General features: G+C 63.2%; 172 protein-coding genes and 2 tRNA genes (1 of these 174 cut by a window edge). 67 read left to right on the top strand and 107 right to left on the bottom strand.

Translation table 11 applies throughout. The features are described 5' to 3' along the window. Positions 1 to 342: 342 nt before the first annotated feature. The 7 genes from IEV82_RS09845 to bcoG form a co-directional block, all read right to left on the bottom strand. On the bottom strand, positions 343 to 1,128 hold the full coding sequence (locus IEV82_RS09845) for a carnitinyl-CoA dehydratase (RefSeq protein ID WP_188481835.1): 786 nt from the start codon (positions 1,126 to 1,128) through the stop codon (positions 343 to 345). Further along, on the bottom strand, positions 1,125 to 3,131 hold the full coding sequence (locus IEV82_RS09840; RefSeq protein ID WP_188481834.1) for an acetate--CoA ligase family protein: 2,007 nt from the start codon (positions 3,129 to 3,131) through the stop codon (positions 1,125 to 1,127). The genes IEV82_RS09845 and IEV82_RS09840 overlap by 4 nt, the downstream gene beginning before the upstream one ends. Positions 3,132 to 3,224: 93 nt before the next feature. Next, positions 3,225 to 4,385, bottom strand: coding sequence for an acyl-CoA dehydrogenase family protein (locus IEV82_RS09835; RefSeq protein ID WP_188481833.1), 1,161 nt, complete (start codon positions 4,383 to 4,385; stop codon positions 3,225 to 3,227). Continuing rightward, positions 4,382 to 5,797 (bottom strand): carnitine 3-dehydrogenase, encoded by a 1,416-nt coding sequence (locus IEV82_RS09830; protein ID WP_188481832.1) that lies wholly within the window; start codon positions 5,795 to 5,797, stop codon positions 4,382 to 4,384. The genes IEV82_RS09835 and IEV82_RS09830 overlap by 4 nt, the downstream gene beginning before the upstream one ends. Beyond that, the gene (locus IEV82_RS09825; RefSeq protein ID WP_188481831.1) at positions 5,794 to 6,555 is read right to left on the bottom strand and encodes an SDR family oxidoreductase; all 762 of its coding nucleotides are present in this window, start codon (positions 6,553 to 6,555) and stop codon (positions 5,794 to 5,796) included. Before IEV82_RS09825 ends, IEV82_RS09830 begins: the two co-directional genes overlap by 4 nt. Beyond that, complete coding sequence (locus IEV82_RS09820) at positions 6,552 to 7,175, bottom strand: SGNH/GDSL hydrolase family protein (RefSeq protein ID WP_188481830.1); 624 nt, start codon at positions 7,173 to 7,175, stop codon at positions 6,552 to 6,554. The genes IEV82_RS09825 and IEV82_RS09820 overlap by 4 nt, the downstream gene beginning before the upstream one ends. Positions 7,176 to 7,178: 3 nt before the next feature. Beyond that, positions 7,179 to 8,093 carry a 3-dehydrocarnitine:acetyl-CoA trimethylamine transferase BcoG gene (gene bcoG / locus IEV82_RS09815; protein ID WP_188481829.1) on the bottom strand — a complete coding sequence of 305 codons (915 nt, stop codon included), beginning with the start codon at positions 8,091 to 8,093 and terminating at the stop codon, positions 7,179 to 7,181. A gap of 171 nt (positions 8,094 to 8,264) precedes the next feature. Between bcoG and IEV82_RS09810 the strand changes: the two genes are divergently transcribed. Continuing rightward, a complete protein-coding gene (locus tag IEV82_RS09810; protein ID WP_188481828.1) occupies positions 8,265 to 8,477 on the top strand; it encodes a hypothetical protein in 213 nt (70 codons plus the stop codon). A gap of 36 nt (positions 8,478 to 8,513) precedes the next feature. Here IEV82_RS09810 and IEV82_RS09805 read toward each other — a convergent pair whose 3' ends face one another. The 8 genes from IEV82_RS09805 to IEV82_RS09770 all read right to left on the bottom strand — a co-directional run bounded on the left by IEV82_RS09805 (position 8,514) and on the right by IEV82_RS09770 (position 17,806). Further along, the gene (locus tag IEV82_RS09805) at positions 8,514 to 9,269 is read right to left on the bottom strand and encodes an RlmE family RNA methyltransferase (protein ID WP_188481827.1); all 756 of its coding nucleotides are present in this window, start codon (positions 9,267 to 9,269) and stop codon (positions 8,514 to 8,516) included. Between the two features lie 287 nt (positions 9,270 to 9,556). Further along, a complete protein-coding gene (locus IEV82_RS09800; RefSeq protein ID WP_188481826.1) occupies positions 9,557 to 10,345 on the bottom strand; it encodes an FAD binding domain-containing protein in 789 nt (262 codons plus the stop codon). A 14-nt stretch (positions 10,346 to 10,359) separates the two neighbouring features. After that, entirely contained in the window at positions 10,360 to 12,735 is a 2,376-nt protein-coding gene (locus tag IEV82_RS09795; RefSeq protein ID WP_188481825.1) for a xanthine dehydrogenase family protein molybdopterin-binding subunit, read from the bottom strand. A 103-nt stretch (positions 12,736 to 12,838) separates the two neighbouring features. After that, on the bottom strand, positions 12,839 to 13,324 hold the full coding sequence (locus IEV82_RS09790; RefSeq protein ID WP_188481824.1) for a (2Fe-2S)-binding protein: 486 nt from the start codon (positions 13,322 to 13,324) through the stop codon (positions 12,839 to 12,841). Positions 13,325 to 13,378: 54 nt separating this feature from the next. After that, the gene (locus IEV82_RS09785) at positions 13,379 to 13,912 is read right to left on the bottom strand and encodes an SRPBCC family protein (RefSeq protein WP_188481823.1); all 534 of its coding nucleotides are present in this window, start codon (positions 13,910 to 13,912) and stop codon (positions 13,379 to 13,381) included. Positions 13,913 to 14,256: 344 nt separating this feature from the next. Then, positions 14,257 to 15,708: a ribosome biogenesis GTPase Der gene (gene der, locus IEV82_RS09780; RefSeq protein ID WP_188481822.1), complete on the bottom strand. Its 1,452-nt coding sequence runs from the start codon at positions 15,706 to 15,708 to the stop codon at positions 14,257 to 14,259. 67 nt (positions 15,709 to 15,775) lie between these two features. After that, positions 15,776 to 17,095 (bottom strand): outer membrane protein assembly factor BamB family protein, encoded by a 1,320-nt coding sequence (locus IEV82_RS09775; RefSeq protein WP_308420414.1) that lies wholly within the window; start codon positions 17,093 to 17,095, stop codon positions 15,776 to 15,778. 54 nt (positions 17,096 to 17,149) lie between these two features. Then, positions 17,150 to 17,806 (bottom strand): tetratricopeptide repeat protein, encoded by a 657-nt coding sequence (locus IEV82_RS09770; RefSeq protein WP_188481820.1) that lies wholly within the window; start codon positions 17,804 to 17,806, stop codon positions 17,150 to 17,152. A gap of 375 nt (positions 17,807 to 18,181) precedes the next feature. Here IEV82_RS09770 and IEV82_RS09765 point away from each other — a divergent pair, with 375 nt between their 5' ends. The 3 genes from IEV82_RS09765 (at position 18,182) to IEV82_RS09755 (ending at position 23,562) form a co-directional block, all read left to right on the top strand. Then, positions 18,182 to 19,486, top strand: a complete 1,305-nt coding sequence (locus IEV82_RS09765) for an efflux RND transporter periplasmic adaptor subunit (RefSeq protein WP_188481819.1) — start codon at positions 18,182 to 18,184, stop codon at positions 19,484 to 19,486. Further along, a complete protein-coding gene (locus tag IEV82_RS09760) occupies positions 19,483 to 23,241 on the top strand; it encodes an efflux RND transporter permease subunit (RefSeq protein ID WP_188481818.1) in 3,759 nt (1,252 codons plus the stop codon). Before IEV82_RS09765 ends, IEV82_RS09760 begins: the two co-directional genes overlap by 4 nt. Before the next feature lie 141 nt (positions 23,242 to 23,382). Further along, positions 23,383 to 23,562 carry a VPEID-CTERM sorting domain-containing protein gene (locus IEV82_RS09755; protein WP_188481817.1) on the top strand — a complete coding sequence of 60 codons (180 nt, stop codon included), beginning with the start codon at positions 23,383 to 23,385 and terminating at the stop codon, positions 23,560 to 23,562. A gap of 75 nt (positions 23,563 to 23,637) precedes the next feature. Here the strand turns inward: IEV82_RS09755 and xrtE are convergent, their stop codons facing one another. The 3 genes from xrtE to IEV82_RS09740 all read right to left on the bottom strand — a co-directional run bounded on the left by xrtE (position 23,638) and on the right by IEV82_RS09740 (position 28,751). After that, positions 23,638 to 25,215, bottom strand: coding sequence for an exosortase E/protease, VPEID-CTERM system (xrtE, locus tag IEV82_RS09750; RefSeq protein ID WP_188481816.1), 1,578 nt, complete (start codon positions 25,213 to 25,215; stop codon positions 23,638 to 23,640). Between the two features lie 99 nt (positions 25,216 to 25,314). Next, positions 25,315 to 27,129 (bottom strand): ABCB family ABC transporter ATP-binding protein/permease, encoded by a 1,815-nt coding sequence (locus IEV82_RS09745; RefSeq protein ID WP_188481815.1) that lies wholly within the window; start codon positions 27,127 to 27,129, stop codon positions 25,315 to 25,317. Between the two features lie 62 nt (positions 27,130 to 27,191). Next, the gene (locus IEV82_RS09740; RefSeq protein WP_188481814.1) at positions 27,192 to 28,751 is read right to left on the bottom strand and encodes a helicase HerA-like domain-containing protein; all 1,560 of its coding nucleotides are present in this window, start codon (positions 28,749 to 28,751) and stop codon (positions 27,192 to 27,194) included. A 460-nt stretch (positions 28,752 to 29,211) separates the two neighbouring features. On the opposite strand from IEV82_RS09740, the gene IEV82_RS09735 reads away from it, so the two are divergent. Continuing rightward, a complete protein-coding gene (locus IEV82_RS09735; RefSeq protein WP_188481813.1) occupies positions 29,212 to 29,850 on the top strand; it encodes an invasion associated locus B family protein in 639 nt (212 codons plus the stop codon). Between the two features lie 37 nt (positions 29,851 to 29,887). On the opposite strand, the gene lpxB is transcribed toward IEV82_RS09735, so the two are convergent. The 13 genes from lpxB to pyrH all read right to left on the bottom strand — a co-directional run bounded on the left by lpxB (position 29,888) and on the right by pyrH (position 42,047). Continuing rightward, entirely contained in the window at positions 29,888 to 31,051 is a 1,164-nt protein-coding gene (gene lpxB / locus IEV82_RS09730; protein WP_188481812.1) for a lipid-A-disaccharide synthase, read from the bottom strand. Next, positions 31,051 to 31,953, bottom strand: coding sequence for an LpxI family protein (locus tag IEV82_RS09725; RefSeq protein ID WP_188481811.1), 903 nt, complete (start codon positions 31,951 to 31,953; stop codon positions 31,051 to 31,053). Before IEV82_RS09725 ends, lpxB begins: the two co-directional genes overlap by 1 nt. A gap of 3 nt (positions 31,954 to 31,956) precedes the next feature. Then, the gene (gene lpxA / locus IEV82_RS09720) at positions 31,957 to 32,775 is read right to left on the bottom strand and encodes an acyl-ACP--UDP-N-acetylglucosamine O-acyltransferase (protein WP_188481810.1); all 819 of its coding nucleotides are present in this window, start codon (positions 32,773 to 32,775) and stop codon (positions 31,957 to 31,959) included. Further along, the gene (fabZ, locus tag IEV82_RS09715; protein WP_188481809.1) at positions 32,739 to 33,200 is read right to left on the bottom strand and encodes a 3-hydroxyacyl-ACP dehydratase FabZ; all 462 of its coding nucleotides are present in this window, start codon (positions 33,198 to 33,200) and stop codon (positions 32,739 to 32,741) included. Before fabZ ends, lpxA begins: the two co-directional genes overlap by 37 nt. A gap of 63 nt (positions 33,201 to 33,263) precedes the next feature. Beyond that, the gene (locus tag IEV82_RS09710) at positions 33,264 to 33,848 is read right to left on the bottom strand and encodes an OmpH/Skp family outer membrane protein (RefSeq protein ID WP_188481808.1); all 585 of its coding nucleotides are present in this window, start codon (positions 33,846 to 33,848) and stop codon (positions 33,264 to 33,266) included. Next, positions 33,848 to 36,190 (bottom strand): outer membrane protein assembly factor BamA, encoded by a 2,343-nt coding sequence (gene bamA, locus IEV82_RS09705; RefSeq protein WP_188481807.1) that lies wholly within the window; start codon positions 36,188 to 36,190, stop codon positions 33,848 to 33,850. Before bamA ends, IEV82_RS09710 begins: the two co-directional genes overlap by 1 nt. Before the next feature lie 84 nt (positions 36,191 to 36,274). Further along, positions 36,275 to 36,433, bottom strand: a complete 159-nt coding sequence (locus IEV82_RS09700) for a hypothetical protein (protein ID WP_188481806.1) — start codon at positions 36,431 to 36,433, stop codon at positions 36,275 to 36,277. A 108-nt stretch (positions 36,434 to 36,541) separates the two neighbouring features. Next, positions 36,542 to 37,885, bottom strand: coding sequence for an RIP metalloprotease RseP (gene rseP / locus IEV82_RS09695; RefSeq protein WP_188481805.1), 1,344 nt, complete (start codon positions 37,883 to 37,885; stop codon positions 36,542 to 36,544). Positions 37,886 to 37,888: 3 nt separating this feature from the next. After that, on the bottom strand, positions 37,889 to 39,061 hold the full coding sequence (gene dxr / locus IEV82_RS09690) for a 1-deoxy-D-xylulose-5-phosphate reductoisomerase (protein WP_188481804.1): 1,173 nt from the start codon (positions 39,059 to 39,061) through the stop codon (positions 37,889 to 37,891). Continuing rightward, complete coding sequence (locus IEV82_RS09685) at positions 39,058 to 39,846, bottom strand: phosphatidate cytidylyltransferase (RefSeq protein WP_188481803.1); 789 nt, start codon at positions 39,844 to 39,846, stop codon at positions 39,058 to 39,060. Before IEV82_RS09685 ends, dxr begins: the two co-directional genes overlap by 4 nt. Beyond that, positions 39,843 to 40,574 carry a polyprenyl diphosphate synthase gene (gene uppS / locus IEV82_RS09680; RefSeq protein ID WP_188481802.1) on the bottom strand — a complete coding sequence of 244 codons (732 nt, stop codon included), beginning with the start codon at positions 40,572 to 40,574 and terminating at the stop codon, positions 39,843 to 39,845. Before uppS ends, IEV82_RS09685 begins: the two co-directional genes overlap by 4 nt. Before the next feature lie 26 nt (positions 40,575 to 40,600). Then, positions 40,601 to 41,164, bottom strand: a complete 564-nt coding sequence (gene frr, locus IEV82_RS09675; protein ID WP_188481801.1) for a ribosome recycling factor — start codon at positions 41,162 to 41,164, stop codon at positions 40,601 to 40,603. Between the two features lie 115 nt (positions 41,165 to 41,279). Further along, a complete protein-coding gene (pyrH, locus tag IEV82_RS09670) occupies positions 41,280 to 42,047 on the bottom strand; it encodes a UMP kinase (protein WP_188481800.1) in 768 nt (255 codons plus the stop codon). A 119-nt stretch (positions 42,048 to 42,166) separates the two neighbouring features. On the opposite strand from pyrH, the gene miaA reads away from it, so the two are divergent. The 5 genes from miaA to IEV82_RS09645 all read left to right on the top strand — a co-directional run bounded on the left by miaA (position 42,167) and on the right by IEV82_RS09645 (position 49,507). Continuing rightward, positions 42,167 to 43,063 (top strand): tRNA (adenosine(37)-N6)-dimethylallyltransferase MiaA, encoded by an 897-nt coding sequence (gene miaA, locus IEV82_RS09665; RefSeq protein ID WP_188481799.1) that lies wholly within the window; start codon positions 42,167 to 42,169, stop codon positions 43,061 to 43,063. A gap of 215 nt (positions 43,064 to 43,278) precedes the next feature. Further along, complete coding sequence (locus tag IEV82_RS09660) at positions 43,279 to 44,946, top strand: ABC transporter substrate-binding protein (protein ID WP_188481798.1); 1,668 nt, start codon at positions 43,279 to 43,281, stop codon at positions 44,944 to 44,946. A gap of 111 nt (positions 44,947 to 45,057) precedes the next feature. Continuing rightward, a complete protein-coding gene (locus IEV82_RS09655) occupies positions 45,058 to 46,113 on the top strand; it encodes an ABC transporter permease (RefSeq protein ID WP_188481797.1) in 1,056 nt (351 codons plus the stop codon). 17 nt (positions 46,114 to 46,130) lie between these two features. Further along, positions 46,131 to 47,324 (top strand): ABC transporter permease, encoded by a 1,194-nt coding sequence (locus IEV82_RS09650; protein WP_188481796.1) that lies wholly within the window; start codon positions 46,131 to 46,133, stop codon positions 47,322 to 47,324. Between the two features lie 98 nt (positions 47,325 to 47,422). After that, the gene (locus tag IEV82_RS09645; RefSeq protein ID WP_188481795.1) at positions 47,423 to 49,507 is read left to right on the top strand and encodes a dipeptide ABC transporter ATP-binding protein; all 2,085 of its coding nucleotides are present in this window, start codon (positions 47,423 to 47,425) and stop codon (positions 49,505 to 49,507) included. A 32-nt stretch (positions 49,508 to 49,539) separates the two neighbouring features. Here IEV82_RS09645 and IEV82_RS09640 read toward each other — a convergent pair whose 3' ends face one another. Together IEV82_RS09640 and IEV82_RS09635 are read right to left on the bottom strand one after the other, a co-directional pair. Next, on the bottom strand, positions 49,540 to 49,728 hold the full coding sequence (locus IEV82_RS09640) for a hypothetical protein (RefSeq protein ID WP_188481794.1): 189 nt from the start codon (positions 49,726 to 49,728) through the stop codon (positions 49,540 to 49,542). Between the two features lie 205 nt (positions 49,729 to 49,933). Then, the gene (locus tag IEV82_RS09635; RefSeq protein ID WP_505715999.1) at positions 49,934 to 50,551 is read right to left on the bottom strand and encodes a lytic transglycosylase domain-containing protein; all 618 of its coding nucleotides are present in this window, start codon (positions 50,549 to 50,551) and stop codon (positions 49,934 to 49,936) included. A gap of 178 nt (positions 50,552 to 50,729) precedes the next feature. Here IEV82_RS09635 and ssb point away from each other — a divergent pair, with 178 nt between their 5' ends. Further along, positions 50,730 to 51,257, top strand: a complete 528-nt coding sequence (gene ssb / locus IEV82_RS09630) for a single-stranded DNA-binding protein (RefSeq protein WP_188481793.1) — start codon at positions 50,730 to 50,732, stop codon at positions 51,255 to 51,257. Between the two features lie 30 nt (positions 51,258 to 51,287). On the opposite strand, the gene aroB is transcribed toward ssb, so the two are convergent. After that, positions 51,288 to 52,400, bottom strand: a complete 1,113-nt coding sequence (gene aroB / locus IEV82_RS09625; RefSeq protein WP_188481792.1) for a 3-dehydroquinate synthase — start codon at positions 52,398 to 52,400, stop codon at positions 51,288 to 51,290. Further along, complete coding sequence (locus IEV82_RS09620; RefSeq protein ID WP_188481791.1) at positions 52,397 to 52,945, bottom strand: shikimate kinase; 549 nt, start codon at positions 52,943 to 52,945, stop codon at positions 52,397 to 52,399. Before IEV82_RS09620 ends, aroB begins: the two co-directional genes overlap by 4 nt. A gap of 144 nt (positions 52,946 to 53,089) precedes the next feature. Between IEV82_RS09620 and IEV82_RS09615 the strand changes: the two genes are divergently transcribed. The 4 genes from IEV82_RS09615 to IEV82_RS09600 all read left to right on the top strand — a co-directional run bounded on the left by IEV82_RS09615 (position 53,090) and on the right by IEV82_RS09600 (position 57,081). Then, entirely contained in the window at positions 53,090 to 53,227 is a 138-nt protein-coding gene (locus tag IEV82_RS09615; protein WP_188481865.1) for a hypothetical protein, read from the top strand. Beyond that, on the top strand, positions 53,217 to 54,773 hold the full coding sequence (locus IEV82_RS09610) for a hypothetical protein (protein ID WP_188481790.1): 1,557 nt from the start codon (positions 53,217 to 53,219) through the stop codon (positions 54,771 to 54,773). Before IEV82_RS09615 ends, IEV82_RS09610 begins: the two co-directional genes overlap by 11 nt. After that, positions 54,770 to 55,696, top strand: a complete 927-nt coding sequence (locus tag IEV82_RS09605; RefSeq protein WP_188481789.1) for a site-specific tyrosine recombinase XerD — start codon at positions 54,770 to 54,772, stop codon at positions 55,694 to 55,696. The genes IEV82_RS09610 and IEV82_RS09605 overlap by 4 nt, the downstream gene beginning before the upstream one ends. A gap of 68 nt (positions 55,697 to 55,764) precedes the next feature. Beyond that, positions 55,765 to 57,081 carry an HlyC/CorC family transporter gene (locus IEV82_RS09600; protein ID WP_188481788.1) on the top strand — a complete coding sequence of 439 codons (1,317 nt, stop codon included), beginning with the start codon at positions 55,765 to 55,767 and terminating at the stop codon, positions 57,079 to 57,081. A 101-nt stretch (positions 57,082 to 57,182) separates the two neighbouring features. Here the strand turns inward: IEV82_RS09600 and IEV82_RS09595 are convergent, their stop codons facing one another. Further along, positions 57,183 to 59,597 (bottom strand): GcvT family protein, encoded by a 2,415-nt coding sequence (locus IEV82_RS09595; RefSeq protein ID WP_188481787.1) that lies wholly within the window; start codon positions 59,595 to 59,597, stop codon positions 57,183 to 57,185. Between the two features lie 147 nt (positions 59,598 to 59,744). On the opposite strand from IEV82_RS09595, the gene IEV82_RS09590 reads away from it, so the two are divergent. Both IEV82_RS09590 and IEV82_RS09585 read left to right on the top strand, forming a co-directional pair. After that, positions 59,745 to 62,165 (top strand): GcvT family protein, encoded by a 2,421-nt coding sequence (locus IEV82_RS09590; protein ID WP_188481786.1) that lies wholly within the window; start codon positions 59,745 to 59,747, stop codon positions 62,163 to 62,165. A gap of 9 nt (positions 62,166 to 62,174) precedes the next feature. Then, on the top strand, positions 62,175 to 62,780 hold the full coding sequence (locus IEV82_RS09585; protein ID WP_188481785.1) for a nucleotidyltransferase family protein: 606 nt from the start codon (positions 62,175 to 62,177) through the stop codon (positions 62,778 to 62,780). A 207-nt stretch (positions 62,781 to 62,987) separates the two neighbouring features. Here the strand turns inward: IEV82_RS09585 and IEV82_RS09580 are convergent, their stop codons facing one another. The 4 genes from IEV82_RS09580 to IEV82_RS09565 are packed head-to-tail and all read right to left on the bottom strand — an operon-like array spanning position 62,988 to position 67,614. Beyond that, complete coding sequence (locus IEV82_RS09580) at positions 62,988 to 63,542, bottom strand: pyridoxamine 5'-phosphate oxidase family protein (protein ID WP_188481784.1); 555 nt, start codon at positions 63,540 to 63,542, stop codon at positions 62,988 to 62,990. After that, positions 63,535 to 64,575, bottom strand: coding sequence for a lipocalin-like domain-containing protein (locus tag IEV82_RS09575; protein WP_188481783.1), 1,041 nt, complete (start codon positions 64,573 to 64,575; stop codon positions 63,535 to 63,537). The genes IEV82_RS09580 and IEV82_RS09575 overlap by 8 nt, the downstream gene beginning before the upstream one ends. Next, on the bottom strand, positions 64,565 to 66,961 hold the full coding sequence (locus IEV82_RS09570) for an FtsX-like permease family protein (protein WP_373285199.1): 2,397 nt from the start codon (positions 66,959 to 66,961) through the stop codon (positions 64,565 to 64,567). The genes IEV82_RS09575 and IEV82_RS09570 overlap by 11 nt, the downstream gene beginning before the upstream one ends. Beyond that, positions 66,958 to 67,614, bottom strand: a complete 657-nt coding sequence (locus IEV82_RS09565; protein ID WP_188481782.1) for an ABC transporter ATP-binding protein — start codon at positions 67,612 to 67,614, stop codon at positions 66,958 to 66,960. The genes IEV82_RS09570 and IEV82_RS09565 overlap by 4 nt, the downstream gene beginning before the upstream one ends. A gap of 105 nt (positions 67,615 to 67,719) precedes the next feature. Between IEV82_RS09565 and IEV82_RS09560 the strand changes: the two genes are divergently transcribed. The 4 genes from IEV82_RS09560 to IEV82_RS09545 all read left to right on the top strand — a co-directional run bounded on the left by IEV82_RS09560 (position 67,720) and on the right by IEV82_RS09545 (position 71,150). Continuing rightward, on the top strand, positions 67,720 to 68,418 hold the full coding sequence (locus tag IEV82_RS09560; RefSeq protein WP_188481781.1) for a hypothetical protein: 699 nt from the start codon (positions 67,720 to 67,722) through the stop codon (positions 68,416 to 68,418). Continuing rightward, positions 68,415 to 69,521 (top strand): AAA family ATPase, encoded by a 1,107-nt coding sequence (locus tag IEV82_RS09555; protein WP_188481780.1) that lies wholly within the window; start codon positions 68,415 to 68,417, stop codon positions 69,519 to 69,521. Before IEV82_RS09560 ends, IEV82_RS09555 begins: the two co-directional genes overlap by 4 nt. Positions 69,522 to 69,523: 2 nt before the next feature. After that, on the top strand, positions 69,524 to 70,744 hold the full coding sequence (locus IEV82_RS09550) for a vWA domain-containing protein (RefSeq protein WP_188481779.1): 1,221 nt from the start codon (positions 69,524 to 69,526) through the stop codon (positions 70,742 to 70,744). A gap of 85 nt (positions 70,745 to 70,829) precedes the next feature. Next, positions 70,830 to 71,150: a c-type cytochrome gene (locus IEV82_RS09545; RefSeq protein WP_188481778.1), complete on the top strand. Its 321-nt coding sequence runs from the start codon at positions 70,830 to 70,832 to the stop codon at positions 71,148 to 71,150. A gap of 52 nt (positions 71,151 to 71,202) precedes the next feature. Here the strand turns inward: IEV82_RS09545 and IEV82_RS09540 are convergent. Then, positions 71,203 to 71,288, bottom strand: a tRNA-Leu gene (locus tag IEV82_RS09540). Between the two features lie 198 nt (positions 71,289 to 71,486). Here IEV82_RS09540 and IEV82_RS09535 point away from each other — a divergent pair. Both IEV82_RS09535 and IEV82_RS09530 read left to right on the top strand, forming a co-directional pair. Continuing rightward, positions 71,487 to 72,101, top strand: a complete 615-nt coding sequence (locus tag IEV82_RS09535; RefSeq protein ID WP_188481777.1) for an exopolysaccharide biosynthesis protein — start codon at positions 71,487 to 71,489, stop codon at positions 72,099 to 72,101. 1 nt (position 72,102) lies between these two features. Next, the gene (locus IEV82_RS09530) at positions 72,103 to 72,570 is read left to right on the top strand and encodes a disulfide bond formation protein B (RefSeq protein ID WP_188481776.1); all 468 of its coding nucleotides are present in this window, start codon (positions 72,103 to 72,105) and stop codon (positions 72,568 to 72,570) included. On the opposite strand, the gene IEV82_RS09525 is transcribed toward IEV82_RS09530, so the two are convergent. Further along, positions 72,567 to 72,995 (bottom strand): Lrp/AsnC family transcriptional regulator, encoded by a 429-nt coding sequence (locus tag IEV82_RS09525; protein ID WP_188481775.1) that lies wholly within the window; start codon positions 72,993 to 72,995, stop codon positions 72,567 to 72,569. The two genes, IEV82_RS09530 and IEV82_RS09525, sit on opposite strands and share 4 nt — an antisense overlap. A 117-nt stretch (positions 72,996 to 73,112) precedes the next feature. Between IEV82_RS09525 and rocF the strand changes: the two genes are divergently transcribed. After that, positions 73,113 to 74,036: an arginase gene (rocF, locus tag IEV82_RS09520; RefSeq protein WP_188481774.1), complete on the top strand. Its 924-nt coding sequence runs from the start codon at positions 73,113 to 73,115 to the stop codon at positions 74,034 to 74,036. Between the two features lie 12 nt (positions 74,037 to 74,048). Further along, positions 74,049 to 75,092: an ornithine cyclodeaminase gene (ocd, locus tag IEV82_RS09515; protein ID WP_188481773.1), complete on the top strand. Its 1,044-nt coding sequence runs from the start codon at positions 74,049 to 74,051 to the stop codon at positions 75,090 to 75,092. A 36-nt stretch (positions 75,093 to 75,128) separates the two neighbouring features. Here ocd and IEV82_RS09510 read toward each other — a convergent pair whose 3' ends face one another. From IEV82_RS09510 to purC, 5 genes are all read right to left on the bottom strand, one after another. Beyond that, positions 75,129 to 76,463 (bottom strand): sigma-54-dependent transcriptional regulator, encoded by a 1,335-nt coding sequence (locus IEV82_RS09510; RefSeq protein ID WP_188481772.1) that lies wholly within the window; start codon positions 76,461 to 76,463, stop codon positions 75,129 to 75,131. 4 nt (positions 76,464 to 76,467) lie between these two features. Beyond that, a complete protein-coding gene (locus IEV82_RS09505; RefSeq protein WP_229747738.1) occupies positions 76,468 to 78,210 on the bottom strand; it encodes a sensor histidine kinase in 1,743 nt (580 codons plus the stop codon). An 88-nt stretch (positions 78,211 to 78,298) separates the two neighbouring features. After that, positions 78,299 to 78,967: a phosphoribosylformylglycinamidine synthase subunit PurQ gene (gene purQ / locus IEV82_RS09500; RefSeq protein ID WP_188481770.1), complete on the bottom strand. Its 669-nt coding sequence runs from the start codon at positions 78,965 to 78,967 to the stop codon at positions 78,299 to 78,301. Further along, on the bottom strand, positions 78,967 to 79,197 hold the full coding sequence (gene purS / locus IEV82_RS09495) for a phosphoribosylformylglycinamidine synthase subunit PurS (protein WP_188481769.1): 231 nt from the start codon (positions 79,195 to 79,197) through the stop codon (positions 78,967 to 78,969). Before purS ends, purQ begins: the two co-directional genes overlap by 1 nt. 88 nt (positions 79,198 to 79,285) lie before the next feature. Beyond that, positions 79,286 to 80,047: a phosphoribosylaminoimidazolesuccinocarboxamide synthase gene (gene purC, locus IEV82_RS09490; RefSeq protein WP_188481768.1), complete on the bottom strand. Its 762-nt coding sequence runs from the start codon at positions 80,045 to 80,047 to the stop codon at positions 79,286 to 79,288. A gap of 197 nt (positions 80,048 to 80,244) precedes the next feature. Here purC and IEV82_RS09485 point away from each other — a divergent pair, with 197 nt between their 5' ends. The 4 genes from IEV82_RS09485 (at position 80,245) to IEV82_RS09470 (ending at position 83,551) form a co-directional block, all read left to right on the top strand. Further along, positions 80,245 to 80,559: a DUF1476 domain-containing protein gene (locus tag IEV82_RS09485; RefSeq protein WP_188481767.1), complete on the top strand. Its 315-nt coding sequence runs from the start codon at positions 80,245 to 80,247 to the stop codon at positions 80,557 to 80,559. Positions 80,560 to 80,636: 77 nt separating this feature from the next. Further along, positions 80,637 to 81,296, top strand: coding sequence for a histidine phosphatase family protein (locus IEV82_RS09480; protein ID WP_188481766.1), 660 nt, complete (start codon positions 80,637 to 80,639; stop codon positions 81,294 to 81,296). Between the two features lie 72 nt (positions 81,297 to 81,368). Next, on the top strand, positions 81,369 to 82,421 hold the full coding sequence (locus tag IEV82_RS09475) for a saccharopine dehydrogenase (RefSeq protein WP_188481765.1): 1,053 nt from the start codon (positions 81,369 to 81,371) through the stop codon (positions 82,419 to 82,421). Continuing rightward, a complete protein-coding gene (locus tag IEV82_RS09470; RefSeq protein WP_188481764.1) occupies positions 82,418 to 83,551 on the top strand; it encodes a saccharopine dehydrogenase family protein in 1,134 nt (377 codons plus the stop codon). The genes IEV82_RS09475 and IEV82_RS09470 overlap by 4 nt, the downstream gene beginning before the upstream one ends. 101 nt (positions 83,552 to 83,652) lie before the next feature. On the opposite strand, the gene purB is transcribed toward IEV82_RS09470, so the two are convergent. Beyond that, complete coding sequence (gene purB, locus IEV82_RS09465) at positions 83,653 to 84,960, bottom strand: adenylosuccinate lyase (protein ID WP_188481763.1); 1,308 nt, start codon at positions 84,958 to 84,960, stop codon at positions 83,653 to 83,655. A 128-nt stretch (positions 84,961 to 85,088) separates the two neighbouring features. On the opposite strand from purB, the gene IEV82_RS09460 reads away from it, so the two are divergent. The 4 genes from IEV82_RS09460 (at position 85,089) to IEV82_RS09445 (ending at position 87,500) form a co-directional block, all read left to right on the top strand. Beyond that, the gene (locus tag IEV82_RS09460; protein WP_188481762.1) at positions 85,089 to 85,526 is read left to right on the top strand and encodes a DUF6314 family protein; all 438 of its coding nucleotides are present in this window, start codon (positions 85,089 to 85,091) and stop codon (positions 85,524 to 85,526) included. Between the two features lie 60 nt (positions 85,527 to 85,586). After that, positions 85,587 to 85,748 (top strand): carbohydrate-binding module family 14 protein, encoded by a 162-nt coding sequence (locus IEV82_RS09455; protein ID WP_188481761.1) that lies wholly within the window; start codon positions 85,587 to 85,589, stop codon positions 85,746 to 85,748. A 96-nt stretch (positions 85,749 to 85,844) separates the two neighbouring features. Beyond that, positions 85,845 to 86,381: a tetratricopeptide repeat protein gene (locus IEV82_RS09450; RefSeq protein ID WP_188481760.1), complete on the top strand. Its 537-nt coding sequence runs from the start codon at positions 85,845 to 85,847 to the stop codon at positions 86,379 to 86,381. 54 nt (positions 86,382 to 86,435) lie between these two features. Further along, positions 86,436 to 87,500 (top strand): flagellar motor switch protein FliG, encoded by a 1,065-nt coding sequence (locus IEV82_RS09445; RefSeq protein ID WP_188481759.1) that lies wholly within the window; start codon positions 86,436 to 86,438, stop codon positions 87,498 to 87,500. On the opposite strand, the gene IEV82_RS09440 is transcribed toward IEV82_RS09445, so the two are convergent. From IEV82_RS09440 to IEV82_RS09405, 8 genes are all read right to left on the bottom strand, one after another. Further along, positions 87,497 to 88,600 carry an ABC transporter ATP-binding protein gene (locus IEV82_RS09440; protein ID WP_229747737.1) on the bottom strand — a complete coding sequence of 368 codons (1,104 nt, stop codon included), beginning with the start codon at positions 88,598 to 88,600 and terminating at the stop codon, positions 87,497 to 87,499. The two genes, IEV82_RS09445 and IEV82_RS09440, sit on opposite strands and share 4 nt — an antisense overlap. Positions 88,601 to 88,680: 80 nt before the next feature. Further along, positions 88,681 to 89,946, bottom strand: a complete 1,266-nt coding sequence (locus IEV82_RS09435; protein ID WP_188481758.1) for a glutamate-5-semialdehyde dehydrogenase — start codon at positions 89,944 to 89,946, stop codon at positions 88,681 to 88,683. Between the two features lie 54 nt (positions 89,947 to 90,000). Next, positions 90,001 to 91,107 (bottom strand): glutamate 5-kinase, encoded by a 1,107-nt coding sequence (gene proB / locus IEV82_RS09430; RefSeq protein WP_188481757.1) that lies wholly within the window; start codon positions 91,105 to 91,107, stop codon positions 90,001 to 90,003. Then, on the bottom strand, positions 91,095 to 92,129 hold the full coding sequence (gene obgE, locus IEV82_RS09425) for a GTPase ObgE (protein WP_188481756.1): 1,035 nt from the start codon (positions 92,127 to 92,129) through the stop codon (positions 91,095 to 91,097). The genes proB and obgE overlap by 13 nt, the downstream gene beginning before the upstream one ends. Before the next feature lie 53 nt (positions 92,130 to 92,182). Continuing rightward, complete coding sequence (locus IEV82_RS09420; RefSeq protein ID WP_188481755.1) at positions 92,183 to 92,728, bottom strand: GNAT family N-acetyltransferase; 546 nt, start codon at positions 92,726 to 92,728, stop codon at positions 92,183 to 92,185. A 102-nt stretch (positions 92,729 to 92,830) separates the two neighbouring features. Further along, positions 92,831 to 93,100 (bottom strand): 50S ribosomal protein L27, encoded by a 270-nt coding sequence (rpmA, locus tag IEV82_RS09415; protein ID WP_188481754.1) that lies wholly within the window; start codon positions 93,098 to 93,100, stop codon positions 92,831 to 92,833. 12 nt (positions 93,101 to 93,112) lie between these two features. Beyond that, on the bottom strand, positions 93,113 to 93,748 hold the full coding sequence (locus IEV82_RS09410) for a 50S ribosomal protein L21 (RefSeq protein ID WP_188481753.1): 636 nt from the start codon (positions 93,746 to 93,748) through the stop codon (positions 93,113 to 93,115). 190 nt (positions 93,749 to 93,938) lie between these two features. Next, positions 93,939 to 94,760: a DUF2059 domain-containing protein gene (locus IEV82_RS09405; protein WP_229747736.1), complete on the bottom strand. Its 822-nt coding sequence runs from the start codon at positions 94,758 to 94,760 to the stop codon at positions 93,939 to 93,941. Between the two features lie 147 nt (positions 94,761 to 94,907). Here IEV82_RS09405 and IEV82_RS09400 point away from each other — a divergent pair. Together IEV82_RS09400 and IEV82_RS09395 are read left to right on the top strand one after the other, a co-directional pair. Continuing rightward, positions 94,908 to 94,997 (top strand) — tRNA-Ser (locus IEV82_RS09400). Positions 94,998 to 95,348: 351 nt separating this feature from the next. Continuing rightward, positions 95,349 to 96,782: a YbaY family lipoprotein gene (locus IEV82_RS09395; protein WP_188481752.1), complete on the top strand. Its 1,434-nt coding sequence runs from the start codon at positions 95,349 to 95,351 to the stop codon at positions 96,780 to 96,782. 37 nt (positions 96,783 to 96,819) lie between these two features. On the opposite strand, the gene IEV82_RS09390 is transcribed toward IEV82_RS09395, so the two are convergent. The 3 genes from IEV82_RS09390 to IEV82_RS09380 are packed head-to-tail and all read right to left on the bottom strand — an operon-like array spanning position 96,820 to position 98,893. Next, complete coding sequence (locus IEV82_RS09390) at positions 96,820 to 97,608, bottom strand: iron chelate uptake ABC transporter family permease subunit (RefSeq protein WP_188481751.1); 789 nt, start codon at positions 97,606 to 97,608, stop codon at positions 96,820 to 96,822. Then, the gene (locus tag IEV82_RS09385) at positions 97,608 to 98,378 is read right to left on the bottom strand and encodes an ATP-binding cassette domain-containing protein (protein ID WP_188481750.1); all 771 of its coding nucleotides are present in this window, start codon (positions 98,376 to 98,378) and stop codon (positions 97,608 to 97,610) included. Before IEV82_RS09385 ends, IEV82_RS09390 begins: the two co-directional genes overlap by 1 nt. Then, positions 98,375 to 98,893: a helix-turn-helix domain-containing protein gene (locus tag IEV82_RS09380; protein WP_188481749.1), complete on the bottom strand. Its 519-nt coding sequence runs from the start codon at positions 98,891 to 98,893 to the stop codon at positions 98,375 to 98,377. Before IEV82_RS09380 ends, IEV82_RS09385 begins: the two co-directional genes overlap by 4 nt. A gap of 56 nt (positions 98,894 to 98,949) precedes the next feature. Between IEV82_RS09380 and IEV82_RS09375 the strand changes: the two genes are divergently transcribed. Together IEV82_RS09375 and IEV82_RS09370 are read left to right on the top strand one after the other, a co-directional pair. After that, complete coding sequence (locus tag IEV82_RS09375) at positions 98,950 to 100,005, top strand: zinc ABC transporter substrate-binding protein (protein ID WP_188481748.1); 1,056 nt, start codon at positions 98,950 to 98,952, stop codon at positions 100,003 to 100,005. A gap of 81 nt (positions 100,006 to 100,086) precedes the next feature. Beyond that, on the top strand, positions 100,087 to 100,401 hold the full coding sequence (locus IEV82_RS09370; RefSeq protein WP_188481747.1) for a DUF6525 family protein: 315 nt from the start codon (positions 100,087 to 100,089) through the stop codon (positions 100,399 to 100,401). Between the two features lie 176 nt (positions 100,402 to 100,577). On the opposite strand, the gene IEV82_RS23965 is transcribed toward IEV82_RS09370, so the two are convergent. The 8 genes from IEV82_RS23965 to IEV82_RS09330 form a co-directional block, all read right to left on the bottom strand. Then, entirely contained in the window at positions 100,578 to 103,151 is a 2,574-nt protein-coding gene (locus IEV82_RS23965) for a Hint domain-containing protein (protein ID WP_188481746.1), read from the bottom strand. 290 nt (positions 103,152 to 103,441) lie between these two features. Further along, the gene (locus IEV82_RS09360) at positions 103,442 to 105,184 is read right to left on the bottom strand and encodes a SulP family inorganic anion transporter (protein ID WP_188481745.1); all 1,743 of its coding nucleotides are present in this window, start codon (positions 105,182 to 105,184) and stop codon (positions 103,442 to 103,444) included. 126 nt (positions 105,185 to 105,310) lie between these two features. Continuing rightward, positions 105,311 to 106,195 carry an MBL fold metallo-hydrolase gene (locus IEV82_RS09355; RefSeq protein WP_188481744.1) on the bottom strand — a complete coding sequence of 295 codons (885 nt, stop codon included), beginning with the start codon at positions 106,193 to 106,195 and terminating at the stop codon, positions 105,311 to 105,313. A gap of 39 nt (positions 106,196 to 106,234) precedes the next feature. Then, complete coding sequence (locus IEV82_RS09350) at positions 106,235 to 106,447, bottom strand: YgaP family membrane protein (protein ID WP_188481743.1); 213 nt, start codon at positions 106,445 to 106,447, stop codon at positions 106,235 to 106,237. 111 nt (positions 106,448 to 106,558) lie between these two features. Beyond that, complete coding sequence (locus IEV82_RS09345; protein ID WP_188481742.1) at positions 106,559 to 107,224, bottom strand: Crp/Fnr family transcriptional regulator; 666 nt, start codon at positions 107,222 to 107,224, stop codon at positions 106,559 to 106,561. An 83-nt stretch (positions 107,225 to 107,307) separates the two neighbouring features. Beyond that, on the bottom strand, positions 107,308 to 109,188 hold the full coding sequence (locus IEV82_RS09340) for a DUF4214 domain-containing protein (protein ID WP_188481741.1): 1,881 nt from the start codon (positions 109,186 to 109,188) through the stop codon (positions 107,308 to 107,310). Positions 109,189 to 109,349: 161 nt separating this feature from the next. Continuing rightward, on the bottom strand, positions 109,350 to 110,354 hold the full coding sequence (locus tag IEV82_RS09335; RefSeq protein WP_188481740.1) for a GT-B fold glycosyltransferase domain-containing protein: 1,005 nt from the start codon (positions 110,352 to 110,354) through the stop codon (positions 109,350 to 109,352). A 76-nt stretch (positions 110,355 to 110,430) separates the two neighbouring features. Beyond that, positions 110,431 to 111,129: an SIMPL domain-containing protein gene (locus IEV82_RS09330; RefSeq protein WP_229747735.1), complete on the bottom strand. Its 699-nt coding sequence runs from the start codon at positions 111,127 to 111,129 to the stop codon at positions 110,431 to 110,433. 167 nt (positions 111,130 to 111,296) lie between these two features. On the opposite strand from IEV82_RS09330, the gene IEV82_RS09325 reads away from it, so the two are divergent. Together IEV82_RS09325 and IEV82_RS09320 are read left to right on the top strand one after the other, a co-directional pair. Next, entirely contained in the window at positions 111,297 to 113,873 is a 2,577-nt protein-coding gene (locus IEV82_RS09325) for a hypothetical protein (RefSeq protein WP_188481739.1), read from the top strand. 134 nt (positions 113,874 to 114,007) lie between these two features. Then, the gene (locus IEV82_RS09320; protein ID WP_188481738.1) at positions 114,008 to 115,888 is read left to right on the top strand and encodes a monovalent cation:proton antiporter-2 (CPA2) family protein; all 1,881 of its coding nucleotides are present in this window, start codon (positions 114,008 to 114,010) and stop codon (positions 115,886 to 115,888) included. Between the two features lie 63 nt (positions 115,889 to 115,951). On the opposite strand, the gene IEV82_RS09315 is transcribed toward IEV82_RS09320, so the two are convergent. The 5 genes from IEV82_RS09315 to IEV82_RS09295 form a co-directional block, all read right to left on the bottom strand. Then, positions 115,952 to 116,470, bottom strand: a complete 519-nt coding sequence (locus IEV82_RS09315) for a CarD family transcriptional regulator (protein ID WP_188481737.1) — start codon at positions 116,468 to 116,470, stop codon at positions 115,952 to 115,954. A gap of 274 nt (positions 116,471 to 116,744) precedes the next feature. Continuing rightward, positions 116,745 to 117,083: a ferredoxin FdxA gene (fdxA, locus tag IEV82_RS09310; RefSeq protein WP_188481736.1), complete on the bottom strand. Its 339-nt coding sequence runs from the start codon at positions 117,081 to 117,083 to the stop codon at positions 116,745 to 116,747. A gap of 49 nt (positions 117,084 to 117,132) precedes the next feature. Next, positions 117,133 to 117,513 (bottom strand): RNA-binding S4 domain-containing protein, encoded by a 381-nt coding sequence (locus tag IEV82_RS09305; protein WP_188481735.1) that lies wholly within the window; start codon positions 117,511 to 117,513, stop codon positions 117,133 to 117,135. Between the two features lies 1 nt (position 117,514). Continuing rightward, entirely contained in the window at positions 117,515 to 120,484 is a 2,970-nt protein-coding gene (locus tag IEV82_RS09300) for a helicase-related protein (RefSeq protein ID WP_188481734.1), read from the bottom strand. Between the two features lie 38 nt (positions 120,485 to 120,522). Continuing rightward, positions 120,523 to 121,077: a tetratricopeptide repeat protein gene (locus tag IEV82_RS09295; RefSeq protein WP_229747734.1), complete on the bottom strand. Its 555-nt coding sequence runs from the start codon at positions 121,075 to 121,077 to the stop codon at positions 120,523 to 120,525. A gap of 90 nt (positions 121,078 to 121,167) precedes the next feature. Here IEV82_RS09295 and IEV82_RS09290 point away from each other — a divergent pair, with 90 nt between their 5' ends. Together IEV82_RS09290 and IEV82_RS09285 are read left to right on the top strand one after the other, a co-directional pair. After that, positions 121,168 to 121,458: an SCP2 sterol-binding domain-containing protein gene (locus IEV82_RS09290; RefSeq protein ID WP_188481733.1), complete on the top strand. Its 291-nt coding sequence runs from the start codon at positions 121,168 to 121,170 to the stop codon at positions 121,456 to 121,458. After that, positions 121,458 to 122,396: an alpha/beta fold hydrolase gene (locus IEV82_RS09285; RefSeq protein WP_188481732.1), complete on the top strand. Its 939-nt coding sequence runs from the start codon at positions 121,458 to 121,460 to the stop codon at positions 122,394 to 122,396. Before IEV82_RS09290 ends, IEV82_RS09285 begins: the two co-directional genes overlap by 1 nt. Here the strand turns inward: IEV82_RS09285 and IEV82_RS09280 are convergent. Next, positions 122,393 to 123,163 (bottom strand): HpcH/HpaI aldolase family protein, encoded by a 771-nt coding sequence (locus IEV82_RS09280; RefSeq protein ID WP_188481731.1) that lies wholly within the window; start codon positions 123,161 to 123,163, stop codon positions 122,393 to 122,395. The two genes, IEV82_RS09285 and IEV82_RS09280, sit on opposite strands and share 4 nt — an antisense overlap. A 98-nt stretch (positions 123,164 to 123,261) precedes the next feature. On the opposite strand from IEV82_RS09280, the gene IEV82_RS09275 reads away from it, so the two are divergent. The 3 genes from IEV82_RS09275 to IEV82_RS09265 all read left to right on the top strand — a co-directional run bounded on the left by IEV82_RS09275 (position 123,262) and on the right by IEV82_RS09265 (position 127,774). Continuing rightward, positions 123,262 to 124,269 (top strand): ligase-associated DNA damage response exonuclease, encoded by a 1,008-nt coding sequence (locus IEV82_RS09275; protein WP_188481730.1) that lies wholly within the window; start codon positions 123,262 to 123,264, stop codon positions 124,267 to 124,269. Then, the gene (locus IEV82_RS09270) at positions 124,266 to 125,858 is read left to right on the top strand and encodes an ATP-dependent DNA ligase (RefSeq protein ID WP_188481729.1); all 1,593 of its coding nucleotides are present in this window, start codon (positions 124,266 to 124,268) and stop codon (positions 125,856 to 125,858) included. The genes IEV82_RS09275 and IEV82_RS09270 overlap by 4 nt, the downstream gene beginning before the upstream one ends. Before the next feature lie 95 nt (positions 125,859 to 125,953). Then, entirely contained in the window at positions 125,954 to 127,774 is a 1,821-nt protein-coding gene (locus tag IEV82_RS09265; RefSeq protein ID WP_188481728.1) for a M3 family oligoendopeptidase, read from the top strand. Between the two features lie 215 nt (positions 127,775 to 127,989). Here the strand turns inward: IEV82_RS09265 and IEV82_RS09260 are convergent, their stop codons facing one another. After that, entirely contained in the window at positions 127,990 to 128,259 is a 270-nt protein-coding gene (locus IEV82_RS09260; RefSeq protein WP_188481727.1) for a DksA/TraR family C4-type zinc finger protein, read from the bottom strand. A 122-nt stretch (positions 128,260 to 128,381) separates the two neighbouring features. Here IEV82_RS09260 and IEV82_RS09255 point away from each other — a divergent pair, with 122 nt between their 5' ends. Beyond that, positions 128,382 to 129,002 carry a class I SAM-dependent DNA methyltransferase gene (locus IEV82_RS09255; protein ID WP_188481726.1) on the top strand — a complete coding sequence of 207 codons (621 nt, stop codon included), beginning with the start codon at positions 128,382 to 128,384 and terminating at the stop codon, positions 129,000 to 129,002. Positions 129,003 to 129,053: 51 nt separating this feature from the next. Next, the gene (locus IEV82_RS09250; protein ID WP_188481725.1) at positions 129,054 to 129,572 is read left to right on the top strand and encodes a glutathione peroxidase; all 519 of its coding nucleotides are present in this window, start codon (positions 129,054 to 129,056) and stop codon (positions 129,570 to 129,572) included. Here IEV82_RS09250 and IEV82_RS09245 read toward each other — a convergent pair whose 3' ends face one another. From IEV82_RS09245 to IEV82_RS09230, 4 genes are all read right to left on the bottom strand, one after another. Further along, positions 129,573 to 129,809 carry an HP1242/YdcH family protein gene (locus tag IEV82_RS09245; protein ID WP_188481724.1) on the bottom strand — a complete coding sequence of 79 codons (237 nt, stop codon included), beginning with the start codon at positions 129,807 to 129,809 and terminating at the stop codon, positions 129,573 to 129,575. A gap of 80 nt (positions 129,810 to 129,889) precedes the next feature. Then, positions 129,890 to 130,630, bottom strand: coding sequence for a thermonuclease family protein (locus IEV82_RS09240; RefSeq protein WP_188481723.1), 741 nt, complete (start codon positions 130,628 to 130,630; stop codon positions 129,890 to 129,892). Between the two features lie 58 nt (positions 130,631 to 130,688). After that, positions 130,689 to 132,194 carry a choline-sulfatase gene (gene betC, locus IEV82_RS09235; RefSeq protein WP_188481722.1) on the bottom strand — a complete coding sequence of 502 codons (1,506 nt, stop codon included), beginning with the start codon at positions 132,192 to 132,194 and terminating at the stop codon, positions 130,689 to 130,691. 74 nt (positions 132,195 to 132,268) lie between these two features. Further along, positions 132,269 to 133,216, bottom strand: a complete 948-nt coding sequence (locus IEV82_RS09230; RefSeq protein ID WP_188481721.1) for an MBL fold metallo-hydrolase — start codon at positions 133,214 to 133,216, stop codon at positions 132,269 to 132,271. Between the two features lie 126 nt (positions 133,217 to 133,342). Between IEV82_RS09230 and IEV82_RS09225 the strand changes: the two genes are divergently transcribed. The 3 genes from IEV82_RS09225 to kynU are packed head-to-tail and all read left to right on the top strand — an operon-like array spanning position 133,343 to position 136,141. Next, on the top strand, positions 133,343 to 134,098 hold the full coding sequence (locus tag IEV82_RS09225; protein ID WP_188481720.1) for an SDR family NAD(P)-dependent oxidoreductase: 756 nt from the start codon (positions 133,343 to 133,345) through the stop codon (positions 134,096 to 134,098). Next, positions 134,095 to 134,928, top strand: coding sequence for a tryptophan 2,3-dioxygenase (gene kynA / locus IEV82_RS09220; RefSeq protein WP_188481719.1), 834 nt, complete (start codon positions 134,095 to 134,097; stop codon positions 134,926 to 134,928). The genes IEV82_RS09225 and kynA overlap by 4 nt, the downstream gene beginning before the upstream one ends. A 19-nt stretch (positions 134,929 to 134,947) precedes the next feature. Continuing rightward, entirely contained in the window at positions 134,948 to 136,141 is a 1,194-nt protein-coding gene (gene kynU, locus IEV82_RS09215; RefSeq protein ID WP_188481718.1) for a kynureninase, read from the top strand. Positions 136,142 to 136,168: 27 nt separating this feature from the next. Here kynU and IEV82_RS09210 read toward each other — a convergent pair whose 3' ends face one another. The 13 genes from IEV82_RS09210 to iscR form a co-directional block, all read right to left on the bottom strand. Beyond that, on the bottom strand, positions 136,169 to 136,951 hold the full coding sequence (locus IEV82_RS09210) for a gamma-glutamyl-gamma-aminobutyrate hydrolase family protein (RefSeq protein WP_188481717.1): 783 nt from the start codon (positions 136,949 to 136,951) through the stop codon (positions 136,169 to 136,171). 12 nt (positions 136,952 to 136,963) lie between these two features. Next, complete coding sequence (locus IEV82_RS09205; RefSeq protein ID WP_188481716.1) at positions 136,964 to 137,392, bottom strand: GlcG/HbpS family heme-binding protein; 429 nt, start codon at positions 137,390 to 137,392, stop codon at positions 136,964 to 136,966. A gap of 13 nt (positions 137,393 to 137,405) precedes the next feature. Then, positions 137,406 to 138,626, bottom strand: a complete 1,221-nt coding sequence (locus IEV82_RS09200; protein WP_188481715.1) for a cysteine desulfurase — start codon at positions 138,624 to 138,626, stop codon at positions 137,406 to 137,408. Then, complete coding sequence (locus IEV82_RS09195; RefSeq protein WP_188481714.1) at positions 138,619 to 139,209, bottom strand: YIP1 family protein; 591 nt, start codon at positions 139,207 to 139,209, stop codon at positions 138,619 to 138,621. The genes IEV82_RS09200 and IEV82_RS09195 overlap by 8 nt, the downstream gene beginning before the upstream one ends. Continuing rightward, entirely contained in the window at positions 139,206 to 139,694 is a 489-nt protein-coding gene (locus IEV82_RS09190; RefSeq protein ID WP_188481713.1) for a YIP1 family protein, read from the bottom strand. The genes IEV82_RS09195 and IEV82_RS09190 overlap by 4 nt, the downstream gene beginning before the upstream one ends. Before the next feature lie 6 nt (positions 139,695 to 139,700). After that, positions 139,701 to 140,978: a SufB/SufD family protein gene (locus IEV82_RS09185; protein ID WP_188481712.1), complete on the bottom strand. Its 1,278-nt coding sequence runs from the start codon at positions 140,976 to 140,978 to the stop codon at positions 139,701 to 139,703. Continuing rightward, a complete protein-coding gene (gene sufC / locus IEV82_RS09180; RefSeq protein ID WP_188481711.1) occupies positions 140,978 to 141,733 on the bottom strand; it encodes a Fe-S cluster assembly ATPase SufC in 756 nt (251 codons plus the stop codon). Before sufC ends, IEV82_RS09185 begins: the two co-directional genes overlap by 1 nt. A 2-nt stretch (positions 141,734 to 141,735) precedes the next feature. Continuing rightward, complete coding sequence (locus IEV82_RS09175; protein ID WP_188481710.1) at positions 141,736 to 142,512, bottom strand: FkbM family methyltransferase; 777 nt, start codon at positions 142,510 to 142,512, stop codon at positions 141,736 to 141,738. A gap of 11 nt (positions 142,513 to 142,523) precedes the next feature. Next, positions 142,524 to 142,844 (bottom strand): heavy metal-binding domain-containing protein, encoded by a 321-nt coding sequence (locus tag IEV82_RS09170; protein WP_188481709.1) that lies wholly within the window; start codon positions 142,842 to 142,844, stop codon positions 142,524 to 142,526. After that, a complete protein-coding gene (locus tag IEV82_RS09165; RefSeq protein WP_188481708.1) occupies positions 142,841 to 143,020 on the bottom strand; it encodes a hypothetical protein in 180 nt (59 codons plus the stop codon). Before IEV82_RS09165 ends, IEV82_RS09170 begins: the two co-directional genes overlap by 4 nt. Positions 143,021 to 143,065: 45 nt before the next feature. Beyond that, complete coding sequence (gene sufB / locus IEV82_RS09160) at positions 143,066 to 144,589, bottom strand: Fe-S cluster assembly protein SufB (RefSeq protein ID WP_188481707.1); 1,524 nt, start codon at positions 144,587 to 144,589, stop codon at positions 143,066 to 143,068. Positions 144,590 to 144,611: 22 nt separating this feature from the next. Beyond that, the gene (locus tag IEV82_RS09155) at positions 144,612 to 145,658 is read right to left on the bottom strand and encodes a cysteine desulfurase family protein (RefSeq protein ID WP_188481706.1); all 1,047 of its coding nucleotides are present in this window, start codon (positions 145,656 to 145,658) and stop codon (positions 144,612 to 144,614) included. Between the two features lie 157 nt (positions 145,659 to 145,815). Further along, positions 145,816 to 146,274: a Fe-S cluster assembly transcriptional regulator IscR gene (gene iscR, locus IEV82_RS09150; protein ID WP_188481705.1), complete on the bottom strand. Its 459-nt coding sequence runs from the start codon at positions 146,272 to 146,274 to the stop codon at positions 145,816 to 145,818. 173 nt (positions 146,275 to 146,447) lie between these two features. Between iscR and IEV82_RS09145 the strand changes: the two genes are divergently transcribed. From IEV82_RS09145 to IEV82_RS09130, 4 genes are read left to right on the top strand one after another with little or no spacing between them, the layout of a single operon-like run. Then, positions 146,448 to 147,101: an alpha/beta hydrolase gene (locus IEV82_RS09145; protein WP_188481704.1), complete on the top strand. Its 654-nt coding sequence runs from the start codon at positions 146,448 to 146,450 to the stop codon at positions 147,099 to 147,101. A gap of 12 nt (positions 147,102 to 147,113) precedes the next feature. Next, positions 147,114 to 147,350 (top strand): hypothetical protein, encoded by a 237-nt coding sequence (locus tag IEV82_RS09140; protein WP_188481703.1) that lies wholly within the window; start codon positions 147,114 to 147,116, stop codon positions 147,348 to 147,350. Between the two features lie 28 nt (positions 147,351 to 147,378). Then, positions 147,379 to 147,957 (top strand): HD domain-containing protein, encoded by a 579-nt coding sequence (locus IEV82_RS09135; RefSeq protein WP_188481702.1) that lies wholly within the window; start codon positions 147,379 to 147,381, stop codon positions 147,955 to 147,957. A 48-nt stretch (positions 147,958 to 148,005) separates the two neighbouring features. Next, entirely contained in the window at positions 148,006 to 148,749 is a 744-nt protein-coding gene (locus IEV82_RS09130) for an SDR family NAD(P)-dependent oxidoreductase (protein ID WP_188481701.1), read from the top strand. A gap of 140 nt (positions 148,750 to 148,889) precedes the next feature. Here IEV82_RS09130 and lpdA read toward each other — a convergent pair whose 3' ends face one another. The 3 genes from lpdA to IEV82_RS09115 form a co-directional block, all read right to left on the bottom strand. Beyond that, a complete protein-coding gene (lpdA, locus tag IEV82_RS09125; protein WP_188481700.1) occupies positions 148,890 to 150,281 on the bottom strand; it encodes a dihydrolipoyl dehydrogenase in 1,392 nt (463 codons plus the stop codon). Between the two features lie 167 nt (positions 150,282 to 150,448). Beyond that, the gene (locus IEV82_RS09120; protein ID WP_188481699.1) at positions 150,449 to 150,907 is read right to left on the bottom strand and encodes a DNA polymerase III subunit chi; all 459 of its coding nucleotides are present in this window, start codon (positions 150,905 to 150,907) and stop codon (positions 150,449 to 150,451) included. Between the two features lie 3 nt (positions 150,908 to 150,910). Next, on the bottom strand, positions 150,911 to 152,386 hold the full coding sequence (locus IEV82_RS09115; protein ID WP_188481698.1) for a leucyl aminopeptidase: 1,476 nt from the start codon (positions 152,384 to 152,386) through the stop codon (positions 150,911 to 150,913). Positions 152,387 to 152,538: 152 nt separating this feature from the next. Here IEV82_RS09115 and lptF point away from each other — a divergent pair, with 152 nt between their 5' ends. The 6 genes from lptF (at position 152,539) to rsmA (ending at position 160,000) form a co-directional block, all read left to right on the top strand. Further along, positions 152,539 to 153,651 carry an LPS export ABC transporter permease LptF gene (gene lptF, locus IEV82_RS09110; protein WP_188481858.1) on the top strand — a complete coding sequence of 371 codons (1,113 nt, stop codon included), beginning with the start codon at positions 152,539 to 152,541 and terminating at the stop codon, positions 153,649 to 153,651. Then, positions 153,648 to 154,742, top strand: coding sequence for an LPS export ABC transporter permease LptG (gene lptG, locus IEV82_RS09105; RefSeq protein WP_188481697.1), 1,095 nt, complete (start codon positions 153,648 to 153,650; stop codon positions 154,740 to 154,742). The genes lptF and lptG overlap by 4 nt, the downstream gene beginning before the upstream one ends. Next, positions 154,742 to 156,898, top strand: a complete 2,157-nt coding sequence (locus IEV82_RS09100) for an LPS-assembly protein LptD (RefSeq protein WP_188481696.1) — start codon at positions 154,742 to 154,744, stop codon at positions 156,896 to 156,898. Before lptG ends, IEV82_RS09100 begins: the two co-directional genes overlap by 1 nt. After that, positions 156,886 to 158,115, top strand: a complete 1,230-nt coding sequence (locus tag IEV82_RS09095) for a peptidylprolyl isomerase (protein ID WP_188481695.1) — start codon at positions 156,886 to 156,888, stop codon at positions 158,113 to 158,115. Before IEV82_RS09100 ends, IEV82_RS09095 begins: the two co-directional genes overlap by 13 nt. Continuing rightward, complete coding sequence (gene pdxA, locus IEV82_RS09090; RefSeq protein WP_188481694.1) at positions 158,112 to 159,080, top strand: 4-hydroxythreonine-4-phosphate dehydrogenase PdxA; 969 nt, start codon at positions 158,112 to 158,114, stop codon at positions 159,078 to 159,080. Before IEV82_RS09095 ends, pdxA begins: the two co-directional genes overlap by 4 nt. An 83-nt stretch (positions 159,081 to 159,163) precedes the next feature. Continuing rightward, positions 159,164 to 160,000, top strand: coding sequence for a 16S rRNA (adenine(1518)-N(6)/adenine(1519)-N(6))-dimethyltransferase RsmA (rsmA, locus tag IEV82_RS09085; RefSeq protein ID WP_188481693.1), 837 nt, complete (start codon positions 159,164 to 159,166; stop codon positions 159,998 to 160,000). Between the two features lie 63 nt (positions 160,001 to 160,063). On the opposite strand, the gene IEV82_RS09080 is transcribed toward rsmA, so the two are convergent. The 6 genes from IEV82_RS09080 to IEV82_RS09055 all read right to left on the bottom strand — a co-directional run bounded on the left by IEV82_RS09080 (position 160,064) and on the right by IEV82_RS09055 (position 165,369). After that, positions 160,064 to 160,642 (bottom strand): DUF4167 domain-containing protein, encoded by a 579-nt coding sequence (locus IEV82_RS09080; RefSeq protein ID WP_188481692.1) that lies wholly within the window; start codon positions 160,640 to 160,642, stop codon positions 160,064 to 160,066. A 206-nt stretch (positions 160,643 to 160,848) separates the two neighbouring features. Next, entirely contained in the window at positions 160,849 to 161,697 is an 849-nt protein-coding gene (gene prmC, locus IEV82_RS09075) for a peptide chain release factor N(5)-glutamine methyltransferase (protein WP_188481691.1), read from the bottom strand. Continuing rightward, positions 161,694 to 162,743, bottom strand: a complete 1,050-nt coding sequence (prfA, locus tag IEV82_RS09070) for a peptide chain release factor 1 (protein ID WP_188481690.1) — start codon at positions 162,741 to 162,743, stop codon at positions 161,694 to 161,696. Before prfA ends, prmC begins: the two co-directional genes overlap by 4 nt. A gap of 37 nt (positions 162,744 to 162,780) precedes the next feature. Further along, a complete protein-coding gene (locus tag IEV82_RS09065) occupies positions 162,781 to 163,179 on the bottom strand; it encodes a DUF1499 domain-containing protein (RefSeq protein WP_188481857.1) in 399 nt (132 codons plus the stop codon). A gap of 63 nt (positions 163,180 to 163,242) precedes the next feature. Then, positions 163,243 to 164,205 (bottom strand): agmatinase, encoded by a 963-nt coding sequence (gene speB / locus IEV82_RS09060; protein ID WP_188481689.1) that lies wholly within the window; start codon positions 164,203 to 164,205, stop codon positions 163,243 to 163,245. 3 nt (positions 164,206 to 164,208) lie between these two features. Further along, complete coding sequence (locus IEV82_RS09055) at positions 164,209 to 165,369, bottom strand: M20 aminoacylase family protein (protein WP_188481688.1); 1,161 nt, start codon at positions 165,367 to 165,369, stop codon at positions 164,209 to 164,211. Positions 165,370 to 165,432: 63 nt separating this feature from the next. Between IEV82_RS09055 and mazG the strand changes: the two genes are divergently transcribed. Continuing rightward, complete coding sequence (mazG, locus tag IEV82_RS09050; RefSeq protein ID WP_188481687.1) at positions 165,433 to 166,254, top strand: nucleoside triphosphate pyrophosphohydrolase; 822 nt, start codon at positions 165,433 to 165,435, stop codon at positions 166,252 to 166,254. A gap of 37 nt (positions 166,255 to 166,291) precedes the next feature. Here mazG and IEV82_RS09045 read toward each other — a convergent pair whose 3' ends face one another. The 3 genes from IEV82_RS09045 to fabD all read right to left on the bottom strand — a co-directional run bounded on the left by IEV82_RS09045 (position 166,292) and on the right by fabD (position 168,558). Next, on the bottom strand, positions 166,292 to 166,525 hold the full coding sequence (locus IEV82_RS09045; protein ID WP_085631956.1) for an acyl carrier protein: 234 nt from the start codon (positions 166,523 to 166,525) through the stop codon (positions 166,292 to 166,294). A 269-nt stretch (positions 166,526 to 166,794) separates the two neighbouring features. Then, the gene (gene fabG / locus IEV82_RS09040) at positions 166,795 to 167,532 is read right to left on the bottom strand and encodes a 3-oxoacyl-ACP reductase FabG (RefSeq protein WP_188481686.1); all 738 of its coding nucleotides are present in this window, start codon (positions 167,530 to 167,532) and stop codon (positions 166,795 to 166,797) included. 90 nt (positions 167,533 to 167,622) lie between these two features. Beyond that, positions 167,623 to 168,558, bottom strand: coding sequence for an ACP S-malonyltransferase (gene fabD / locus IEV82_RS09035; RefSeq protein WP_188481685.1), 936 nt, complete (start codon positions 168,556 to 168,558; stop codon positions 167,623 to 167,625). 148 nt (positions 168,559 to 168,706) lie between these two features. Here fabD and IEV82_RS09030 point away from each other — a divergent pair, with 148 nt between their 5' ends. After that, complete coding sequence (locus IEV82_RS09030; protein WP_188481684.1) at positions 168,707 to 169,924, top strand: cytochrome b/b6 domain-containing protein; 1,218 nt, start codon at positions 168,707 to 168,709, stop codon at positions 169,922 to 169,924. A gap of 77 nt (positions 169,925 to 170,001) precedes the next feature. Here the strand turns inward: IEV82_RS09030 and IEV82_RS09025 are convergent, their stop codons facing one another. Then, positions 170,002 to 170,577: a YceI family protein gene (locus IEV82_RS09025; protein WP_188481683.1), complete on the bottom strand. Its 576-nt coding sequence runs from the start codon at positions 170,575 to 170,577 to the stop codon at positions 170,002 to 170,004. A gap of 101 nt (positions 170,578 to 170,678) precedes the next feature. Beyond that, on the bottom strand, positions 170,679 to 170,882 hold the full coding sequence (locus IEV82_RS09020) for a hypothetical protein (protein WP_188481682.1): 204 nt from the start codon (positions 170,880 to 170,882) through the stop codon (positions 170,679 to 170,681). 258 nt (positions 170,883 to 171,140) lie between these two features. On the opposite strand from IEV82_RS09020, the gene IEV82_RS09015 reads away from it, so the two are divergent. The 5 genes from IEV82_RS09015 to IEV82_RS08995 all read left to right on the top strand — a co-directional run bounded on the left by IEV82_RS09015 (position 171,141) and on the right by IEV82_RS08995 (position 174,292). After that, positions 171,141 to 171,503: a hypothetical protein gene (locus IEV82_RS09015; RefSeq protein WP_188481681.1), complete on the top strand. Its 363-nt coding sequence runs from the start codon at positions 171,141 to 171,143 to the stop codon at positions 171,501 to 171,503. A 175-nt stretch (positions 171,504 to 171,678) separates the two neighbouring features. Then, complete coding sequence (rpsF, locus tag IEV82_RS09010; protein WP_188481680.1) at positions 171,679 to 172,125, top strand: 30S ribosomal protein S6; 447 nt, start codon at positions 171,679 to 171,681, stop codon at positions 172,123 to 172,125. A 25-nt stretch (positions 172,126 to 172,150) separates the two neighbouring features. Continuing rightward, entirely contained in the window at positions 172,151 to 172,378 is a 228-nt protein-coding gene (gene rpsR, locus IEV82_RS09005; RefSeq protein WP_188481679.1) for a 30S ribosomal protein S18, read from the top strand. Positions 172,379 to 172,390: 12 nt separating this feature from the next. Beyond that, a complete protein-coding gene (rplI, locus tag IEV82_RS09000; protein ID WP_188481678.1) occupies positions 172,391 to 173,023 on the top strand; it encodes a 50S ribosomal protein L9 in 633 nt (210 codons plus the stop codon). Between the two features lie 126 nt (positions 173,024 to 173,149). After that, positions 173,150 to 174,292 carry a mandelate racemase/muconate lactonizing enzyme family protein gene (locus IEV82_RS08995; protein WP_188481677.1) on the top strand — a complete coding sequence of 381 codons (1,143 nt, stop codon included), beginning with the start codon at positions 173,150 to 173,152 and terminating at the stop codon, positions 174,290 to 174,292. Positions 174,293 to 174,370: 78 nt separating this feature from the next. Here IEV82_RS08995 and tig read toward each other — a convergent pair whose 3' ends face one another. Together tig and IEV82_RS08985 are read right to left on the bottom strand one after the other, a co-directional pair. After that, positions 174,371 to 175,702 (bottom strand): trigger factor, encoded by a 1,332-nt coding sequence (tig, locus tag IEV82_RS08990; RefSeq protein ID WP_188481856.1) that lies wholly within the window; start codon positions 175,700 to 175,702, stop codon positions 174,371 to 174,373. A 109-nt stretch (positions 175,703 to 175,811) separates the two neighbouring features. After that, a complete protein-coding gene (locus tag IEV82_RS08985; RefSeq protein WP_188481676.1) occupies positions 175,812 to 176,771 on the bottom strand; it encodes a class I SAM-dependent DNA methyltransferase in 960 nt (319 codons plus the stop codon). Between the two features lie 431 nt (positions 176,772 to 177,202). Here IEV82_RS08985 and IEV82_RS08980 point away from each other — a divergent pair, with 431 nt between their 5' ends. Then, positions 177,203 to 177,511, top strand: partial view of a putative pterin-binding protein gene (locus tag IEV82_RS08980; RefSeq protein WP_188481675.1) — the 5' portion only. 171 nt of this gene lie beyond the right edge of the window; 309 of the gene's 480 nt are visible here — the first part of the coding sequence; its start codon is at positions 177,203 to 177,205; its stop codon lies beyond the right edge, outside the window.

The following is a 177,511-nucleotide window of genomic DNA, read 5'->3' as shown; positions in this document are numbered from 1 at the left end:
TAACTAACCGGCGCGCCGCCCTCATTTACCCCTGAATTATCCACCTTCCAGACCAACCGAACCTCAGCCCGTCAACCCTTCCAATGCCCCCGCGTCCGCCTCAGCAGCGCCGGTGAAGGGGGTTCTACGGTTAGTCACCAAACTCCGCAAGCGAAAAAAACATGAAACTCCGAATTTCGTCATATTTCCGTCATGTCATTGTTTTTGAATGTCTTTTTAGGAAGATATTTCCCAAGACGGGTCTGGAACCCCCTCTCAAAGCATGTCCTGAAACGCAGTCACGGCATTATCCACAGGCTTACCCACACCTGCCCCTGCGTCACCTGCAAGACCCGGTGCGAGTCACCGCCCCTTCCAGACCGGATCGCGCTTTTCGGCAAAGGCGCGGGCGCCCTCGATCTGGTCTTCCGACGCATAAAGCACATCCACCGTCGCCAATTGGCGCTTGGTGATGCGGTTCATCATGTCCTGGAACGAGGCGTCTTCAGCCCGGCGCACGATGTCCTTGATCGCTGCATAAACCAACGGCGGGCCCGACGCCAAAAGAGCCGCCATCTTGCGCGCCTCTTCCATCAGGACGGCGGCGGGATAAACGTGGTTGACGAAGCCCCAGCGCGCCGCCTCTTCGACATCGAGCCAGCGTCCGGTCAGCAGCATCTCCATCGCGATGTGGTAGGGGATGCGCTTGGGCAGCTTCACCGAGGCCGCATCCGCAACGGTGCCCGACCGGATTTCGGGCAGCGCGAAACTCGCGTGATCGGCTGACAGGATGATATCCGCGCTCAGTGCCAGTTCCAGACCTCCACCGCAGCAAATGCCATTCACGGCCGCGATCACCGGCTTGTTGAGGTCGCGAAGTTCCTGCAGCCCGCCAAAACCGCCCACGCCGTAATCGCCATCGACTGCATCGCCATCCGCTGCCGCCTTGAGATCCCACCCCGGACAGAAGAACTTGTCCCCTGCCCCGGTGAGGATGGCGACGCGCAGGTCCGGGTCATCGCGGAACTCCCGGAACACCTCACCCATCGCGCGACTGGTTTGCAGATCAATGGCGTTCGCCTTGGGCCGGTTCAGAACCACTTCGAGCACGTGACCATCCCGTGTCAGGTGTAAAGGGCTGTCCATCATTGCTTCTCCCGGATCAGCGCATCCGCCACCACCGCGCGGGTCGGGGTGAGGATGAGCGGGTTGATCTCAATTTCGGCCACGCGACCGGCTTGTGCAACCACGTAGTCCTGCACCATCAGAACGGCTGCGATCAGGGCCGCCCGATTGCCCGCAGGTTTCCCCCGGTACCCGTCCAGCAGCGGCGCGATGCGCAGGCTGTCCAGCGCGGCGGCGATCTCGGATTCAGTGACGGGAACGAGCAGATGGCAGGTGTCCTGCCACAGCTCGGTCAGAACGCCCCCTGCCCCGAGAGTCAGAACGTAGCCATGGGCCGGATCGGCGACGATGCCCAGCAGCACCTCGGCGCAGCCGTCGGTGATCATCTCTTCTATATGGAAGCGGTCGCAGCCCATGGCGGTGGCCGCGTCGATCACCTCCGCTACGCTCTGCAACCCCAGCACGACACCTCCACTGTCGGATTTATGCGCGAGCCCCCGCGCCTTGAGCACCACGGGCAGCAACGGTTGCGCCGCTTGCCCGGCCTCCTCCGGGCTGGTCGCCACGGCATGGAGCGGCACGTCGAGACCGCAGCGCGCCAGAATGGCCTTCGCCTCGGCCTCGTCACGCATCACGGTTTCGATATGCGGCAGCGGCAGCGGGATCGGACGGTCTGCGTCACTCGGAAGGCGCGGGCAGTAAAGCACCGCCAGTGCATCGAGCGCAGCGTCCAACCCGTGCATCGGCAGGATACCGGCCTGCATCAGACGCGCTGCCATATCCTCGGGCAGTGACTCGGACAGCGAGGAGAGGAGCGCGATGGGCTTGTCGGTTTGCTGGCGTGCCATCATCGCGGCCAACTCCACGCAATCCCACGCGTCGGTCTGGCACCGGTCCGGGCGCGGGAAATCGACCACGATCACGGTCAGTGCTGCCGGCCCGGACGCCATGATCGCATAGACCTCCGCCATCCTCGGCGCGTCGTTCCAGATGAAGGTGTGGTAGTCGAGCGGATTGGCGCGGGTGACCAGCGGGCCAAGCACTGTCTCGAGCGCGGTGTCCTGTGCTTCGGTCAAGGGCGCAAAGGTCAGTCCCCGCGCATCGCCACCATCCGCCATCAGGCTTGCCTCTCCGCCAGAACAGGACAGCGACGCGATGGGACCGGGGGCAACAGAGCCGTAAAGATGTGCGTGCTTGAGCGTTTCGATCAACGCGTCCAGCGACCTGACCCGCAGGATACCCAACCGGTCGAACAGCGCGCTGGCCCCGGCATCGGACCCGGCCAAGGATGCTGTGTGCGACAGAGCGGCGGTCTGCGCCGCCTCGGATCGACCGGATTTCAGCGCGATCACCGGTTTGCCGAGGCCGTGGGCTTCTTGCATCAGGGCCTGCAGCGCGGCGATGTCGCCGACCCCTTCGATATGCAGGCCAAGCGCCGTGATCCTCGGGTCGCGAACCAGGTGCCGTGCAATCTCGCTCAGCCCGGTCTGCGCCTGATTGCCCGCCGTGCCAAGAAAGGCGATGGGCAGCCCGCGCCTCTGCATCGACAGGTTCAGCGCGATATTCGAACTTTGGGTCAGGATCGCCACGCCCTTGGGCACCGGTATCAGGCCGTGCACGTCCGGCCAGAGCGCGACCGCGTCCAGCGCGTTGACAAAGCCGTAGCAATTCGGCCCGATTAGGGCCATCTCCCCGGCGGCATCCAGCAGGGCGGCGTTCAACACGTCCCCGTCGCGGGTTTCGGCAAAGCCGCTGGCAAAGCAGACAGCCCCACCTGCCCCTTTGGCCGACAGGTCGCGCAGGCAGTCGATGGTTGCGCTGCGGTTGACGCCAATGAAACAGGCATCGGGTGCAGCGGGTAGATCCGCGATGCTGCGAAACGCAGAGTCTGCGGTCGGATGAATGTGCCAGACCGGACCGGCAAAGCCGATCCGCGCCAGCGACGCAATCACCGACCGGCACCACGCGCCGCCGCCGATCACCGCGACCGAGGACGGTCGGAACAGACGGTTGAGGCTGCCCGTCACGATGCGTCAACGCATCGGGGCGTTTCCGTGGGCGGAAACGGCTGGGGCTCTGCCCCAGACCCCGAGGTATTTTTCAACCAGAGAAGCCGCATGTCACGCGCCCAGGGGCCGCAGCAGATCGCGACTGATGATGTGGCGCTGGATTTCCGATGTGCCGTCCCAGATCCGTTCGACCCGCGCATCACGCCAGAAGCGCTCGATGGGATAGTCGTCCATCAGGCCCATGCCGCCATGGATCTGCAGTGTCGCATCGGTGACGCGGGCGAGCATTTCGCTGGCATAGAGTTTCGCGCTCGCGATCTCGCGGTTTGCGGGCAGGCCCTGATCAAGCCGCCACGCGGCGCTGAGCGTCAGCCAGTCAGCGGCGTCGATCTCGGTGATCATGTCGGCGATCTGGAAGCTGACGCCTTGAAACTTGCCGATCTGCTGGCCGAACTGCTTGCGGGTGGCGGCGTAGCTCAGGGCATGGTCGAACACGCGCCGCGCGCGGCCAACGCTCATTGTGGCGACGGTGATGCGGGTGGCGTAGAGCCAGGTGTTCATCACCGCAAACCCGCCATCGACCTCACCCAGAACCTGCGCATCGCTCAGGCGGCACTCATCGAAGTCGAGGATGCAGTTCTTGTAGCCGCGGTGGCTGACCGACCTGTAGCCGTCGCGCACGGTAAAGCCGGGATGGCCACGATCCACCAGAAAACAGGTGATGCGTTTCTTTGGCCCCTTCGGGGTCTCATCAACGCCGGTCGCCACAAAGACGATGAAGAAATCCGCATGATCGGCTCCCGAGATGAAATGCTTGGTGCCGTTGACCACCCAGTCGCCGCCCTGCCGCCGGGCGGTGCAGGCCATGCCGCGCACGTCCGATCCCGCCTCGGGTTCGGTCATGGCGAGCGCGTCCATGCGGTCACCGCGCACTGCTGGCAGCAGGTAGCGGTCGCGCTGGTCGCCCTCGCACGCCATCAGAATGTTCTGCGGCCGGCCGAAGAAATGCGTGAGCGCCATCGACCCGCGCCCCAACTCGCGCTCGACAAGCGCGAAGTCGAGATGCGACAGGCCAGCGCCGCCCACGTCTTCGGGGAAGTTGCAGGCGTAGAATCCCAGATCGATCACCTTGCGCTTGATCTCCTGTGCCACCTCGGCTGGGACCTCACCCGTGCGTTCGACCTGTGACTCGTGTGGGTAGATCTCGCGTTCAACGAAATCGCGCACGGTGGAGACGATCATCTCCTGTTCATCGCTCAGGCCGAAATTCATGCGGTCACCTCTGCATGGGCCGCCGCGAGACGGTCCAGCGCCGCGGCCACATGCGGCAGGGGCGGACATGACCGGCGGGTTTCGAGCGACACGTGCAGGAGAAACTGGTCACAGGTCGCGAGCAACGCGTCATCGGCCGCGCGGTGCATCTGGTGCCAGAGCTTGAGCTTCTTGCCCGCCCCCAGTGCCACGCGGGTGGTGACGCGGATGTCCTCTCCGGCGTGGGTCTCGGCGAGATACCTGATGCTGGTCTCTGCGGTGAAATAGCTGTGTCCGGCCGCGATGTACTCCCGGTCCGCGCCGATATGGATCATCAACTCTTCCGAGGCATCGCTGAACAGCTGCCCGTAGCGGCCTTCGTTCATGTGCCCGTTGATGTCGGTCCAATCGACGGGCACCACGCGGCGCACAGTCACCAGCGGGATCTCGTCGCCCAGAGACGCACGCAGAGAATTGTCGTGATCTAGGATCAGCTTGCCCGCCGCAGCGCCCTGCTGTTTCAGCGCCCGCAGGATGGCAACGAGGTTGTTGTCGCGCAACCGTTCCAGATCGCGAATGCCCATATGGCCGGATTGCGCATCCGACTGCCCCGCGATCAGGTCCACCAGTTCATCCGTGAACTCTGGAACATCGGTGAGCTTGGTCCACGGCCATTGCAGGCAGGGCCCGAACTGCGCCATGAAGTGCCGCATGCCCGCCTCCCCACCCGCGACGCGGTAGGTCTCGAAAAGACCCATCTGTGCCCATCGCAGGCCGAAGCCGTAGCGGATCGCGTTGTCGATCTCTTCGGTCGTTGCAATGCCGTCCTTGACCAGCCAGAGCGCCTCGCGCCAAACGGCTTCCAGAAAACGGTCAGCGATGTGGGCGTCGATCTCGGCGCGCACATGCAGGGGGTACATGCCGATCGCGGTCAGGATCTCCTTGGCGCGCGTCACTATGGCGGCGTCTGACGCAGCACTCGGCACCAGTTCGATCAGCGGCAGAAGGTAGACCGGGTTGAACGGGTGCGCGACCATGATCTGGCCGGAACGCGCCGCGCCCTGCTGCAATTCCGACGGCTTGAACCCCGAGGTCGAAGAGGCCAGAACCGCGTCGGGCGAACAGGCCGCCTGTATCTCGGCAATGACCCTGTGCTTGATGTCGAGCCGTTCCGGCACGCTTTCCTGTATCCAGTCGGCACCTGCGACAGCCTCGGCCACGGTGCCGACATAGGTGATCGCGCCCCGTGTCGGCATCGGTGCCTCGTAGAGCATCGGGAGCACCCGCGCTGCGTTGGCCATCACCTCGCCGATCTTGCGCTCGGCTTCTGGGTCGGGATCGAAAATCCGAACCTCCCATCTCATGAGCGCAAACCGCGCGGCCCAACCGCCGCCAATCACGCCACCGCCGATGATCGCTGCACTGCCTGTCATGGTACAAGTGTCTCCGTATGTCCGTCGATGGCCAGGATCTGGCCGGAAATTCTCTTTGCCTGCGGAGAGGCGAGCCACGACACCGTGTCCGCCACATCCTCTGCCGTGACCCATGTGCGCAGGGACACGCCCTTGACGTAAAGCGCGCGCACCTCGTCCTCGGTCTTGCCCGAGGCGGCGGCTTCCATCGCGACGACACGGTCCATCCGGTCGCCCTCGACCGCGCCGGGGCAGATCGCGTTGACCCGGACGCCCGACGGTCCAAGCTCCATCGCGAGGGTCTTGGTCAATCCGACGATGCCCCATTTCGCCGTCGCATAAGGCGAGCGCAGCGGATAGCCGAACTGCCCGGCGGTCGAAGACGTCACTACGATCAACCCCTGCCCCGCTGCCCGCATGACCCGCGCCGCCCAACGACACGTCAGAAAGGTGCCGGACAGGTTCACCTCGATGCAGCGGTTCCAATCGGCCAGAGACAGGTCTTCGATCCGTCCCGCAGGACCACCTGTCCCAGCGTTGGCGCAGACCACATCGACAGCAGGCCATGTGACTTCGATCCTGTCGAAGAAGGCCTGCATCTGCGCCTCGACCGTCACATCGGCTGCCTCTGCGATATGGCCGGGATGGATGTCTGCAAACGCGGCAACGGCGTCCGGGTCGGCGTCACAGATCGCGACGCGGTCGCCTTCGGTGATGAACCGCTCCGCCATCGCGCGGCCAAGCCCGGAGGCGCCGCCGGTGATGACCACATGCCTCACAACCGCGCGCCCACGGCATCGGCCATTGCGGCCCCCAAAGCATGATGCGCGCGGGCGTCCCAATGCACCCCGTCCTGCGGCGACGGCGAAGCCACTGACCCGGCATCGAAAAAGCCGCAGCTCTGACGCTCTGCCGCAGCCTTTACATGATCTGCGAGGCCTTGCTGGCGGGCCTGGGCCCCGGCGAACACATCCTTGAGAATGCCCGATTCCAACACCGGTGCGGGTGCGACAAGCAGAATGTCCTTCACCACGTTTTCAGCGCGCGCTACCAGCACGAGGCGTTCCAGAGACCGCGCGATTTCGAACGCGGTGACCGAGAAGCGGTGCTTGAGGTCATTGGTCCCCAGCATCAGGATCATCAGGTCGATCGGCGTGTGGCTGTGCAGGATCGCGGGCAAGACCGTCAGCCCGTTGCGCATGCCGCCTTCGACCGGATCGTCATGCACGGTGGTGCGCCCCGGCAAGCCTTCGGACAGCACGGTGCGATCCGGCCCCAGCGCCTTGGCCATCACGTCGGGCCAGCGGTCCCCCGGCGCATGGCGTGCGAATTTCCCCAATTGTTCCAACGGCAAGGTACCGTGGGTGTTGCTGTCACCGTAACACAGGATCACTGCCATCGCTCAGCCTCTGGGCGCTTGCTTGGTCAGACCCAGCTTGGTCCGAACCTCGGCGGGAGTCATGATCCGTGCGCCCATGCCCTCGATGATCCCGACGGCGCGTTCGACCAGTTGCGCATTGGTGGCGAGCACACCCTTTTTCAGCCAGAGGTTGTCTTCGAGGCCCACCCGCACATGGCCACCCGCCAGCACGGCCGCAGCGACATAGGCCATCTGGTTTCGACCCAGGGAGAACGCGCTGAAAGTCCAATGATCGGGCACGTTATTCACCATTGCCATCAAGGTGTTGAGGTCGTTCGGCGCGCCCCAGGGCACCCCCATGCACAGCTGTACCAAGGCGGGATCTTCAAGGATGCCCTCTTTCACCAACTCCTTGGCAAACCACAGATGCCCGGTGTCGAAGGCCTCGATCTCTGGCTTCACGCCGAGCTCGGTCATCATCCGGCCCATGGCGCGGAGCATGCCGGGGGTGTTCGTCATGACGTAATCGGCTTCGGCGAAATTCATCGTGCCGCAATCGAGCGTGCAAATCTCGGGCAGGCAGTCCGCGATATGGGCAACACGCTCTGTCGCGCCAGCCATATCGGTGCCCTGGGCATTCACCGGCAGCGGATTTTCGGCAGATCCGAAGGTGATATCGCCGCCCATTCCGGCAGTGAGGTTCAGCACCACGTCCACCTCGGCATCGCGGATGCGGTCCGTAACCTCTCGGTAATATTCGACTTTCCGAGAGGGCGCGCCACTTTCCGGGTCTCGGACATGGCAATGAACGATGGCCGCACCCGCCCTGGCGGCGGCGATGGCGCTGTCGGCGATCTGTTTGGGGGATCTGGGGACGTGGGGGCTGCGGTCCTGGGTGCCGCCGGATCCGGTGACGGCGCAGGTGATGAAGACCTCCTGGGTCATGGCAAGCGGCATGTCTGTCCTCCCTCGGCTTTGAGCAGAGACTGCGGGGGAATGCGTCGCGCTGCAATGGGGATTGCGACATGGCGTGCCGGTTTTCGCTCCAATGCTGCCACAAATCGGACCAAAAAACACCGGAATTTCAACGGATAAGCCGCGCACTGCCATATCGCCTGGGGAGGCATCATGCGACATTATCCGGACCTGCAGACCGCAGGTCACACCGATCCGCGTCGGGCCAAGCTGTTCGAACTGCACCGGCAGGAGCAGGTTCAGACCGGCTCCGGACGTGCCTATGCGGGGCCTGAGATGCAGCGGCCGGACATCGCCCTGACGCTGCGGGAGCGCGCGAACCGGTCGTTTCGTACGCCCGAACCGTACAAGTCATCCGTACGATAGACGCCCTTTTGTACGGTTCAGCCGGACACCACGGGCCTAGTCGTCACTGTCCTCGACCAGCGCGCCGCGAAAGCCCGTTGCCACGACGAATTTCTCGGAACTGTCGGAGCGCGACGCCGGCGGCTTGACGTTCACCACCTTGTCGAAGCGCCGCTTGAGCAGCTTCTGCAACTCGCCCTCCGCGCCGCCTGCCAGCACCTTGGCCACGAAGGTGCCACCCTCGTCGAGCACGTCGAAGGCGAACTGCGCGGCGGTCTCGCAAAGATGGATGATGCGCATGTGGTCGGTCTGCTTGTGACCGGAACTGGACGCGGCCATGTCGGACATCACCACGTCAGCCGCCCCGCCCAGCCAGGCCTTGACCTGATCATCCGCGCCTTCGTCGAGGAAATCGAGCTGGTGGATCTCGGCCCCGGCGATCGGCTCGACCACCTGCAGGTCGATGCCCAGAACGGTGCCGATCTTCTTGCCGTGTCGTTCGCCAAGCGCGTTCACCCGTTTGACCGCGACCTGGCACCAGCCACCGGGGGCGCAGCCCAGATCCACCACCCGCGCACCGGGCACGAGAAAGCGGTATCTTTCATCCAGTTCGAGGATCTTGTAGGCGGCGCGGCCCCGGTAGCCCTCGGCCTGCGCGCGCTTGACGTAAGGATCGTTCAACTGCCGCTGCAACCAGCGCGTCGAGGACAGCTTGCGGCCCCGGGCGGATTTCACCTTGACCTTGAGGTCACGCTGTCCGCGCCCGGAGGTGTTCTTGCCGTCTGGGGTCTTGCCGGTCGGGGTCTTGGCCATGGGGGTGCCCTTCGTGATGGTTTGGCGGGCGGTGTAGCATGGGTTTGGGGGAAGGTCATGGGGGGATGAGGATGACGGTGCGTGCAAGCACGCACCCTACGTGTTTTGGTGCGATACGTGATGTCGGACGCCCTCCCCGACCGGAGTGCCGGGCTGAAGCCCGGCCTACTTGGGATGGCGGGCGGTTCCGTTGACGGAAATGCGAACATGCGTTGACGCATGTTCGCACCAGAAAAAAGCCCCGGTCGGGAAACCGGGGCTTGGAATTGGTCCGTGTCGGAGCCGGATCAGATCGCGGCGGCGACGGCCCGTTTGGTCATGACACCCACGAGATGGGCGCGGTAGGTGCCGGAGCCGTGCAGGTCAGAGATCATGCCGTCGCCGGAGACCGACAGGCCCTCCACCGCCTCGGGGGCGAAGTTGGAGGACAGCGCCTCTTCCGCCTCGGTCCAGCGGAACACACCCTCTTCGGAGGCGCCGGTGACCGCGACACGCACGCCGTCTGCGTATTTGGCGACGAACACACCGACCAGCGCAAAGCGCGAGGCGGGTTGTTCGAACTTCATGTAGCAGGATTTCTCGGGCACCGGGAAACGCACCTCGGTGACGATCTCACCCTCGTCGAGCGCGGTGGCGAACATGCCCTGGAAGTAGTCATCCGCCGCGATGGAGCGCGTGTTGGTGATGATGGTGGCACCCGAGCCAAGCGCCGCCGCCGGGTAGCAGGCCGACGGGTCGTTGTTGGCCAGGCTGCCGCCGATGGTGCCGCGATTGCGGACCGCCGGGTCGCCGATCTTGGCCGCAAGTGCCGCCAGACCCGGGTAGGACGTGGCCTCGCGGGCGACGGTGGCGTGGGTGGTCCCACCGCCGATGCAGAGCGCGCCGTCATCATTGGTGCAGACGCCCTTCATCTCCGCGATGCCCGACAGGCTGACCAGCACGGACGGGGCCGAGAGGCGCTGCTTGAGAGTCGGGATCAGGGTCTGACCGCCGCCCAGAGGCAGGGCTTCGTCGGTGGCAAGTGCCGCCACCGCGTCGGCGAGGGATGTGGGGCGTTGAATGTCAAAGCTATACATGTCCGAAGCCCTCCTTACTGGCTGTTCATTGCGGCCCAGACGCGCGAGGGCGTCACGGGCATGTCGATGTGCTTGACGTGGGTGTGTCCGCCGGAATGCAGCGCGTCGATCACCGCGTTCACCACCGTGGGAGGTGAGCCGATGGCCCCGGCCTCGCCGCAGCCTTTGACGCCGAGCGGGTTGTGCGTGCAGGGCGTCTGGCAGGAATGGTCGACCACGTAATGCGCCATGTGCGGGATGTCGTCCGCACGGGGCATGGCGTAATCCATGTAGGACGCGCTGAGCAGCTGGCCGTTTTCGTCGTAGGCGCAGTTTTCCAGAAGCGCCTGGCCAATGCCCTGGGCGATGCCGCCATGAACCTGGCCTTCGACGATCATCGGGTTGACCACGTTGCCGAAATCATCCGCCGAGACGAACTTTTCGATGGTGACCTTGCCGGTTTCCGGGTCAACCTCGACCTCGCAGGCATAGGCGCCCGCGGGGTAGGTGAAGTTCGCCGGATCGTAGAAGGCGGTTTCTTCAAGACCCGGTTCGATGTCCTCGAGCGGGTAGTTGTGCGGCACGTAGGCGGCCAGTGTCACGTCGCCCCAGGCGACCGACTTGTCGGTGCCCGCGACGCTGAACATGCCGTCCTTGAGCTCGATGTCGCTGTCGGAGGCTTCGAGAAGGTGGCCTGCGATCTTCTTGGCCTTGTTGATGATCTTCTCGGTGGCACGCACCATCGCGGATCCGCAGACCGCCAGCGAACGCGAGCCGTAGGTGCCCATGCCGAAGGGGATCTTGGACGTGTCGCCATGCACGATGTCGATCATCGACTCGTCGATGCCGAGCATTTCGGCCACAACCTGCGGGAACACGGTTTCATGTCCCTGCCCGTGGCTGTGTGCGCCGACCATCACGGAGATGGAGCCGGTGGCGTTCACACGGACGGTGGCCGCGTCATAGAGACCGGCACGGGCGCCCAGCTGACCCACGAGGTTCGACGGCGCGATGCCGCAGGCCTCGATGAAGCAGTTGATGCCGAGACCGCGCAGCTTGCCGTTTTTCTCGGATGCGGCGCGACGGGCTGCGAAGCCGGGGATGTCCATCAGCTCTTCCATCTTGGCCATCGTCGCTTCGTAGTCACCGGTGTCGTATTCGACGGCGACGGGCGTGGCGTAGGGGAATTGCGTGATGAAGTTCTGACGGCGCAGCGCGATCGGATCGACGCCCAGCTCGCGGGCGGCCATGTCGATGACGCGTTCCAGCTGGAACGTCGCTTCGGGGCGACCGGCACCGCGATAGGCGTCGACCGGCACGGTGTTGGTGAACACCGCCTTGACGTTCACCTGAACGGCGGGGGTCCGGTAGTTGCCCGCCATCAGCGTGCCGTGCAGCCATGTCGGCACCGAGGACGAGAAGGTCGACAGGTACGCGCCCATGTTGGCCTTGGTGTCGGTGCGGACAGCGGTGAAGTTGTTGTCCTTGTCCAGCGCCAATTCGATCTTGGTCACGTGGTCGCGGCCATGTGCATCGGACATGAAGGCCTCGGAGCGGGTCGAGGTCCATTTGACCGGGCGGTTGCAGGCCTTGGCGGCGAAGGTGCAGAACGCTTCTTCCGCGTAGTGGAAGATCTTGGTGCCGAAACCGCCACCCACATCGGGGGCGACAACGCGCAGCTTGTGCTCGGGGATGCCAAGCACGAAGGCACCCATCAACAGGCGGATGACGTGCGGGTTCTGGCTTGTGGTGTAGAGCGTGTAATCGCCTCCGGCGCGGGAATATTGCCCCACTGCGACGCGCGGCTCCATCGGGTTGGCGACGAGGCGGTTGTTCACCAGTTCCAGAGTCGTCACATGCGCCGCGTTCTTGAACGCCGCATCGGTGGTTTCCGTGTCGGTGCCGAACTGCCAGTCGTAGCAGAGGTTGTCGGACAGATCGTCATGCACCTTGGTGGCACCGGGTTCGAGCGCCTTGTTCATGTCGACGACGGCGGGCAGTTCCTCGATGTCCAGAACGATGGCCTCGGCGGCGGTGCGCGCTTGTTCGAGGCTGTCGGCGACAACGGCGGCAATGGGATCACCGACGTGACGGACCTTGCCTTGAGCGAGGACCGGGTGGGCCGGTTCCTTCATCACTTCGCCATGCTTGTCGGTCACCTGCCAGCCGCAGGGCAGACCGCCCACGCCTTCGAAATCCTTGCCGGTGAAGATGCGGACAACGCCCGGCATCGCTTCGGCGGCGCTGGTGTCGATTCCGTTGATCTTGCCATGCGCCAAATCGGAGCGCAGGAAATGCACATAGGCTTGGCCATGTACGTTGATGTCGTCGGTATAATTGCCGGCGCCGGTCAGAAAGCGGACGTCCTCACGCCGCTTCGGGCTTGCGCCAATGCCATGATCCTTCGGCATAGTGATATTCTCCTCCATGTTGCGAGGCGCTTATCAAGCCCGGCGGGCTTTCTTCGCGAAGACATCCCGTCCGGGATGGATGAGCGCTGCGAGTGATGATGACTTATTCCGCGGCGACCGCAGGCACGTCCTGACCGGACGCTGCCATGATGGCGCGCACGATGTTGTGGTACCCGGTGCAACGGCAGATATTGCCTTCGAGGTAGTCCCGCACTTCCGCCTCTGACGGCTTGGGGTTGTCCTTGAGCAGCGCCGCGGCCGACATCACCATGCCCGGCGTGCAGAAGCCGCACTGAAGGCCGTGGTAATCCTGGAACGCCTGCTGGATCACGTTGAGCGAGCCATCCGCATTCGCCATGCCTTCGATCGTCTTGATCTCGGCCCCGTCAGCTTCGGCTGCGAACATGGTGCAGGATTTGACCGCTTCGCCGTTCACATGCACCACGCAGGCACCGCATTGCGACGTGTCGCAGCCCACATGTGTGCCGGTCAGGCGCAGGTCGTCGCGCAGGAATTCAGTCAAGAGCGTGTTGCCCTTCACGTCGCCGGAAACGGATTTCCCGTTCACCGTCATCGTTACCTTAGTCATCAAATCCTCCCGTCGGAATTCGTTATCATGTGTTGTACAAGAGCCGCGCGCCAATCAGGACACGAGTTTCTTGAACCAGCCTTTTTTCGCTTCGCCGCCTTCGGCTTGCGGTGCGTCCGCGTCCGGCCCATCGGCCTCGGCCGGTTTCGGGCCTTCGACCGCGTCCTGGAAATTGGAGAAGAACTGGTCCGCCATCTTCTTGGCGAAACCGTCGATGATGCGGCTGCCCAGCTGCGCCAGCTTGCCGCCCACCTTGGCGTCCACGTCGTAATGCAGCTCTGTTCCGCCTTCGACCGGAACAAGCTTCACATCCGCGCCGCCCTTGGCGAACCCGGCGGCCCCGCCCTTGCCTTCGCCGGTCAGCGTCAGCGACTGGCCCGGCACCATTTCCGAGAGCACCACCGTGCCCTTGAACGTCGCCTTCACCGGCCCGACCTTCTGAACCACAGTGGCCTCGAAGCCCTCTTCGGCAGAGCCGCTCATCTCGGTGCAGCCGGGCACGCATTGCTTGAGAACTTCGGGATCGAGAATCGCCGCCCAGACCATTTCGGGGCTTGCGGCGATCGTGCGGGAATCGGTCATTTGCATGGTGTCGTCCTTCTTTGTCGGTCAGCCTAGGGGGTCGTACCGCCGAGGCATATAAGACCAATGGCTTAAGACATGGCGGCACCCTAACGGTGGGAAGGTGCGCGTGTCAGCCCATATTTTGAAAAACCCCTGCATGACGCCGAAAAGACAGCGCCTCGGGCCGTTTCGGGGGACATGGTCTTGCAAAACGGGATGGGTCACGGCGCTTTGAAGCGGATTTCCGGGCTGACGCCGTTCACCAGCAGGCTGAGCAGCCGCCACCGGCCGTTCAAAGACGCTTGCCAGCCAACATGAAATTCTCCGGACACCCTGCCGGGCACGCGGATCCGCAACAACCGCGCGGATCAGTCCTTGTTCTTGCCCAGGTGCTTTTTCAGCGCTCCGGCGTTGCGTTCGCGGCGGCCCTTGTAGGGGTTCTTGTCGCCCTGCCCGCGCAGTGTCAGGCGGATCGGCGTGCCCGGCATGTCGAAATCATCGCGCAGCCCGTTCACGAGGTAGCGCTTGTAGCTTTCGGGCATCTTGTCGGGGTGCGAGCACATCACGATGAAGCCGGGCGGCCGGGTCTTGGCCTGGGTCATGTAACGCAGCTTGATCCGCTTTCCCTGCGGCGCGGGAGGCGGGTGCTGGTCGAGCATCACCGCCAGCCAGCGGTTGAGCTGGGCTGTGGTCACGCGGCGGTTCCAGACGGTGTGGGCCTTGACGATGGCGGCTTGCAGGCGGTCGATACCGCGCCCGGTCTTGGCCGACACGGTGACGAGCGGCGCTCCGCGCAGTTGTGGGAGAAGACGTTCGAACTCCTCTTTCAGCATCTTCAGCTTGTCCTGCTTGTCGTCTTCCGTGTCCCATTTGTTAACGGCGATGACAACGGCGCGGCCTTCGCGTTCGGCCAGATCGGCGATGCGCAGATCCTGGCTCTCGAACGGGATCGCGGCGTCCAGCAGGACCACCACGACTTCGGCGAATTTGACCGCGCGCAGACCGTCGGACACGGACAGCTTTTCCAGCTTTTCCTGCACCTTGGCCTTCTTGCGCATGCCGGCGGTGTCGAAGATGCGCATGTGCACCCCGTCCCATTCGGTCTGGACGGAGATGGCGTCACGGGTGATTCCCGCCTCGGGGCCGGTCAGAAGCCGGTCTTCGCCGAGGATCTTGTTGATGAGCGTGGACTTGCCCGCGTTGGGCCGCCCAACAACCGCGATCTGAAGCGGCTTGGACTTGGTGATGGCGCGCGGTGCATCCGGGTCGTCATCGTCGACGTCCACTTCGGTTTCGGGGGCATCGGCGGCGGCGCGTTCGTCAAAGGCATCGGCAAGGGGTTGCAGCATCGCGTAGAGGTCGGGCATGCCTTCGCCATGTTCGGCGGAGATGCGCAGCGGCTCGCCAAGACCGAGAGCGTAGGCTTCCAGTACGCCCGCCTCGGCGGCGTTTCCTTCGGCCTTGTTGGCGCCAAGAATCACATGGGTTGCGCGCTTGCGCAGGATCTCGGCCAGCACTTCGTCGGCAGGGGTCACACCGACACGGGCGTCAATCAGGAAAAGGCAGATATCGGCCATGTCCACGGCGCGTTCAGTCAGCTTGCGCATCCGCCCCTGCAAGCTTTCGTCGGTAGCTTCTTCCAGACCGGCAGTGTCGATCACGGTAAAGCGCAGGTCACCCAGACGTGCCGCGCCTTCGCGCAGGTCGCGCGTCACGCCGGGCTGGTCGTCCACCAGTGCAAGCCGTTTGCCGACCAGCCGGTTGAACAGGGTCGATTTACCGACATTGGGGCGACCGACGATGGCGAGGGAGAAAGACATGGGCGAACAGGGCTCCGGTTCAGATCAAGCCGCCCGCCTAGCCTATTTCCCGCGCCTGCGAAAGGGGTCAGCGAAAGGCGTGCAGCACACCCGCCGTCGACACGACGTAAAGCGTGCCGTTGGCCACCACGGGACGGGTCGTCGCACCGCCGCGAATTTCCGTCTGGCTGACCAGATCACCCGAGGCCGGATCGAAGGCGCGGATGAACCCGTCCGAGGAGGCCACGATCAGACGCCCCCCGGCCATGATCGGCCCGTGATTGACAAAAGCCGAATCCCGGCGGCGTTGCGGGCGGCGGACTGGTTCGTATCCCGGCAGGTCCACGGCCCAGATGCGCGAACCGTCGGTTGCATCCAGACGCACCAGTTCGTTGAGGTCCGACACGACATAAACCGAGTTGCCCGCAGGCCAGACCGGGTCGAGTGCGCCGTGCTGCGCGGTCCAGAGGCGTTCGCCGGAATTGACGTTCAGCGCGACGACACGGCCGGAATGGTTGCCCGCGTAGACGGTGCTGCCGTCGATCACCGGATAGCCGGTGATGTCATCGACCAAGGCAATGGCGAAGCCACGCCGCGCACCGACGATATCGGCGCTCCAGAGGCGCAGGCCGCCCTGACGGAACGCGCCCTGCACGGCGCCGCTGCCGAAGGAGAAGACCACATGGGAATCGTTGACTGCGGGCGGAGCCGCACCGGCGACGTTGCCGATGTCGCCCAGACCGTCCGACTGCCAGCGGACGCGGCCATCCTCGGCCTCGATCGCCCAGGCCGTGCTGTCGCCCGCGACGACATAGACCAGACCGCCGAACACGGTGGGCGCGCCGGTGGCCGTGGCCTCGAGCCGCTGGGTCCAGATTTCCCGCCCGGTTGCGGCATCAAGCGCGGTCAGCGTGCCGAAACCGGAGGTCACATAGAGACGCCCGTTGTCGACCGCCAGCCCGCCTGCCAATGCCTGCGAGGCGTCATCGCGCACCGGCACGATGCTGTAGGACCAGAGTGCGGACCCGCTGGTGGAGGTGGCCGAGACCCGACCCGCGCTGTCGATGGTGAAGATGCGGCCATCCGCGACCACCGGGTCGGTGATGATGCGCGCACGGCGCTTGTCGCCTTCGCCGATGGAGGTGGCCCAGACCGGAGTGAGGTTGCCCGACAGCGCCGCGTTGGTTGTCCGCACCGAGGGGCTGACATGACTTTGCGGCCACGCGGCGTTGTTGACAGCCGCGGGCACCGTCGCTGCAACCGTGGTGTTTGGCGATGCAGCATCCGCGCCTGATCCGTCCTGCAGGATTTCGCGCACGCCCAGACGGTCGCCCGGCAGGATGATTTCGCGATCTGCACAGCCCGCCAAGACGCCGGTTGCGATCACGCTGGCCAAAATGAGTTTCACTTGCACTGCCCTGCCCTCGTCTTTTTGTCGTGTCGGACCTGTTCGGTCCTTCGATCAGGACGCCTCGATCTCGCCCCCCAGCGCCACAATCAACTGAGATGCGCGTCGGCGCAAGCCTGCAGTCAGTTCCGAATCCGCCAGAAGCGCATTCAGACGCGAGAGCGCGGCATCGGTGTCACCCGCCTCGATCTCGATCAGGGCCAGTTGTTCCTCGGCCAGAAGCCGCAGCGGCGCGCCGGGGGTGGCCATCGCCTCGAACGCGACGCGGCGTTCATCGAGACTCAGCGGGCTTTCGGGACGGGTCAGCGCCTTGAAGCTGGCGATCTGGCGGTAGATCTCGGGCAGATCGCCATTGGTCGCGGTGGCGTTCAACCGTTCGGCGGCGGCGGTGCCATTGCCGTCCAGCGCCTCTTCGGCGGCGATCAGCATGTCGAGCACGGCGTCGCTTTCGGCGGTGGGTGCCGCGATCTCGTCAAGCGCTGCAACGCGGTCGGAGGCGGCATCGTTTTCCAGCGCGGCAAGGATCGCATCGCCAAAGGTCTGCGCCTCTGCGGCCTGCGAGGCGCGGGTGTATTCGCGGTAGGCGGTGCCGCCGACCAGCAGCAGGACAGCCAGCACGGCGATCCAGCCATAGCGCCGCATCAGGACGAAAAGCCGGTCGCGGCGGACCTCTTCTGTCACCTCGTCGATAAAGCTGTCTGTATCGCTCACCCTCAAGCCCCCTGTGACGTGCGCCTCTTGGCCCGGCTTGACCCGAATGGACCCGGACGCGCGTGGATTTTGCCCCTCATACCGTGATGTGGCTCAGGTGCCAAGACGGGGTTTTGCGCGACAAAACCGCAACACAGGTCTGTGATTTGGGGCGTTTCGCACGAATCCTCGGCAAGGTTCACGAAAGACGCCACGCAAAAAGCTGAACGGTTCCGTTCAGCTTGAAAAAAGCTAGGCACAGGTTTAATCTGAACCGATCAGTTCACCGTATAAGTATTGTCTTCGGAATAACCGAGGACGAGATCGGGTACGGCGCCAGGGTTCGGGTGGTCTTCACCCGCTTAACGATAGAAGTGCAGGCACAAGGTTCGTCTGATGCGCATAGTCCCCCTAATCACCGCATGTCTTGTTGCGGCCCTCCTTTTTGGCATCGTGATCGAACGCGAACGGCTCTTTGCGCTGTTGTCCGGCATGAGCCCGCGTGTCGAGGCCGCTGAACCGGCCGAGGTGGTTGCCGAAGCACCCGCGCCCGAGCCGACTGCACCGGAAGACCCTGTCGCGGACGGCGTTGTCCGGGTGATGGCCAAGCGGTCGGTCGCGGAAGAGATCGGCACGCAGGTGCGGTTGCGCGGCGAGACAGAAGCGGCGCGGCAGGTGTCGGTCGTGTCTGAAGTGAGCGGCAAGATCATCTCGCCGCCGCTGCGCAAGGGTGCGTTTGTGGAAGAGGGAGAATTGCTGTGCTCGGTCGATCCCGGCACGCGCGAGCAGGCCGTTGCCGAAGCCCGCGCGCGGCTGGTCGAGGCCATGTCACGACGACCCGAGGTCGAGGCGCGCATCCCCGAGGCACAGGCCCGCGTGGCCGAAGCGAAGGCGCGGCTCGAAGAAGCCCGGATCAACGCCACAGCCGCCGATCGTCTGAGCGAGGGCGGATTCGCAAGCCAGACCCGGGTCGCCAATACCGAAGCCGCCGTCCAGAGCGCGATGGCCGCGATCACTACCGCAGAGGCGGGACTGAAGGCGGCTGAAGCCGGGTTGGACGGGTTGCAGGCGGGCATCGAAACCGCACAGGCCGCCGTGGACCGGGCCGAGACAGAAATCGACCGTCTGGAGATTACAGCCCCCTTCGCGGGTGTGCTTGAAACCGACACGGCGGAACTGGGCAGCCTGATGCAGCCGGGCGGGCTTTGTGCGACTGTGATCCAGCTTGATCCGATCAAGGTGGTGGGTTTTGTGCCGGAGACCGAGATCAACCGCGTCGAAGTGGGCGCGATGGCCGGAGCGCGGCTGAACGAGGGCCCGGACGTGCAGGCGCGCGTGTCTTTCCTGTCGCGCTCGGCTGATCCGACAACGCGGACATTCCGGGTCGAACTGACCGTGCCGAATTCTGATTTTGCCATTCGCGACGGTCAGACCGCCGAGATCCTGATCCAGTCGCAGGGTGTACTGGCGCACCTGCTGGCCGCGTCGTCGCTCACGCTGAACGACGAGGGCACCTTGGGCGTGCGGGTCATCGATGGTGACAGTGCCGCGCAATTCCTGCCGGTGACGGTGCTGCGCGACACGCCGAGCGGCGTTTACGTGACCGGCCTGCCCGAGCAGGTGGATGTCATCACCGTGGGTCAGGAATTCGTCACCGATGACGTGATCGTCGCCCCCAGCTTTGAAGAGGTCATCCAATGACCGGGATCGTGGATTGGGCCGCCGAACGCGCCCGCATGGTGCTGGCGTTCATCGCGCTGTCACTGGCCATCGGCACCTACGCCTATGTCGGTCTGCCAAAAGAGGGCGAGCCGGATATCGAAATCCCGGCGTTGTTCGTGTCGACCGTGTTTCCCGGCATCTCGGCCTCCGACAGCGAAACGCTGCTGGTCAAGCCGATGGAGACCGAGCTGGCCGACCTGGACGGTCTGAAGACCATGTCCGGCACCGCCGCCGAAGGCTATGCCGGTGTGGCGCTCGAATTCGAATTCGGATGGGACAAGTCGCAGGTCATGGCCGATGTGCGCGACGCGATGAACAAGGCGCAGTCCAAGTTCCCCGCCGGAGCCGAGCAATATTCGATCACCGAGATCAACTTTTCCGAATTCCCCATCGTCATCGTCAACCTGACCGGCCCGGTGCCGGAACGCACCATGGCGCGGGTTGCCAAGGATTTGCAGGACCGGCTGGAAACGCTGGATTCCGTGCTGGAAGCCGGGATCGCGGGCAATCGCGACGAGATGCTGGAAGTCGTGATCGACCCGCTGAAGCTCGAGAGTTACAACGTCACGGCCAGCGAATTGATCAATGTCGTCCAGAACAACAACCAGCTGATCGCGGCGGGCGAGTTGCGCAGCGAACAGGGCAGTTTCGCGGTCAAGATCCCGTCCAGCTTTGACGATCAGCGCGATGTCTACAACTTGCCGGTCAAGGTGAATGGGGACCGTGTGGTGACGCTCGGCGATCTGGCGACGATCAACCTGACCTTCGAGGACCGCGAGGGCACGGCGCGGTTCAACGGGGAAAAGACGCTTGCGCTTCAGGTCGTCAAGCGCAAGGGCTTCAACCTGATCGACACGGCGGACGCGGTGAAAGCCGAAGTGGCCGCTGCCGAAGCCAACTGGCCGCCCGAGTTGCAGGCGGCCGTCACCGTGGGCACGTCGAACGACCAGTCCCGCATCGTCGACAGCATGGTCAAGCAGCTGGAAGGATCGGTTCTGACCGCCATCGCTCTGGTGATGATCGTCGTGCTGGCGTCGTTGGGCCTGCGCGCCGCGCTGCTGGTGGGCTTTGCCATTCCGACCTCGTTCCTGCTGTGTTTCGTGTTCCTGTCGATCATGGGGGTCAGCATTTCCAACATCGTGATGTTCGGCCTGATCCTGGCCGTGGGCATGCTGGTCGACGGCGCCATCGTGGTGGTCGAATATGCGGACAAGCGCATCAAGGAAGGCACCGGCCCGATGCACGCGTATGTCGAGGCGGCCAAGCGGATGTTCTGGCCGGTGGTCAGCTCCACCGCAACGACGCTTTGCGCCTTCCTGCCGATGCTGTTCTGGCCGGGCGTTCCCGGCGAATTCATGGGCATGCTGCCGGTCACTCTGATCTTCGTGCTGTCGGCCTCACTGGTGGTGGCGCTGGTGTACCTGCCGGTCATGGGCGGCGTCACGGGCCGGTTCTCGAGGATGCTGGACCGGGCCTCTGAAGGGTTGCGCGCACGCACATCATGGCTGCTGCGCGCCGCGCTGGTGCCTGTGGTGCTGGGGCTGTTGCTCATCGGTGCGCTGCTGCTCCTGGACCCCGGCTTTCTGTTCCCGCCAGTTGCGGACGGCATCGCGGGCCATCTGCCGGGGATCGTGCTGTTCCTCGTGGGGGCGATCCTCGCCTCCATCGTGCTGGACGCCGCGTCGATCCGCTGGACCCGCAAGCGTGTCGACGGAAGCCGCCACCGGACGCTGTTCGGGTATTTCATCAAGTTCATCGCGGGCAACCCGATCATGCCCATCGTTGCGGCTGCCGGTGTTCTGGCCTTCGTGTTGAGCGTGTTCACCTATTTCGGCGAGAACAACAACGGCGTCGAATTCTTTGTCGAATCCGAACCCGAGCAGGCGATTGTCTATGTCCGGGCGCGCGGCAACCTGAGCCTGCCGGAAAAGGACGCGCTGGTGATGCGCGCCGAACAGATCGTGCTGGCCCATCCCGGCGTCAAGAACGCGTTTTCCTTTGCGGGTGAAGGCGGTCTGAACACCGATGCCAGCGGCGCGTCGGTGCCGAAAGACACCATCGGTCAGGTGCAGCTTGAAACGATCCCGTGGGAAGACCGTGCCGACCGGCCCGATCTGGACGGCGATCTGGTGATCGAGGAACTGGCGGAGCAGTTGAAAGTCATCCCCGGAGTCGAGATCGAGATCCTGTCGCAGAACCGGGGTCCGGCCAGCGGCAAGCCCGTGCACCTGCGGCTCAAGGCGGATGACTGGGACACGTTGCTGGCCTCCACCGCGACTGCCCGCGACAAGTTCGAGGCCACGCCGGGTCTGACCCTGATCGAAGACACCCTGCCCCTTCCCGGCATCGACTGGCAGATCGACGTGGATGTCGAAAAGGCCGGGCGTTATGGTGCGAACGTCGCCGTCGTCGGCGCAATGGTGCAGCTGGTCACGCGGGGCATCCTGCTTGACACGATGCGGGTCGACAGTTCGGATGAAGAAATCGAGATCCGCGTGCGCCTGCCCGAGGAAGACCGGTTCCTGTCGACGCTCGACACGCTGCGGGTGCGCACGGATGACGGGCTTGTGCCGCTGTCGAACTTCATCACCCGGCAGCCGGTGGCCAAGCTATCCGAGATCACCCGCGTCGATCAGAAGCGCTATTTCGACGTGAAGGCGGATGTGCTGCCCGGATTGTCCAAGGTGGTCATCGACGGCGCGGATGGCAGCACGACGCTTGCAACTTTGCAGGAGCGCGAGGGTGGCGCGATCACGGGGCCGAATGGGAACACTTATGCGCTGCTGGGCACAGAGACAGTCGCGGCCTCAGAGGTCACGGCGGCACTGGAGGATGGCGCGCGCATCGTGCCGGTCAATGCCAACGAGCGCATCGCCGAACTGACGACATGGCTCGAGACCGGCCCCCTGCCCGGAATCGACTGGGAATGGACCGGCGATCAGGAAGAACAGGCCGAAAGCCAGGCCTTTCTCGGCAAGGCCTTTGGTGCCGCGCTCGGGCTGATGTTCATCATCCTGCTGGCGCAGTTCAACAGCTTCTATAACGCGACACTGGTGCTGCTTGCCGTGGTCCTGTCCACCGCGGGCGTGCTGATCGGGATGCTGGTCATGGACCAGACGTTCAGCATCATCATGACCGGAACCGGGATCGTCGCCCTGGCAGGGATCGTGGTGAACAACAACATTGTCCTGATCGACACCTATCAGGAATACAGTCGTTACATGCCGCGGATCGAGGCCATCGTGCGCACCGCCGAGGACCGCATCCGACCAGTGCTGCTGACCACGATCACCACGATGGCGGGTCTTGCGCCGATGATGTTCGGCCTCAGCCTCGATTTCTTCGGGGGCGGCTATTCAATCGACAGCCCGACCGCGCTTTGGTGGAAACAATTGGCCACGGCGGTGGTGTTCGGTCTGGGCATCGCGACGGTCCTGACACTGGTTTTCACGCCGGCGATGCTGGCGGCGCGGGTCTGGTTCGGCACCTATGCGCTCTGGGCCCTGCGATTGGTGGCCCGTCTTGGTGGCGGTCGCGCCAGCCGTGACTGGGCGTTGCAGCGCGCTGCACGTCAGGTCAAATCCCCGACGATCCTGTGGGAAGACGACGATACGCAGCCCGCTTCCGAGTACGAAGAGGGCTTGACCGGGGCCCCCGCGTTGGAGGATCTCAAGCGAGTCCTTCAGCGGTCGCAGGCCAATGATGGCACGCCCCCTGTCCGGGCTGCCGAATAATTGGGCAGCATTGTTGAAGGGCTTTCGGCTATTTTAGCAAAAGTTGATGATTGTTGCGCATTTGTGAACGAAACAACACTCTAGCTTGGAGAATTCGACTTTTTTGTGTAGCAAAGAATCGCTGCTATGTAGGAGGTAATTATGTGGTGGGATAGTTGGCGTATCTTTTTCGGCGGTGGAAGCACAGTTGGCGGTGGAACCACACCTACGGTGTCCTCGTCCGTTCCGGAAATTGACGCAAGCAGTGGCGCACTTGCGCTTGCTGTGGTTGCCGCAGCGATGCTGTTGGCTTGGGAAGTGCGTCGCCGCAATCGCGCGTGATGGACTCTCGAATACAATCGGCATTCGGCGGTTTCGTCGGATGCCTTTTTTATGTCTTGCACCCAAGGCGCCAGATCAGATCAGTGACCACTGACCCGTGACAAGCGCCGCTGTCGCGATCAACCCGTTGGCGACCGCATGGGCCACAATGGCGTCGAACACCCTGCCCCGTCTGAGCAGCACCAGCGCAAAGATCACACCTGCAATGGCTGCGGTCAGCGGTCGGGAATGCAGTGCCGCGAACCCTGCGGTGGTTATCGCGATGGCCGCTACCCTGCGCAGCACGCTGCCATCGTCGATCAGGCTGAAGAGATAGCCTCGGAAGAACAGTTCTTCGACGATCGGCACAAGAAGAGCGGTTCCGATCACCCGCAGCGCCACCCAAACCGTGAGCGCCAACGCTCCAAACTCGGCCAGTGACGCATATGGCGTGGCCGGTTCGGCGGTAACGATCCAGCCGATGCCGATCAGCAGCCCCGCAGCACAGGCCACAAGATCAATGTTGCGCGTCAGTGCCAGCACCGGCTTGCGGAAAATCCACAAGGCCAGCGCCATCGCCGCGACCTGAACGCCGTACCAGACCTCGGGTGTCTGCGAGAACGTGTGGACCACCAGCGCGGACAGCATGAAGGCAAGGAACGGCACGATGAACGCCGCTGACCTGTCCTCGGTCAGCGGTGGATGCTTGATCTTGGGCGCGGTTTTGGCGGTCTTGCTGAGGCCCGGCAGGATGTTGACGATGGTCAGGATCAGCAGCGCCAGCAGCGTGAAGGACAGCCAACCCGCAAAGCTGTGAAAGCCATTCACGGCCAATTCGGGCGACATGTAGGCCCCGATCAGGATCAGCACGGTGATGCGGACGACATTGAGGATGAAGCTCAGGACAAGGGCTGCAGGCCAGACGATCAGCCAGAACCGGCCCATGCGCAGGTCATCCTTCATCATAAGCGCGTAGATCGCCATGAAGGCCGTGGTCAGCGCCAGACCTTCGATGCCGGAACAGGATTCGGCCACCTCCACGTAAAACTCGACGATCCCGATGGTTGCGAGATCAAGGTTGACGAACACGTCATTGCCGAGGATCGCGAGCATCACTGCAACGCTGTAGAAGGTGGCAAGCTGGAGCGTGTCCGACCAGTTCCACACCAGTCCGATGGTCCATGCCAGCGACGGGATCAGCAAAGAGATCGCGATGGTCGGCAGCAGAAGTTGCGCGTGATCGCGGTACAGGTCGCGCCACGCGGACGCGGGCATCAGCCAGAGTGCGCCGCCGACAAGCGCCGCGATGCCCCCAACGGCCAGCGTCAGCAGAAACGGCAGCACGTAAGCGAGCATTTGGCCGTCACTTAGGAACAGGTTTGGCGCGACAATCAGCAACAGCCCGGCGACATGGACAGCCGCCCAGAGGCGCGACCGGTCGCCGCCTGTCGCGGATTTGACGACCAGACTCTCGCGCAAGGACGGCTGGAACAGCAGCAAGACCGCAAAGCCCGCAGCAAGGCACAGGCCCAGCACCATCGCCAGACGTATCCCACGGCAGAAAACAAACAAATCCGTCTGGCGGCATTCAAAGCTGCTGAACACCTGATACAAGGCGACGATGGCAACGGCTTCGACCAGCAAGAGGGCTTGTGAGAGGATCAGTCGGGACATCGTTACACCTTGCTCGTCACCATGATAACGGCGCAAACCATGACTGCTTGAGCGGGCCATTTTGTGACCCTCACATGATCATTCGCGGCCTGTTTCTTGTCAGGCTGCCTCTTCCTCCTGCATTTGCCGGTTCCACAGCGCGGCATAGCGGCCCTGATTGGCCAGCAAACCGTCATGTGATCCTTCCTCGACGACCTCACCATTTTCGAGCACCACGATACGGTCGGCATCCGAGATGGTGGACAGGCGGTGCGCGATGGTGATGACCGTGCGCCCCTCGCCGGCCAGCCTGAGCGCGCCCTGAATGGACGCCTCGGTTTCGGAATCGAGAGCCGATGTCGCCTCGTCAAGGATGAGGATCGGCGGGTTCTTGAGCAGCGTGCGCGCGATGCCGACACGCTGCTTCTCGCCACCCGAGAGCTTGAGCCCGCGTTCGCCCACCATCGTGTCATAGCCCTCGGGCAGCGACAGGATGAAATCGTGGATCTGCGCGGCGCGGGCAGCGGAGATGATGTCCTCCTCGCTGGCATTGGCGCGGCCGTAGGCGATGTTGTAGCGGATGCTGTCATTGAAAAGCACCGTGTCCTGCGGCACCACGCCGATGGCGTCGTGCAGGCTGTCCTGTGTCACGTCGCGCACGTCCTGCCCGTCGATCCGCACCGCGCCATCGACCACGTCATAGAAGCGGAACAACAACCGCCCGATGGTGGATTTGCCCGACCCGGACGACCCGACAAGGGCGACATTCTCGCCAGAGCGAACCTTGAGCGACACGCCTTTGAGGATGGGGCGCTTGGGATCATAGCCGAATTTTACGTTGTCGAATTCGACCGCGCCTTTTGTCACCTTGAGATCGGGCGCACCGGGTTTGTCCGACACTTCCTGCGGCTGTTCAAGCAGGTCGAACATCTCTCCCATATCGACCAGCGACTGACGAATTTCGCGGTAGACCGTGCCAAGGAAATTGAGCGGCATGGTGATCTGGATCATGTAGGCGTTGACCATGACAAACTCGCCCACGGTGATCGTGCCCGCCTGCACGCCAAATGCTGCCATGACCATGACCAGCACCAGCCCCGCCGTGATGATGACGCTTTGCCCGAAGTTCAGCAGCGCCAGCGATGTGGCGGTTTTGATCGCGGCACCCTCGTACGCCTCCATCGACTGGTCATAGCGCCCGGCTTCGCGGGATTCGGCGCCGAAATACTTGACGGTCTCGAAGTTGAGCAGGCTGTCGATCGCCTTTTGGTTGGCGTCGGTGTCCTGTTCGTTCATCTCGCGGCGCAGGCGGACGCGCCATTCGGTGACCTTGAAAGTGAACCAGACATAGATGGCGATGGTGATGAGGACGACCGCCATGTAGCGGACATCGAGCAGCCACACCAGGACAAGACAGATCAGCAGCAACTCGAGGATCAGCGGTCCGACGCTGAACAGCATGAAGCGCAGCAGGAAATCGACGCCCTTGACCCCGCGTTCGATGATGCGGCTCAGCCCGCCGGTCTTGCGCGTGATGTGATAGCGCATCGACAGGCGGTGGATATGGGTGAAGGTTTCCAGCGCCAGCATCCGCAGGGCACGTTGTCCGACGCGGGCAAACACCCCGTCGCGCAATTGCTGGAAGCCCACGTTCATCAGCCGGGCCACACCGTAGGCCAGCGTCAGACCGACGCCGCCCAGAACGAGGTCGGACGCCTGCCCCGACAGCGCATCGACCGCGCGCCCGAACAGCAGCGGCGCGAGCATGTTGACGATCTTGGCCAGCACGAGGCTGACAATCGCGATCACCACGCGGCGCTTCACCCATGGCTTGTCATCGGGCCAGAGATACGGCCCAACCTTGCGGATGGTGCGCAAGCCGGAGCGGCGTTCGTCGGCAGCCAGTTGGGCGTCGGTCGTGATGTCGGCGGGCATGTGGTGTCTTTCGTCCTGTTAGACGCCCTGACTTAACCCGCCAGCGCCCAAAGGACCAGTGCTCAGCGGGCCTTGAAGAGCCCCCCGAGGATGCCGCGCACGATCCGACGCCCCGTTGTGCCCTTGAGCTCTTTGATCACCACATTGGCAATCGCCTCACCAATGCTTTCATCCTTGCGGCTGGTCCGGGTCGTGCGGGTCGGTTGCGAGGTGGAGCGCCCGACGCGGGTGCCGGTATAGCGTCGTCCGGCGGTGTATTCGCGCATCGCCGCGTGCAGCTCCGCCTCTTTCTGTTCCGCCTGTTCGGCGGCAGCGGCGGCCTCGGTGGTGCGCTGCGCCAGGATCTCGAAAGCCGATTGCCGGTCGAGCCGCTGGGTGTACTTGGCGCCCAGATCGCTGGCTCCCATGATTCCGCCGCGTTCGGCGGGGGTGATCGGGCCAAGCTGGGAAGACGGTGGACGGATCAGCGTGCGTTCGACCACGCCGGGGATGCCCTTGCGTTCGAGCATCGAGGTCACGGCCTCGCCTACGCCGACCTCGCGGATCGCCTGTTCGGTATCAAAGGCAGGGTTTTCGCGATAGGTTTCAGCCGCCATGCGCAGCGCCTTGCGGTCACGCGCGGTAAAGGCACGCAGCGCGTGCTGTACGCGGTTGCCCAGCTGACCCAGGATGTCTTCAGGCACGTCATCGGGGTTCTGCGTGATGAAATAGACGCCCACCCCCTTGGACCGGATCAGGCGCGCCACCTGTTCGACCTTGTCCACCAGCGCCTTTGGCGCGTCGTCAAAGAGCAGATGCGCCTCGTCGAAAAAGAACACCAGCTTGGGTTTGTCGGGGTCGCCCACTTCGGGCAGGTCCTCGAAAAGCTCGGACAAGAGCCACAGCAGGAAAGTGGCGTAAAGGCGCGGCGATCCCATCAGTTTGTCCGCGGCAAGGATGTTCACCTGCCCCCGCCCCTCCGCATCGGTGCGCATCAGGTCGCGCAGTTCCAGAGCGGGTTCACCGAAGAAATCGGCCCCGCCCTGATTTTCAAGCACCAAGAGCCTGCGCTGGATCGCGCCCACGGATTGCACCGCGATATTGCCATAGCGCAGGGAAACGCCGTCGCGGTTCTCGCCCAGCCAGACCAGCATGGATTGCAGGTCTTTGAGATCGAGCAGCGGCAGGCCTTCTTCGTCGGCGACGCGGAAGGCGATGTTGAGAATGCCCTCCTGTGCCTCGGACAGTTCCAGCAGGCGCGAGATCAGCAGCGGCCCCATTTCGGCAACGGTGGTGCGGATCGGATGCCCTTGATCGCCGAAGAGGTCCCAGAACGTGACGGGGAAGGCGCGGTAGGCGTAATCGTCAAAGCCGATGGTCCGTGCGCGGTCGGTAAAGGGCTGATGCAGCTTGAAATCGGGGCTGCCGGGTTTGGCAAGACCGGACAGATCGCCTTTGACATCGGCCATGAACACCGGAACGCCATGGGCGGAAAACCCTTCGGCGAGAATTTGCAGCGTCACCGTCTTGCCGGTGCCCGTGGCCCCCGCGACAAGGCCGTGCCGGTTCGCGTAATCGAGCCGCAGCCATTGACGGACGCCGTAACCCTCGCCGCCACCACCTACAAATACACCGTTTTCCATATTTTAGCCCCGACACAAAATTTCAAGAACCGACCATACAAACTTAACATTTTGCCGCCAGTCTGTATTTGTCCCGGGTCGACATGATCCCTCTCGATCCGGGCGATCCTCCCTGTTGGACTGGCCACGCTGCAAAGCGTGGCCTTTTTTTGTGATTTCAGGATTGGATATTGCCTGTTGACGCTTTTGATTTCATTTCGTAGCGTTCGATCAATAATAGTCGGCCGGTCCGACAGGGAGCATGAAAGGGAAGACACTCCACTGTGTCTTCCCTTTTAATTTCAAATAGCTGCGCGCCAGTTTTCAACCGTCACATGAAGCCGTGCCGCGTGCGGGTCACGCAGCGGCAAGCGCAAGAATCCGCCGTCCTGACGATCACGTTTTCGCCTTTTGGCCTGACAGCGCGCAGCACCCGTGATAACGCACGGGCAAACATGACTGACGCTTCAAAGAGGACTTCATGACCAAATCGTTTTTGCTTCTGACCACGATTGCCAGCTTTGCCCTCGGCGCTGCCGCTTGGGCGCAGGAGACCCCCGCACCCGAAGCCACCGAAGCGCCTGCAGCAGACGCGACTGAAGCTCCGGCAGCCGTTGCGGACCCGTTGGGGCTGGACACCGGCGAGCCTGTGACCGAGCCGAACGCCGACAACAACACCTATGTCAAGAACACCCACGGCGACTGGGCCATCCAGTGCCTGCGCGTTCAGGAAGGGCCGGAGCCCTGCCAGATGTACCAGCTTCTGAAGGATCCGAACGGCGGCAACGTGGCCGAGGTCAGCATCTTCGGTCTGCCAAATGGTGGACAGGTCGCGGCGGGAGGCACGTTCATCGTGCCGCTGGAAACGTTGCTGACCGAAAAGCTGAACATCCGCGTCGATTCCGGTCAGGCCAAGCGCTATGACTATTCGTTCTGCACCACCATCGGGTGCTATGCCCGCGTCGGCTTCACCGCCGAGGACATTGCCGCATTCCGCAAGGGCAGCTTGGCGAACATCACCATCGTCCCGGCGCTTGCACCGGACCAGCTTGTGACCGTGGCGATGTCGCTCTCGGGCTTTACGGCAGCCTATGACGAAATCATCGCCGCGCAGCAGTAACGCCAGAGGGTCATTCTTTCGGACGAACGGGGGCGGATCAGCGGATCGCGCCCCCGTTTAAATTCAGACCGTCCAGCACCGCGAGGGCGGCGCGTTCACCGGGGGGCAAGCCGCCCTTTCCAAGCCGCTCCATCGTCAGGTCCATCGCTGCGCGCTGCTGTTCCGGCGCGTCCAGCAGGGCTGAAACGGCCTCCGAGATCAGGAGCGGCTGACAGGCTTCTCCGATGAATTCGGGCACCACACGCGTCTCTGACACCAGGTTCACAAGGGTGACCGTGTCCACCAGCAACATCCGCCCGATGATCTGCCGCGACAGCCAGTTCATGTCATAGGCGATGACCATCGGCGTGTCCGATGCCGCAAGCTCGAGCGACACGGTGCCCGACGCCGCCACCGCCACGTCTGCCGCCGCAAAGGCTGCGTGCTTGGTGGCCATGCCGTCGGTCTCGGGATTGAGGATGATCGGCTTCACCAGCCATCCGCTCACCGCCTCTGCCACACGCGTTGCCACGTTGGGCGCGGCGGGCAGGACAAAGCGCAGATCGGGTCGTTTCGCGTGCAGGTCGGCCACCACATCGGCAAAGATCGGCAAAAGACGCGACACCTCGCTGCGGCGTGATCCCGGCAGGATCAGGGCCAGAGGTGCGTCGCCAATTCCGTGGACTGCACGAAACGCCGCCACCTCTTCGGGTGTGGCGACGGGATCGGTGACCACCGGGTGGCCCACGAAATCACAACGCATGCCCGCGGCTTCCATGTAAGGCGGCTCGAATGGCAGAAGCGCCAGAACCTGGTCGATATGGGCGGCCATCTTTTTTGCCCGCCCCGGTCGCCATGCCCAGACAGTCGGTGCCACGTAATGCACGGTGCGGATATCGCTGCGCGCCTTGACCAGCTTGGCCACACGCAAGCCGAATTCCGGCAGGTCGATCGTGATGAGCACATCCGGTTTGGCCGCGATCACCGCATCGGCCGTCTGGCGAATGCGTGCCTTGAGCGCGCGGTATTGCGAAAGGATTTCGGTGATGCCCATGATCGAGATCTCGTCCATGGGAAACAGGCTCTGCAGGCCTTCGGCGATCATGCGGTCGCCGCCGATGCCCTCGAAGTTGACATCGGGGCGGTGTTTGCGCAGCCCTGCCATCAGCGCAGCACCCAGCTTGTCGCCCGAGGCTTCTCCTGCGACGACGAAGACCCGCATCAGACGCTTTTGTCCCGCACCCAGAGGAAGAGGCCCAAGGCATCGCAGCGCGCCACGGTTTTCGCGCGGTCGAGGATCATCACGCCGCCCGCTTCGATCACGATGCCCGCCAACCCGGCAGCCGCCACCGCGTCGGGAGTGCTGGCCCCGATCACCGGCAGATCCGCGCGGCGGTCCTGTCCGGGTTTGGGGGCCTTGAACAGGATACCGCCTTCCGAGACCGAAGTGCCCCCCGTCAACCAGTCGGTCGCATCGCCAAGCAACCCGCCGAACATGTCGCTGGCGGTGTTGATCGGATTGGTCAGGAAATCGCCGCTGCCCGCCGCACGGTCGCGCGCCAGACGGGTGAGCATCGCATCGGTTCCGGCGGCATCCTCGCGGGCCAGCACGGAGTCGCCGCGCACCACGCAGGCCTGCCCTGCATCGCGCACGCCCATCGCAGCAACCGTGCGTTCAGCCAACCGCGCCTCGGCGGTGTTCTGGGGCGCGTATGTCTTGAGCGTCGGCACACCCTCGGACGAAATCAGATCGGGCACGAGGTCATCTACCGCTGCAACGCTCAGACCGGCCTCCTGAAAGAGGTCCATCACGATGCGCAGCGCGCCGTCGTCACCCGAGGTCAGCGCGGTTTGCAGGCGCGGCACCAGCGGGACTGTTTTCGCATCAAGGCGTGCGGGATCGATCGGTGGGCGGCGGATGGCCCCGCACAGACACACCTGCGTCACGCCGCGCGATGTGAGCGTGCCCAGCAGCGTACCCAGCGTTTCGAGGTGGAAGGTCAGATCGGCGGTCAGCCCATCGGGTTCAAACCCCTTCAGCACGCAGATCAGCGGGCGCTGGTCCTGCGCCTCGGCGACAATGCGCGGCAAACGCCCCTTCCCGCAGATCAGCGCCAGCGTCATCGCTCAGCCCGGTGTCAGGAACGACCGGTCGGTGTCGCCCAGGATGAAATCGACGATGTGGTGCACATAGGCGCTGTCGGTCTCTTCGCCCAGGCGGCGCGCCCGTTCCTGAAAGGCACCTTCGCCCTGCGCCAGCATCTGGAACGCCGCGCGCAGCGCCGTGATGTCGGCACGGCTCACGCCCTTGCGCTTGAGCCCGACGAGGTTGAGCCCGTCCAGACGTCCGCGGTCGGCCTGCACGAGGCCGTAGGGGATCACGTCATTGGTCACCATGGTGACCGCGCCGATGATGGCACCGCGCCCGATCCGCACGAACTGGTGCACGCCCGACAGGCCGCCGACGATCACGTCGTCTTCGAGGATGCAATGCCCGGCCAGAGCAGCGCTGTTGACCACGATCACCCGGTTGCCGATCTGCACGTCATGGGCCACATGGCAGCCTGCCATGAAGAGGTTGTCATCCCCCACGCGTGTCACCCCACCGCCGCCCTTGGTGCCGGTGTTCATGGTCACGTGTTCGCGGATGCGGTTGCGTGCGCCGATGATGAGGCTGGTCTTTTCGCCGTCGAACTTGAGATCCTGCGGGATCTCGCCGATCACCGCGAAGGAAAACACCTCGGAGCCTGCGCCGATGGAGGTCTGACCGGTCACGACCACATGGCTTTTCAGCACCACGTTTTCCGCCAGTGCCACTTCGGGGCCGACATGGCAGAACGGCCCGATCACACAGCCGTCGCCGATCTGCGCGCCCTCTTCGATCACCGCGCTGGGATGGATGCGCGCTGTCACTTGGGCAGGTCCATCATGGCCGAAAATTCGCATTCCGCCGCCATGTCACCGTCAACCGTCGCCACGCCGCCGAATTTCCAGACCTTGCCACCCGGCTTGCCGCGCAGCGTCGTCAGGCGCATCCGAAGCTGGTCGCCGGGGATCACCTTGCGGCGGAACTTGCACTTGTCGATGGCCATGAAATAGATCAACATTTCCTTGTCCGCGAGATCAAGCGCCGTGCCCACCATGACGGCGGCTGTCTGGGCCATCGCCTCGATGATGGTCACACCGGGCATGATCGGCGTGCCGGGGAAATGGCCCTGGAAATGCGGCTCGTTCATCGTCACGTTCTTGATGCCAAGAGCGGATTGCGTGCCGTCGATTTCTTCCACGCGGTCCACGAGCAGGAACGGGTACCGGTGCGGCAGAATGCGCTGGATCAGCTGGATGTCGGCGCGAAGAAGCGTGTCGCTCATGGGGCGTCCTTTTGTGGTCCTGTGGGCCTGTGAGTAGCAATCCAGATGCCGGGGGGCAAGGTTTCAGGGGCGCAGTGGCAGGATCGCGGCCCCGGCGCCGAATTCGGCATTGACCCGCTGAATGGCCTCATCGGTGATGTCGACGGACTCCACGCTGAGCAGGACACTGCGCCGATCCAGCACCGCAACCGCGCCGCTTTCGATCATGAGTTGCAGCAGGATCGGCTGGGCGGCGGTCAGAAGCGCGCGGCGGGCATCGTCGCTGCGCTGACCGACCGCGCGGGCCTTTTCGTCCTGTTCGCGGCGCAGGCGCTGCACCTTTTCGTCGAAGGCCTCGGCGCGGGCGCGAAAGTCGGCCGGGGCCAGGCTGTCGCGCAGTTCGGTGAGTTCGCGTTCCTCGGCGGTCAGTTCCGCCTCGATGCGCCGGTTCTCGGCGGCAATCTCCACGCTATCGGCCTCGATCTCGCGGACGATCCGCTGCCCGAAATCGCTTTGCGCGTACAGCGCATCGGGCGCGACGGTCAGGATCAGGCTTTGCACGACCCCCAGATTCGACAGCCCGCCATCCTGTTGCGCCTGCACCGGAGGTGCGACGCAAAGGAGCGCTCCGAAGAGCGCCCCCAAGCCTGTTCGTCCCTGACGTGCCATCAGAACTGCGTGGAGATCGTCAGATCGAAGGTCTGTTCCTCGTCGAACGTTTCCTTGCTCAGGGCTTCGGAGAAGTTGAAGCGCAGCGGACCCAGCGGCGTTGTCCAGAAGAGCGATATGCCGACCACGTGGCGCGCGGTGAAATCGTCGTAGAACACGTTGGAATTGGTTTCCTCGAGACCCCAAAGGCTGCCGACATCGTAGAAGACCCCGGCGGAGATGCCGTATTCCTCGGGCAAGGGCAGCGGGAATTCCGCCTCGAACCGCGCAACGGCAAAGTAGTTGCCGCCCAGCGGGTCGTTCACATCGCCCGGTCCCACTTCGCGCGGGCCGATACCGCCGCCTTCGAAGCCCCGCATCAGGCTGGAGCCCAGCGAGAAACGGTCGGTGACGCGCGACGCGCCTTCGGAATAGCTGAGGGCGCCAGCCTGAAGCGTTGCCCGCAGCGTGATGTCATCGTTGAACACCCGCGTCTGAGCAACCGCCCGCAGCGTGGATTCGATATAGGTGCTGTCGCCGCCCAGACCGCCGAAATCCTGACCGAATTCCAGCAACACACCCGCGTTCGGGTTGAGCCCCGTGCGGCGTGTGTCAAAGCTGTAGCGGTAGCCCACAAAGCTGTCCCAGACCTGACCCTGCGCAGCTTCGGCACGAATGATCGAGCCGACCGAGTCGTTCAGGTTGGTGATCTCGGAATACCGCGCACCATAGCGCAGGTTCAGACGGCCATTCTCGGACACCGGGAACGAGAAGCCGGTCGAGAAGTTACCGATCGCCGTGTCGAACTCAGCCGCCAGGTTGTCGGTCTCGAGGTAATTGGCGCTGAAGTTGTAGGCGACATCGCGACCCAGGAACGCCGGTTCGGTGAAGCTGAAGCTGTAGTTGGACGAATCCAGACCGGTGGTTACGCCCAGCGACAGTTGTTGGCCCCGACCCAGGAAGTTGCGTTCGCTGAAGGTGATTGCAGCGCCGAAGCCGCCATCGGTCGAATAGGAGCCCCCAAAGCTCAGCGAGCCTGTGGGACGTTCCTCGACATCGACGTCGATCACGACCTGCTGCGGGGTGGATCCTTCGCGCGCCTCGACCTGCGCATCGCCGAAGAAGCCAAGCGCACGGACGCGTTCGGCGCTTTCGCGGATTTCGCGCGGGTTGAACGGATCGCCCTCGACGATGCGGAACTGACGCCGCACGACCCGGTCGAGCGTGGTGGTGTTGCCTTCGATGTCGATGCGCTCGACAAAGACGCGTTCGCCGCGTGTGAGAAGGAATTCCACGTCCAGTGTCAGATCACGGTCATTGCGCGTGACGCGCGGTTCCACTCGGACAAAGTTCAGACCCTCGCGGATCGCCAGACGTTCCAGCCGTGCGATTTCGGTTTCCACCGCAGTCGGCGAATAGGTGCTTCCGGAGCGCAGGCGAATGGCCTGCTGAAACACGTCAGGATCGACCTCGGCCAAATCCGATGAGGCGGTGACCTCGCCGAAATTGAACTGCTGGCCTTCCTCCACGTTGAAGGTAACGAAAAACGCGTCGCGCTCGTCGCTCAGTTCGGCATTCACGCTGGTGGTGCGGAAATCGACATAGCCGCGCGACTGGTAGAAATCGCTCAGGACCTGACGGTCGAATTCGATCCGGTCTTCGATGAAGGTGTCGGACCGGATGAGCGCGCGGAAAATCCCTGCCTGTTTGGTTTCCAGAACCCGGCGCAGGCGGCTGTCGCTGAACACCTGGTTGCCCGAAAAGCCGATGCGCTCGATCTCGGACACGCCGCCTTCGAACACCTCGAACACGAGGTCGATCCGGTTGTCGGACCGGCGGATGACCTTGGGCTGGACGCGGGCGGCGATCCGGCCCTGCTGCGAATAGGCTTCGGTGATGCGGGCGGCGTCGGCCTCGGCCGCAGAGGGGTTGAAGACGCGTCGCGACTGCGTCTGGACAATCGCGGCCAGCGCTTCGTCGTCGATGCGTTGGTTGCCCTCAAAGGTGATGCGGTTCACGGTCGGGAATTCGACAACCCGGACAACCAGTGTGTTGCCGCGCGGTTCGATCTCGACGCTTTCGAAAAGACCAGAGGCGAGAACCCGCTGATAGCCGTCGTTCAACTCGGCCGCCGAGATAGCCTCACCGCGTGCGACGCCCAGAAAGCTGGCGATGGTGCCCGCTTCGATGCGCTGGTTTCCCTCGACGGAAATCGCGTTGAAGCGGAAATCCTGCGCGAGAGCCATGTCCGGCGTGGCCAGAACGCCAATGCCCAAGGCAACCGATGCCGCAAGCAGAAATGGACGGACCGTTGTTTTGCGCGCTGACTGCCGCGCGACCCGCTCGCCTGTTTTATGTGTCATTGTTGGCAACCTACTCCGACATCCCTTTTCGGACGTGAGTACCGAGATTGCCTGGGCTTGTCAAAAGCGCAGAGGCCGCTTTCGTCAATAGGCGACGGGGTGTGTCATCGCTTCGATCATCAGCGTGCCAAGATAGGCGCCGAGGAACAGCGATGCCGCGATCGCGAACACGTAGAGCAACCGATCCCAGTTTATCGAGATCAGAAGGCTGAACGACCGGTAGCCGTCTTGAATCGTTTGCATGGCGCACCTCGGATGGTTGGTTCCAGAAAGGTGAATGCCGGTGAAATGTGTCAGCAATCTGGCGCGAAACAGGACGATTCCGTGAAATCGTCCCGTCCTGAGGCTGGGTTACGGGCAGAACAGGTCGTTCGACAGCGCGAACACCATCAGCGTCAAAAGCATGGTCAGACCAATGCCCATGAGGACACGCAGTGCCTTGTCGCTGGGTGGGCGACCGGTCACGGCCTCGTAGGCGTGGAAGACCAGATGCCCCCCGTCGAGCACGGGAATCGGGAACAGGTTCAACAGACCGACTGCCGTGCTCAGGACCGCGATGAACCAGATGAAGCTGGCGGTGCCCTGCGACGCCATGGACCCCGAAGTTTCTGCGATTCCAATCGGTCCGGACAGGTTGCAGGTGCTGATCGCGCCGGTGATCATGTACCACAGTCCCGAAAGCGAGCCTTCGATGATGCGACCGGTTTGCTGCACGCCCGACATGAAGGCGCTGCCCAGGCCGCTCATTTCGGTGGCGGGTTCAAAGAACATTCCACCCACGATGCCGATCCGATACGCGGTCTTGAACGAACCGTCGTCTTGCGGCTCGTCGGTGCGGCGCGGTGTCATTTCCAGCACACGGGTTTCGCCATCGCGCCAGACTTCCAGCGTCAATGTCTCGCCTTCCGACCCTTCGACCGCGTCGCGCAGCTGATCGAAGGCGTAGATCGGCGCGCCACCAATCGACGTGATGATGTCACCAGCGCGGAAGCCCGCATCATCCGCCGCAGAGCGCGGAATGATCTGTGTCGCCACCGGCGGATAGACGTACGGTCCCTGCACTTCGAGCGTGTCATCGCCACGCTGCACGGTGTAGTCCAGATGTTCCTGCTGCGGCAGATCCTCGAGGAAGGACTGGAAGCTCGAGGATTCGCTGAAGGACGGCAGATCGACACCTTCGATTTGCAGCAGCACATCGCCGACCTGCAGTTCGTTCTGGGCCGGAACTGCACGGAGTTCGCCGACCTTGACAGGATCGGTGACATCGCCGCGCAGCATCAGCACACCGGTGAAGATCAGGATCGACAGCGCAAAGTTGAACGCCGGACCTGCCGCGACCGTGGCCGCGCGGGCCCAAAGCGGTGCGCCATTCATCGTACGTCGTCGTTCGGCCTGGGTCAGGACGGCCATCGCCTCGTCGTCCTTGCCGCCGGAGGCGTTGCTGTCGCCCTTGAATTTGACGTATCCGCCAAGCGGCAGAAGCGCGAATTGCCATTTCGTACCGCGCTTGTCGACGCGCGAGAACAGCACCGGGCCGAACCCGAGCGAGAACACATCGGCATCGATCCCCGACCAGCGGCCCACGATGTAATGCCCGTATTCATGAATCGCCACGATGATCGAAAGCGCGATCACAAAGGCCAGGAGGGTCCAAATCAAACTACCAAACTGCGGCAGCAACGCTGCAATATCCAAGGCTCAACCCTCTAATTCATTCATGATTTCATCTGCCCGTTGCCGAGCGAGATGGTCTAGATTGATGACGTTATCAAGGGTGATGGCGGCATCAATATGACCCGGATGGGCCGAAACTCGGGACAGAACCTCTTCGACGACCACGGCAATCTGTTGAAATCCAATGCGTTTCGCGATGAACCCGTCCAGTGCGCGTTCCTTGGCCGCGTTGAACACGGCCCCCGCCAATCCACCCGCCGCCATGACCTCTCGGGCGAGGCGCAGCGCGGGCCAGCGGGTCTCGTCGGCGGGCCGAAAGGTCAGCTGGCCCAGCTTGACCAGATCGAGCCGTTCCACCGGCAGCGGTTTGCGTTCAGGATAGTGCAGCGCGAAGCCGATGGCGTGCCGCATGTCCGGCGGGCCGACATGGGCCATCAGTGCACCGTCATTGAACCCCACCAGCGCATGGATCATGGATTCGGGATGCACCACCGCCTCGATCCGGGACGGATCAATCTGGAAAAACTCTTTTGTTTCAATCAGCTCCAGCGCCTTGTTGAACATGGACGCGCTGTCGATCGTGATGCGCTGCCCCATGTCCCAATTGGGATGCGTGGCGGCTTGTTCCGGCGTCGCATTGGCCAGCGCCTCCAGCGGCCAGTCGCGGAACGCGCCGCCCGACGCGGTGATGATCACCCGTTCCACCGCGCTCAGGTCTTCACCGATCAACGCCTGGAACACCGCAGAATGTTCGCTGTCCACCGGCAGGATCGTGGCGCCATGCGCCTTGGCCGTCGACAGCATCAAGGGCCCGGCACAGACCATGCTTTCCTTGTTGGCCAGCGCAAGGCTCGCCCCCTGTTCCAAAGCACGCAGCCCCGGTGCCAGACCGGCAGAGCCGACAATGGCCGACATGACCCAATCCGCCGGACGGCTGGCCGCCTCGACCAAGGCGCCAGGTCCAGCGGCGGCTTCGATCCCGGTGCCTTCCAATGCGGCGCGCAGATCGTCCAGACGCGACGGATCTGCGGTGACGGCGATTTCGGCGTCGAAGGCAATCGCGTCACCGGCCAGTTGCGCGATGTTCCTGTCGCCGGTCAACGCGACCACCTTGTAGGCGTCGCGGTCCCGTCCGATCAGGTCCAGCGTGTTTTGTCCGATGGAGCCGGTGGCCCCGAAAATCGTGATCCGCCTCATTGGGCCCCCGGAGGGAAACCGACAAGCTGCCCGGCGATGACGATGAAAAGCGCCGCGCCCAGCATTCCGTCGAACCGGTCCAGCAGCCCGCCATGGCCGGGGATGAGCCGCGAGCTGTCCTTGACCCCTGCCCGGCGCTTGATCGCGCTTTCGGCAATGTCACCGATCTGGCTGGCCATGCTGACCGCGATGCTGATCCCGATGAGGCCGACCCCGGCGCGGGTCGCGCTGATGAAGAACGCTGCCACCAGCGCCGATCCGGCCCAACCGGCCACGGTGCCGGACCATGTTTTCTTGGGGCTGACGCGCGGCCAGAGCTTGGGTCCGCCGATCAGGCGCCCCGCAAAATACCCGGCGATGTCGGTGACAACGACCACCAGCAAGAGCCACACCATCCAGGTCAGTCCGAAATCGTCGCGCAGGGTCATCAGGCCGTAGCCCGCCAGCAGGATGAACGCCGTGAACACCGCGTAGGTCACACCGCCCTTCTCCATCCGGCCAAGGCCCAGCATCGACGGCATGAGCAAGAGCGGCAGCGCAAAGGCGGGAGGAATTTCGACCGCCACCAGAGAGACAAGGGCCGCCACGCCAGCGAGGATCAAGGGCGACTTGCTGCGCGCGCTGTCGAGCATGGTCACCAGTTCCCAGACCATCAGCCCGACAACGATCGCGATCAGACCATGGAACCAGAGGCCACCCAGCCAGACACCCAGCGCACCGATGCCCACCATCGCCACGGCCGAGAACAGCCGCGGGGCAAGGTCGTCCCACTTGCCTGCAGTCATGCCACGACGGCTCCGAACCTGCGCTCGCGGGTTCCGAAGCCACCAACCACCGACCGGAACTCTTCGGCCGTGAAATCCGGCCAGAGCGTGTCGATGAATTCATATTCCGAATAAGCCGATTGCCAGAGCAGGAAGTTGGAAATCCGGGCTTCGCCACTGGTGCGGATCACAAGGTCCGGATCGGGCAAAACGCAGGTATCAAGGTACTTTGGCAGCGTTTCTTCATCCACTGCATCAGGATCAAGCTTGCCGTCAGCGACATCCCGAGCCAGCCGCTTGGTGGCGCGGGCCACTTCGTCGCGACCGCCGTAGTTGATGGCGATGGTCAGGTTGACGGTCTGGCAATTGGCGGTCAGCGCCTCGAGCTCGTCCATCATCGAGACCAGCTTCTTGTCCAGCCGGACGCGGTCACCGATGAAGCGCACGCAGACATCATTGGCCTTGAGCGACTTGCCCTCGCGGGTGATGTAGCGGCGGAACAGGCTCATCAGACCAGCCACTTCGGACTGGGTGCGCTTCCAGTTCTCGGTCGAGAAGGCAAAGACCGTGAGGTAATCGACCCCGAGGTCCGGGCAGGCCTCGACGATCTCGCGCACCCGGCGGGCGCCCGCCTGGTGGCCGAAAAGGCGCGGGCGGCCGCGCTGGGTGGCCCAGCGACCATTGCCGTCCATGATGATCGCCACATGACGTGGTCCGTCATCCTTGCCGTCGGTCGAGCGCAGTGCCATATGACACAGTCCTTTTGTTGCGGTCCTCAGACCTGCATGATCTCTTCCTGCTTTGTCTCCAAAGCAGCGTCGACCTTCTTGATGTAGGCGTCTGTGAGTTCTTGCACTTCGGCTTCCCAGAACTTCTGGTCATCCTCGGACAGACCATCGGCCTTGGCCTTCTTGATCTGGTCCATGCCGTCACGGCGGATGTTGCGGATCGACACACGGGCATGTTCGGCGTAGTTGCCAGCGACCTTGGTCAGATCGCGGCGACGTTCCTCGTTGAGTTCGGGAATCGGCAGCATGATGATCGTGCCATTGAGCTGCGGGTTGATGCCCAGACCGCTTTCGCGGATCGCCTTTTCGACCTTGCCGACCAGACCCTTGTCCCAGACGTTGATGGTGACCATGCGCGGTTCGGGGACGTTGACGGTGCCGACCTGATTGATGGGGGTCATGCTGCCATAGGCGTCCACCATGACCGGCTCCAGCATGGAGGCACTGGCGCGGCCGGTGCGAAGCGATGCGAATTCCGTGCGCAGGCTTGCAATTGCGCCGTCCATGCGGCGCGTCAAAGCGTCGGTGTCGAGAATGAAGTCATCTGCCATATGGCCCTCAAGAACGGTTTTTGTGCTTTGTTTCAGGTTCTAAGGGACACGTGCCCAAAAGTATAGCGCCTTGCAACACTCTGGTTACTTCGCGTGTCACCCTGTGACGGATTGGTCAGGCCGCCTCGCCCGCACCGGATTTTCCGTTGCCGCCATGCACCTTGGTATAGGTGCCTTCGCCTGCAAGAATGCCGCGAAAGCCGCCCGGTTCATCCAGCGGGAAGACGATGATCGGCAGACTGTTGTCGCGGGCAAGCGCGATGGCCGAGGCATCCATCACCCTGAGGTTTTTCTGCAACACCTCGTCATAGGTGACGCTGTCATAGCGCTTGGCATCGGCATGGGCTTTTGGGTCCTTGTCGTAAATCCCGTCGACGCCGTTCTTGCCCATGAAGATCGCCTCGCAGTTCATTTCGTTGGCGCGCAGGGCGGCGGCGGTGTCGGTGGTGAAATAGGGATTGCCGGTGCCGCCCGCAAAGACGCAGACGCGCTTTTTCTCGAGATGGCGCACGGCGCGGCGGCGGATATAGGGCTCGGCCACCTCGTCCATGCGGATGGCGGAAATAACGCGGGTGAAGACGTTCAACTCCTCAAGCGCCGATTGCATGGCAAGCGCGTTCATCACCGTGGCGAGCATGCCCATGTAATCCGCCGTTGTCCGCTCCATCCCCTGCGCGCTGCCCTGCAGGCCGCGAAACACGTTGCCGCCACCGATCACCATGCAGATCTCGACCCCCAGATCGTGCACGGATTTGACCTCCTGGGCGATGCGCTGCACGGTGGGCGGGTGCAAACCGTAGCCCTGATCCCCCATCAGCGCCTCGCCCGAGATCTTGAGCATCACGCGTTTATATTTCGGATGAGGGGTGTGGGTGTCAGCCATGTTGCGCTCCGTTCGACCGAGAGTCTAAAGTCGCCCGCAACCTGTCGGAAAACCGGCCTAGGGGCAAGGCGTTGTCGGTCTGCAAGACGGCGATACTGTACATAAATGAGGCATCCCGCGTGACGCAGAGCGTTTCAGACCGGATTGGCGAGATTGATCCGGTCAAACCGGTGCTGATCGCCGGCCCCACCGCCAGCGGCAAATCCGAACTGGCGCTGCGCATTGCCGAAACGCGGGGCGGTGTCGTGATCAATGCCGATGCGATCCAGGTCTATGCCGATTGGCGAGTGCTGACCGCGCGCCCGTCGGTTGCGGATGAGGCCCGCGCGCCACATGCGCTTTATGGCCATGTCGCCGGGGATGTCCCCTATTCCGTAGGTGACTGGCTGCGCGACCTCGAGCCTTTCCTGCACGCAGGCCAGCGCCCGATCATCGTTGGAGGCACGGGGCTTTACTTTACCGCGCTGACCGAAGGGTTGGCGCAGATCCCCGCAACACCTGACAGCATCCGTCAGACCGCGATGGCACGGATCGACACCGAGGGGCATGACGCACTGGTTCAGGAGCTTGACCCGAAGACCCGCAGCCGGATCGATACCGCCAATCCGATGCGGGTTCAGCGGGCATGGGAGGTTCTGACCAGCACCGGCACCGGGCTTGCCGACTGGCAGGATGCCACCGATCCGCCGCGCCTGCCGCTGGGAGATGTCACGCCGCTGGTCGTGAATGCCCACAAGGACTGGCTGACCCCGAGGATCGAAGCGCGGTTCGACCACATGCTTGAGACTGGCGCGCTGGACGAGGCACGGGCCAACCGCGCGACATGGTCCCCCGTCCTGCCCTCTTCCAAGGCCATCGGGGCTACCGAGCTGATGGCGGTGATCGACGGCACCATGACATTGGCCGACGCGCGGGAGCGGTCCACCATCCTGACACGGCAATTCGCAAAACGGCAGCGCACATGGTTTCGGGCCCGGATGCGCGACTGGCACTCCATTGACGCAAGGACACTTTAAACGGGAAAAGCGGGTGGCCGATGTCGCGACCGAGACAAATGTCGCAATAAGACATGCCAAGTGTCGCAATCAGTCCTCAAAAGGTCTAGTCTGGCAATTGACGGGGCCTCGGCGATGGGGCGCTATGACTGGAAAAGACAGAACGCCGCAACGGCCTTGAAAAGGTCGGCAAAAAACACTGGCGCAAAATACGAACGTGTCACAGGGAGATACAGATGACGCAAACCACCCAGACCGAAACACTGCATCCAGCGGCCAAGCTTTATGCTGAGGAATTCAGCGCAGGTCTCATGGACCGACGCGAATTCCTGACACGGTCCACGGCACTTGGTGTCAGCGCGGCCGCCGCATACGGCCTGATTGGCCTCACGCAGCCGGTTCAGGCGCAGACAGCCAACATCCAGCAAGGCGGAACGCTGCGGATTCAGACATTGGTCAAGGCAATGAAAGACCCGCGCGCCTATGACTGGTCCGAGATCGGCAACCAGTCGCGCGGTTTCCTCGAATATCTCGTGGAATACCAGAATGACGGCTCGTTCCGGGGCATGCTGCTGGAAAGCTGGGAGGTCAGCGACGACGCGAAGACCTACACGCTCAACGTTCGTCCGGGCGTGACCTGGAACAATGGCGACGCTTTCACCGCTGAGGACGTGGCGCGCAACATCACCGGCTGGTGCGATTCGGCGATGGAAGGAAACTCCATGTCCGCGCGTATGGGCGGCCTGATCGACTCAGGCACCGGCCAGGCCCGCGATGGTGCTATCGAGATAGTGGACGATATGACCGTCCGGCTGAACCTGTCGGCCCCGGATATCGCGATCATCGCCAACATGTCCGACTACCCTGCCGCAATCGTGCATGCCAGCTATGATGGCGGCGATGTCTATGCGCACGGGATCGGCACAGGCCCCTTCCGCCCGGTCTCCATCGAAGTCGGCGTGAAGGCGGTCATCGAGCGCGCGCCCGACCACACGTGGTGGGGCACCGAGGTTCTGGGCGGACCTTACCTCGACCGGATCGAATTCATCGACTACGGCACCGACCCGGCCTCGTGGCTGTCGGCCGCAGAATCCGGCGAGGTCGACCTTCTGTATGAATCGGTCGGCGATTTCATCGACATTCTGGATGCGATCGGCTGGTCCAAGACCGAAACCGTGACAGCGGCCACGCTGGTTCACCGCTTCAACCAGCAGACCGAAGTTGAAGGCGTCGTGCCCTATGCCGACCGCAACGTCCGTGTCGCACTTGCGATGATGGTCGACAACGCGGTCTGCCTGGAACTGGGCTATAACGGGCGCGGCGAAGTGGCCGAGAACCACCATGTCTGCCCGATCCACCCGGCCTATGCCGACATCGGCCCGGCACCGTTCGACCCGGCAGCGGGCAAGGCGATGCTCGACGGAACCGATTTCGCGGATTACGAACACGAGCTCATCACGCTGGACGACGACTGGGAACGCAACACAGGTGCGTCGGTGCGGGCGCAGATCGCGGACGCGGGTGTGAACATCAAGCATACGGTCCTGCCCGGCTCGACCTTCTGGAACGACTGGACGAAATTTCCGTTCAGCGCGACCACGTGGAACCACCGTCCGCTGGACGTGCAGGTCTTGTCGCTGGCCTACCGCTCGGGCGAGGCGTGGAACGAAAGCGGCTATGCCAACCCGGAATTCGATGCGTTGATGGCCGACGCCCTGTCGATCGCCGACGCGGACAAGCGGCGCGAGGTGATGGCCAAGGTGCAGCAGACGCTGCGCGACGATGGCGTGATGATCCAGCCGTTCTGGCGCTCGCTCTACAACCACCACAACGGCAACGTGGTGAACGCAGAGAAGCACCCGTCGCACGAGTTCCACCTCTACAAGTTCGGCTTCGCGGCCTGATCCCACGCTCACGGCGCCGCCCTCCTGTGATGCAGGGGGGCGGACCGCCTCCGAGCCCCCACGCTCCGAACGGCCAGGCCGCCCGGACATGATGAGGGAGACCAACCAGACATGGCTTTGTTTCTGTTCCGACGTATCGGAACCATGATTTTGACAGCCCTTTGTTTGACGTTCATCGTTTTCTGGCTCACCAACCTCGCGCCCAACCTCGAAAAACTTGCCAAGAACCAGGGCAATGTTCGCATGACGGACGAACAGGTGGACAGCTTTCTGCAGGATCGTGGTTATTCCCAACCGCTGCCGATCAAATATGCGCAATGGCTTGGTGTCGCCCCCGGATGGGTGATCGAAGGCCGTGACGGCACGGTGCGGTCGCGCTGCAATGGTGTGCTTGAAAACGGTGTTGCCCCCGATTACGCCCGCAGCTTCTGCGGTGTGCTTCAGGGCGACTGGGGCTATTCGACCGTGTTTCAGGACGGGGTCGGATCGATCATCGCAACACGGCTTGGCCTGACGGGCAAGCTCATGTTCTGGGTCATGGTGGTGATGGTGCCCGGCGCACTGATCATTGGTGTGATGGCCGGGATGCGCGAGGGCAGCCGCACCGACCGGACATTGTCGACCGTGTCGATCATCACCACCGCGACGCCGGAATACGTGTCGGGCGTCGTGTTCATCGCCGTCTTCGCCTCCACGGCGTTCGGGCTCAGGTGGTTCAACGGGTCCGCCACCAGCGCGATGGAGGATGCCACGTTCGAGAACTTCACCCTGCCGGTGATGACCATCGCGCTTTACGGGATGGGCTATATCGCGCGCATGACCCGCGCCTCGATGGCCGAGGTGATGACCGCGCAATATATCCGCACCGCTCGGCTCAAGGGTGTGTCGTTCAGCAACATCGTGCTGAAACACGCGCTGCGCAACGCGCTGATCGCACCGTTCACGGTGATCATGCTGCAATTCCCGTGGCTTCTGAACGGCGTCGTGATCGTCGAGACCCTGTTCAACTACAAGGGCTTCGGCTGGACGCTGGTGCAGGCGGCGGGGAACAATGACATCGAACTGCTGCTGGGCGTGTCGGTCGTGTCGGTCTTTGTCGTGCTGATCACTCAGCTCATCTCGGACATCGGTTACGTGTATCTCAACCCGCGCATCAGCGTGTCCTGAGCGGAAGGAATAGCAAAATGGAACCGCTCAGCTGGTTTGAAATCATCACCCGAGTCCTGATCCAGTTCGTGCCCGTCTGGATCGCGATGGTCGTCCTCTTTTCGGTCTCGGTCGTCTACAAGCGCAGGCTGGGCCTCTACGGCAAGCTTTTCGACAGCACCATCGGCATGGTGGGTTTTGCGCTTGTCATGTTCTGGGTCTTCACCGGCATCTTCGGCGCGATGGACCTGATCGTCACCCATGACGCGCTGTCGCAGGTGTCGAGCATGAAGAACAAGCCTCCCGGCACGCCGATCCTGGGCGCGGATGAGGGCCAGTACCCCTATTACCTCTTTGGTGGCGACAATCTTGCCCGCGACGTGTTCAGCCGGATGGTCAAGGGCGCGTGGGTGGTGGTGCAGATCGCGCCTCTAGCGACGCTGTTCGCCTTCATGGTGGGGATCACCCTGGGCCTGCCCGCGGGGTATTACGGCGGGCGGCTCGATACGTTCCTCAGCTTCCTGGCGAACCTGATCCTCGCCTTTCCGGTGATCCTGCTGTTCTACCTGCTGGTCACGCCCGAGATCGTCGACACGGGCATTCCGAACTACATGGCGATGGTGCTGTTCATCTTCCCGATCATCTTTGTCGGCGTGCTGCTCAATTCGCGCTATCGCACGCAGCCCAAGGTGCGCACGCCGATGCTCATCGTCGTGCTGGGGATCATGGGCTGGCTTTACCTGTCGCTGATCTCGCAGCCCGGCACGGCGCTGACGGTGCTGCCCGATGCCATCGACCTCTTCAACCTGCAAGGCGGCATCCTCGTGGTGTTCGTGTCGGTGGTCTTTGTCAATTCGCCCACAGTGTTCCGGATCGTGCGCGGGCTGGCGATGGACATCAAGACCCGCGACTACGTGGCTGCGGCCCAGACCCGCGGCGAGCGCCCGTGGTACATCATGCTGTGGGAAATCCTGCCCAATGCGCGCGGACCGCTGATCGTCGATTTCTGTCTGCGGATCGGGTACACGACGATCTTGCTGGGCACGCTTGGCTTCTTTGGTCTGGGCCTGCCACCGGAAAGCCCGGATTGGGGCACCACGATCAATGACGGGCGGCGGCTGCTGCAGATCTACCTGCACCCGGCGATGGTGCCGGCCTTTGCGCTTCTGAGCATGGTGCTGGGGCTGAACCTGCTGGCCGATGGTCTGCGGGAGGAATCGTTGCGCGATTGACGACATCAAGATTGGGGGCTCTGCCCCCAAACCCCCGAGATATTTGAAAACCAGAGAAGCGGGGGACCTGCCCTGCCACCCCAAGCGGGAGAGACACGATGAAAGACAGCTATGACGGCCCGATCCTCGAGATAGACGCGCTCTCGATCTCGTTCTTCACGCGGCTGCGGGAAATCCCGGCTGTGATGGATTTCTCGGTCAAGGTGATGCCGGGCGAAGCGGTCGGGCTGGTCGGCGAATCCGGCTGCGGCAAGTCTACCGTGGCGCTGGGGGTGATGCAGGATCTGGGCAAGAACGGGCGCATCGTCGGCGGGTCGATCACCTTCAAGGGGCGCGATCTGGGCGCGATGAACCAGGACGAGCTGCGCAAGATCCGCGGCTCCGAGATCGCGATGATCTACCAGGAACCCATGGCGTCGCTGAACCCGGCGATGAAGATCGGACGCCAGTTGATGGAAGTGCCGATGATCCATCGCGGATCGTCGGAAAAAGAAGCGTATGCGCGCGCGTTGCAGGTGGTCACCGATGTAAAGCTGCCTGACCCCAAGCGCATCCTTGACGCCTATCCGCACCAGCTGTCCGGCGGCCAGCAACAGCGCATCGTGATCGCCATGGCGCTGATGGCCGAGCCGTCGCTGCTGATCCTCGATGAGCCGACAACCGCTTTGGATGTGACGGTCGAGGCGGCGGTGGTGGAGCTGGTCAAGGAGTTGGGCAAGAAATACGGCACCTCGATGCTGTTCATCAGCCACAACCTTGGTCTGGTGCTGGAAACCTGCGACCGCATCTGCGTGATGTATTCGGGCGAAGCGGTCGAGCGCGGGTCGATTACGGACGTGTTTGACGAGATGCAGCACCCCTATACGCAGGCGCTGTTCCGGTCGATCCCGTTGCCGGGAGCTGACAAGAACGCGCGGCCTTTGCGCGCCATTCCGGGCAATTTTCCCCTGCCCCATGAACGTCCCAATGGCTGCAATTTCGGGCCGCGCTGCGATTATTTCGAGGCCGGGCGCTGCGATGCGCAGGACATCAAGATGTTCGACGTGCCGGGCAACGAACGCCACGCCACGCGCTGCCTGCGGTTCCAGGAGATCGACTGGCAGGCCCCGATGGAGGCGGGCGACACGACCCAGAAATCCGAACCGGGGCGGGTTATTCTCAAGATGGACAACCTCAAGAAATATTACGAGGTCGCGGCCAACGCGCTCTTGGGCAAACGCGGCGACACCAAGGTCGTCAAGGCCAACGAGACCCTGAGCTTCGAGGCGCGCGAATCCGAGACCTTGGCCATCGTGGGCGAATCCGGCTGCGGCAAGTCCACCTTTGCCAAGGTTCTGATGGGGCTGGAGACCGCGACGGACGGGCAGATCCTTCTCGACAACCGCAACATCGAGTCGACGCCGATCGAGAAACGCGACACGCAGACCATCGCGGATGTGCAGATGGTGTTCCAGAACCCGTTCGACACGCTCAACCCGTCGATGACCGTCGGGCGGCAGATCATCCGCGCGCTCGAAGTGTTCGGGATCGGCAACAGCGATGCCGCGCGGCGCGAACGCATGTTGCAACTGCTCGATCTGGTCAAGCTGCCGCGCGAATTCGGAGACCGTATGCCGCGCCAGTTGTCGGGCGGGCAGAAACAGCGCGTCGGCATCGCGCGGGCCTTTGCCGGAAACGCGCGGATCGTGGTGGCCGACGAGCCGGTCTCGGCGCTGGACGTGTCGGTGCAGGCGGCGGTGACGGACCTGCTGATGGAGATCCAGCGCGAACAGAAGACAACGCTTTTGTTCATCAGCCATGACCTGAGCATCGTGCGCTATTTGTCAGACCGCGTCATGGTCATGTATCTGGGTCACGTGGTGGAACTGGGCACGACCGATCAGGTGTTCTCGCCGCCCTATCACCCCTACACCGAGGCATTGCTGTCTGCCGTGCCGATTGCAGACACCCGTGTGACAAAGAAGCATATCGTGCTGGAGGGAGATATTCCGTCCGCGATGAACCCGCCGCCCGGCTGCCCGTTCCAAACCCGTTGCGGATGGAAATCGAAGGTGCCCGGCAATCTGTGCGAGATCGAAGTGCCCCCGATGCGGCAGTTCGGAGACGGGCATCAGGTGAAATGTCACCTGAGCGATGCGGACTTCGACAGCATGGAACCGGTCATCCAGATCGCGGCGGAATGAACCACCGCGACTGATGATCGCTCCGGCCAGCCTCAGTTGGTCAGGAATTCCTGCGCCGTCAGGACAGCCGCAGCCGTCGCGTCGGTGACGGCCTGGGTGTTGTCCGCAAGCCCGACATAGGTCAGCATCGCCATGCCAACGACGGCAGCGGTCAGCACCACCCAATCCACGGTCACGGCGCCAGACTCGTCGGCAAAGAAGCTGTTGACTACCTTGATCATGCCACTCTCCAATAGCCGAGCCTGGGTCACCTTTCCCGCATCAGGATCGGGGCGGTAGCAGGCTCGGGTACAATTCCACGGTTTCTGAAGCCGTTCTGCATGTCGATTGGGGCAGCAGTTTGACCTCAATGCAGCAGTTTTGGAAACCAGCGGGGAGATATCTTGGCAAGAGGCCACATGCTGCAAGATACCGGAGCAAAACGCTTTACCGTCCCCAGATGACCTTCACGTAATTGCGGGTTTCGCGGAATGGCGGGATGCCCTTGTGCTTGATCACCGCACCCGGGCCGGCATTGTAGGCCGCAAGCGCAAGCGGCCACTGGCCGAACCTGGCGTATTGTTCCTTGAGATAGCGCGCGCCGCCATCAAGGTTCTGGGCCGGGTCGTTGGGATCGATCCGCAGGTCCGCCGCCGTGCCCGGCATCAGCTGTGCCAGACCGATTGCGCCTTTATGGGATCGGGCGGTGGGGTTGAAGTTGCTTTCCTGCTGGACCAGCCGCAGGAACAGATCTTCCGGGATGCCGTGGCGCCGCGCCGCGTCGCGCGCCATGCCCGCATAGACCCCGGAATACCGGCCGCGATATTGCGGAAGAGGTCCGTCTTCGCCCGCGTCGCCCCATTTGGACGGGGTGACCACCTTGGGCGGCTGCAAGCGGACCGAACTTTTGTATTGTTGCGCCGCGCGCGAATCCAACACCTTGGTCTTGCTGGAAAAGAGCGCAACACGGCTCTTGGTCGAGACGACCTCTGCGCTGACCGCGCCTGCACACATCATCGCGACCACACACACAGCCGCAACAAATCCCTGTCTTGATGTTCGCATGAACGCTCATGTCCCAGAGTGAGATTTCGCGGATGTATACCCCGGATTTACCTTTCACACCAGCCTTGGGTGGTCATCATTTCTTAACCACAACCTGATGGTATTTGCCCGGCGCGCTGATGTAGGGTCGTGCAAATGGCGCGATGCGCCGCAGATTCGAATGAAAGATGGGGGAAACATGGCCGGTTCAGTCAACAAGGTCATCATCGTCGGCAACCTTGGCCGCGATCCGGAAGTGCGCACATTCCAGAACGGGGGAAAGGTCTGCAACCTGCGGATCGCCACGTCAGAGAACTGGAAAGACCGCAACACCGGCGAAAAGAAAGAGCGCACAGAGTGGCACAGCGTGGCGATCTTTTCCGAACCGCTGGCGCGCATCGCCGAGCAATATCTGAAAAAGGGCTCCAAGGTGTATATCGAGGGGCAGCTTGAAACGCGCAAATGGCAGGACCAGTCCGGTCAGGACCGTTACACGACCGAAGTTGTGCTGCGCCCCTATCGCGGTGAACTGACCCTGCTCGACAGCCGCGATGGCGGCGGTGGCGGATATGGCGGCGGCAGCAGCGGCGGCAATGATGCCGGTTACGACCGCGATTACGGTGGTGGCTATGGCGGCAACGACCATGGCGATGGCGGTTCCAGCGGTGGTGGCGGTGGCCCGGCCCGCGCACCGGCCCGCGACATCGACGACGAAATCCCGTTCTGACGAAAAAGGCGCCCGGTGAGGCGCCTTTTTTCATCTCTCGGACAGGGCGTCCTGCAACAACGCCAGCACCCTGTCAGGTGGGACATCTGACGACACAAACGCCTCGCCGATGCCGCGCGCAAGGATGAAGCGCAGCTGACCGTCGACCACCTTCTTGTCCTGCCCCATCAGGTCGAGCAGCGTCCTGGCATCCGGCAGCACGCCGTCGATATCGGCCAGATTCACCTTCATCCCCATGCGGCTCAGCATCTCGCGCACGCGGCTCGGGTCTTCCTGCGCGCACAGACCAAGGCGCGAGGACAGCTCGAAGGCCAGCGCGCAGCCGACGGCCACACCTTCGCCATGCAGCAGCCGGTCGGAATAGCCGGTCGCAGCCTCGAGCGCGTGGCAGAACGTGTGCCCCAGGTTCAAAAGCGCGCGGTCGCCCTGTTCGGTCTCGTCGCGCACAACGATCTCGGCCTTCATCTCGACCGAGCGTTTCACCGCATAGGCCAGCGCCTCGGGGTCACGCGCGGAGATGCGGGCGGCGTTCCGGTCCTGCCAGTCGAAGAACGCGGCATCTCCCAGAAGTCCGTATTTCACCACCTCGCCATAACCCGCAAGGAAATCGCGGTCTGGCAAGCTGTGCAGCACCGAGATGTCGGCGAGGACCAGCGCAGGCTGGTGGAACGCCCCGATCAGGTTCTTGCCCTGCGGCGCGTTGATGCCGGTCTTGCCGCCAACCGAACTGTCCACCTGCGCCAGCAGCGAGGTCGGGATTTGCACAAACCGCACACCCCGACGAAGAACGGCAGCGGCAAAACCCACGAGGTCACCGATCACCCCGCCGCCAAGCGCGATCACCACGTCGCGGCGTTCGATCTTCTGCTCCAGCAGCCATTCCACGGTGCGTTCGAATTGCGGCCAGCCCTTGGTGCTTTCACCGGCAGGCAGGGTCAGGCTGACGGACGCGATCCCGTCAGCGGCCAGCGCCGACTCCAGCGCCGCCAGATGCAGACCCGCGACATGGGCATCGGTGACGACCGCCACGCGTGGACGCTTGAGCAGCGGCGCGATCTCGGTCCCTGCACGGGACAGCAGATCCGGGCCGATGCGCACATCATAGGCGCGGCCCTCAAGCGGGACATGAACCGTTTCGATCATTGCAGAACCTCCAGCACATCCGGGCGCGACCGCAGCGCCGTGATCACGCGCGCCGCCATGTCATCGATCGACAGGCCGGGTTCTGACACAACCGTCAGGTCTGCCGTGGCATAGATCGGCACCCGGTCGTCATAAAGCTTCTTCAGCGCGCCGAAAGGATCAGGAACTCGCAGCAAGGGCCGGGAATCCTTGTGTTTCACGCGCGCCCAGAGCAGGTCGAGATCGGCGTTCAGCCATACCGCCACGCCATGCCGCGATATGATCTCGCGGTTCTCGGGGGCCATGTAGGCACCGCCTCCGGTGGACAGCACACCCTGTTCCCGCTCGAGCAGACGCGAGATGACCTGCCGTTCCTTGACGCGGAAAAACGGCTCTCCGTCGCGCTGGAAAATCTCGGGGATGGTCATGTTGGCGGCTTTTTCGATCTCGGCATCCGAATCAATGAACGGGGCGTGCAGCATGGCGGCCAACGCCTTGCCAACGGCGGTTTTCCCCGCACCCATCATGCCGACAAGGACCACCGTTTTCTTCAGTCTTGCCTGCATTGTTTCCGACAGACCCCTTGTATCTCGGCCAAGTGCCGCCAATTTTTCGAATTCCGCCGCTGAATGACGTGATCTTGGGCAAAAGGCCAGTTATAACTTGGAAAAAATCAATCTGGCGGGGCAAGGATCGACATGGGGCGCATCATGAAATGGCTGGTCTATCTGGCGATCATCGGCGCGGTCGCGCTGGTGGCATATGCCTATGTCGGGCCGTTCTTCGGGGCGGATTTCTCGCCGCCGCAAACGGAAGTCAGAAAACCGGTGGCTCTGGATGCAGACTAAGCTATCGCTCCTGATCCTGGCAGGTGTCGCATGGCCTGCCGCCGCGCAGGAACAGCCGTTGTCGGCCATCGACTGGCTGGCCGTGCAGCGCAATGCACCACCGGTCATCGTGGCGCCAGACAGCGTTCCCTCCAGACCCGTGGCCCAGAGCGCGACCGTTCCCGATGTCGAGGTGCAATCGCTGGATGCGCCGGGGGCCGGCGGTGCGGGGCTCTTGCCGGGCTCGGTCACCGGACTTCCGCAAACGCTTTGGCAGGGCAGCACCGAGACGGATTTGATCGCGCTGCTTGACCCCATGCAGACGCGCCGCCCCACGGTCCCCGCGCTGACCGGGTTGCTGCACATCCTGATGCTGGCCGAAGCCGACCCGCCCGCCAGTGCACAGGGCGACATGCTGCTGCAGGCGCGGGTGGACCTGTTGTATCATCACGGGCTGGTCCCGCCTGCCGAAGCGCTGATGGAACGGGTCGGGACACTGACACCCGAGCTTTTCGCGCTGGCCTTCGACCTTGCGCTGCTGACCGGGACGGACGAGTCGCTCTGCGCGGTGCTGAACAACACACCCAGCCTGAGCACCGATCTACCCACCCGCATCTGGTGCGAAACCCGCAGCGGTGATTTCGCCCATGCGATGACCATCTACCAGACCGGCGAGGCGCTGGGTCAGTTGTCCGACCTCGATGCCGAACTGCTGCTGCGGTTCCTTGATCCCGAATATGCCGAGGACAGCGCCCCGATGCAGGCGCCGGTGCGCCCGACCCCGCTGCAGTTCCGCCTGTTCGAGGCGATCGGAGAGGCCTTGCCGACCACGCCCCTGGCGCTGCCCTTTGCGGTGGTCGAACTGTCGGGCGATTCCGGCTGGCGCGCGCAATTGCAGGCTGCCGAACGACTGGCCCGCGTCGGTGCGATCGACGGCAACCAGCTTCTGGGTGTTTACACGGCACAAAGACGTGCCGCATCCGGCGGCATCTGGGACCGGGTCGAAGCGCTGCAACGGTTTGAGACCGCGCTCGGCTCGGGCGATCCCGCTGCGATCTCCACCGCGCTGGAACAAGTCTGGCCGCAGATGCGCGCGGCGGGGCTTCTGGTGCCGTTCTCCAACCTCTTTGGCGCGCAACTTCAGGACCTGCAGCTTTCGGGCCGTGCGCAGGACATCGCCAGCCTGTCGGGCCTGCTGTCCGAGGGCTATGAGGAGACGGCCCGCGCCCTGACCGGGACTGGCGATGCACGGCTGGCCTTTCTTGCGGCATTGGCACAGGGACAGCGCCCCCAAAGCACCCCATCGAACCTGCCGCACGCCGCAGCGCTGTCCGCCGCATGGGCTGAAACTGCGCAGCCCCCCGCAGATATCGCCCCCCTGCCCGCGCAGAACCGCCTGGGCGAGGCGTTGCTGATGGCGGTGCAGAAATTCGACACAGGGGCCGCCGGAAGCGATGCCGACCTGACCGGCGCGCTGCGCTCCCTGCGCGCCTTCGGGCTGGAAGACACCGCACGGCGCGCCGCGTTGCAACTGGCCATCCTCGATATGGAAGGCGCGCGCCGATGAGCGACCGTCACTGGATCGCGGCTTTTCTGGATGCGCAGGCCGCCGAACGCGGGGCGGCGACCAACACGCAACTGGCCTATGCGCGCGATCTTGCGGATTTCACCGACTGGCTGACCGGGCGCGGATCATCGCTGACGCAGGCGCAGAAATCCGATGTGGAGGACTACCTCGTGCATTGCGATGCGCAGGGATTGGCGAAATCCACCCGCGCGCGGCGGCTGTCCGCGATCAAGCAGCTCTACCGTTTCTGCTTCGAGGAAGGGTTCCGCGCCGACAACCCGGCGGTGCAGATCAGCGGACCGGGCCGCGACAAGCGCCTGCCCAAGACGCTTTCGACCCAAGAGGTCGATCTTCTGCTCGATGCCGCTGGTGTGTATGGCCGCAGCCCGTCAGACCGCGAACGCAACACCTGCCTGATGCACCTGCTCTACGCGACCGGCATGCGGGTGAGCGAGTTGGTGTCACTGCCCCTGTCGTCGGCCAAGGGTGATCCGCGCATGCTTCTGATCCGCGGCAAGGGCGGCAAGGAACGCATGGTGCCGCTGTCACCGCCCGCCCGCGCCGCGCTGCGCGACTGGCTGAAAACCCGCGTGTCGATCGAAGACACCGCCCGCGCCGAGGGCAAACCGGCCTCGGCCTTCCTGTTCCCGTCGCGCGGCAAATCCGGGCACCTGACCCGGCACGCGTTCTACGTGCTGATCAAGGATCTGGCCGTGGTCGGTGGCGTATCGCCCGCAAAGGTCACGCCCCACACGCTGCGCCACGCGTTCGCGACACATCTGCTGGCCAACGGCGCTGACCTGCGCGCGATCCAGACCTTTCTGGGTCATGCCGATGTGTCGACCACCGAGATCTACACCCATGTTCTGGAGGAACGGCTCAAGGAGCTGGTGCTGGATCACCACCCGATGGCGCGCGACTGATCCGCGCCTCTTGAACGCGCGCGGCCCTGCCGCCATAACCAAGTCACATTTTCAAAACGTTGGACCCCATGGACCCCGTATCAACCGGCGCTGACGCCGCCTTCTGGATCACCTCTGCCGCCATCCTCGGACTTCTTGTGCTGTCGGCCTTCTTCAGCGGCTCGGAAACCGCGCTGACAGCGGCATCGCGCGGCAAGCTGCGATCGATGGCCGACAAGGGCTCCAAGGGAGCGGACCGCGCGCTCATCATCACCGAGGACAACGAACGCCTGATCGGGTCGGTGCTGCTGGGCAACAACATGGTCAACATCCTGGCCACGTCTCTGGCCACCGCGCTGTTCACCCGGGCCTTTGGCGAATCCGGGGTGGCGCTGGCCACCCTTGTGATGACCGCCCTTGTGCTGGTCTTTGCCGAGGTGCTGCCCAAGACCTATGCCATCACCAATCCCGAAACCGCAGCCAGCCGCGTGTCGCCGGTGATCCAACTGGTCATTACCGTCTTTTCGCCCGTCGTCAGCGCGGTGCGCATGCTGGTGCGCGGGGTGCTGCGCGTCTTCGGTGTCAAGACAGACCCCGACAGCCATATCCTTGCCGTGCGCGAGGAAATCGCCGGCGCACTGCAACTGGGCCATTCCGAAGGTGTTGTCGAGAAAGAGGACCGCGACCGCATCCTCGGCGCTCTGGATCTGAGCGAACGCACCGTCGAAGAGATCATGCTCCACCGCTCGGGCATCGAGATGATCGACGCCGACAACGACCCGCAGACGATTCTGAAGCAATGTCTGGAATCCAACCACACGCGGCTTCCGCTGTTCCGCGGCGAACCGGAGAACATCATCGGCGTCGTGCACGCCAAGGATCTGTTCCGCGCGATGTACCAGTTCATGCAGGAGGGCAACAAACCCGCCGACGCGATGAACAGCTTCAAATTCGCGGATGTGGCGATGAAGCCCTATTTCATCCCCGACAGCACGTCTCTGGACGACCAGATGCGCCAGTTCCTGCGCCGCCGCACCCATTTCGCGCTGGTGGTCGATGAATACGGCGCGCTGCAGGGGTTGATCACGCTCGAGGACATCCTCGAAGAGATCGTGGGTGAGATCACCGACGAGTTCGATCCCGATGGCGATGTCGCCATCACCCCCGGCGAGGATGGCAGCTACTGGATCGACGGGTCCATGACGATCCGCGACCTGAACCGCGCGCTGGACTGGACGCTGCCGGACGACGAGGCCAACACCGTGGCAGGGCTCGTCATTCACGAGGCGCAGATGATCCCGACCATGGGCCAGTGTTTCAGCTTTCACGGGTTCCGGTTCGAAGTGATGGCGCGCGACAACAACCGCATCACCGCTCTCAAGATAAGGCCTCTGGCGGCGGAATAACCACGGGTGGGTCAGACTGCGTCAACGCAGTCTGACGTTACCGTTAACGGTAACGCCGGGGCTCTGCCCCGGACCCCGCGGTATTTTAGAACCGAAGAAGATCAGGCGCGCAGTCTTGTGCCCTCCGGGTCGAAAGGGGGCCGATCCAGAATGGTGGCCCCATGCGGGCGGCCGAGCACCATCACCTCGACCTGATCGCCCGGCTCGGCACCTTTGACGAAGCCAAGGGCAAGCGACAGGCCCACATGGTAGCCATAGGCGCCGGAACTGACCCGACCGATGCCGACACCGTCCTTGAAGATCGGCTCGCCTCCGGTGGCGTCAGCGTTCGACGCATCGGTGTCCTCTGCGTTCAGCGCCAGCAGCACCATCCGTTCGCGGCCGGGCTTGGCCATGTTGGCCAGCGCCGCGTCGCGGTTCAGGTAGGGTTTTTCGGTTCGGCACAGCCGGTCCAGCCCGCATTCCTGCGGCCAGTATTCCGGGCTGTATTCGCGGCCCCACGATCCGTAGCCCTTTTCCATGCGAAGGCTCATCAGCGCGCGGCTGCCCACGGGGATTGCGCCAACCTCTTGTCCCGCCTCCAGAAGCGCGGCGTAGAGCGCGGCTTGATCCGCAGCGCGGCAATGCAGTTCCCAGCCCAGGTCACCTGTGAAGGACACCCGCAGGGCCATCACCTCGACACCCGCGATCTCGATCATGGCGGAACGCATGAAGGGCCAGGCTTCGGTGGCCAGCGACGAGTTGGTCAGCCGTTGCAGCAGGGCGCGGGACTGTGGCCCTGCCACGTTGAACCCGCACCAGTCGTTTGTCAGGGACGCGAAACTCGTGCCTTCGGGCAGCGGCACCGCGTCGTAGACCCGTTTCTGGTAGCGCTCGGCCATCCCGGAGCTGACGATCCAAAAGTCGTCCTCGGCCAGCCGCGTGACTGTCGCATCGCCCGCGATGCCGCCGCGTTTGCCGATCAACGGTGTGAGACAGGACCGCCCGACCTCGCGCGGCATGCGGTTGGCGAAGACCGCGTTCAGCCAGTCCTCTGCCCCCGGCCCCGTGATGCGGTACTTGGCGAAGTTCGAGATGTCGATGATGCCTGCTGACTCGCGCAGCGTACGGGCCTCGTGGCCCACCACGTCCCACCACGGTTGACGGGTGAAGCCTGCGCTGTCCGTCACGTCTTTCGAGAAATAGAGCGGATGTTCCCAGCCGTAGTTCAGGCCAAAGACCGCGCCCATGTCTCTCTGCATTTCGTAAGCAGGGCGCGTCCGTACGGGGCGACCCGCGTCGCGTTCCTCACCGGGGAAGTGGATCTTGAAGCGGTGCGCGTATTGATCGCCGACCCGCGCCTTGGTGAACTTGGCATCGGCCCAGTCGCCAAAGCGCGCCACATCCCAGGCGAACATGTCGTACTGCATCTCGCCTTCGATGATCCACTGCGCCACCATGAGGCCCATGCCGCCCGATTGCGAAAAGCCGGGGATGATGCCGTTGCAGCAGAAATAGCCCTGTTTCTCGGGCACCGGGCCAAGCAGGACGTTGCTATCGGGCGACCAGATCATCGGGCCGTTGATCACCCGCTTGATCCCGGCGGTGCCCACGACAGGCACCCGCTCGATGGCGCGCATCATGTTGGGTTCGATCCGTTCCAGATCGTCGGCGAAAAGCTCGTGTCCAAAGCCCTGCGGCGTGCCGTCCTCGGCCCAGAAGCGCACGTCTTTTTCATAGGCGCCGACAAGCAGGCCCTTGCCCTCCTGACGCAGGTAATATTCGCCGTCCCGGTCAGCGACAGACGGCAGGCGCCGGTCCATCGCGTCGATCTCGGCGATGGTTTCGGTGACAAAATACTGGTGTTCGGTGGGCAGCAGCGGCAGCTTGATGCCCGCAAGCGCTGCCACTTCACGCCCCCAGAGGCCTGCGGCATTGACCACCCACGGCGTGTGAATGTCACCCTTGGGCGTGCGCACGATCCAGGTTCCGTCGGGCTGCTGGTCGGTTGCGGTCACCGGCGTAAAGCGATGGATTTCCACACCTTTCTGGCGCGCGCCTGCGGCATATGCTGCTGTCACACCCGACGGGTCCACGTTCCCGCCATCGGGTTCATACATGATGCAGCGGATGCCGTCGAAATTCACAAGCGGGTGCAGCGCCTCGGCCTGCGCGCGGCTGACCTCGTGAAAATTCATGCCGTAGAGTTTCGCCTTGGCGGCTTGCAGGCGCAGCTGATGCTCGCGGGCTTCGGTCTGGGCAAGGTAGAGCGATCCCGGCTGGAACACGCCACAGCTCTGGCCGGTTTCCGCCTCGAGTTGGTTGTAGAGGCTCATCGTGTAATGCTGGATGCGGCTGATGTTGGTGCTGTCATGCAGCCCGTGGATATTGGCGGCGGCGTGCCAAGTGCTGCCGCTGGTCAGCTCGTCGCGTTCCAGCAGGACGACATCGGTCCAGCCCAATTTTGCCAGATGGTACAAAATCGAACAGCCGATGACGCCGCCCCCGATGACGACTGCCTGAGCGTGGGTTTTCATCCTGTGCGCCTCCGTGCATGTTGGCCCCACCCTTTCGATCCGAGGACGAATGCGGTTGCCACAAGCCGACACCGGATGTCGTTTTCCGGCAGGACGCAAGAGGAAAGCCCGCCACATGGTCGGCGCATAAGGTCAGGGAGAATTGGCATGAAGACGCAGGCACGTGTGGTGGTGATCGGTGGCGGGGTTGTGGGCGTGTCGGTCCTCTATCACCTGACCAAGCTGGGTTGGTCCGACGTCATGCTGGTGGAACGCTCGGAACTCACCAGCGGGTCGACGTGGCACGCGGCGGGCGGGTTTCACACGCTGAACGGCGACACCAACATGGCCGCACTTCAGGGCTACACGATCCGGCTTTACAAGGAGCTGGAGCAGATCACCGGCATGTCCTGCGGGCTGCACCATGTGGGGGGCATCACGCTTGCCGACAACCGCGACCGGTTCGACATGCTGCTCGCCGAGCGGGCCAAGCATCGCTACATGGGGCTGGAGACCGAGATCGTCGGGCCGGAGGAGATCGCGAAAATCGCGCCGATCACCAATCTGGATGGCATCCTTGGCGCGCTTTACGATCCGCTGGACGGCCATCTTGATCCGTCGGGCACCACCCACGCCTATGCCAAGGCGGCACGGATGGGCGGGGCCACGATCGAGACCCACGTGATGGTCAACGAGACAACGCAGCGCCCGGACGGCACGTGGAACGTGGTGACGGACAAGGGCACGATCCATGCCGAACATGTGGTCAATGCGGGCGGTCTCTGGGCGCGCGAAGTGGGCGCGATGGCGGGTGTCTACCTGCCGCTGCACCCGATGGAACACCAGTATATCGTCACGGATGAGACCCCCGAGATCTATGAGCGCGAGACCGAGCATCCGCATGTGATGGACCCCGCCGGAGAGTCGTATCTGCGGCAAGAAGGACGCGGGCTCTGCATCGGGTTCTACGAACAGCCCTGTCGCCCCTGGGCGGTGAATGGCACGCCGTGGAATTTTGGCCATGAGCTTTTGCCGGATGACTTTGACAAGATCGAGGAAAGCATTGAATTCGCTTACAAACGATTCCCGGTGTTGGAGCGCGCGGGCGTCAAGTCGGTCATTCACGGCCCCTTCACCTTTGCCCCCGATGGCAATCCGCTGGTTGGCCCTGTTCCGGGGTTGCGCAACTACTGGTCGGCCTGTGNCTGGTCGGCCTGTGGTGTCATGGCCGGGTTCAGCCAGGGTGGTGGCGTGGGGTTGATGCTGGCGCAGTGGATGATCGAGGGCGAATGCGAACGCGACGTCTCGGCGATGGACGTGGCGCGGTTCGGCGACTGGATCAGCCCCGGCTACACCCTGCCCAAGGTGATCGAGAACTACCAGAAACGCTTTTCCGTCAGCTATCCGAACGAGGAATTGCCCGCCGCGCGGCCAAATCGCACGACAGCGATGTACGACACATTCGATACGATGGGCGCGGTCTGGGGCGCGCAGTTCGGGTTGGAAGTGGTCAATTACTTCGCCCAAGACGATGAGCCGCGCTTTGAGACACCCAGTTTCCGCCGCTCGAACGCCTGGGACGCCACCGCACGCGAGGTGAAAGCCGTCCGCGAAGCGGTTGGAATCAATGAGGTTCAGAACTTCGGCAAGTACGAGGTCACCGGCCCAAATGCCCGCGACTGGCTGGACCGGGTCATGGCGGGGCGCGTGCCGAAACCGGGGCGGTTGTCGCTGACGCCAATGCTGTCACACAAGGGGCAGCTGATCGGAGATTTCACCATCTCGTGTCTCTCGGACACGCATTTCCAACTGACCGCAAGCTATGGCGCGCAGGCCTATCACATGCGCTGCTTCGAGCAGAACGCGGCCGAGGGTGTGACCCTGCGCAACGTGTCGGACGCGCTGACCGGCTTCCAGATCGCCGGACCGAACGCGCGCCGGGTGCTGGAGGCTGTGACGCGCGACGCAACGGATCTCAAGTTCATGGATGTGCGTCCCATGACCATCGGCATGACACCCTGCCTTGTGCAACGGGTCAGCTATACCGGCGGTCTGGGCTACGAGATCTACTGCGAACCGGTGGCGCAGCGGCAGCTGTGGCAAACGCTCTGGAGTGCCGGGCAGGATCACGGGATGCGGCCTTTCGGGATGCGGGCGATGATGTCGCTCAGGCTCGACAAGTTCTTCGGGTCGTGGCTGTCCGAATTCTCGCCAGACTACACGCCGGGGGAAACCGGGATGGACCGCTTTATCGCATGGTCCAAGAACGTCGATTTCATCGGTCGTGCCGCTGCCGAGGCGGAACGCGCCACCCCACCCGACCGGGTGCTTTGCGCCTTCGAGGTCGCGGTGACCGATGCCGATGTGAATGCCTATGAGCCGATCTGGATCGACGGCGACGTGCGCGGTTTCTGCACCTCGGGCGGCTATTCGCACCATGCCGGCAAATCCATCGCGCTTGGCCTGATCCCCCGCGGCCTTGCGACCGAAGGCCAGAAAGCCCAGATCGAAATTCTGGGCGAGATGTGCGATGCGACACTCATCACCACCCCGCTTTACGACGCTGACGGGGCGCAGATGCGCGGCTAGACTGCCGGAATGAGCCGGACAACACTCGTGATTCCCGCCGCCGGGGCCAGCCGCCGCATGGGCGACCGCGACAAGCTTCTGGAGCCTGTTGACGGGATGCCGCTTTTGCGCGGCGTGGCGCTGCGGGCGCTGGGGGTCAGCGCTGACGTGATCGTCACCCTGCCGGATGTGTCCCATCTCCGTGCCGATGCGCTGCACGGTCTGGCGGTGACGCAGATCGCGGTGCCGGATGCGTCGGGCGGCATGTCCGCCTCATTGCGGCGCGCGGCAAAGGCTGTGCCGGACGGAACCGAGGGGCTGATGATCCTGCCCGCCGACATGCCGGACCTGACGGAAGACGATCTGCGCAAGGTCATGCAGGCCTTCGAGGATGCAAGCGGCGCGTTCCTTGTGCAGGCGACGGGTGCGGACGAGACCCCAGGCCATCCGGTGATCTTTCCCGCCGACCTGATTCCGAAGTTCCAGTCCCTGACCGGCGACGAAGGCGCACGCGCCATTCTTCAGGCGAACCGCACGCGGCTGATCCGGGTGGCCCTCCCGAGTGAAAACGCGCTGACCGATCTCGACACGCCGGACGCGTGGACGCTGTGGCGTGCGAACAATCCGGACAGGTAGGGTGTGGACAGGTCTTTGGACAAAAAAATAGGGCGGCTCTCCCCAACCGCCCTATTCTCTTCGATCGCCGCCTCTTTCGGGCGCAATCGGCTGTAAAACTGCCTCGACTTTCGCCGGTAGCGGTGACCGTACTCAAGAATTCCTTCAGCGCAAGACAAAAATGTCAGTTTTGTGAACCGCTCACGGGTCTTTGTGGATTACATGACCCTAGGGAACCCACCACTCCCCGATCCAGCCGTCGCGCGCCCTGAAAACAGCGCGTCTGTGCGGATCAACCAGCTGCATCAGCTCAATCGATTCGATGTGGCAGGTCAGCACGGTGAACCAGTCGCGGCTGGCCAGCTTGGTATAGGCCTCAGCGTCGGGGATCACTGTGCCGGGGGTCGGAGACGCGCCATAGGCCATGCGCGACCCGTCGGGCACGTTTTGCCAGCGGTCCGCCACCTCGTTGCCCTGACGGATTGTCACGCGTGTCGACAAGCGGATCTGCAGCTTGGGCTTCTCGTCCCAGATCATGAGCTGCGCGTGTGGGTTGGCCTTCAGAGACGCGATCTTGTCGGACCCGCCATCGGTATGCACCTCGACCGTGCCATCGCTGCGACTGGCCCCGCGCAGCACGACGGTGCGGGCCTCGGGCAAGCCGTCGGGCGATACGGTGGCAAAGGCCGGGTGCCGCGCCGCGGCCCGCCGGTCGGCCACACCGCGTGTCAGGCGCTGCCAGCCCAGATCGAGGAAGGCGGCAATGTCGCCGTGATCACTCATATCCCGTCATCTCCAGATAGCCGCGCCCCTCATGCGAGCCTTCGACCGTGACCGGGCCTTCCCAATACGGAATCGACAGCGCCATCCATGCATCAGGGTTGAGCGCTTGAACCGTCACGTCGATGCCCTTGTCGGGCAACTGCACCGCCCATCTGGTCGGCACATCGCGGCCCGCGACCTCGTGCCAGTCCAGCGGCTGCGCGGCGAACGCCCCATCGGGATAGGCGGTCGTCGTGCCGTCGGACGCGATCCATGTGGCCGAGGTGAACGCGCCGCCATCGTCTTCGCGCAACAGGAACCCCATCAGCTTGTCCCCGGACTCAAGAGACAGCGAAAACCAGTCCCAGCCCGATTGCGTCTCGGCCAGGGGCTGCGAGGACCATTCGCGATCGAGCCAAGCCGCGCCCGTCACTGGCACATCGCCCTGCGGCAGGGTCAGGCTGCCTGTCACCTCGTAGAACGGTTGCGAATAGTAGTAGCTCGCCTGCCCCTGCGCGGATTTGACGGAAAAGCCGTTCTCGCCGTGAAAGACCAGCGGCCCTGTGGCCTGCAGGTCCAGATCATAGGCAAAGGCATTGCCCCGCGCGGTCAGCGTCAGGTCGTCAAAGGACGGGCCCGCCATCCGCCAATCGTCGATCCAGGCGTCGAACGGATCGACCGTCACACCCGCCTGCCCGATCCCGCCCCGCGCGATGCGTTCGGCCACCAGATGGCGATCCGGCGTTGTGACAGCGGCATGGGCGAACCAGACCTGCGGGTCGGACCAGCCTTCGCGGGTTTCCGGTGCCAGCGCCGACCGGAACAACGTCCATTGCACGCCATAGGCTGTGCCGTCCGGTCCGGTGAGGTTGGCGGTCAGGTACCACCATTCGATGCGATACTCGGGATGCGGGCCGTGGTCCTGCGGGAAGTCGAAGGCCGGGTCCGGGGTCGGCACGGCAAAACCTTCCGCATCGGTGCCAAGCCCGGCAAAGCCTTGGGCAGCGGCCTGCATGGGCAGCCAGAGCAGCAGAGCGATGACCCTAACGATCATTGGCGAACACCTTGAGCAGGTCAGACGGCGGCGTGCGCGCCAGTCGGATCGCGGGCCAGAGCGCGGCCAATGCCGCAGCCAGCAGTGCAAACAGCGTCAGCAGCGCGTAATGGCCAGGGAACAAATACATCGGCAGTTTCCACCCGAACGCCTCCACGTTGACGTAGGACAACAGCACCCATGCCAGCAGCAGGCCCAGCGGGATGGCCAGCACCGTGGTGACCAGCGCCAGCACCACCGCGCGCAGCAGTTCCAACTGACCCAGCTTGCGCCGAGTCAGCCCAAGCGCCCACGCGGGCGCAAGCTGCGGCACCCGGATCGACGCGAGGGTCAGAAGGCTCATCAGGATGGCAAAGGCCGCAACCGCCAGCGTCAGCACGTTGAGCGCGCCGGTGACGGTGAACGTGCGTTCGAACACCTCGATCGAGAACGCCTTGATCCGCGACTGGTCGGTGATCGCCGCCTCGGGCAGGCCGTAGTCTTCGGTCAGCCGGTCCCGCAACGCCGCCGGATCATCGCTGCGCAGGCCAAACGCCAGCGGCACGGTGTCCGGGTAGAGGTCGAGAAACAGCGGCTCCGCGATCAGCGCCTGTCCCAGCGGATTGCCGTAATCGGCAACAATGGCAGCGATGGGCAGGGTGAGGTCCGGCGCAATGGTCACGCGGTCCCCCGTCCACAGATCCGCACGGCGGGCAAGCTGCTCGCTGACCACGGTCGCTTCGCCCCGCGCCACCCGGTCCCAGACATTCGGGGTCTCATCGAGAAACAGCCAGTTCTCGCGATAGGTCGGACCGACCCGCACCCCGAAGAGGTCCGTGGGCACACCCGCGATCTCGGTCTCGACCGACAGAAGCGGCAGGACTTCGCTTGCATATTCGACCATATAGGCTTCAAGATCAGGGCTTTGCGCGGCGTCGTCAATGCGGATGAACAACTCCGGTGCCAGCCGCTGATCGAGGAAATCGACAAAGGTCACGCGAAAGCTCGACACCATCGTGGACACGCCGACATTGGCCGCCGTCGCGAGCAGCAGCGCCATCAGCGCAAGGCTCATTCCCGGCACCTGCTGGCGGGTGTCGGCCCAGAACCATTGCCACATCGCGCTTTGCGCCAGCCCGTCGGCCAGCGTCACCGCACCGCGCAGGATCAGCGGCAGGATCAGCGCCGCCCCGATCAACAGGCACGCCAGAAGCGCAAAGCCAAGGGTCAGCCCGCTGCCCCAGATCGCGATGCCCGCGCCGATCAGGAACAGCAGCCCCGCCACCAGCCCCAGACGCACCGCCGTGTCGCCCGAAGCAACCGCCCAGGCGCGCGGCCGTGCGCTGGACAAAAGCGGCATCCGCGCGATCTTCCACAATGCGCCCGACGCGGCCAGCCCGGTGCCCAGCACCGCGATGGCCAAGCCGGACAGCCACCATTCCGGGCGCAGTTGCAGCGTTCCTGCAACAGTGGCACCGTAAAGCCCCTGTAGCGTCGCAGCCACGTTGGGCAGGAGCACGGCCGCGATGACATAGCCAAGAGCCACGCCGATGCCGCCCGCCACCAGCGCAAACACCACCAGCTCCGCAATCATCAACGCAATCAATATGTTGAGCGGCACTCCCAAAGCACGGAGCGTCCGAACCATGGCGCGCCGCTGCTCGAAGGCGAGACTGATCGTGCCATGCACGATGAAGATGCCCACGGCAAAGCTGAGCAGTCCAAAGGCGGTCAGGTTGAGGTGAAAACTGTCGGTCAGCCGGTTCGCGCCCGCATCCTGCGCGGGCTGAAGAACAAGACCTGGCGCAACCGTGGCAATGTCCGGCAGGCCCATCGGCTGCACCCGTGCGACGATCAGGCGGCTCAACTGGCCTTCGGCCTCGAGCAAGCCTTGCGCGACGCCGATATCGGTCAGCGCAACCCCCGGCGCGACCGATGGATCGGGAATCACCCGTTGCGACACCGCAGACTCCAGCGCCTCTGCCACGTCCGGCGCGGCGAAGAGAACGCCACGGGTCAGGAAATCACCCAGATTGGCGCCCTCCTGCATCCCGACAGGGGCAATTGCACCGGGGGCCGTCAGCGGATCAAGCCCGACGATCCGCACGCGGTCATCCTCGGTCCGCAACCGCCCTTCGAGCACCGGCGACACCTGCCACCCGGCGCGGCGCAGCGCGACATAGGTGGACTGGTCGATCCAGTCGCCGCTGCGGGGCAGAAGCTGGTCGAACTGGCCTTCGCCCAAGGTGGCCGCCGCCGCGTCATAGCTGGCCCGCGCCTCGGCATTGATCGCCTGAACCCCGGACCAAAGGGCCGTGGCCAGTGCAAGCCCTGCAATCATTGCAAAAAACTGCAGCCGGTTGCTGCGCCAATGCGACACGAGGGCTGTCAGCGCCGTGAGGGTCACACCACGTGCCCCTGGCTCAGATGCACATGCCGCCCCATCCGGCGCGCAACACTTTGCGAATGCGTGACCATCAAGAGCGCGGCCCCGGTTTCGCGCACAAGGCGCAGCATCTGGCCCAGCACCTCGGACGCGGTGGCCTCGTCCAGATTGCCGGTCGGTTCATCCGCCAGCACAAGCTTCGGCCGCGCCGTCAGGGTGCGCGCGATGGCAACGCGTTGCTGCTGCCCGCCGGACAGGGCTTCGGGATACTTGGACAGGTGGTCGCCCAGCCCGAGCGCCCTGGACAGGCGGGCCGCGTGATCGGCGTCGAACGCCCCACCCAGTCGGGCCTGAAAGGCGATATTCGCCTCGACCGTCAGCGACGGGATCAGGTTGAACTGCTGAAAGATCACCCCGACCTCGGTGCGCCGCAACGCCGAACGGTCGCGGTCGTTCATGCTGGTGATCTCGCGCCCGGCGACGGTGATCGATCCGTCATCGACCTTGTCCAACCCGCCGATCAGGTGCAGCAGCGTGCTTTTGCCCGATCCCGATTCCCCTGTCAGCGCGAGCGTTTCACCGCGCTCCAGCGACAGGGACACGCCGCGCAGGACAGGCACGTCGCCATCTGCGCCGGGAAAGGATTTCATCACGTTTTGAACGGTCAATACCATGCCTCTCAGCTATCACGCCCGACGGAAAGGAAAAGGCCGCCTTTGCAAAAAGCGCCATCGCACTTTGCCGCGTGGGCGCGCGGTGCTACCTCCGACGGCATGAGCATGTTCATCCTGTCCCCGGAAACGGTCTGGAACCCCAAGGCGCTGGAAACCGGTTCGGTTCCCCGCAAGGTGCTGCACCGCATCGCGTTCCTGCCCAAGGGCGGCGGGGCGGCGATGGTCGCGCGGGTGATTTTCGAGAACGAGCCTTTACGCTGCTTCATCGCGCTGTCGCCCTTCGTGGCGGCCATGTTCATCTGGCGCGATCTGGCCTTGCCGATCTCGCAGGCCCCCGTCGCGATGATCATCGTGATCGGGTTCTTCGAGATGAAGGTGCTGCGCCTCTCGCCCGACAAGCGCAAGGCGCTGATGACCGAGGATGACGCGGCGCGTATTCTGGACACGCTGAGCTACCGGGCGCGACGGGTGCTGACCCGGCTTGCCGCGCATCGGGGGCAAACGAGCGGTGAGATCATGCTGGTGGTCGAACAATCCGAACTGGCGCATATCACGCCGCTGACTCTGGTGTCGGTGCAGACCCGCGAAGGCAAGCCGCGCATTTTGCCCCTCGATGATACGGAGCGCGGATTGATCGCGGACGGGCTGTTCGATGCAGAGTTCAGCGAGCGTGACCTGCATGCCGCCAATCTGCGCGAGGACATATACCTGCGTTCCGTCACCTTCGACGCGCGCGGCGTGTCGGGCCATGCACGGCTGGCGGCATTGCTGGACGCGCCCGCACCGCAAGAGGCCACGGCATGAGCGTGAATGCGCAGACGGTCTCCGCGGGTGATGCGCTGGACGTTCTGCGCACCGCCTGGGCGGCGCAGAGCACCGGCGCGCTGATGACAAGCTGGATGCTGCACGGGCGGCCGGGTGTTGGGAAAACCCAGCTTGTCCAGACGCTTGCGACCCAAATCGGCGCAGAACTCTACGACATCCGCCTGACCACGATCGAACCGCAGGATCTGCGCGGGCTGCCGTATTACGACCACGAGACCCGCAAAACGCTCTGGTATCCGCCCGAGGATCTGCCGGACCAACCGGGAACGCCCGCCGTGCTGTTCCTTGACGAACTCACCGCAGCGTCACCCTATCTGCAACCCACCGTCTACGGCCTGTTGCAGGAACGCCGCGTCGGGCGTCACACCCTGCCCGACAGCGTCTTCATCGTGGCCGCTGGCAACACGGTCGAAGATGGCGCGGTGGCCTACGAGATGGGCACGGCCCTGTCGGACCGGCTGGTGCATCTGCACGTGACCGCCAACGCCAAGGACTGGCTGGAACGCTACGCGGTGGACCAGTCGCTGCACCCGGCGGTGACGGCGTTCCTCCGGTCCCGCCCCGATCTGCTGGACAGCACCGAAGACAGCCTGCGCCGCGGCGAGATGATCGCCTGCACACCCCGGTCCTGGGAACGGGTGAGCCAGATCATGCGCGCGGTGCCGGACCGGCGCATCCGCGACACGATGGTGGCGGGCACGATCGGCGTGGCTCCTGCTGCCGAGTTCGCCCGCGTGGCGGATGAGCTGGATGCGATGGTCACGGTGCAGGACATGATCGCCACACCGCGCGGGCAGCGGGGGAACCTCTATCCCGAGACCCTGAACGGACTGGTGGGTCTGATCTACGGGCTGGTGGCGCAGACCGATGCCGACACGATCGGGGGCGTGATCGAGGTGATGGCGGATATGCGGACGCTGAAATCCGACCGGCTGCAATCGCTGCCCTTGGGTGAATTGACCAGCTTCGGGTTTGAGTTGTTGATCCGCAAGGCGCTGGCGCAAGACCTGCAAGAGGCGTTTCGCACCTCTGCCGCCTATGTCGAATATGCACAGGACCGGGCCAAGGCCGGGGCGCTTTAGCCATGTCCGACCAGCACAGCCACCGCGCCCGCGCGGCGCTGGCGCAGATGGGTGATGCGGACCCGGCGATTGCCGCACTGGCGCTGTGGTGCAGCCACCGCGACCACGAGAACGACACAGAAACCAACGGCGACACAATCCTTTACGGGCCGTCCTTCACGCAACTTTCCCTGCCCGAACAGATCGGTCTTGCCGCGCATCATGTGCTGCACGTGGCCCTGCGCCACTCCGCGCGGCAAGCCGAGATGGCGACGCGGCTGGGGCGCGGGTTCAAGCCGACGCTCTACACGCTGGCCGCCGATGCCATCGTCAACGAGGCGCTGCTGGCGGGTGGCCACGCGCTGCCCCGTCCTGCGGTGCGCGCGAAAGAGCTGATCGACCTGCTGCCCGGTCTGGACACTGTAGCCCCGAACATCCTTGCCGATTGGGATACCGACCGGCTGTATCACGCCCTCGCAGCGCCGCTTGAGGGGGATCCGTCGCAGGGTACTCCGGCCATCGATGAGTACATGCGCAAACGGCGGTTCGCGCCCGACCTGACCAGCAAGGGCGCGTTCGAGACCCAAAGCGATGTCTGGGCCAGCCGCGTCGATCAGGCGCTTGAGCTGGGCCGCTCTGCCGGTGTGGGGATCGGTCCGGCGCTGCTCCGCTTCGGCGATCTGCCCTGCTCGACCGTGCCTTGGGAACGGCATCTGCGGCGCTTGTTGCTCAAGGCAGTGAGCGAGGTGCCGCGCCTGTCCTACAAGCGCCCCGCCATGCGCTGGGTGGCGCAAGAGGCGCAGGCGCGAGCTGGTGGCGCGCCTGTGCCCGCGTTCCAGCCCGGTCTGGCCCGCGATTTGACCCGACCCCGCATCGTGATCGCGGTGGACACATCCAGTTCGGTGACCGACACGCAGCTTGATCTCTTCGCGGCGGAAATCCTCGGCATTCAGCGGCGCAGCGCGGCGGAACTGCATCTGCTTGGCTTTGACACCGCGCTGCACAGCCAGACCCGGCTGGAGAGCGCCGATGCGTTGAACCGGCTGGCGTTGCGGCGCGGAGGTGGGACGGATTTCACGCCCGTGTTCGATGCCTGCCAGCGGCTTGATCCGTCGCTGCTGATCGTGCTGACCGATCTGGACGCGCCTCTGCCTGCCGCACCGCGCCATGCGGTGATCTGGGCCGTGCCAGCGCCGGTGCCCCGTCCACCTGCCTTTGGCACGGTCCTTGTCATGGCGCGATGAGGCGGGGCAGTCGCCAAATCCTTTGCCGGACGGGGAACAAGCGCGTAGCATGCCCCCAGAGCCACGGAAACCGCCGGAGGGGATCATGCGCAATCGCTGTCTTTGCCTTGGGGGTGTCCTCGCCCTTGCGGGTCTGTCTGGAACTGCGCTGGCACAGGAGGGCAACATCACCATGGGCCGGCAGATCGCCGAGGAATATTGCGTGTCCTGCCACGATGTCGATCCCGGCGGCGCGTTCAAGCAGGAACCGCCCAGCTTTGCCGCCATCGCCATCTACCGGTCGCCCGAGCAGATTCGCGAGCGCATCGTCACCCCGATCCATGCCGCCATGCCCCGCTACACCGAGTACATGATCGGCGGGAATATCGACGATATGGTCGCCTATATCGCGTCGCTCGAGGAGTGAGTCCCGGTACACCGGCACTGGCAGGTCGGAATGGATTTTTCAGATGAAAAGCTGGTACCCAAGGTCGGACTCGAACCGACAAGGCCGTTAAGCCGGGGGATTTTGAATCCCCTGCGTCTACCATTCCGCCACTTGGGCACAGGCGCGGAATTAGCGAGTTTACGTTGAAAGGTCCAGTCCCTTTCGTGCGAAATTCGCAGCAACAGCGCACCCGATTACGCATCGGCACACAGGTGTGACAGACACCTGTCTCGAGCCGCTGGTGCAGGGCCGGGCAATTTGCTACCTCCCCTCCAGGACACATCCACGGCGATACATTTTCGAAGAGAATTCCGAATGACAGCTGTACCAGCCGAGGACATGGCGATCTCGGAACGACTCGATGCCCTGGCCGCAGAGGCAGGCACCGGAACAGTCACGCTTGGCTGGGTGCTCGAGCAGTTGAACGAACGCGCGTTCGGGCTATTCCTGCTGGTTCTCGCCCTGCCCTGCTGCATCCCGTTCCTCTACGGCATTCCGCAGGTTGTGGCACTGCCACTGATGTTGATCTCGGTCCAGATCCTTCTCGGCCGCCGCATTCCGTGGCTGCCCAAACGACTGGCCGCGCGCACCGTGTCCTCGACAGACCTGCACAGCCTTGCGCAGCGCGCGGGGCCGTGGCTGCGGCGGATCGAAACCATCAGCCGCCCGCGCCTTGGGCTGCTGACCCGCGCGCCCGTGGATCAGGTGGTGGGCGCAGCGCTTGTGCTCTTCAGCGCGTCGATTCTGGTGCCTCTTCCGGGGACGAACACAGTGCCCGGAATCGGAGTCGTGGCGATTGCGATGGGCCTCTTGCAACGCGACGGGATCCTCGTGATCCTTGGCATGATCCTGGGCACGGCCTGGATCGCCACGCTTTTGATCGCCGGGGCAACGCTGGCAAGCCTCATCAAGACATGGATCGGAGTCTGACATGACGGTGACACGCAGATCGTTGATGCTTCTTGCCGCGTCCGGCTCTCTGGCGCTGATGCTGGGGGCGTTCGGGTTCCAGTATATCGGCGGGCTGCCCCCCTGCGCGATGTGCATCTGGCAACGCTATCCGCATGTGGTGGCGATTGCCCTCGGGTTGATCGCGCTGCGGTTCAGCACTGCCGCGCTGGCATGGCTGGGGGCGCTGGCGGCGCTGACAACGGCCGCCATCGGCGCCTATCATACCGGGGTCGAGCGCGACTGGTGGGAAGGTCCGACCACCTGTTCCTCGGGCCCCATCGGCGGGATGTCCACGGACGACTTGTTCGACCAGATCATGGCAGCGCCGCTCGTGCGCTGCGACGAGGTTCCGTGGGAGATGTTCAGCCTGTCGATGGCCAGTTGGAACATGATCCTGTCGCTGGTCCTGATGGGCCTCTGGATCGCGGCGGCTCGGCGTCCAGCTTAGCCGCCGCTCTTGCGGGTGGACAGCAGCAAGGATGTTTCCGACTGCGTCACCCCGTCCAGCTTGCGGATCAGCGACAGCACGTCATCCAGCGCCTCGAGCGTTTCGGTCCCCAGTTCGGCGATCACGTCCCAGCGCCCGTTGGTCGAATGCAGCGCGCGGACCTGCGGCAGGCTGTTGAGGTGCCGGATCACCCGGTCGGTGCCGCGCCCTTCGATGCCGATCATCATCAGCGCCCGCACCGGGTCATGTGCCACGTCCTCCCTGAGGACGATGGTGAACCCCACCACGTCGCCCGACGCCTGCAACCGGTCCAGCCGCGCCCGCACCGTGGCGCGCGACAGGTTGAGCGTGGTGGCCAGATCCGACACAGATGCGCGCCCGTTGTGACGCAGCATCGACACAAGCCGCTTGTCCGTATTGTCCATTTTGATCCCGTGATCTGCCACTTTGTTCATTCGTAGTCCGGATCGATCACTTTGACCAGTTCCCCAGCGCCCAGTCTGCACCCTATATCCGGGGCAGGAACACGGAGGACAGGATTGATGCCGTCAAGACACATCGTACTCGTTGGGGCACCGCTGGATTGCGGCAAGGCGCGCAAGGGCTGCCTGATGGGGCCCGACGCCTACCGCATCGCCGGGATTTCCCGCGCGTTGACCGATCTCGGACATGAGGTGAGCGATCTGGGCAACCTGTCGCCCGACAGCAACGATATCCCCGAACGCGAGGGGCTCGTGAACCTGTCGGAAACCATCGGCTGGACCACCGCGCTGATGCGCACGGCGCAAGAGGCGATGCAGCAAGGCCTGCCGATCTTCCTTGGCGGCGATCATGCGCTGTCGCTGGGCACCGTGCCCGGAGTGGCCGCCCATGCCGCGCAGGAGGGCCGCCCGCAATTCGTTCTGTGGCTGGATGCCCACAGCGATTTCAACACGTTGGAGACCACGACATCCGGAAACCTGCACGGCACGCCTCTGGCCTATGCCACCGGGCAATCCGGCTTTGACGGCTTTCCCGACCTTCCCGCCATCGTACCACCGGGCCAGACCTGCATCATCGGGCTGCGGTCGGTCGACCTGCCGGAACGCGCTTTGATGGAGCAGACGGATGTGCGCGGCTATGACATGCGGGCCATCGACGAATCCGGTGTGGCCGCGCTGCTGATGCCGTTCCTCGAAGACGTGGCCAAGGCGGGCGGCGCGCTGCATGTGTCGCTGGACGTGGATTTCCTTGATCCCACCCACGCGCCTGCGGTCGGCACCACGGTGCCCGGCGGGGCCACGGTGCGCGAGGCGCATCTGGTGATGGAACTGCTCTGCGACAGCGGATTGATGACCTCGCTCGATCTGGTCGAACTGAACCCCATGCTCGACGAGCGCGGACGCACTGCGCACCTGATGGTCGATCTGGCTGCCTCGGCACTGGGTCGACGCATCTTTGACCGCCCCACCCCGCGACTGATGTAAGGAACACAGAGCATGCAACCGTCAGACAAGGCCCTTGTCCCCTTCGTTTCGGTGGATCACATGATGCAGCTTGTGCATCACGTTGGCCTGCCAGAAATGATCCGCCGCATCGCGGACGCCATCGAAGAAGATTTCGGCCGCTGGGAAAGTTTCGACAAGACGCCCCGCGTGGCCGCACATAGCCCGGTGGGCGTGATCGAACTGATGCCCACGGCAGACGACACGCTCTACGCGTTCAAATATGTCAACGGGCACCCCAAGAACACCTCCGAAGGGTTGCAGACCGTAACGGCGTTCGGCCTGCTGGCCGACATGCACACGGGCTACCCGGTGCTCTTGTCCGAAATGACACTGCTGACCGCGCTGCGCACCGCCGCGATGTCGGCTGTTGCCGCCAGGTACCTTGCCCCCGAGGGCGCCACCACGATGGCGATGATCGGCAATGGTGCGCAGGCCGAGTTCCAGAGCATCGCCATGCAGGCGATCTGCGGCATCACGACGGTCCGGCTCTACGACAAGGACCCGGCGGCAACCGCCAAATGCGCGGCGAACCTCGCGGGTACCGGCCTGACCGTTGTGGCCTGCGACAGCGCCGAGTCGGCGATCGAAGGCGCGCAGATCCTGACGACCTGCACGGCGGACAAGCAATACGCGACGATCCTGACCGACAACATGGTCGGCAGCGGCGTGCACATCAACGCCATCGGCGGCGATTGCCCGGGCAAGACCGAACTGGCGGCGGCGATCCTGCACCGGTCGTCAATTTTCGTGGAATACCCCGAACAGACCCGGATCGAAGGCGAGATCCAGCAGCTTGATCCCGACCATCCGGTGACCGAGTTGTGGCAGGTGATCACCGGGGCCGTGCCGGGCCGTCGTGATGCGCGCGAAATCACGCTGTTCGACAGTGTCGGCTTTGCGATCGAGGATTTCTCGGCACTTCGGGTGGTGCATGATCTGACGCGCGAGACCGGGCTCAACCTGCCGCTTGACCTGCTGGCCGACCCGGACAACCCGCGCGATCTTTACGGGATGCTGATGCGCGCGGCGGGGTAAGGGCGGAAGGCTTTTCGAAAAGCCTCCCCCAGTGCCTTACAGATATTCGGAGCGTTGCAGGCCGTACTTGGCCATCTTCTCGTTCAGCGTGCGGCGCGGCAGGCAGAGTTCGTCCATGACGGACGAGATCGACCCGCGGTGCCGCCGCATCGTGTTGTCGATCAGCATGCGCTCGAACGCCTCGACATATTCCTTGAGCGGCTTGCCCTCGGTGGTCATCACCGGCTGCATCTCGTCATGGTCGGACATCAGCAGCGACGCGATGGTGCCCGTGCCGCGCCGCGATTGCAGCACCGCGCGTTCGGCAAGGTTGATGAGCTGGCGGACATTGCCCGGCCACGGGGCCTGCAAAAGCTGCGCCGCCTCCTGTGCGCTGACCTGCGGGGCTTCGCAGCCGTATTCGTCGGCGAACTGTTCGGCCAGCACCGTGAACAGCGTCAGGATGTCCTCGCCGCGGTTGCGCAGCGGCGGTGCGGTGATCTTGAGCGCAGCCAGACGGTAATAGAGGTCCGGTCGCAGCGCATCTTCGCAGGTGCGCCCTTCGTCCTGCAGGTTGCAGATCGCCACGATGCGGGTTTCGGGCGGCGTGCCCTGATCGTTGATCATGGTGAGCAGACGCGCCTGAGCGGCATCCGACAGCGCCTCGATGTCTTCCAGAACCAGCGTGCCGCCGCGTGCCTCTTCGACGGCCGGCAGGCGGGTGTCCTCGGGCATCATCGGGCCGAAGAGCCGCCGGATCAGCGTATCCTCGTCCATCGCGGCACAAGAGATCAGAACGAATTTCTTGCCCGCCCGGCTGCCCACGGCGTGCAGCGCATGCGCCACCAACGTCTTGCCGGTGCCGGTTTCACCGTCGATCAGCACATGCCCGTCGGCCTGCCCCAGATCGAGAATATCCTCGCGCAGCCGCTCCATCGCGGAACTGGTGCCGATCAGCTTGCGCATCATCTGGCTGCCGTCGCCCAACTCACGCCGCAGCGCCCGGTTGTCGAGCGTCAGGCGGCGCGCATTGGTGGCCTTCTTGGCCAGATCCGACATGCGGTCCGGGTTGAACGGCTTTTCGAGGAAATCGAACGCGCCGATGCGCATCGCCTCAACCGCCATCGGCACATCGCCATGGCCGGTGATCATGATCACCGGAAGTGCCGAATCCGATCCCATCAGCTTGCGCAACAGCTGGATGCCATCCATGCCGGGCATCTTGATGTCGGAAATCACGATCCCCGGATAATCCGCGCCGACTGTGCCAAGCGCCTCTTCGGCACTGGCAAAGGTTTCGGTGTCATAGCCCGACAGCGCCAGCCACTGGCTGATCGATTGGCGCATGTCCTTTTCGTCATCGACAATGGCTATCTTCATGGCTTTTCCCATGGGGTCACTCCGCCGCCTGCGTTTGATCGTTCAATATAGGTAGCTGCATCTCGAACACCGCGCCGCCGCCTTCGGCATTGCGCGCGAGCAGCCGTCCCCCGAGGTCGTTGACGATCCCCGAGGAAATGGCAAGCCCCAGCCCCACGCCGTCGCCGGGCTGCTTGGTGGTATAGAACGGCTCGAACAGAGCATCGAGGTCTTCGATGCCGTGCCCGTTGTCACGGATGGTCAGCGTCGCGGTCTCGCCGCTGGCGAGGATGATCTCGAGCTGCGGGTCCGACACGGTCTTTGTCGCGTCCAGCGCATTGCGCAGCAGGTTGACCATCACCTGTTCGATCCGCATCCGGTCGCCCATCACGAGCACCCGTTCCTCGGGAAGGATCTTGGTGATCTTGACCTTGCGGGATTTCAGCTGCGGCTCCATCATCGACAGGCTCGAGACCAGCGCATCCCCCATGTTTACGGGGGAAAACGCCTGTTGGCCCTTGCGCGCATAGCTCTTGAGCTGCCGGGTGATGCCGCCCATCCGTTCGATCAGGTCGTCAATCCGCGAGAACGCCGCCAACGCCTCTTCGGACCGGTTGCGCCGCATCAAGAGTTTGGCCCCCGCGAGGTAGGTCTTCATCGCCGCCAGCGGCTGGTTCAATTCGTGGCTGACCGCTGCCGACATCTCGCCCAAGGCGGCGAGTTTGGAGCTTTGTGCAAGCGTCTGTTCGGCCACGGCAAGGGTTTCCTGCACCCGCTCGCGTTCGGCGATTTCCCGCTGGAGGCGCTGGTTCAATGCGCGAAGCTCTGCCGACTCGCGCTGGAAGAGGGCCATGCGGAATGCTGTCCGACGACTCAACGTGTAGAATGTCATAGCCAGAAGAATCGCAAATGCCATGATTTCGAGCGCCAGCACCGCGTTCACCCGTTCGCGGACGCTGGCATAGGTGGTGAAGGTGGTCATGCTCCAGCCCCGGAATGGAATGCGCCCGTCGATGCGCATCACCGCCTCGCCCTGGATATAGGCATCGGGCGGCACGGCCGTCCAATCCGCCGTCGCCCGGATGGCGCGTTCGATCGCCCCGTCGGCCGGCTGGCGCGCCAATGCTTCGGACACGCTGCGTCCGCGCCATCGTGGCTCTGTCGCAAGGATGATCTCACCCTCGCTGTTGGTCACGAGAACGGCGTCGGAAATGCCCGCCCAGGAGCGTTCGAACTTGGCCAGATCGACCTCGACCACGATGACACCGATGGCGCTGCCCTGGCTTTCCATGCGGCGCGAATAGCTGAAATTGTAGTTGCCCACTTCCTGCCGCTGCGCGGTAAATACGGTGGCATTCGAACGCAGCGCTTCGACGAAATAGGCGGCATTGCGGTGCTGTTCGCCCAGCCGTTCGCGGCTGGTGGCCGCAACAGTGCGCCCGTCGCGATCCAGCAGCATCAGCGAGGCCGCGCCGATCTCATCGACGAAGGAAATCAACCGCTGCGAGCTTTGCGAGAAATCCCCCGAGTTCAGCGCGCCGATCAGCGCCGGGTCGCGCGCCAGAAGCTGCGGCACGATGGCGTTGCGGCGCAATTCGGATACGAGGTTCCCCGAATAAAGCGCCAACCGCAACTCCGCGCGGTTGCGGGTCGATTCGGTGAACCGGTCGGTGAGAAGTTGGTTGGTGACGAAGACCGTCGCGATGGCGATTGCGGTCAGCAGGGCCAAGGCAACGCGCACCCGCCATGACAGCGAACCTGTCCGGGTGATATCTCGCATCAATGACGTGCCGCTGGCCATTGCTGCAGAATATGCAAATCGCGACCGCCTCTCAAGCGGCACCGCGTCACGGCTGCGTCAATGGGCGCTAAGCCGCCGTCAGGGCGCTGGCGATATTGGCAAACAGCGCCTGCCCGTCGGTTCCGCCGTGCTTTTCGTCCGCGGCCCGCTCGGGATGGGGCATCATGCCCAGCACGCGCCGGTTCCCGGACAGGATACCGGCGATGTCGGCGGTCGATCCGTTGGGGTTGTCGCCATAGCGGAACGCGATCCGGTCTTCGTCGGTCAACTGGCTGACGATGTCTTCAGACGCGATGTAATTGCCGTCATGATGCGCGATCGGCACGGAAATCGTCTGCCCCGCCGCGTAGCCGGCGGTGAAGATGCTGTCGGTCGTGCCCACGACCAGCGGCACGGTGCGGCAGATGAATTTCAGCCCGGCATTGCGCAGCAGCGCGCCGGGCAGCAAGCCGGTCTCGGTCAGGACCTGAAAGCCGTTGCAGACACCCAGGACAAAGCCGCCGCGATTGGCATGGGCCTTGATCTCGGTGCAGATCGGCGAATTGGCGGCAATCGCGCCGCAGCGCAGGTAATCGCCAAAGGAGAACCCGCCGGGAATGCCGACGATGTCTATGCCTGCGGGCAAGGACGTGTCCTTGTGCCAGACCATCTCGACCTCGCATCCCGCATCGCGGAAGGCCACGGCCAGATCCCGGTCGCAATTCGATCCGGGGAAAACAACAACCGCTGCGCGCATCAGCTCATCTCGATCCGGTAGCTTTCGATCACCGTATTGGCGAGCAGCTTTTCGCACATCTCGCGCACGGTGTCCTCGGATGTGCCATCTGCCAGATCCAGCTCGATCACCTTGCCCTGACGCACCTTTTCGACACCGTCAAAGCCCAAGCCGTCGAGAGCGTGGCGCACGGCCTCGCCCTGCGGGTCCAGAACCCCGTCCTTCAGCATCACATGCACCCGTGCCTTCATGATCGTCTCCGCCTTGTCCGGGGGCGCGACCGTCCCCCTTCTTCTTTTTCCAAATATGCATTCGCGCCGCCCGCCACCGGGCGCTGCGTCAGTTGATCAGCTTCGGCTTTTCCATCGGCGTCGCGTTCTGCGGCATCACGCCCAGACGCCGCGCCACCTCGGTATAGGCATCGGTCAAATTGCCCAGATCGCGCCGGAACACATCCTTGTCGAGCTTGCGCCCGGTCTCGATGTCCCAGAGACGGCAGCTGTCGGGGCTGATCTCGTCGGCGATGATCAGGCGCTGGAAATCGCCGTCATAGACGCGGCCGATCTCGATCTTGAAGTCCACCAGCTTGATCCCGACGCCATACATCAGGCCGGACATGAAATCGTTGACCCGCAGCGCAAGGCTCAGGATGTCGTCCATGTCCTGCTGGCTGGCCCAGCCGAAGGCCGCGATATGTTCCTCGGTGACCAGCGGATCACCCAGCTTGTCGTCCTTGTAGCAATATTCGACGATCGGGCGTGGCAGCGGCGTGCCTTCCTCGATGCCCAGACGCTTGGCCATGGTGCCAGCGGCAAAATTGCGCACGATCACCTCGAGCGGGATGATCTCGCACTGGCGAACAAGTTGCTCGCGCATGTTCAGCCGCTTGATGAAATGCGTCGGCACGCCGATGGAGTTGAGCCCCACCATGAAGAACTCGCTCAGCCGGTTGTTGAGCACGCCCTTGCCGTCGATGACACTGCGCTTTTCGGCGTTGAAGGCTGTCGCGTCGTCCTTGAAATACTGAACGATCGTGCCCGGTTCCGGACCTTCATAGAGGATTTTGGCTTTGCCTTCGTAAATCTTCTTGCGACGGGCCATTTGGGATCTTTCTGTCAATGCGCCGGATGGCACGAAAAGGGGCGCGCATCGCCGTCCACAGGGAGAAAAAACGGCAGCGTTCGAGTGCGTCTTAGTGCATGCAGGGTCATGCCGCAAGCAACGCACGCACTTGAACCGATCGGCGCGTCGGGCCATACCTCAATCAACAGGAACCACATATCCGGGAGAGCCCCCTCATGTCGACCTTCGATGACCGCGAAAACGCCTTCGAGAACAAATTTGCGCATGATGCACAGATGCAATTCAGGGCCGAAGCCCGCCGTAACAAGCTGCTGGGCCTCTGGGCGGCCGACCTGATGGGCAAATCCGGCGATGATGCCGCTGAATATGCCAAGGAGGTCGTGAAGGCCGATTTCGAAGAGGCCGGCCACGAGGACGTGGTGCGCAAGGTGTCCGGCGATCTGGGCGGCAAGGCCAGCGATGACGAGATTCGCGCCAAGATGGCCGAGTTGATGATCGTCGCCAAGGCACAGATCATGGAAGAACTCTGATCCGCTGATCCCTTTGTTGCGCGCGTCCGCCCAGGTGGGCGCGTTTTTCTTTTGCACTCCCCCCTGACAGAGGCCGCATGTCGCATATCGTTCTGGTCCGCCACGGCCAAGCCAATACCGCGGCGCGGGAAGAGGGCGCATATGACCGGCTCAGCCCCCTGGGGCACCAGCAATCGGGCTGGCTGGGCGATCATTTCCGCCAGCGTGGCGACGTGTTCGCCCATGTCTGGACCGGCACGCTGCGCCGTCACGTCGAAACCGCCGACGCCATCGCCGCCGAAACGCCCGATCCGATCACCCGCGACGAACGGCTGAACGAGCTGGAGTATTTCACGCTCTCGCACCTGCTGGCCGATCAGCATGGCATCACCCTGCCGGTGGACCGTGAAGGCTTCGTACGCCACCTGCCCAGCCTGTTCGGCCATTGGCGCGACGGAAAGCTGGAAGGCGCGCCGGAACGCTTTGACCAATTCGAGAACCGCGTGCGCGACGCGCTGGCCGAGATCAGCGCCCTGCCGGGGCGGTCGCTTGTGGTGACCTCGGGCGGGTTGATCGGCATGGCGATGCGCCTGACGCTGGGCCTCGAGATGACAGCGTTCTGCAACCTGTGCCTGTCGATCCAGAACACCTCGGTCAGTTCCTGGCTGCCACTCGAGGGGCAATTGGCGCTGACCCAGTTCAACGCCCTGCCGCATCTGGACACGCCGGAAAGGCTGTTCGCCCAGACGCATATCTGAACCGGTCCGAGGGGGCTTTTGTACCCGGGCCGCGCTGGCTAGGGTGCGGCAAGGCGAAACAGGGGGACACCAATGACCCATCTCTGGGTGCGCGCGGAAAGCCGCGAAAACGAGGAACGCGTCGGCATCCTGCCCGAAGGTGTGGCGGCGCTGATTGCGCAGGGCATCGACGTGACGGTCGAGGACAGCCCGACGCGGGTGATCCCGAGTGCGGATTACGACGCGGCAGGTGCCAGGATTGCACCCGAGGGCAGTTGGGGGGAGGCGCCCCGAGATGCGATTATTTTCGGCTTGAAGGAATTACCGGATAATGGCACGCCCCTGCGGCACCGCCACATCATGTTCGGACATGCCTACAAGGGACAGCCCGCCGGTCAAAAGCTGCTGGCCCGGTTCAGGGATGGCGGCGGCACGCTCTACGATCTGGAATATCTTGAGGATGAGAGCGGACGGCGCGTCGCGGCCTTTGGCTATTGGGCGGGATATGCGGGTGCTGCGGTGTCACTGCTGGCCTATGCGGCGCAACAGGCGGGTGCGCCCTGCCCGCCTGTCGGCACATGGTCCTCGTCCGATGCGATGCGGCGCGACGTGAAGGATGCACTGAACGACACCACGCCGGACGCGCTGGTGATCGGCGCGTTGGGTCGGGTCGGCACCGGGGCGACTGACCTGTGCGAGCAGGTCGGCCTGACCGTGACCAAGTGGGATATGGCGGAAACGGCGCATGGCGGACCGTTCCCAGAAGTGTTTGACCATACACTGTTTTTCAACTGCATCCTCGCGCGTCCAGGCACGCCCGTCTTTGTGCCCGCCGATGCCTGCACCCGCCCTCGGAACCTGCGGATCATCGGCGATATCGCCTGTGATCCCGACAGCGATTTTTCCCCGATCAAGGTGTACGATCGCGTGACAAGCTGGGATGCGCCGGTCATTCGCGCCTGTGACGACCCGCCGCTCGACGTGATGGCGATCGACAACCTGCCCTCGCTGATGCCGCACGAATCCTCTCAGGATTTCGCGGGCCAGCTTCTTCCCCATCTCAAGACGCTCGATGCCATCGACAGCGGCGTCTGGGGTCGGGCAAAATCCTATTTCGATGACCATATCCGGAAGGTGACGACATGACGGTACATTGGTGTGGCACGGGACTGTCCTCGGTTCCCGGCCTGCGGCGGCTGATTCGCGACGGGCATGCGGTGACGGTGTGGAACCGCACGCTGGACAAGGCGCAGACGGCGGTGGGCGATCTGACCGACGACATCCGCGTTTTCGACCCGACCGCGCTTGCGGCGGCGGTGCGTCACGGCGACGTGATCGTGTCGATGTTGCCGGGCGACTGGCATGTGGAACTGGCGCAGATGGCCATCGACCACGGCGCGCATTTCGTATCTTCGTCCTATATCGCGCCCGAGATGCGCGCCCTGGACAATGCCGCACGACTGGCCGGTGCGGCGCTGGTCAACGAGGTTGGTCTCGATCCCGGGATCGACCATCTGATGGCGCATCACCTCGTCGCGGATTACCGCAAGAGCGCCGCGTATGACCCTGAAAACGTGATCTCTTTCAAATCCTACTGCGGCGGTGTTCCGAAGGTCGCGAATGCGTTTCGCTACAAGTTCAGCTGGGCGCCCGTGGGTGTTCTCAAGGCGCTGCGGTCCCCGTCGAAATCCATCCGTCACTACACCGAACTCGAGATCCAGCGCCCCTGGGACGCGATCAACCGCTATGACGCGCCCCTGCCCCAGCCCGAGGCGTTCGAGGTCTATCCCAACCGCGACAGCCTGCCCTTCATGGCGCAGTACCATTTCGAACCGACATGGACCGTCAAGGAATTCGTGCGCGGCACGCTTCGGCTCAACGGCTGGGCGGAGGCCTGGGCGGATATCTTTGCCGAAGTGGGCAGTGCGGATGATGCGCGCCTCAACGAGATGGCGGCGGACCTGCTGAAGCAGAACGCCTATGCCGAGGATGAGGCCGACCGCGTGGTGCTGTGCGTCGACCTGCTGGCCGAAAAGGATGGCCGACCCGCTTGGCACAAGACCTACGTCATGGACGCCTGGGGCGACGCGCGCGGCACGGCCATGGCGCGGCTGGTGTCGGTGCCGGTGTCGCTGGCGGTCGAGTCGGTGCTGAACCGCGAGATCGCTCCGGGGGTCAGCGCTGCGCCGCATGATCCGAAACTGGTGACCCGCTGGCTGGACGAGGTGCAGACATTGGCGCAACACCTGATGGTGGTGGATCATTTGAAGGCATGATCCGGCTTGGGGGGCCGGGCTGAAGCCCGGCCTGCGCCTTTGTCCACGTGGTGCAAGAACCGTCGTCCTCTGGCTTGGCCCGGGGACCTTTTGGTCAGGGATCAGGACTCCCCAAAGACCCGCGCGAAGATCGTGTCCACATGCTTGGTGTGGTAGCCCAGATCGAACTTCTCCTCGATCTGTTCGGCGCTGAGGGCCGCTACCACATCCGCATCGTTGAGCAGCTCGGTCTTGAAATCCGTCCGATGTTCCCAGACCTTGAGCGCGTTGCGTTGCACGTAGGAATAGGCGTCTTCGCGACTGACACCCGCCTGCGTCAGCGCCAGAAGCACCCGCTGCGACATCACGAGACCCGGAAACTTGTTCATGTTTTCCAGCATGTTCTCCGGGAAGATCAACATCTTGTCGATCACGCCGGTCAGACGCGCCAAGGCGAAATCAAGCGTGATCGTCGCGTCCGGCCCGATCATCCGTTCGACCGAGGAATGCGAGATGTCGCGTTCGTGCCAGAGCGCCACGTTCTCCATCGCCGGGATCACGGCAGATCGGACCATGCGCGCCAGCCCGGTCAGGTTTTCCGTCAGGACCGGGTTCTTCTTGTGCGGCATCGCGGATGAGCCCTTCTGGCCCATCGAGAAGAACTCCGCCCCTTCCAGCACCTCGGTGCGCTGCATGTGGCGGATCTCGATCGAGATGTTCTCGATGCTGCTGGCGATCACGCCGAGGGTTGCAAAGAACGCGGCATGACGATCACGCGGGATCACCTGCGTGCTGATCGGTTCGGGCACGAGGCCCAGCTTGTCGCAGACATGTTCCTCGACCGCCGGATCGACATTGGCAAAGGTGCCGACAGCGCCGGAAATCGCGCCCGTCGCCACCTCGGCACGCGCATCACGCATCCGGCTCAGGTTGCGGTCCATCTCGGCATAGAAGCGGGCAAAGGTCAGGCCCATCGTCGTCGGTTCGGCATGGATGCCATGCGACCGGCCGATCCGCAGCGTGTCCTTGTGCTCATAGGCGCGGCGCTTCAAAGCGGCCAAGAGCGCTTCGATATCCGCGATCAGGATGTCCGATGCGCGCACGAGCTGGACGTTGAAGGTGGTGTCCAGAACGTCGGAGCTGGTCATGCCCTGATGCACGAACCGCGCCTCATCCGCGCCCACATGTTCGGCCAGATGGGTCAAAAAGGCGATCACGTCATGCTTTGTCACCGCTTCGATTTCGTCGATGCGGGCCACGTCGAACTCGACATCCTTGGCCTTCCACACCGCATCGGCGTTTTCGCGCGGGATCACGCCCAGATCGGCCATCGCGTCGCAGGCATGGGCCTCGATCTCGAACCAGATGCGGAACTTGGTGGCTGGTTCCCAGATCGACACCATCTCGGGGCGGGAGTAACGGGGGATCATGCGGGCGATCCTTTCATCGGTTGACTTGCGGAATTTTGGCGCAGTCCTAGACTGCGGACCGGTGCGCGACAAGAGAGGCCAACCCGAATGAGACGCTTTGCCCGGAGGCACAGGCTTTGGGGCCGCTTATGACGACCGGCACCACACCCCCCCTTGCCGCGTTCGAAGGCACCTGGCAGGTCACCCGCCAGATCACCGACCACCGCGCCGGAACCACAGCCCTGTTCGAAGGCAGCGCTGTCTTTGTACCCGACGAAACAGGCCTTGCCTATCACGAGACCGGGCATCTGCATCTGCCCGGACATGCGCCCTTCGTGGCGGAACGCCGCTACCACTGGCGCGTGCAGGACGGTGCGCTGCATGTCGACTTCGAGGACGGTCGGGTCTTTCACAGCATCGACAGTGCCCGTCATGAGGCCACCCATTGGTGCGATCCGGACACCTATGTCGTCCACTATGACTTTGACGATTGGCCACTCTGGCACAGCAGGTGGGATGTGTCGGGGCCACGAAAAGCCTACGAAATGATCACCTCGTACAGTCGCGAAGCCAAAGACAGCAGATAGATTTTGCCAAATCGGCAATCCCTGCTAGCTTTACCCTACGCAACAACAGGAGAAAGACTGATGACCATCAAGACACTTCTGACCACCTCGGCCCTTCTGATCGCCAGTGCAACGGCCACTTTGGCCCAATGCAACTGGGGCAAGGAACAGGTCACGATGACCTGCTCGAGCGGCACGGTCTATGATGCCGAAACCAATACCTGCAAGGTTGTGACGGGCTGATTTACCCCATCTGACATGCAGTTGAAGACGGCCCTCTGGCCGTCTTTTTCATGTGTGATAAATGCCCGCCTGACAATTTGATCACGGGATTTCGACATGCGCGCTTTGCTTCTTTCCACGGTTCTTGCCACCTGCCCCCTTGCGGCGCTCGCTGTCGGGTTCAACGATGACGACCCACCCACCCCGACCGAGACGACCAAGACCTGCACCGATGGACAGGTCTGGGATGCAGAGACCGAATCCTGCATCGATCCCGACAAAAGCAGCCTCAATGACGCAGACCGCATGAAGGCAATCCGCGAACTGGCCTATGCCGGGCGGATCACCGACGCCGAGCGCGTGCTGAACGCCATGGTCGATCAGGACAGCGACGCGGTGTTGACCTATCGCGGGTTCACCGCGCGCAAGGCGGGCCGTACGGAAGACGCGTACGAGTGGTACGCCCGCGCGCTCGAGGTAAACCCCGACAACCTGCTGGCGCGGTCCTACCTGGGTCAGTGGCATCTCGAAAAAGGCGACTTCCAGCTGGCACGCGCACAGCTCAGCGAAATCCGCCAACGCGGCGGACGGTCCACATGGCCGGAAATATCGCTGCGCATGGCGATTCAATCAGGGTCTGGCTCAAACTACTGACGCTTTCTTAACCTTACCCGCCTAAGCCGATGAGGACAGGATGGAGTAAGGTGAATGACCCAGTTGACCCCCTTGGCGCGCACCGGCCCGAGCGCGCCACCCATGGCCCCGGCGGTCCGGCTGTCGCGCCGGGCGAAGGCCGCGATCATCGTGCAATTCATCCTCAAGGAAGGGGCGAATGTGCCGCTGACCGCGCTGCCCGAGGATTTGCAGATCCAACTTACCCAGCTTCTGGGCGAAATGCGCTATATCGACCGCGACACGATGCATGCGGTGATCACCGAATTCTCGGAAGAGCTTGACTCCATTGGCCTTTCCTTTCCCGGTGACATTGCGGGCGCGCTGTCGGCGCTGGACGGCAAGATCAGCGCCCAAACCGCCGCGCGGCTGCGCAAGGAGGCCGGTGTGCGACAGATCGGTGATCCGTGGAAGCGGCTTGCCGATTTGCCGGTCTCGCGGCTTCGGGACTTCGTGACCTCGGAATCCACCCAGATCGCGGCGGTGATGGTCTCCAAGCTCGAGGTGGCCAAGGCGGCGGACCTGCTCAGCAGCCTGCCCGGTGACGTGGCGCGACGGATCACCTACGCGATGTCGATGACGGATGCGGTCACGCCGGACGCAGTCGAACGCATCGGCCTCAGCCTTGCCGCCCAGATGGATTCGGAACCGCCCAAGGCATTTCGCGCGCAACCCTCCGAACGGGTCGGCGCAATCCTCAATTTTTCGCGCGCCGCGACGCGGGACGAATTGCTCACAGCACTCGATGAAGAAGACAAGGGATTTGCCGAGGAGGTCCGCAAATCCATCTTTACCTTCGCCCACATCCCCAACAGGATGAGCGCGATCGACGCTCCCAAGATCACCCGCGACGTGGATCAGGAAACCTTGGCACGGGTCATCGCCGGTGCCGTGGCCGATGTCGACAAGCGCAGCGTTGACTTCATATTGTCCAATATATCCAAACGGATGGCTGACGCTCTTCGTGAAATGTCTGAAGAGTTCAAGGACATCAAACCCAAGGAGGCCGAGGCCGCCATGAGCGCTGTGGTGCGGGCGATCCGCGCGCTTGCCGACAGCCGGGAAATCACCCTGATCCAATCCGCGGAGATCGAGGATTAGCGGGTGATGACCGACCCGCTGTCCTTGCGGAACACGAAACAGCGGTCTCGCCGCACGGTCAGCCACATGACGGTTCCGGGCTTGGGCAGGAATACGTTGGGGACCGTGGCGCGGATGATGCTCTGGTCATAGTCCATGCGGAACTCGACCAGGCTTTCCGACCCCATGAAGCGGGCGCGTTCGACCACGCCGCGTGCGGGCGCACCCGCAAGCGGCGTCGGGTTGGGGCCGCGCCCCTGCCTGTCGAAATCGATGCCGACATGCTGCGGGCGGAACACGATCTCGACCGCGCCGCCATCCGGCACTCCGGGGGCAAGGAACTGGCCGAAGGGCGTATCGGTCAGCGCACCGCGCACCGTACCGGTCAGCAGGTTGATGTCGGAAAAGAACGCCACCGCCGCCTTGTCCGCAGGCGCATTGTAGATGTTGTAGGGCGCGCCGCGCTGCACGATCTTGCCGTCACGCATCAGCGCGATCTCGTCCGCCATGCGCATCGCCTCTTCGGGCTCATGCGTGACCAGCAGGACCGACGTGCCCTCGTCCTTCAGGATCGCGAGCGTTTCGTCGCGAATGCCATCGCGCAACCGGTTGTCGAGGCCGGAAAACGGCTCGTCCATGAGCATGATCGACGGGCGCGGCGCAATCGCACGGGCCAGCGCCACGCGCTGTTGCTCCCCGCCAGACAGTTGATGCGGGTATTCGTTGATGTAATGCGACAGCCCCACCCGTTCGAGCAGTTCACCCACGCGCGGCAGCTTGTCCTTGCGGGATCCGGTCAGGCCAAAGCCCACGTTGTCGCCCACGGTGAGATGCGGAAACAGGGCAAAATCCTGAAAGATCAACCCGATGGAGCGCCGTTCGGGCGGGACGCGAAACACCGTGTCACAGACCAGATTCCCGTCCACATGGATCGTGCCGCTGGTCTGCATGTCGACGCCCGCGATGATCCGCAGCGTGGTGGATTTGCCGCAGCCTGACGGCCCCAGAAGGCAGGTTACATTGCCGGGCTGTATCACCAAAGACACGTCATCGACCACGCGCTTGCCGTCGTAATCGCGCACGATGTTCCTGATATCCAGCCGAGGATCTGTGCCGGTCACTGCTGCCTCACGAGTTTTCCGAGTAAAAGTATCGGATTAGCTAATGTCAGGTAGCAGCCGATTTGCGCGACGACAACCCCTCAGGTCCGCGTCGTGCCGTCGCCGGTCACGATGTATTTGAAGCTGGTGAGCTGTTCCGCCCCGACCGGCCCGCGCGCGTGCATCTTGCCCGTGGCAATCCCGATCTCGGCGCCCATGCCGAATTCGCCGCCATCGGCGAACTGGGTCGAGGCGTTGCGCATCAGGATGGCGCTGTCGATCCGTTCGAAGAACCTGTCCGCCGACCTGTCGTTCTCGGTCAGGATGCAATCGGTGTGGTTCGAACTGTAGGTGTTGATATGGGCGATGGCGGCATCCAGATCGTCCACCACCTTGGCCGCGATGATGCTGTCGAGGTATTCGCAGCCCCAATCGTCCTCGCTGGCCGCCACGGTGCCGTCGATGGCGCGCAGGGTTTCATCGGCGCGCACTTCGACACCCGCTTTCAGCAGTGCCTTGATGACGCCCTGCCCGATGGTGCCGACCACATCCTTGTGGATCAGCAGGCATTCAGCTGCACCGCAGATGCCGGTGCGCCGGGTCTTGGCGTTCAGCACCACGTTCAGCGCCTTGACCGGGTCCGCGTCGGCATCGACATAGATGTGCACGATGCCTTCGAGATGGGCAAAGACCGGCACGCGGGCCTCGCGCTGGACAAGACCGACAAGACCCTTGCCGCCCCGAGGCACGATCACGTCGATGAAATCGGTCATGGTCAGCATTTCGCTCACCGCTTCGCGGTCTCGGGTGGGCACAAGCTGGATCGCATCTTCGGGCAGGCCCGCCTTGCGCAGACCTTCGACGAGGCAGGCATGGATCGCGCTTGAGGAATGGAAGCTTTCCGATCCGCCGCGCAGGATCACCGCGTTGCCTGCCTTGAGGCAAAGGGCGCCCGCATCCGCGGTCACGTTGGGGCGGGATTCGTAGATCACGCCGATCACACCCAGCGGCGTGCGGACCCGCTTGATGTGCAGGCCCGATGGACGGTCCCATTCGGTGATGACGGCGCCAACCGGGTCGGTCTGCTCGGCGACCGCGCGCAACCCATCGACGATGCCGCGAATGCGGTCCTCGTTGAGCAGCAGCCGGTCCATCATCGCATCCGACAGGCCCTTGTCGCGGCCGTAGTCAAGGTCCTTGGCGTTGGCCTCGATGAGTGTTGCACGGTTCGCCCAGACCGCCTCTGCCGCCTCTATGAGCGCTGTCCGCTTGCTCTCGGATGGGGCGAAGGCCAGGTCCCGTGCCGCTGCCTTGGCGCGTGCGCCGATGTCATGCATGAGTGCGGGGATGTCTGTGAGGTCTTTCATCGGAGGTACCCTTGCAGAGGTCGAAAATGCGTATTTGGAACGTGAAAAGGCCGATCAGATCGCCATATCGTCGCGATGAATTACCACAGCGCGGCCCGGGTAGCCCAGAATTTCCTCGATTTCGGCTGAATTGTGCCCCTTGATCGCCCGGGCCTCGACCGCCGTGTAGCGGGTCAGGCCCATCCCCAGGTCGCGACCCGCCGCATCCTTGATCGTGACCGGATCGCCTCGTCCGAACGCGCCGGTGACCGCCACGATGCCTGGCGGCAACAGCGATGTGCCGCGCTGAAGCGCACGCGCCGCACCGTCGTCGATGGTCAGCGCGCCTTGGGGTTTCATCGCCAGAATCCAGCGTTTGCGCGCCGTGTGCGGGTCAAGCTGCGGGGTGAACCAGGTGGCGCGTGCGCCGTCCTCCAATCCCTTGAGCGGATGCAGGCGCGAGCCTTCGGTGATGGCCATGGCGCAGCCCGACGCGGTGGCGGTCTTGGCGGCCATCAGCTTGGTCTTCATGCCGCCCTTCGACAGGCCCGAGCCGGCATCCCCGGCCATCGCCTCGATTTCAGGGGTGATCACGTCGATCACCGGAAAGAACTCTGCGGTCGGGTCGATATGGGGGTTGGCGCTGTAGAATCCGTCCACGTCGGACAGCAGGATCAACTGGTCGGCGCCGACGGTGGCTGCGACCTGCGCCGCGAGGCGGTCATTGTCGCCGTAGCGGATCTCGTCCGTGGCGACAGTGTCGTTCTCGTTGACGATGGGAATGACGCCGAAGCCGATCAGGGTTTCCATCGTCGCACGGCTGTTGAGGTAGCGGCGGCGGTCGGTGCTGTCTTCGAGCGTCACCAGAACCTGCGCCGTGGTCAGCCCGTGCGGATCGAGCACCTCTTCATAGGCGCGGGCGAGACGGATCTGGCCGACCGCCGCGGCCGCCTGCGATTGTTCGAGCGGCAACACGGTCAGGGGCAGACCCAGCACGCCGCGCCCCAGAGCGATGGAGCCGGAGGACACGAGGATCACATCGGTGCCCCGCGCCTTGATCCGGGCCACGTCTTCGGCCAGTGACAGAAGCCAGTCGCGCCGCAGCGTGCCCTTGGCCTTGTCCACCAGCAGCGCCGAGCCGATCTTGACGACCAGTCGGCGCGCGTCGCTCAGGGTCGCCACGCGTCGAGCTCCTCGGTCGCCTGTTCGCGCGAGCGGGTGGACTTGACGTGTTTGCGCAGCGCGCGCAGCACCTCGGTCAGCCCTTCCTTGGACACGCCCGACATGAGCATGACCTCCTGGCCCGCGACGCGTTCAAGCTCTTCCTTGAGGAAGGCGCGCTCCTCGTCGTCCAGCGCGTCGATCTTGTTCAGCGCGGTGATGCGCGGTTTTTCGGCCAGACCACTCCCGTACGCTTCGATCTCGTTGATGATGGTCTGGTAATCTTCGAGCAGCGTGCCCGACGTGCCATCCACGAGGTGCAGCAGGGCCGCGCAGCGTTCGATATGGCCAAGGAACAGATCACCCAGCCCCCTGCCCTCGTGTGCGCCTTCGATCAGGCCGGGAATGTCGGCCACCACGAATTCCGCGTTGTCGACGCCAACGACGCCAAGGTTGGGATGCAGCGTGGTGAACGGGTAATCCGCCACTTTCGGCCGTGCATTCGAGGTCGCGGCAAGGAAGGTGGATTTGCCCGCGTTGGGCAGGCCCAGGAGCCCGACATCGGCGATCAGTTTCAACCGCAGCCAGATCGTGCGTTCGACGCCCTCCTGCCCGGCATTGGCACGGCGCGGCGCCTGGTTGGTCGAGGTCTTGAATCGCAGGTTGCCCCAGCCGCCATTGCCGCCACGCGCCAGCTGAACGCGCTGGCCCAGTTCGGTCATGTCGGCGATCACGGTTTCTTCGTCCTCGTCGAGGATCTCGGTGCCGACAGGAACCTTGAGCACGATGTCCGCACCGTTTGCGCCGGTCCGCTGCCGGCCTGCCCCCGCGCGGCCGTTGTCGGCAAAGAAATGCTGCTGATAGCGGAAGTCGATGAGCGTGTTCAGCCCGTCGACCGCTTCGGCCCAGACATCGCCGCCATCGCCGCCGTCACCGCCATCGGGGCCGCCGAATTCGATGAACTTTTCGCGCCGGAAACTGATGGATCCATTCCCGCCCGAGCCCGAGCGGATATAGACTTTGCAGAGATCGAGGAACTTCATGTGTCAGCCTTTGATCGAGCCCCTGCGCGGTCTACCGGGTTTGCATCCGCGCGTCAGCCCATACGTTTGAGATAGGTCCAGGTTTTGACCGTTGTGTTGCGGGCGACGGAAAAGGACTCCGCGTCGCCGATATATTCAAATCCACAATGCGTCAGGACACGGGCCGAGGCCGGGTTGTCCTGAAAGACGCTTGCGAACATCGTCTCGTTGCCAAGCGGGTTGGCCGTGACCAGCGCCTCGACCGCTTCGGAGGCAAGACCGGTATTCCAGAACGGCGGCGCGACCCAGTATCCGACCTCGGACTGGTTGCGATCCATCCGCGCCAACGCGATCACGCCCATCACCTCGGACCCGCCGCCTGCGGTTCCGTCGATGACCCAGACATCGTCCTCGCGGCTGGGCGACAGGCTGCGGTCGACAAAGGCCTGCGCCGCACCGGGCGGGAACGGATGCGGGATCGAGGTCGTCATCGTCGCCACGCGTTTGTCGCTGGCGTAATATTCGATCAATCCGACATCCGACAGTTGCAGCGGGCGCAGGCGGAAGCGATCCGCCTGAACGACGGGCTGGTTGAATTCGGTGATGGTCTCTACGTTCATCTGCTCTCTCCTCATCGCAGATATAGGCAGGCCCCCGTCGAAACGGAATGGGGGACCGGCAGCGGTGCCGATCCCCCAGATTTTCAAAACCCTCAGGTCGGCTTACTCGGCGGCCTCCGCCGTTGGCAGAACCGAAATGAAGGTGCGGCCCTTGAGGCCCTTGTGGAAGGTCACGTTGCCGTCAACGGTTGCAAAGATCGTGTGATCCCTGCCAATACCAACGCCTTCGCCCGGCCAGAACTTGGTTCCGCGCTGACGCACGATGATGTTGCCGGGGATCGCGGACTGGCCACCGTAGAGTTTGACGCCAAGGCGGCGTCCGGCAGAGTCACGACCGTTGCGGGATGAACCGCCTGCTTTTTTATGTGCCATGGGTCAGTCTCCTTACTTCGATGCCAGTTCTTTGGCTTGTTCGATCCAGCCTTCACGCTCGATCCGGCCCTTGAAGGACAGCTTTTCGCCGAACTCTTCGACGTCTGCATCCGTCCAGGCTGCGATCTGGGCAAAGCTGGTCACACCCGCTTCGATCAGTTTCTTCTCGAGCGCCGGGCCAACGCCAGACAGCAGCTTGAGGTCATCCGCGCCAGAGGCGGTCGCTGCAGCTTCGGCTTTGGGAGCCGCGGCTTTCTTGGGTGCAGCTGCGGCAACGGCCACGCCTGCAACCGAACCAGAACCGATCGCTGCCTTGATGCCTGTCTTGTCCGCACCCGTGGCAAGGATCTCCGTCACACGCACGAGGGTGAGCTTCTGACGGTGGCCCTTGGTCCGCTTGGAGCTGTGCTTCCGGCGGCGCTTGACGAAATTGATGACCTTTTCGCCCTTGATCTGGTCCACGACCTCGGCCTGAACGGCAGCGCCGTCGACCATCGGTGCGCCGACCACAACCGTGTCGCCACCCAGCATCAGAATTTCATTGAACTGGACTTTTTCGCCTGCATCGGCAGCCAGTTTCTCGACCCGCAATATGTCGCCCGATTGGACCTTGTATTGCTTGCCGCCGGTTTTCATCACCGCGAACATCGTATCTTTTCCTTTGTCACCGCGTTCTGTGGCCCCGCTTTGCGGTGTTTTCGGATCAGTGATCCGCCTCGAACAGCGTGCCCCGTTCGGGACATCGTTATCATAAAAAACAAAAGGCGGGACCGAAGCCCCGACTTTCATGTGGGCGGCTTATGGAATCCCGTGCCGCATTTGTCAACGCGTTTCGCGACTAGAGTTCCTGCACCTGCATTTCCCGCGCCACGGCGATGCCAAGCGCATAGGAAATGTCGTCATACATCCGGTTGAAGCCCGCAAAGAGCGCCCGGTTGAGGGCGCGACCCGCATCGGTGCGGGACAGGTCCGTGTAGTCTTCGATCACCCCGTCTTCGAGCGGGCGGTAGGCCATCAGCAGGAACGCATAGACCCATTCGCGCGTGTCGGCGCGGGTTTCATCCTCGGCAGACCAGACCTCGGCAAGAATGTCCGTCTCGCTCATCCGCAGGGCACCGCCATCCACGAGACCCAGGTAGAACATGTAGTTGGCGTTGAGCGCCCCCACGAGGTTCAACTCGACCAGATCATTGACCTCGACAAAGTCGGATATCGCTTCGAGAGGTTCGGAAGACGTGCCTCTCAGGTCGAGATAGGCGGCGCGCGCCGCGTCCTCGATCTCCTGTTCGCGCATCGCGCCGCGGGCGCTGAGTTCGAGGCTGACGATCTGTTGTCCGGTCTGGGAGGTGAAAAAGGCCATAAGGTCTTCGGTTTCGGCATCGCCAAACTCGGCGGCAAACACCTCTTGCACCGTCGTCAGCATGCGCTCGGGATCGTAGATCCGGTCGACCGTGGCGCTCCAGCCGGCGGTCCCGCCGCCCGGCACCATGTCGCTGGCAAGCGTCTCGCCGTATTCCATGCCTTCTTCGCGCATGATCTGCACGATCTGAGGCACACCGAGCGCGCCCAGAAGATCGTTCGTCGGAGTGGCCCATGCAGGCAGGGACCACGTGCACACCGCCAATCCGGTTGCCGCCACCTTCAGCATATTCGCGAACATTCCGATCCTCCAAGCCTCTCATACCTTACCTATGTCGACGCCGGGTCAATTCCAACCCGCAGGCGCAATCAGCATCGCACACATTTGGCGTGAAATAGAGGTTGCACAGGTCTGACACAAAAGCTAAACGCCCCTCCAGATCCCCGCGGAGAGGTGCCGGAGTGGTCGAACGGGGCGGTCTCGAAAACCGTTGTGGGGGCAACTCCACCCAGGGTTCGAATCCCTGTCTCTCCGCCACTTATTCGTGGCAATCATCAGGCTGATGCGATCAATCGCAGGGCTGTGAGTCATTGTGCCAACGGCCTTTGCAGTCCGTCGGGAACGGTCGTTTCTTGCGTGTATGAGTGTGCCGCTCGCGGCCACTCGATACTCCGGCGCCTGTCTCGCTTGGAACAGTGCCCCGCGAAAGCGCAGTTGCACCAGCTGAGTTTCCAATGGAATATACCGATGCCATTCGTTCTGGATGACCTGTATCGGATCACTCGCGCCGTCGGGCTATGGTAGGCCAAGGTAACCTGGGGCTTGCCGGCTGGACCCGTGGTCGCGGGTCACGCAAACCATTGCAAGTGAGCAAAGGGCTGATCGACCATGACACACTCCATCGGCACTCTTTCATTTCGGCCTCTGACCAAACTCGCCTGCCTTTTCATCGCGGCGGTGTTCGGCGTTTCGACCGCAGCGGCGGACAGCCTGAGCGGAACCGCGTTGATCCGTGAACGCGTCGCGCTGCCTCCGGGCGTGGTGTTCGAGGCGGTGATCGAAGACGTTGCCCGGGCCGGGGCACCGGCAACCGTGCTCGGCCGGACCGTGATCGAAAACGCGGGACAGTCGCCGTTCGACTTCACCATCGACTACACCGCGTCAGACCTCGACCCGCGTGGGATGTATGCCCTGCGCGCCAGCGTCCGACATGACGGGCAGCTTCTGTTCATGACCGACACGATCACCCCTGTCCTGCAAGGAAACGGCCCGGAGAACGTGGAGGTGATCCTGAAAATGGTGGCGCGACCCGCCGCCGGTGCCATGCCTTCGCTGGGGGCCCACGGTCTGCGGCTGCCCGCGACGTTCCGGGGCACGCTGCCCTGTGCCGATTGCGAGGGCATCCGCCATCACCTCGACCTCTGGCCTGCGCAATATTACCACCTGCGGCGCGACTGGCTGGGCGGGACCGACGGCACCTTGCGGCGTGACGAGATCGGGCGCTGGTATGCCGATCCGGAACGCGGCGCCATCGTTCTTCACGGCGCGTCGGACATGCCGCTGTTCTGGCAGGTCACCGGCCCCGACACCCTGCGCCAGATGGACATGGCCGGCGCGCCCATCATGTCCGAACTGGACTACACCCTGACCGGCGACGGATCGCTGGACCCGACCCCGCTTCAAGCGATGTTCCTGCTGGGTCAGATGACCTACAGGGTCGACGCCGCCCTGTTCGAGGAATGCCTGTCGGGCGTCCGCTATCCCGTGGCGCAGGAGGGCGATTATCCTGCGCTGGAGCGCGCTTATCTCGATGCCGCACCCACGCCCGGTGGGCCGCTCAAGGTTCATGTCGAAGGCGGGCTTGACCTGCGCCCGGCGATGGAAGGCCCCGACCGCATGAGCCTTGTCGTCGATCGCTTCATCAAGGTGATCCCGGGCGAGGCCTGCGCGCCTCGTGTGTCGACGGCCTCGCTGACCGACACCTATTGGCGGATCGACACCATGCTGGGCGACGCGGTTGCCCCGATGGAAAACCGGCGCGAGCCGCATGTCGTTTTGCAAAGCGGCCCCGACAGCCGTTTCCGCGCCACGGTCGGGTGCAACCAGATGATCGGGCGCTATACGGCAAACGGTGCCGCGCTTGCCTTCGACGGTGCGGCAAGCACGAGGATGGCCTGCCCACCACCGCTTGACGCGCTTGAGCGGCGATTGCGCGATGTGCTGGACCGCACGGTGGAGATGCGGCTGGAGGGGCAGACGCTGGACCTGATCGACGGCGCAGGCGCCCCGCTCGCACGCCTGTCAGCCGTCTATCTGCGCTGATCTCTGTCCGCAGGGTTCAGCGATCCGGGTTTCCCGCTCACGCCCGAAGGCTGCGCACCACGCTTGTGCTCAGAAACAGAATCGCCGCCACGCAGACAATGGACGGCCCCGCAGGTGTGTCGAACACATAGGCCGCATGCAGCCCGGCAATGGCCGAAAGGCCACCAATCGCCGCTGCCATCAGCGCCATCTGTTCGGGTGTGCGTGACAGGGGCCGCGCGGCCGCGGCGGGAATGATCAGCATCGCAGCAATCAGCAGCACGCCCACCACCTTGATCGCAACGGCCACGGTGATGGCCAGCGCGAGGGTCAGGATCAACTGCTCGCGACGCGGGTCGATGCCGCTGGCATGGGCAAGCTCTTCGCTCAGCGTGGCGGTCAGCAATGCCGACCAGCGCCACGCCATCAGCCCCACGACCAGAACCGCCCCACCCCAGATCACCACGAGATCCGAACGTGACACAGCCAGAATGTCGCCGAAAAGATACGCCATCAGGTCGATGCGGATGCCCGACAGGAAGGACACCGCCACAAGCCCGAAGGCCAGCGCGGAATGCGCCAGCACCCCCAGCAGCGTGTCCATCGCATAGCCGCGCCCCGACAGCACGGTCACCGTCAGCGCCATTGCCAGCGCAACTGCCAAAGCTCCCGCGAAGATCGGCATCTGCAGGGCCAAAGACAGGGCCACGCCAAGGATCGCCGCATGGGCGGTCGCATCGCCGAAATACGCCATCCGCCGCCACACCACGAAGCTGCCCAACGGGGCTGCGGCCAGCGCCACACCCAGCCCCGCCAAAGCCGCGCGGGTCATGAAATCATCGAGCATTATTCGGCTGCCTCGGTCTTTTTGGTGTGGTCGTGATGCGGATGATCATGGTCGCAGGACTCGTCATGCGCGTGATCGTGTTCGTGACGGTAGAGCGCCAACGCACCCCCTGTGCCGGTGCCGAACAGGGCGCGGTATTCCGGGGCTGCCGACACGATCTCCGGGGTGCCCTCGCAACAGACATGCCCATTGAGGCAGATCACCCGGTCCGACGCGCTCATCACGACATGCAATTCATGACTGATCATCAGCACCGCGCAGCCAGTGCTTTGGCGCACCCGTTCGATCTGCAGGTAGAAGGCGGCAGACCCCGGTTGATCCAGCCCCTGTGTCGCCTCGTCCAGCAGCAGCAGATCAGGCTTTTCGATCAGCGCACGCGCCAGCAGGACACGCTGGAACTGACCACCGGACAGGCTCGACATCTGGCGCTGCGACAGGTTCGGCACCCCCGCCTGCTCCAGCGCCTGCCTGCAATCGGCCTTGGACGGGCCACCGGGCAGGCGCAGGAATCGTTCAACGGTGATTGGCAACGTGGGATCGATATGCAGCTTCTGCGGAACGTAACCGATCCTCAGGTCGGGCGCGCGGACAATTTCTCCGGATGCTGGTTGCACTGCGCCGATCAGAGCCCGCAAGAGCGTGGTCTTGCCCGACCCGTTCGGGCCGACAATGGTGACGATCTCGCCCGGTTGGATCGACAGGGACACGTTGCGCAACACCGTGTTGGCACCGTAGCCGACGCTCATGCCGTTGACGGAGATCAGGTTCATGCATCGACCTTTTCCGCGCAGCTTGGGCAGATGCCCTCGGCCTCGACCATGGTGCGTTCGATCTGGAACCCGGCCGCGCGCGCCGCATCCCCCAAGGCACTGCGCGACGGGGCCGATTGCGCCTCGGCCACGGATTGGCACATCCGGCAGATCATGAAGGCGGGCGAATGCACCGCGCCGGGATGGGCACAGGCGATAAAGGCATTCAGCCGTTCGATCTTGTGGGCAAACCCGTTCGCGACAAGAAATTCCAGCGCCCTGTAGGCCACCGGCGGTTGCGATCCGAACCCGGCGGAGCGCAGCTTGTCGAGCATCTCGTAAGCGCCGATGGCCCGGTGTTCCTGCAACAGAATCTCAAGCGCCTGACGACGCACCGGGGTAAAGCGCAGTCCTTCGCTCGCGCAATGCGCCTCGGCTGCGGCAAGCGCGGAAGTGATGCACCCGGCATGGTCGTGCGTTTCAAATCCGACCGGATCGGTTGACGGGGGTTTTGCTGCCTCGTTGCCGCTTGTCATGTTATTACATTTCCTGTATTCGGCCTGTAACGTTATATAATCACATGGAGACCCGCATGTCCAGAAACCTCGTTCCGCTGACCCTGTCGACCGCTCTTCTTGGCAGTGCAGCCTGGGCCGACGTGCCCCGTGTTGCCACCGATATCGCACCGGTGCATTCGCTGGTTGCGCGGGTGATGGACGGCGTCGGCGCACCCAGCCTTGTGGTCGCGCCCGGCGCATCGCCGCACGAATACAGCCTGCGCCCCTCGGAGGCCGAGGCCTTGCAGGAGGCGGACCTCGTGTTCTGGATCGGGCCGGACCTGACGCCATGGATGGAAGGCGCGATCGACACCCTTGCGGGCAATGCCACCGTGACCGCCCTGATGGAGGTCGAAGGCACCATCGAGCTTCCCTTCCGCGAGAACGCGCTGTTCGAAGCGCATGACCACGGAGAGGATCACGCCGACGCGCATGGGCACGAAGACCACGCGGAGGCAAAGGACGCGCATGATCATGCGCATGACGACCATGCCAAAGAGGCCGAGCATGCCGGGCACGAGGACCACGGGCATGAAGAACACGCTGACGACGATCACGGGCACGAAGGGCATGCACATGGCGCGCTTGACCCGCATGCGTGGCTGTCGCCGGACAATGGCGCGGTCTGGCTGAATGCGATTGCCGCGAAACTCTCTGCCGCAGATCCCGAAAATGCAGGTGTGTATTTCGCCAATGCGGCAGCGGCGCGCGAGGATCTCGACACGCTTCGGACCGAGATCGAACGCGTTCTCGAGCCAGTGCGCGGCAGCAATTTCATCGTCTTCCACGACGCCTACCAGTATTTCGAGACGTCCTTCGATTTCCCCGCATCCGGCGCGATCTCGATCTCTGACGCGACAGACCCCAGCCCGGCCCGCATCTCGGAAATCCAGGCGCGGGTGCAGGAACAGGATACCAGCTGTGTGCTCTCCGAGCCGCAGTTCGACCCCAAGATCGTCGCGGCGGTGATGGGCGGTTCGGAAGCGCGAACAGGCGTTCTGGATCCGATGGGATCCAATCTCGAACCGGGACAGGATCTGTATGGCAACGTCCTGCGCAATCTCGCGGCTGCGCTGGCCGACTGCCTGTAGCCAACCATCCAAGTCCTGGTGCCGCGCCGTCCGCCCCCTGCGGGCCTGCATGCGCGGCACCGGCTTTGACACGAGCCGCACATGCCGACAAACCGTGGAACCACGAGCCTGAAGCTCAAGCGGCGCGCGGGCAACCCGATGCGGGACTACGACGGCCTGCCCTGTGAATTGCGCAACTGGCTGGCCACGGCGGTGTTGCCGTGGCGCCCCGCCTCTGCCCGGCGTGTCTTTGACCGCGCCATGGCCCGAACCGCAGACCCGGCGCACGCCCTCGATGAGCTGGACCGTCTGCAGGCGCGTCTGGTGGCCAAGGATGTCGGGCGCATCTGGGGGCCGGATCACCCCCTGCTGTCACAGTCCTACAGCGCGCGTCAGGTGTATTATCCCACGGTTTGATGGTGTGAGCCTTTCTCAAGAATTGGAGGCGACGGTATGGGACAAGTTCGTCACGGGAGCGCCACGACCACGTCCGCCGTCAGCGCCCGGAGAACAGGTCATGGTCAACAGACACCTGGCCTCGATGGCATGCGGCAGGCGATGTTTCGCTTACAGGCGTCTGCCAGACCGCAAGGTCAGAAACCCGCCTGCGCCAGCGCACCCAGATGCTCGGGCAGATCGCAATACCGCGCGACGGGGCGCACATGGTGTCCGTAGGTGTCTTCTGCGCGGGTCGGTTCGAGATCGGGGAAGAGCGTCGAAAGTTCTGTCCGGGCATCGGCGGCCAGCCCCTGCACGGCATGCGGTCCGGGATAGAAACTTTCGCTCGCCGCGCCGTTGGCATAGATGATCTGGTGCGCCGCAAAGGCGAGGTGGAAATAGCTTACGCCCTGACAGCCCTGCATGACCCGCGCCTTGCCGCCGCGCATCCGCGCCAGATGGGTTGCGCGAACCAACGTCTCGTCGCCATTATCGCCGCGAAACAACACGCCGTGCTGCGGGGACACGATCAGCGGCGAATGCCCCGCGATCAGATCGGGCGCAATACGGATCGGCCGCAGCTTGGGCGCGCGAACCAGATCGAACCTGCCGAGTTTGCGCGACGCGACCCAGATCAGTTCCTGCGGACCATTGTCGCGCGTGACGATCTGGTCGCCGGGAGACAGACGTTCGATGGGCACCTCTCCGGTCGTGGTCAGGATCAACGTCCCCTTCGCGAAACAGACCACACCCGTGTTGTCGGTTGTGAAGAACGTGCTGTCCGCCGAGGCTCCGGTAAAGACGATCCCCTGCCCCGACGCGAACTGCGTGTTGTTGGAATAATCTGTGACGTTGCCCTTGGTGTCGGTCGTGTTCGACTGGTTGAGGATGCCGTCGTCAGCCTGGTCGGCCCAGAGTTCGAAAATCGTGTCGTAATACGGCGACAGGTTGATGGCGTCGTTGTTGGTCGCATCACCGTCAAGCAACCCGCCCGTATTGCCGAGATTGAAGTCGCTGATCGTATCGAGACCATCACCTGCGACATAGAGGAACACATCGTCGCCATCGCCGCCCACAAGAAGGTCATCGCCAAGGCCACCAATGATCGTGTCGTTGCCGGAGCCACCATCCAGCGTGTCGTTGCCGGTGCCACCCTCCAGCGTGTCGTTGCCGGTGCCACCGATCAATGAGTCGCTGCCAGCCTCCCCGTAAAGCCTGTCTGCACCGGAGCCACCGATCAGCGTATCGTTGCCACCCATCGCGTAGATGCTGACCCCGGCAGAGTCGTTCGACGCATCGTAGGTGTCGGCGTGTTCGGTTCCCGAAGACTGTTCTATGCTGGTGAACGTGCCGTTTGCCGTGGTGCCCTTGAAATCATAGGTACCGGACCCGTCGCCGCTCCAGACAACCGTGACACCGGACGAACTGGTCGGTGTGGCGAAGACCAGTTGGTCATACCATCCACCGCCATCAATCGTGTTGGTGCCGTGATCGTCGGACACCGTGATGATGTCATTCCCTTCGCCAGCAAGGATCGTGTCGACGCCAGCGCCCCCGTCAAGATAGTCATCCCCCGCGCCACCGGACAGGCTGTCGTTGCCGTTGCCGCCGGTGATGCGGTCGGCGCCATCGCCACCGAACACCGTGTCGTTGTCGTTGTCGCCGAGGATGGTGTCGTTGCCAGAACCACCTAGAAGAACGTCGTCCCCCGAGCCACCTTCAAGTGTGAGGTCAACGTCGCTGGTGCTTGCATCGAATGAGTCACTGTAATCGGTGCCGGAAATGATCTCGAAATTGGTAAAGGTGCCGGTGGTGCCGGTGGTGGAATGCGTGAACGTGCCCACCCCGCCCGGACCAATTGTGGCTTTTGCGCCGGTCGTGGACTGCCAGTTCGCAAAATCCAGCGTGTCTGTGCCTATGCCGCCATCCAGCACATTGGCCCCGGCATTGTCCCAGAGGGTGATGCTGTCGTCACCGGACTCCATGAAGATGGTGTCATTGCCGACACTCAGTTCGACCCGGTCGGCCCCGTCGCCAGCATAGACCAGATCGTTGCCACCCCAGTCGTCGATCGTGTCGTTGCCAGCCCCGGCATAGACCGTGTCATCACCGTTGTCGGGGTTGATGAAGTCATTGCCGTCGCCTGCGAGCAGGAAATCACTGCCGGTCGTGATCGCGTCCCCATCGGCATCGACATACCCCGCCGCAAAGGTCATGGTGTCGCCGCCCGCGGTGCCATCAACCGCGGATTTGAAATCACCCGCAATCCGGCTGGCTGTCAAGTCGCCATCGTTTGCCAGCACCGTGTTCAGGCTGAGCGACTGGATCGGTTTGGCAGTCAGGGCGGCCTGATCGGTATTGAGCGTCGTTTCCGGTGCAAGATAGGTGTTGCCGTTGACGTCCTGAAAGATGACGGCCGAAATGGTGGCGGTGGTGCCGTCGACATAGGTGATGGTCGCATCATAGGTCGCAACCCCATCGAAATTCTGCGCCGTGCCGCCATTGATGCTGAAGGAATCGAAGCCGCCACCATTGTCTGTATCGTAGGTGGCGTTGTCGTCCTCGGTCAGCCGGACCGGTGACAGGGTCTGAACAGTGCTGCTGAGCGGAGTTGCCGACGTGCCATAGCTGCCCAGCAGACCAGCCGCGTTTTCAACGAATTCGTTGCCTTGAGTCGTGTCGATCCGCGGCAGAGTGCCGAGGAAAATGACTTCGAACGTGGTTGGCATGTATCGAGACTCCGCTGCCGTGCCTACTGAGCCAAACGGTTCTTACGCGAACGGTCTTAAGGAATTGCGAATTGTTTTTTCTGCTCCCGCCCTGTCTGGAAGCGGTGCATCACCCGGTCAAATGCGCGAAAGTCGGTCACCATTATCAAAGGTGCAACATCATGATCTTCCGAGATTAACCCAAAGAAACACCGGGCCAAGGCGTTCGGGCTGACCCGTAACGATGGCACTCAACATTGCCTGAACGCCCCTTTGTTCATGCGAAAGACCGCCACATCGGACAGGGACGCTTAGCGGACATCCCCGTCGTCGATATCCGTAGGGGCGGTCATCGCGCGCCACGCGTCGTATTGCGACAGGAACACACGGCCGTTCAGATCGCGCAGGAAATGCGTCTGTTTCAGGCGGTCCATCACCGGCCCCTTGACCTCGGACAGGTGCAGCCCGATGCCCAGATCGGTCAGGCGCTGGTTGATCGCCTCAAGGCTTTCGAGTGCCGAAAAATCCACCTCGTTGACGGCCGAGAACATCAGGATCACCTGCTTGATCGCACAGCCCTCGGACACCCGCGCCTGCACGAGATCCTCCAGAAAGCGCGCGTTCACGAAATAAAGGCTCTCATCGACCCGCAGGCTGAGGACCGTGGGGTCGGTTTCGACATCGTGGCGATGGATGTTGCGGAAATGCTGCGTGCCGGGCACCAGACCGATCTCGGCCACATGCGGCCGCGAGGTCTTGTAAAGATGCAACAGGATCGAGATGCCCACCCCCGAGGCCACACCGACTTCGACACCCAATGTGAGGGTCAGCACGATTGTGGCGGCCACGGCCGTGAAATCGGCCTTCGAATAGGCCCATGTCTTCTTGAGGATCGAGAAGTCCACAAGGCTGAGCACCGCCACCACGATGGTCGCCGCAAGCGTGGCGTTGGGCAAGTAGTAGACCAGTGGCGTCAGCGCAACAGCAGCAATCGCCAGCCCGATGGCGGTAAAGGCTCCGGCAGCGGGCGTTTCGGCCCCGGCGTCGTAATTCACCACCGACCGCGAAAAGCCGCCCGTGACCGGATAGCCGCCGGTGAAGGCCGCGCCGATATTGGCCGCGCCCAGACCGATGAGTTCCTGATCGGGGTCGATCCTCTGGCGTTTCTTGGCGGCGAGCGTTTGCGCCACGGACACGGATTCCACGAACCCGATGATCGAGATCAGGATCGCAGGCACCAGCAATTGCTGCATCAGGTCCGGCGAAAACCCCGGCAGGGTCAGCGGCGGCAGGCTTTGCGGCACCTCACCCACAATCCGGACGCCCTTGTCGTTCAGCCCGAACAGCCAGACCGAGATCGTCGTCACCGCCACGGCTGCCACCGGCCCGGCCTTGGTCAGCACATCCGCCAGTTTCGGCGATGCTCCAAGCCGACGCAGAGCGGGCTTGAGTCCCTTGCGCACCCAGAACAGGAACGCCGTGGCCAGACCGCCGATCAGAACGGTGATGAGGTTGATGTCGCCGATATGCTCGACCAGCGAGGACAGAAGCTGCGGCAAGGTGTGGCCCTGCGCCGAGATGCCCAGAAGGTGCTTCAACTGGCTGAACGCGATCAGAATGCCCGACGCGGTGATGAAGCCGGCGATCACGGGATGGCTCAGGAAATTCGCGAGGAACCCGAGCCTCAGCACGCCGAGAAGCACCAGAAACCCACCCGACAGGAAAGCCAGCGTCAGTGCGGCCGCGGCATAACCCGCCGTTCCCTGTTCGGCCACCTGCCCCACGGCGGACGCGGTCAGCAGCGACACCACCGCCACCGGCCCCACGGCCAGCGCACGGCTGGTGCCGAAGATCGCATAGAGGATGATCGGCGCGATGGAGGCGTAGATCCCCGCCTCGGGCGGCAGCCCCGCGAGAAGGGCATAGGCCAGCGATTGCGGGATCAGCATGATCGTCACGATCACCGCAGCGATCATGTCATTGGAAAACGCGTTCCGGTCATAGCGCCGTCCCCAGTCGAGGATCGGAAAATAGCCGCGAAGGTGGTTGATCATGGGTCTTCTCGAATGGGATGCGGACAGAGCCATATGGCCCTGCCCGACAAAAGGATGATGCGGCGCGTACGGGCCGCAGGAGACTGGTCACGTTGAACGCGCTTGGCGTCGGTAAGCGTACTGCCCTTACAACGCGTTGATCGGTACCTTGAGCATCGGGTTGCCATCCTTGTCCTTCGGCACTGCGCCCGCGCGCATGTTCACCTGCAGCGACGGGATGATCAGCCGGGGCATGTCCAGCGTCGCATCGCGTTCGGTACGGAAAGTGACGAAATCCTCCATGCTCTTGCCACCGCCAACATGGATGTTGTGGGCCTTTTCCTCGCCCACCGTGGTTTCCCACTGGATGTCGCGGCCGTTGGGGCCGTAGTCGTGGCACATGAAGAGCCGCATGTCGTCAGGCAGGGCCAGCACCTTCTGGATACTGTCATAGAGCGTGGCCGCATCCCCGCCGGGGAAATCGGCGCGGGCGGAGCCGCCATCGGGCATGAACAGCGTGTCCCCGACAAAGGCGGCATCACCGATCACATGCACCATGCAGGCCGGCGTGTGGCCGGGGGTATAGATGGCAAAGGCGTCCATGTTGCCGATGGTGTAGGTGTCGCCCTCCTCGAACAGCCTGTCGAACTGGCTGCCATCGCGCTGGAACTCGGTGCCTTCGTTGAACACCTTGCCGAAGGTGTCCTGCACCACCATGATCTTTGATCCGACGCCGATCTTGCCACCCAGCTTTTGCTGGATGTAGGGCGCGGCAGACAGGTGATCTGCGTGCACATGGGTCTCGATGATCCATTCGAGCGCCAGCCCGCGCGCCTCGATCTCGGCGATCAGGGCATCGGCATGGTCATAGGTGATGCGACCTGCCGCGTAGTCGATGTCCATGACGCTGTCGATGATCGCACAGGCGTCGGAAGTCGGGTCCTTCACGATATAGCTGATCGTGTTTGTGGCCGCATCGAAATGGGCCGACACGTCAGGTGTCACGGACATGTTCACGGGATACTGGGTCATCAGTGCCTCCTTTGGAATTTGCGGCAGGTCGGAATGCGTTCAGGTGCGGCAGGTCTTGATGCCGATGATCGAATAGATCGGGCAGATTCGCACCGCTGCCACGACCAGCATCACAACGCCGATCAGTGCCGCGCCGTATTTGAACAGCGCGCCGTCAAACAGCGGCAAGCCGCTGCCAAAGGCAAGATAAAGCAGAACAAGGCCCAGAACGGCGCGCAGAACCCGGTCGAGAGTGCCAACATTGATGGTCATTTCGTGATCCTCCAGAATCAAACATGATCTGGTGGTACGCCTTCGCGTTTGACCCTTCAGTGATATTGTCACCCAACGCACAAGATTTCCGAAAACTGCAAAACCCGTGTGTCAGGCGCTTTCCGCCAGTTTCGCAATCTTGTCACAGTCCAGCAGGGTGATCCGCCCCCGCGACTGCGCGATGAAGCCGCGTTTCTGGAAATCGTGGAGCACCCGCGAGATCACTTCGCGCGCTGTGCCCAGCTCTGCGGCCAGTTGCTGATGCGTTGTGGCCAGTTCATCCCCGCCCAAGGCAAGCGCCAGCAGTCGCCCCGCCAGCCGCACGTCGATCCGGCCAAAGGCCACATCGTCGATCACCCGGAACAGATCCGTGATCCGGCGCGCGTAGGCGGTTAGCACGAAGTCCCGAAAGTCCTGCGACGACGCCATGAGCCGGTCGAACGCCCCGCGCGGAATGGCAACGGCGGTCACGTCGGTCTCGGTCACACCTTCCGCCGAATAGGGTTCATGCGCCAGCATGCAGGCCGTGGTCAACACGCAGCTTTCGCCCGCCTCGACCCGGTAGAGCACGATATCCCGCCCGCTTTCCGATGTCTGCTGCACCCGCACGCGGCCATTCAGCAGGAACAGCAAATTGTCCGGCATGGCCCCCGGCCCGAACACGGCGGTTCCGGCGGGCACCTTCATGACAGCGCTTTCGGCAACAAGCTGAGCCTTCACCGCGTCGGGCAAACTGCTCAGACCGTGGAACCGTTCGATCCAGACCTTATCCGCCATCTGTCGCTCCCCAACCAGTGCGGGCGTGCGCCAGACTCAAATCGGCAGCGCCTGCCCCTTGGGCAAACGCTGCCCGGTGCCCATCATGCAATCGCGTCGAAGGGATTGTCCAGAACCCCGACCAGCGGCATCAGGAATGCGCCGGTTTCAGGGTCGAGCGCCGCTGCGTAGAGGTCGTTCACAGCCGCAACCGCGTTTGCAGCACTTTCGGCCGATCCGTCGAACAGCGACATGACCTGGATCGCGTTGTTGACGTCCGACATGCCGCGATGCACGGCATAGAGCGCGCCGATATCGGTCTTGGTGGCGAGGTAGTCGCGATCCGCAAGCTGCTGGTCGATGAACTCCTGCGTGGCATCGGACGCGGGCGCGGCCTTGGCCCCCTCAAGAACGCCAAGGATGAAGAAATCCCGCCCGATACCCCCAGAATTCAACGCGTTGACCCAAAAGTCGAAGCCACCCTGGTCAGCAACACGACCCAGAACGTTACCATACACTGCCGTGGCGAAGTCTTCGTTGGACAACCCCTCAGCGTAGGTCGCAAGGGTTTCGGGCTGACCAACGAACAGCGACGCCATCTCCTGCAGCGACGTGCCATTGGCAAAGGCCGTGCCCCAGAAATTCAGACCCTGCGCATCGGGAGCGCGGTTGAAATAGGCGATGTATAGCTCGACAAAGCTTTCCAGATCGGCACCCGAAAGGTTTGCCGGACCACCGAATTGACGCAGGTCGAGTACATCACGATCGGCGCCGGTTTCACCATAAAACTCGATCAGTTCGATATTGCGCAGCGTGTCCGTGCCGGACCCGTCTGCACGGCGATCCTGCATCGTGATCCCGTCCGCGCCGATGGTCAGCGTGAACGACGTGTTGCTGCCAAGGAAATAGGCCAGATCGGTGCCCGCACCTCCGTCGATCACGTCGTTGCCGCCGTAGCCCTCAAGCTCGTCATCGCCGCCACCGCCCACAAGGTCGTTGTCAAAGCGGTTGCCGTTGATCCAGTCGTTGAACTGCGATCCGGTGGCGTTCTCGATATCGCCCATGAGCCAGATCATCTCGGTCGGGGCGGAATCGACCAGCGTTCCGGCAAATTGTGCCGATGGCAGCGCGAAACCTGTCAAGGTCTCGACCAGCGTGGTTGGCTGAAAATCGGGCAGGAAAATCGTCCAGCCTTGTGACTGGTCGGACGCGTCCGCGCGGTCGGTCCCGCTGGCATCCCAGATCGTGTAGTAATAATCCTCGCTGGCCAGCCGCAGCGTCGTGTCGCCCGCATTGGTCGCGGTGTTGACGCCGTACATGAACTGCAGGCCCAACACGTCCAGAACCATCGGCGTCGCCGGATCCCAGCGCTCCAGCTCATCCTCGTACTGGTCCGAGTAGGACATGATCGAGAACCAGTCCATGTCCCTGAAAACCGATTGATCCAACTCGTCCAGTGTGGGACGACCGGGGCTGCCTTCGAACGGGTGTTTGAGACCCAGGGCATGCCCGATCTCGTGAATGACCGTCACGAACCCGTCTGATCCCGGTTGAAAGCTCGACGACGCGATGATCTCGGCCGAGAAATTCATGAATACGTCGCCGCCTTCGGTCGCGTATTGTTCAAAATCCGTAAAGGGCTCGGGACCCGGATAATACGCATAGGCCAGAGTGCCGTCTTCCACGACCGCGTTGTCCAGCGTGTAGACGATATCCGCACCGGCCAGCCCTGCAGGGATCGGACTTGCGAAATCCCCGAGATAGTCAAAGGTCACGTCAATGTATTGCTCAATCGACGCAAGGGCTGCGCCGAAGGTCATTAGGGCCGCATCGCGGTCGAGCCAGACATGCTCCGGGTTGAGACCATCGGCGAGCGCCCATGTGATCGTCCTGCTTGATGTCAGGTCCCAGACATAGCCATCAACCAGGACGTCAATAATCGGATCGTTGGTCGGCTCGATGATGATGGAAGAAAGAAACGCCATGTTGGTCTCCACAGCCAATAAACGACAATAAGGCCCATGCCGGTCATCGGGACGGGAACAAGCATCGCCTGAAATGCGAGGCGAATTTGCGCGCAGGTTACGACAAGGTCGGCGTAAGTAAATCTGTTATCTGCGAAATACTTCGTTTCCCCATACCGTCTTCAGACCATCCAGAAACCGTTTTTCTTGATCTTCTGACGGATTGGCTGTTCGCGGCTCGGCAGGTGATCGCGGTCAAACATCTCGCGCACCTTGTGGCCGCGATTCTGATAGATCATCCGCTTGAACGGCTCGTAGTCCTTGAGAAGCCGCTTGACCGGGTTCGGTGCCGTGATCTCTTCGAGAAGATCGACCACGGCATCGCTTTCGCGGGCATAGAGCAGCGGCATGTTGCGGTAATGCACCGTCGTGTCCCCGTCGAGATACCCCTCCGACAGTGCATCGCGCCCGCCCCCCAACGAATGGATGACCAGAGGCAGGGCGATCTGGTCCAGCCAGGGGATCAACTGCTGGCACACAAGCGCGGGCGGCGGGTCTTTCCAGATCGACAGCGCCATGTCGAGGAAGGTCTGCCCAAAGACATGCGGACATGAATAGTAGAAAAACCCCGCGTTGAAATAGAGGTAGCGGCGCCAGTATTCGTCCGGCTGATCAAGGTCGAGCGAGCTTTGGAACTCCAGCCCGAACCGGTCATAGAGCGATTGCCAGATCTCGGTATAGCCGGGACCGTAAAGTTCGATCTGCGGCCACGTGCCCTCGACCCGCATCGACGCGGAGGGTTTCGAAAAATCGAACGGCACCTCTCCCAGATCGCCGGTCACCAGCGTGTCGGTGTCGAAGAACACGAAGGGTTCTCCCTTCGGCAGGGCGAACAGTGCTTCGATCTTGTTGCCGTGAGGGTAGTCGCTGCCGAAATGCCGCGATTCAAACGGCAGGATCGTCGCGCCCTGCGCTGCGAGCATCTCGCGCAGGGGTTCGGGACGGATGGCTGGATCGGTCTTCCATTTGGGGCCGGGCTGCGGTTCCGCGACATGAAGCTTGAACCGCGGATCCTTGGTGCTCCGGCGCAATGACAGCGCGAAAAGCAGCGCCTCATAGGCCAGACGGCCCATTTGCCCGACGATCAGGATGTTGACGGTCTCAGGTTGGGCCGGACGGCGTGCCATGGCGATCCTTTGGCGTACTGCTCTTACTTTTTTACAACACTACAGGGGTGGTCATATGACAGCCATAGGCCAGATTTCACCGCATCTTGATCTGGTATACAAGTGTCACACTTGCCCGCAATTCGGTCTCGCCCTGTGCCATGGGAACACCTGCATCCGCCATCCGCGCCATGCCGAACATCTCGGGCCGTGGCATCTGCGACCCCGCCTCGCTCAGGCTGAGCAGCGCGCCGAGTTCGACACCGGCGGCAGTGGCATAAAGCTGGGCCTTTGCCTGCGCATCGGCGACCGCCTTGATGCGCGCCTCGTCGAGCAAGGGCGCGGGATCGGCGACCGTGAACTGCAACCCGCCCAACTGGTTCGCGCCATCGCTCAGAACCGCGTCGAGGATGGTGCCCAATGCCGCCAGGTCTCGCACCCGGACCGTCACGCGGTTGGATGCCTGGTAGCCGTCGATGGTCGGGCGGGTGTCCGGTGATCCCCGGTTCGACCAGACCGGCATCAGCGTCAGGTCCGAGGTCTGGATATCCCGCGCGGCAACGCCTGACGCGGTCAATTGTTCGAGAATCGCCGCCGTGGTGGCAGAGGTCTGCTCCATCGCGGATTTGGCGGTTTCAGCTTCGGCAGAGGCCCCCATCGTGACCGTCGCCATGTCCGGGACGGCAAAGACGCTGCCTTCGCCGGTGACCGTGATCTGACCGGGCGTTTCAGCCCAGACCGGCGACATTCCGATCAGAAGAACAAGCGCTGCAAGGAAACCGGTGACTTTTGACATGATGACCTCTAATTCTTCCATCAAACACACCACAACCATCCACCCGCGGGGCTCTGCCGACAAGACTGGAAATTTCCCCGCGCGAAAGATTGCCGTCCTGCGTTTTATGCGCACAAGTGCCTCGCAAGTGACTCCCATCCCAAGGAAAGGGCTGCTAAAACACCGTCATGAAGCCAGACTTTGCCCTGACACTTTCTTTCGAAGGCATTTCGTTGCTGCGTCGCGTCCCGGGTGGCTGGACGCCGGTTGGCGATGTGGCCCTAGATGCCGCCGATTTGCGCGGCGCCCTTGCCGATCTCAGATCAGATGCCGACGGCCTGTCGCCCAACGGCGGACAGGTCAAGCTGATCATCCCGAACGAGCAGATCAAGTACCTGTCGATTGCCGATTCCGGCCAGACCGGCGATGCGCTGCAACAGGACATCCGGCTGGCACTTGACGGGGCCACGCCCTACACGGTCGATGAACTGAGCTTTGACTGGTCGCATGCCGACGGCTCCATCCAGATTGCGGCGGTGGCCAATGAAACGCTGGACGAGGCCGAAGCCTTTGCCAAGAGCCACCATTTCGACCCGGTCTGTTTTGTCGCGGTGCCGCCCGAGGGGGAATTCACCGGCGAGGTGTTCTTTGGCCCGGCCGCAAGCTGGACCGGTTCGGCTCCGTTGAAAGACGCGCATCCGATGAGCGTGGTCGCCGCGCCCGAGGATGCAGCACCGCCCCCGATCAGCATCGCGGACATCAAGGCTCCGACACTCGAGGAGTCGATCCTTGGCACTTCCGATGAGACCAAGAGTTTCGTGGATGAAAAGGTCACGGAGTACGTGGCCGATGCGGAGGATGCGCTTGCCCCCGGTGCGGCCGATCTTGATGGGGATGACGCGGAAAAGACGTATAAGGTGGGTCCTGCCGCCGATGATCCTGATGCGCCCGACCTTTCGGAGCAGGGTTATCCCGCAGCCCCCCCGCGCCTACAACCGACCTTGACGGCCCTACCACCCGAGGACGCCGCGCCTCTGGCCTTTGCCTCGATCCGGGCGTCGCGTTCTGCCCCTGCTCCGGCAGAGGTGCCTGCCGCGCCCCGGGTGGAAACACCTGTGCAGGAGCCCCCGGCAGCCACCCGGTTCAAATTGGGCGGCGCACGCAAATCAACCCGTGACAGCGACGTGACCGCCCCCGTCCTGCAGGTCGATCCGGTCGAACAGCCGGAAGCGCCCGAAGAGCGCAAGGGCTTCGGCTTCTTCAGCCGCCGCAAGTCGCGCACGCCTGAACAAAACACTCCGATTCCCCCACAGCCCGTCGCCCCCCAGAGCCCACCGGCGAAACGGCACGATCCCGAACCCGCCCGCGCCGCCGTGGCCCGCATCGCTGCAATGCGCGCCGGTCGCCAGACTGATCCCGCACCAACAAGCGCTGCGACAGTGCAGGACGAACGCGCCCGGATGACCGTCTTCGGCGCACGCACCGAACCGCAGATCGGTGGCAAGCCACGGTTCCTTGGCCTGATGCTGACCAGCGCGCTGCTGATCTTCCTGCTGGCGGTCGCGGCATGGGCCAGCGTGTTTCTGGACGAAGGTCTGTCGCGCATTTTCGACCGCGACCCGGATACGCCCTCCATCGCCCGAATGCCCGACGTGGAACTCCTGCCATTGGACGGCTCTGTCACCGCACCCGAGGAAGACGACGCGGACGTTCAATTTGCTGCACTGGACGTGATGGAAGCGCCCTCGGACACCGTCGACGGGCTTTCGGACCTCCTGCCGCCGCCCACTGCGCTCACCCCGGAAGAGGCGGATGCGCGCTATGCGGCGACAGGCATCTGGCAACGGTCTCCGGAACTGCCCGAAACACCGATGCTGACCAGCCTTGACGATCTCTATGTCGCATCCATCGACAGTCGGATTCAGCAATTCGATGCGGTCGCCCTGCCGGGTGCAGAGGCGCTGCGCAATGACAGGACCTACCTGTCGCAGCCCAACCCGGCGGCACCGGGCACACGGTTCACGCTGGACGACCGCGGGCTGGTGATTGCCGCGCCAGAGGGCACGATCAACCCGGACGGCGTGCGTGTCTTTGCCGGTCTGCCCCCCGTGGTGCCCCCGACCCGCCCGACACCAGACGCGGTCCTGCCCGAGGCCCCCGCAGACGGCACAGCCGAAAGCGCGGTTTCGCCCGAGCTGGAAGGCTTCCGCCCCCGCGTGCGGCCCACAGGCCTGATCGAGGGCAATGAGCGCGCGCAACTCGCAGGGCGCACCCGTGTCGAGCTTGCGGCGTTGCGTCCCTTGGCACGACCCGAAACGCTGAAGGCCGACGAAGAGCAATCCCAACCCGACGCCACGGAATACGCCGTCGCGCAATCCATCGCGCCTGTCACCCGTCCGCGCAATTTTTCGCAGATCGTCGAACAAGCCCGGAGCGCACCGCCGCCCGAAGAACCCGCGGAGGTCCGGCAGGTCGCTGCCGCCGCAGTGGCACCGCGCGTCGTGCAGCCCAGCATCCCCTCGACCGCCAACGTGGCGCGGCAGGCGACTGTCACCAACGCGCTCAACCTGCGCCGGATCAACCTGATCGGGGTCTATGGCAAACCGTCGAACCGCCGCGCCCTCGTACGGCTGGGCAACGGGCGCTACCAGAAGGTCAAGGTGGGCGACACGTTGGACGGCGGGCGCGTGGCGGCCATCGGCGACAGCGAGCTGCGCTATTCCAAGAATGGTCGCAATGTCGTGCTGGACATGCCGGACGGGTGAAGTCCCTTCATGACTGCTGAAGAAATGAGCACTTGATGGGTGATTGCCGCATGATCTGGCAAGCTGATATCCTCACGGTTGTCTTTTCCATGTCCGAACCGACAGGATAGGACAGTTCGAAAGGCAAACCCAAAATGGCTGAATTCCTGTTCCTCGCGTCGGTCTTCCTGCTTGCAGCGGTGATCGCGGTGCCCATCGCGGCGCGCCTCGGGCTGGGATCGGTGCTGGGATACCTGCTGGCCGGTGTCGTAATCGGGCCGGGTCTGGGCCTTGTTGCCAACACAACCGACTTGCAGCATTTCGCGGAATTCGGCGTCGTGATGATGCTCTTCCTGATCGGGCTCGAACTTGAGCCGCGCGCGCTTTGGGACATGCGCCACCGGCTGATCGGCCTTGGAGGCATGCAAGTGATCCTCACCATGTTCGCCGTGATGGCGGGCGCGATCTATCTCGGGTTCGTCTGGCAAACCGCACTTGCCATCGGGATGATCTTTTCGCTCTCGTCCACCGCCATCGTGCTGCAAACCCTGAGCGAGAAGGGACTGATGCAGACCAGCGGCGGGCGGTCGACCTTCTCGGTGCTGCTGACGCAGGACATCGCGGTGATCCCGATGCTGGTGATGCTGCCCTTGCTTGCGGTACCCATAGAACCGACGCTCAACGAGGACGGGTCCATCTATCGCGGTACGCTTGAGCAGGTCGACGACGCGCATGGCCACGGGATGTCCCTGATCGAAGGCCTGCCGGGATGGGGCGTTACGCTTGTGACGCTTGGCGCGGTGGCGCTGATCATCCTTGGAGGTGTCTACGGCGCGCGCCCCCTCTTCCGCTACATCCACGCTGCCCGACTGCGCGAGATGTACACGGCGCTGGCCCTTCTGATCGTGATCGGCATCGCCTTCTTGATGACCGCCGTGGGTCTGTCGCCCGCGTTGGGGACGTTCCTCGCCGGGGTCGTGCTGGCCAACAGCGAATTCCGGCACGAGCTTGAATCCGATATCGAACCCTTCAAGGGACTGTTGCTGGGGCTGTTCTTCATCACCGTGGGCGCGGGCATCGACTTTGGCCTGCTCTTTTCCGAGCCGTTCGGCATTCTTGGCCTCGCGCTTGGGATCATGTTCCTGAAATGGGTGATCCTTTACGGGCTCGGGCGCGCGTTCAAGTTGCGCGGACGGGACCAATGGCTGTTCACGCTGGGCTTGGCCCAAGCCGGGGAATTCGGCTTCGTGCTGATCTCGTTCTCGGTGCAACAGGCCATCCTGCCCGATTACCTCGCGGATCGGCTGCTGCTGATCGTGGCGCTGTCAATGCTCATCACGCCGCTGGCGTTCATTCTCTACGAAATCCTGTCCAGGCGCCTCAAGGACGGGGAAAACGCCATCGAGCACGATGCGATCGACCAACAGGGCACGGTGATCATCGCGGGGATCGGGCGGTTCGGCCAGATCGTCAACCGCCTTGTTCAGTCGGTGGGTGCAAAGACAGTTGTGATCGACAACAACCTCAAGACCATCCAGCTGATGCGGCAATTCGGCTACCAGGGCTTTTTCGGGGATCCGCTGCGCCCTGACCTTCTGCATGCGGCGGGGATCGACACGGCGCGCGTGCTCATGGTGGCGCTTGACGATCCAGTGGCGGCGGAGCAACTGGTCACCTATGCCCGCAGGCTGCGCCCCGACATCCACATCGTCGCCCGGTCCCGCGACCGCACGCACACCTACCGGCTTTATCAGGCGGGCGCGAATGACATCGTGCGCGAGTTGTTCGACAGCTCGTTGCGCGCGGGTCGCTATGTTCTCGAGAATATCGGGCTGACGGAATTCGAAGCGAACGCCGCCGAAACGCTGTTCTACCAGCATGACCGCCACACAGTGCGCGAACTGGCGGAACTCTGGGATCCGAACATCCCGTCGGCCCAGAACGCCGCCTATATCGCGCGCGCCAAAGAGTTGGAAAAAGAGCTGGAGGCGTCCTTGCTCAGTGCGCTGGAAAACGCCAACAACGACGCAGCGTGAAACAGACGACATGAAAAAAGCGGCCCCTTTCGGGACCGCCTTGAAATTCATCCGAAGCCGAAATCAGGCTGCGGCAGGTGTCCGCGATGTCAGGACATCGCCAATCTGCTTGGCTGCGGCCAGTTCGTCCCCACCCGAGGTGGCGGCGACTTCGCGTGTCAGACGCTCCAGTGCTGCTTCATAAAGCTGACGCTCGGAATAGCTCTGTTCGCGCTGATCGTCGGCGCGGTGCAGGTCACGGACCACCTCGGCAATTGCGATCAGGTCGCCCGAGTTGATCTTCTGTTCGTATTCCTGCGCCCGGCGCGACCACATGGCCTTCTTGACCTTGGCCTTGCCTTTCAGCGTCTTCATCGCCTGGCTCACCACGTCGGGTGAACTCAGCGACCGCATACCGATTTCCGTGGCCTTGTGCGTCGGAACGCGCAGGGTCATCTTGTCTTTCTCGAACGAGATCACGAACAGCTCGAGCGTGATGCCGGCGATCTCCTGCTCTTCGATCGACACGATCTGGCCCACGCCATGTGCCGGGTAGACAACATAATCGTTCGGACGGAATTCGGATTTTTTAGATTTGGTCATTCAGAACCTTCCTTGCGTGCGCCCATGCGACACAGACAAAAATACCGATCGGGAGCATGGCTTCCGGTCGTTTCATTCAGTGTATCAGAACAAGCTTATGTCAGCTCATATGCCATACGCCAGCGATGGCGTGTGTCCCACAGGTGTCATTTGTATCAATAGTATAACACAAAATTAGGCCCCGCGGTAGAGGCTCGACTCGCGCGCGATATGCATATGTTTACAAGGGCTTGCCTTGCAAACTTCGCCTATTGGCGTCGTCCATCGCGAATCATCAGCCGCCTTCGCCGGGAGCCTCGGAGAAGTACTTCTCAAGCTTGCCACTCTCACCGTCGCGTTCCTCCGCCTCGGGCAGCGGGTCTTTCTTGGTGATGATGACAGGCCATTTCTCGGCATATTTGCGGTTGAACTCGACCCATTTGTCCATGTCTGGCTCGGTGTCCGGGCGGATCGCATCAGCCGGGCATTCGGGTTCGCAAACGCCGCAATCGATGCACTCGTCGGGATGGATCACAAGCATGTTCTCCCCCTCGTAAAAGCAATCCACCGGGCAAACTTCGACGCAGTCGGTATATTTGCAGGCAATGCAGGCATCGTTCACGATATAGGTCATGCGCGTCTTCCATCGATCATTCGCACGCTAGCTAAGCCACCGGGAAAAATCATTCAAGAAGGTCTGACCGGGTTTGTTGCAGGGCGCGACGATCTTTCTTGGTCGGGCGACCCTTGCCCTCAAAGCGGGGCACCTGCTCCAATGTCTCGCGCGGCTTGGGAGGGGCGAGATCTTCGTAGAGCAACTGCGCCTCGGGGGCGGGCCCGCGCCGCTCTCCCATGGCAAGCACCTTGATCACGCGCACATCGTCGCCCTGGGGAAAGGTGAGCACGTCCGACGCGCTCACCGCATAGGCGGGCTTGGAAACCGGCTGGCCATTGACCCGCACCTTGCCACCGGACACGATCTTGGCGGCCAGGCTGCGCGTCTTGAAAAAACGCGCATGCCAGAGCCACTTGTCGATCCGAAGCTTCTGCGCCGGGTCTGTCAACTCAGTCCTTCGTCTTCAGCCCCATGAGGGCCGCTGCAAAGGGATTGTCCGGGTCGATCGGCTTTTCCTTCTTGGGGGGACGCGCCTCGAAGGTTTTCTTGCCCGCATCGCGCGGCGGCTGGCCCTTGCCCTTGGGCTTGCCCTTGCCACGCGGCCGGTCGCCTTGCGGACGCTCGCCCTGCGGCTTGGCAGCGTCCCGACGGCCCTTGCCACCGTCGCGGCGCGGTTGGCGGTCGGGGCGATTGCCGCGCCATGTGAAGGTATAGAACACTTCGGTTTCCGGGCCGGCCAAGGCCGCGTCCGGGGCAGCACCGGGGTCGATCTCGGTTTCCGAATTGGTCGGCACCGGCGCTTCGGCAGGCACTTCCTCGGGCGCGTCGACAACGGGAGCAACGCCGTCATCGGTCATGGCTTCGGCTGCTTCTGGCACATCGGCAGCTTCGGGCGCATCGGCAGGGGCAGCGGTCGCTCCCGGAGCCGCGTCTTCCCGTGCCGTATCCATCACAGGGGTGTCTGGCGTCGGCGCAGGCTCGTCGGTCACGATGACCGGTTCCACAGACGCCGCATCCTCGGGCATCACTGCATCGACCGCGCGCACCTTCTGGCGCTCGGCCTTTTCGGCCTTGTAGCCCAGACCGGACATCAGGTCGGCAAACTGATCCAGCGTCAGACCCGTGATCGACAGCATGTCGGGATTGGCCTCGAACCCTCCCCGGCTGTCCTGCGCGCGCAGCAGATCGGCCAGACGTTCCAGCATGTCGATGCGGATCGCGCGCTCGCCGGCGGCGCGGTAGCCCGCCACCATGTAATATTCCGCCGGTGTGCCCGGCATGTTGCGCACTGTTACCAGACCCGGTGGCGGCGCTTCGGGGAATTCATCGAGGTTCTTCGACAGGCTCCACAACACCAGACGCAGTCGCGTCGGCGCAGGCTTGAGCAGCAGCGGCATGAACACGGTGAACTGACCAAAGCGGATGCCATGCTTGCGCAGCATTCCGCGCGCGTCCTGATCCAGCGCCTTGACGTCATCGGCCACGTCCGCACGCGGCAGGAGGCCCATCGCTTCGACCATGCGAAAGGCAAAACCGCGCGCAAGGCCGTTCAGGGTCTCGTCTTTCTGCAGGTTGATCAGCGGCTCGAACAGCGCGGCGATCTTGCGGTCGATGAAGTGCTGCAGGCGGCGCTGCACCTTCTGACCCACATCAGCCCCGGCCTCTTCATCGACAAAGGCCACGACGCGCGGCTTGAGCGGATCATCGCCGGCGGTCAGCTTGCCCACCGCCTGGTCGCCCCACATGAGGCCGCCCTGCTCGGTGTAATCCATCTCGGTATCGGGCGCGTTGTAGAAACGGTCGGCGCGCAAGTGGAAATGCGGCGCGAGCGCCTGCATCGACGCGGTCTTCAGCGTCTTCGCCTCCTGCCCGGTTGCATCCTTGTCCTGGCGGAACCGGAACCCTTCGAGCCTGCCGACGAATTCGCCTTCGACGGTGACTTCACCCTTGTCATTCACTTCGGCCAAAAGGGCCTCCTTCTGCTTCAACCGCCGCAGCAGCACGGATGTGCGCCGGTCAACAAATCTCTGGGTCAGGCGCTCGTGGAGCGCATCCGACAGTCGGTCTTCTACAGCGCGCGTCTGCTCGCGCCAATGGCTTTCGTCATGCACCCACGCTTTCCGCTGCGCGACATAGGTCCATGTGCGGATATACGCCAACCGTTTCGACAGCGTGTCAATGTCGCCATCGGTCCGGTCGATCCGGTCGACCTGTCGTCCAAGGAAATCATCCGGGATGGCTCCGCGTTGATGCAAGTGTCCATAGATAACTTCCAAAAGCCCAGCATGTTCCGCGTGACTTATGCCGCGAAAGTCGGGAATGCGGCAGACATCCCACAAAAGCTGGACCGATTTGGGATCGGACGCCCGCGCCTGTACCTCGGCCACGGCGCTGAGCGCCTTGAGCGCCTGCAGATCATCCGCCTCGCGCGCCTTGACCAGCAGCTCGTCATTCGGGCTGGCCTCGAGTGAGGCAATCAGCGTGTCGATCGACCCGAAGCGCAGATCGGCATTGCGCCAATTCAGCTTTCTCAGCGGTGTGAAGCGGTGGTTCGTGATCGCCTCTTCCACCTCTTCCGAGATGGGCGACGCCTCGCCGGTCACACCGAAGGTGCCGTTCGACATGCCGCGCCCGGCGCGCCCGGCGATCTGCGCCAACTCGTTGGGCATGAGCGGCCGCATCCGGCGGCCATCGAACTTGGTCAGGGACGAAAACGCGACATGGTTGATGTCAAGGTTCAGCCCCATGCCGATGGCATCGGTCGCAACAAGGAAATCCACCTCGCCATTCTGGTACAGATCGACCTGCGCATTGCGTGTCCGCGGCGACAGAGCCCCCATCACCACGGCAGCGCCGCCCTTCTGACGGCGCAACAGCTCGGCAATCGCATAAACATTTTCGACCGAAAACCCGACAATGGCGGTGCGCGGCTGCAACCGGCTGATCTTTTTCGAACCGGTATAGGTCAGTTGGCTCATCCGTTCGCGGCGGACAAATTCGACCCCTTGCACAAGGCTCGCGATCGTCCCGCGCATCGTGTCTGACCCCATGAACAGGGTCTCGTGCTGCCCACGCATCCGCAACAGGCGGTCGGTGAACACATGGCCGCGCTCGGGATCGGCACAAAGCTGGATCTCGTCGATGCCGACGAAATCACAGCCCATGCCCTCGGGCATCGCCTCGACCGTGCAGACCCAGTACTGCGCGCGTGGCGGTACGATCCGCTCCTCGCCAGTGACAAGCGCCACAACAGAAGGCCCGCGCGCGGCGACGATCTTGTCATAGACCTCGCGCGCCAAAAGCCGCAGCGGCAATCCGATCATACCGGTACGATAGCCCAGCATCCGGTCGATAGCGTAGTGGGTCTTGCCTGTGTTGGTCGGGCCGAGAATCGCCGCAACCCGCGCATGTCCGGCCATGTTGACGTCCTTTGCCGTCCTGCTCGGGCGTCAGGTGGTCAGATCGTCTCTCCGATCACCTGTCGCTCCAGCCGCTCCAACGCGTCGATCACGTCGGAATCATGCGGCCTGAGCGTGAGTACCCGCGAATAGGCGTCATACGCAAGGTGGGGTTTGTCGACCTGTTCGAATATCGCCCCCATGCCGCGCAACGCGCCGAAATGCAGAGGGTTGAGCGCAAGTGTGCGTTCCAGCGCATCCGCTGCCGGGCCGAATTGATCCGCGCGGTAATAGGCCAGAGCAAGGGTGTGCCAACCTTCGGCAAAGTCCGGCGCGTGATCGGTCAGTGCCCGAAGATGCTCCAGTGCGGCGTCTATGTTGTCGACATCCAGCGCATCCTGACCCCGCTTGAGCAGCAGGTCCATCGCCGCAGATCCGGATTTCGACCATTCCTGCCGTAGCTGCCGTTCCAGCCGGTCTGCGGCGCGCGCATCCTCGGCCTCTGCCAGCTGGTCAAGCAGCTCGGACGCACTGGCCTGTTGAGCCTGAACCGGCCCCTGCATCACGGCGAGTGCCAGAAGAAATGCCGCAACGGCAGATTTGTATTTGCGCATCTTGAACCTCATAACTCATGGTGAATGTAGCGTGGGGTTCCGCAAATGCCACCCCCGGACATCAGGACGCGATCACAAGGAGACGAGCGTATGAGCGAAGTTGTGGCACAGGCAGTCACCGCCATGAACGAAAAACTGGCCGGCGGCGGCATTGATGGCACCGCCCAGTTCAACATCGAAGGCGAAGGCAGCATGGTCGTCGACAGCGACGGCGCCCGCGAGGGCAGCGCCGATGCCGATGTGACCTTCAACGCCGATGCCGAGACATATCGCGAAATCTTTGACGGCGCGCTCAACCCCACTTCGGCATTCATGTCCGGTCGCCTGACGATCGACGGCGACATGGGTCTGGCGATGAAACTGGCCGCCACCCTCGCCTGATGGGCGAACAGGCCCCCTATCGCGACGATCTTGCCCAAGGCCCTGAGATGCGCGCCGAATGGCTGCGCACCTCGGACGGGGTGCGCATTCGCGTTGGTCATGCGGAAGCGGCGGACAGCAAGGGCACGGTGTTCATCCTGCCCGGTCGCACCGAATATATCGAGAAATACGGCCGTACCGCCAAAGACCTCGTGCGCGCCGGATTTGATGTCGTATCGCTGGACTGGCGCGGCCAGGGCATGTCCGACCGGCTTGGTGCCGACCCGATGGTCGGCCATGTCGGCCGTTTTATTGACTTCCAGAAAGACTGGGCCGCGGTCCGCAGCTTTGCGGGCAAGGCCAATCTGCCGAAACCGTGGCACATGATCGCCCATTCCATGGGCGGCTGCATCGGCCTGCGCGCATTGATGAGCGGCACCGACATGGCCTCTGTCATGTTTTCAGGACCGATGTGGGGTATCGACATGGCCGGCTACCTGCGCCCGGTCGCCTGGACGCTGCCAAGACTGGCGATGGCGATCGGTCAGGGCCACAGGATCGCTCCCGGCACGTCGATCAAGAGCTACCCCGCCTCCGAGCCGTTCGAGAACAACCTGCTCACCTCGGACCCCGAGATGTTCGACCACATGCGCCGCCATGTCGAAGCCGAGCCGCAATTCGGCCTGGGCGGGCCGTCCTGTGCATGGCTGCTCTCGGCGCTGCAGGAATGCGCCGCGCTGGCGCGAATGCCCTCGCCCGCGCTTCCGGCGCTGTGTTTTGTCGGATCGAACGAACGCATCGTCGACACACGCGCGATCCGGGACCGCATGACCCATTGGAAAGGCGGCAAGCTCTTGCTGGTGGACGGCGCGGAACACGAAGTGCTGATGGAAAAACCCAACATCCGCCGACAGGTCACCGGCGCGGCCGTGTCGCTGTTTTCCAGCTTCAAGTCCTAGGGTTTTCCGATCTCGTGGACACCGCGCGCCTCTGCCGTTGCGGCGGCCCGCATCCACGAATGCTCGGACGAGATGAAGAAACAGCTCATTCCATAGGCCGACCACTCCTGCGCCTTTTGCGCGTTGGCCACCCAGGACACATAGGCCTTGCCCGCCGCATCTGCCGCCTTGCCCACACGCTCCATCGCGGCAAAAAGATCGTCCGAACCCAAGGTGTCGTGACCGTAGCCCACAGACAGATCCGCCGGCCCCAGGAACAAGGCGTCGATGCCGTCGGTTGCCGCGATCGCTTCGGATGCCACAACGCCCTCGGGTTCCTCGATCTGCGCCATGACCACGGTTTCGTCCTGCGACCGCGCCAGAAGATCGGGCATCGACTGTGTCGCGTATCCGGCCCAGCGGGTCGATCCCGCAAATCCCCGTCCACCGTGACCGTACCGCGCCGCCCGTGCCACATCCGCCGCCTTGTCCGCGCTGTCGACATGCGGCACCACGATCCCGACCGCGCCGCAATCCAGCGCTTGCAGGATCTCGCGCGCCGACGAGTCGCCGACCCGAACCAGCACCGGGAAATCCAAGGCCCGCCCCATCGCGCAGCAGGCGTCGATGGCGCTGCGGTCGAACGGCGCGTGTTCGGCATCCAGACAGACGAAATCCAGTTCGGATTGCGCCAGCACCTCGATCAGCTGGTAGGCCGGGGTTTTCAGGAACGTGCCCGCCAAAGGCACGCGCGACAAAAGGCGCTGACGGAATCCGGCGATCTGCATGAAAAGGCTCCTGATGGTCTGGTCGCGCCCACCCTACGCCGCAAAGGCGACTTGGCAAGCCTCTGGCGATGTCCTGATCCGCTTCTATACTCACCTCCATGACCAAACCCGTTCTCACCTTTACCGAGCGCGGCATCTATTGCCCCGCCGGAGACTTCTTCATCGACCCCTGGCGCGCCGTGGACCGCGCACTGATCACCCACGGCCATGCCGATCACGCCCGCCCCGGGCATCGCCGCTACCTGTGCACCGATGGTTGCGCCCCGGTCATGCGGCACAGGTTGGGCAATATTTCTGTAGAAACAGTTAAGTTCGGCGAAACGCGTAAAATTGGCGATGCATTGGTGTCGTTCCACCCGGCGGGCCATCTGCCCGGCTCTGCGCAAATCCGGGTCGAAGTTGCCGGGGAAATCTGGGTGGCCTCCGGCGATTACAAGGTCGTTTCAGACGGGATTTCCGAACCTTTCGAGCCTGTTACGTGCCACAGCTTCATCACCGAATGCACCTTTGGCCTGCCCGTGTTCAAATGGGACAGCCAGGCTGAGGTCGCGCAGGAGCTGAACACATGGTGGGCGCGCAATGCCGCCCAAGGCAAGGCGTCGATTCTCGGAGCCTATTCGCTCGGCAAGGCGCAGCGTCTGCTGGCGATGGTCGATCCGGAGATCGGACCGATCCTGACCCATGGCGCAGTCGAGAACACCAATGAAGTGCTGCGGCATCAAGGGTACAGGCTGCCCAAAACCATCTATGTGACGCCCGACATCAATCCCAAGAACCATCCCGGAGCGCTGATCATTGCGCCGCCGTCGGCGCTGGGGTCGCAATGGGCGCGCCGGTTCGGACCCGCCTCGACCGCCTTTGCGTCGGGCTGGATGCGCCTGCGAGGGGTCCGCCGCCGCCGCGCCGCTGACAGGGGCTTTGTCATTTCGGACCACGCCGATTGGGACGGGCTGATGTACGCCATCAAGGAAACCAAGGCGGAAAACATTTATGCAACACATGGTTACACAGATATCTTCGCGCGATGGCTGAACACCCAAGGCTATAACGCACAGGTGGTTCCAACCGAATTCGGCGGCGAGGATGACGAGGCTGACGCGGCATGAAGGACTTCGCCAATCTCTTTACCACCGTCGATCAGACAACCAAGACCAGCCTCAAGACCAAGGCGCTGGCCGAGTTCTTTCAGACCGCCAGTGACGACGACAAGCTCTGGACCATCGCACTGTTTTCCGGCCGTCGTCCGAAACGCGCCGTGACGACCACCCAGCTGCGTGAATGGGCCGCCGAGTTGGGCGGTATCCCCTTGTGGTTACTCGAAGAAAGCTATCCCATCGTCGGCGATCTGGCCGAAACCATTGCCCTGATCCTGCCGCCACCCAACCGGCACAGCGACCTGCCACTGACCCATTGGATCACCGAGTTGAAATCGCTCGCCACCCTCGACATTGACCAGCGCAAGACGCGCATTGTGGATGCGTGGGATCAGCTGGACCCGACCGAACGGTTCCTGTTCAACAAGCTGATCACGGGCGGGTTTCGCATCGGCGTCAGCCAGAAACTCATGACCCGTGCCCTGGCGCAGGCCACCGGGCAGATTGAGGCCAGCCTTGCGCATCGCCTCATGGGCGGCTGGACACCCGAGACCACCAGCTATCACGACCTGATCGAAGCTGAAGACGCCGAGGCGGATGACAGCCGCCCCTACCCGTTCTACCTCGCCTACCAGCTGGAAGATGGTCCCGAAGCGCTTGGCGACCCTGCAGACTGGCAGGCCGAATGGAAATGGGACGGGATCCGCGGACAGGTGATCCTGCGGGGTGGCACGCATCATGTCTGGTCGCGCGGCGAGGAGTTGATGACAGACCGCTTCCCCGAATTCGCGCGGCTCACCGATTTCCTGCCCGATGGCCTCGTTCTGGACGGCGAGATCGTCGCGTGGGAGGGCACTCAGCCGCACCCGTTCAACACGTTGCAGGCCCGGATCGGGCGCAAGACGGTGCCGAAAAAGCTGCTTCAGGACGCGCCGGTGATCCTGCTGGCCTATGATTTACTTGAGGAAGACGGTCAGGATCTGCGCGACCAGCCCCTTGAGCAGCGCCGCGCCCGGATGGAGGCGCTTTTGCGCGACTTGCCGGATGACGCGCCGATCCGGGCCGCGCCGCGACTGTCCTTTGATACATGGGCGGCATTGGCCGAGATCCGCGCTACCGCCCGCGATCACCGCGCCGAAGGGCTGATGCTCAAGCGCAAGGACAGCCCCTACCTGTCAGGTCGCAAGAAGGGCGATTGGTGGAAATGGAAGCTCGATCCTCTGACGGTGGACGCGGTGATGATCTATGCCCAGCAAGGGCATGGCCGCCGCGCCAACCTCTTCACCGATTTCACCTTCGCAGTCTGGGATGGCAATGATCTGGTGCCCTTCACCAAGGCCTATTCCGGCCTGACCGACGACGAGTTCCGCAAGATCACCGCCTGGGTCCGAAAGAACACGCAGCAGCGCTTTGGCCCCGTGCGGCAGGTCACGCCGCACCACGTGTTCGAGATCGCCTTCGAAGGCATCCATGCCTCGCCGCGCCACAAATCGGGCATTGCGCTGCGCTTTCCGCGCATGTCGCGCTGGCGGCAGGACAAGCCGCTGCAAGAGGCCAATACGCTTGATGATCTCAAGGACCTGCTCGAAACCTACGGCTAGCCAGCGCCAGTCCCGTCCGGTTCCACGGTATTGCCTCTTGAACCTTTCGGCCGCACGGCACAGGTTCGAAGGCGAATAAGGACAGGAGACACCCGATGCTGCGCACCCCCACACCGACACATGACGCGAATGCCCTTGGCGGCAGCAAGAACCTTGGCAACCTGCCCGAATGGGACCTGACCGATCTCTACCCGTCTAATGACGCGGTCGAGCTGAAGCGCGATCTGGATTGGCTGGAAGAGGCCTGCCGCAGCTTTGCCGCCGATTACGAAGGCAAGCTGGCCGACCTGAGCGCCGAAGAATTCCTGACCGCGATCCACCGCCACGAGAAAATCGAAAACATCGCGGGCCGCATCATGTCCTACGCGGGGCTGCGCTACTACCAGCTGACCACCGATGCCCTGCGCGCCAAGTTCCTGTCGGACCATCAGGAAAAGGTCACGATCTATACCACGCCGCTGGTCTTTTTCACACTGGAACTGAACCGGATCGACGACGGCATCATCGACGCGCTGTTCGACGCCAATGCCGACCTGGCCCGCTACAAACCGGCAATCCGCCGCATCCGCGCGATGAAACCCTACCAATTGTCAGACGAGATGGAGAAATTCCTGCACGACATGGGCGTCGTCGGCGATGCCTGGGAACGGCTGTTCGACGAAACCATCGCGGGTCTGGAATTCGAGGTGGACGGCGAGCCGCTGACCATCGAGGGCACGCTGAACCTGCTCACCGAACAGGACCGCTCCGTACGCGAAGCCGCCGCGCGCGAACTGGCTGCTGTGTTCGCCGACAACATCAAGATCTTCGCCCGCGTCCACAACACGCAGTCCAAGGAAAAAGAGGTGATGGACCGCTGGCGCGGCATGCCGACGCCGCAGACCGGCCGACACCTGAGCAACGATGTCGAACCCGAAGTCGTCGAGGCGCTGCGCAATGCCGTGGTCGCCGCCTATCCCAAGCTCAGCCATCGCTATTATGAGCTCAAGCGCAAATGGCTCGGCCTCGACGTGATGCAGGTCTGGGACCGCAACGCGCCCCTGCCGATGGAAGCGACCCGCACCGTCGGCTGGGACGAGGCCGAAGAAACGGTGATGAACGCCTATACGGAATTCGACCCGCGCATGGGCGAGATCGCAAAACCGTTCTTTTCCAAGGGCTGGATCGACGCCGCCGTGAAGCCGGGCAAGGCGCCGGGGGCCTTTGCGCATCCCACGGTGACGGATGTGCACCCCTACGTGATGCTCAACTACCTTGGCAAACCACGCGACGTGATGACGCTGGCGCACGAACTGGGCCACGGCGTGCACCAGGTGCTGGCCGCCGGACAGGGCGAGATGCTGTCCTCTACGCCGCTGACCCTTGCCGAAACCGCCAGCGTCTTTGGCGAAATGCTCACTTTCCGCCGCATGCTCGACAACGCAAAGAACAATGCCGAAAAGAAAGTGCTGCTGGCGGGCAAGGTCGAAGACATGATCAACACGGTCGTACGCCAGATCGCGTTCTACGACTTCGAATGCAAGCTGCACGACGCGCGGCGCGGTGGAGAGCTCACCCCCGACGACATCAACGCGCTCTGGATGTCGGTGCAGGCCGAATCCCTTGGGCCGGCTTTCGAATTCATGGACGGATACGAGACCTTCTGGGCCTATATCCCGCATTTCGTGCACTCGCCCTTCTACGTCTATGCCTATGCCTTCGGCGACGGGCTGGTGAACGCGCTTTATGCCGTCTACGAGGAAAACCCCGACGGCTTTCAGGACAAGTATTTCGACATGCTCAAGGCGGGTGGATCAAAGCACCACACCGAATTGCTGGCCCCGTTCGGGCTTGACGCCAGCGATCCCAAGTTCTGGGACAAGGGGCTGAGCATGATCTCGGGCTTCATCGACGAACTGGAAGCGATGGAGGGCTGACCCTCCGACGGAGCGCGGGGTTCAGCGTCGTGTGGGCATATTTGTAAAAAGAAGAAGCACGGGATGTGCACCATTCCCTGCTTCTTCTTTTTGATAAATATGCAGGCACCACGCGGCGCATTGACCTTGACGGGTGGTAAAAGCACACCGCATGCAAGCCGCACCAGTGCCGAGCCGAAGGCGAGAAACCCTGCGCGGGCGACAGCCCGCACATCTCATTTCAGCTGTGAATCCTTCGATCCGCGCCGGTTGATTCCGCCGCGCGCCTGGTAGGTGCTGTCGCGGTCGTGCTGGCAGTCGATGCAGAGCTTGACGCCAGGAATGGCGGCGCGGCGCTTTTCGGGGATCGGCTCTTCGCATTCGGCGCAGTGGGTCAGGCTCTGGCCCTGGGGTGTCTTGCGCGCCTTGAGTCGCGCCAACTCGTCGCTGATGGACGCGTCGATCTGCTCCTGCACCGCACCGTCCCGTGCCCAGCCGCCAGCCATATCCCTCTCCTATTGCAAAGCCTTCCTGAAATATGGAGGCGCCCGGCACAGCACACAAGGGCGTTGTCGCAGAGCTGTCACGCAGGCATCCTATGCAGGGCCACCGGATGCTGGAGACCATCATGACCGACTACGATCTCGACCACGTCTACACCATCGACGGCGCTGCGGACGCCAAGGCGCTCTATGACAATTGGGCCGCCACCTATGACAGCAGTTTCGGCGAGGGCCATGGCTATATTGCACCACGCGAGATTGCGGGTCTGTTCGCCGCGCGCGCGGACCGCAGCGATCCGATTCTCGATATCGGCGCGGGCACCGGGCTGGTCACGGAACACCTGCCGGGGTTCATCGTGGACGGGATCGACATTTCCGAAGGCATGCTGGCGCAGGCCGAGGCAAAGGGGCTTTATCGCAACCGCATTCTTGCCGACCTGACGCAGCGCCTGCCCATGGAAGACGCCAGCTACGACGGCTTTGTGTCCTGCGGCACCTTCACCCACGGGCATGTCGGACCCGAGGTCTTTCCCGAGCTGATGCGCGTCGCGCGGCCCGGGGCGCTGTTTGTCTGCGGTGTGATCGCGCCCGTCTATGACGGCGTTGGGTTCGGCTCGCGGTTGGCGCAGATGGTGGCGCATCGGCAGATCACGCCGGTCATGTTCCACGACATCCCGATCTACGAGAACGCCGATCACGCCCATGCGCAGGATCGCGGCCTTGTCATGGAGTTCCGCAAGCTCTGACCCTTTCCTTTGCGGCACCCCCGCCTAGGTTTGGAGGCAAGGAGCAATCAGATGCGTCTTGTGTTATCAGCCCTGTTCATGTGTTGCGCCACGCTGGCGCAGGCGGCCATGTCGAGCTTCACCTTCCCGTCCATCGACGGCGGAGAAATCGACCTTGCGCAATGGCGCGGCCAGCCGGTTCTGGTGGTCAACACCGCCTCACGCTGCGGCTATACCCCGCAATATGACGGGTTACAGACGTTGTACGACACTTACCGCGATCGCGGTCTGGTGGTCCTGGCGATCCCCTCGGATGATTTCCGTCAGGAATTGTCGTCCAACGAGGACGTCAAGGAATTCTGCGAGGTCAATTTCGGTCTCGACTTTCCGATGACGACGATCACACCGATCCGCGGCGATGCCGCGCACCCGTTCTACAAATGGCTCGAGGCCGAAGCCGGATTCACACCCACCTGGAATTTCAACAAGGTTCTGATTGCCCCGGATGGCAGCGTGGCCGCGACATTCGGATCGAATGCGCGGCCAATGTCGAAGCCGGTGATCGAGGCGATCACCGCGCTCCTGCGCTGATCAATTTTGCAGGTAGGCCCAGATTTCATCCTTGAGCGCGGCGCGCTGCTTTCGCAGATCGGTCTCCGCCAGAGAGTCCATGGGTGCCACGTTGGTTTCGGCCCGGTGCACAGTACGGTTGATCTCGTGATAGCTGTCGAAAAGTTTGGCGAAATGCGCGTCTGACTGCTTGAGCGCACTCATCTGAGCCACGTGATCCGGGAATTCCTCGGCAAGCTCGTGCGGTGTATGCGACATGGGTCCACTCCTCATTTATGTCTTCGGACCCAACATGACAGCGCGATGCATGTTTCACATTGACCGGGATCAAACGCGGATCAGTTTCGCGCCTTTCTCCAGCCAGCCGTACGTGCCTCGGTCTCGGTACAGAACCAGCGTTCGCCCTTCTGTAGCGAGATCCGTGTCTTGGCGTAGTAATCCTGCCCCGGCACGTGGTAGATGCGTTCGCCGCTGCTGATGCTAATATTGCCCTTGATCTTGCAGTTGGGATTGACCGCGTTGGGCACGAGCGTGCGGGTCTGCGGCGTGCCGCGATTGACCGTCACTGTCTTGGCCCCGGTCTCCGAAGCAGTCTGTGTGGGTCGCTCCTGCGCGCGCTGTGCCGACCGGAATGCGGCGGGCGACATCACCCCGGTGCCATGCAGGCCGCGCGCGTTCACCGCTGCGGCCTTTTCCGTCAAATCATAGTCCATGCCGTATTGGCGATAGGCAAAGGCCAGGCCGTCGCTGACCAGCCGTTCGCCGACATCCTGACCGTCAACCGCGCATTTGGCGACGGTGCGCCCGTAGCGGTCGGTATCGGTAGCGCTGCAAAGTGCGTGGCGACCCTCGAACATCTCGCGGGCCTTGTCGCGCACCCAGGCGCCGCAGGCCCATGCCGGGCTGTTGGCATCGCCGCACATCTGGTCGGTCTCGGGGGCGTCGATGGCATGCAGGCGCACGGTTGTGTCGCCCACCTTGAACGTGTCGCCATCGACAACGCGAATCGTGCCATCGGGGCCGGCATGGGTGACAGAGGCCAGCGCAAAGGCGGCCGCTAAAAGAGAAATCCTTAACATTCCGTTAATATTGCCCCAGAAATCGGGCAAAACAATGGTAAGCGTTAAGAAAGGTTAACTATTCTCCGCGCGGGAAGCGTTTGCTCTCCTCCAACACGTTCAGATCCATGTGGTTGCGCATGAACCGCTCTGACGCATCGCGCAGCGGTTGGTAATCCCATGGATAGTACCCGCCCTGCCGAAGCGCCTCGTAGACCACCCATCGTTTGGCCTGAGAGGCGCGCACATCCGCATCGAACCGCGCGAGATCCCAGCGCGCCTCGGATTTGGCGCGCAAGCTCTGCACCGTGCCCTGATGGTCGGGGTGGTCCGCAAGATTGGTCAATTCATGCGGGTCCGCCTCCAGATCGAAGAGCTGATCCGGGTCGAGCGTGCAGCGATTGTATTTCCATTGGCCATAGCGCAGCGACACCAGCGGCGCATAAGACGCCTCGGCCGCGTATTCCATCGCCACCGGGCTGGTGCGCGCGCCGCCCTGCCCCAGCGGCACCAGCGATTCGCCCGTGGTCCAGGGCATCACCTCGTCCATGCTCACCCCTGCCAGCGCACAAAGCGTCGGGCAGACGTCGATGGTGGACACAGGATCCGTCACCAGACTCGGCTCCATGCCGGGCGCGGAGATCATCAGCGGCACCCGCGCCGAGCCTTCGTAGAAACACATCTTGAACCACAGCCCGCGCTCGCCCAGCATGTCGCCGTGATCGGACACGAAAAGAATGATCGCCTCCTGCCGCGTGTCTTCGAGCACTTGCAGGATCTCGCCGATCTTGTCGTCGAGATACGAGATATTGGCGAAATAGGCGCGGCGCGATGTGCGGATGTCGTCCACGGTGATGTCGAAGCTGCGCCAGTCATTGGCGTCGAAGATGCGCTTTGCATGCGGGTCGTGGTCTGCGTAATCCATCGCGGGCACCTCCGGCAGCAGATGCTCGCAGTCCTCGTAGAGATCCCAATACTTGCGCCGCGCCACGTAGGGATCATGCGGATGGGTGAAGCTGGCCGTCAGGCACCATGGCCGGTCGTCCTTGCCGCGCGCCAGATCGTAAAGCGCCAGCTTGGTCTGGTACGCCACCTCGTCGTCATATTCGAGCTGGTTGGTGATCTCGGCCACACCCGCACCCGTCACCGACCCCATGTTGTGATACCACCAGTCGATCCGTTCACCGGGCTTGCGGTAGTCAGGCGTCCAGCCGAAATCGGCCGGATAGATGTCGGTGGTCAGCCGCGCCTCGAACCCGTGCAGCTGGTCCGGGCCGACGAAATGCATCTTGCCCGACAGCGCCGTGTAATAGCCCGCCCTCCGCAAGTGATGCGCATAGGTCGGGATCGAGGACGGGAATTCCGCCGCGTTGTCATAGACACCGGTGGCCGAGGGCAATTGGCCCGACATGAACGCCGCCCGTCCGGGCGCGCAAAGCGGACTGGCGGTATAGGCGTTCTTGAACCGGGTGGAACGCGCGGCGAGTTTCTTGAGGTTGGGCGCATGCAGCCAGTCGGCAGGCCCATCGGGAAACAGCGTGCCGTTGAGCTGGTCCACCATCAGAATCAGGATGTTCGGCTGCATGAAACCCCCACTGCCACGCGTTTTGCGGGACACTGGGGGTTATTGATTCACCAGTCAATAACGAGAGTGATGGATCACTCCCATTCCATCTCCTCAAAGACCCGGCCCGCGTTCCTGGTCGCCAGTTCCTCGAACGTATCCAGATGCTGCCAGTTCGACTGGTCCACGTAAAACGCCCCGGCCAGATCACCGCCCTCCTCGATATGCGCCCCGATCTTGGCGCGCAGGTCCTTGATGTAATCGCTTGTATAGCGCGTCACCTGCGCCATGTTGGTCGGATGACCGTGACCGGGGATCACATAGGTGGCACCCAACGCGGTGAACGGGCCGTCAAAAGTCTCGATCCAGGCATCGGTGTCGGTTTCCGGGAAAATCGGCGGCATGCGTTCGTGAAAGGCGATATCACCGGCGATCACGATGTCCCATTCGGGGATCCAGACCTGCACATCGCCCGGATCATGCGCAGGGCCCAGATGCAGGACCTCCAGCGTGACATCCCCCATCTCGACCACGTGCTTGTCGGAAAAGCTGAGGTTCGGCACCACGACCTCTGTGCCCTCGGCACGGTCGCGGTTGTAGCCCTGCATCCCTTGCAGGATGAAATCGCCATCCGCCTCGACCACGGCGATGGCGTCTTCATGGGCCAAGATATCGACGCCCAAATCCGCCCAGTAGGAATTGCCAAGGATGGCATGCCCCTGCCCGTTCTCGTTGATCACCAGCTTCACCGGCTGGTCGGTCACCGCCTTGATCTCGTCATGCAGGGCAGCGGCCAGCCGGGCCGAGGCACCGCCATTGATCACCACGACCCCGTCGCCGGTGACGATAAAGCTGAGGTTGTTGTTGTGGCCCGCGTTTTCATAGGTGGGCGGCGCTGTGGCCCCGATGGCCGAAAAGACATGCGGGATCACTTCGACCGGTTTGTCGTAAAGCTCGGATTGCGGGTACTTGTCGGCAATGTCCTCGCTGGCCATGGCGGTGGTCGCGCTCAGGCTGGCGGCGATGAGATAGGTCAGTCGCATTGGTGTCTCCTCCTGTTGGCATCACATTCACGAATGCGAATAAGAATTGCAATCCCTTTAAGGTGAGCCGTCTTGCCACTGGCAACCACTCGGGTACGGTCACGCCGACACGACCGGGAGGACCACATGACCCTTGAAGGCAAACACGCGCTGATCACCGGCGGCGGCACCGGCATCGGCCTTGCCATCGCGGTAGCACTGCGTAGCGCGGGCGCAGAAGTGACAATCACGGGCCGTCGCGCCGAGGTGCTGGAGGCTGCGGCCAAATCCCATGGCCTGCACCCGCTGGTGATGGACGTGCAGGATGAAGCCTCTGTCATGGACGGCATCGCACAGGCCGTGGAGGCATGCGGCCCGATTCAGATCTGCGTACCCAATGCCGGGATCGCCGAGGGGCGCGCGCTGCACAAGATGGACATGGATTTCTGGCGCAACATGATGGCCACCAACCTTGACGGTACGTTCCTGACGATCCGCGAAAGCCTCAAATCCATGCACCAGACCGACTGGGGCCGGGTCATCGCCATCAGCTCGATCGCCGGGTTGCGGGGTCTCAAGGGCGCGCCCTGCTACAGCGCGTCGAAACATGCGGTGATCGGGCTGATCCGGGGGCTGGCCGCCGATTATCTGGGCAAGCCCTACACGTTCAACGCCATTTGCCCGGCCTATGTGGACACCGATATCGTACCGCAAAACATCGACCGCATCATGGCGCGGACCGGCATGACCGAGGACGAGGCGCGCGCAATCATGGTCGGCGCAAACCCGCATGGCCGGCTGATCACGCCCGAGGAAGTCGCCGAAGCCGCGCTCTGGCTCTGCGCGCCCAACTCAGGCAGCGTGAACGGTCAGGCCATCCAGATCGCCGGGGGCGAGTTTTGACCGATCCCTACAATCCCGCCCGCGACGGCGCGCAGATGTCGTTCGACGGACGCATGTCCTATACCGACTACCTCGGCCTCGACGCCGTGCTTGACGCCCAGCACCCGCTGAGCACCGCGCATGACGAGTTGCTGTTCATCGTACAGCACCAGACCTCGGAATTGTGGATGCAGCTTGCCCTGCACGAATTGCACGCTGCCCGCGACACGCTGCAAGCCAAGGACATCCGCCCTGCGTTCAAGCTCCTGTCCCGCGTGTCGCGCATCTTCGAACAGCTGAATTCCGCGTGGGACGTGCTGCGCACCATGACCCCCAGCGATTACACCACGTTCCGCGACTCACTTGGCCAAAGCTCTGGCTTTCAATCGGCGCAGTACCGCGAGATCGAGTTTCTGCTGGGCAACCGGAATGTGGCGATGATCAGACCGCACGCCCACCGCCCCGATCTTGAAACCCGTCTGCGCGCCGAACTGGACAAGCCGTCGCTCTACGATTGTGCTCTGGCGCGGCTGGCGCAGGCCGTGCCCTTGCCCGAGGCTGCGCTGGCGCGTGACCTGACCAAACCGCACCAACCAGACGAGACCATGCAGGCGGCCTGGGCCAAAGTTTACCGCGACCCGGCACAGTACTGGGATCTCTACGAACTGGCGGAAAAGCTGGTCGATCTCGAAGATTACTTCCGTCGCTGGCGCTTCAATCACGTCACCACGGTGGAACGGGTGATCGGTCTGAAACGCGGCACCGGGGGCACCGGCGGCGTGTCCTATCTCAAGCGCATGCTCGAGGTTGAGCTTTTCCCCGATCTCTGGCACCTGCGGACGAAACTCTAAGACCCCGGAAAGGGACGACATGACCGATTTCACCGCCACCCGCGCCGCGTTTCACCTGCCCGAAGGCATGATCTATCTCGACGGCAACTCTCTGGGGCCATTGCCGAACTCCGCCGCCGCACGCGTGGCGCAGACTATGACAGCCGAATGGGGTGATCACCTGATCACCGGCTGGAACGCCTGCGGCTGGATGGACATGCCCGCACGGCTGGGCGACCGGATCGGACGGCTGATCGGGGCGGAACCGGGTCACGTGGTGGTGGGCGACACGCTGTCGATCAAGGTGTTTCAGGCACTCGCCGCCGCGATCAAGCTGAACCCCGACCGTCGCGTGATCCTGTCGGACACGGGCAACTTCCCGTCCGACCTTTACATGGCCGAAGGTCTGATCTCGCTGCTGGGGTCAGAGTACGAACTGCGCCTTGTCGCCCCTGAAGACGTCGAGGCGGCCATCACCGACGAAATCGCAGTCACCCTGATCACGGAGGTCGATTACCGCACCGGGCGCAAGCACGACATGGCAACGCTGACCGCCAGAGCGCATGCCAATGGCGTGGTCACAATCTGGGATCTGGCGCATTCCGCTGGCGCGCTGCCGGTTGATCTGGCAGGGGCCAAGGCCGATTTCGCGGTCGGCTGCACCTACAAGTATCTCAATGGCGGCCCCGGCGCGCCCGCCTTCATCTACGTCTCACCCCGCCATGCCGACACCGCGCTGCCCGCACTCTCGGGCTGGCTGGGGCATGACAGCCCCTTTGCCTTCGATCTGGGCTACACACCCGGCGCGGGCATCGCCCGGATGCGGGTCGGCACACCGCCCATCGTGCAGATGGCGGCGCTCGACGCAGCGCTGGACGCATGGGACGACGTGGACATGGAAGACGTGCGCACACGCTCCATCGAACTGTCGGACCGCTTCATCGCAGGGGTCGAGGCCACCTGCCCCGACCTGACGCTGGCCAGCCCGCGCGACGCGACACAGCGCGGATCGCAGGTCAGTTTCCGCTTTGCCGACGGCTATGCCGCGATGCAGGCGCTGATTGCGCACAAGGTGATCGGAGATTTCCGCGCGCCGGACATCATGCGCTTCGGGTTCACGCCGCTTTATATCGACGAGAGCGATGTGGACGCGGCGATCGAGATCCTCGGGCGGATTATGCGTGACCGTCTCTGGGACACACCCGAATTCAAACAGCGCAAGGCGGTGACATAACGCGCGGGGGTCTCCGTCAACGGAGACTTACAGCGCGCCCACGCGGTGTCCGCCCACCACTTCGCCCTGCGCCCATGCCCGCACTGCGTCGCCAAACGCCTGAAACAAGGGCCGCGACACCGGATCATTGGTCGCGTCCCATTCCGGGTGCCATTGCACCGACAGCGTGAACCCCGGCGCATCGCGGACATAGCTCGCCTCGGGTGTGCCATCGGGGGCGTGGCCCTCGATCACGATGCGCGCGCCGGGGGTCTTGATCCCCTGCCCGTGCAGCGTGTTGGTCATCACTTCGGAGGCGCCGAACAACCGGTGGAACACGCCGCCCTCCTGCAAGGTCACGGCATGGCGCAGGGCGAATTTTTCCTCCAGCGTGCCATCAGGCGGCATCCGGTGGTTCATCCGCCCCGGCAGGTCGCGAATCTCGGGATGCAGCGTGCCGCCCATCGCCACGTTGACCTCTTGAAAGCCCCGGCAGATGCCCAGAAACGGCTGCCCGCGTTCGACACAGGCCCGCACCAGCGGCAGGGTGATCGAATCGCGGGCGCGGTCGAAGGCGCCATGCGCCTCGGTCTCGGCCTCGCCATATTCCTCGGGATGCACGTTGGGCCGCCCGCCGGTCAGCAGGAAGCCGTCACAGACCTCGAGCAGTTCGTTGACCGACAGGAACCGTGGATCGGCCGGCACCAACAGCGGCATGCAGTCCGACACCTGCGCGATCGCCTCCGAGTTCATCGAGCCGCCCGCATGCGCGGGGTACTGATCGTTGATCAGGTGCTGGTTGCCGATGATGCCGACGACGGGCCGCGCCATAGTGAACTATCCTTATATTTCCGCAGTCAGACCCACGGATTCAATTCCCGCCTTGGCAGCGGCCGCATCATTGTCCGACGTGTCACCGGTCACGCCGACAGCGCCCAGCACAACGCCCTTGGCATCGCGCACCAGCACGCCACCGGGCACCGGCACCAGCTGACCACCCAAAGCGGCCCCTGCCGCCGTGATGAAATAGCCCTGTTCGTCGGCGCGCTTTTTCTGCGCGGTACCGGCCATGCCCAGCATCACCGAGCCATACGCCTTGGCATGGGCGATCTGGAACCGACCGGGGCTGGCACCGTCCTCGCGCTCGAACGCTTGCACGTTGCCGCCCGCGTCCAGCACGATCACCGACAGCGGTTTCATCTCTCCCGCGCGCCCTGTTTCAAGCGTCTTGCGGATGATGGTGCGCGCGCGGCGCAAGGATAGGCTTGCCATGGTGTCCCCCCGTTCAGGCAAAAAGATCATGCGCCAGTTCAAGCGCATCCACCAGTTTGTCCACTTCTTCTTCGGTATTGTACAATCCAAAAGACGCGCGACAGGTTGCGGTCAGGCCCATATGATCCATCAACGGTCCCGTGCAATGCTGCCCCGCGCGCACCGCGACGCCCTTTTTATCAAGGATGGTCGAGATGTCATGCGCATGCGCCGCGCCATCCAGCGTGAAACTGAAGATCGCCGCTTTGTCAGGCGTTGTGCCCTGCACTTGCAGCCAATTCAGGCCGTCCAGACGCGAGCGGGCATAATCGCGCAGCTTTGTTTCATGCGCGGCGATGTTCGCCATCCCCAGCCCCATCATGTAATCCAGCGCCACGCCAAGGCCGATCTGCTGCACGATGCCGGGCGTGCCCGCCTCGAACATCATCGGCGCGTCGTTCCAGAGCACCTCGTCCTTGTGCACTTCGCGGATCATGTCGCCACCGCCAAGGAAGGGCTGCATCTCGGCCATCCGCGCCTTGCGCATGTAGATCGCCCCGGACCCCGACGGACCATAAAGCTTGTGCCCGGTGATGGGATAGAAATCACAGCCGATATCCTCGACATCGACCGGCAAGTGCACCGCAGCCTGTGAGCCGTCGACCAGCGTGGCAATGCCCCGTTCGCGCGCCGCGGCGCAGATGGTTTTCACATCGACAACCGTTCCCAACACGTTGGAAAGATGCGTCACCGCGACCAGCTTGGTCTTCGGTCCCATCGCGTCGATCACGGCTTGCGGATCAAGATAGCCGGTGCTGTCCACATCCACCCATTTGATCACCACGCCCTGGCGCTGGCGCAGGAAATGCCAGGGCACGATATTGGCGTGATGCTCCATCACCGACAGGATGATCTCGTCCCCGGCCTGCAGGTTGGGCATCGCCCAGCCGTAAGCCACGGTGTTGATCCCCATCGTCGTGCCGGTGTTCATGACGATCTCATCCTCGTCGCTCACCCCGAGGAATTTCGCGATCACGCCCCGCGTGCTCTCGTACTTTTCGGTCGCGAGGTTCGACAGGTAATGCAGCCCGCGATGCACGTTGGCATATTCTTCGGAATAGGCCCGCGTGATCGCGTCGATCACCACCTGCGGTTTCTGCGCACTGGCACCGTTGTCGAGATAGACCAACGGCTTGCCATTCACCTCGCGCGACAGGATCGGAAAATCGCGGCGAATTTCGGTGACGTCATACATATCCAGGTATTCCTCCGGTCTGGACGCCGAGAAGGCTGAAGACCAGGCTCAGCCCCAGCATCATGCCCACCACGGCCAGCAACAAGACCAGCCCTGCACGCAGCAGGCTCCCAGTCTCGTGGGCCACATCAATGAAGTTCACGAAGATCCAGATGCCCAGCACCGATGCGGCGCTGATCAGGACCCCCGACAGGAACAGGCTGATCGGGCCGATCAGGGCCACCACCGCCTGCATCAGAAAACGCAACGCCTGCAACCAGATCACGAGGATGGCGATCTGCGCATAGCTCGCCTGCCCACCCAATGGACGGCCGCAGAGTGTCACCGCCACGATCAGCGCCGCGACCGACACCGCCAGCATTGCGCCGAACACGGTCGGGTTGGCCAGCTCCGCGCCGAACAGGTCGTCCGCCGGCATCAGCATCAGTGACAGCGTGAACATCAGCGTGTTCAGCACGATCACCAGCGCAAAGGCCAGCCAGAGCACCTGCGATGACAGGTTCATGGCGATAAGCAGCCGCGCCACGTCGCGCGGCGCGGTCACCGTGTTGAAAGCAAGCCTGAAAAATCCCGCAACCGTCACGCCGCGACCCCGCGATAGAGCGCCAGCATGCTGGCGATCCAGAACCACATGACGACGCAGAACCACACCACGCCCACGATCTGCTGCTCGATCCCCTGACCCAGAAACCCTGCCGTCAGGCCAAGCAGAAGGAACAGCGGCGACGCCGCCAAAAGCGACCAGAACAGGGAAAGTCGCGCGTCGTAGCTGGTGCCAGTACCGCGCAGAGCCTTTCCAACGAGATGCGCGATCCACGCCACGAAGTAGAAGAACAAGGGCGCAAACAGCAACCAACCGGTCAATGCACCCGCGAGCAGACCATTGATGTCCTGCCCCGACAGATGCGCCTCACGGCTCAGACGCGGCCATTGCGCGACGAACATGATCACGCAGGCCCCCATGATGATGGCCAGCGCGCGGTCCTCGCGGTGACCAGCGGCGGCCAGACGGCGCACAACCGCGCCCGGCCGCCGATACGTGGCCGCGATATCCTGCGTGAACGGCATCGCGCGTCAGCCGCGCCGCCGAGACAGCCACGCCTCGACGCGGCTGTTGATTTCGTCCTGAATCGCTTGGTCCTCGATCTCCATGACCGCTTCTGCAAGGAAGGCAATGGTCAGAAGGTCCGTTGCCGGCCCCTCTTCGATCCCACGCGACCGCAGGTAGAACAGGCCTTCCTCGTCGATCGCACCGGATGTGGAGCCGTGCGAACAGACCACGTCATCGGCGTAGATCTCAAGTTCCGGCTTGGCGAGGAACTGACTGTCCTCGTCCAACAGAAGCGACTGGCTGATCTGGTACCCATCGGTTTTCTGCGCGCCTTGCTTGACAAGGATCTTGCCCTGGAACACGCCCGTCGCCCCGTTACGCAGGACCTTCTTGAACACCTGACGGCTTTCGCAGTTCAGCGCGTCATGGGTGATGAACACCGTGTCATCGTGGTGAAAATCGCCATCGCCGACGCAGGCACCCGCGACATGCGCCACCGCATTGTCGCCGGTCAGTTCGATCACGCATTCGTTGCGCGTCAGAACGCCATTGGCCGTGAGGGTGAACGACTTGAACACCGATTCCTCGCCCAGCCGGGTGAAGATCGCGGTCGCCGCGCGGCGTTCATGGTCGCGCCCCTGCGCACGGATGTGGTGAAAGACGCCGCCATCCGCAATCTCGACTTCCATGCACTTGTTGAACCGCGCCGCAGCCGGCCCGTTTTCCAGCAAGGTCAGTTCCGCACCGTTCTCGATCTTCACAACATGGTGGAGGATCGCATCGGAAGTCTCTGATTCGTGACGATAAATCACGCTGATCGGCTTCGGCGCCTTGCCGGTGACCTGAATCAGCAGACCGTCCGTCGCAAAGGCCGTGTTCAGCGTCGCCAAAGGCCGCTGCACCGGGGTCTGCCCACGGGTTTCAAGCACACCGTAATGGTCTTTCGCCCAGTGAATGTCCGGAGCATCGGCCAACCGGTCGATCGACACGTGCTCCATCGCCAGATCGTCGGACTCGGCCGCACTGAACACGCCGTCCACGAAGACGATCTTGAGCCGGTCAACATCGTCGAAAATCAGCGTTTCATCTGTTTCGAGCAAAGACGCCTTGGGCGCGTCCGGCTGCACCAGCGTGTCCGGACGGGTGTATTTCCAGTATTCGTCCCGCCCGCTTGGCAGACCCATCGCACGCACACGCGCCAGCGCATCCTCGCGCGCTGCCTGCGCCCAGCCACCTTTGGGCAGGTCGAGCGCCGCCAGCCGGACCTCGGTGGCATCCTGTTTGATCTGCGGCAAGGCCATTACGCCACCTCCGCCAGGATATCCGCATAACCGTTATGTTCGACCTCGAGCGCCAGTTCCGGCCCACCCGTCTTGATGATGCGGCCATCCGCCATGATGTGCACCACATCCGGTTTGATGTGGTCCAGCAGACGCTGGTAGTGCGTGATGACCAGAAAGCCGCGGCCTTCGTCGCGCAGCGCGTTCACGCCGTCCGCGACCAGCTTCATCGCGTCAACGTCCAGACCCGAATCGGTCTCGTCGAGGATGCACATCTTGGGCTCCAGCATCGCCATCTGCAGGATCTCGTTGCGCTTTTTCTCGCCGCCCGAGAACCCGACATTGACCGGACGCTTGAGCATCTCGGCGTCGATCTGCAGGTCCTTCGCCTTGGCGCGGATCACCTTGAGGAACTCGGTCGCCGACATCTCGTCCTGCCCGCGCGCCTTGCGCTGCGAATTCACCGCCGTGCGCAGGAAGGTCATGTTGCCCACACCCGGAATTTCGACCGGGTACTGGAATGCCAGGAAAATGCCCGCGGCAGCGCGCTCTTCGGGTTCCATGTCCAGAATGTCCGCGCCCTCGAGCGTTGCCGATCCTTCGGTGACCGCGTACCCGTCCTTGCCCGAGAGCACGTAGGACAGGGTCGATTTGCCCGACCCGTTCGGCCCCATGATCGCATGCACCTTGCCGGCCTCGACCGTCAGGTTCACACCCTTGAGGATCTGCTTGTCCTCTTCCTCAAGTTTGACGTGCAAGTTTTTGATTTCCAGCATTTTCACAAGCTCCAACTTTTGTCTTCCCGATGGATGAGAAGGTGATTTTCATTTCGTCTATAGCGCCTGTACCGCTCGACGGACTGATACCCGTTATCCGCAATCCATGCGGCGAATTCTGCGTCATTCTCGCTATCGACTTCGATAAAGATGCGCGGCGCGCACCGTGCAACGGTCTTTGTGAGGGACCGCAAGACCTGCATTTCCATACCTTCAACGTCGATCTTGATCATTGCAGGCGCCCGGTCCCCGATTATCGTATCGGCACGCACAGCGGGAATGCTTCCCTCGCCTTCGACCATCCGACCACCGCCGATATTGATCATTCGGAACGTCATTCCGAACGAGTCGCCTTCTGTCTCGGAAATCCCGTGGCCGATCCAGTTAAGATCAAACAGATGTTCAACCCTGTTTAGGAAAAGATTGCTCAGAAGAACCTTGTACGCGATCGGATTCGGCTCAACGACCACAACTTCGCTCGGGTGCAGAAACTTTGCCACGTACAAAGCGTGATTGCCCACATTCGAACCGATATCGACAAACAAGCCGCCGGGCTTGAACGCCCGATGAACAATCTCGAGTTCTTCCTTCTCGTAGAAATTTCCAACGCCGTGAAATTTCTGCTGAATGACATCCCGAGGGGCCGAAACGGTGAAAAAGACAGGCTCACCATAGAGTTCTGTCCGCACGAACTGTGCAGATGGAAAGCGATACCCGCCTCCTTCCATCTGAAAGGGTTTTATCGCCTCGATGGCAACCGGGTTGATCACGGCATTCATGGACACAGGCCTCAACCCCGGTCGGTCAGCACGGCCGTGCCGCTCGCCGACACCATCAGCATCGAATTGCCGACAACCTCGTAATCCAGATCGACACCGACCACCGCGTTGCCTCCAAGGGCCAAGGCGCGCTGTTCCAGCTCGCGCATCGCCACATCGCGGGCATCCTGCAGTTTGGCCTCGTATGCACCGGACCGCCCGCCAACAATATCGGTGATCGACGCAAACAGGTCGCGGACCACGTTGGCCCCCATGATCGCCTCTCCCACAACGATCCCCTTGTATTCGAGGATCTTGTGGCCTTCGATCGAGTTTGTCGTCGTGATGATCATGTCTTCCTCTTTAAAACCAGCTGCGCGAAAAGCGATCCCGTGAAGCCCGACGCAAAGGCGAGGCCAATGACGACCCACATGGCCAGTGCGTCGGTCACCGGATCAACAATCCCCGCGAACATTGCACAAAAAATACCCGTGACCACCGATGTCAAAAGAATGGCTGCAACAGGCATGGCGTCCTCTGCGGCGCAGGCCGGCATGGCCTGCCCCGGCTCTCCTTAACCCACCGACCCTTCAAGCGAGATCGCCACCAACTGCTGTGCTTCCATGGCGAACTCCATCGGCAGCGCCTGAAGCACGTCACGGCAGAACCCGTTGACCACCAGTGCCACGGCCTCTTCCTCGTCCATGCCGCGTTGGCGGCAATAGAACAGCTGGTCGTCATCCACCTTGGAGGTGGTCGCCTCGTGCTCGACGCGCGAGGAGTTGTTCTTGACCTCGATATAAGGCACCGTATGTGCCCCGCATTCGGAGCCGATCAACAGGCTGTCGCACTGGGTATAGTTGCGGCTGTTCTTCGCCTTCGGATGCATCGACACCAGCCCGCGATAGGTGTTCTGCGCGTGGCCCGCGCTGATCCCTTTCGACACGATCCGGCTCTTGGTGTTCTTGCCCAGATGGATCATCTTCGTGCCGGTATCGGCCTGCTGGTAATTGTTGGCGATGGCGATGGAATAGAACTCACCCTGGCTGTCGTCCCCGCGCAGGATGCAGGACGGGTATTTCCACGTCACCGCAGAACCTGTCTCGACCTGTGTCCACATCACCTTGGCGCGGTCGCCCCGGCAATCGGCCCGCTTGGTCACGAAATTGTAGATACCGCCCTTGCCGTTCTCGTCGCCGGGATACCAGTTCTGGACGGTGGAATATTTTACCTCTGCGTCTTCCTCGATGATGATCTCGACAACCGCCGCGTGCAGCTGCGCCACATCGCGCTGCGGCGCCGTGCAGCCTTCGAGATAGGACACGTAGGAGCCCTTGTCCGCGATGATCAAAGTCCGCTCGAACTGGCCGGTGTTCTCCGCGTTGATGCGGAAATAGGTGCTCAACTCCATCGGGCAGCGCACGCCCGGCGGCACGTAGACGAACGACCCGTCCGAGAAGACAGCTGAATTGAGCGTCGCGTAGTAATTGTCCGAAACCGGCACAACCGAGCCAAGGTACTTCTTAACCAACTCGGGATGGTCCTGGATCGCTTCGGAGATCGAACAGAAGATCACGCCCGCCTCGCGCAATTCCTTCTGGAACGTGGTGCCCACGGACACGGAATCGAAAACCGCATCCACCGCCACCTTGCGGGTCTCGGCAGGCGCATCCTCGGCCCCCTCGACGCCGGCAAGGATCATCTGCTCCTTGAGAGGGATGCCCAGCTTTTCATAGGTGGCCAGCAGCTTGGGATCGACATCGTCCAGCGACTTGGGTTTCACTTCCATGCTTTTCGGACGGGCATAGTAATACTGGTTCTGGAAGTCGATTTTCGGATAATCCACCATCGCCCATGTCGGCTCTTCCTTCTGCAGCCAGCGCTCATAGGCCTGCAGCCGCCAGTCGGTCATCCATTGCGGCTCGTTGTTCTTTTCCGAGATCAGCTTGACGATATCGGTGTTGAGCCCCTTGGGCGCATACTCCATCTCGATATCTGTGTTCCAGCCATGCTTATAGGCCCCACCCACTTCGCGCACGGCATCGACAGTTTCCTGATCCACGCCTTCCTTGACGGTCGTGTTGTCCAAAGCAGCCATGCTTGCACCTCTTTCGATTTTCTCACGCAGCGCGTGCGCGGTGTTTGTTCCATTTGGCCTGCCATGTCTCGGCAAACCGCATCACGTCATCTTCGGTTGTCTGCGGCCCCAGCGACACGCGGATCGCGCTGCTGGCGGTGGCCTTGTCCAACCCCATCGCGGTCAGAACCGCGCTGGCCTTGACCTTGCCACTCGAACAGGCCGATCCGGCGCTTATGGCAAAGCCCGCCAGATCCATCTGCATCACCTGCGTTTCGCCCTTCCAGCCGGGGGTCGCAAAACAGGTCGTATTCGGCAGACGACGCGCTTCTTTCCCGATAAAAATAGTCTCTTTGGCGTCAGCCTCAAGGGAAGAATCTAGAATGTTTCTAAGTTTTTCCACCCGGTCCCAGACGCCTGCATCCAGATCCCGCGCCGCCGCCTCCGCCGCAGCCCCGAAGCCTGCGATGCCGATGACGTTTTCCGTGCCGGACCGCCGTCCCATCTCCTGGCCACCCCCACGGATCTGCGCCGCGATATCCGTGCCACGCTTCATCACAAGCGCGCCGATGCCCTTGGGACCGCCGACCTTATGCGCCGAGATCAGCGCCATCTCGCAGCCCAGCCAGTTGAACGCGATCGGGATCTTGCCAAAGGCCTGTGTCGCATCGACCACCGCCAACCCATCCGGCAGGCTCTGGATGATCCCGGTCTCCGAATTGGCCAGTTGCAGCGCCGAGCGCTGCGGCTCGGTCACTCTTACCTGGCCCGCCCCATCGGCGGCCAGCACCGGATCGATCCAGCACCGCACCGCGTCATGTTCGATCTCCGCGCCGAACAGCTCACGCCCCCCGCAGGCCAGCGCCGCGGCCTCGGTCGCGCCGGACAGGAACACGATATCCGCACCTTCTGCGCCGAAGGCGGCAGCGACCTGCGCCCGTGCCCGTTCGACCAGCGACTTGGCCGCGCGCCCCTCGGCATGAACCGAACTGGGATTGCCAACCACCTCCATAGCCGCGATCATCGCGTCGCGCGCCTCGGGGCGCAGCGGCATGGTCGCGTTGTAATCAAGGTACACGCGCCCCGCCATCAGACCGTCCCCAGTTTCTCTGGTTCGGAAATACCTCGGGGGGTGAGACGCGCCCGGACACCTGTCCGGTGGACAGGTGTCAGCGTCGAACGCGCACAGCGCCGGGACGGGGGCAGCGCCCCCAACGGATCGGATTGGCGCAGCCAATGCGATCCCATCATTCGTCCACCACGGCAAAGAGGTTCGGCACCGCAGGGCACGGCGCCAGGCTGTTGCCCACCACATCCGACAACCGCGTCTGGTGCAGGAAGACGTAGACCTGCGCCGACAGCCCTTCCCACAACCGGTTGGTCATGGACTGCGCCCGGCTGCCCGACAGCCCGCCCGAGGCCCCGGCGCCCTTGTGCATCGCATCCACGGTCTCGTCCACGGCCGCAAGCACATCGACCACGCGGATCTCACTGGCCGGCTTGGCCAGCCGGTAGCCGCCACCGGGACCGCGCACCGACGCGACGAGCCCCGCGCGGCGCAGCTTGACGAAAAGCTGTTCCAGATAGGGCAGCGAAATATCCTGCCTCTGGGCGATATCGCCCAGCGTCACCAGCGTCTCGCCCGGTTGCAGCGCGATATCCGCCAGGGCGACCATCGCATACCGACCTTTTGTACTCAGTTTCATCACCGTCTCCCAAACGTCCCTGCGACACAATTGACCTTGCAGGGGCAATTGCCTATGTGCGGAGAACCATTTCGGGGAAATTCCCGATTTAGAACCATTCTAAGTAGCCTGAGTGAAGCTGTCAAGAATGACGGACCGCTGCACCAGAGCCCCAGCAGGAGCCACCACCGCCTATGCCCGAGGTGATTTTTCCCGGACCCGAAGGCCGCCTCGAAGGCCGCTACCATCCGCAAAAAGAAAGCGACGCTCCGATCGCGATTGTCCTGCATCCACATCCGCAATTCGGCGGCACGATGAACAACAAGGTCGTCTACAACCTGCACTATGCCTTCTACAACATGGGTTTCACCGTGCTCCGCTTCAACTTCCGCGGTGTCGGGCGCAGCCAGGGCGAATACGATCAGGGCATCGGCGAGCTGTCGGACGCGGCCTCCGCGCTCGATTACCTGCAGTCGATGAACAACAATTCCAAGCATTGCTGGGTCGCGGGCTTCAGCTTTGGCGCGTGGATCGGCATGCAGCTCCTGATGCGCCGCCCCGAAATCACGGGCTTCATCTCGGTCAGCCCGCCCGCGAACATGTATGATTTCTCGTTCCTCGCCCCCTGCCCGTCCTCGGGTCTGATCATCAACGGGACCGGCGACCGCGTGGCCCCTCCCGCCGACACGACGTCGCTGGTGAACAAGCTGTCCGAGCAAAAGGGCATCAAGGTCACCCATACCGAGATCGAAGGCGCGGATCACTTCTTCAAGGAACCGCACATGGACAACATGATCGACCATGTGAGCAGCTACGTGAAGCGCCGCCTGACAGAAAACAGTCGTTGAGGATCGCACCACATGTCGATGGTACAGGACATTGCCGAAAAGCTGGCCGACGACACGCTCAAGGCGATGAAGCATCTCGACGATGACCGCTTCTTCATGGAAGTGGCAAGCGAGCTTGGCGCGGCCTCGACCACGCTGGAAGAGGCGTTTCTGACCGCGATCCGCGTGCGCCTTGCCGAACGCAAGGCCCGCGCCTTTATCCGCGCCCGAATCGAAGGCCAGAAGAAAGACGAGAATTTCGGCCGCTAGGCGCAGTGCCTTTACATTCAGAGGTCACATGTCCCGCTTGGACCAGCAGATGGCGTTCCTGACCGAAGTGGACCGCCTGAAATCCGTTCTGCGCGCAACCACGCTCTGTGACGGGTCGCGCATGGAAAACAGCGCCGAACATTCCTGGCACATCGCGCTTTACGCTCTGGTTCTGGCCGAACATGCCGAGACGCCGCTGGACACCGCCAAGGTGATCAAGATGCTCCTGCTGCATGATCTGGTGGAAATCGACGCGGGCGATGCGCCGGTCTTCGGCACGCATGATACCGAAGCTCTGGCGGTGCAGGAACAGGCTGCCGCCATCCGCATCTTCGGCCTCTTGCCCGACGATCAGGCGCAGGCGTTCCGTGCCCTCTGGGATGAATTCGAAGCGAACGAAAGCCCCGAGGCGCAATTCGCCAAATCCATCGACCGAATGCAGCCGCCAATGCAGAACCTGGCCTCGGGCGGCGGGTCATGGATCGACTACGACGTGACGCAGAACATGTTCGAGACGCGCATCGGCCCGAAGATCAACACCGGCGCGCCGAAGATCTGGGCATGGCTTCAGCCGAAAGTCGCCGCCTTCTTCGCAGGGCGCGGGTGACACGCTTTGCACCTCGCGCCAATGCGCAACATCCCCTAGGGTGACCCCATGTCAGATGTCCCTCATCAACGCACCCTCCTGCTGACCGGCGCAAGCCGGGGTATCGGCCACGCCACTGTCAAGAAATTCGCCGCCGAAGGGTGGCGGGTGATCAGCTGTTCCCGGCAGGCCTTTTCACCGAACTGCCCCTGGCCCGGCGGCGAACGCAATCACATTCAGGTCGACCTGAGCGACCCGCAGCAGACCATGGAGGCGGTGCGCGTCGTCAAGGACCGGCTCGAAGGCGGGCGGCTCGATGCGCTGGTCAACAACGCCGGCATTTCGCCCAAGGGGCCGAACGGCGAACGGCTGAGCACGCTCGACACCGACCTGCGCGATTGGGGCAAGGTGTTCCACGTCAATTTCTTTGCCTCGGTCGTGCTGGGGCGCGGGTTGAAGGACGAGTTGGCCGCCGCCAAGGGGGCCATCGTCAACGTGACCTCGATCGCGGGCGCGCGGGTGCATCCGTTTGCGGGTGCCGCTTATGCCACGTCCAAGGCGGCGCTGGCCGCGCTGACGCGTGAAATGGCGCATGATTTCGGGCCTTTGGGGGTGCGGGTGAACGCAATCGCACCCGGAGAGGTCGAGACCAGCATCCTGAGCGAAGGCACCGACAAGATCGTCGAGAAACTGCCGATGCGGCGTTTGGGCCAGCCCTATGAGGTGGCGGATGTGATCTATTTCCTGTGCTCGGGGCAAAGCAGCTATGTCACGGGCACCGAGATCGAAGTGAACGGCGGCCAGCACGTCTGAGTCTGACCGCTATTGACGGGGGTCGCCTGAGTGACCCCGCTTCAGAATTTTATGGAGAGCGCCAAGATTATTCGTACGAATAATCTTAATCCCACCCCATAAATTTCTAGGAAGATTCGGTTAATGCCGTCCTAAGTTTCCTAAAAGTGAACGGCACGGCCCCAGGCATCCAGAACGGCCTCATGCATCATCTCCGACAAAGTCGGGTGCGGGAACACGGTCTGCATCAGGTCTTGCTCGGTCGTTTCCAATTGCCGCCCGATCACGTAACCCTGGATCAGTTCGGTCACTTCCGCGCCCACCATATGCGCGCCCAGAAGCGCCCCGGTTTTCGCATCGAACACCGTCTTGACCAACCCCTCGGGTTCGCCAAGTGCAATCGCCTTGCCATTGCCGATGAAGGGGAAACGGCCGACCTTGATGTCGAACCCTTTCTCTTTGGCCTGCGCCTCGGTCAGGCCGACGCTTGCGACCTGTGGCTGGCAATAGGTGCAGCCCGCGATGCTGTCAGGCTCCACGGCATGAGGATGCCCGCCTGCGATCAGTTCGGCCACCATGACACCCTCATGGCTGGCCTTGTGCGCCAACCACGGTGCACCGGCGATGTCACCGATGGCATAGACGCCCTCGATACCGGTGCGGCAATGCGGATCGGTCACCACATGGGTCCGGTCGACCTTTACCCCCAGCGCCTCGAGCCCAAGACCTTCGGTGTTGCCGACAATGCCGACGGCGGAAATCACCGTGTCGAACTCTTCCTTGGTGACTTTGCCCGCGACCTCGATATGCGCGGTCACTTTGCCCTTGCCGCGATCCAGGTGTTTGACCATCGCCTTTTCACGGATCGTCATGCCCTGTTTTTCGAATTGTTTCTTTGCGAAACCGCTGATTTCGGCATCCTCAACGGGCAGGATGCGGTCCATCACCTCGACCACGGTCGTGTCGGCACCCAACGTGTTGTAGAAGCTGGCGAATTCGATGCCGATGGCACCAGAGCCGATGACCAGCAGCTTTTTCGGCATGCGTTTGGGCACCAGCGCGTGTTTGTAGGTCCAGACCAGATCGCCGTCAGCCTCCAGTCCCGGCAATTCGCGGGCCCGCGCACCGGTGGCTATGACGATGTTCGGGGCCGACAGGTCTTCAACCCCCGTGTCGGTCTTGACCTGCACGCGGCCCTTGGCGGGGATCGTCGCCTCGCCCATCAGCACGGTGACCTTGTTCTTCTTGAGCAGGTGACCCACCCCGGAATTCAGCTGCTTGGCGATCCCGCGCGACCGTTTGACGACCGCTTCAAGATCAAAGCCGATGCCTTGGGCCGTGAGCCCGAATTCCTTGGCGCGGTGCATGAGGTGGAACACCTCGGACGTGCGCAGCATCGCCTTGGTCGGGATGCAGCCCCAGTTGAGGCAGATGCCGCCCAGATGTTCGCGTTCGACGATTCCCACGCTCAACCCAAGCTGCGCGCCGCGGATGGCGGCGACATAGCCGCCGGGGCCTGCGCCGATCACGATCATGTCGAAGCTCTTGCTCATCGCCTGGTCTCCTCCCTCAAGGTCAGGTTTGGAGCAAAACGTAGGACAAAGACCGGGGGCTCACAATGGGAAGTGGACATGTAGGTCCGAACCGGACCGAATGTTTCGCGCGCGAAACAATGGGTCAATGCCGCTGACCGTTTAACCTTTTGTTAACACGCGCGAAATCATGCCTCGGCCTTCTTTTCCCAACGACCCGATTCCTCGGACCAGTACTGCGCCGAACAACCCGCACCGGTCAGATTGCGCCACTGGCCGCGTGCCGTCTCGACGGCGGACGGATCATTGCCGTCGAAGAGGACGCAGACCCGTTCGAGCCTCTGCACCTCGTCCGGGGCCACTTCCGCCCCGTCCATGGTCATGAGGCACTGCGGAGTGTTCGCGGCATCACGCGCCACGGTCAGCAGCACCGGCTGCGCGGCATCATGCGGACCACCCGCCAGCCCATGCGGCAGGAACCCCTCTTCCGGTCCCAGCCACAGTTTCTGGTCAAGCCAATCCATCCGCGCGGCATCGGTTCCCCGCACCGCCACGCGCCAGCCCGCGCCAAGCGCCTTGCCCAGAAGCATGGGCAAGGTCACTTCGAGCGGCTTCTGCGTCAGGTGGTAGAAATAGGCCGCGCCCATGGATCAGTCCCCGTTCTCGAACATGTCCAGGATCAGCCGGTCGAGCGCGCGCACGCCCCAGCCCGTCGCCCCCTTGGGCGACAGGTCCAGATCGCTTTTGACATGGGCAACCCCCGCGATGTCGAGGTGAATCCACGGCATGTCGTCCTTGACGAACCGCTTGAGGAATTGCGCGGCGGTGATCGACCCGGCGGGCCTTCCACCGACGTTCTTCATGTCCGCGACCGGAGATTTGAGCATGTCGTCATAGGCCTGCCCCAGGGGCATGCGCCACGCACCTTCGGTTTCTTTCTCGGCGGCCTTGAGGAACGCGCCCGCCAGCGGATCGTCATTCGAATAGACGGCGGCGTTCTCATGCCCAAGCGCGATGATGCAGGCACCGGTCAGGGTGGCGAGGTCGATCATCGCTGCGGGTTTCTCGGCTTGCTGCGCGTGCCACATCACGTCGCACAGCACCAGACGGCCCTCGGCGTCGGTGTTGACCACTTCGACCGTGTCACCCTTCATCGAGGTCACGACATCGCCGGGGCGCACCGCATTGCCCGAGGGCATGTTTTCCACGAGCCCCACCATGCCCACCACATTGGCGCGCGCCTTGCGGCGGGCGATGGCATGCATGACACCCGCGACCACACCGGCACCGCCCATGTCCATGGTCATGTCTTCCATGCCCGCGGCGGGTTTGAGCGAGATGCCCCCGGTGTCGAACACGACACCCTTGCCGATCAGCGCCAGAGGCGCATCGCCCTTGGTGCCGCCCTTCCAGCGCATGATCACCACTTTGGAGGGGCTGTCGGAGCCTTGACCGACGCAGAGCAGCGCGCCCATGCCGAGCTTTTCCAGCGCGTCCTCCTCGAGAACCTCGACCTCGACCCCCAGGTCGCGCAGCGATTCAAGCCGCTTGGCGAATTCGGTGGTGGTCAGCACGTTGGCCGGTTCGTTCACGAGGTTGCGGGTCAGATGCACGCCTTCGGCCACGGCGATGCGCGGGAAGGATGCCGTCTCGGCCTCGTCGGGCTTGGCGCACATGAAGGTGGCGGTGCCAAACGGATCGCCCTTCTTGGTCTTGTGGTCATCGAAGCCGTAACCGCGCAGCATGACACCCAGGGCGATTTCCTCGATCAGCGCCGTGCTTTCGGCAAGCACGGTCAGCGCCGACGCACCCGCCGCCACCGCCAGCGCAGCCCCAGTCTTGCGCGCCAGTTCTGCTGTCGGACGGCGCGGCAGCTTGACCATATCAACCGCCTCGGCCTGCATGCCGACGGGCCATGCCAGCGACAGCACCTTGCCCTCGGACAGCTTGTCCCAGGCATCCGACCCGGTGGCGCGGGCCAGCGCACCCTTGGTCAGACGGTTGAGCCGCCGCGCGCCGCTGCTCAGCTTGAGATCGGGCGTGATGAAGACCGCGACCCGGCCTTCTGCGCTTGCCAAAGCGTCAAGATCGACCGGCACGAATGAGACTGCGCGAAGTTCCGCCATGTTCTGCTCCATATGTTGGTTTGCCTATAGGGGTAGCGCCCGTGCGCGCGGTTGACCAGAGGCCGGTTTTCCCCCAAACCCTAGAGGGTTGGGTCCTTCTGGCCCACTCCATGTCGTATAAGGGGGGCGTCGTGCCAAGATTCGACAGGTACATGCTGTCGCAACTCATGGTCCTCTTTGGGTTCTTCGCGCTTGTGCTGGTCGCCGTCTACTGGGTGAACCGTGCCGTGGTGCTGTTCGACCGGCTGATTGCGGATGGCCATTCGGCGGGGGTGTTCCTTGAATTCACCGCGCTGAGCTTGCCGGGCGTGATCGCGCTGGTGCTGCCGATGGCGTCCTTTGCGGCGGCTGTCTATGTCACGAACCGGCTGATGGGCGATTCCGAACTGACCGTGATGCAGGCGACCGGCTACAGCCCGTGGCGGCTGGCGCGGCCTGTGCTGATGTTCGGCGTGGTCGTGGCCCTGATGCTGTCGGTGCTGACGCATGTGCTGGTGCCCGCCTCGGTGGCGCAGTTGAAAGAGCGCGAGGTCGAGATCTCGGGCTCGGTCAGCGCGCGGCTGCTGCGCGAGGGCGCGTTCCTGCATCCCGGCCCGGGCGTGACGTTTTTCATTCGCGAGATCACGCCCGAGGGCGAGTTGCGCGACGTGTACCTGTCGGACCGGCGGCAGGCCGACCGCGAGGTGACCTATACCGCCGAACGCGCCTATGTGGTGCAGGCCGAACAAGGCCCGCGCCTTGTCATGGTGAGCGGGTTGGCCCAGACCCTGCAAGCCGAGACACGCAGGCTGTCCACCACGGTGTTTCAGGATTTCACGTATGACATCAGCACGTTGATCGTGCAGAACCAGAGCCTCACCCTGCGGCCCCGGCATCTGTCGACATGGAGCCTGCTGACCGAGCCCGAGGCGATGGCGCTGTTGACCGACGTGCCGCTGGCGCGGATCAACGAGGAACTGCACGGGCGCTTCCAGCAGGCCCTTCTGGGGCTTGTGGCGACGCTGATCGGGTTTTCGACGCTGATGACCGGCAGTTTCAGCCGGTTCGGCGTGGGGCGACAGATCGTGGTGGCGATTTTCCTGCTGGTGGTGATCAAACTGGTGGAAAGCGCCGTCACAGACCCCACGCGCAACAACGCGGCGCTGTGGCCGCTGATCTACCTGCCGTCCCTGGTCGGTCTGGTGATGGCGGCGGGGCTGCTGCATCTTGCGGCCCGCCCCTTCCGACAGCCGCGCACATCGGCGGCATCCGAGGTGCCCGCATGACCCTGCACCTTTATTTCGCGCGCCGGTTCCTGTGGACCTTCCTCGCGATCTTCGGGATTTTCTTCCTGTTCCAGATGCTTCTCGATCTCGTCGAGCAGATCCGACGATTCGACAATTCGGTCAGTTTTGGCGAGGTGATGACACTGACGCTGCTGAACACGCCCGAGGGTATGTACCAAATCCTGCCGCTGGTGATGATCCTGTCCTCCATCGCGCTGTTCGTGGCGCTGGCGCGGTCTTCGGAACTGGTGGTGGCGCGGGCGGCGGGGCGGTCGGGGATGACCGCGCTTGTGGGGCCGATCGTGGTGGCGGCAGTGATTGGCGGGCTGACGGTGGCGATGGGCAACCCGATCGTGGCCGCTACGTCAAAAGCCTATTCCGATCTGCGCGAGACTTACCGCAGTGGCGGCACCTCGGCGCTGTCCATCGGCGCCGAAGGGCTGTGGCTGCGCCAGTCTGACCCGCGCGGCCAGACGGTGATCCGCGCGGCGCGCGCCAATCCCAACGGAACGGTGCTCTATGACGTGATGTTCGTCGCCTATGCCGAAGAGGGTGGCCCGGTGCGCCGCATCGAGGCGGCAGAGGCCGAACTGGCCAATGGCGCGTGGCGGTTGAAGGAGGCCAAGGTCTGGCCGCTGGAGCCGGGTGTGAACCCGGAGACCAACGCGGTGCAGCATGACGAACTGATGGTGCCATCGACCCTGACCGAGGACAGCATCAAGGACCGGTTCGGGCGGCCCTCGGCGATCTCGGTCTGGGAGTTGCAGGGCTTTATCACCGATCTCGAGGATGCCGGGTTTTCCGCCCGTCGCCATGCCGTGTGGTTGCAGATGGAATTGGCGCGGCCGGTGTTCCTGATCTCGATGGTGCTGATCGGCGCGGCATTCACCATGCGGCACAGCCGTATGGGAGGCACCGGGATTGCAGTTCTGTCTGCGGTTCTTCTTGGATTTTCATTGTATTACGTGCGGAACTTCGCGCAAATCCTCGGCGAGAACGGACAGTTGAACGCGCTGGCCGCCGCCTGGGTGCCGCCGCTGGCCTCGGTGCTGTTGGCGCTCGGATTGATCCTGCACCGAGAGGACGGCTGATGCGGCGCGCGGGTCTTGGTCTTGTTGTGGCGGTGGCGCTGTTCTGCGCGTCGCCTGTGCGGGCGCAATCCAGCGACGTGATGTTGCTGGCCGATCAGGTTCTGGTGCAACAGGGCGGCGACACTCTGGTTGCGACCGGCAATGTCGAAGCGCTGCACGAAGGCACCCGCCTGACAGCGTCTTCGATCATCTATGATCGCAGCGCCAATACGCTCGACATTCAGGGCCCGATCCGGATCACCCAGCCCAATGGCGACGTGCTGACCGCGACACAGGCCGAACTGGATCAGGGATTTCAGAACGGGCTGCTGGAAAGCGCGCGGCTGGTGCTGGACGAACAGTTGCAGATTGCCTCGGCCCGTGCGGCACGGGTGCAGGGGCGCTACACCGCGATGAGCCAGGTCGCCGCGACCTCGTGTCAGGTCTGCGGCAGCGACCGCCCGCCGCTCTGGGCGATCCGGGCCAGCCGGATCGTGCATGATGCCGAAGAACGTCAGATTTATTTCGACGATGCACAGCTTCGGGTTCTGGGCGTGCCGGTGTTCTACATGCCGCGAATGCGCCTGCCCGACCCGACGCTTGAGCGCGCGCGCGGCTTTCTGATTCCCGAACTCAAGACCACGACCCTGCTGGGGTTCGGGATCAAGCTGCCGTACTTCATTCCCATCGGCGACCATGCCGACCTGACGCTGACGCCCTATGTGTCGCCGATCACCCGCACGCTCGAGGCGCGGTACCGGCAGGCGTTCAGCACGGGTGATATCTCGGTCAACGGCGCGATCAGCCGCGACAGCCTGGACCGCGGCGAATTGCGCGGCCTGTTCTTTGCCGAAGGCGCCTTCCGCCTGCCCCGCGATTTCCGCCTGTCCTTCGACATCGAGGCGGTCAGCGACGAGGCCTATCTCAACGACTACAACAGCGACTTCAAGAAAGACCGTCTGGACAGCGCGCTGACCCTGTCGCGCACCCAGAGAGACCAGTTCTTTTCGCTGGGCCTGATCCATTACGAAAGCCTGACCGACGGCGAGAACAACGCAACCCAGCCCACGATCATCGGCGATCTGCGCTACAATCGGCGGTTCTTTCCCAAGCGGATCGGCGGCGAAGCACGGCTCGGGTTCCAGTTGCACGGGCATTACCGCTATTCCAACCGCGATATCGACGGCACCGATGCCGACAGCGTGGTGGACGGGCGCGATGTGGCCCGCGCCAATCTCGACCTGAGCTGGCGCGACCGCTGGACCCTGCCGGGCGGGCTGCGTGCAGGTGCGGTGGCGCAGGTCTGGGTCGATCATTTCATCGTCGACCAGGACGCGGTGGCCGAGGGCGATTACACCGAAGTAACCCCCGCCGCGTCGGCGGAATTGCGCTGGCCCCTGGTCAAGCAGACCGCGTCGGGCGCGCGGGTTCTGGTCGAGCCGATCGCGCAGGTCGGCTGGGTGGGTGGCGAACGCTCGGGCGTGCCGAATGACGAAAGCACGCGCGCCGAATTCGACGAAGGCAACCTGCTGTCGCTGTCGCGCTTTCCCGCCCCCGACCGCCGCGAACGCGGGTTGATCGGGGCCGCCGGTCTGCGCTGGATGCGGCAGGACCCCGAAGGCTGGCGCGCGGCGCTGACGCTGGGCCGGGTCTGGCGCGACGAGTTTGACAGCGCGTTCTCACGCTCCTCCGGTCAGGACAGCACCGTGTCGGACTGGCTGGTCGCCGGGCAGTTCGCGCATCAGAACGGGCTGCAGCTTTTGGCGCGGGGGCTTTATGACAGCGAGCAGTTGCGCTTTACCAAGGCCGAGATGCGCGCGAACCTCACGCAGGAACGCTATGCTCTGGGTGCGTCCTATATCCTGCTGACCACCGATCCGCGGGAAGAGCGCGCCGACGCGCAGTCGCAATGGCGGGTCAACGGGCGCTACAACATCGACCGCAACTGGGTCGCCAAGGGCAGCAGCCGCTACGACATCGCCGAGGGGCAGTTCCTGAATGCCGGGCTTGGCGCGGAATACCGCAATGAATGTGTCGTTGTGGACTTTTCGGTCTCGCGCAACTTTGCCTCTTCCACTAACCTTGAACCATCTACAGATTTCGGCCTGACCGTCGCGCTGACAGGCTTCAGCACCGGCGGCAGCGGCAAGGAGTACCGCCGTTCATGCAGCTACTGACCCCGTCCATCCGCAAACTGAGTGCCCTGGCCCTTGGGGTGACGCTGGCCCTTGGTCCGGTCTCGGCCCACGCGCAGAACCTGTTCGCGCCTGTCCTGCGCATCAATGACAGCGTGGTGACCGCCTATGAGCTGGAGCAGCGTGCGCGCATGTTGTCCGTGCTGCGGGCGCCCGGCAACCCGAGCGAGCTGGCCCGTGAGCAATTGATCGACGACCGGCTGCGCCTTCAGGCTGCCGAAGAGGCAGGCATTGTCCCCTCGCCCGAAGAGGTGCTGGACGGGATGACCGAATTCGCGTCGCGCGCCAACCTGAGCCGCGAGGAGTTCATCCAGGCGCTCGAAGCCGATGGGGTTTCCGAACAGACATTCCGGGATTTCGTGCGCGCGGGCCTCAGCTGGCGGTTGCTGGTGCAGGCCCGGTTCGCGGGCCGGGTGAACCTGTCCGAAACCGAAATCGACCGGGCGCTTGGCGCTTCGGGTGAATCCTCGGTGCGGGTGCTCTTGTCCGAGATCATCATGCCGGCCCCGCCAGAACAGGCCGAGGCCGTGCTTGAACGTGCCGAACGGATCAGCCAGACCACGTCCGAGGCCGAGTTCTCGGCGCAGGCGCGGCAGTTTTCGGCAACCGAGAGCCGCGGCGCAGGCGGCCGCCTGCCCTGGCAGAACCTTGACGAATTGCCTCCCGTGCTGCGCCCGCTGGTGCTGGCGCTCGCCCCCGGTGAAGTAACCGATCCGCTGCCGATCCCGAACGCCGTGGCGCTGTTCCAGTTGCGCGGAATCGAGGAGACGGGGTTTGTCCCGCCGACCTATTCGGCCATCGAATATGCAGCCTATTTCCTGCCCGGTGGGCGTTCGGACGCCACCTTGGCGCAGGCGCGGGTGCTGGAAAGCCGGGTGGATCGCTGTGACGATCTCTACGGCATCGCCAAGGGTCAGCCGAACGAGGTACTGGACCGGCAGACCCTGCCCCCGGCGGACATCCCCACCGACATCGCCTTTGAGCTGTCCAAGCTCGATCCCGGCGAGGTGTCCACCGCGCTGACCCGCTCGAACGGGCAGACGCTGATGTTCCTGATGCTCTGTGGCCGCACTGCCGAGATGAATGACGACGTGGATCGTGACCAGTTCGCGCTTGGGCTGCGCAACCAGAGGCTTCAGTCGCTGGCCGAAAGCTACCTTCAGCAATTGCGCGCCGACGCCCGCATCGTCACGCAATGACCGCAGCGCCGATTGCCCTGACCATCGGGGAACCTGCCGGGATCGGCCCGGAACTGGCCTGCATGGCGTGGGGCGCGCTGCGTGGCGAGGTGCCGTTTTTCCTGATCGGGGATCCGGCGCATCTGCCCCAAGGCACCGACTGGACCGAGATCGCGGCACCGGACGAGGTATCGACCGAGGGCTCGGCCCTGCCCGTCCTGCCGCACCGGTTCGACGGCCCGCGCACCCCCGGCAAGCCGCAGCACGCGCAGGCCAAAGGCGTGGTTGCGGTGATCGAACGCGCCGTGGCCCTTGCAGCCAGCGGCAAGGCGGGGGGGCTGTGCACCCTGCCCATCCACAAGCAGGCCTTGCAGGAAGGCGCGCGCTTCGGCTTTCCCGGACATACGGAATTCCTTGCACATCTGTGCGATACGGATGACGTGGTGATGATGCTGGCCGGGCCGCAATTGCGGGTGGTGCCGGTGACGATCCACATTCCGCTGCACGAGGTGAAGCTGGCGCTGACGCCGGACCTGATCGAGACACGGATCCGCATCACCCATACCGCGCTGCAGCGGCAATTCGGCATTGCCGAGCCTCGACTTGCGGTCGCCGGGCTGAACCCGCATGCGGGCGAAGGTGGGCGCATGGGCCGCGAAGAGATCGACGTGATCGCGCCGGTGCTGGAGCGGCTGCGCGCCGAAGGCATGCAGATCGCCGGGCCGCTGTCGGCGGACACGATGTTTCATGCCGCGGCCCGCACGAACTATGATGCCGCGATCTGCATGTATCACGACCAGGCGCTGATCCCGATCAAGACGCTGGATTTCGACCAGGGCGTGAACGTGACGCTTGGCCTGCCGATCATCCGCACGTCACCCGATCACGGCACCGCCTTTGACATCGCGGGCACCGGTGCGGCCAATCCGGGATCGACCATCGAAGCCCTGCGCATGGCGTGGCGGCTGGCCAACGCGGCCTCCTGACGGCATCACCGGTGGATGGGACAGAGTTTGCATATTTTTGAAAAGAAGAAGCAGGGGACAACTCCCGGCATGGCGAGGCTGCAATGGCGATGATCGACGGCCTTCCCCCGCTGCGCGAGGTGATCGCCACACACGGGCTGAGCGCGCGCAAGGCGTTGGGGCAGAACTTTCTGCTCGACCTGAACCTGACCGCCAAGATCGCGCGTCAGGCGGGCGATCTGAGCGGCACGGATGTGCTCGAGATTGGCCCCGGCCCGGGCGGGCTGACCCGCGGCTTGCTGGTGGAGGGCGCGCGCAAGGTGCTGGCGGTCGAGAAGGACCCGCGCTGCCTGCCCGCGCTGGCCGAGATCGCTGCGGCCTATCCCGGACGGCTTGAGGTGATCGAGGGCGACGCGCTGCAGGTGGATGCACTGGCGCATCTGACGCCGCCCATCGCGATCTGCGCCAACCTGCCCTACAACGTCGGCACCGAATTGCTGGTGCGCTGGCTGACACCTGCCGTGTGGCCGCCGGTGTGGAGCAGTCTCACGCTGATGTTTCAGAAAGAAGTGGCGGAACGCATCATCGCCAAGCCGGGCGACAAGGCGTACGGTCGGCTGGCAGTGCTGGCGCAATGGCGCTGTGACGCGCAGATCGTGATGCATCTGCCCCCCGAGGCGTTCACGCCGCCCCCCAAGGTCAGTTCCGCCGTCGTGCATCTGCGCGCCCTGCCCGCACCGCGCTTTGACGCCGATCCCAAGCTGCTGGAGCGCATTGTTGCCGCCGGGTTCAACCAGCGCCGCAAGATGCTGCGCGCCTCGCTGAAGGGACTGTCGCCCGAGATCGAGGATCACCTGACCGCCGTGGGCATCGCACCGACCGAACGGGCCGAACGGGTGTCTTTGGAACAGTTCTGCGCCTTGGCACGCCAGCTGGCCTGACAGCCACTGAAACGCAAAAGGCCGGGGATGTCCCCCGGCCTGAGCGTCATTCTGTCCTGATCTTTATTCCGCAGCGTCAGAAGTCGTTTCCTGCGCAGGCGCATCTTCGGATTTGGGTTCGGGTTTCTTGCGCGGCTTGCGCGGCGCACGCGGTTTCTTCGGCTTTTCCTCGGCCTTGGATTCCGGCGTTTCCACCAATCCGCTGTCGGCGGTATCGTCGCCGCGGTCGATCACGTCGGGCTGCGGTGCCTCGGCAGGATCATTACTGGATTGCGGGGCCGCATCCTGCTCCTGACGCGCGGGGCGTTCGGTGTCACGCTGTGACTGGCGGTCGCGGTTTTCGCGTTCCTGCTGTTCGCGGCGGGTGTCCTGCTCGCGACGGGCATCCTGTTCGCGCTGCGCCTCGCTGAGCATGCGCATGTAGTGCTCTGCGTGCTGCTGGAAGTTTTCCGCATTCACGCGGTCATTGCTCAGCTGGGCGTCGCGCGCGAGTTGGTTATATTTATCAATGATTTGTTGCGGAGTACCGCGCACCTTGCCATCAGGGCCGGAGCTGTCGAACACACGGTTGACGACGTTGCCGACGGTATTCGGACGGTTGCGGTTGTTCTTGTTCCGCGAACGTTTGTTTGAAGAACGCATTTGTTACTTTCCAGCCTTCTTTCAGCTGTTTTTGCGATTGCTGTGTGCGCTTTGTGCGCGGGTCTTATGCAAAAGCATCCATGTTTGGGCTTACAATCGCGCGAGAGGGGTGCAAACCAGCCTCGACCGCTGCAATGACTCTGAGTAATCATGTCCGACCCCAGCTTACAAGCAGAATTTGCGTCGAACTGATCGGATTTTTGTCCTTATCGGTCGGTTCGTGGCAGGATTACGCCGGATACCACCCTGTCACGGCCGTCCAGATCAGAATGCAGGGTCACATTTGCAAGACCCGCGGTGCGGAAAAGCTCTGCCACCGCCTGCCCTTGGGTGGGGCCGATCTCGACCAGCAGGCGACCCTGTGGGGCAAGGAACGGGGTCGCGCCACCAGTTATGGCACGATAAGCGCTGAGCCCGTCCGCCTCGTCGGTGAGCGCCATACGCGGCTCAAAGGCAAGGTCGGGCGCGAGACCGGGCATTTCATTCAAAGCGATATAGGGCGGGTTCGACACGATCAGGTCGAAACATGCGCCGGGCGGCACCGCGTCGAACCAGGCGCCCTGCGCCCATGTCGCGCGGTCCTGCAGCGACAGCCGGGTTGCGTTGTCCTTGGCAACAGTCAGCGCTTCGGAGCTCAGGTCGGTGCCGAGGCCTTGGGCCAAGGGGCGATGGGCGAGCAGCGTCAGAAGGATGCAGCCCGATCCGGTGCCAAGGTCGAGAACAGATGAGACCTCGCCCGCAAGCGCCTGTTCGATCAGGGTTTCTGTATCTGGCCGCGGATCAAGGACGGCGGGTGTGACATGAAAGTCACGGCCATAGAAGGCGCGGATGCCGGTCAGATGCGACACCGGTTCGCGGGTTGTCCGACGGTCGATCAGCGCGAAAAACCGTGCTGCCTGTGCATCATCGAGAAGATCGGGCAACACCAGCGTCAGCCGTCCCGGCGCGATGCCCAACACATGCGACAACAAGCGACGCGCATCGCGGGCCGGATCGTCGATCCCTGCGTTCCGCAATTGCGCCACCGCCCGGGTCAGCGCGTCGGTGCCGGTCATGCCCCCATCTCGGCCAGCAGTGTGGCCTGCGCATCGGCGGCAAGCGCGTCGATGATGTCGTCGAGATCACCCGCCATCACCGCGTCCAGCTTGTAGAGCGTGAGGCCGATGCGGTGGTCGGTCAGGCGCCCCTGCGGGAAATTGTAGGTGCGGATGCGTTCGGAACGGTCGCCCGAGCCGACCTGCGATTTGCGATTGGCCGAGCGTTCGGCATCGACCTTTTGCCGCTCCATGTCGAAGAGCCGCGTGCGCAGCACCTGCATCGCGATCTCGCGGTTGCGGTGCTGGGATTTCTCGGAACTGGTGACGACGATCCCGCTGGGGATGTGGGTGATGCGCACCGCCGAATCGGTGGTGTTGACGTGTTGCCCGCCCGCGCCGGAACTGCGCATGGTGTCGATGCGCAGGTCGTTTGCGTTGATCTGGATGTCCACGTCCTCGGCCTCGGGCAGGACCGCCACGGTGGCGGCAGAGGTGTGGATACGCCCGCCCGATTCGGTCTCGGGCACGCGCTGCACGCGGTGTACGCCGGATTCGTATTTCAGCCGGGCAAAGACGTTCGTGCCGGTGATGTGCGCCACGACCTCCTTGATGCCGCCGATCTCGGTCGATTGTTCCTCGATGATCTCGAACCGCCAGCCGCGCGCCTCGGAATAGCGCTGGTACATGCGCAAAAGGTCACCGGCGAACAGTGCTGCCTCTTCGCCGCCCGTTCCGGGGCGAATCTCGAGCATTGCGGGCCGTGCATCGGCGGTGTCGCGCGGCAGGAGCGCCAACTGCAGGGCGTGTTCCACCTTGGGAAGCCGCGCCTTGAGATCGGGCAGCTCCTCAAGTGCCAGTTCGCGCATCTCGGGGTCGGACAGCATCGCCTCGGCATCGGAGATGTCGGCGCGCACCTGTTTCCACTCGGCGATCTGTTCGACCACCGGGCGCAGGTCGGAATATTCCTTGCCGATTGCGGCAATATCGCCCGACCCTTCGGCCATCTGGGCCTCGAGGTATTCAAAACGCGATGTGATCTGGTGCAGGCGGTCTTCGGGGATCATGCGGTTCTGTCGAGCATCAACGCGGTCCGGTCAAGGCCTATTGGTCCAGCTGGTCGAGCCAGTTTTCGACGCGGGCCTTGTTCACACCAAGGTCGGACTGGCCAAAGCGTGACCGGGCGAAAAGTTCAAGGATGTCCTTGTTCTTCATCACGGTCGTGTAGTCGGGGAACCCCATCCATTTCGAGCGCGAAATATAGGTCACCTTGCCCTCGTCCACGCTGCCCGCCAGCACTTCGGTGCGCGGGGTCGCAAGGATGATGCGGTCGAGTTCGGCGAAGGTGCCATCCTCGGCCGGAATGCGACGGCGCACGCCGCCTGCCAGATCCTGATCCGCCGTGACCTGGGGATCGACATGCCAGACGGCAGGGTCCGACGGGGCGAACCTGATCCAGGCCAGACCCGCCACAACAATCAGCACCACGGCCCAGAAAAACATTTTCACGACGCCCTTATCCTTGCCGATATTGGGCACCTGCCCGCTGATCCCGCTTACTGAACTTCAGGCGCGCCGGGTCCATCCCCAAAGCGACAGAATCTCTGTCGCCACATGCGCACCCGCCATTGCCGTTATCCCTGATGTATCGAATGGCGGGCTGACTTCAACCACATCGCCCCCCATCAGTTCGATCCCGGCGATATTTCGCAGGATCACGGCGATATAGGCGCTTGACGGTCCCCCCCAGACCGGCGTGCCCGTGCCCGGCGCGAAGGCTGGATCAAGACAGTCAATGTCGAAGGTGAGGTAGGTCGGGTAATCCTTGAGGATCTCGCGGATTTTCCGGGCCACGGCGTCAGGGCCGGAGCGGTGCATTTCGCGGGCGTCGATGATGTTGAAGCCCAGCGTGTCGGGATTGTCGGTGCGGATGCCCACCTGGACCGAGCGGCTCGGGTCGACCAGACCCAGCTTGACCGCCTTGTAGAGAAACGTACCGTGGTCGATGCGGTCCATGTCATCATCGACCCATGTGTCGGTATGGGCGTCGAACTGCAGCAAGGAGAGCGGCCCGTATTTCTCGGCGTAGGCTTCGAGGATCGGCAGGGTGATGGAGTGATCGCCCCCCAGCGTGACCGTGGCGGTGTCGGTCGCCAATATGCCAGCGATATGGTTTTTCAGCGTCTCGGGAAATTCCGATATCTTGGCATAGTCGAAGGCCAGATCGCCATAATCCGCAATCGCGAATTCCTCGAGCACGTTGTAGCCCCAGCCATAGGGCATGTCGTAGGGCTGCAGGGTGGATGCCTCGCGGATGGCACGGGGGCCAAAGCGGGTGCCGGTGCGGTGGGTCACCGCCTGATCGAAGGGCACACCGGTGACGGCGATGTCCACCTCGGACAGATCCTTTGTGTAGCGCCGCCGCAGGAAGGATGTGGCACCCGCAAAGGCGTTTTCGAAACTGGCGCCTTTCAGGTCGTCGCGGGTGAATGCGTGATCGATCTGGGTTTTCGCGTCTTCAAGCGCCATGGGTCACACTCCGTGCCGTGTTTCGATGAGGCGGGCAAAGAAGGACGCGCCGATGGGGGCGACGTCGTCGTTGAAATCGAACGCCGGGTGGTGGCAGGACGGGCCAACCCCCTGCCCAAGGAACAGGAACGCACCGGGGCGGGCTTCGAGCATGTACGAGAAATCCTCGGCCCCCATTTCGGGGCGCAGATCGGTGATGGTCCTGGCCTCTCCCACCACGTCCCTGGCGATGCGTCCGGCAAATTCGGCCTGCGCCTCGTGGTTCACGGTGGCCGGGTAGTTGCGCACGTAATCGACCTTGGCTGCGACGCCGTAGCTGGCGGCCTGCCCGTGGGCAATCTCGGCGATGCGGCGTTCCACCATGTCGCGCAGATCCGGATCAAAGCTGCGCACGGTGCCGGACATGGACACGGTTTCGGGCACGATGTTGGTCGCCGTGCCGCCCGAGATCATGGTCAGCGACACCACCAGCGGCAGGAGCGGGTCGGTGTTGCGCGACACGATGGTTTGCAGCGCCTGTCCGATGGCAAGCGCGCAGGGCATTGGATCCCTGCAGGACGATGGATATGCCGCGTGGCCACCCACGCCGCGCACGGTGATGTGAAAATCATCCACCGCCGCCATGATCGGCCCCGAACAGGTGCGCAGCTGGCCTTCCTCGGAAAACGGATCGGTGTGGATCGCGTAGACCTCCTGGATGCCGAAGCGGTCCATGATGCCCTCTTCGACCATCATGCGCCCGCCGCCCACGGTTTCCTCGGCGGGCTGGAAAATGAGCGCGACGGTGCCCTTGAACCTGCGGGTTTCGGCAAGGTAGCGCGCGGCCCCCAGCAACATCGTGGTGTGCCCGTCATGGCCGCAGGCATGCATCTTGCCCGGGATGGTAGAGGCCCAATCGGCCCCGGTGATCTCGTCCATCGGCAGGGCGTCCATGTCGGCGCGCAGGCCGGTGACCGGACCGTCCCCCTGCCCTCGGATCAACGCCACGACACCGGACTGCGCGATGCCTTCGTGGATCTCGTCGACCCCGAACTCTTTCAGGCGTTCAACGACAAACGCCGCCGTCTCAAAGCAATCAAGGCTCAGTTCCGGGTGCATGTGCAGATGCCGCCGCCATGTCTTCATGTCCTCGGCATAGTCGCCGATCCGGTTGATGATGGCCATGTCTGGACTCCCTCGGTCTGATGCCGCATCCCTGCATCTAATCCCGAAGCACGGAGGCCTGCAATGTCCGATGACCTGATCCATGATCCCAAGGGCGGGATGCCCCGGCTGCTTGAAATCATGCGTCGGCTGCGCGACCCAGAAACCGGCTGCCCCTGGGACATCGAACAGGATTTCGCGTCGATCGCGCCCTACACGATCGAGGAAGCCTACGAGGTTGCGGATGCCATCGAGCGCGAAGCCTGGGGCGAGTTGAAGGGCGAATTGGGCGATCTGCTGCTCCAGTCGGTCTACCACACCCAGATGGCCGAAGAGGCCGGGATGTTCAGCTTCGACGATGTGGCCAACGCCATCAGCGACAAGATGGTGGCGCGGCATCCGCATGTGTTCGGCGATGAAAGCCGAGAGAAATCCGCCGAACAACAGGTGCAGGACTGGGAACAGATCAAGGCGGCGGAACGCGCGGGCAAGGCCGAGACTGGCGTTCTGGCGGGTGTGGCAAAGGGGCTGCCCGCCCTGTCCCGCGCGATCAAGCTGCAGAACCGTGCGGCGCGCGTGGGGTTCGACTGGCCCACCACGGACGAGGTCTTGGACAAGATCGTCGAGGAGGCGCAGGAATTGCGCGAGGTTCAGGACGAGGCAGAGCGGTTCGAGGAATTCGGTGACCTGCTGTTCGTGATGGTCAATCTTGGCCGTCACATGGGGCTTGACCCCGAAGCGGCACTGCGCGCTGCCAATGCCAAGTTCACCCGCCGTTTTGAGAGTATCGAGGCCGCGCTGGCCGCACAGGGCAAGACTCCCGCCGACAGCGATCTGGCGGAAATGGACGCGCTTTGGGACGCCGCCAAGGCCGTGGAGAAGGCGCAAAAGAAAAACGCGCCCTGAAGCAGAGCGCGTTTAAAAATGCCGAAGTTCGAACCGCTTACTGCGCTTCGTTGATGAACTTCACCGCATCGCCGAAGGTCTGGATGGTTTCGGCCGCGTCATCCGGAATCTCGATGCCGAACTCTTCTTCGAAGGCCATGACCAGCTCGACGGTGTCGAGACTGTCGGCGCCGAGATCGTCGATGAACGACGCGTTCTCAACAACCTTGTCCTCTTCGACACCAAGGTGCTCGACAACAATTTTCTTAACGCGATCTGCGACGTCGCTCATGTTTTCTTCCTCACAGTTTCGTCGGCGCGGAGGCCGGGTTAGCCCGCGCCCGGGCGGAAATTATCGTACCCTTGCGGGCGGTGGTTTGCGCCCCGGTCGAACGCCGAAGACCGGAACGGCCCGAAATCGAAAGGGCAGGTCCAAAACCTGCGCCGCTATAGCACATGGAATCGGGATGGCAAACGCTTTCAACACAATCTCGTGCAGGGGAAAACCTTTGTGATATCAGGCATTTCTGCACCTGCACAATCAGCGTTTCCCCTGTGAAATCAGAGCATTGCCATCCCGCCATTGACGTGCAGCGTGGTGCCGGTGACATAGGCGGCCTCGGGGCTGGAGAGATAAAGAACTGCCGCCGCGATCTCTGAGGGGGTGCCCATGCGACCCGTGGGAATCTGTGTCAGGATCGCCGATTTCTGGTCATCGGTCAGCTTGTCGGTCATCGCGGTCTCGATGAAGCCGGGAGCGACCGTGTTGACGGTGATGCCACGGCTGGCGACCTCGTAGGCCAGGGATTTGGACATGCCGACCATGCCAGCCTTGGCGGCGGCATAGTTGCCCTGCCCCGGATTGCCGGTCGCTCCGACGACAGAGGAAATGTTGACGATGCGGCCCCAGCGCGCCTTCATCATGCCGCGCAGCACACCTTTGCAGAGCTTGAACGTGGCGGTCAGGTTCACGTCGATCACCGACTGCCATTCGTCGTCAGACATGCGCATGAAGAGGTTGTCGCGGGTGATCCCTGCATTGTTCACGAGGATATCGACGCTGCCCATGGCATCCACCGCCTGTTTCGGCAGGGCTGCCACGGCCTCGGGATCGCTGAGGTTGCAGGGCAGCACATGGGCGCGCTCGCCCAGATCAGCCGCCAGCGCCTCGAGCGGTTCGGTGCGGGTGCCGGAAAGGCCGACGGTGGCCCCGGCTGCGTGCAGGGCGCGGGCGATCTCGCCGCCGATGCCCCCCGAAGCGCCGGTCACCAGCGCGGTCTTGCCTGTCAGATCGAACATGTCGTGGTCCTTTTCATCATAATTTAATCTTCGCGCCCGAGAATCTTCGTACGAAGATTCTCAACGCCCGCCATAAAATTCTGGGGCGTGTCAGGTGTCCCGGATTGCCGCCTGCACATCGGCCGCCGTGCCCACGGCACGCGTCGCCGCCTCGCGCTCGATGCGACGCACCATGCCGATCAGCGCCTTGCCCGCACCGATTTCCCAGAACTCATCTGCACCCTGCCCGACCATCCACGTCACCGACTCGCGCCAGCGCACGGCCCCGGTGATCTGTTCGACAAGCAGCGCCCGGATCGTCTCGGGGTCGCTCACCGCTTCGGCCCGCACATTCGCCACAACCGGGACTGCAGGCGTGTTGATCGTCACCTGGCCCAACGCGTCGGCCATCGCCTCGGCCGCAGGGGCCATGAGCGCACAATGGAACGGTGCGCTGACCGGCAACAGAAGGGCGCGTTTGGCACCCGCCTCTTTCGCCAGATCGACGGCGCGTTCCACAGCCGCCTTGTGGCCGGAGACGACCACCTGCCCCGGATCGTTGTCATTGGCGGCGTCACAGACCTCGCCCTGTGCTGCCGCCTCGGCCACGGCGCGCACGTCCTCGAGCCCCAGACCCAGGATGGCCGCCATGGCCCCCACACCCACCGGAACCGCATCCTGCATGGCCGTTCCTCGTGCCCGCAAGAGCCGCGCCGCATCCGACACCGACAAAGCGCCCGCCGCCGTCAGCGCCGAATATTCGCCCAGCGAATGTCCGGCCACATAAGCCGCAGATGTGACACTCACGCCCTCCGCCTCGAGCGCGCGCATCGCGGCCAACGAGGTCGCCATCAGCGCCGGTTGTGCATTGGCCGTCAGGGTCAGCGCTTCGATCTCGCCCTCCCAGATCAGCGCGCTCAGCTTTTCACCGAGCGCGTCGTCCACCTCTTCGAACACCGCACGGGCCTCCGGGTAGGCGTCGGCCAGATCGCGGCCCATTCCGATGGTTTGCGCCCCTTGTCCGGGGAATAGAAAAGCTCGGCTCACGGCACCCTCCTGATGTGTTGGGCATGCCATTACAGCCCGTTCCGCAGCGACGCAACGTTGCTGCACTCTTTGTGTGCGTTGGCGAAGATTGCACCGCGCGTCCCAGACGATAGCTGTTCCGCACGTTATTCAGTCCGGAGCCGACCCTATGCCCGTCGCAAATACCACCGCCCAATATGGCGCTGTCGCCAAGACCTTTCACTGGTTGACCGCGCTTGGCATTCTTGCCGTGATCCCGCTGGGCATCATCGCCAATGACCTGCCCTACGACACGGCCGAGCAGCTGGCCGACAAGGCGTGGCTGTTCTCGCTGCACAAGACCATCGGCGTCACGTTGTTCTTCGTGGCGCTGGCCCGCATCCTCTGGGCGCTGAGCCAGCCAAAGCCCGCGCCCCTGCATCCCGATCGCCGGACCGAGACTCTGTTGGCCGAGATCGTGCACTGGTTGCTTTACGGATCGCTGGTGCTGGTGCCCTTGTCCGGCTGGATTCACCACGCCGCGACCGAAGGTTTTGCGCCGATCTGGTGGCCGTTTGGCCAGAACCTGCCGCTGGTGCCCGAAAGCCTTGCCGTCTCCGAGATCGCGGCGGGCATGCATATCGTGTTCGAGCGCGTGTTGATCCTGTCGCTGGCCCTGCACATCGCGGGGGCGATCAAACACGCGGTGATCGACGAGGACGACACGCTGGCACGCATGCTGCCGGGGCGCTGCGTGGGTCAGGCCCCTTTGGTCAAGCGACACGGCAAGCTGATGCCTCCGGTTCTGGCGGTCACGGTCTGGGCAGCGGCAATCGGCATCGGCAACATGCTGGGTGTCTTCCACGACGGGCAGGCCACCGCGGCCGAGGCCCCGGCGTTACAGGAGGTGGACAGCGACTGGGCGGTGACCGAAGGCAGCCTTGGCCTCACCGTGCGCCAGATGAGCTCGGAAGTGTCCGGCAGCTTTGCCGACTGGACCGCCGATATCAGCTTTGACGAAACCGTGTCCTCCGGGGTGGCCGGATCGGTCGATGTGGAGATCGCGATACAATCGCTCACGCTGGGATCGGTGACGCAGCAGGCGATGGGTCCGGATTACTTTGCCAGCACGCAATTCCCGACCGCCCGGTTCAGCGCCGACATCCTGACCACCGAGAAGGGCCATGTCGCAGACGGCACGCTGACCCTGCGCGGCGTCGAAGAACCGGTATCCCTGCCCTTCGATCTGACGCTCGACGGGGACACGGCGCGGGTGCAGGGCACAACGGTTCTGGATCGCCGCGCCTTCAATATCGGCGCAGGCATGACGGACCAGGGCCAGCTTGGCTTCGAGGTCAGCGTGACGGTGGACCTTGTGGCGACGCGCGGCGGCACGCCCGACAATTGAAATCCACACTCGTATGGACAACAAAAAAAACCCCGGGCGCTTTGCCCGGGGTTTTTCGTTTCTGCCGTAGGATCGGATTACGAACCGGCTTTCATCGCCTCGACCGAGATCTGAAGCTGCACTTCGTCGCTGACGAAGGGTGCAAAGGCGCCCACTTCGAAGTCGCTGCGCATCAGCGTTGTGGTGGCGTAGAACCCGGCCCAGGGCTTGCCCTCCATCGGGTGATCGCCCTGCTGGTTCAGCGTCGCGGCAAGGGTCACCGGCTTGGTGATGCCGTTCAGCGTCAGATCGCCGGTGATGTTGGCGGTGGTGTCGCCCGTCAGCTCGATCGCCGTCGAGGTGAAGGTGACCATCTCGTCCTCAGCCGCGCCGAAGAAATCGGCGGACATGAAATGCTCGAACCGGCCTTCCCAGCCAGTGAACATGGAGCGCACCGGGAAGGACACGGTCACGGTGGAGTTGGCGGGGTCCGCCTGGTCGAACTGGATGTCGCCCTCGAAACCCGAGAACATGCCCCAGGTCGTGGAATAGCCAAGGTGGTTGTAGGAGAAGAGGATCTGGCTGTGGCTGGAATCGAGCGTATAGGCTTCGGGTTCTGCCTGTGCCGCAAACGGCAGCGCGACAAGGGCGGCTGCGAGAAGTGTCTTTTTCATGTGTCAGTCCTCAATGGGAGTTGCGATGACAGACACATCGCTGCGGCGCGGCGCAGTCTCAATTCGTTTAAACTCAACAGAGTCTGTGTCGGAATGAACAGTCAGCGCCCGAAGAGGCACAATCCCGCAACTCCCATGACGATCACCGACAATCCAAGCCCCATGAGCCGGGCCTCGGGCAAGGCGCCCTGTACCGCGATCCAGATCCCCGGAACTGCGATCAGGCAGGCGATGCCGATGATGCGGCGGATCAGCTTGCCGACCGCACCGTGGGTCCGCACATAGTTTTCATCGTACTGCACCATCTTGTTTCTCCCCGACCGACGGACATCGGCCGTTTCACCGTTTACGCTATGGAAACAGTCTGTTTCGAAAATGTGTCTGGCGAAGGGCGCAACGTGGGCAAACCCGGACAAACGGTGCGGCGATCTGCAGGCAATTCGAACGGCGACCCGACGACGTGATCGGCAAAAAAGTGCGGATGCCCGGAACGCCAGATTGTAAACCGGCGACGAATGACCACTTGCAAGTCGTTCGCAAAACATTTCCGGAGACATATCAGAATGCCCCGTACCCGATCCGCCCTTGGACTTGCCACGGCCCTTTGTTTCAGCGCGTTTGCAAACCCCGGCTTTGCCAGTTCGCAAGACCGCCCTTTGACCGCCATTTCGGATGTGCAGCGCGGCACGATGGTGACAGTCGCCGGCACGGTTGATCGACTGTTGGACGAAGACGAATTCCGCCTGCGCGACGACACAGGAACGCTGCGGGTCTATGTCGGCCCGAATTGGGTGCCAGCGGACGTGGGCGAAGCCGTGACCGTGTTCGGCTACATGGACGACGCGCTTGTCCGCCCAGAGCTTTATGCCCGCGAAATCACCCGCGCCGATGGGACGATCATGACGCTGTCACACCGGTACGACTAAGGCCCTTGCATCCGTGCACTCTCCGGCATCGACCGGGGCTTGCACTGATGTGCATCGCGTGTATAAGGCGGCTTCCTTTCGCAGGACGATTTTTACCGCGCAGTCTCTCGTGGGCAGGAGCGAAAGGGTTCAGACCCTGTCCTTTGAAATGCGCCAGAACAGAAACGGAGTGCACATGCCGCTATACGAGCATGTTTTTATCTCGCGTCAGGATTTGTCCAGCGCGCAGGCTGAAGGCCTCATCGAACATTTCGGCACAGTTCTTTCGGACAACGGCGGCACGCTGGTTGATCACGAATACTGGGGCGTCAAGACGATGGCCTACAAGATCAACAAGAACCGCAAGGGCCACTACGCCTACCTGCGCACCGACGCCTCGTCGGAAGCCGTGCAGGAAATGGAGCGCCTGATGCGACTGCATGACGACGTGATGCGCATTCTCACCATCAAGGTGGACGCACATGAAGAGGGCCCTTCGGTCCAGATGCAGAAGCGCGACGACCGGGGCGACCGCGGAGATCGTGGCGACCGGGGTGATCGTGGAGACCGCGGCGACCGTGGAGATCGCGGTGATCGCGGTGACCGGGGCGATCGTGGCGAACGACGCGAACGTCGCAATTGATCGCCTGAAGAAAGGACGCTAATCCATGGCTACGAAACCATTTTTCCGCCGTCGCAAGGTGTGCCCCTTCTCGGGCGACAACGCACCCAAGATCGACTACAAAGACACCAAGCTCCTGCAGCGCTACATCTCTGAGCGCGGCAAGATCGTGCCGTCGCGCATCACGGCCGTGTCTCAAAAGAAACAGCGTGAACTGGCCCGCGCCATCAAGCGCGCCCGCTTTCTCGCCCTGCTGCCCTACGCAGTGAAGTAAGGAGACACGCACATGCAAGTCATTCTTCTGGAACGCGTGGCCAAGCTTGGCCAGATGGGCGACGTCGTCGACGTCAAGCCCGGCTTTGCGCGCAACTACCTGCTGCTGCAGGGCAAGGCGCTGACCGCCTCGAAAGAGAACATCGCGTCGTTCGAAACCCGGAAATCCCAGCTCGAAGCACAGAACCTGGAAACCAAGAAAGAGGCCGAAGCAATGGCCAACCGTCTTGGCGGCCAGCAGTTCCTCGTGATTCGTCAGGCGTCGGACGGCGGCAACCTCTACGGCTCCGTCACCACCCGTGACGCGGCTGATGTTGCAACTGCCGAAGGCTTCACGCTGGACCGCAAGCAGATCATCATCCGCAAGCCGATCAAGGTTCTTGGCCTGCATGACGTCGAGGTGCACCTGCACCCCGAAGTCATGGTGACCATCGAACTGAACGTCGCGCGTTCGCCCGAGGAAGCCGAACTTCAGGCCTCCGGCAAGTCCATTCAGGAACTCGCCGCCGAGGAAGAAGCACAGGCGGAATTCGAGATCCAGGAGCTGTTCGACGATATCGGCGCAGCCGGTCTCGACGACGATTCTGGCGATTACAGCCCGCAGAGCCGCGGCTCTGACGCTGACGACCAGGACGACGACAAGTAATCTCGTTCGGGTTTCAACCCAACGAGACAGAGGCCGCGCTTTCGGGTGCGGCCTTTTTCGTTGCGGCATGACCCCACCGGCGACGACGCGCTTGCCTTTGCAGCGGCATCCTGCTGTCTTGCTGGAATGTCCATCACACTGTCCCGAATAAATGTATCCGCCTACCGCGTGCCGGTCTCGTCACCGGTCGCCACGTCCTTTGGCGTCATGCACAACCGGCCTGCGGTCTTTGTGCGGGTCGAGGACAGTGATGGCACCTTCGGCTGGGGCGAGATCTTTGCCAACTGGCCCGCCGCCGGGGCCGAGCACCGCGCGCGCCTTTTGATCGAGGATATGGGTGATCTGCTGCTTGGCCGGTCTTTCGACAACACGCCCGATCTTTTTGCGACCCTGACGCGGCAGACCCATATCCGCGCCCTGCAATGCGGCGAATGGGGGCCGTTCCGACAGGTGATCGCCGGTCTTGACACCGCGATGACCGACTTGGAGGCGCGCCGCACCGGTCAGTCCGTGGCGCGTTTCCTTGCCCCCGATGCGCAGAGCAGCGTCCCCTGCTATGCCAGCGGCATCGCCATCGCTCAGGCCGACGACCAGATAGCGCTGAGCCGGGCTGCGGGATTTTCGGCGTTCAAGGTCAAGGTGGGCTTTGACATGGCCCGCGACACGCGGCTCTTGGCGGGTCTGTTCCAGACGCTCGCCCAGAATGAGACACTCTGCGCCGATGCCAATCAGGCCTGGAGCCTGGCCGAGGCGCAGTCCTTTGTGACAACCTGCGCCGACCTGCCTTTGGGCTGGCTGGAAGAACCGCTGCCCGCCGATGCGGCACCCGGCGATTGGCGCGACTTGGCCGACCACTCTGTGATTCCGCTTGCGGGGGGCGAGAACATCACCGGGACAGACGGTTTCGCCGATGCGATCGGAACAGGCGTGTTCGGCGTCCTGCAACCCGATATTGCCAAATGGGGCGGACTCAGCGGCTGCTGGACAGTGGCGCAAGCGATCCGCGAGGCGGGGCTGCGCTATTGCCCGCATTTCCTGGGAGGCGGGATCGGCCTCATTGCGTCGGCGCATCTGCTGGCCGCGGCGGGGGGCGATGGCCTGCTAGAGGTCGATGTGAACCCCAATCCGCTGCGCGATGCGTTCGATCCGTGGCGCGGTGCCGAGGATCGGGGCACCTTCCCGATCCCTGACAGCCCGGGCCTTGGCATCACGACCCTGCCCGAGGAGATCGCGCCGTACGTCACCTATTCGGCAGAGCTGCACCTTTAGGGGCGGCTACTCTACATACCCGCAAAGAAAAAGGCCGCCCGAATGGATGGCCTTTCTCTTGTCTGTACCCGGATGGGTTTATTCGTCGTCAAGCGCCTCGACGGCCTTTTCAAGATCGTCCTTGGACACTTCCTTTTCGGTCACGGTCGCCTGTTCGGCGATGTGATCGACGACCTTGTCCTCGAAGATCGGCGCGCGCAGCTGTTGCTGCATCTGCTGGTTCTGGCGGACGAAATCAAAGAACGCACGTTCCTGGCCCGGATACTGGCGCGCCTGGTTCATGATCGCCTGGGTCATCTCGGCATCGGTCACTGTGACCTCTGCCTTCTGGCCCAGCTCGGCCAGCAACAGGCCCAGCTTCACGCGGCGCTCTGCGAGCTTGGTGTGCTCTTCGGTCGGGGTGATCTCGGGGTGGTCGTGACCCTGCACCTCCGGGTTTTCCTCGTGCCACAGCTGATGCGCGATCTGGTTGGCCTCGGCCTCGACCAGTGAGGGTGGCAGGTCGACCGACACCTTCTCGTCCAACTGGTCCAGCAGCGCGCGCTTCATGACCTGACGGGCGGCACCGGCATATTCGACTTCCAGACGCTCGGCGATCTGCGCCTTCAGCGCAGCCAGATCCTCGGCACCGAACTTGGTGGCCAATTCGTCATTGATCTCGGCTGCAACGGGCTCCTTGACGGCCTTCACGGTGCATTCGAACACCGCGTCCTTGCCGGCCAGGTTTTCCGCGCCGTATTCCTCGGGGAATTTGACCTCGACGTTCTTTTCGTCATCGACCTTGACGCCGACAAGCTGGTCCTCGAAGCCGGGAATGAACGATCCCGAGCCCAGCACCAGCGGGTAGTCTTCGGCAGCGCCACCGTCGAACGGTTCGCCATCGACCTTGCCAAGGAAGTCGATCACGACCTGATCGCCCTCTTTCGACTTGGAGCCTTTCTTGCGGTCCTTGAATTCCTGCGCGGTCTCGGCAAGATTCTTGAGCGCCTCGTCAACCTCGGTGTCACCCGCCTTGACCACCAGCTTTTCGAGCGTCACCGACGACAGATCGACCTCGGGCATCTCGGGCAGCTTTTCGTAGGACATGTCGACCTGGATGTCGTCGCCTTCTTTCCAGTCGTCATTGGTCATCTTGACCTCGGGCTGGAGCGCCGGACGGTCGCCGGTGTCTTCGAAGTGCTGCGCCATCGCGCCGTCGATGGTTTCCTGCATGGCTTCGCCCAGCAGGCGCTGGCCAAACTGCTTTTTCAAAAGCGGCATCGGCACCTTGCCTTTGCGGAAGCCCTTCATCTCGATGTCGGGCTGCGCTTCCTTGAGCTTTTCATTGACCTTGGCATCCAGCTCGTCCGCCGTGACGGTGATCGCGTAGCTGCGCTTGAGGCCTTCATTGAGGGTTTCGGTGACCTGCATGTCGTCCTTATCCATTGCATAGGGGCCGCGGAGGCGTCCGCGGCGGTCAAAATCCACCGCCTCTTAGTGGGGCCTTCAGGCCGGTGCAAGCGGAAATACAGCCGCGCGATCAGGCATCCGCAGGAAGCTGCGCCTCGCCGTCGCCCTGATGCCGACGGGCCGCTTTTGCAGCCTCGGCAATGACACAAAACCCGGTGACATCCGCACCCCGATCCTGCCGCAGAACCACGTCCACGATCGTGACCGGGCCAAACCCCGCCACCTTTAGCAAGTCGCTGACATAGGCGCGCCCGTGGGCAAAACGACGGGTCTCGCGCAGCGTCACATCGCGTCCTTCGGCCTGTTCGACGGTAAAGATCAACGTGCCGCCAGGGGATAGGCTGGCCGCGCACCAGCCGATGATCCGTTCCAGCGCACCAAGGTAGTTGAACACGTCCGACGCGACGATCAGCCCATATTGCGCGTTACCGATCGGAAGCTCCTGGATATCGCCCTTGTCGAGCCGGTCATAGAGCCCCTTGGCCTGCGCTTCGGCCAGCATCGCCTGCGACAGGTCGATCCCGGTCAGATGTCCGCAATGAGGCCGCAGCACGGGTCCGATCAGCCCGGTGCCGCATCCGAGATCGAGCGCATGGGCAACCGGCAGGCCCGTGGTGCGCTCCAGCGCCTCGGCGATGATCTGCGGTCCCTGGTAATCCAGACCTTCGAGCAGCGACGCCTCAAAGCGGGGCGCGTATTGATCGAACAGCCGTTCGACAAAGGCGGGTGGCATCGTGTCGCTCAGGGGCTGATCACGCAGCAGGTCACGGCGCAGCCCCGCCCCGAAGGGATCGTCGGGCTGTACCTCGACCGCCCGGCCCCAAGCCTGCGCAGCACCCGGCAGATCGCCTGCGCGTTCAAGATATTCCCCAAGACGAAACCACCCCGCGCCCCATTTGGGCACAATCTCCAACGCCCCGCGCAACACGTCCACCGCCGCATCGAGATCCTCCAGATGCGCCAGCGTCTCGGCGAATTCGGCACGCCTGTCGGCATGCAGATCGCCGGATGCAAACAGATTTGCCACCATTCCCGTCTGTCCAAAAGGCCCGCTCATTTGTCTGCAGCAGCAGACCACGCGACAGGCGACACGCCGCACCGGTTTGCCGGTGCGTGACAGCGCGTTAGCGCCCTGCAGGCCTGTCTGTCAACGGAATTGAGGCTCCTCGGGGCTGGCCGGATCAACGAGACCCGCGCTTCGGCGATGAGGGGGTGCGGGTAAAGCGCTCCTGATCAGTGTGCCAGCATGTTGACTGGCATCCCACCATTCTGCCACATCGACCATGGGCTTGGGCTCAGGGTAGCGCCCTTGACGAAATCAGCGAAGACCCTCACCGAAAATTGCCGAAATTACTGTCCATTGGGTTAGGTGACGGCGATTGGGCACTGGCCATATGGCCAGCTGTCGCAGGTCTGCTGGATGCGGCACCACACGGCGTTAACTGTGCCTTGGGAGGGCATATGACCATTCGCCGTCTTGCTGCCTCAGTTGCGGCTTCACTTTTTCTTGGCTTCGCGTCGCCTGCCAGTGCGAGCGACACGATCCTCGCTGTCACCGGCAATGTGACCGGCGCCGAGATCAACCTGTCGCTGGCACAGATCGAGGCCATGGGCAGCGCCAGCATCGTGACAACCACTCCCTGGCATGATGGCCAGACGACCTTCGAGGGCGTTCCCATGGCGCGCTTCCTCGAAGCCGTAGGAGCGCAGGGCACGACGGCCTATGTTCAGGCCCTGAACAACTACAATATGGACATTCCCCTGTCGGAC

It is taken from the genome of Marivita lacus (assembly GCF_014637725.1).
Classification (GTDB): domain Bacteria; phylum Pseudomonadota; class Alphaproteobacteria; order Rhodobacterales; family Rhodobacteraceae; genus Marivita; species Marivita lacus.
This window is presented reverse-complemented; position numbering and strand designations above follow the sequence as displayed.

What these genes read in the sequence shown, in the direction of transcription:
- IEV82_RS09330 (WP_229747735.1), bottom strand. Translation starts at nt 111,129, where the DNA reads ATGTCAAAAGTCACCGGTTTCCTTGCAGCGCTTGTTCTTCTGATCGGA.
- IEV82_RS09740 (WP_188481814.1), bottom strand. Translation starts at nt 28,751, where the DNA reads ATGGAAAACGGTGTATTTGTAGGTGGTGGCGGCGAGGGTTACGGCGTC.
- rplI (WP_188481678.1), top strand. Translation starts at nt 172,391, where the DNA reads ATGCAAGTCATTCTTCTGGAACGCGTGGCCAAGCTTGGCCAGATGGGC.
- IEV82_RS09535 (WP_188481777.1), top strand. Translation starts at nt 71,487, where the DNA reads ATGACAGCTGTACCAGCCGAGGACATGGCGATCTCGGAACGACTCGAT.
- fabG (WP_188481686.1), bottom strand. Translation starts at nt 167,532, where the DNA reads ATGTTCGATCTGACAGGCAAGACCGCGCTGGTGACCGGCGCTTCGGGG.
- IEV82_RS09565 (WP_188481782.1), bottom strand. Translation starts at nt 67,614, where the DNA reads ATGGTATTGACCGTTCAAAACGTGATGAAATCCTTTCCCGGCGCAGAT.
- IEV82_RS09380 (WP_188481749.1), bottom strand. Translation starts at nt 98,893, where the DNA reads ATGACAAGCGGCAACGAGGCAGCAAAACCCCCGTCAACCGATCCGGTC.
- IEV82_RS09350 (WP_188481743.1), bottom strand. Translation starts at nt 106,447, where the DNA reads ATGACCATCAATGTTGGCACTCTCGACCGGGTTCTGCGCGCCGTTCTG.
- IEV82_RS09795 (WP_188481825.1), bottom strand. Translation starts at nt 12,735, where the DNA reads ATGCCGAAGGATCATGGCATTGGCGCAAGCCCGAAGCGGCGTGAGGAC.
- IEV82_RS09255 (WP_188481726.1), top strand. Translation starts at nt 128,382, where the DNA reads ATGACCGACTACGATCTCGACCACGTCTACACCATCGACGGCGCTGCG.
- IEV82_RS09585 (WP_188481785.1), top strand. Translation starts at nt 62,175, where the DNA reads ATGAGCCGGACAACACTCGTGATTCCCGCCGCCGGGGCCAGCCGCCGC.
- ocd (WP_188481773.1), top strand. Translation starts at nt 74,049, where the DNA reads ATGCAACCGTCAGACAAGGCCCTTGTCCCCTTCGTTTCGGTGGATCAC.
- IEV82_RS09475 (WP_188481765.1), top strand. Translation starts at nt 81,369, where the DNA reads ATGACCCATCTCTGGGTGCGCGCGGAAAGCCGCGAAAACGAGGAACGC.
- IEV82_RS09790 (WP_188481824.1), bottom strand. Translation starts at nt 13,324, where the DNA reads ATGACTAAGGTAACGATGACGGTGAACGGGAAATCCGTTTCCGGCGAC.
- IEV82_RS09170 (WP_188481709.1), bottom strand. Translation starts at nt 142,844, where the DNA reads ATGATCATCACGACGACAAACTCGATCGAAGGCCACAAGATCCTCGAA.
- IEV82_RS09830 (WP_188481832.1), bottom strand. Translation starts at nt 5,797, where the DNA reads ATGACAGGCAGTGCAGCGATCATCGGCGGTGGCGTGATTGGCGGCGGT.
- IEV82_RS09410 (WP_188481753.1), bottom strand. Translation starts at nt 93,748, where the DNA reads ATGTTCGCGGTGATGAAAACCGGCGGCAAGCAATACAAGGTCCAATCG.
- IEV82_RS09525 (WP_188481775.1), bottom strand. Translation starts at nt 72,995, where the DNA reads ATGGACAATACGGACAAGCGGCTTGTGTCGATGCTGCGTCACAACGGG.
- IEV82_RS09700 (WP_188481806.1), bottom strand. Translation starts at nt 36,433, where the DNA reads ATGCAAACGATTCAAGACGGCTACCGGTCGTTCAGCCTTCTGATCTCG.
- IEV82_RS09120 (WP_188481699.1), bottom strand. Translation starts at nt 150,907, where the DNA reads ATGGGCGCGGCCTATTTCTACCACCTGACGCAGAAGCCGCTCGAAGTG.
- IEV82_RS09550 (WP_188481779.1), top strand. Translation starts at nt 69,524, where the DNA reads ATGTCCGACCAGCACAGCCACCGCGCCCGCGCGGCGCTGGCGCAGATG.
- rpmA (WP_188481754.1), bottom strand. Translation starts at nt 93,100, where the DNA reads ATGGCACATAAAAAAGCAGGCGGTTCATCCCGCAACGGTCGTGACTCT.
- purB (WP_188481763.1), bottom strand. Translation starts at nt 84,960, where the DNA reads ATGATCCCCCGTTACTCCCGCCCCGAGATGGTGTCGATCTGGGAACCA.
- prmC (WP_188481691.1), bottom strand. Translation starts at nt 161,697, where the DNA reads ATGACCGGCACCGACGCGCTGACCCGGGCGGTGGCGCAATTGCGGAAC.
- IEV82_RS09405 (WP_229747736.1), bottom strand. Translation starts at nt 94,760, where the DNA reads ATGTTCGCGAATATGCTGAAGGTGGCGGCAACCGGATTGGCGGTGTGC.
- IEV82_RS09200 (WP_188481715.1), bottom strand. Translation starts at nt 138,626, where the DNA reads ATGTATGACGTCACCGAAATTCGCCGCGATTTTCCGATCCTGTCGCGC.
- uppS (WP_188481802.1), bottom strand. Translation starts at nt 40,574, where the DNA reads ATGGCACTGCGCTCGACCGACGGCAAGGATGACGGACCACGTCATGTG.
- IEV82_RS09455 (WP_188481761.1), top strand. Translation starts at nt 85,587, where the DNA reads ATGACCATCAAGACACTTCTGACCACCTCGGCCCTTCTGATCGCCAGT.
- IEV82_RS09190 (WP_188481713.1), bottom strand. Translation starts at nt 139,694, where the DNA reads ATGCCGTTCACGCAGGATATCGCGGCCACGTATCGGCGGCCGGGCGCG.
- IEV82_RS09605 (WP_188481789.1), top strand. Translation starts at nt 54,770, where the DNA reads ATGAGCGACCGTCACTGGATCGCGGCTTTTCTGGATGCGCAGGCCGCC.
- IEV82_RS09355 (WP_188481744.1), bottom strand. Translation starts at nt 106,195, where the DNA reads ATGACCCAGTATCCCGTGAACATGTCCGTGACACCTGACGTGTCGGCC.
- IEV82_RS09245 (WP_188481724.1), bottom strand. Translation starts at nt 129,809, where the DNA reads ATGTCGCATACACCGCACGAGCTTGCCGAGGAATTCCCGGATCACGTG.
- purQ (WP_188481770.1), bottom strand. Translation starts at nt 78,967, where the DNA reads ATGCGCGCAGCGGTTGTTGTTTTCCCCGGATCGAATTGCGACCGGGAT.
- IEV82_RS09765 (WP_188481819.1), top strand. Translation starts at nt 18,182, where the DNA reads ATGCGCATAGTCCCCCTAATCACCGCATGTCTTGTTGCGGCCCTCCTT.
- lpxB (WP_188481812.1), bottom strand. Translation starts at nt 31,051, where the DNA reads ATGCGGGTCTTCGTCGTCGCAGGAGAAGCCTCGGGCGACAAGCTGGGT.
- pyrH (WP_188481800.1), bottom strand. Translation starts at nt 42,047, where the DNA reads ATGGCTGACACCCACACCCCTCATCCGAAATATAAACGCGTGATGCTC.
- IEV82_RS09420 (WP_188481755.1), bottom strand. Translation starts at nt 92,728, where the DNA reads ATGAACGTAGAGACCATCACCGAATTCAACCAGCCCGTCGTTCAGGCG.
- IEV82_RS08985 (WP_188481676.1), bottom strand. Translation starts at nt 176,771, where the DNA reads ATGGTGGCAAATCTGTTTGCATCCGGCGATCTGCATGCCGACAGGCGT.
- IEV82_RS09345 (WP_188481742.1), bottom strand. Translation starts at nt 107,224, where the DNA reads ATGGCGGATAAGGTCTGGATCGAACGGTTCCACGGTCTGAGCAGTTTG.
- IEV82_RS09805 (WP_188481827.1), bottom strand. Translation starts at nt 9,269, where the DNA reads ATGGCCAAGACCCCGACCGGCAAGACCCCAGACGGCAAGAACACCTCC.
- IEV82_RS09620 (WP_188481791.1), bottom strand. Translation starts at nt 52,945, where the DNA reads ATGCAGGCAAGACTGAAGAAAACGGTGGTCCTTGTCGGCATGATGGGT.
- IEV82_RS09390 (WP_188481751.1), bottom strand. Translation starts at nt 97,608, where the DNA reads ATGCTCGATGATTTCATGACCCGCGCGGCTTTGGCGGGGCTGGGTGTG.
- IEV82_RS09640 (WP_188481794.1), bottom strand. Translation starts at nt 49,728, where the DNA reads ATGATCAAGGTAGTCAACAGCTTCTTTGCCGACGAGTCTGGCGCCGTG.
- IEV82_RS09265 (WP_188481728.1), top strand. Translation starts at nt 125,954, where the DNA reads ATGCTGCGCACCCCCACACCGACACATGACGCGAATGCCCTTGGCGGC.
- IEV82_RS09460 (WP_188481762.1), top strand. Translation starts at nt 85,089, where the DNA reads ATGACGACCGGCACCACACCCCCCCTTGCCGCGTTCGAAGGCACCTGG.
- IEV82_RS09205 (WP_188481716.1), bottom strand. Translation starts at nt 137,392, where the DNA reads ATGGCAAGCCTATCCTTGCGCCGCGCGCGCACCATCATCCGCAAGACG.
- fabZ (WP_188481809.1), bottom strand. Translation starts at nt 33,200, where the DNA reads ATGAGCGACACGCTTCTTCGCGCCGACATCCAGCTGATCCAGCGCATT.
- IEV82_RS09645 (WP_188481795.1), top strand. Translation starts at nt 47,423, where the DNA reads ATGAAAGACAGCTATGACGGCCCGATCCTCGAGATAGACGCGCTCTCG.
- IEV82_RS09745 (WP_188481815.1), bottom strand. Translation starts at nt 27,129, where the DNA reads ATGCCCGCCGACATCACGACCGACGCCCAACTGGCTGCCGACGAACGC.
- IEV82_RS09145 (WP_188481704.1), top strand. Translation starts at nt 146,448, where the DNA reads ATGCCCGAGGTGATTTTTCCCGGACCCGAAGGCCGCCTCGAAGGCCGC.
- IEV82_RS09045 (WP_085631956.1), bottom strand. Translation starts at nt 166,525, where the DNA reads ATGAGCGACGTCGCAGATCGCGTTAAGAAAATTGTTGTCGAGCACCTT.
- IEV82_RS09140 (WP_188481703.1), top strand. Translation starts at nt 147,114, where the DNA reads ATGTCGATGGTACAGGACATTGCCGAAAAGCTGGCCGACGACACGCTC.
- IEV82_RS09710 (WP_188481808.1), bottom strand. Translation starts at nt 33,848, where the DNA reads ATGGCACGTCAGGGACGAACAGGCTTGGGGGCGCTCTTCGGAGCGCTC.
- IEV82_RS09295 (WP_229747734.1), bottom strand. Translation starts at nt 121,077, where the DNA reads ATGCGCAAATACAAATCTGCCGTTGCGGCATTTCTTCTGGCACTCGCC.
- IEV82_RS09385 (WP_188481750.1), bottom strand. Translation starts at nt 98,378, where the DNA reads ATGAACCTGATCTCCGTCAACGGCATGAGCGTCGGCTACGGTGCCAAC.
- IEV82_RS09785 (WP_188481823.1), bottom strand. Translation starts at nt 13,912, where the DNA reads ATGCAAATGACCGATTCCCGCACGATCGCCGCAAGCCCCGAAATGGTC.
- IEV82_RS09135 (WP_188481702.1), top strand. Translation starts at nt 147,379, where the DNA reads ATGTCCCGCTTGGACCAGCAGATGGCGTTCCTGACCGAAGTGGACCGC.
- lpxA (WP_188481810.1), bottom strand. Translation starts at nt 32,775, where the DNA reads ATGCGAATTTTCGGCCATGATGGACCTGCCCAAGTGACAGCGCGCATC.
- IEV82_RS09545 (WP_188481778.1), top strand. Translation starts at nt 70,830, where the DNA reads ATGCGCAATCGCTGTCTTTGCCTTGGGGGTGTCCTCGCCCTTGCGGGT.
- IEV82_RS09115 (WP_188481698.1), bottom strand. Translation starts at nt 152,386, where the DNA reads ATGGCGGAACTTCGCGCAGTCTCATTCGTGCCGGTCGATCTTGACGCT.
- IEV82_RS09290 (WP_188481733.1), top strand. Translation starts at nt 121,168, where the DNA reads ATGAGCGAAGTTGTGGCACAGGCAGTCACCGCCATGAACGAAAAACTG.
- IEV82_RS09250 (WP_188481725.1), top strand. Translation starts at nt 129,054, where the DNA reads ATGCGTCTTGTGTTATCAGCCCTGTTCATGTGTTGCGCCACGCTGGCG.
- IEV82_RS09095 (WP_188481695.1), top strand. Translation starts at nt 156,886, where the DNA reads ATGCAGCTACTGACCCCGTCCATCCGCAAACTGAGTGCCCTGGCCCTT.
- lptG (WP_188481697.1), top strand. Translation starts at nt 153,648, where the DNA reads ATGACCCTGCACCTTTATTTCGCGCGCCGGTTCCTGTGGACCTTCCTC.
- IEV82_RS09165 (WP_188481708.1), bottom strand. Translation starts at nt 143,020, where the DNA reads ATGCCTGTTGCAGCCATTCTTTTGACATCGGTGGTCACGGGTATTTTT.
- IEV82_RS09360 (WP_188481745.1), bottom strand. Translation starts at nt 105,184, where the DNA reads ATGATCAACCACCTTCGCGGCTATTTTCCGATCCTCGACTGGGGACGG.
- IEV82_RS09610 (WP_188481790.1), top strand. Translation starts at nt 53,217, where the DNA reads ATGCAGACTAAGCTATCGCTCCTGATCCTGGCAGGTGTCGCATGGCCT.
- IEV82_RS09285 (WP_188481732.1), top strand. Translation starts at nt 121,458, where the DNA reads ATGGGCGAACAGGCCCCCTATCGCGACGATCTTGCCCAAGGCCCTGAG.
- sufC (WP_188481711.1), bottom strand. Translation starts at nt 141,733, where the DNA reads ATGCTGGAAATCAAAAACTTGCACGTCAAACTTGAGGAAGAGGACAAG.
- IEV82_RS09635 (WP_505715999.1), bottom strand. Translation starts at nt 50,551, where the DNA reads ATGCGAACATCAAGACAGGGATTTGTTGCGGCTGTGTGTGTGGTCGCG.
- betC (WP_188481722.1), bottom strand. Translation starts at nt 132,194, where the DNA reads ATGCAGCCGAACATCCTGATTCTGATGGTGGACCAGCTCAACGGCACG.
- IEV82_RS09655 (WP_188481797.1), top strand. Translation starts at nt 45,058, where the DNA reads ATGGCTTTGTTTCTGTTCCGACGTATCGGAACCATGATTTTGACAGCC.
- IEV82_RS09335 (WP_188481740.1), bottom strand. Translation starts at nt 110,354, where the DNA reads ATGGCACGCCGTCCGGCCCAACCTGAGACCGTCAACATCCTGATCGTC.
- rocF (WP_188481774.1), top strand. Translation starts at nt 73,113, where the DNA reads ATGCCGTCAAGACACATCGTACTCGTTGGGGCACCGCTGGATTGCGGC.
- rpsF (WP_188481680.1), top strand. Translation starts at nt 171,679, where the DNA reads ATGCCGCTATACGAGCATGTTTTTATCTCGCGTCAGGATTTGTCCAGC.
- tig (WP_188481856.1), bottom strand. Translation starts at nt 175,702, where the DNA reads ATGCAGGTCACCGAAACCCTCAATGAAGGCCTCAAGCGCAGCTACGCG.
- IEV82_RS09055 (WP_188481688.1), bottom strand. Translation starts at nt 165,369, where the DNA reads ATGGCCATCATCAACCGGATCGGCGACTATGCCGAGGACATGAAGACA.
- mazG (WP_188481687.1), top strand. Translation starts at nt 165,433, where the DNA reads ATGTCCGATGACCTGATCCATGATCCCAAGGGCGGGATGCCCCGGCTG.
- IEV82_RS09300 (WP_188481734.1), bottom strand. Translation starts at nt 120,484, where the DNA reads ATGGCCGGACATGCGCGGGTTGCGGCGATTCTCGGCCCGACCAACACA.
- kynU (WP_188481718.1), top strand. Translation starts at nt 134,948, where the DNA reads ATGACCGATTTCACCGCCACCCGCGCCGCGTTTCACCTGCCCGAAGGC.
- lptF (WP_188481858.1), top strand. Translation starts at nt 152,539, where the DNA reads ATGCTGTCGCAACTCATGGTCCTCTTTGGGTTCTTCGCGCTTGTGCTG.
- IEV82_RS09600 (WP_188481788.1), top strand. Translation starts at nt 55,765, where the DNA reads ATGGACCCCGTATCAACCGGCGCTGACGCCGCCTTCTGGATCACCTCT.
- IEV82_RS09845 (WP_188481835.1), bottom strand. Translation starts at nt 1,128, where the DNA reads ATGATGGACAGCCCTTTACACCTGACACGGGATGGTCACGTGCTCGAA.
- IEV82_RS09155 (WP_188481706.1), bottom strand. Translation starts at nt 145,658, where the DNA reads ATGGCGGGGCGCGTGTACCTTGATTACAACGCGACCATGCCGCTGCGC.
- IEV82_RS09755 (WP_188481817.1), top strand. Translation starts at nt 23,383, where the DNA reads ATGTGGTGGGATAGTTGGCGTATCTTTTTCGGCGGTGGAAGCACAGTT.
- dxr (WP_188481804.1), bottom strand. Translation starts at nt 39,061, where the DNA reads ATGAGGCGGATCACGATTTTCGGGGCCACCGGCTCCATCGGACAAAAC.
- IEV82_RS09580 (WP_188481784.1), bottom strand. Translation starts at nt 63,542, where the DNA reads ATGAGTGATCACGGCGACATTGCCGCCTTCCTCGATCTGGGCTGGCAG.
- IEV82_RS09820 (WP_188481830.1), bottom strand. Translation starts at nt 7,175, where the DNA reads ATGGCAGTGATCCTGTGTTACGGTGACAGCAACACCCACGGTACCTTG.
- IEV82_RS09660 (WP_188481798.1), top strand. Translation starts at nt 43,279, where the DNA reads ATGACGCAAACCACCCAGACCGAAACACTGCATCCAGCGGCCAAGCTT.
- pdxA (WP_188481694.1), top strand. Translation starts at nt 158,112, where the DNA reads ATGACCGCAGCGCCGATTGCCCTGACCATCGGGGAACCTGCCGGGATC.
- IEV82_RS09650 (WP_188481796.1), top strand. Translation starts at nt 46,131, where the DNA reads ATGGAACCGCTCAGCTGGTTTGAAATCATCACCCGAGTCCTGATCCAG.
- IEV82_RS09810 (WP_188481828.1), top strand. Translation starts at nt 8,265, where the DNA reads ATGCGACATTATCCGGACCTGCAGACCGCAGGTCACACCGATCCGCGT.
- IEV82_RS09435 (WP_188481758.1), bottom strand. Translation starts at nt 89,946, where the DNA reads ATGAAAGACCTCACAGACATCCCCGCACTCATGCATGACATCGGCGCA.
- IEV82_RS09835 (WP_188481833.1), bottom strand. Translation starts at nt 4,385, where the DNA reads ATGAATTTCGGCCTGAGCGATGAACAGGAGATGATCGTCTCCACCGTG.
- IEV82_RS09270 (WP_188481729.1), top strand. Translation starts at nt 124,266, where the DNA reads ATGAAGGACTTCGCCAATCTCTTTACCACCGTCGATCAGACAACCAAG.
- IEV82_RS09025 (WP_188481683.1), bottom strand. Translation starts at nt 170,577, where the DNA reads ATGAAAAAGACACTTCTCGCAGCCGCCCTTGTCGCGCTGCCGTTTGCG.
- IEV82_RS09315 (WP_188481737.1), bottom strand. Translation starts at nt 116,470, where the DNA reads ATGACCAAATCTAAAAAATCCGAATTCCGTCCGAACGATTATGTTGTC.
- IEV82_RS09800 (WP_188481826.1), bottom strand. Translation starts at nt 10,345, where the DNA reads ATGTATAGCTTTGACATTCAACGCCCCACATCCCTCGCCGACGCGGTG.
- IEV82_RS09370 (WP_188481747.1), top strand. Translation starts at nt 100,087, where the DNA reads ATGCCGACAAACCGTGGAACCACGAGCCTGAAGCTCAAGCGGCGCGCG.
- IEV82_RS09230 (WP_188481721.1), bottom strand. Translation starts at nt 133,216, where the DNA reads ATGCGACTGACCTATCTCATCGCCGCCAGCCTGAGCGCGACCACCGCC.
- IEV82_RS09470 (WP_188481764.1), top strand. Translation starts at nt 82,418, where the DNA reads ATGACGGTACATTGGTGTGGCACGGGACTGTCCTCGGTTCCCGGCCTG.
- IEV82_RS09280 (WP_188481731.1), bottom strand. Translation starts at nt 123,163, where the DNA reads ATGCAGATCGCCGGATTCCGTCAGCGCCTTTTGTCGCGCGTGCCTTTG.
- bamA (WP_188481807.1), bottom strand. Translation starts at nt 36,190, where the DNA reads ATGACACATAAAACAGGCGAGCGGGTCGCGCGGCAGTCAGCGCGCAAA.
- IEV82_RS09375 (WP_188481748.1), top strand. Translation starts at nt 98,950, where the DNA reads ATGTCCAGAAACCTCGTTCCGCTGACCCTGTCGACCGCTCTTCTTGGC.
- IEV82_RS09065 (WP_188481857.1), bottom strand. Translation starts at nt 163,179, where the DNA reads ATGTTTTTCTGGGCCGTGGTGCTGATTGTTGTGGCGGGTCTGGCCTGG.
- der (WP_188481822.1), bottom strand. Translation starts at nt 15,708, where the DNA reads ATGTCTTTCTCCCTCGCCATCGTCGGTCGCCCCAATGTCGGTAAATCG.
- IEV82_RS09015 (WP_188481681.1), top strand. Translation starts at nt 171,141, where the DNA reads ATGCCCCGTACCCGATCCGCCCTTGGACTTGCCACGGCCCTTTGTTTC.
- rsmA (WP_188481693.1), top strand. Translation starts at nt 159,164, where the DNA reads ATGGCGATGATCGACGGCCTTCCCCCGCTGCGCGAGGTGATCGCCACA.
- IEV82_RS09760 (WP_188481818.1), top strand. Translation starts at nt 19,483, where the DNA reads ATGACCGGGATCGTGGATTGGGCCGCCGAACGCGCCCGCATGGTGCTG.
- IEV82_RS09260 (WP_188481727.1), bottom strand. Translation starts at nt 128,259, where the DNA reads ATGGCTGGCGGCTGGGCACGGGACGGTGCGGTGCAGGAGCAGATCGAC.
- obgE (WP_188481756.1), bottom strand. Translation starts at nt 92,129, where the DNA reads ATGAAGTTCCTCGATCTCTGCAAAGTCTATATCCGCTCGGGCTCGGGC.
- IEV82_RS09555 (WP_188481780.1), top strand. Translation starts at nt 68,415, where the DNA reads ATGAGCGTGAATGCGCAGACGGTCTCCGCGGGTGATGCGCTGGACGTT.
- sufB (WP_188481707.1), bottom strand. Translation starts at nt 144,589, where the DNA reads ATGGCTGCTTTGGACAACACGACCGTCAAGGAAGGCGTGGATCAGGAA.
- IEV82_RS09595 (WP_188481787.1), bottom strand. Translation starts at nt 59,597, where the DNA reads ATGAAAACCCACGCTCAGGCAGTCGTCATCGGGGGCGGCGTCATCGGC.
- IEV82_RS09735 (WP_188481813.1), top strand. Translation starts at nt 29,212, where the DNA reads ATGACCAAATCGTTTTTGCTTCTGACCACGATTGCCAGCTTTGCCCTC.
- IEV82_RS09130 (WP_188481701.1), top strand. Translation starts at nt 148,006, where the DNA reads ATGTCAGATGTCCCTCATCAACGCACCCTCCTGCTGACCGGCGCAAGC.
- aroB (WP_188481792.1), bottom strand. Translation starts at nt 52,400, where the DNA reads ATGATCGAAACGGTTCATGTCCCGCTTGAGGGCCGCGCCTATGATGTG.
- lpdA (WP_188481700.1), bottom strand. Translation starts at nt 150,281, where the DNA reads ATGAGCAAGAGCTTCGACATGATCGTGATCGGCGCAGGCCCCGGCGGC.
- bcoG (WP_188481829.1), bottom strand. Translation starts at nt 8,093, where the DNA reads ATGCCGCTTGCCATGACCCAGGAGGTCTTCATCACCTGCGCCGTCACC.
- IEV82_RS09240 (WP_188481723.1), bottom strand. Translation starts at nt 130,630, where the DNA reads ATGTTAAGGATTTCTCTTTTAGCGGCCGCCTTTGCGCTGGCCTCTGTC.
- IEV82_RS09445 (WP_188481759.1), top strand. Translation starts at nt 86,436, where the DNA reads ATGACCCAGTTGACCCCCTTGGCGCGCACCGGCCCGAGCGCGCCACCC.
- IEV82_RS09685 (WP_188481803.1), bottom strand. Translation starts at nt 39,846, where the DNA reads ATGACTGCAGGCAAGTGGGACGACCTTGCCCCGCGGCTGTTCTCGGCC.
- rpsR (WP_188481679.1), top strand. Translation starts at nt 172,151, where the DNA reads ATGGCTACGAAACCATTTTTCCGCCGTCGCAAGGTGTGCCCCTTCTCG.
- IEV82_RS09080 (WP_188481692.1), bottom strand. Translation starts at nt 160,642, where the DNA reads ATGCGTTCTTCAAACAAACGTTCGCGGAACAAGAACAACCGCAACCGT.
- IEV82_RS09340 (WP_188481741.1), bottom strand. Translation starts at nt 109,188, where the DNA reads ATGGCGTTTCTTTCTTCCATCATCATCGAGCCGACCAACGATCCGATT.
- IEV82_RS09530 (WP_188481776.1), top strand. Translation starts at nt 72,103, where the DNA reads ATGACGGTGACACGCAGATCGTTGATGCTTCTTGCCGCGTCCGGCTCT.
- IEV82_RS09030 (WP_188481684.1), top strand. Translation starts at nt 168,707, where the DNA reads ATGCCCGTCGCAAATACCACCGCCCAATATGGCGCTGTCGCCAAGACC.
- IEV82_RS09450 (WP_188481760.1), top strand. Translation starts at nt 85,845, where the DNA reads ATGCGCGCTTTGCTTCTTTCCACGGTTCTTGCCACCTGCCCCCTTGCG.
- IEV82_RS09560 (WP_188481781.1), top strand. Translation starts at nt 67,720, where the DNA reads ATGTTCATCCTGTCCCCGGAAACGGTCTGGAACCCCAAGGCGCTGGAA.
- IEV82_RS09100 (WP_188481696.1), top strand. Translation starts at nt 154,742, where the DNA reads ATGCGGCGCGCGGGTCTTGGTCTTGTTGTGGCGGTGGCGCTGTTCTGC.
- IEV82_RS09185 (WP_188481712.1), bottom strand. Translation starts at nt 140,978, where the DNA reads ATGGCCTTGCCGCAGATCAAACAGGATGCCACCGAGGTCCGGCTGGCG.
- IEV82_RS09510 (WP_188481772.1), bottom strand. Translation starts at nt 76,463, where the DNA reads ATGGGAAAAGCCATGAAGATAGCCATTGTCGATGACGAAAAGGACATG.
- speB (WP_188481689.1), bottom strand. Translation starts at nt 164,205, where the DNA reads ATGGCGCTTGAAGACGCGAAAACCCAGATCGATCACGCATTCACCCGC.
- IEV82_RS09020 (WP_188481682.1), bottom strand. Translation starts at nt 170,882, where the DNA reads ATGGTGCAGTACGATGAAAACTATGTGCGGACCCACGGTGCGGTCGGC.
- purS (WP_188481769.1), bottom strand. Translation starts at nt 79,197, where the DNA reads ATGAAGGCACGGGTGCATGTGATGCTGAAGGACGGGGTTCTGGACCCG.
- IEV82_RS08995 (WP_188481677.1), top strand. Translation starts at nt 173,150, where the DNA reads ATGTCCATCACACTGTCCCGAATAAATGTATCCGCCTACCGCGTGCCG.
- IEV82_RS09480 (WP_188481766.1), top strand. Translation starts at nt 80,637, where the DNA reads ATGTCGCATATCGTTCTGGTCCGCCACGGCCAAGCCAATACCGCGGCG.
- purC (WP_188481768.1), bottom strand. Translation starts at nt 80,047, where the DNA reads ATGGCCCGTCGCAAGAAGATTTACGAAGGCAAAGCCAAAATCCTCTAT.
- fdxA (WP_188481736.1), bottom strand. Translation starts at nt 117,083, where the DNA reads ATGACCTATATCGTGAACGATGCCTGCATTGCCTGCAAATATACCGAC.
- IEV82_RS09225 (WP_188481720.1), top strand. Translation starts at nt 133,343, where the DNA reads ATGACCCTTGAAGGCAAACACGCGCTGATCACCGGCGGCGGCACCGGC.
- prfA (WP_188481690.1), bottom strand. Translation starts at nt 162,743, where the DNA reads ATGATCCCCGAAGACCGCCTGCACCAGATCACATCGCGTTTTGAATAC.
- xrtE (WP_188481816.1), bottom strand. Translation starts at nt 25,215, where the DNA reads ATGTCCCGACTGATCCTCTCACAAGCCCTCTTGCTGGTCGAAGCCGTT.
- IEV82_RS09725 (WP_188481811.1), bottom strand. Translation starts at nt 31,953, where the DNA reads ATGACGCTGGCGCTGATCTGCGGGAAGGGGCGTTTGCCGCGCATTGTC.
- IEV82_RS09320 (WP_188481738.1), top strand. Translation starts at nt 114,008, where the DNA reads ATGGCTGAATTCCTGTTCCTCGCGTCGGTCTTCCTGCTTGCAGCGGTG.
- IEV82_RS09275 (WP_188481730.1), top strand. Translation starts at nt 123,262, where the DNA reads ATGACCAAACCCGTTCTCACCTTTACCGAGCGCGGCATCTATTGCCCC.
- IEV82_RS09575 (WP_188481783.1), bottom strand. Translation starts at nt 64,575, where the DNA reads ATGATCGTTAGGGTCATCGCTCTGCTGCTCTGGCTGCCCATGCAGGCC.
- IEV82_RS09615 (WP_188481865.1), top strand. Translation starts at nt 53,090, where the DNA reads ATGAAATGGCTGGTCTATCTGGCGATCATCGGCGCGGTCGCGCTGGTG.
- frr (WP_188481801.1), bottom strand. Translation starts at nt 41,164, where the DNA reads ATGGCAGATGACTTCATTCTCGACACCGACGCTTTGACGCGCCGCATG.
- IEV82_RS09485 (WP_188481767.1), top strand. Translation starts at nt 80,245, where the DNA reads ATGTCGACCTTCGATGACCGCGAAAACGCCTTCGAGAACAAATTTGCG.
- IEV82_RS09325 (WP_188481739.1), top strand. Translation starts at nt 111,297, where the DNA reads ATGAAGCCAGACTTTGCCCTGACACTTTCTTTCGAAGGCATTTCGTTG.
- IEV82_RS09210 (WP_188481717.1), bottom strand. Translation starts at nt 136,951, where the DNA reads ATGGCGCGGCCCGTCGTCGGCATCATCGGCAACCAGCACCTGATCAAC.
- IEV82_RS09395 (WP_188481752.1), top strand. Translation starts at nt 95,349, where the DNA reads ATGACACACTCCATCGGCACTCTTTCATTTCGGCCTCTGACCAAACTC.
- iscR (WP_188481705.1), bottom strand. Translation starts at nt 146,274, where the DNA reads ATGAAACTGAGTACAAAAGGTCGGTATGCGATGGTCGCCCTGGCGGAT.
- IEV82_RS23965 (WP_188481746.1), bottom strand. Translation starts at nt 103,151, where the DNA reads ATGCCAACCACGTTCGAAGTCATTTTCCTCGGCACTCTGCCGCGGATC.
- IEV82_RS09175 (WP_188481710.1), bottom strand. Translation starts at nt 142,512, where the DNA reads ATGAATGCCGTGATCAACCCGGTTGCCATCGAGGCGATAAAACCCTTT.
- ssb (WP_188481793.1), top strand. Translation starts at nt 50,730, where the DNA reads ATGGCCGGTTCAGTCAACAAGGTCATCATCGTCGGCAACCTTGGCCGC.
- IEV82_RS09505 (WP_229747738.1), bottom strand. Translation starts at nt 78,210, where the DNA reads ATGCGAGATATCACCCGGACAGGTTCGCTGTCATGGCGGGTGCGCGTT.